Annotated in this window: 211 protein-coding genes, 1 tRNA gene and 2 pseudogenes (2 of these 214 only partly in view); 111 read left to right on the plus strand and 103 right to left on the minus strand. The window is 61.5% G+C overall.

Annotation, left to right across the window (positions count from 1 at the left end; genetic code table 11):
* From ACST81_RS01865 to ACST81_RS01895, 7 genes are all read left to right on the plus strand, one after another.
* On the plus strand, positions 1-618 hold the 3' portion of the coding sequence (locus ACST81_RS01865) for an ornithine cyclodeaminase family protein (protein WP_438751108.1). Its footprint begins 324 nt before the window's first position; 618 of the gene's 942 nt are visible here — the last part of the coding sequence; its start codon lies off the left edge, out of view; its stop codon occupies positions 616-618.
* A 166-nt stretch (positions 619-784) separates the two neighbouring features.
* Positions 785-1,993, plus strand: coding sequence for an ABC transporter substrate-binding protein (locus tag ACST81_RS01870; RefSeq protein ID WP_438753324.1), 1,209 nt, complete (start codon positions 785-787; stop codon positions 1,991-1,993).
* A 29-nt stretch (positions 1,994-2,022) separates the two neighbouring features.
* On the plus strand, positions 2,023-3,693 hold the full coding sequence (locus ACST81_RS01875) for an ABC transporter permease (RefSeq protein WP_438751109.1): 1,671 nt from the start codon (positions 2,023-2,025) through the stop codon (positions 3,691-3,693).
* The gene (locus ACST81_RS01880; RefSeq protein WP_438751110.1) at positions 3,694-4,353 is read left to right on the plus strand and encodes an ATP-binding cassette domain-containing protein; all 660 of its coding nucleotides are present in this window, start codon (positions 3,694-3,696) and stop codon (positions 4,351-4,353) included.
* Entirely contained in the window at positions 4,350-6,818 is a 2,469-nt protein-coding gene (gene hrpB, locus ACST81_RS01885) for an ATP-dependent helicase HrpB (protein ID WP_438751111.1), read from the plus strand. The genes ACST81_RS01880 and hrpB overlap by 4 nt, the downstream gene beginning before the upstream one ends.
* Before the next feature lie 16 nt (positions 6,819-6,834).
* Positions 6,835-8,154: an ActS/PrrB/RegB family redox-sensitive histidine kinase gene (locus tag ACST81_RS01890; protein WP_438753326.1), complete on the plus strand. Its 1,320-nt coding sequence runs from the start codon at positions 6,835-6,837 to the stop codon at positions 8,152-8,154.
* A gap of 75 nt (positions 8,155-8,229) precedes the next feature.
* Positions 8,230-8,796 carry an ActR/PrrA/RegA family redox response regulator transcription factor gene (locus tag ACST81_RS01895; protein ID WP_438751112.1) on the plus strand — a complete coding sequence of 189 codons (567 nt, stop codon included), beginning with the start codon at positions 8,230-8,232 and terminating at the stop codon, positions 8,794-8,796.
* A gap of 279 nt (positions 8,797-9,075) precedes the next feature.
* On the opposite strand, the gene ACST81_RS01900 is transcribed toward ACST81_RS01895, so the two are convergent.
* The gene (locus tag ACST81_RS01900; RefSeq protein WP_438751113.1) at positions 9,076-9,609 is read right to left on the minus strand and encodes an MmcB family DNA repair protein; all 534 of its coding nucleotides are present in this window, start codon (positions 9,607-9,609) and stop codon (positions 9,076-9,078) included.
* Positions 9,610-9,790: 181 nt separating this feature from the next.
* On the opposite strand from ACST81_RS01900, the gene ACST81_RS01905 reads away from it, so the two are divergent.
* Positions 9,791-10,453, plus strand: a complete 663-nt coding sequence (locus tag ACST81_RS01905) for a L,D-transpeptidase (RefSeq protein ID WP_438751114.1) — start codon at positions 9,791-9,793, stop codon at positions 10,451-10,453.
* A 727-nt stretch (positions 10,454-11,180) separates the two neighbouring features.
* On the opposite strand, the gene ACST81_RS01910 is transcribed toward ACST81_RS01905, so the two are convergent.
* Positions 11,181-13,349, minus strand: a complete 2,169-nt coding sequence (locus tag ACST81_RS01910) for a malate synthase G (protein ID WP_438751115.1) — start codon at positions 13,347-13,349, stop codon at positions 11,181-11,183.
* Positions 13,350-13,459: 110 nt separating this feature from the next.
* Complete coding sequence (locus ACST81_RS01915) at positions 13,460-15,460, minus strand: hydantoinase/oxoprolinase N-terminal domain-containing protein (protein ID WP_438751116.1); 2,001 nt, start codon at positions 15,458-15,460, stop codon at positions 13,460-13,462.
* 159 nt (positions 15,461-15,619) lie between these two features.
* On the opposite strand from ACST81_RS01915, the gene ACST81_RS01920 reads away from it, so the two are divergent.
* Positions 15,620-16,237, plus strand: coding sequence for a hypothetical protein (locus tag ACST81_RS01920; protein ID WP_438751117.1), 618 nt, complete (start codon positions 15,620-15,622; stop codon positions 16,235-16,237).
* Positions 16,238-16,393: 156 nt separating this feature from the next.
* Here ACST81_RS01920 and ACST81_RS01925 read toward each other — a convergent pair whose 3' ends face one another.
* From ACST81_RS01925 to hslV, 3 genes are all read right to left on the minus strand, one after another.
* A complete protein-coding gene (locus ACST81_RS01925; protein WP_438753327.1) occupies positions 16,394-17,311 on the minus strand; it encodes a DUF1402 family protein in 918 nt (305 codons plus the stop codon).
* Between the two features lie 390 nt (positions 17,312-17,701).
* Positions 17,702-19,009 (minus strand): ATP-dependent protease ATPase subunit HslU, encoded by a 1,308-nt coding sequence (gene hslU, locus ACST81_RS01930; RefSeq protein ID WP_062585910.1) that lies wholly within the window; start codon positions 19,007-19,009, stop codon positions 17,702-17,704.
* 46 nt (positions 19,010-19,055) lie between these two features.
* Positions 19,056-19,580, minus strand: coding sequence for an ATP-dependent protease subunit HslV (gene hslV, locus ACST81_RS01935; protein ID WP_112408818.1), 525 nt, complete (start codon positions 19,578-19,580; stop codon positions 19,056-19,058).
* On the opposite strand from hslV, the gene ACST81_RS01940 reads away from it, so the two are divergent.
* Genes ACST81_RS01940 through coaA form a run of 8 tightly spaced genes read left to right on the plus strand, consistent with a single transcriptional unit; the run spans position 19,579 to position 24,431 of the window.
* On the plus strand, positions 19,579-19,770 hold the full coding sequence (locus ACST81_RS01940) for a hypothetical protein (RefSeq protein ID WP_438751118.1): 192 nt from the start codon (positions 19,579-19,581) through the stop codon (positions 19,768-19,770). The genes hslV and ACST81_RS01940 overlap by 2 nt on opposite strands.
* Positions 19,771-19,804: 34 nt before the next feature.
* Positions 19,805-20,413, plus strand: a complete 609-nt coding sequence (gene hisB / locus ACST81_RS01945; RefSeq protein ID WP_438751119.1) for an imidazoleglycerol-phosphate dehydratase HisB — start codon at positions 19,805-19,807, stop codon at positions 20,411-20,413.
* A 27-nt stretch (positions 20,414-20,440) separates the two neighbouring features.
* Positions 20,441-20,914, plus strand: a complete 474-nt coding sequence (locus tag ACST81_RS01950) for a DUF2628 domain-containing protein (protein ID WP_438751120.1) — start codon at positions 20,441-20,443, stop codon at positions 20,912-20,914.
* Entirely contained in the window at positions 20,914-21,564 is a 651-nt protein-coding gene (gene hisH, locus ACST81_RS01955; protein WP_438751121.1) for an imidazole glycerol phosphate synthase subunit HisH, read from the plus strand. Before ACST81_RS01950 ends, hisH begins: the two co-directional genes overlap by 1 nt.
* Before the next feature lie 13 nt (positions 21,565-21,577).
* Positions 21,578-22,321 carry a 1-(5-phosphoribosyl)-5-[(5-phosphoribosylamino)methylideneamino]imidazole-4-carboxamide isomerase gene (gene hisA, locus ACST81_RS01960; RefSeq protein ID WP_438751122.1) on the plus strand — a complete coding sequence of 248 codons (744 nt, stop codon included), beginning with the start codon at positions 21,578-21,580 and terminating at the stop codon, positions 22,319-22,321.
* Positions 22,318-23,094, plus strand: coding sequence for an imidazole glycerol phosphate synthase subunit HisF (gene hisF, locus ACST81_RS01965; RefSeq protein WP_438751123.1), 777 nt, complete (start codon positions 22,318-22,320; stop codon positions 23,092-23,094). Before hisA ends, hisF begins: the two co-directional genes overlap by 4 nt.
* Positions 23,095-23,113: 19 nt before the next feature.
* A complete protein-coding gene (locus ACST81_RS01970) occupies positions 23,114-23,428 on the plus strand; it encodes a phosphoribosyl-ATP diphosphatase (protein WP_438751124.1) in 315 nt (104 codons plus the stop codon).
* 7 nt (positions 23,429-23,435) lie between these two features.
* Entirely contained in the window at positions 23,436-24,431 is a 996-nt protein-coding gene (gene coaA / locus ACST81_RS01975; protein ID WP_438751125.1) for a type I pantothenate kinase, read from the plus strand.
* Between the two features lie 224 nt (positions 24,432-24,655).
* On the opposite strand, the gene ACST81_RS01980 is transcribed toward coaA, so the two are convergent.
* From ACST81_RS01980 to ACST81_RS02000, 5 genes are all read right to left on the minus strand, one after another.
* Entirely contained in the window at positions 24,656-25,267 is a 612-nt protein-coding gene (locus ACST81_RS01980; protein ID WP_438751126.1) for an alpha-ketoglutarate-dependent dioxygenase AlkB family protein, read from the minus strand.
* Positions 25,268-25,276: 9 nt separating this feature from the next.
* Positions 25,277-25,717 (minus strand): hypothetical protein, encoded by a 441-nt coding sequence (locus ACST81_RS01985; protein WP_438751128.1) that lies wholly within the window; start codon positions 25,715-25,717, stop codon positions 25,277-25,279.
* Positions 25,714-26,184, minus strand: coding sequence for a peptidoglycan-binding protein LysM (gene lysM / locus ACST81_RS01990; protein WP_438751130.1), 471 nt, complete (start codon positions 26,182-26,184; stop codon positions 25,714-25,716). The genes ACST81_RS01985 and lysM overlap by 4 nt, the downstream gene beginning before the upstream one ends.
* 85 nt (positions 26,185-26,269) lie before the next feature.
* Positions 26,270-26,704, minus strand: coding sequence for an alternative ribosome rescue aminoacyl-tRNA hydrolase ArfB (arfB, locus tag ACST81_RS01995; protein WP_438751131.1), 435 nt, complete (start codon positions 26,702-26,704; stop codon positions 26,270-26,272).
* Positions 26,705-27,117: 413 nt separating this feature from the next.
* Positions 27,118-28,728 carry a phosphoenolpyruvate carboxykinase gene (locus ACST81_RS02000; RefSeq protein WP_438751132.1) on the minus strand — a complete coding sequence of 537 codons (1,611 nt, stop codon included), beginning with the start codon at positions 28,726-28,728 and terminating at the stop codon, positions 27,118-27,120.
* A 338-nt stretch (positions 28,729-29,066) separates the two neighbouring features.
* On the opposite strand from ACST81_RS02000, the gene ACST81_RS02005 reads away from it, so the two are divergent.
* From ACST81_RS02005 to trxA, 12 genes are all read left to right on the plus strand, one after another.
* A complete protein-coding gene (locus ACST81_RS02005) occupies positions 29,067-29,801 on the plus strand; it encodes a response regulator transcription factor (protein WP_438751133.1) in 735 nt (244 codons plus the stop codon).
* 219 nt (positions 29,802-30,020) lie between these two features.
* Positions 30,021-31,775, plus strand: a complete 1,755-nt coding sequence (locus tag ACST81_RS02010; protein WP_438753329.1) for a stimulus-sensing domain-containing protein — start codon at positions 30,021-30,023, stop codon at positions 31,773-31,775.
* Complete coding sequence (locus tag ACST81_RS02015) at positions 31,772-32,233, plus strand: HPr kinase/phosphorylase (RefSeq protein WP_438751134.1); 462 nt, start codon at positions 31,772-31,774, stop codon at positions 32,231-32,233. Before ACST81_RS02010 ends, ACST81_RS02015 begins: the two co-directional genes overlap by 4 nt.
* Before the next feature lie 154 nt (positions 32,234-32,387).
* On the plus strand, positions 32,388-32,789 hold the full coding sequence (locus ACST81_RS02020) for a PTS sugar transporter subunit IIA (protein WP_438751136.1): 402 nt from the start codon (positions 32,388-32,390) through the stop codon (positions 32,787-32,789).
* A 13-nt stretch (positions 32,790-32,802) separates the two neighbouring features.
* Complete coding sequence (locus ACST81_RS02025) at positions 32,803-33,075, plus strand: HPr family phosphocarrier protein (protein ID WP_438751137.1); 273 nt, start codon at positions 32,803-32,805, stop codon at positions 33,073-33,075.
* A 227-nt stretch (positions 33,076-33,302) separates the two neighbouring features.
* Positions 33,303-34,703, plus strand: a complete 1,401-nt coding sequence (gene ahcY, locus ACST81_RS02030) for an adenosylhomocysteinase (protein WP_438751138.1) — start codon at positions 33,303-33,305, stop codon at positions 34,701-34,703.
* A 405-nt stretch (positions 34,704-35,108) separates the two neighbouring features.
* A complete protein-coding gene (locus ACST81_RS02035; protein WP_438751139.1) occupies positions 35,109-37,589 on the plus strand; it encodes an ATP-binding protein in 2,481 nt (826 codons plus the stop codon).
* A complete protein-coding gene (tsaE, locus tag ACST81_RS02040) occupies positions 37,589-39,079 on the plus strand; it encodes a tRNA (adenosine(37)-N6)-threonylcarbamoyltransferase complex ATPase subunit type 1 TsaE (protein ID WP_438751140.1) in 1,491 nt (496 codons plus the stop codon). The genes ACST81_RS02035 and tsaE overlap by 1 nt, the downstream gene beginning before the upstream one ends.
* A 42-nt stretch (positions 39,080-39,121) precedes the next feature.
* Positions 39,122-39,868 (plus strand): nucleotidyltransferase family protein, encoded by a 747-nt coding sequence (locus ACST81_RS02045; RefSeq protein ID WP_438751141.1) that lies wholly within the window; start codon positions 39,122-39,124, stop codon positions 39,866-39,868.
* Positions 39,869-39,872: 4 nt separating this feature from the next.
* A complete protein-coding gene (gene addB / locus ACST81_RS02050) occupies positions 39,873-43,058 on the plus strand; it encodes a double-strand break repair protein AddB (protein ID WP_438751142.1) in 3,186 nt (1,061 codons plus the stop codon).
* Positions 43,048-46,611: a double-strand break repair helicase AddA gene (gene addA, locus ACST81_RS02055; protein ID WP_438753331.1), complete on the plus strand. Its 3,564-nt coding sequence runs from the start codon at positions 43,048-43,050 to the stop codon at positions 46,609-46,611. The genes addB and addA overlap by 11 nt, the downstream gene beginning before the upstream one ends.
* Positions 46,612-46,700: 89 nt before the next feature.
* The gene (trxA, locus tag ACST81_RS02060) at positions 46,701-47,024 is read left to right on the plus strand and encodes a thioredoxin (protein ID WP_438751143.1); all 324 of its coding nucleotides are present in this window, start codon (positions 46,701-46,703) and stop codon (positions 47,022-47,024) included.
* 66 nt (positions 47,025-47,090) lie between these two features.
* Here trxA and ACST81_RS02065 read toward each other — a convergent pair whose 3' ends face one another.
* The 5 genes from ACST81_RS02065 to ACST81_RS02085 form a co-directional block, all read right to left on the minus strand.
* Positions 47,091-48,437, minus strand: coding sequence for a bifunctional folylpolyglutamate synthase/dihydrofolate synthase (locus ACST81_RS02065; protein WP_438751144.1), 1,347 nt, complete (start codon positions 48,435-48,437; stop codon positions 47,091-47,093).
* 201 nt (positions 48,438-48,638) lie between these two features.
* Complete coding sequence (gene accD, locus ACST81_RS02070; protein ID WP_438751145.1) at positions 48,639-49,559, minus strand: acetyl-CoA carboxylase, carboxyltransferase subunit beta; 921 nt, start codon at positions 49,557-49,559, stop codon at positions 48,639-48,641.
* Between the two features lie 49 nt (positions 49,560-49,608).
* Entirely contained in the window at positions 49,609-50,448 is an 840-nt protein-coding gene (trpA, locus tag ACST81_RS02075; RefSeq protein WP_438751146.1) for a tryptophan synthase subunit alpha, read from the minus strand.
* Between the two features lie 4 nt (positions 50,449-50,452).
* Positions 50,453-51,673 (minus strand): tryptophan synthase subunit beta, encoded by a 1,221-nt coding sequence (gene trpB / locus ACST81_RS02080; protein ID WP_438751147.1) that lies wholly within the window; start codon positions 51,671-51,673, stop codon positions 50,453-50,455.
* Entirely contained in the window at positions 51,670-52,353 is a 684-nt protein-coding gene (locus ACST81_RS02085) for a phosphoribosylanthranilate isomerase (RefSeq protein ID WP_438751149.1), read from the minus strand. Before ACST81_RS02085 ends, trpB begins: the two co-directional genes overlap by 4 nt.
* 127 nt (positions 52,354-52,480) lie before the next feature.
* Between ACST81_RS02085 and ACST81_RS02090 the strand changes: the two genes are divergently transcribed.
* From ACST81_RS02090 to ACST81_RS02100, 3 genes are read left to right on the plus strand one after another with little or no spacing between them, the layout of a single operon-like run.
* Positions 52,481-52,696: a ribbon-helix-helix protein, CopG family gene (locus ACST81_RS02090; protein WP_438751150.1), complete on the plus strand. Its 216-nt coding sequence runs from the start codon at positions 52,481-52,483 to the stop codon at positions 52,694-52,696.
* On the plus strand, positions 52,690-53,055 hold the full coding sequence (locus ACST81_RS02095) for a type II toxin-antitoxin system VapC family toxin (RefSeq protein WP_438751151.1): 366 nt from the start codon (positions 52,690-52,692) through the stop codon (positions 53,053-53,055). Before ACST81_RS02090 ends, ACST81_RS02095 begins: the two co-directional genes overlap by 7 nt.
* A 56-nt stretch (positions 53,056-53,111) precedes the next feature.
* A complete protein-coding gene (locus tag ACST81_RS02100) occupies positions 53,112-53,312 on the plus strand; it encodes a YqaE/Pmp3 family membrane protein (protein ID WP_438751152.1) in 201 nt (66 codons plus the stop codon).
* 6 nt (positions 53,313-53,318) lie between these two features.
* Here ACST81_RS02100 and ACST81_RS02105 read toward each other — a convergent pair whose 3' ends face one another.
* The 11 genes from ACST81_RS02105 to ACST81_RS02155 form a co-directional block, all read right to left on the minus strand.
* Positions 53,319-54,077 (minus strand): M48 family metallopeptidase, encoded by a 759-nt coding sequence (locus ACST81_RS02105; protein WP_438751153.1) that lies wholly within the window; start codon positions 54,075-54,077, stop codon positions 53,319-53,321.
* A gap of 131 nt (positions 54,078-54,208) precedes the next feature.
* Complete coding sequence (locus ACST81_RS02110) at positions 54,209-54,631, minus strand: DUF2852 domain-containing protein (protein ID WP_438751154.1); 423 nt, start codon at positions 54,629-54,631, stop codon at positions 54,209-54,211.
* Positions 54,632-54,777: 146 nt separating this feature from the next.
* A complete protein-coding gene (phaZ, locus tag ACST81_RS02115) occupies positions 54,778-56,052 on the minus strand; it encodes a polyhydroxyalkanoate depolymerase (protein ID WP_438751155.1) in 1,275 nt (424 codons plus the stop codon).
* Between the two features lie 210 nt (positions 56,053-56,262).
* The gene (locus ACST81_RS02120) at positions 56,263-57,096 is read right to left on the minus strand and encodes an amidohydrolase family protein (protein ID WP_438751156.1); all 834 of its coding nucleotides are present in this window, start codon (positions 57,094-57,096) and stop codon (positions 56,263-56,265) included.
* Positions 57,093-58,112 carry a zinc-binding alcohol dehydrogenase family protein gene (locus tag ACST81_RS02125; protein WP_438751157.1) on the minus strand — a complete coding sequence of 340 codons (1,020 nt, stop codon included), beginning with the start codon at positions 58,110-58,112 and terminating at the stop codon, positions 57,093-57,095. The genes ACST81_RS02120 and ACST81_RS02125 overlap by 4 nt, the downstream gene beginning before the upstream one ends.
* A 72-nt stretch (positions 58,113-58,184) precedes the next feature.
* The gene (locus ACST81_RS02130; protein WP_438751158.1) at positions 58,185-59,159 is read right to left on the minus strand and encodes an ABC transporter permease; all 975 of its coding nucleotides are present in this window, start codon (positions 59,157-59,159) and stop codon (positions 58,185-58,187) included.
* Between the two features lie 42 nt (positions 59,160-59,201).
* On the minus strand, positions 59,202-60,755 hold the full coding sequence (locus tag ACST81_RS02135) for a sugar ABC transporter ATP-binding protein (RefSeq protein ID WP_438751159.1): 1,554 nt from the start codon (positions 60,753-60,755) through the stop codon (positions 59,202-59,204).
* A gap of 133 nt (positions 60,756-60,888) precedes the next feature.
* Entirely contained in the window at positions 60,889-61,875 is a 987-nt protein-coding gene (locus ACST81_RS02140) for an ABC transporter substrate-binding protein (protein ID WP_438751160.1), read from the minus strand.
* A gap of 238 nt (positions 61,876-62,113) precedes the next feature.
* Positions 62,114-62,563, minus strand: a complete 450-nt coding sequence (locus ACST81_RS02145; protein WP_438751161.1) for an RbsD/FucU family protein — start codon at positions 62,561-62,563, stop codon at positions 62,114-62,116.
* Positions 62,564-62,594: 31 nt separating this feature from the next.
* Complete coding sequence (locus ACST81_RS02150; protein WP_438751162.1) at positions 62,595-63,614, minus strand: aldo/keto reductase; 1,020 nt, start codon at positions 63,612-63,614, stop codon at positions 62,595-62,597.
* A gap of 30 nt (positions 63,615-63,644) precedes the next feature.
* Complete coding sequence (locus ACST81_RS02155) at positions 63,645-65,150, minus strand: UxaA family hydrolase (protein WP_438751163.1); 1,506 nt, start codon at positions 65,148-65,150, stop codon at positions 63,645-63,647.
* Positions 65,151-65,415: 265 nt separating this feature from the next.
* Here ACST81_RS02155 and ACST81_RS02160 point away from each other — a divergent pair, with 265 nt between their 5' ends.
* Both ACST81_RS02160 and ACST81_RS02165 read left to right on the plus strand, forming a co-directional pair.
* Positions 65,416-66,294: a GntR family transcriptional regulator gene (locus ACST81_RS02160; protein WP_438751165.1), complete on the plus strand. Its 879-nt coding sequence runs from the start codon at positions 65,416-65,418 to the stop codon at positions 66,292-66,294.
* Positions 66,295-66,311: 17 nt separating this feature from the next.
* Positions 66,312-67,397, plus strand: a complete 1,086-nt coding sequence (locus ACST81_RS02165) for a mannitol dehydrogenase family protein (RefSeq protein WP_438751166.1) — start codon at positions 66,312-66,314, stop codon at positions 67,395-67,397.
* On the opposite strand, the gene ACST81_RS02170 is transcribed toward ACST81_RS02165, so the two are convergent.
* A complete protein-coding gene (locus ACST81_RS02170) occupies positions 67,398-68,201 on the minus strand; it encodes an aldolase/citrate lyase family protein (protein WP_438751167.1) in 804 nt (267 codons plus the stop codon).
* A gap of 393 nt (positions 68,202-68,594) precedes the next feature.
* Positions 68,595-70,049 (minus strand): NADP-dependent succinate-semialdehyde dehydrogenase, encoded by a 1,455-nt coding sequence (gabD, locus tag ACST81_RS02175; protein WP_438753332.1) that lies wholly within the window; start codon positions 70,047-70,049, stop codon positions 68,595-68,597.
* A 263-nt stretch (positions 70,050-70,312) separates the two neighbouring features.
* Here gabD and ACST81_RS02180 point away from each other — a divergent pair, with 263 nt between their 5' ends.
* On the plus strand, positions 70,313-70,915 hold the full coding sequence (locus ACST81_RS02180; protein ID WP_438751168.1) for a nitroreductase family protein: 603 nt from the start codon (positions 70,313-70,315) through the stop codon (positions 70,913-70,915).
* 435 nt (positions 70,916-71,350) lie between these two features.
* Here ACST81_RS02180 and gyrB read toward each other — a convergent pair whose 3' ends face one another.
* From gyrB to ACST81_RS02205, 5 genes are all read right to left on the minus strand, one after another.
* On the minus strand, positions 71,351-73,786 hold the full coding sequence (gene gyrB, locus ACST81_RS02185) for a DNA topoisomerase (ATP-hydrolyzing) subunit B (RefSeq protein WP_438751169.1): 2,436 nt from the start codon (positions 73,784-73,786) through the stop codon (positions 71,351-71,353).
* Between the two features lie 149 nt (positions 73,787-73,935).
* Positions 73,936-74,310, minus strand: a complete 375-nt coding sequence (locus tag ACST81_RS02190) for a helix-turn-helix domain-containing protein (protein WP_438751170.1) — start codon at positions 74,308-74,310, stop codon at positions 73,936-73,938.
* Positions 74,307-74,873 (minus strand): Smr/MutS family protein, encoded by a 567-nt coding sequence (locus ACST81_RS02195; RefSeq protein ID WP_438751171.1) that lies wholly within the window; start codon positions 74,871-74,873, stop codon positions 74,307-74,309. The genes ACST81_RS02190 and ACST81_RS02195 overlap by 4 nt, the downstream gene beginning before the upstream one ends.
* Positions 74,866-75,975 (minus strand): murein transglycosylase A, encoded by a 1,110-nt coding sequence (gene mltA, locus ACST81_RS02200; protein ID WP_438751172.1) that lies wholly within the window; start codon positions 75,973-75,975, stop codon positions 74,866-74,868. The genes ACST81_RS02195 and mltA overlap by 8 nt, the downstream gene beginning before the upstream one ends.
* A 26-nt stretch (positions 75,976-76,001) precedes the next feature.
* Entirely contained in the window at positions 76,002-76,700 is a 699-nt protein-coding gene (locus ACST81_RS02205) for a Tim44/TimA family putative adaptor protein (RefSeq protein ID WP_438751173.1), read from the minus strand.
* 138 nt (positions 76,701-76,838) lie between these two features.
* On the opposite strand from ACST81_RS02205, the gene ACST81_RS02210 reads away from it, so the two are divergent.
* On the plus strand, positions 76,839-77,357 hold the full coding sequence (locus ACST81_RS02210) for an FxsA family protein (RefSeq protein ID WP_438751176.1): 519 nt from the start codon (positions 76,839-76,841) through the stop codon (positions 77,355-77,357).
* Positions 77,358-77,435: 78 nt separating this feature from the next.
* Positions 77,436-77,927 carry a protein-export chaperone SecB gene (secB, locus tag ACST81_RS02215; RefSeq protein ID WP_438751177.1) on the plus strand — a complete coding sequence of 164 codons (492 nt, stop codon included), beginning with the start codon at positions 77,436-77,438 and terminating at the stop codon, positions 77,925-77,927.
* A gap of 54 nt (positions 77,928-77,981) precedes the next feature.
* Here the strand turns inward: secB and dnaQ are convergent, their stop codons facing one another.
* Genes dnaQ through ACST81_RS02240 form a run of 5 tightly spaced genes read right to left on the minus strand, consistent with a single transcriptional unit; the run spans position 77,982 to position 81,579 of the window.
* The gene (gene dnaQ / locus ACST81_RS02220; protein ID WP_438753334.1) at positions 77,982-78,686 is read right to left on the minus strand and encodes a DNA polymerase III subunit epsilon; all 705 of its coding nucleotides are present in this window, start codon (positions 78,684-78,686) and stop codon (positions 77,982-77,984) included.
* Positions 78,686-79,279, minus strand: coding sequence for a dephospho-CoA kinase (gene coaE / locus ACST81_RS02225; RefSeq protein ID WP_438751178.1), 594 nt, complete (start codon positions 79,277-79,279; stop codon positions 78,686-78,688). Before coaE ends, dnaQ begins: the two co-directional genes overlap by 1 nt.
* A complete protein-coding gene (locus ACST81_RS02230) occupies positions 79,276-80,136 on the minus strand; it encodes a shikimate dehydrogenase (protein ID WP_438751179.1) in 861 nt (286 codons plus the stop codon). The genes coaE and ACST81_RS02230 overlap by 4 nt, the downstream gene beginning before the upstream one ends.
* Positions 80,129-80,728 (minus strand): Maf-like protein, encoded by a 600-nt coding sequence (locus tag ACST81_RS02235; protein WP_438751180.1) that lies wholly within the window; start codon positions 80,726-80,728, stop codon positions 80,129-80,131. The genes ACST81_RS02230 and ACST81_RS02235 overlap by 8 nt, the downstream gene beginning before the upstream one ends.
* Before the next feature lie 26 nt (positions 80,729-80,754).
* Positions 80,755-81,579 (minus strand): pyruvate, water dikinase regulatory protein, encoded by an 825-nt coding sequence (locus ACST81_RS02240; RefSeq protein WP_438751181.1) that lies wholly within the window; start codon positions 81,577-81,579, stop codon positions 80,755-80,757.
* Between the two features lie 476 nt (positions 81,580-82,055).
* Here ACST81_RS02240 and hemE point away from each other — a divergent pair, with 476 nt between their 5' ends.
* From hemE to ACST81_RS02280, 8 genes are all read left to right on the plus strand, one after another.
* Positions 82,056-83,018 carry a uroporphyrinogen decarboxylase gene (hemE, locus tag ACST81_RS02245; protein WP_438753337.1) on the plus strand — a complete coding sequence of 321 codons (963 nt, stop codon included), beginning with the start codon at positions 82,056-82,058 and terminating at the stop codon, positions 83,016-83,018.
* Positions 83,015-83,554: a protoporphyrinogen oxidase HemJ gene (gene hemJ, locus ACST81_RS02250; RefSeq protein WP_438751182.1), complete on the plus strand. Its 540-nt coding sequence runs from the start codon at positions 83,015-83,017 to the stop codon at positions 83,552-83,554. The genes hemE and hemJ overlap by 4 nt, the downstream gene beginning before the upstream one ends.
* Positions 83,555-83,749: 195 nt before the next feature.
* Entirely contained in the window at positions 83,750-85,015 is a 1,266-nt protein-coding gene (gene rho, locus ACST81_RS02255) for a transcription termination factor Rho (RefSeq protein WP_156392515.1), read from the plus strand.
* A 151-nt stretch (positions 85,016-85,166) separates the two neighbouring features.
* Complete coding sequence (gene mnmE, locus ACST81_RS02260) at positions 85,167-86,486, plus strand: tRNA uridine-5-carboxymethylaminomethyl(34) synthesis GTPase MnmE (protein ID WP_438753338.1); 1,320 nt, start codon at positions 85,167-85,169, stop codon at positions 86,484-86,486.
* Between the two features lie 81 nt (positions 86,487-86,567).
* Complete coding sequence (gene mnmG / locus ACST81_RS02265; protein ID WP_438751183.1) at positions 86,568-88,451, plus strand: tRNA uridine-5-carboxymethylaminomethyl(34) synthesis enzyme MnmG; 1,884 nt, start codon at positions 86,568-86,570, stop codon at positions 88,449-88,451.
* Positions 88,448-89,086, plus strand: a complete 639-nt coding sequence (rsmG, locus tag ACST81_RS02270) for a 16S rRNA (guanine(527)-N(7))-methyltransferase RsmG (protein WP_438751184.1) — start codon at positions 88,448-88,450, stop codon at positions 89,084-89,086. The genes mnmG and rsmG overlap by 4 nt, the downstream gene beginning before the upstream one ends.
* 15 nt (positions 89,087-89,101) lie before the next feature.
* Positions 89,102-89,899, plus strand: a complete 798-nt coding sequence (locus ACST81_RS02275; RefSeq protein WP_438751185.1) for a ParA family protein — start codon at positions 89,102-89,104, stop codon at positions 89,897-89,899.
* A 44-nt stretch (positions 89,900-89,943) separates the two neighbouring features.
* A complete protein-coding gene (locus ACST81_RS02280; RefSeq protein WP_438751186.1) occupies positions 89,944-90,831 on the plus strand; it encodes a ParB/RepB/Spo0J family partition protein in 888 nt (295 codons plus the stop codon).
* Between the two features lie 47 nt (positions 90,832-90,878).
* Here the strand turns inward: ACST81_RS02280 and holA are convergent, their stop codons facing one another.
* The 3 genes from holA to leuS form a co-directional block, all read right to left on the minus strand.
* Complete coding sequence (gene holA / locus ACST81_RS02285; RefSeq protein ID WP_438751188.1) at positions 90,879-91,913, minus strand: DNA polymerase III subunit delta; 1,035 nt, start codon at positions 91,911-91,913, stop codon at positions 90,879-90,881.
* Positions 91,914-92,090: 177 nt separating this feature from the next.
* Positions 92,091-92,609 carry an LPS assembly lipoprotein LptE gene (lptE, locus tag ACST81_RS02290; RefSeq protein ID WP_438751189.1) on the minus strand — a complete coding sequence of 173 codons (519 nt, stop codon included), beginning with the start codon at positions 92,607-92,609 and terminating at the stop codon, positions 92,091-92,093.
* Positions 92,596-95,220, minus strand: a complete 2,625-nt coding sequence (gene leuS / locus ACST81_RS02295; RefSeq protein WP_438751190.1) for a leucine--tRNA ligase — start codon at positions 95,218-95,220, stop codon at positions 92,596-92,598. Before leuS ends, lptE begins: the two co-directional genes overlap by 14 nt.
* Positions 95,221-95,434: 214 nt before the next feature.
* Between leuS and ACST81_RS02300 the strand changes: the two genes are divergently transcribed.
* Positions 95,435-96,094: a YggS family pyridoxal phosphate-dependent enzyme gene (locus ACST81_RS02300; RefSeq protein ID WP_438751191.1), complete on the plus strand. Its 660-nt coding sequence runs from the start codon at positions 95,435-95,437 to the stop codon at positions 96,092-96,094.
* Between the two features lie 90 nt (positions 96,095-96,184).
* On the plus strand, positions 96,185-98,092 hold the full coding sequence (locus ACST81_RS02305) for a propionyl-CoA synthetase (protein WP_438751192.1): 1,908 nt from the start codon (positions 96,185-96,187) through the stop codon (positions 98,090-98,092).
* A 5-nt stretch (positions 98,093-98,097) separates the two neighbouring features.
* Here the strand turns inward: ACST81_RS02305 and ACST81_RS02310 are convergent, their stop codons facing one another.
* Positions 98,098-98,979, minus strand: coding sequence for a LysR substrate-binding domain-containing protein (locus tag ACST81_RS02310; RefSeq protein WP_438751193.1), 882 nt, complete (start codon positions 98,977-98,979; stop codon positions 98,098-98,100).
* A 137-nt stretch (positions 98,980-99,116) separates the two neighbouring features.
* Here ACST81_RS02310 and ACST81_RS02315 point away from each other — a divergent pair, with 137 nt between their 5' ends.
* Positions 99,117-99,503, plus strand: coding sequence for an ectoine synthase (locus ACST81_RS02315; protein WP_438751194.1), 387 nt, complete (start codon positions 99,117-99,119; stop codon positions 99,501-99,503).
* Between the two features lie 68 nt (positions 99,504-99,571).
* On the opposite strand, the gene ACST81_RS02320 is transcribed toward ACST81_RS02315, so the two are convergent.
* Positions 99,572-100,273, minus strand: a complete 702-nt coding sequence (locus ACST81_RS02320) for a DUF1013 domain-containing protein (RefSeq protein ID WP_438751195.1) — start codon at positions 100,271-100,273, stop codon at positions 99,572-99,574.
* A 231-nt stretch (positions 100,274-100,504) separates the two neighbouring features.
* Between ACST81_RS02320 and acs the strand changes: the two genes are divergently transcribed.
* Positions 100,505-102,454 carry an acetate--CoA ligase gene (acs, locus tag ACST81_RS02325; RefSeq protein WP_438751196.1) on the plus strand — a complete coding sequence of 650 codons (1,950 nt, stop codon included), beginning with the start codon at positions 100,505-100,507 and terminating at the stop codon, positions 102,452-102,454.
* Positions 102,455-102,811: 357 nt separating this feature from the next.
* Here the strand turns inward: acs and ACST81_RS02330 are convergent, their stop codons facing one another.
* Together ACST81_RS02330 and ACST81_RS02335 are read right to left on the minus strand one after the other, a co-directional pair.
* A complete protein-coding gene (locus ACST81_RS02330; RefSeq protein ID WP_438751197.1) occupies positions 102,812-103,234 on the minus strand; it encodes a thermonuclease family protein in 423 nt (140 codons plus the stop codon).
* A gap of 101 nt (positions 103,235-103,335) precedes the next feature.
* A complete protein-coding gene (locus tag ACST81_RS02335; RefSeq protein WP_438751198.1) occupies positions 103,336-103,584 on the minus strand; it encodes a DUF1674 domain-containing protein in 249 nt (82 codons plus the stop codon).
* A gap of 68 nt (positions 103,585-103,652) precedes the next feature.
* Here ACST81_RS02335 and htpX point away from each other — a divergent pair, with 68 nt between their 5' ends.
* From htpX to ACST81_RS02365, 6 genes are all read left to right on the plus strand, one after another.
* The gene (gene htpX, locus ACST81_RS02340) at positions 103,653-104,612 is read left to right on the plus strand and encodes a zinc metalloprotease HtpX (protein WP_438751199.1); all 960 of its coding nucleotides are present in this window, start codon (positions 103,653-103,655) and stop codon (positions 104,610-104,612) included.
* Positions 104,609-106,027, plus strand: coding sequence for an RsmB/NOP family class I SAM-dependent RNA methyltransferase (locus ACST81_RS02345; protein WP_438751200.1), 1,419 nt, complete (start codon positions 104,609-104,611; stop codon positions 106,025-106,027). Before htpX ends, ACST81_RS02345 begins: the two co-directional genes overlap by 4 nt.
* A gap of 203 nt (positions 106,028-106,230) precedes the next feature.
* A complete protein-coding gene (locus ACST81_RS02350; RefSeq protein WP_438753340.1) occupies positions 106,231-107,916 on the plus strand; it encodes a heparinase II/III family protein in 1,686 nt (561 codons plus the stop codon).
* Positions 107,917-108,037: 121 nt separating this feature from the next.
* Positions 108,038-109,651 (plus strand): bifunctional phosphoribosylaminoimidazolecarboxamide formyltransferase/IMP cyclohydrolase, encoded by a 1,614-nt coding sequence (gene purH, locus ACST81_RS02355; RefSeq protein ID WP_438753343.1) that lies wholly within the window; start codon positions 108,038-108,040, stop codon positions 109,649-109,651.
* A gap of 345 nt (positions 109,652-109,996) precedes the next feature.
* Positions 109,997-110,245 (plus strand): plasmid stabilization protein, encoded by a 249-nt coding sequence (locus ACST81_RS02360; protein ID WP_082477853.1) that lies wholly within the window; start codon positions 109,997-109,999, stop codon positions 110,243-110,245.
* A complete protein-coding gene (locus ACST81_RS02365) occupies positions 110,242-110,655 on the plus strand; it encodes a type II toxin-antitoxin system VapC family toxin (protein ID WP_438751201.1) in 414 nt (137 codons plus the stop codon). The genes ACST81_RS02360 and ACST81_RS02365 overlap by 4 nt, the downstream gene beginning before the upstream one ends.
* An 18-nt stretch (positions 110,656-110,673) precedes the next feature.
* Here the strand turns inward: ACST81_RS02365 and ACST81_RS02370 are convergent, their stop codons facing one another.
* Both ACST81_RS02370 and ACST81_RS02375 read right to left on the minus strand, forming a co-directional pair.
* On the minus strand, positions 110,674-112,065 hold the full coding sequence (locus ACST81_RS02370) for an MFS transporter (protein ID WP_438751202.1): 1,392 nt from the start codon (positions 112,063-112,065) through the stop codon (positions 110,674-110,676).
* Positions 112,066-112,104: 39 nt separating this feature from the next.
* A complete protein-coding gene (locus ACST81_RS02375) occupies positions 112,105-116,892 on the minus strand; it encodes an NAD-glutamate dehydrogenase (RefSeq protein ID WP_438751203.1) in 4,788 nt (1,595 codons plus the stop codon).
* A gap of 283 nt (positions 116,893-117,175) precedes the next feature.
* On the opposite strand from ACST81_RS02375, the gene pdxY reads away from it, so the two are divergent.
* Together pdxY and ACST81_RS02385 are read left to right on the plus strand one after the other, a co-directional pair.
* Positions 117,176-118,051 carry a pyridoxal kinase PdxY gene (gene pdxY / locus ACST81_RS02380; protein ID WP_438751204.1) on the plus strand — a complete coding sequence of 292 codons (876 nt, stop codon included), beginning with the start codon at positions 117,176-117,178 and terminating at the stop codon, positions 118,049-118,051.
* A gap of 192 nt (positions 118,052-118,243) precedes the next feature.
* Entirely contained in the window at positions 118,244-118,885 is a 642-nt protein-coding gene (locus tag ACST81_RS02385; RefSeq protein WP_438751205.1) for a carbonic anhydrase, read from the plus strand.
* A gap of 376 nt (positions 118,886-119,261) precedes the next feature.
* On the opposite strand, the gene ACST81_RS02390 is transcribed toward ACST81_RS02385, so the two are convergent.
* Positions 119,262-120,083: a lytic murein transglycosylase gene (locus ACST81_RS02390; RefSeq protein WP_438751206.1), complete on the minus strand. Its 822-nt coding sequence runs from the start codon at positions 120,081-120,083 to the stop codon at positions 119,262-119,264.
* Positions 120,084-120,303: 220 nt separating this feature from the next.
* Positions 120,304-121,338, minus strand: coding sequence for an aspartate-semialdehyde dehydrogenase (locus ACST81_RS02395; RefSeq protein WP_438751207.1), 1,035 nt, complete (start codon positions 121,336-121,338; stop codon positions 120,304-120,306).
* A 498-nt stretch (positions 121,339-121,836) separates the two neighbouring features.
* Here ACST81_RS02395 and ACST81_RS02400 point away from each other — a divergent pair, with 498 nt between their 5' ends.
* Positions 121,837-123,723: an MFS transporter gene (locus tag ACST81_RS02400; RefSeq protein ID WP_438751208.1), complete on the plus strand. Its 1,887-nt coding sequence runs from the start codon at positions 121,837-121,839 to the stop codon at positions 123,721-123,723.
* A gap of 75 nt (positions 123,724-123,798) precedes the next feature.
* Here ACST81_RS02400 and ACST81_RS02405 read toward each other — a convergent pair whose 3' ends face one another.
* Positions 123,799-124,497 (minus strand): phosphatase PAP2 family protein, encoded by a 699-nt coding sequence (locus tag ACST81_RS02405; RefSeq protein ID WP_438751209.1) that lies wholly within the window; start codon positions 124,495-124,497, stop codon positions 123,799-123,801.
* A 331-nt stretch (positions 124,498-124,828) separates the two neighbouring features.
* Complete coding sequence (gene leuB, locus ACST81_RS02410; RefSeq protein ID WP_438751210.1) at positions 124,829-125,941, minus strand: 3-isopropylmalate dehydrogenase; 1,113 nt, start codon at positions 125,939-125,941, stop codon at positions 124,829-124,831.
* A 238-nt stretch (positions 125,942-126,179) separates the two neighbouring features.
* On the opposite strand from leuB, the gene ACST81_RS02415 reads away from it, so the two are divergent.
* Positions 126,180-126,356, plus strand: coding sequence for a hypothetical protein (locus ACST81_RS02415; protein WP_438751211.1), 177 nt, complete (start codon positions 126,180-126,182; stop codon positions 126,354-126,356).
* Positions 126,357-126,802: 446 nt separating this feature from the next.
* Here ACST81_RS02415 and ACST81_RS02420 read toward each other — a convergent pair whose 3' ends face one another.
* Both ACST81_RS02420 and ACST81_RS02425 read right to left on the minus strand, forming a co-directional pair.
* Positions 126,803-127,633 (minus strand): alpha/beta fold hydrolase, encoded by an 831-nt coding sequence (locus ACST81_RS02420; protein ID WP_438751212.1) that lies wholly within the window; start codon positions 127,631-127,633, stop codon positions 126,803-126,805.
* A gap of 114 nt (positions 127,634-127,747) precedes the next feature.
* Entirely contained in the window at positions 127,748-128,206 is a 459-nt protein-coding gene (locus ACST81_RS02425; RefSeq protein ID WP_438751213.1) for a DoxX family protein, read from the minus strand.
* Between the two features lie 685 nt (positions 128,207-128,891).
* Between ACST81_RS02425 and ACST81_RS02430 the strand changes: the two genes are divergently transcribed.
* Positions 128,892-129,272 (plus strand): hypothetical protein, encoded by a 381-nt coding sequence (locus ACST81_RS02430; RefSeq protein ID WP_438751215.1) that lies wholly within the window; start codon positions 128,892-128,894, stop codon positions 129,270-129,272.
* 7 nt (positions 129,273-129,279) lie between these two features.
* Here the strand turns inward: ACST81_RS02430 and ACST81_RS02435 are convergent, their stop codons facing one another.
* The 3 genes from ACST81_RS02435 to ACST81_RS02445 form a co-directional block, all read right to left on the minus strand.
* Positions 129,280-129,666, minus strand: a complete 387-nt coding sequence (locus tag ACST81_RS02435; protein WP_438751216.1) for a RidA family protein — start codon at positions 129,664-129,666, stop codon at positions 129,280-129,282.
* A gap of 6 nt (positions 129,667-129,672) precedes the next feature.
* A complete protein-coding gene (gene leuD, locus ACST81_RS02440; RefSeq protein ID WP_438751217.1) occupies positions 129,673-130,278 on the minus strand; it encodes a 3-isopropylmalate dehydratase small subunit in 606 nt (201 codons plus the stop codon).
* 119 nt (positions 130,279-130,397) lie between these two features.
* Positions 130,398-130,646 (minus strand): hypothetical protein, encoded by a 249-nt coding sequence (locus ACST81_RS02445; RefSeq protein ID WP_438751218.1) that lies wholly within the window; start codon positions 130,644-130,646, stop codon positions 130,398-130,400.
* Between the two features lie 126 nt (positions 130,647-130,772).
* Between ACST81_RS02445 and ACST81_RS02450 the strand changes: the two genes are divergently transcribed.
* Positions 130,773-131,681: an HpcH/HpaI aldolase/citrate lyase family protein gene (locus tag ACST81_RS02450; protein WP_438751219.1), complete on the plus strand. Its 909-nt coding sequence runs from the start codon at positions 130,773-130,775 to the stop codon at positions 131,679-131,681.
* The gene (locus ACST81_RS02455) at positions 131,678-131,884 is read left to right on the plus strand and encodes a DUF1737 domain-containing protein (protein WP_438751220.1); all 207 of its coding nucleotides are present in this window, start codon (positions 131,678-131,680) and stop codon (positions 131,882-131,884) included. The genes ACST81_RS02450 and ACST81_RS02455 overlap by 4 nt, the downstream gene beginning before the upstream one ends.
* Before the next feature lie 35 nt (positions 131,885-131,919).
* On the opposite strand, the gene ACST81_RS02460 is transcribed toward ACST81_RS02455, so the two are convergent.
* Positions 131,920-132,354, minus strand: a complete 435-nt coding sequence (locus ACST81_RS02460; RefSeq protein ID WP_438751221.1) for a metallopeptidase family protein — start codon at positions 132,352-132,354, stop codon at positions 131,920-131,922.
* A gap of 170 nt (positions 132,355-132,524) precedes the next feature.
* Between ACST81_RS02460 and ACST81_RS02465 the strand changes: the two genes are divergently transcribed.
* The 5 genes from ACST81_RS02465 (at position 132,525) to bfr (ending at position 139,294) form a co-directional block, all read left to right on the plus strand.
* A complete protein-coding gene (locus ACST81_RS02465) occupies positions 132,525-133,475 on the plus strand; it encodes an ImuA family protein (protein WP_438751222.1) in 951 nt (316 codons plus the stop codon).
* 40 nt (positions 133,476-133,515) lie between these two features.
* Entirely contained in the window at positions 133,516-134,943 is a 1,428-nt protein-coding gene (locus ACST81_RS02470) for a DUF6504 family protein (protein ID WP_438753344.1), read from the plus strand.
* Entirely contained in the window at positions 134,940-138,275 is a 3,336-nt protein-coding gene (locus ACST81_RS02475; RefSeq protein WP_438751223.1) for an error-prone DNA polymerase, read from the plus strand. Before ACST81_RS02470 ends, ACST81_RS02475 begins: the two co-directional genes overlap by 4 nt.
* A gap of 256 nt (positions 138,276-138,531) precedes the next feature.
* Complete coding sequence (locus ACST81_RS02480; protein WP_438753345.1) at positions 138,532-138,843, plus strand: (2Fe-2S)-binding protein; 312 nt, start codon at positions 138,532-138,534, stop codon at positions 138,841-138,843.
* Complete coding sequence (gene bfr, locus ACST81_RS02485) at positions 138,809-139,294, plus strand: bacterioferritin (protein ID WP_438751224.1); 486 nt, start codon at positions 138,809-138,811, stop codon at positions 139,292-139,294. The genes ACST81_RS02480 and bfr overlap by 35 nt, the downstream gene beginning before the upstream one ends.
* A 99-nt stretch (positions 139,295-139,393) precedes the next feature.
* On the opposite strand, the gene ACST81_RS02490 is transcribed toward bfr, so the two are convergent.
* The 15 genes and pseudogenes from ACST81_RS02490 to rplU all read right to left on the minus strand — a co-directional run.
* Positions 139,394-139,921: an RNA pyrophosphohydrolase gene (locus tag ACST81_RS02490; protein WP_438751225.1), complete on the minus strand. Its 528-nt coding sequence runs from the start codon at positions 139,919-139,921 to the stop codon at positions 139,394-139,396.
* 55 nt (positions 139,922-139,976) lie between these two features.
* Entirely contained in the window at positions 139,977-141,182 is a 1,206-nt protein-coding gene (locus ACST81_RS02495; protein ID WP_438751226.1) for a divergent polysaccharide deacetylase family protein, read from the minus strand.
* A gap of 139 nt (positions 141,183-141,321) precedes the next feature.
* A complete protein-coding gene (locus tag ACST81_RS02500; protein WP_438751227.1) occupies positions 141,322-142,644 on the minus strand; it encodes a S41 family peptidase in 1,323 nt (440 codons plus the stop codon).
* A complete protein-coding gene (locus ACST81_RS02505) occupies positions 142,634-143,989 on the minus strand; it encodes a murein hydrolase activator EnvC family protein (RefSeq protein ID WP_438751228.1) in 1,356 nt (451 codons plus the stop codon). Before ACST81_RS02505 ends, ACST81_RS02500 begins: the two co-directional genes overlap by 11 nt.
* A 204-nt stretch (positions 143,990-144,193) precedes the next feature.
* A complete protein-coding gene (locus ACST81_RS02510; RefSeq protein ID WP_438751229.1) occupies positions 144,194-146,251 on the minus strand; it encodes a diguanylate cyclase in 2,058 nt (685 codons plus the stop codon).
* 128 nt (positions 146,252-146,379) lie between these two features.
* Positions 146,380-146,862: a 23S rRNA (pseudouridine(1915)-N(3))-methyltransferase RlmH gene (rlmH, locus tag ACST81_RS02515; protein ID WP_438751230.1), complete on the minus strand. Its 483-nt coding sequence runs from the start codon at positions 146,860-146,862 to the stop codon at positions 146,380-146,382.
* A gap of 231 nt (positions 146,863-147,093) precedes the next feature.
* Positions 147,094-147,534, minus strand: a complete 441-nt coding sequence (gene rsfS / locus ACST81_RS02520) for a ribosome silencing factor (protein ID WP_438753347.1) — start codon at positions 147,532-147,534, stop codon at positions 147,094-147,096.
* 90 nt (positions 147,535-147,624) lie between these two features.
* On the minus strand, positions 147,625-148,215 hold the full coding sequence (locus tag ACST81_RS02525) for a nicotinate-nucleotide adenylyltransferase (RefSeq protein ID WP_438753349.1): 591 nt from the start codon (positions 148,213-148,215) through the stop codon (positions 147,625-147,627).
* 37 nt (positions 148,216-148,252) lie between these two features.
* Positions 148,253-149,533, minus strand: coding sequence for a glutamate-5-semialdehyde dehydrogenase (locus ACST81_RS02530; RefSeq protein ID WP_438751231.1), 1,281 nt, complete (start codon positions 149,531-149,533; stop codon positions 148,253-148,255).
* Positions 149,526-150,695 carry a glutamate 5-kinase gene (proB, locus tag ACST81_RS02535; RefSeq protein WP_438751232.1) on the minus strand — a complete coding sequence of 390 codons (1,170 nt, stop codon included), beginning with the start codon at positions 150,693-150,695 and terminating at the stop codon, positions 149,526-149,528. Before proB ends, ACST81_RS02530 begins: the two co-directional genes overlap by 8 nt.
* 1 nt (position 150,696) lies before the next feature.
* The gene (gene obgE, locus ACST81_RS02540; protein ID WP_438751233.1) at positions 150,697-151,713 is read right to left on the minus strand and encodes a GTPase ObgE; all 1,017 of its coding nucleotides are present in this window, start codon (positions 151,711-151,713) and stop codon (positions 150,697-150,699) included.
* Positions 151,714-151,919: 206 nt separating this feature from the next.
* Complete coding sequence (locus ACST81_RS02545; protein ID WP_438751235.1) at positions 151,920-152,501, minus strand: GNAT family N-acetyltransferase; 582 nt, start codon at positions 152,499-152,501, stop codon at positions 151,920-151,922.
* A complete protein-coding gene (locus ACST81_RS02550) occupies positions 152,498-153,154 on the minus strand; it encodes a GNAT family N-acetyltransferase (protein ID WP_438751236.1) in 657 nt (218 codons plus the stop codon). Before ACST81_RS02550 ends, ACST81_RS02545 begins: the two co-directional genes overlap by 4 nt.
* A 126-nt stretch (positions 153,155-153,280) precedes the next feature.
* Complete coding sequence (gene rpmA, locus ACST81_RS02555; protein WP_158476700.1) at positions 153,281-153,550, minus strand: 50S ribosomal protein L27; 270 nt, start codon at positions 153,548-153,550, stop codon at positions 153,281-153,283.
* A gap of 102 nt (positions 153,551-153,652) precedes the next feature.
* Positions 153,653-153,961 (minus strand): annotated as a pseudogene (rplU, locus tag ACST81_RS02560) (50S ribosomal protein L21); the annotation flags it as partial.
* A gap of 290 nt (positions 153,962-154,251) precedes the next feature.
* Between rplU and ACST81_RS02565 the strand changes: the two are divergent.
* From ACST81_RS02565 to ACST81_RS02590, 6 genes are all read left to right on the plus strand, one after another.
* Positions 154,252-154,341: transfer RNA gene (locus tag ACST81_RS02565), tRNA-Ser, on the plus strand.
* Positions 154,342-154,789: 448 nt separating this feature from the next.
* The gene (locus tag ACST81_RS02570) at positions 154,790-155,542 is read left to right on the plus strand and encodes a response regulator (RefSeq protein WP_438751237.1); all 753 of its coding nucleotides are present in this window, start codon (positions 154,790-154,792) and stop codon (positions 155,540-155,542) included.
* The gene (locus tag ACST81_RS02575; protein ID WP_438751238.1) at positions 155,539-157,539 is read left to right on the plus strand and encodes a hybrid sensor histidine kinase/response regulator; all 2,001 of its coding nucleotides are present in this window, start codon (positions 155,539-155,541) and stop codon (positions 157,537-157,539) included. Before ACST81_RS02570 ends, ACST81_RS02575 begins: the two co-directional genes overlap by 4 nt.
* Before the next feature lie 129 nt (positions 157,540-157,668).
* Entirely contained in the window at positions 157,669-158,106 is a 438-nt protein-coding gene (locus ACST81_RS02580; RefSeq protein WP_438751239.1) for a globin family protein, read from the plus strand.
* 125 nt (positions 158,107-158,231) lie between these two features.
* Positions 158,232-159,371 (plus strand): cache domain-containing protein, encoded by a 1,140-nt coding sequence (locus ACST81_RS02585; protein WP_438751240.1) that lies wholly within the window; start codon positions 158,232-158,234, stop codon positions 159,369-159,371.
* 74 nt (positions 159,372-159,445) lie between these two features.
* Positions 159,446-160,456 carry a hypothetical protein gene (locus ACST81_RS02590; RefSeq protein ID WP_438751241.1) on the plus strand — a complete coding sequence of 337 codons (1,011 nt, stop codon included), beginning with the start codon at positions 159,446-159,448 and terminating at the stop codon, positions 160,454-160,456.
* A gap of 5 nt (positions 160,457-160,461) precedes the next feature.
* Here ACST81_RS02590 and uxuA read toward each other — a convergent pair whose 3' ends face one another.
* Positions 160,462-161,637, minus strand: a complete 1,176-nt coding sequence (gene uxuA, locus ACST81_RS02595) for a mannonate dehydratase (RefSeq protein WP_438751242.1) — start codon at positions 161,635-161,637, stop codon at positions 160,462-160,464.
* A gap of 116 nt (positions 161,638-161,753) precedes the next feature.
* On the opposite strand from uxuA, the gene ACST81_RS02600 reads away from it, so the two are divergent.
* Genes ACST81_RS02600 through ACST81_RS02610 form a run of 3 tightly spaced genes read left to right on the plus strand, consistent with a single transcriptional unit; the run spans position 161,754 to position 163,989 of the window.
* Positions 161,754-162,470 (plus strand): FadR/GntR family transcriptional regulator, encoded by a 717-nt coding sequence (locus ACST81_RS02600; protein WP_438751243.1) that lies wholly within the window; start codon positions 161,754-161,756, stop codon positions 162,468-162,470.
* A gap of 25 nt (positions 162,471-162,495) precedes the next feature.
* Complete coding sequence (locus ACST81_RS02605) at positions 162,496-163,281, plus strand: SDR family NAD(P)-dependent oxidoreductase (RefSeq protein WP_438751244.1); 786 nt, start codon at positions 162,496-162,498, stop codon at positions 163,279-163,281.
* 21 nt (positions 163,282-163,302) lie between these two features.
* Positions 163,303-163,989, plus strand: coding sequence for a D-lyxose/D-mannose family sugar isomerase (locus ACST81_RS02610; protein WP_438753350.1), 687 nt, complete (start codon positions 163,303-163,305; stop codon positions 163,987-163,989).
* A gap of 250 nt (positions 163,990-164,239) precedes the next feature.
* Here ACST81_RS02610 and ACST81_RS02615 read toward each other — a convergent pair whose 3' ends face one another.
* Positions 164,240-165,148, minus strand: a complete 909-nt coding sequence (locus ACST81_RS02615) for an AraC family transcriptional regulator (RefSeq protein WP_438751245.1) — start codon at positions 165,146-165,148, stop codon at positions 164,240-164,242.
* A 101-nt stretch (positions 165,149-165,249) separates the two neighbouring features.
* Here ACST81_RS02615 and ACST81_RS02620 point away from each other — a divergent pair, with 101 nt between their 5' ends.
* Positions 165,250-166,005, plus strand: coding sequence for an SDR family oxidoreductase (locus ACST81_RS02620; RefSeq protein ID WP_438751246.1), 756 nt, complete (start codon positions 165,250-165,252; stop codon positions 166,003-166,005).
* A 257-nt stretch (positions 166,006-166,262) separates the two neighbouring features.
* On the opposite strand, the gene ACST81_RS02625 is transcribed toward ACST81_RS02620, so the two are convergent.
* The 7 genes from ACST81_RS02625 to ACST81_RS02655 form a co-directional block, all read right to left on the minus strand.
* Positions 166,263-167,015 (minus strand): hypothetical protein, encoded by a 753-nt coding sequence (locus ACST81_RS02625; RefSeq protein WP_438751247.1) that lies wholly within the window; start codon positions 167,013-167,015, stop codon positions 166,263-166,265.
* A gap of 113 nt (positions 167,016-167,128) precedes the next feature.
* Complete coding sequence (locus ACST81_RS02630; RefSeq protein WP_438751248.1) at positions 167,129-168,499, minus strand: alpha-glucosidase/alpha-galactosidase; 1,371 nt, start codon at positions 168,497-168,499, stop codon at positions 167,129-167,131.
* A gap of 20 nt (positions 168,500-168,519) precedes the next feature.
* The gene (locus ACST81_RS02635; protein ID WP_438751249.1) at positions 168,520-170,190 is read right to left on the minus strand and encodes an ABC transporter ATP-binding protein; all 1,671 of its coding nucleotides are present in this window, start codon (positions 170,188-170,190) and stop codon (positions 168,520-168,522) included.
* 10 nt (positions 170,191-170,200) lie between these two features.
* Positions 170,201-171,322 (minus strand): ABC transporter permease, encoded by a 1,122-nt coding sequence (locus ACST81_RS02640; RefSeq protein WP_438751250.1) that lies wholly within the window; start codon positions 171,320-171,322, stop codon positions 170,201-170,203.
* Complete coding sequence (locus tag ACST81_RS02645) at positions 171,319-172,332, minus strand: ABC transporter permease (RefSeq protein WP_438751251.1); 1,014 nt, start codon at positions 172,330-172,332, stop codon at positions 171,319-171,321. Before ACST81_RS02645 ends, ACST81_RS02640 begins: the two co-directional genes overlap by 4 nt.
* An 87-nt stretch (positions 172,333-172,419) precedes the next feature.
* Positions 172,420-174,507 carry an ABC transporter substrate-binding protein gene (locus ACST81_RS02650; protein ID WP_438751252.1) on the minus strand — a complete coding sequence of 696 codons (2,088 nt, stop codon included), beginning with the start codon at positions 174,505-174,507 and terminating at the stop codon, positions 172,420-172,422.
* A 163-nt stretch (positions 174,508-174,670) separates the two neighbouring features.
* The gene (locus ACST81_RS02655; RefSeq protein WP_438751253.1) at positions 174,671-176,143 is read right to left on the minus strand and encodes an alpha-glucosidase/alpha-galactosidase; all 1,473 of its coding nucleotides are present in this window, start codon (positions 176,141-176,143) and stop codon (positions 174,671-174,673) included.
* Positions 176,144-176,355: 212 nt separating this feature from the next.
* On the opposite strand from ACST81_RS02655, the gene ACST81_RS02660 reads away from it, so the two are divergent.
* The gene (locus ACST81_RS02660; protein ID WP_438751254.1) at positions 176,356-177,276 is read left to right on the plus strand and encodes an AraC family ligand binding domain-containing protein; all 921 of its coding nucleotides are present in this window, start codon (positions 176,356-176,358) and stop codon (positions 177,274-177,276) included.
* 8 nt (positions 177,277-177,284) lie between these two features.
* Here ACST81_RS02660 and ACST81_RS02665 read toward each other — a convergent pair whose 3' ends face one another.
* The 3 genes from ACST81_RS02665 to ACST81_RS02675 all read right to left on the minus strand — a co-directional run bounded on the left by ACST81_RS02665 (position 177,285) and on the right by ACST81_RS02675 (position 178,767).
* Positions 177,285-177,461, minus strand: coding sequence for a hypothetical protein (locus ACST81_RS02665; protein ID WP_438751255.1), 177 nt, complete (start codon positions 177,459-177,461; stop codon positions 177,285-177,287).
* A gap of 210 nt (positions 177,462-177,671) precedes the next feature.
* Positions 177,672-178,175, minus strand: a complete 504-nt coding sequence (locus ACST81_RS02670) for a pyridoxamine 5'-phosphate oxidase family protein (protein WP_438751256.1) — start codon at positions 178,173-178,175, stop codon at positions 177,672-177,674.
* 31 nt (positions 178,176-178,206) lie between these two features.
* Positions 178,207-178,767, minus strand: coding sequence for a type 1 glutamine amidotransferase domain-containing protein (locus ACST81_RS02675; RefSeq protein WP_438751257.1), 561 nt, complete (start codon positions 178,765-178,767; stop codon positions 178,207-178,209).
* Positions 178,768-178,885: 118 nt separating this feature from the next.
* On the opposite strand from ACST81_RS02675, the gene ACST81_RS02680 reads away from it, so the two are divergent.
* Complete coding sequence (locus ACST81_RS02680; protein ID WP_438751258.1) at positions 178,886-180,118, plus strand: putative DNA modification/repair radical SAM protein; 1,233 nt, start codon at positions 178,886-178,888, stop codon at positions 180,116-180,118.
* A complete protein-coding gene (locus ACST81_RS02685) occupies positions 180,118-181,560 on the plus strand; it encodes a UdgX family uracil-DNA binding protein (RefSeq protein WP_438751259.1) in 1,443 nt (480 codons plus the stop codon). Before ACST81_RS02680 ends, ACST81_RS02685 begins: the two co-directional genes overlap by 1 nt.
* A gap of 22 nt (positions 181,561-181,582) precedes the next feature.
* Here the strand turns inward: ACST81_RS02685 and ACST81_RS02690 are convergent, their stop codons facing one another.
* From ACST81_RS02690 to ACST81_RS02705, 4 genes are all read right to left on the minus strand, one after another.
* Entirely contained in the window at positions 181,583-182,710 is a 1,128-nt protein-coding gene (locus ACST81_RS02690) for an NAD(P)/FAD-dependent oxidoreductase (protein WP_438751260.1), read from the minus strand.
* 29 nt (positions 182,711-182,739) lie between these two features.
* Positions 182,740-183,159, minus strand: coding sequence for a hypothetical protein (locus tag ACST81_RS02695; RefSeq protein ID WP_438751261.1), 420 nt, complete (start codon positions 183,157-183,159; stop codon positions 182,740-182,742).
* A gap of 67 nt (positions 183,160-183,226) precedes the next feature.
* Positions 183,227-183,307, minus strand: a complete 81-nt coding sequence (locus ACST81_RS02700) for a hypothetical protein (RefSeq protein WP_438753352.1) — start codon at positions 183,305-183,307, stop codon at positions 183,227-183,229.
* 67 nt (positions 183,308-183,374) lie between these two features.
* A complete protein-coding gene (locus ACST81_RS02705; RefSeq protein ID WP_438751262.1) occupies positions 183,375-184,631 on the minus strand; it encodes a M24 family metallopeptidase in 1,257 nt (418 codons plus the stop codon).
* 132 nt (positions 184,632-184,763) lie between these two features.
* Between ACST81_RS02705 and ACST81_RS02710 the strand changes: the two genes are divergently transcribed.
* From ACST81_RS02710 to ACST81_RS02725, 4 genes are read left to right on the plus strand one after another with little or no spacing between them, the layout of a single operon-like run.
* Positions 184,764-185,951: an acyl-CoA dehydrogenase gene (locus ACST81_RS02710; protein ID WP_438751263.1), complete on the plus strand. Its 1,188-nt coding sequence runs from the start codon at positions 184,764-184,766 to the stop codon at positions 185,949-185,951.
* 20 nt (positions 185,952-185,971) lie between these two features.
* Positions 185,972-187,156, plus strand: a complete 1,185-nt coding sequence (locus ACST81_RS02715; RefSeq protein WP_438751264.1) for a CaiB/BaiF CoA transferase family protein — start codon at positions 185,972-185,974, stop codon at positions 187,154-187,156.
* A gap of 45 nt (positions 187,157-187,201) precedes the next feature.
* On the plus strand, positions 187,202-187,393 hold the full coding sequence (locus ACST81_RS02720) for a type II toxin-antitoxin system VapB family antitoxin (protein ID WP_438751265.1): 192 nt from the start codon (positions 187,202-187,204) through the stop codon (positions 187,391-187,393).
* Positions 187,394-187,398: 5 nt separating this feature from the next.
* Positions 187,399-187,773 carry a type II toxin-antitoxin system VapC family toxin gene (locus ACST81_RS02725; protein WP_438751266.1) on the plus strand — a complete coding sequence of 125 codons (375 nt, stop codon included), beginning with the start codon at positions 187,399-187,401 and terminating at the stop codon, positions 187,771-187,773.
* A gap of 24 nt (positions 187,774-187,797) precedes the next feature.
* On the opposite strand, the gene ACST81_RS02730 is transcribed toward ACST81_RS02725, so the two are convergent.
* Both ACST81_RS02730 and ACST81_RS02735 read right to left on the minus strand, forming a co-directional pair.
* A complete protein-coding gene (locus ACST81_RS02730; protein ID WP_438751267.1) occupies positions 187,798-189,255 on the minus strand; it encodes an NAD-dependent succinate-semialdehyde dehydrogenase in 1,458 nt (485 codons plus the stop codon).
* A gap of 182 nt (positions 189,256-189,437) precedes the next feature.
* A complete protein-coding gene (locus ACST81_RS02735; protein WP_438751269.1) occupies positions 189,438-190,706 on the minus strand; it encodes a 4-aminobutyrate--2-oxoglutarate transaminase in 1,269 nt (422 codons plus the stop codon).
* Between the two features lie 267 nt (positions 190,707-190,973).
* Between ACST81_RS02735 and ACST81_RS02740 the strand changes: the two genes are divergently transcribed.
* From ACST81_RS02740 to ACST81_RS02755, 4 genes and pseudogenes are all read left to right on the plus strand, one after another.
* Positions 190,974-191,219, plus strand: coding sequence for a type II toxin-antitoxin system RelB/DinJ family antitoxin (locus ACST81_RS02740; RefSeq protein WP_438751271.1), 246 nt, complete (start codon positions 190,974-190,976; stop codon positions 191,217-191,219).
* Between the two features lie 27 nt (positions 191,220-191,246).
* Positions 191,247-192,068 (plus strand): MerR family transcriptional regulator, encoded by an 822-nt coding sequence (locus ACST81_RS02745; RefSeq protein ID WP_438751272.1) that lies wholly within the window; start codon positions 191,247-191,249, stop codon positions 192,066-192,068.
* A gap of 32 nt (positions 192,069-192,100) precedes the next feature.
* A pseudogene (locus ACST81_RS02750) lies at positions 192,101-192,244 on the plus strand (amino acid ABC transporter); the annotation flags it as partial.
* Positions 192,245-192,543: 299 nt separating this feature from the next.
* A complete protein-coding gene (locus ACST81_RS02755) occupies positions 192,544-192,666 on the plus strand; it encodes a hypothetical protein (RefSeq protein ID WP_274534236.1) in 123 nt (40 codons plus the stop codon).
* A gap of 141 nt (positions 192,667-192,807) precedes the next feature.
* On the opposite strand, the gene ACST81_RS02760 is transcribed toward ACST81_RS02755, so the two are convergent.
* The 3 genes from ACST81_RS02760 to ACST81_RS02770 form a co-directional block, all read right to left on the minus strand.
* Positions 192,808-194,196, minus strand: coding sequence for a sensor histidine kinase (locus ACST81_RS02760; RefSeq protein WP_438751273.1), 1,389 nt, complete (start codon positions 194,194-194,196; stop codon positions 192,808-192,810).
* Positions 194,196-194,870 carry a response regulator gene (locus ACST81_RS02765; protein ID WP_438751274.1) on the minus strand — a complete coding sequence of 225 codons (675 nt, stop codon included), beginning with the start codon at positions 194,868-194,870 and terminating at the stop codon, positions 194,196-194,198. Before ACST81_RS02765 ends, ACST81_RS02760 begins: the two co-directional genes overlap by 1 nt.
* 123 nt (positions 194,871-194,993) lie before the next feature.
* Complete coding sequence (locus ACST81_RS02770) at positions 194,994-195,608, minus strand: hypothetical protein (RefSeq protein ID WP_438751275.1); 615 nt, start codon at positions 195,606-195,608, stop codon at positions 194,994-194,996.
* 220 nt (positions 195,609-195,828) lie between these two features.
* Between ACST81_RS02770 and ACST81_RS02775 the strand changes: the two genes are divergently transcribed.
* The 5 genes from ACST81_RS02775 (at position 195,829) to ACST81_RS02795 (ending at position 200,476) form a co-directional block, all read left to right on the plus strand.
* A complete protein-coding gene (locus ACST81_RS02775; protein ID WP_438751276.1) occupies positions 195,829-196,890 on the plus strand; it encodes an ABC transporter substrate-binding protein in 1,062 nt (353 codons plus the stop codon).
* A 293-nt stretch (positions 196,891-197,183) separates the two neighbouring features.
* Positions 197,184-198,128 carry a Bug family tripartite tricarboxylate transporter substrate binding protein gene (locus ACST81_RS02780; protein WP_438751278.1) on the plus strand — a complete coding sequence of 315 codons (945 nt, stop codon included), beginning with the start codon at positions 197,184-197,186 and terminating at the stop codon, positions 198,126-198,128.
* Entirely contained in the window at positions 198,125-198,616 is a 492-nt protein-coding gene (locus tag ACST81_RS02785; protein WP_438751279.1) for a tripartite tricarboxylate transporter TctB family protein, read from the plus strand. Before ACST81_RS02780 ends, ACST81_RS02785 begins: the two co-directional genes overlap by 4 nt.
* 9 nt (positions 198,617-198,625) lie before the next feature.
* Positions 198,626-200,143, plus strand: a complete 1,518-nt coding sequence (locus ACST81_RS02790) for a tripartite tricarboxylate transporter permease (RefSeq protein ID WP_438751280.1) — start codon at positions 198,626-198,628, stop codon at positions 200,141-200,143.
* Positions 200,144-200,311: 168 nt separating this feature from the next.
* Positions 200,312-200,476, plus strand: coding sequence for a hypothetical protein (locus ACST81_RS02795; protein WP_112408490.1), 165 nt, complete (start codon positions 200,312-200,314; stop codon positions 200,474-200,476).
* A 99-nt stretch (positions 200,477-200,575) separates the two neighbouring features.
* Here ACST81_RS02795 and ACST81_RS02800 read toward each other — a convergent pair whose 3' ends face one another.
* Positions 200,576-201,637 carry a DUF475 domain-containing protein gene (locus tag ACST81_RS02800; protein WP_438751281.1) on the minus strand — a complete coding sequence of 354 codons (1,062 nt, stop codon included), beginning with the start codon at positions 201,635-201,637 and terminating at the stop codon, positions 200,576-200,578.
* Between the two features lie 514 nt (positions 201,638-202,151).
* Between ACST81_RS02800 and ACST81_RS02805 the strand changes: the two genes are divergently transcribed.
* Positions 202,152-203,075 carry a DMT family transporter gene (locus ACST81_RS02805; RefSeq protein ID WP_438751282.1) on the plus strand — a complete coding sequence of 308 codons (924 nt, stop codon included), beginning with the start codon at positions 202,152-202,154 and terminating at the stop codon, positions 203,073-203,075.
* 33 nt (positions 203,076-203,108) lie between these two features.
* On the opposite strand, the gene ACST81_RS02810 is transcribed toward ACST81_RS02805, so the two are convergent.
* On the minus strand, positions 203,109-203,852 hold the full coding sequence (locus tag ACST81_RS02810) for an SDR family oxidoreductase (RefSeq protein WP_438751284.1): 744 nt from the start codon (positions 203,850-203,852) through the stop codon (positions 203,109-203,111).
* 97 nt (positions 203,853-203,949) lie between these two features.
* On the opposite strand from ACST81_RS02810, the gene ACST81_RS02815 reads away from it, so the two are divergent.
* Positions 203,950-204,852 carry a cupin domain-containing protein gene (locus tag ACST81_RS02815; protein ID WP_438751286.1) on the plus strand — a complete coding sequence of 301 codons (903 nt, stop codon included), beginning with the start codon at positions 203,950-203,952 and terminating at the stop codon, positions 204,850-204,852.
* Between the two features lie 22 nt (positions 204,853-204,874).
* Here ACST81_RS02815 and ACST81_RS02820 read toward each other — a convergent pair whose 3' ends face one another.
* Genes ACST81_RS02820 through ACST81_RS02835 form a run of 4 tightly spaced genes read right to left on the minus strand, consistent with a single transcriptional unit; the run spans position 204,875 to position 210,182 of the window.
* Positions 204,875-206,476, minus strand: coding sequence for an ABC transporter ATP-binding protein (locus ACST81_RS02820; protein WP_438751287.1), 1,602 nt, complete (start codon positions 206,474-206,476; stop codon positions 204,875-204,877).
* A 1-nt stretch (position 206,477) separates the two neighbouring features.
* Positions 206,478-207,608 carry an ABC transporter permease gene (locus tag ACST81_RS02825; RefSeq protein ID WP_438751288.1) on the minus strand — a complete coding sequence of 377 codons (1,131 nt, stop codon included), beginning with the start codon at positions 207,606-207,608 and terminating at the stop codon, positions 206,478-206,480.
* Positions 207,601-208,524 carry an oligopeptide ABC transporter permease OppB gene (gene oppB, locus ACST81_RS02830; protein WP_438751289.1) on the minus strand — a complete coding sequence of 308 codons (924 nt, stop codon included), beginning with the start codon at positions 208,522-208,524 and terminating at the stop codon, positions 207,601-207,603. The genes ACST81_RS02825 and oppB overlap by 8 nt, the downstream gene beginning before the upstream one ends.
* 59 nt (positions 208,525-208,583) lie before the next feature.
* The gene (locus ACST81_RS02835) at positions 208,584-210,182 is read right to left on the minus strand and encodes a peptide ABC transporter substrate-binding protein (protein WP_438751290.1); all 1,599 of its coding nucleotides are present in this window, start codon (positions 210,180-210,182) and stop codon (positions 208,584-208,586) included.
* A gap of 630 nt (positions 210,183-210,812) precedes the next feature.
* On the opposite strand from ACST81_RS02835, the gene fba reads away from it, so the two are divergent.
* Positions 210,813-211,859 carry a class II fructose-bisphosphate aldolase gene (fba, locus tag ACST81_RS02840; RefSeq protein WP_438751291.1) on the plus strand — a complete coding sequence of 349 codons (1,047 nt, stop codon included), beginning with the start codon at positions 210,813-210,815 and terminating at the stop codon, positions 211,857-211,859.
* Between the two features lie 179 nt (positions 211,860-212,038).
* Positions 212,039-212,878 (plus strand): fumarylacetoacetate hydrolase family protein, encoded by an 840-nt coding sequence (locus tag ACST81_RS02845; protein WP_438751292.1) that lies wholly within the window; start codon positions 212,039-212,041, stop codon positions 212,876-212,878.
* A 60-nt stretch (positions 212,879-212,938) separates the two neighbouring features.
* Here ACST81_RS02845 and phnF read toward each other — a convergent pair whose 3' ends face one another.
* Complete coding sequence (gene phnF, locus ACST81_RS02850; protein WP_438751293.1) at positions 212,939-213,676, minus strand: phosphonate metabolism transcriptional regulator PhnF; 738 nt, start codon at positions 213,674-213,676, stop codon at positions 212,939-212,941.
* An 86-nt stretch (positions 213,677-213,762) separates the two neighbouring features.
* Between phnF and phnG the strand changes: the two genes are divergently transcribed.
* The 14 genes from phnG (at position 213,763) to phnN (ending at position 226,849) form a co-directional block, all read left to right on the plus strand.
* Positions 213,763-214,230, plus strand: coding sequence for a phosphonate C-P lyase system protein PhnG (gene phnG, locus ACST81_RS02855; RefSeq protein WP_438751294.1), 468 nt, complete (start codon positions 213,763-213,765; stop codon positions 214,228-214,230).
* On the plus strand, positions 214,230-214,859 hold the full coding sequence (phnH, locus tag ACST81_RS02860) for a phosphonate C-P lyase system protein PhnH (RefSeq protein WP_438751295.1): 630 nt from the start codon (positions 214,230-214,232) through the stop codon (positions 214,857-214,859). The genes phnG and phnH overlap by 1 nt, the downstream gene beginning before the upstream one ends.
* Before the next feature lie 2 nt (positions 214,860-214,861).
* Positions 214,862-215,974 carry a carbon-phosphorus lyase complex subunit PhnI gene (locus ACST81_RS02865; RefSeq protein WP_438751296.1) on the plus strand — a complete coding sequence of 371 codons (1,113 nt, stop codon included), beginning with the start codon at positions 214,862-214,864 and terminating at the stop codon, positions 215,972-215,974.
* Positions 215,971-216,852, plus strand: coding sequence for an alpha-D-ribose 1-methylphosphonate 5-phosphate C-P-lyase PhnJ (locus tag ACST81_RS02870; protein ID WP_438751297.1), 882 nt, complete (start codon positions 215,971-215,973; stop codon positions 216,850-216,852). The genes ACST81_RS02865 and ACST81_RS02870 overlap by 4 nt, the downstream gene beginning before the upstream one ends.
* Positions 216,853-217,171: 319 nt before the next feature.
* Complete coding sequence (gene phnK, locus ACST81_RS02875; RefSeq protein WP_438751298.1) at positions 217,172-217,948, plus strand: phosphonate C-P lyase system protein PhnK; 777 nt, start codon at positions 217,172-217,174, stop codon at positions 217,946-217,948.
* Positions 217,949-218,154: 206 nt separating this feature from the next.
* Positions 218,155-218,862, plus strand: a complete 708-nt coding sequence (gene phnL / locus ACST81_RS02880; RefSeq protein WP_438751299.1) for a phosphonate C-P lyase system protein PhnL — start codon at positions 218,155-218,157, stop codon at positions 218,860-218,862.
* The gene (locus ACST81_RS02885; protein ID WP_438751300.1) at positions 218,859-219,476 is read left to right on the plus strand and encodes a DapH/DapD/GlmU-related protein; all 618 of its coding nucleotides are present in this window, start codon (positions 218,859-218,861) and stop codon (positions 219,474-219,476) included. Before phnL ends, ACST81_RS02885 begins: the two co-directional genes overlap by 4 nt.
* Positions 219,477-219,618: 142 nt before the next feature.
* Entirely contained in the window at positions 219,619-220,455 is an 837-nt protein-coding gene (gene phnC, locus ACST81_RS02890) for a phosphonate ABC transporter ATP-binding protein (RefSeq protein WP_438751301.1), read from the plus strand.
* An 86-nt stretch (positions 220,456-220,541) separates the two neighbouring features.
* A complete protein-coding gene (gene phnD / locus ACST81_RS02895) occupies positions 220,542-221,447 on the plus strand; it encodes a phosphonate ABC transporter substrate-binding protein (RefSeq protein WP_438751302.1) in 906 nt (301 codons plus the stop codon).
* A 352-nt stretch (positions 221,448-221,799) separates the two neighbouring features.
* Entirely contained in the window at positions 221,800-222,759 is a 960-nt protein-coding gene (gene phnE, locus ACST81_RS02900) for a phosphonate ABC transporter, permease protein PhnE (RefSeq protein WP_438751303.1), read from the plus strand.
* Positions 222,760-222,769: 10 nt separating this feature from the next.
* Positions 222,770-224,287, plus strand: a complete 1,518-nt coding sequence (phnE, locus tag ACST81_RS02905; RefSeq protein ID WP_438751304.1) for a phosphonate ABC transporter, permease protein PhnE — start codon at positions 222,770-222,772, stop codon at positions 224,285-224,287.
* Positions 224,288-224,404: 117 nt separating this feature from the next.
* Positions 224,405-225,124 carry a DUF1045 domain-containing protein gene (locus ACST81_RS02910; protein ID WP_438751305.1) on the plus strand — a complete coding sequence of 240 codons (720 nt, stop codon included), beginning with the start codon at positions 224,405-224,407 and terminating at the stop codon, positions 225,122-225,124.
* Entirely contained in the window at positions 225,114-226,253 is a 1,140-nt protein-coding gene (locus ACST81_RS02915; protein WP_438751306.1) for an alpha-D-ribose 1-methylphosphonate 5-triphosphate diphosphatase, read from the plus strand. The genes ACST81_RS02910 and ACST81_RS02915 overlap by 11 nt, the downstream gene beginning before the upstream one ends.
* Positions 226,253-226,849, plus strand: a complete 597-nt coding sequence (gene phnN, locus ACST81_RS02920) for a phosphonate metabolism protein/1,5-bisphosphokinase (PRPP-forming) PhnN (RefSeq protein ID WP_438751308.1) — start codon at positions 226,253-226,255, stop codon at positions 226,847-226,849. Before ACST81_RS02915 ends, phnN begins: the two co-directional genes overlap by 1 nt.
* Positions 226,850-226,862: 13 nt before the next feature.
* On the opposite strand, the gene ACST81_RS02925 is transcribed toward phnN, so the two are convergent.
* Together ACST81_RS02925 and ACST81_RS02930 are read right to left on the minus strand one after the other, a co-directional pair.
* Complete coding sequence (locus ACST81_RS02925) at positions 226,863-227,852, minus strand: lysophospholipid acyltransferase family protein (RefSeq protein ID WP_438751310.1); 990 nt, start codon at positions 227,850-227,852, stop codon at positions 226,863-226,865.
* Positions 227,853-227,856: 4 nt separating this feature from the next.
* Positions 227,857-228,741, minus strand: the 3' portion of a protein-coding gene (locus ACST81_RS02930; RefSeq protein WP_438751312.1) for a cytochrome P450. 531 nt of this gene lie beyond the right edge of the window; only the last 885 of its 1,416 coding nucleotides appear in the window; its start codon lies beyond the right edge, outside the window — the gene reads right to left on this strand; the stop codon is at positions 227,857-227,859.

Consider the following 228,741-nt stretch of genomic DNA (forward strand, 5'->3'; position numbering starts at 1 on the left):
ACGGCCGCGGCCTCGGCGCTGGCGGCCGACTATCTTGCCGCCAAGGACGCACAGCGCATGCTGATGGTCGGCGCCGGGCGCCTGTCGCAGAACCTGATCGAGGCGCATGCTTCCGTTCGCCCCCTCAAGGAGGTCTCGATCTGGGCGCGGGATCCGCGCAAAGCCGCCGCGACCGTGGCAGAGATCAAAATCCCCGGCGTTACCGTTTCGGTCGCCACCGATATCGAGGCCGCAGCCCGCGATGCCGACATCATCTCCTGCGCGACCCTGTCGTCCGAGCCGCTGATCCGGGGCGACTGGCTGAAGGAAGGCGCGCATCTCGACCTCGTCGGCGCCTTCAAGCCGAGCATGCGCGAATCCGACGACAGGGCGGTCGAGCGCGCGACATTGTTCGTCGATACCCGCGAGGGTGCGCTCAGCGAAGGCGGCGATCTCGTACAGCCGCTGCGGGCCGGGTTGATCAAGGCAGGCGACCTGCGGGCCGATCTGGGAGAACTGGCAAGCGGCCGGCATGCGGGCCGTACCCAAGTGAATGAAATCACCCTGTTCAAGTCCGTCGGTGCGGCGCTTGAGGATCTCGCTGGTGCGATCCTCGCCTTTGAGACCGTACGCGGCTGATATCTGACAGGAGGATGCCGCCACTAGGAGTTGACGCCGGCCGTCACCGGATCGTGATGGGGCAGGGCTGCGTACCCCGTTGACGGATTGTGGCCCGGGCTTAGGCTTGGGCTCTTTCGACACGGGTGGAGGCATCATGTTCACGTCAATCCGGCGCCTGCTGGCAATGGCTTTACTCGCCATTCCGGCCGGGCTTTCCAGTTTCGGTACCGCCGGCGCCACGGATGCGGCCAAATGGGACGAGGTCTTAGCCGAGGCGCGCGGCCAGACTGTCTATTTCAACGCCTGGGGCGGGTCGGAGAATATCAACGCCTATATCCGCTGGGCAGGTGAAGAAGTGAAGGCACGATTCAGCGTCGATGTCGTGCAGGTCAAGCTCGACGATACGGCGAAGGCCGTCTCGACCGTTCTGGCCGAGAAAATCGCCGACCGCGACAGCGACGGCTCGGTCGATCTCATCTGGATCAATGGCGAAAATTTCGCTGCGATGAAGCGGCAGGGCCTGCTGTTTTCACCGGGCTGGGCAATGCGGCTGCCGAACTGGCCGTTCGCCGACATCCGCAACCAACCGACGATCACCACCGATTTCACCATTCCGACAGACGGACTGGAAAGTCCATGGGGAGCCGCCAAGCTGGTGTTCTTCCATGACGAAGCCCGAACCGAAAAAAGCACGCTGCCTGATTCGGCGGCCGGGCTGCTGACTTGGGCAAAGGAACATCCGGGCCGGTTTTCCTATCCGCAGCCGCCGGATTTCATGGGGACGACCTTCCTGAAGCAGGTTCTGACCGAGACGATCGCCGACAAGACGAAGCTTCAGAAGCCGTTCGATGAGGCGACGTTTAAGCAGGACGTGGCGCCGCTGTTTGCCTATCTCGACCAGCTGCACCCGCTGCTTTGGCGCAAGGGCAAGGCTTTTCCGCAAAACTATCCGGACATGAAGCAGAAGCTCACCGATGGCGAACTCGACATCATCTTCGCCTTCAATCCGGCTGAGGCTTCGGCCGGAATTACCGCCGGTGAACTGCCGGACACCGTCCGGTCCTTCGTCTTTTCCGGAGGCACGATCGGTAATACGCATTTTGTCGCCATCCCTTACAATGCCAAGGCCAAGGCCGGCGCCCTGGTGCTGGCCAATTTCCTGCTGTCGCCGGAAGCACAGGCAAGGAAACAGGATCCGAAGGTCTGGGGCGATCCGACGGTGCTGGACGTGGCCGCATTGCCGGACAAGGAAAGTGCGGCGTTCCAGGCGCTCGATCTTGGCATCGCGACGCTTTCGTCCGATCAGCTTGGCCTTGCTTTGCCCGAGCCGCATCCGGACTGGATGACCCGGATCGAGTCGGAATGGATCAAGCGCTATGGAGCGGCAAACTGACCGGACCCATACGCGGAAAGATGCTGGACATGAAAAACCGCGCGCTGTCCGGTTTCCTTCTCGCCTGCCTCGGCCTGCCGGTCCTGTTCGGTCTTGCCGGCACGATCGCCCCGGCTTTCGGCTATCTGCCGGCGCTCGGCGGCGAGCATGTGAGCCTGGAACCGTTGCGCGCTTTGATGGCCGAACCGCATCTCGAGCGTTCGGCGCTCATCAGTCTCGCGGCGGGCTTGGTAACGACGGCGGTGTCGCTGGTCTTGGTGATGCTGTTTGTCGCCGGTTATGCCGGAACGAGGGTGTTTTCCCGCATCCAGCATCTGGTCTCGCCGCTTCTGTCCGTCCCGCATGCGGCCGCGGCCTTTGGGCTTGCCTGTCTCGTCGCGCCCTCGGGCCTCCTCCTGCGGCTGGTCTCGCCGGGATCGACGGGGTTCACGAGCCCGCCGGACTGGCTCGTGCCGCAGGATCCGTTGGGGCTGACGATGATGGCTGGGCTGATCGCCAAGGAAATGCCCTTTCTGTTCCTGGTGACGCTGGCAGCCCTGCCGCAGGTGCCTCTCACCCAGACGCGGCAGCTGGTGGCGAGCCTTGGCTACGGACGTGTCCGGGGTTTCCTGATCGGCATCTGGCCGCTCGTCTATCGGCAGATTCGCCTGCCGGTTTTTGCTGTTATCGCCTATGCCTCATCCGTCGTCGATGTGGCCATGATCCTTGGACCGACTTTGCCGCCACCGCTTTCGGTGCGCATAACCGTCTGGATGGCGGACAGCGATCTTACCCTGCGTTTTCTCGCCTCGGCAGGTGCCCTGCTGCAGCTCGGCGTGACGCTGGCCGCGATGCTTGTATGGCGGATCGGCGAGGTGGCGGGCCGCACGCTTCTCAAGCATATGTCCGTGTCCGGCAGGCGAAAGACCGGCGACCGCCTGATTCGACGGGCCGCCTGCGCCGGCATGACCGTGTCGGCTGCCGCGGTTTTCCTTGGCCTGCTTGTTCTGCTCCTCTGGTCGGTCGCCGGCCTCTGGCCATTCCCAGCCGTGCTGCCGCAGGACATGACCTTGAGAACCTGGGTCCGGGCCGTGCCGCAGGCCGGAGCGCCGATCCTGACGACGCTGGCATTGGCGATCGGCTCGGCCGCGATTGCCGTTCTGCTGGCGATCGGACTTCTCTGGCAGGACCGGCTTCACGGCAGCCGCGTCTTCCAATTCGCCCTCTATCTGCCTCTCATCGTTCCGCAGATCTGTTTCCTGTTCGGCATCCAGATTCTCGGTCTCCTGCTGGGACTCGATGCCTCCTTCCCGCTGCTGCTTTTCGTTCACCTGATCTTCGTTTCCCCCTATGTCTTTCTCTCCCTGTCGCAGCCCTGGCAGACGCTGGACCGTCGCTACGAACGGATCGCCGCGGCACTCGGGGCCGGACCCTGGCGGGTCCTGCTCAGCATCCGTCTGCCGATGCTGACGCGCGCCTGGCTGACGGCCTTTGCCGTCGGCTTTGCGGTTTCAGTCGGGCTTTATCTGCCGACACTCTTGATCGGGGCGGGGCGGATCACCACCATCACCACGGAGGCCGTCGCCCTATCTTCTGGCGGCGACCGACGGACCATCGGCGTTTATGCGCTGCTGCAGGCGCTATTGCCGCTCGTCGGATTTCTGATTGCGTCGCTGGTGCCGCACTTGCTATTTCGCGACCGGCGCGCAATGAGGATTTGAATGACTCCCGACGGCAAGACAGACGGCCTGCAGCTCAGGCGGATGACCATTGGCGTCGCAGGCAGGACGCTGCTTTCGCTGACGGCATCGGTTCGCCCGGGCGAGATCCTGACCGTGATGGGACCGTCCGGTTCCGGCAAGTCAGCGCTGCTTGCCGCTCTCGGCGGTTTTCTCGATACTGCCTTCACCGCGAGCGGGGAGATCCTGATCGACGGCAGCGATCTGACCGATATTCCCGCCGAAAAGCGCGGGGCCGGCATGCTTTTCCAGGATGCCCTGCTTTTTCCGCATCTCTCTGTCGGCGGCAATCTTCTGTTCGGCCTGTCCCCTGCGATCCACGGTGCGGATAAGCGGCGGCATGTGGTCGAAGAGGCGCTCGCGGAAATCGAGCTTACCGGCTTTTTCGACCGGGATCCGGCAACGCTTTCAGGCGGCCAGAAGGCAAGGGTGGCGCTGCAGCGGACCCTGCTGTCGGCACCGCGCTTCCTGCTGCTCGACGAGCCCTTTTCAAAACTCGACACCGATCTCCGGCACCAGATTCGCGATCTCGTCTTCACCCGTGCCAAAGCCTTGAAGCTGCCGGTCGTGCTGGTCACGCATGATCAATCGGATGCGCTGGCCGCCGGCGGCGAAACGGTCACCATCGGGGTGGAGCCATGAGCGCGATCGAAACCCTGCCGGACCTGCCGGTCCGCGCCATTCTGCCGGCGCTCGGCGAAGCTTTGGAGAAATCACCGGCCGTGGTTCTCTCGGCACCGCCCGGCGCCGGCAAGACGACGCTGGTGCCGCTGTTTCTCCTGAGCCAGGACTGGCGTGGCGATGGACGAATCATCCTGCTCGAACCGCGCCGGCTCGCCGCCCGCGCCGCCGCGGGCCGCATGGCGAGCCTGCTCGGCGAAACCGTCGGGGAGAGTGTCGGCTACCGCATGCGCCTCGATAGCCGGATATCAGCAAAAACGCGCATCGAAGTGGTGACCGAGGGTGTCTTTGCCCGGATGCTGCTCGATGATCCGGAACTGCCCGGCGTGGCGGCCGTACTGTTCGACGAATTCCATGAACGCTCGCTGGATGCCGATTTCGGCCTGGCGCTGGCGCTCGACGTGCAGCAGGCCCTGCGCGACGACCTGAAACTCATCGTCATGTCGGCGACGCTGGATGTCGGCCGTGTCCAGCAGTTGCTCGGAAATGCACCGGTCATCGAAAGCCTCGGACGCAGCTTTCCGGTGGATGTACGCTACCAGGAACGTCCACCGGCCGAACGCATCGAGGATGCGGTGACCCGCGCGATCGTCGAGGCGCACCGCAGCGAAACGGGCTCGATCCTTGCCTTCCTCCCGGGACAGGCCGAAATCACCCGGACCGCCGAGCGGCTGGAAGGCCGGTTCGGGCCGGAAACCTTGATAACGCCGCTGTTCGGCAATCTCAGCCAGAAGGAGCAGGATGCGGCGATCCGACCGGCGGCGGCGGGAACCCGCAAGATCGTTCTGGCGACCTCGATCGCCGAAACATCGATCACCATCGACGGCGTGCGCATCGTCATCGACAGCGGCCTGCAGCGGCTGCCGGCCTTCGAGGCATCGACGGGTATTACCCGGCTGGAAACCGTGCGGGTTTCGCGCGCATCGGCCGACCAGCGGGCGGGACGCGCCGGCCGAACGGAGCCGGGCATCGCCATCCGCCTGTGGCATCAGGGCCAGACGGCGGCGCTACCCGCCTTCACGCCGCCGCAAATCCTCGCAAGCGACCTCTCCGGGCTCGTGCTTGATCTCGCCCATTGGGGCGTCACCGATCCTGCCGGCCTTGCCTTTCTCGATTCGCCCCCGGCAACGACCTGGCAGGAGGCTAAGACGCTTCTCGTCCAGCTTGGAGCGATCGATACGAACGGGGCGCTCACAGTGCGCGGCAAGCAGATCAGGCAATTGGCACTGCCGCCCCGGCTCGCCGCGATGGCCGTATCGGCGGCTGAAGAGGGTCAAGCGGAGGAAGCCTGCCTTCTCGCCGTTCTGCTGACCGAACAGGGACTCGGTGGAAACAGCATCGATCTCGAGGACCGGCTTCGCCGCTTCAAGACGGAACGCGGCGATCGGGCCGACGCCTCGCGCGGCCTTGCCCGGCGCATGGCGCAATCCCTCAGCCCGAGAAAGCAATCCGGCGATCCGGTGCAGCCGGGCGTTCTTTTGATGCAAGCCTTTCCGGACCGGATCGCGCTGCAACGAGGCGGGCGCGGTCGGTTCGTCATGGCCAATGGCCGTGGCGCGGAATTGCCGGATACCGAGCGGCTGGCAGGGAGCGCGATGTTGGTCATCGCCGACCTCACCGGACGCGCCGGCGGGCAACGCATTCTCGCGGCGGCCGAAATCTCCCGGTCCGATGTCGAGGTGCATATGCCGCAGGCGATCGTGCGCGAGGACCAGACCTTTTTCGACCGGCCGAGCCGGCAGGTCCGGGCCCGGCGGGTCACGCGGCTCGGTGCCATCATCTTCGAGGAATCGCCGCTGCCCAAACCGAAGGGCGAGGCGACCGCGCGGGCGCTGGCCGAGGGTGTACGCCAGCTCGGTCTTGCCGTCCTGCCCTTTTCCAAGGAGGCGGCGCAATTGCGCGACCGAATCGGCTTTCTCCACCGGACCATCGGCGAGCCCTGGCCGGACATGACAGACGAAAACCTCCTGAACCGGATGGACGACTGGTTCATTCCCTTCCAAGGCGAGGCGCGCGGCATTGACGACATCCATCCGGGCAGCCTGTCGGAAGGGTTGCAGGCGCTGGTGCCGCATGAGGTCTCGCGTGATCTTTCCCGCCTTGCGCCGACGCATTTCGAGGCGCCGACCGGGCAAAGGCATCCGATCCGCTACGACGGCGACGAGCCGATCCTGTCGATCCGCGTGCAGGAATTGTTCGGGCTGAAGACGCATCCGGCCATCGGCGGCGGGCGCTTGCCGCTGCTTCTGGAGCTTGTATCGCCCGGCCACAAGCCGATCCAGACGACGCGCGACCTGCCGGGCTTCTGGTCCGGCTCCTGGAAGGATGTGCGGGCGGACATGCGCGGCCGCTATCCACGCCATCCCTGGCCTGAGGATCCGGCCAACGCCGCCCCGACGACACGGGCAAAACCGCGTGGTACATGACAATACGATGAGCATCATGACTGGAACCCGGATGGCGACGGCAGCAATCGACGCGGACGAATCAACGACAAGCCGGGTCCTGCGCCTGCAAACCATCGTCCGGCTGCGTTGGCTCGCCGTCGGCGGACAGACGATCGCGGTGGTCATCGTCGCCTTCTGGCTGCGGTTTCCGCTGCCGCTGATCGCCTGCTGCTTGCTGATCGCCTTCCTGGCCTGGGTAAACGCCTATCTGACTATCCGCTATCCGCCGACGCACCGGCTGCAGCCGCCGGCGGCCTTCGCGCTTCTTGGCATCGATCTTGCCCAGTTGACGGCCTTGCTGTTCATCACTGGTGGGCTTTCCAATCCCTTCGCGCCGCTCGTCTGCGTGCCGGTCATCATTTCCTCGACCTCGCAGCCGAAATGGCACAGCATCGCGCTCGCCAGCCTTGCCCTGATCGGCATCACCGCTCTTGCCTTCTCGCCCTTCCCGCTCCCCTGGTATCCAGGCGTGGTCCTGCTGGTGCCCCCGGTGCTCACCGCCGGCTTCTGGTTCGCCATCGTCGCGACCACGGTGTTTGCCGCCTTCTATACCTACCGCGTTTCGCTGGAAGCCAGCGAACTGTCGGAAGCGCTCGCCGCAACGGAACTGGTGCTGCAGCGGGAAAAGCATTTGTCGCAGCTCGATGGTCTCGCCGCCGCCGCCGCGCACGAACTCGGCACGCCGCTTGCCACCATCAGCGTCGTCGCCAAGGAAATGGAGCGGGAACTCGGTGACGACCCGCGATTCGGCGAAGACGTTCATCTGCTGCGCAGCCAGAGCGAACGCTGCCGCGACATCCTGCGCCGGCTCACCACGCTCTCTTCCGAGGACGAGGCGCATATGCGGCATCTGCCGCTGTCATCGCTGATCGAAGAGGTGATGGCGCCGCATCGAGAATTCGGCATCCAGATCAGGCTGGTCGAGCAGGGCAACCGAGCGACCGAGCCGGTCGGCAACCGCAATGCCGGAATTCTCTATGGGCTGGGCAACCTTTTGGAAAACGCTGTCGATTATGCCAAGAAGGAAGTGACGGTCACCGTCACGCACACGGCGGAGATCGTCTCGGTGACGATCGAGGACGATGGCGACGGCTACGCGCCGGATATTCTCAGCCGGATCGGCGAACCCTATGTGACCAAGCGGCAAAAGGACGACAGCGCCGGTGGGTTGGGCCTTGGCCTGTTCATCGCCAAGACTTTGCTGGAACGTTCGGGCGCCAAGCTCACCTTTGAAAATCGCGGTCCGGAGAAGCCGGGCGCGCGTGTCAGCGTGGAATGGCCGCGCATCCTGATGGATGGTAAGCTGGGGAAATGACTTTACCGCCTTTTGAACCGCGAATAAGCGACGCTACATAGAATCAGCAGGTAGACTGCATTCAAGGATGACGACATGACGGACAAACTCAGCGAATCCGATGCCGCGTTGATCGGTCAGGACACCACGCTTCTGATCGTGGACGACGACGCGCCCTTCCTGCGTCGCCTGGCTCGTGCCATGGAAACACGCGGCTTTGCCGTCGATATCGCCGAATCGGTCGCGGAAGGCATCGCCAAGGCCAAGACCCGACCGCCAAAATACGCGGTTGTCGACCTGCGTTTGGGTGACGGCAGTGGTCTCGATGTGATCGAGGCAATCCGTGCCCGACGCGACGACACCCGCATCATCATGCTGACCGGTTATGGCAATATCGCCACCGCCGTCAACGCGGTGAAGCTCGGCGCGGTCGATTATCTCGCCAAGCCCGCCGATGCCGACGACATCTTCGCGGCCCTTGTCCAGCGAGCCGGCGAGCGCGCCGAACCGCCGGAAAACCCGATGTCGGCCGATCGCGTCCGCTGGGAACATATCCAGCGCGTCTATGAAATGTGCGAACGCAACGTTTCCGAAACGGCGCGACGGCTGAACATGCATCGTCGCACGCTGCAGCGCATTCTGGCGAAACGCGCTCCCAAATAGGGTTTCGATCTAGAGCATCGTTCCCTTAATACGACCCATTCTGCTGGAAGGAATTTTGGCCAGAACCAAGGCGGCTGGCGAAAAGCGCAGCAGAAGCTGCGGTTGAGACGGCCACCGCCGGTCGTGGCCAAAATTCATCCAGCCCTTCGGGTTGGCTGAAAACGGCCGCCCACTGCGGCGGATGGCTGGACCGATGGATGCCGCATCGCTCTGCGCCATCCTTCTTGTGGATCGGCCGTTTTGAGCCAACAGAATGGATCGTATTAAGGGAACGACGCTCTAGACGTCGCCGTCGAGCGAACCGGACACGATCTCGCGCATCCGCGGGCTCGTGTCGCCGGCGCGATCGGCGGACCATTCCGCCAGCATCAGCCGCTGCGCCGCGACGCGGGCGAAATTCAGCGAGACCGATTTGCGCGTCGGAGCAGCCAGCCGGTGTTCCGGTGCGTCGCGAATCATCTCAGCGTCGTATCCATCCGACAGGAGCAGCCCGCATTCCTCCGGAAAAATATCGAGCGGCACGCCGTTGTGTGTCGCAAAGAAAAGCCGGTCGGAATTCATCCGGTAATCCGGCCATTTCCGATCGACGCGAAAATCCTCGATCGAGGTCTTGATCTCGACGATCCAGATATCGCCCTTGGGCGAGATCGAGATCAGGTCCGCGCGGCGCCCGCTCGACAGCGTCAGTTCCGGCAATACCGCATGGCGCATTTCATGCAAGAATCGCTGCACGCCGCGACGCACCATCAGCGCGCGCTGCGACTGTCGCCCGTCGATCAGGGGACTATCGTTGTGGATAGAAAGAATCGCCATGCATTAAACTCTGGCACAGAGCCGCTTTTGTTGCAAAAAAACAATCCGCTTGGAATTTGGACCGTGGCACGAAAATGCTGCAACGCATTCCCTTGCAATCAAGGTCTTAATCGAAAATAAACCATAATCGCTGATGGTCGAGACGACCCAGATATTCTTAGCTTCTTTTTAAGAGATCCCCATGCGCTTCCGCAATCTATTCCTGCTGTGCAGCCTCGCGGCAACCCTCGCCGTGGCCAGTTGCTCCACGGCGCCGATCACACCTATCGGCGAAAAAGTCGCGACCAACCAGATTTTCTCGGACGGTTACGGCCCGGTCGAAGATCACGGTTATGCGCTGCCGGCGATCCCGATCAAAAAGGTCAACGAGCGCTTCCATCGCCAGATCGTCGATTATGCGACGGATGAAAAGCCGGGCACGATCGTCGTCAATACGCCGAATCGCTTCCTCTATTTCGTGCTTCCGCGCGGCAAGGCCGTTCGGTACGGCATCGGCGTCGGCAAGGCCGGTTTCGCATGGGAAGGCCGCGCCTATGTCGCCTGGAAGCAGGAATGGCCGACCTGGCATCCGCCGAAGGAAATGGCTGTCCGCAAGCCGGACGTGGCGCAATATGTCGAGAACGGCATGGGCCCGGGCCTGCGCAACCCGCTCGGTGCACGCGCCATGTACCTCTTCAACGATGAAGGCAAGGACACGCTGTTCCGCATCCACGGATCGCCGGAATGGTCGTCGATCGGCACCGCCGCCTCTTCCGGCTGCATCCGCATGATCAACCAGGATATCATCGACCTCTATGCCCGCGTTCGTCCGGGCAAGAACACCAGGGTCATCGTTCAGCAGTAAAGCGCTTGGCTTCGTTGCAGAGACTTTCAGATCCCCGGCTTGTCCGGGGATTTTTGATTCGGCGATACGTACGGGTTCGCATCCACACGACGGATCACCGCCTGCGTTTTTCAAAGAACATGGAGAGCGCACGCGAAAGCGAAACCTCTCAAGGTTAAAGTTAGTGTGGCTTCGCTTCCGCGTGGCCTTTGGCTTGTCTCGGGGCTTCCGGCCCCTACGAATGGCGATCCTGTCTCGCTGCATCCCGGCATTGGCGCCAGAACTTGCATGGCTCAACCAAACCGCGGCCTGGAAGCCGCGGGGGAGACATTTTTCAAAGCGGTTTCCCGCTTCGGACACCATCCCCTGCATCGAGGACCGCACGTTACGGCCGCCGCTACAGGCACCAGCCCCCACCTGCCCGCGACCGTCTCGCGAAACACTCCGGTGATGGAGGCGACATCAGTATGGGGTGGATAGTGTCGGCGGGGATGAGCGGGGATGATTTTTTGTGAAGGATACAGTTGCCGGTGGAGCCGTTTCGAGTGGGGATATTTTCCCCGACGGCGGTGCCGCTGGGCTCGAGAAGACCCCCTCTGGCCTGTCGGCCATCTCCCCCACAAGGGGGGAGAAACCCAGCCGCCAGCCCTCGTTTCAGACACGGACAGAGCGGCGTGTTAAGCCCCTCCCCCTTGTGGGGAGGGGTTGGGGGAGGGGACTTTTCCGATCGCCCTGCCCCGCTGGTCGGTTACGCCGCCTGGCTCGCCTTCAGTTCCAGCCGGCGGCGATGGAGGACCGGCTCGGTGTAGCCGTTTGGCTGTTCGCGTCCCTTGAGGACCAGTTCGAGTGCGGCCTGGAAGGCGATGGATCCGTCGAAATTTCCGGCCATCGGCGTATAGGCCGCGTCACCTGCGTTCTGGCCATCGACGACATCAGCCATGCGCTTCATCGTCTCGACGATCTGCTCTTCGGTGACGACCTTGTGATGCAGCCAGTTGGCCATGTGCTGGGCGGAAATGCGCAGGGTGGCGCGGTCCTCCATCAGGCCGACATCGTTGATGTCGGGAACCTTCGAGCAGCCGACGCCCTGGTCGATCCAGCGGACGACATAACCGAGAATGCCCTGGGCATTGTTGTCCAGCTCGCGCTGGATTTCTTCCGGCGTCCAGTTCGGGCGCGAGGCGACCGGTACGGACAGGATATCGGAGAGCTTTGCCCGCGCACGGCTCTTCAAACCGGACTGGACCGCAGCGACATCGACCTTGTGATAATGCGTGGCATGCAGGGTTGCTGCCGTTGGCGAGGGAACCCAGGCGGTATTGGCGCCGGCCTTGGGATGGGCGATCTTTTGTTCGAGCATCGCCGCCATCAGGTCCGGCATGGCCCACATGCCCTTGCCGATCTGCGCATGGCCGGACAGGCCGCATTCGAGACCGATATCGACATTCCAGTTTTCGTAGGCTCCGATCCAGGCCGCCTGCTTCATGTCGCCCTTGCGAATCATCGGCCCCGCTTCCATCGACGTGTGCATCTCGTCGCCGGTGCGATCGAGGAAGCCGGTATTGATGAAGACGACCCGCTCCTTGGCGGCGCGGATGCATTCCTTGAGGTTGACCGTGGTGCGGCGCTCCTCATCCATGATGCCCATCTTCATCGTGTTCGGCACCATGCCGAGCGCCTGTTCGACGCGGCCGAAGATTTCCGAGGCAAAGGCGACTTCTTCCGGACCGTGCATCTTCGGCTTGACGACATACATCGAGCCTTCGCGCGAATTCATCCGGCGGCCGTTTTCGCCGATGTCGTAGAGCGCGATCAGGCCGGTAATCATCGCATCCATGATGCCTTCCGGAACCTCGTTGCCGTCGCGATCGAGGATGGCCGGATTGGTCATCAGGTGGCCGACATTGCGAATCAGCATCAGGGCGCGGCCCTTCAGCGACAGGTCCGATCCATCCGGCGCGGTAAAGATGGAATCCGGATTGAGTTTGCGCGTGAACGTCTTGCCGCCCTTGCTGACCTCCTCCTGAAGATCGCCCTTCATCAGGCCGAGCCAGTTGCGGTAGACGACCACCTTGTCCTGCGCATCGACGGCGGCAACCGAATCCTCGCAATCCATGATCGCGGTAATGGCCGATTCGAGGATGACGTCGGAAATATGCGCGCCGTCGTCCTTGCCGGTCGCCGTCGTGGCGTCGATGACGATCTCGATATGCAGGTTGTTCTTCTTCAGGAGCAGATGCGAAGGAGAAGCCGCATCGCCCCGATAGCCGGCAAACTGTTCGGCATTGGCGAGGGAGACATCGCCGGACGCGGTCGAGATCGACAGACGGCCGTCGCTCAAGGAAAAGCCTCTGACGTCGCTCCAACTGCCGCTCGAAAGCGGCGCGCTTGCATCGAGGAAGCCGCGCGCCCAGGCGATGACCTTCTGACCGCGAACCGGATTGTAGCCCGTGCTCTTCTCCGCGCCGCCCTCGTCGCCGATCGCATCGGTGCCGTAAAGCGCGTCATAGAGCGAACCCCAGCGGGCATTGGCGGCGTTCAGCGCATAGCGCGCATTCATGACGGGAACGACGAGCTGCGGGCCGGCGATATCAGCGATTTCCGGATCGACATGGCTGGTGGAGACGGCAAAATCCGGACCTTCGGGCAGGAGATAACCAATCTCGCGCAGGAAAGCTTCATAAACAGCCATATCGACGGGCGCGCCATTCTGCCGGTACCAGGTATCCAGCTGTTCCTGCAGCGCATCACGCTTTGCAATCAGGGTGCGGTTCTTCGGGGCCAAGTCATGGACGATCTGCGAGAAGGCAGCGAAAAAGTCGTCGGCATCGACGCCCGTTCCCGGCAATGCCTCGGCAACGAGGAAATCGTGCAGGTCCGCATCGATTGCCAACCCGTGTTTTTCTATCCGGCCCATGACCAACTCCATGAATTAACGCTTAAAGTGGGGAGGCGCGCAGTCTCTCATGGATTCGCTCCCAGTCAATGCAGCGATAATGCGAAGAATTATTTCCGAAAAGGAAAAGATCAATCGTGAGCGACGCGCGGACGGCCGCTGGCGACGGCGGTGAAGCGGGCTTCCACCAGCTTGCGGGTGCCCTCGATCTCAGGCGCATCGACATCCTCGCGGACAACGACGACAGGCTCATCCGCGCCGTTGGCCCGCGCCGACCTGAGTGCCGCCGTTTCCGCCCGTTCGCGGGCGAAGGCAAAAGCCTGGCCTTCATCGATAAAGCGACTGCTCGGCCCGGCACCGTTGACGATGAAAATGCCCTCTTCCGGCACCGTCACGAAGACGATCACCGAGGCCCGCACCTGGCCGACCACGGCGCCGACCGCGTTGGCAACGCCTGCTTCCTCGGGAATGCGCGATTCCGCCCCCAGCATCTCGGCGATGGCCGGATAATAGACGGGAGCCGACGCGCCGAGACCGACCAGCGGCCGATCGAGCGCCAGCGAAAAACCGACAATGCCCTTCTCGCGCTTCAGCGCCCGGTCAACCGCCACGGAAACCGCGGGATCGATCGTCGCGCCATCTTCCGCGAGGCACGAGGACAGGATGACTTCGGCGGACTGGCGCGTGAGCCGGGCGACGATCATCTCCGACAATTCCTCGGGCGTTGCCGCGATCGGCCGGCCTGAACCGTCGCGGATGCGCGCGGCGAGTTCCGCGCCAAGCCGGGCTGCGGTGGCATTCCACTGGCTCTGCCGCCCTAGAACATGCATGGCATCCGATGGCGTCACGCCGCAGATATGCACGACACCGCGCGAGACCAATTTGTCCAGCGTCGCTTTCTGCAGCGTGCTGGTCAGCAGGTTTTCGAGCGCGACCGGCACCGCGCCGATCCGCTCGTACAGCGCCTGTTCCTGCGGCTGCAGACCGCTCGCCAGATGATCCGGGAGGCCGGTGCGGACAGCAAAACGGCCATCGTGACGGCCGACATGGGCCGTGCGCAACTGCCGTTCGAGCACTGAAATCACCGCATCCGGATGCTGCGCGGCCGCGAGGCTGAGCGGCAGGAAACGGCGGGGACCGAGATCGATGGTCGCTTTCAGGCCGCGATCGTTGATGCGCACCTCCGAATCACCGCCAAGGCCGAACGTGCGCATGGCGACCGCTTCGACCATGGTGCGGAAACCGCCGACCACCGCACCTTCGCCATCCAGCCGAGGGCGACCCTGGTCGAGCACCGCTACATCCGTCGTCGTGCCGCCGATATCGGAGACCACGGCATTGTCGAGGCCGGTCAGGTGGCGGGCGCCGACGAGACTGGCGGCCGGACCGGAGAGGATCGTTTCGATCGGCCGCAGACGTGCCTCGGCGGCGGAAATCAACGCCCCATCACCACGCACCACCATCATCGGCACGTCGATGCCGCGTTCTTTCAGGAAGCCTTCGCAGGCGCCGATCAGCCGGTCGATCATCGAGACGAGACGGGCGTTCAGAAGCGTCGTCAGGGCGCGGCGCGGCCCGCCGAGCTTGGAAGACAGTTCGTGGCTGCAGGTGACTGGAAGATGCGAGACTTCGCGGATACGGTCGCGCACCCGCTGTTCGTGAGCCGGATTCCGCACGGCGAAATAACCGGCAATGGCAAAGGAGGAAACCTGGGTGGAGAGCTGCGGCAGAGCCTCGTCCAGCGCCGTCATGTCGAGCAGCGTTTCGCCGCCATGGACATTGTGGCCGCCGGGAAGGAAGATCACCGGATCGGAGCCCAAGGCCTCCTGCAGGCCGTCGCGTTTCAGGTCTTCCGGACCAAAGCCGATCATCACCAGCCCGGCCCGGCCGCCCTGCCCTTCCACCAGCGCATTGGTCGCCAGCGTCGTCGACAGCGAGACGAGGCCGATGGCCGACGCCGGAACCCTCGCCTGCTCCAGCACCGCCTCTACCGCGCCGGCAATGCCGACGGACAGATCATGGCGCGTCGTCAACGCCTTTGCCTTGGCGACCACCCCGGCCGTTTCGCTGAACAGAACCGCATCGGTATAGGTTCCGCCGGTGTCGATACCGAGAAGAAGATGGTCAGTCACAGAAACGTCCATTCAGGCAGCGCCGCAAACCCGGCTTCAAAGGATATGGATGAGGTGATATGACATCTTCCAGGGAAAGGCCATCGCTTCGCCGACATCGACATCCAGGCTGCGCAGAATTGGTCAAAACACTTGGCGCAGGCAACAGGGGACCATCGCATGATCCGCTTTTCACGCATGCTTTTGCTGGGGCTCGCATTCCTGGGCAGCCCCGCCTTCGTTACGACCGGCTTCGCGCAGGACGCCGAGGATGAGGAGGAGTACAAGCCGGTACTTCCCGACGTGACGATCTACAAGGCGATGCTCGACGCCAACAAGACGACTGGATGGATCCAGTTCCGCAATTACGACGACAAGCAGCTGATCTACTTCACGGCGCTGCAGACGATGCATTGCCGGCTGTCGGAAATCCGTTACTCGATCAATTCGGACGACCTCGACAAGCGTTTTCCGCTCGGCGAATGCAACCCGCAAATCCCGTTCAATCTGCCGGAAGACAATACCAACAAGTATGTCTACATCTCGCTTCCCGCCGGCGAAGCCAAGACGGTGACGATCCAGGCGGTCTGGGATGATGGCGCCGGCAGCGAGATCGTCGTCTACAAGCCCTGCGAAGGCGTCGGCGACGCCACCTGTGCTGCCATCAAGACGATCAAGAAGCCGAAAAAACAGACGCAGCAGCCGGTGCCAACGGATTCGCCGATCCGGGGCGTCCAGGCGGAAACGCCGGGCAAGACCTTCAGCGAGCCGACACCCTCAACGGCAGCCCGCCCCTAGGCTGCGTCGTCAGCCGCTGCACTGGCCAGGCATTCGTCTGCGGCGTCATGTCGAAACGGGAACGCGCGCCTTGCTCGATGATCTCAGCAAACATGGAACCGACAGGTAGGCTTCAAACGGGAAACGACGGCACAGTCCTCGCCGCCCAAGCTGTCGTCAGAGCAGGCCCTGAAGGTCGGCGAGCTTGTCGTTGACCAGCCAGCCGTAATAATTCTCTTCCGGCCAGCCGCCCTTGCCCTTCAATGCGGCGGCGCGCTGGTCGGGATTGCCGACATTGTACAGCGTCGCCGTGATGCCCGGATTGTTGGAAATATCCACGCCGGCGATCGACTTGTAGGCATCGATGGAATGGCGGATCGAGGCCGCCATGTAGGCGAGCGACTGATCGGGGTCCATGATCGCCTTGTAGACGGCGCCGGCATCGTTCTCATCCAGCCGCTCATAGCCGGAGACGCGCGAGACCATGTCCGTCAGCATCAGCGCCGTCAGCGGATTGATCTGACCGAGACCGAACGTCTGGCCGGCGAAAAACGGCTGGAAAAACACAGCGCTGAAACGGTTGTTGGGGTAAGACGTGCCGCCGACATTGTTGCCGCGGAACTGGCTGTCCCAGACGCTTTCACGGCAGCTCCACAGCCCATAGGAGCTCTTCTTGGCCGCGCATTTGGAAAATTCCGGGCGTGCCACGAACTGGGCGACCGTTTCGTCCTCATAGCCGAAGCGGAAGCTGTCGCCGGCATAGGCGGCTGCCTTGACGTAATAGGACTGCAGACGGTCATAGGCATCGACATTATAGGTATGCTCGCCGACGATGGCGCCGATCATGTGGATCGGATCGATACCATAGGCTCGCGCCGTCGACTTGATCTTGCTCATCAGCTTGCGGTCATTGGCCAGAAGATTGCGCACCTTCTGGTATTTCGCATCGAACGACGTCTTGCCCGCCTTGGTCCGGCGAACGGACGCGCCAGGAACATTCGGCTGATCCTGGAAATGATTTCCCTCCGGCATGACGCGAACTCCGTCGGCCAGGGCCGGGCCGGAGACCAGCAGCGTTGTCGCAACGAAAAGCATCGAAAGGATAGGACGCACGATCTGTTTCCTGTGAACTGAATGCCGGGACGCATGCGGCAAAATCGTGTCGGAATCATGCCCGGCACGGACAAACACTTATCGCGTGCGGAGTCGGGAGACAACATGGAAGGTGAGGTTCGCGGGAAGCGATATGGCGGTTGAGCGATGGACTTTGCCGTGCCACCATTTTCGATGGAGCACCGATCTTGGCCCCACTCTCCGTCATCCCCGGGCTTGACCCGAGGATCCATCAGCGTATCGGCCGGTGATGGATTTTTCGGAGATCGCGACTGCGAGCAAGGTGTGACACCAGCAGATCCTCGGGTCAAGCCCGAGGATGACGGAGTTTGAGGACGGCGCGGAGCCAGAGGCCCCGCACCCTCTACCCGCTTACAGAATATACCGCGACAGGTCCGTATTGGCGGCAAGGTCGCCGACGTGTTTCTTCACGTAGTCGGCATCGATCGTCAGCTTCTCGCCGGGCTTGTCGGGCGCGGCATAGGATATTTCGTCCAGAACCCGCTCCATGACCGTCTGCAGGCGGCGGGCGCCGATATTTTCGACGCTGGTGTTGAGCTTGACCGCCACGTCGGCCAGCGCATCCAGCGCATCCTCGGTGAAGTCGAGATCGACGCCTTCGGTTTCCAGAAGCGCCTTGTACTGGCGGATCAGGCCGACTTCGGTTTCCGTCAGGATACGGCGGAAATCCTCCTTGGTCAGCGCCTTCAGCTCGACGCGGATCGGCAGACGGCCCTGCAGTTCCGGAAGCAGGTCCGACGGCTTGGCGACATGGAAGGCGCCGGATGCGATGAACAGGATATGGTCGGTCTTCACCGGGCCATACTTGGTCGCAACCGTCGTGCCTTCGACCAGCGGCAGCAGGTCGCGCTGCACGCCTTCGCGGGACACCCCGGCGCCCATGCCGCCGTCGCGGGCGGCGATCTTGTCGATCTCGTCGAGGAAGACGATGCCGTCATTTTCGGCCGAGCGTACGGCCTCGCGCTGGATTTCCTCGTTATCAAGCAGCTTGTCGGATTCGTCGTTGATCAGGATGCCGTAGCTTTCCTTGACTGTCGTGCGGACCTTCTTGTTGCGCTGGCCCATCGCCTTGCCGAACATTTCCGACAGGTTCAGGACGCCGATATTGGCGCCGGGCATGCCCGGAATCTCGAAGCCGCCGCCGGGAGGCGCGGTGTCGGCGATCTCGATATCGATCTCCTTGTCGTCAAGTTCGTTGGCGCGCAGTTTTTTACGAAAGCTGTCGCGGGTCGCCGGCGAGGCGGTGGCGCCCACCAGCGCGTCGAGCACGCGCTCCTCGGCGTTCAAATGCGCCTTGGCCTTCACGTCGGCGCGCTTCTTTTCGCGCACGAGACCGATGCCGACCTCGACGAGATCACGGACGATCTGCTCGACATCGCGGCCGACATAACCGACTTCGGTGAATTTGGTCGCCTCGACCTTGATGAAGGGGGCGCCGGCGAGCTTGGCCAGACGGCGGGAAATCTCCGTCTTGCCGACGCCGGTCGGACCGATCATCAGGATGTTTTTCGGCATGACTTCGTCGCGCAGCTCGTCGGAGAGCTGCTGGCGGCGCCAGCGGTTGCGCAGCGCGATCGCGACGGCACGCTTGGCATCATGCTGACCGATGATGAACCGATCCAGCTCCGACACGATTTCGCGGGGTGAAAATGTTGTCATTGTCTTCTTTCAAGAATGCGCCGATGACACATCGACTGCTTCGCAATTACGCTGCATCGAGCGTTTCGACCACCACATTGCCATTGGTATAGACGCAGATATCACCGGCGATCTGCATGGCCTTGCGGGCGATATCCTCGGCCGACTTGTCCGTGTCCATCAGCGCGCGAGCCGCCGCAAAGGCGTAGTTGCCGCCGGAGCCGATGGCGATCGTGCCATGTTCCGGTTCGAGCACGTCGCCATTGCCGGTAATGGCAAGGGTGATGGACTTGTCGGCCACCAGCATCATCGCTTCGAGATTGCGCAGATATTTATTGGTGCGCCAGTCCTTGGCGAGTTCGACGGCGGCGCGCATCAGCTGGTCGGGATATTGCTCGAGCTTGGCTTCAAGCCGCTCCATCAGCGTGAAGGCATCGGCGGTGGAGCCGGCGAAACCGGCGATCACCTCGCCCTTGCCGAGACGGCGGACCTTGCGGGCATTGCCCTTCATCACGGTCTGCCCGAGGCTCACCTGGCCGTCACCGGCCATCACCACCTGTCCGCCCTTCCGGACGGTAATAATTGTTGTCATGAAAACCCTGCCTGCCCGGATGCCGGGCCGTTTCGAGGCGCCGAACACCGGCGCCGTTGAAGCCTATGTAAGTGCGCTTTCTGTGAATGCAAATAGGCCGCGTCGCGCGTTCCCGGCACAACGGAAGGGCCTGCGTTTCATGCATGACAGAATCGTGGCGGCACTTCTGGATATTTGCGCCACCGCCTGATATGGAGCGGCTCTATTCCATTCCGGAGACCCTGATGGCCGACCAGCAAGCAACCCGCACCGGCAGCGTTTCGCGCAAGACGAACGAGACCTCGGTGACCGTATCCGTTGATATCGACGGGACCGGCGTGTCGAAGATTTCGACCGGAGTCGGCTTCTTCGACCATATGCTCGACCATCTCTCGCGCCATTCGCTGATCGACATGGACATCCATGCCGACGGCGACCTGCATGTCGACGACCATCACACGGTGGAAGATGTCGGCATCGTCATCGGCCAGGCGCTGTCCAAGGCGCTCGGAGATCGGCGTGGCATCACCCGTTACGCCTCGATCGATCTCGCCATGGACGAGACGATGACCAAGGCGGCCGTCGATGTATCGGGGCGTCCCTTCCTCGTCTGGAACGTCGCCTTTTCGGCGCCGAAGATCGGCACGTTCGATACCGAACTGGTGCGGGAATTCTTCCAGGCCCTGTCGCAGCATGCCGGTATCACGCTGCATATCCAGAACATCTACGGCGCCAACAATCATCATATCGCCGAGACCTGCTTCAAGGCCGTTGCCCGCGCTTTGCGCACCGCGACAGAGATCGATCCCCGCCAGGCAGGCCGCGTCCCCTCGACAAAGGGCACGCTGGTCTGACCCGGACTTGTTTGAAAGTTGGCTGACATGGCCTCCTATCTGGTTCTGACATCTCCCGGAGCACCGAACAACGACGACGGTGCCCGGTTCATCGCCGACAAGTTTTCATGGCTCGCCTTCGTTTTCCCGGCCATCTGGCTGCTGTTCAAGCGCCAGTGGATCGCGGGCATCGCGGTGGCCATCTTCCAAGGAGTGGTGACCGTCCTCACCCGCGATCCCAGCGCCATGCTGGCGGGCCTTCTGATCGAGCTTGCGCTGCGCATGCTCGTCGCCCTTGAAGGCCCGGCCTTAATCGCCCGGCGGCTGGAAGCCCAAGGCTGGACATTGCAGGCGGTCATCACCGCCGACGATCTGACAACGGCGGAAATGATCTACGACCATCAGGTCGCCGTTGCCGCACCGGCAACAGACAATTGGCGCGCACCGGCACTGCCGGCTGCCACGCCATCCACCGACAGCCGCGCGGCTTTCGGACTTTTCGAGAATTATGGGGAACGTTGATGCGCGTTGCGATCATCGATTACGGGTCGGGCAATCTGCGCTCGGCGACCAAGGCTTTCGAGCGCGCCGCGCGTGAAGCCGGCATCGACGCGGAGATCGACCTGACCGACAAGCCGGAGCGCGTTGCAAGCGCCGATCGCATCGTGCTGCCCGGTGTCGGCGCCTATGCCGATTGCCGACGCGGCCTCGATGCCGTCGATGGCATGCATTCGGCGCTGACGGACGCCGTCGAAAAGGCCGGTCGGCCCTTTCTCGGCATCTGCGTCGGCATGCAGCTGATGTCGTCGCGGGGTCTCGAAAAGACCACAACGAACGGCTTCGGCTGGATCAAGGGCGATGTCGTGGAAATGGTGCCGTCCGACCCCGACCTGAAAATCCCGCAGATCGGCTGGAACACGCTGGAACTGAAAAAGGCGCATCCTTTATTCGACGGGATCAAGACCGGTACGGACGGACTGCACGCCTATTTCGTCCATTCCTATCATCTCGCCGTCGAGAACCCGGACGACCTGATCGCCACCACATCCTATGGCGGCGACGTCACCGCCTTCGTTGCCAGCGGCAACACGGCCGGCGCGCAGTTCCATCCGGAAAAGAGCCAGACGCTCGGCCTCACCCTCATTTCGAATTTTCTGCGCTGGAAGCCCTGAACTGGAAAACGCCATGATCCTTTTTCCCGCCATCGACCTCAAGGACGGCCAGTGCGTTCGCCTCAAGCTCGGCGACATGGAGCAGGCGACCGTCTACAATCCCGACCCCGGCGCGCAGGCGAAAGCCTTCGAGGAACAGGGCTTCGAATGGCTGCACGTTGTCGACCTCAATGGCGCTTTTGCCGGCGAAACCGTCAATGGCGCGGCCGTCGATGCTATCCTCAAGGCCACGAAGAACCCGGTACAACTCGGCGGCGGCATCCGCACGCTCGATCATATCGAGAACTGGCTCGGCCGAGGGCTGGCGCGCGTCATCCTCGGCACTGTCGCGGTGCGCGATCCGGCGCTGGTGATCGAGGCCTGCAAAAAATTTCCTGGCAAGGTCGCCGTCGGCATCGACGCCAAGGGCGGCAAGGTGGCAGTCGAGGGTTGGGCGGAAGCCTCTGAGCTTGGCGTCATCGAACTGGCGAAGAAATTCGAGGGCGCCGGCGTCTCGGCGATCATCTATACCGATATCGACCGCGACGGCATCCTCACCGGCATCAACTGGGATTCGACGCTGGAACTGGCCGACGCCGTCTCCATCCCCGTCATCGCATCGGGCGGCCTCGCCTCAATGGACGATATCCACCGCATGATCCGACCGGATGCGGCCAAGCTCGAAGGCGCCATTTCCGGGCGCGCGCTCTATGACGGGCGCATCGACCCGGCGGAAGCGCTGGCGCTCATTCGCAGCGCGAAAGGAAAAGTGGCATGACCCTCAAAGCCCGCGTTATCCCCTGTCTCGATGTCAAGGACGGCCGTGTCGTCAAGGGGGTCAGCTTCGTCGACCTGATCGATGCCGGCGATCCGGTGGAATCGGCCAAGGCCTATGATGCGGCCGGTGCCGATGAGTTGTGCTTCCTCGATATCACCGCCTCCTCCGACAATCGCGACACGATCTTCGACGTCGTTGCCCGCACGGCCGATCACTGCTTCATGCCGCTGACGGTCGGAGGCGGCGTGCGCGCGGTCGCCGATATCCGCAAGCTGCTGCTGGCCGGCGCCGACAAGGTCTCGATCAATTCGGCGGCGGTCAGCAATCCGGATTTCGTGGCTGAGGCCGCCGACAAGTTCGGCAACCAGTGCATCGTCGTCTCGATCGACAGCAAGAAAGTATCGAAGCCGGGCGAGGAAGACCGCTGGGAAATCTTTACCCATGGCGGCCGCAATGCGACCGGCATCGACGCCGTCACCTTCGCGGAAAAGATGGTCAAGCTCGGCGCCGGCGAACTGCTTCTCACCTCGATGGATCGCGACGGCTCGAAGACCGGTTATGACATCGCACTCACCCGGACCATCGCCGACCGGGTTTCGGTGCCGGTGATCGCATCCGGCGGCGTCGGCACGCTGGATCACATGGTCGAGGGCATTCGCGACGGCCACGCGACGGCGGTGCTTGCCGCCTCGATCTTCCACTTCGGCACCTATAGCATCGGCGAGACCAAGCGCTATATGGCAGAGCATGGCGTCGCCATGCGGCTCGACTGAGCGCAAGGACAAGAGACAGATGAGCGACTTCACCCTTTCCAGTCTCGAGACGATCGTTGCTGCGCGCGCCAAGGCAGCGCCTGACGAATCCTGGACGGCGAAACTCGTGGCCCATGGCCAGGGCAAGGCGGCGAAGAAGCTAGGCGAGGAAGCGGTCGAGACCGTGATCGCTGCGATCTCCAACGATCGCGCCGGCCTCGTAGCCGAAAGCGCCGATCTGCTCTATCACCTGATGGTCGTATTGAAAATTGCTGATATTCCGTTGCAGGATGTGATGAGCGAGCTCGAACGGCGAACCAGCCAGTCGGGCCTTCAGGAAAAGGCGAGCCGGTAAACGTTCCATGACCATCGCAGCAAAAGATATTCAGCCGGCCGACATCCCGGATCATTTCGACAACAAGGATTATTCGCCTTACAGCTTCTTTTCGGCGGAGGAATGGTCACGGTTCCGGGCGGACACGCCGCTGACGCTGACATCAGACGAAGTCCACCGTCTGCGCTCGCTGAACGACCCGATCGACCTTAGCGAGGTTCGGCGCATCTATCTGTCGCTGTCGCGGCTGCTGTCGGCCCATGTCGAGTCCTCGCAGATGCTGTTTGCCCAGCGGCAGCGCTTCCTCAGCATGTCGGGCGAGGCGAAAACGCCGTTCGTGATCGGCATTGCCGGTTCCGTCGCCGTGGGTAAATCGACCACCGCCCGTATTCTTGCCGAGCTCTTGTCGCGCTGGCCGTCGAGCCCGAAGGTCGATCTCGTGACGACCGACGGTTTTCTCTACCCGAACGCGACGCTGCTGCGCGAAAACATGATGGACCGGAAGGGGTTTCCGGAAAGCTACGATATAGGTGCGCTGTTGCGCTTCCTCTCGGCGATCAAGGCCGGCCAGCCGAACGTTCAGGCGCCGAGCTATTCGCACCTGACCTATGACGTCCTGCCCGACCAGTTCCAGATCATCGACCGGCCGGACATCCTCATCTTCGAGGGCATCAACGTGCTGCAGTCGCGCAACCTGCCGGCGGACGGCAAGATCGTGCCGATGGTCTCGGACTTCTTCGATTTCTCGATCTATATCGATGCCGAGGAAAGCCTGATCCACACCTGGTACGTCAACCGCTTCATGCGCCTGCGCCAGACCGCATTCCGCAACCCGGATTCGTTCTTCAAGCGCTATGCCGAAGTGAGCGAGGAAGAGGCGCTGACGATCGCCGAGGGGCTCTGGCACAACATCAACCTGAAGAACCTGCGCCAGAATATCCTGCCCACCCGCCCTCGGGCCGACCTGATCCTGCAGAAGGGGCCGAACCACCTCACCGAGACGGTGGCGCTGCGGAAGCTGTAGCGGGTTAGGATTCGAACGGCCGGAGTTTGTGGAGACCTACCCCCCTCTGTCACTCCGTGACATCTCCCCCTCAAGGGGGGAGATCACAACAACCGGCAATGCCTCCCTTACAGCAATGGCGTGGAGCAAAAGCCGGCGGCTCATCTCCCCCCTTGAGGGGGAGATGTCGGCGTAGCCGACAGAGGGGGGTAAGTCTCCACAAACTCGAAGTTAACGGGCGTTCATCACACCGTCACCCGCCGAAGCGTCAGATTGATCCGCCCGCCATTCTTCAACAGCATTGATGTATTCGGATAGATCTTGTCCACCCCGTGAAACGCCAGCCGCCCTTCGCCGCCGAGGACGACGACGTCGCCGCTTGAAAGCTTGAACGACAGGGTTCGGTCCGTGCGCTCCCGGCCACCGACCCGGAACAGGCAGGTGTCGCCGAGCGAAACGGATACGACCGGTGCCTCCAAATCCTTTTCGTCGCGATCCTGGTGCAACCCCATGCGGGCGTCGTCGGTGTAGAAATTGACGAGGCAGGCTTCGGGCAGTTTCGCGCTACCAGACACCGTCCGCCAGAGATCGAGCAGTATTTCCGGGATGACCGGCCAAGACCTGCCCGTCACGGGATGCTGGGGCTGGTAACGATAGCCGCGATCACGGTCCGTCACCCAGCCGAGCGAGCCGCAATTGGTCATGCGCACGGACATCGGCTTGCCGGTGCGCGGCATGACCGGCACGAAGAATGGAGCATCGGCAACGATCGCACGGATGTTCTCGACCAGCGCTTCCTGCTTTTCGCGGTCGAGAAAACCGGGAAGATGTCGGATGCCCTTGGGCAGCACCTGCATCGCGTGCGCCTATTCCAGACCGAGCAGCGCAGCCGGCACGCCGTAGCGCTGCTGCCAGATGGCATAGCCGACATCCGTCGGGCCGACCATATGGTCGATCAGGTTCCAGCGACCGGCCTGAAAACCCACCAGGCCATAGACCGTCAATCCGTCCATCATGTCGGATTCGCCGGCAAAACCGGTCTCCTCCGGATCGATCACGCCGCCGCCTGGCCGTTGCGGCTCGACCTGCACGAAGGCCCAGTTCGGGGTGACGCGGATGGTGGTGACGACGAACTCGACCGGACCGCGCATTTCCGCTTCGACAGCCGGACGCAATGTATCCATGATCGCGGCACGTTCCGCCGAGCCCTTGGCGGGCTCGCGGAACGTCAAGGCCAGCGCAGGCCCGCTCATGATCATCATGGCAATAAAGATCGACAGGACCGCGCCGGCAATTTTCATGATCATGCCTGGTCTGGAATGCGCAAAACCTGACCGGGATAAATCTTGTCGGGATGGGCGAGCATCGGCTTGTTGGCCTCGAAGATCACGGTGTTCTTCGCACCCTTGCCCTTGCCGTACTGGGCTTCGGCGATCTTCCAGAGATTGTCGCCTTTCTTCACGGTATAGAAGACCGGCTCCTTGGCCGCCACGGGCGCTGCCGCCGGCGTTTCAGCCACCTTCAATTCGGAGGCTTCGACCTTCGAAATACCCAGTGTATTGCCGACCGCGACAACCGCCTTTTCGAAGGCCGACTGGTCCTTGACCGTGCCGCTCAGCACGATCTTGTCGCCGTCGACGGCAACATCCACCTTGTCGGTGCCGAGATCATGGGACGACAGTTCCTTCTTGACGGCTTCGGCATCCGGCGCATCGTCGTCACCGCCGATACCCAGCTTCTTGCCGGCACTCTTGATAAAGCTGAATAGACCCATGGCATGTCTCCTTTGCATGTTCGATCCGGTGTAACAGAGTGCAGTGACGAGCAAAAAACAAGACCCGCGCCGAAATTGGCCGGTATCACTCGCCTTGCGGGCGCCCGCGCATCTTCTTGACCTCGCCGCGGCCGGTCTTTTCCTTCAGTCGCCGCTCGATCGATCCCTTGGTCGGCTTTGTCTTGCGGCGCGGCGGTGGCGGCGGTTCGGCGGCTTTCAGGATCAGTTCCTTCAGCCGCTCGCGCGCATCCTCGCGATTGCGCTCCTGGCTGCGAAAGCGGCTGGCCTCGATCATCAGAACGCCATCCTTGGAAACCTTGCGGCCCGCCAGCTTGATGGCATTATCGCGCACGCGCTCCGGCAGCGCCGGCGAGGCCGCGATCGGATAGAACAGCTGGACGGCGGTCGAGACCTTGTTGACGTTCTGCCCACCCGGCCCGCCGGCCAGCACGAATTGCTCCGTCAGCTCCCAGCCGGCGATGACGATGCGGTCGTTGATGTAGAGCGGTTCGCTGGCCATGAGATGTTTTCCTTCAAGCGCTCTATCTCACAGGATGGGCCGGTTGGAAACGCGGGAACGGGGTAGAAGGTGGAAAAGACTCGACGCTGTTCAACGAACATTATGCGACAGGGGTCCGTCTTTCAGCCGCTTTAATCAAGACGGGAATCCCACCCTCCGTCATCCTCACCCTGTGGTGGGGATCCAGCCGCAGCGCGTCCGCGCTGCGAAAAGACTCTTTCAGCCCAATGACTTGGGCTGGCTGGATTCCTGTGACATCCTCGGGTTTAACCCGAGGACAGGAGTGACGGAGTTTTGGGGTAGCTCTGTGCTCGACAGTATTTCACGCATCGAAAATCACATGGCTGCCAAACCGAAAAACCCGGTCCTTTCGAACCGAGTTTCACGTGAATCATGGCCTGCAATCGATAAGCTTACTCGGCAGCCAGCTTGACGCCGGGAGCGGCATCCAGCACGCCGCCATCGACATGATCTTCGAACTTGGCGAAGTTGGCGACGAACATGTCCACCAGCTTGCGGGCCTGCGCGTCATAGGCGTCGCCATAAGCCCAGGTCGAGCGCGGGTCGAGGATGCTCGAATCGACGCCCGGAACGGCAACCGGGACCGCGAAGCCGAAATTGCTGTCGGTGCGGAAATCAGCCGATGCCAGCGAGCCATCCAGAGCCGCAGCGAGCAGTGCCCGCGTCGCCTTGATCGGCATGCGCTTGCCGGTACCGTAGGCGCCGCCGGTCCAGCCGGTATTGACCAGCCAGCAATTGACGCCGTGCTCGGCGATCAGCGCCTTCAGGAGATTGCCGTATTCCGACGGATGGCGCGGCATGAACGGCGCGCCAAAGCAGGTCGAGAAGGTCGCTTCCGGCTCTGTCACGCCCTTTTCCGTGCCGGCCACCTTGGCGGTGTAGCCCGAGAGGAAGTGGTACATGGCCTGATCCGGCGTCAGGCGGGCGATCGGCGGCATGACACCGAAAGCATCGGCCGTCAGCATGATGATCGTGCCGGGATGGCCGGCCGTGCCGCTCTTGCTGGCGTTCGGGATGAAGTCCAGCGGATAGGCGCAGCGGGTATTTTCGGTCAGCGAGCCATCGTTGAAATCCGGCACACGGTTTTCATCGAGAATGACGTTTTCCAAGACGGTGCCGAAGCGGCGTGTCGTGTCGAAGATTTCCGGCTCCGCTTCGGCCGACAGACGGATGGTCTTGGCGTAGCAGCCGCCTTCGAAATTGAAGATGCCGTCCTCGCCCCAGCCGTGCTCGTCGTCGCCGATCAGCGTACGCTTCGGATCGGCCGACAGGGTCGTCTTGCCGGTGCCCGACAGGCCGAAGAAGACGGCGGCATCGCCATCCGGGCCGACATTGGCCGAGCAATGCATCGGCATGACGCGCTTGGCCGGCAGCAGGTAGTTCAGCATCGTGAACACGGCCTTCTTCATCTCGCCGGCATAGGACGTGCCGCCGATCAGGATGATGCCCTTGGTGAAGTTGCATGCAATGACCGTTTCGGTGCGGCAACCATGGCGCGAAGGATTGCCCTTGAAATCCGGCAGGTCGATGATCGTCAGTTTCGGCACGAAGGCGGCGAGCGTGGCGCGGTCCGGGCGGATCAGAAGATTGCGGATGAACAGCGAATGCCAGGCAAATTCCGTGATGACGCGGGTCGGAAGGGCGTTGGCCCTGTCGGCGCCGCCGATCAGGTCCTGCGCGTAGAGCGACTTGCCCTTGGCGTGTTCGAGCATGTCCTTGTGCAGGATATCGAAATGATCAGGCGACATGGCATTGTTGTTGTCCCACCAGATCTTGTCCGCCGTGCTTTCATCGCGAACGACGTATTTATCCTTCGGCGAACGGCCGGTGTGCTGACCGGTGAGCGCCCGAACGGCACCGTGCGCGGTCAGTTGCGCCTCGCCGCGACGCAGGATTTCCTCATAGAGTTCCGAAGTGCCGAAGTTATACCGAACCATGTCCAGGTTGGTGAAACCGATCGATTCCAGCCCAAGCGACGGGTTGTGAATACCAAGTTCCTTCATGATCCGGCGATCCTCCATTGATTTACCGAAAGGCGTTGAATTTTAGCGACCATAGAAGAACAGCGTGAAAAAGACAAGATTGCTGTCTTAAAAAATATAATGATTTCAGTATATTAATCGATTTAAAAGAAAATATCGCTTTTTTAATCGGTTTAAACGAGCGTTTTTGATGGATGTTTTTCGGCCCGGCAAACGCCGATCCCGCGCCTTCTCTCGTTATTGGATTTTACTTCGCCACAATTTGTTCCACCTTTATACTCAAGAAACGCGTCATACCGCAGCTTGAACCCTGACAGCAGGGCTCACCTCGGAGGCGCAAAATGGTGGAGCCATACACGATGCAGACGATTGCACTTGTCGATGACGACCGGAATATCCTGACCTCGGTGTCGATTGCGCTGGAGGCGGAAGGCTACAAGGTCGAGACCTATACAGACGGTGCATCGGCGCTGGACGGTCTGCTGGCCCGGCCACCGCAGCTTGCCGTCTTCGATATCAAGATGCCGCGCATGGACGGCATGGAACTGCTGCGTCGCCTGCGCCAGAAATCCGACATTCCGGTCATCTTCCTCACCTCGAAGGACGAGGAGATCGACGAGCTCTTCGGTCTGAAGATGGGCGCCGACGATTTCATCACCAAACCGTTCTCGCAGCGACTTCTGGTTGAGCGCGTCAAGGCGATCCTGCGCCGTTCGGCCAACCGCGAGGCCGCCGCCGCGGCCTCCTCCGGCGGCGGCGCCACAAAAACGGCCGCCGATGTACAGGCCCGCTCGCTGGAACGCGGCCAGCTGTCGATGGACCAGGAGCGTCACACCTGCACATGGAAGAACGAACCGGTGACACTGACGGTCACCGAATTCCTCATCCTGCATTCGCTGGCGCAGCGCCCGGGCGTGGTGAAGAGCCGCGATTCGCTGATGGACGCCGCCTATGACGAACAGGTCTATGTCGACGACCGCACCATCGACAGCCACATCAAGCGGCTGCGCAAGAAGTTCAAGATGGTCGACAACGACTTCGACATGATCGAAACGCTGTATGGCGTTGGTTACCGCTTCCGCGAATCGGCCTGATTTTCGGCGACTGTTTTTTGGAGCGCTGGCCTGCCCCGAACGCGGACTGGCATGGCCTGTCGCGGCGCTGTATGGTAGGGCTCCGCGCCGAACCGGTCGCGACCCGCGCGATCGGACCCCCTAGGCGCATTCGGGCGAAATGCCGCGGATGCCGCCCTGACATGCAGGAGCCGCGAAAGCGGAGATTGAGGCTTGGTCGAAGTCTTGCGAAACATCGATATGGATGACAGCGACGGAAAGGCCAAATCCGGCCGGACCTGGGCGCATCCGTTCACGCTGATCCGCCGGCTGTTCGGCAATGCCGTCTTTTCCAGCCTCACCCGCCGCATCCTGTTCTTCAACCTCGTCGCGCTCGTCGTTCTCGTCGGCGGCATCATGTATCTCAATCAGTTCCGCGAGGGGCTGATCGACGCCCGCGTCGAGAGCCTTCTGACCCAGGGCGAGATCATCGCCGGCGCGATTGCGGCCTCCGCCTCCGTTGACACCAATTCCATCACCATCGATCCGGAAAAGCTCTTGGAACTGCAGGCCGGCCAGAGCATCACGCCGATCCCGAGCGATGAAGACCTCGAATTTCCGATCACGCAGGAGCGCGTCGCACCCGTGCTGCGTCGGCTGATTTCGCCGACCCGCACCCGCGCCCGGCTGTTCGATGCCGATGCCGACCTGCTGCTCGATTCGCGCCACCTCTATACCGGTGGGCAGGTGCTGCGTTTCGACCTGCCGCCGATCGAGCCGGAACCCGTGACCTTTTCCGAGCGAATGAACAGCTGGTTCAACCGCATCCTGCAGCCGGGCAACCTGCCACTCTACAAGGAGCCGCCGGGCGGCAACGGATCAATCTATCCGGAAGTGATGAATGCACTGACCGGGGTTCGCGGCGCCGTCGTGCGTGTCACCGAGAAGGGTGAACTGATCGTCTCCGTCGCCGTTCCGGTCCAGCGCTTCCGCGCCGTGCTCGGCGTGCTGCTGCTATCGACCCAGGCCGGCGATATCGACAAGATCGTCCATGCCGAGCGACTGGCGATTATCCGCGTCTTCGGTGTCGCGGCCCTCGTCAACGTCATCCTGTCGCTGCTTTTGTCGAGCACGATCGCCAATCCGCTGCGTCGTCTGGCCGCTGCCGCGGTTCGCGTGCGGCGCGGCGGCGCCAAGGAGCGCGAGGAAATCCCGGATTTCTCCTCCCGCCAGGACGAGATCGGCAATCTCTCCATCGCGCTGCGCGAAATGACCACCGCGCTCTATGACCGGATCGCCGCGATCGAGAATTTTGCGGCGGACGTCAGCCACGAGCTGAAGAACCCGCTGACATCGCTGCGCAGCGCTGTCGAGACGCTGCCGCTTGCCCGCACCGACGATTCCAAGAAGCGGTTGATGGATGTGATCCAGCATGACGTGCGCCGCCTTGACCGGCTGATCAGCGATATTTCCGATGCATCGCGGCTCGATGCGGAACTCGCCCGCAGCGACGCCAAGGCCGTTGACCTCGAAAAGCTGCTCGGCGATCTCGTCGATATTTCCCGGCAGATCCGCAGCGGCAAGAAGGCGGTGCAGCTCAGCTTCCTCGTCGAGCGCAAGGACAATCCCAAGGCCCGCTTCGATGTCGGCGGTTATGAGCTGCGCGTTGGCCAGATCATCACCAACCTCATCGAAAACGCCCGCTCTTTCGTTCCCGAGGAAGACGGCCGCATCGTCCTGCGGCTGACCCGTACCAAGAGCCGCTGCATCATCTATGTCGAGGATAATGGCCCGGGCATCCAGGCCGAGGATATCGACCGGATCTTCGAGCGCTTCTACACCGACCGGCCGGACGGCGAGGATTTCGGCCAGAATTCCGGCCTCGGCCTTTCCATTTCCCGCCAGATCGCCGAAGCCCATGGCGGCTCGCTGAAGGCCGAGAACATGGTGGATGCGAACGGCCATGTCAGTGGCGCCCGCTTCATCCTGTCGCTACCGATCGAGACCAATTCGTGACGACGGGTCCGGCGGTCAACCTTCATGCGACCGCCGTCGTCCTCGGCACAAGCGGATTTCTGTTCGTCGGCCCCTCCGGCGCCGGCAAGACAGCGGCAGCACTTTCCTGCATGGCGACGGCCCAAGCCATCGGTCTGTTTTCAGCGCTGGTTTCCGACGATCAAGTTTTCATTTCCACCGAGAACGGCCGGGTTATCGCACGGCGTCCTGCCTCGATCACCGGCCTTGCCGAGGTTCGTGGTGCTGGTATTGTCACCGTCGAGACAATTGCGGTTGCGGTCATGGATTTTGCCATTTTGCCGGTCAAATCGCCCTTCGAACCGCGTCTTCCCCCCGAAAACGAGAGGTTTGATCTGCCTTCCGGCGATTTTTTGCCTTTGCTGCGACTGCCCCTCATAGAGGGCATGAATTCCTTTGATAATTTGCGCCGGCTTTTGCCTCTGAATGCCCGTTTTTAAGGACAATCGTGCCTCCAAAAGGGGCATTTGAGGATTTTTGACTTGCACTTCGCCTTTTCCTTGCCAAGATGGCCGCCCCAAAGGTGGACGAAATTGCTGCATTGCGATATCTGACCATCCTGAGATTTGCAGATGCAGTTGGAGCGAAGACATCATGATCGGACTTGTGCTTGTCACACACGGCAAGCTGGCTGAAGAGTTTCGTCATGCTCTGGAGCATGTCGTCGGTCCGCAAAAGTCAATCGAGACTGTCTGCATCGGCCCGGAAGACGACATGGACCAGCGCCGGCAGGATATTCTCCAGGCCGTCCTGTCCGCCGATGAAGGCCATGGCGTCATCATCCTCACCGACATGTTCGGCGGCACGCCGTCCAATCTCGCGATTTCCGTCATGCAGAGCGGCACCGTCGAGGTGATCGCCGGCGTCAATCTCCCCATGCTGATCAAGCTTGCCGGTGTGCGCGGCGAAAGCGACATGGACAAGGCGCTCATGGAAGCATCCGAGGCAGGCAGGAAATACATCAATGTCGCAAGCCGTGTCCTCAGTGGCAAATAACGAGACATCAGCCATGACGCTGTCCCGCGACCTCCTGATCGTCAACAAACGCGGCCTGCACGCGCGCGCGTCGGCCAAGTTCGTCCAGACGGTCGAAGGCTATGATGCCGAGATCCATGTCTCCAAGGACGGCATGACCGTCGGCGGAACCTCGATCATGGGCCTGATGATGCTGGCCGCCAGCACCGGCAGTTCCGTCGCCGTGACGGCCAGCGGCCGCCAGGCAAAAGAAGCGCTCGATGCCCTCGACGCGCTGGTTGCCGACAAGTTCGGCGAGGAAATGTAAGCGCCGGATCGGCACCGAGCAAAGCCTCCGATCCGCCTGCATGGCTGCCATCCGCTTCGAGGACATAAAGATATAAAGACTTCTTTATGTCCTGTTGCTCCTTTTCATGAATCCTGATAGATGGGGAACAAACTTCCTGCCACTTGTGGAAGTTACGAATTTTAGTGCGCCCTGCCCGGCCTGATTCCGTCAGGTCTCCGGCATGGGGCACCAGCCCGGAGACTGTCATGAGCACGAAAAACGACTATCACGTCGCGGATATCGGACTTGCCGATTTTGGCCGCAAGGAAATCACCATCGCCGAAACCGAAATGCCGGGCCTGATCGCCTGCCGCGAGGAATTCGGCACGGCCAAGCCGCTAAAGGGCGCCCGCATCACCGGCTCGCTCCACATGACCATCCAGACGGCCGTTCTCATCGAGACGCTGGTCGCGCTCGGCGCCGACGTCCGCTGGGCGTCCTGCAACATCTTCTCGACGCAGGACCATGCCGCTGCGGCGATCGCCGCCAGCGGCGTCCCAGTCTTCGCCGTCAAGGGCGAGACGCTCGAGGAATACTGGACTTACACCGACCAGATCTTCCAGTGGGCCGACGGCGGCGTCTCCAACATGATCCTCGATGATGGCGGCGATGCCACCATGTACATCCTGCTCGGTGCCCGCGCCGAAGCCGGCGAGGACGTGCTGTCCAAGCCCGAATCCGAGGAAGAAGAGATCCTCGTCGCCCAGATCAAGAAGCGCCTTGCCGCTTCGCCGGGTTGGTTCACCAAGCAGCGTGACGCCATCAAGGGCGTGACGGAAGAAACCACCACGGGCGTCAACCGTCTCTACCAGCTGCACGCCAAGGGCCTGCTGCCCTTCCCGGCGATCAACGTCAACGATTCGGTCACCAAGTCGAAGTTTGACAACAAGTATGGCTGCAAGGAATCGCTGGTCGACGGCATCCGCCGCGGCACCGACGTGATGATGGCCGGCAAGGTCGCCGTCGTCTGCGGTTACGGCGATGTCGGCAAGGGTTCGGCTGCCTCGCTGTCGGGCGCCGGCGCCCGCGTCAAGGTCACGGAAGTCGATCCGATCTGCGCCCTGCAGGCCGCCATGGACGGCTATGAAGTTGTTCAGCTGGAAGACGTCGTTTCCTCGGCCGACATCTTCATCACCACGACCGGCAACAAGGACGTCATCCGCATGGACCACATGCGCGCGATGAAGGACATGGCGATCGTCGGCAATATCGGCCATTTCGACAACGAGATCCAGGTCGCGGCGCTGCGCAACCTGAAGTGGACCAACATCAAGCCGCAGGTCGACCTGATCGAGTTCCCGAAGGGCAACCGCATGATCCTCCTGTCGGAAGGCCGTCTGCTCAACCTCGGCAACGCCACCGGCCACCCGTCCTTCGTCATGTCGGCCTCGTTCTCCAACCAGGTCCTGGCGCAGATCGAGCTGTTCACCAAGGGTGACGCTTACGAAAAGGGTGTCCACATCCTGCCGAAGCATCTCGACGAAAAGGTCGCCCGCCTCCACCTCGCCAAGCTCGGCGCCAAGCTGACGGAACTTTCCGAAGAGCAGGCCGGCTATATCGGCGTGAAGCCGCAGGGCCCGTTCAAGTCCGAACACTACCGCTATTAATCCTTATCCGGATAATCCACAACATATAGAGGCCGCGATCTTGACAAGAGACCGCGGCCTCTTTTTTTGCCTCGCCCTTCCCGATGATTCCCCGAAGGCGTATGTTTTTGGGACAATGATTCGGGACGAAGATGCGGAACAGACGCGTCCGGAATCAGGGATGTCTTGTCGTTCAGGCGGCACACAGACAAAGACATGCCGGACTGCAATCGGAATTGAACGAGGCCTGCTTCGGCGGGATTTCGATTAATACTGAATGGCGATTTGCAACCGGACCGATGGCCTTGCGCCGTGCCCGACTGACAAGGTCGGGGCACGCTTCAAGGTGTTGAATACACATACGATCGTCCGTGATTCGGGTTTCCGAAGGATTGGTCATATGTGGTGCAAACGGGGAAGCACGCCATGGAAAGAGATCCTTCAAAACGCGCTGGCGGCCGGGGCCCGTCCCTGTTGCGACGGTTCCTGGCAAGCTCGGCGCTTGCCGCGATAGCCGGCCCAGCGGTCGCGGCCGTCGGGGATCTGACCAGCGCCAGCCTTTTCCGCTCGTCCGAAGTCATCACCTTTTCCGTTCTCATCGGCGTCATCTCGGCCGCGATGATCTCCGCCGTCTGGCTGATCCGCCAACGCGGCAATATCGAGACCGACAATCGCGAACTGACGGCGGCGCTTGCCGACGCAAACCATCGTATTTCCCGCTTCCAGGCGCTGATCGCCGACAAGAACCGCCGCATCGTCGTCTGGGAAGGACTGTCTGACAAGCCGGAATTCCTTGGCCAGTTGCCCGCCGAGACCGGCGCGCCGCAGGACGACCGCGATTTCCTGGCCTTCGGCCGCTGGATCAAGCCGCAATCCTCGTCCGAACTCGAAAAGGCCATCGAACTTTTGCGGTTGACCGCCCAGAGCTTTGACCTGGTGGTCGAGACCACGCGCGGCGAGATCATCGAAGCGCAAGGTCGTGTTTCCGGCGGGCGCGCCTTCGTGCGTTTCGTGGCGCTCAACAATCTGCGTGCCGAACTGGCAGAGGTAAAACTGGAGCGGGACCGGCTGCACGGATCGCTCGTGAGCCTCCATACCCTGCTCGACGCCATCGACCTGCCGGTCTGGCAGCGCGGCACGGATGGAAGCATTCTCTGGGTCAACGAGGCCTATAGCGAGGCGGTGGAATCGACCAACCCCTCGGCCGCCGTCAAGGAAAGCCGCGAACTGCTCGCCACCGTCGCCCGCGAAAAGATCCGCGCCGCCAGCACCTATGAATCGCCCTATCGCGACAAGGTCTCGACCGTCGTTCGCGGCAACCGCACCTTCTTCGATGTCGTTGATGCCAAGAGCACGACGGGTTCGGCCGGCATGGCGATCAACGTCTCCGATGTCGAGGCCGTGCGCGAGGAACTGAACCGGACGCTGAAAAGCCATGCCGAGACACTCGATCATCTGGCGACGCCGGTGGCGATTTTCGACGGCAGCCAGCATCTGCAGTTCTACAATCAGGCGTTCCAGGCTCTCTGGGATCTCGACATGGCGTTCCTCGAGCGGAAGCCCGACAATGGCGAGATCCTTGACCGACTGCGTGCCGGCGGCAAGCTGCCGGAACAGCTGAACTGGAAACAATGGAAGGAATCCGCACTCGCCGTCTACCAGGCGATCGAGACACAATCCGACCTCTGGCACCTGCCGAACGGCCAGACGCTTCGCGTCTTCGCCACCGCCCGTCCACAGGGCGGCGTCACCTGGGTCTTTGAAAACCTGACGGAAAAGGTCGATCTGGAAACGCGTTACAACACGCTGGTCCAGGTTCAGGGCGAGACCATCGACCACCTGTCCGAGGGCGTCGCCGTGTTCGGGCCGGATGGCCGGATCAAGCTGTCCAATCCTGCCTTCCGCGCGCTCTGGGGCGTCAGCGAAATGGAAGCCAAGCCCGGCACCCATATCCGCGCCATCGAGCAGGCCTGCGCGTCCTCTTACGATCAGCCCGACGGCTGGAAGCGGTTCTCGCATCTGATCACCAGCTTCGACGACGAGCGGCCATCCTGCCAGGGTATTCTCGAGCTGCGCACCGGTCTCATCCTCGATTTCGCCGTCATTCCTCTGCCGAACGCCCAGACCATGCTGACCTTCGTCAACATCACCGACAGCGCGCGGGTCGAGCGGGCGCTGACGGAAAAGAACGACGCCCTGCAGATGGCCGATCATCTGAAGAACGATTTCGTCCAGCACGTTTCCTATGAGCTGCGCTCGCCGCTGACCAACATCATCGGCTTTGCCGATCTTCTGAAGACGCCGACCTTCGGCACGCTGACCGAACGCCAGGCCGAATATGTCGATCACATCTCGACCTCGTCCTCGCTGCTCCTGACCATCGTCAACGACATCCTCGATCTGGCGACCGTCGATGCCGGCATCGTCGAACTCGACCTGTCGGAGATCAACCTCACGGATTTCCTGGACGAAATTTCGCTGCAGATGGCCGACCGGCTGCAGGAAAGCGCCGTGACGCTGCAGATCGATGCGCCGGATATGCTGGGCCTGTTCGTCGCCGATCATCAGCGCCTGAAGCAGATCCTCATCAAGCTGCTCACCAACGCCGCCAATTTCGCGCCCGATGGCAGCACGGTCGGCCTGACATGCCGCCGCGAAGGCAGCGACTTCGTCTTCAGCGTCACCGACAACGGCGCCGGCATTCCGCAGGATATTCTCGACACCGTGTTCAACCGCTTCGAAAGCCACGGGCAGCATGGCGGCGCCGGTCTTGGCCTGTCGATCGTCGAAAGTTTCGTCAGCCTCCATCACGGCACGGTCTCGATCCGCAGCCGCGAGGGCGAAGGCACGGAAGTCACCTGCCGCATCCCTTCCGGCGAACTGCCGAAATTCCAAGCGGCTGAATAATGCAGGCAATCACCCTTTTCCTGAAGGACGAGGCGGCGACGATCGAGCTTGGCGAAGACCTCGCGCTCGCGCTGAAGATTGGCGACTGCCTGGCGCTTTCCGGCGATCTGGGTGCCGGTAAATCGACGCTGGCCCGCGCTTTACTGCGCGCCATGGCGGACGACGAGGCGCTGGAGGTGCCAAGCCCGACTTTTACGCTGGTTCAGAGCTACGACCTGCGCATCCCGGTCTCGCATTTCGACCTATACCGTCTCGCGGACGTTTCCGAACTCGACGAACTCGGCTTCGACGAGGCACTGTCGCAGGGCATCTGCCTGGTTGAATGGCCGGAAAATGCCGAGGCGGCGCTGCCGAAATCACGGCTGACCATAACCTTTACGCACCAAGGTGATGGCCGCGAACTGTCGTTCACAGGTGACGAGCAAGTCTTGAGCCGGATTCGCCGCAGCCTTGCCATCCGCACCTTTCTTCGTGAACGCGGCCAGGGCGCGGCAAAACGCCGGCACTTGAGCGGCGATGCATCGGCGCGCGCCTATGAGCGCATTCTGGTCGATGGCCAACCTATGCGGATCCTGATGGATTCGGCGCGGATCACGCCCGGCCCCATCCTGCAGGACGGCAAATATTACCAGCAGCTCGCCCATCTCGCCGAGGATGTCATCCCCTTCGTCGCCGTGGATCGCGATATACGCGACAAGGGTTTTCGAGCTCCCGAGATCTACGAGAGCGACCTCGACGCCGGCATCCTGCTGATCGAAAACCTCGGCAGCGCAGGCATTCTCGACGCCGAGGGAGCGCCGATCGCGGAGCGCTATCTCGAAAGTGTGCGCGTGCTTGCCCATCTGCATGCGCAGCCCGTCACCCGAGCCATCGCCGTTTCGCCATCCATCACCCACCACATTCCCGATTTCGATCGCACAGCGATGAAGATCGAGACCAGCCTGCTGATCGACTGGTACCTACCATGGAAGCGTGGAGAAAAGGCCTCGGAGGCCGAGCGCGCCGCCTATTTCGACGTCTGGGATCATCTGATCGATCTGCTCGCGACATCGGAAAAGAAGCTGCTGCTGCGGGATTTCCATTCGCCCAACATCATCTGGCGCGGCGAGCAGTCCGGCTTCGACCGTATCGGCATCATCGATTTCCAGGACGCGATGATCGGTCCGACGGCCTATGATGTCGCCTCGATCACTCAGGACGCCCGCGTCACCATCGAGCCGGACCTCTGCCGGCGGATGCTTTCGCTCTACGGTTCGGAACGAAGCACGCTCGGCGCCTTCGACGAAGCGATATTCCGGCGCGACTGGCATCTCATGTCGGCCCAGCGCAATTGCAAGCTCGTCGGCATCTGGGTGCGGCTGATGCAGCGCGACGGCAAGCCCTTCTACATGAAACACATGCCGCGGACATTTTCCTATTTGCAGGTGGCGCTCGAACATGAGGCGCTCGCACCCTTGCGCGATTGGTGCATAAAGGCTGGAATCCTCTAAACCGAATCACCGGTCGAGATTTCATCGGATTCCGTGCTGCCCATGCCCACTCCCACAAGGTCCATCAAGAACGCCATGATGCTTGCCGCGGGGCTTGGCACCCGCCTGCGCCCGATCACCGATACCATGCCGAAGCCGCTGGTGCGGATCGCGGACAAGCCGATGGTCGACTACGTGCTGGACCTTCTTCAAGGTGCCGGCGTGGAAACCGCTGTGGTGAATGTCCATCACTTCGCCGACCAGATGGAAGCGCATCTTTCGGAACGGAAGAGCCCGAAGATCGTCATTTCCGACGAGCGGGCGGCCCTGATGAATTCCGGCGGTGGTCTTGCCAAGGGGCTGAAACTGCTGGACGACGGACCTGTTCTGGTCATGAACGCCGATCTCTTCTGGGTCGGCGAACAGAAGGATGTGCCTTCCAATCTGGCGCGTCTTGCTTCCTTCTTCGATGCGGACACCATGGACATGGCGCTGCTCTGCGTCCGCAACGAGGACACGACGGGGCATAACGGCAAGCTGGACTTCTCGCTGTCCGGGGACGGCCGGCTGTCACGCTACAAGGACGGCATGCCGAATCCGGTCGTTTATGCCGGCGCGATCGCCATGCACAGCCGGCTTTTCGCGGATGCGCCGCCGGATGCCTTCAACCTCAATATCTATTTCGACCGGGGGATCGCCAACAATCGGCTTTACGGGATTGTGCTCGACGGCCACTGGATGACCGTCGGCACGCCGGAGGCGATCGGCGAGGCGGAGGACACCATTCGCCGGCTGGGTAACGGGGCATGAGGTCGTGACAGACGCTGTCTCAAACGTCTTCACCATCCCGCCGGGTCTGCCTTTCCTGCGGACGCTGGTCGAGAAACTGTGTTCCGGCGCGCTCATTCCCGGCTTCCGCTACGATACGGCCGATCCGCTGTCGCTGGCAGGCGTCACCATCTTCGTGCCGACACGGCGATCGGCCCGCGTGCTGCGCTCGGAACTGGTCGATTGCCTGGGCGGGCGCTCGGCGATCCTGCCGATGATCCGCGCGCTCGGCGAAACCGATGACGATAGCGGCTTCTTCGATGCCGAAATTCCGGCGATCCTCGATCTCGCCCCGCCGCTGCCCAATGTCGCGCGACTGATCGAGCTTGGCCGGCTGGTCCTTGCCTGGCGCAACCAGCTGCCGAAAGCCGTGCTCGACGTGCATTCCGAAAGCCCGCTGATCGCGCCGGCGAGCCCCGCCGACGCAATCTGGCTGGCGCGCAATCTCTCCGACATCATTGATGCGATGGAGACGGAAGAGCTTGGCTGGGAAGCGCTGGAAAAGCTCGAGGACGGCGACCACGCGCTCTGGTGGCAGCTGACATCGGCGTTCCTCAAGATCGCCAGCACCTATTGGCCGGAACGGTTGGAGGAACTGAAGCAATCCTCGCCATCCCGCCACCGCAACGCCATTCTCGAGGCCGAGGCGCATCGCATCGCCGGCGGCAAGGTCAGCGGGCCGATCATCATCGCCGGTTCGACCGGTTCCATTCCCGCGACGGCCAAACTGATCGCCGCCGTGCAGAAACTCGAAAACGGAACCATCGTTCTCCCCGGTCTCGACCAGACGATGAGCGACGCCGAATGGGCGATGATCGCGCCGGAGGCGGTCACCGGCTTCGGCGATTCGGCCAGTCGCAGCCATCCGCAATACGGCTTCTTCCGCCTCCTGAAGACCATGGGCATTGCCCGTCACGAGGTCGTGGCCCTCGGCACCGGTGCTTTCGACCTCGCCTATCGCGCCGAACTGATCTCGCATGCACTGCTGCCGGTGCAGGCGACCAGCGGATGGACGAGCCTGCGCAACGATGTCGATCTCGCCCGGCTGACGGAGGCCTTTGCCGATGCCGCGCTGATCGAGATGGCCAACGAGCGCGAGGAAGCGACCGCGATCGCCATTGCGCTGAGACTCGCCCTGCAGGACAGCGAGGAGAGCCAGGCGGCGCTGATCACACCTGACCGCGATCTCGCCCGCCGGGTGGCGAGTGAACTCCTGCGTTTCGGCATCGAGGCCGACGATTCCGCCGGCACACCGCTGTCCGCGACCGGGCCTGGCAGCCTCGTGCGCCTCCTGCTCGAAGCCAGCCTTCGGCCGGGCGATCCCGTTGCGATCACCGCTCTTCTGAAGCACCCGCTCGCCCGCTTCGGACTCGACTCAGGCTCGATGAACCGGGCGGCAACGACGCTGGAACTGATGGCGCTTCGCGGCGGCACAGGCAGCGCCGACATATCCGAGCTGGAAGTGCTGCTTGACCAGGCGCTTCGCCGCGAGGTCGGCAAGAAACATTTGCCGGAATGGCGCGGCCAGTTTGATGAACAGGCGATCGAACAGGCGCGCGATCTCGCCCGGCGGATCGCCGCCGCGGTCGAGCCGCTGGCCGGCATGCTGGTGCGCCATCACCGGACCGGGCGCGGCCTCACCGCCGCGCTGACGCTGTCGGAATGGGCGGAGAAAACCGGGCTGGCCCTGGAGGCGGTGGCCGTGGACGAGAACAGCAGCCTAGCCGGGCTCTGGTCCGGTGAAGCCGGCGAAGCACTGGCGAACCTGCTGCGCGCCGTCATCGATACCGATGGTCAGCTGACCGCCGATGGACCGCAATGGAGCGATATCGTCGAAGCGCTGTCGGCCAGCGAGGCGATCAAGCCGCGCGCCATGCGCCATCCGCGCGTGTTCATCTTTGGTGCGCTGGAATCGCGACTACAGAGCGTCGATCTCGTCGTTCTCGGTGGTTTGAACGAAGGAACCTGGCCGGGACAATCGGCCAACGATCCCTTCCTGTCGCGGGCCATGAAGACGACCATGGGGCTCGAGCCGCCCGAACGGCGCATCGGCCAGCTTGCCCATGACTTCCAGATGGCCTGCGGCACCCGCCGGCTGATTCTCACCCGCGCCATGCGCAAGGGCGCGACGCCGACCGTCGCCTCCCGCTGGCTGCAGCGCTTGCTTGCCGTCGGCGGCAATGATTTTGCTGCCCGCCTGCGCGACAACGGTCGGGATTACCAGTTATGGGCGGGCATGCTGGACCTTGGCGTCAATCAATCTCTTGCCAAGCGGCCAGAGCCGAAACCGCCTGCCGAGCAGCAGCCACGCAGCTATTCCTTCAGCGAGGTGACCCGGCTGCGGCGCGACCCCTATGCCGTCTACGCCCGCCGAATCCTGCGGCTGCAGCCGATCGACCCATTCAACCGCGATCCGGGGGCGGCCGAGCGCGGCACGCTCTATCACAAGATCGTCGAGCGCTTCGTGCGCGCCGGGCTGGATGCGAGTTCACCGCAGGCACAGACGGAAATGAGCCGGATTCTCAACGAAGCCTTCGACGAGCAGGCCCTGCCCGCCCATATCGATATCGTCTGGCGCCCGCGCTTCGCCGCCGTCGGCAAGGCCTTCATCGACTGGGAGGCTGGCCGGCAGCAGGACGTGCGCAAGAGTTTCACCGAACTCTATGCGTCGATGGAGCTTGGCGTTTCCGATATCAAGCTGACCGGGATTGCCGACCGGATCGATATCCTTGGCGACGGCAGCGCCGTGATCGTCGATTACAAGACCGGATCGAGCCCTTCGGTCAACGAGGCCCGCGCCCTTCTCGATCCGCAGCTGGCGCTCGAGGCCGCCGCCCTGAAGGCTGGTGCCTTTGAAAGGGCCGGTACCCGGCATCCGTTATCCCTGCTCTATGTCAGGCTGAAACCCGGCGAACGATTTGCGGTCCAAGAGGTCAACAACGAACATGCCAAGGCCCGCGCCAATGTCGAAACCAAATCGGCCGACCAGCTGGCCGAGGATTCACTGAAGGAACTAACCGGCCTTCTCGCCGCCCTGATGAGCGGGAAATACGGCTTTGCCTCGCGGCTGATCGTCCAGAAGGAACGGGATTACGGCGGCGAGTACGACCATCTCGCCCGGGTTGCCGAATGGGCAACGGCGGATGGGGAGGACGATGCCAATGAGGGATGACGATTTCGGCCCCCTCGACCCCACGCCTGAAGGCTGGCTGGACTGGACCTCGGCCAAGCAGGCGCTGGCGTCCGATCCCGCCCGTTCGGCTTGGGTGTCGGCCAATGCCGGTTCCGGCAAGACCCATGTCCTCACCCAGCGCGTCATTCGGCTTCTGCTGTCCGGCTGCCGTCCGTCGGCGATCCTGTGCCTCACCTACACGAAGGCGGCGGCGTCTGAAATGTCGAACCGCGTCTTCGAGCGCCTGGCCGAATGGGTGACGCTCGATGACGACACGCTCGATGACCGCATCGCCGCGATCGAGGGGCAGCGGCCTGATCTTCTCAAGCGGCAGGAAGCACGGCGTCTGTTTGCCCGCGCATTGGAAACGCCGGGCGGGCTGAAAATCCAGACGATCCACGCCTTCTGCGAGGCTCTGCTGCATCAGTTTCCGCTGGAGGCCAATGTCGCCGGCCATTTCTCCGTTCTGGATGACCGGGCATCCGCGACGCTTCTCGCCGACGCCCGCCGCGCGCTCCTCACGGCGACCGCGAGCGAGGACGACCGCGAACTCACCGAAGCCTTCGCCACCGTGCTCGATCTCGCCGACGACACGGGACTTGAAAAATTGCTGTCGGCAATCGTCGAGCAGCGCACCCCGATCCAGCTCTTTCTTGATGACGCGGCGCGCAAGGGCGGCATCGATCCCGCCTTGCGGGCAGCACTCGGTCTGCGGCCGGACGAGACGCACGAAACATCATTAGCCGGATTCTGGCCTTTGCCAGGACTGAACGGTGCGGGTCTGGAGCGCTATATCGGTGTGGCACTTTCGGCCGGTGGTGTGAAAGTCACCGAATTCGCCGAGGGCCTGCGGGTCGTCGCCAAGCTCCACGATCCGTTGCAGCGTTACAATGCACTGGTCGATCTCTTCTTCACCGGGACCGGAAAGCCGCGTGCCGATTCTGCCTTTCTCTCCAAGTCGATGCGCGACAAGGCGCCGGATCTGGAGGATCTGGTCTTTGCCGCCCGCGATCACATGATCGCCGCCACCGACCGACTCAACGTGATTGCCATGTTCGAGGCGACGAAGGCCGCGCTGGTGCTCGCCGACCGGTTGAACAGCGATTACGAGGACATCAAAAAAAGCCGCAGCCAGCTGGATTTCGACGACCTGATCAACCGAACGGCGACGCTCCTGGTGCGCGGCGATGTCAGCCGCTGGATCCATTACAAGCTCGACCAGGGCATCGACCACATCCTCGTCGACGAGGCGCAGGATACCAGTCCGGTCCAATGGACCATCATCCAGTCGCTGGCGGAGGATTTCTTTTCCGGCGAAACCGCACGTGGCGGCAACCGCACCATGTTTGCCGTCGGCGACGAGAAGCAGTCGATCTATTCCTTCCAGGGTGCCCGGCCGGAGCGCTTTTCCAACGAGAGCATCGAGACCGAGCGGCGGGTGATCAATGGCGGCAAGGCCTTCAGCCCGATCCGCCTGCAATTGTCCTTCCGCTCGACGGAAGACGTGCTTTCCGCCGTCGATACCGTGTTCGAAAACCCCGTCCACGCCAAGGGCCTGAGCGCCCGCAGCGACGCCGTCGTTCATGCCTCCAACCGTATCGGCCATCCCGGCCTGGTCGAGGTATGGGATGCGATCGCGCCGGCAGACAGCATTCACGAGGATGACTGGACGGCACCTTTCGACGCCACGCCCGAGGATGCGCCGGCCAACATTCTCGCCCAGCGAATCGCCGCCGTGCTCGCCGACTGGATCGGCCGGGAAACCGTGATTGAAAAAGGCGTCCGGCGGCCAATGCAGCCGGGCGATGTCATCGTGCTGGTGCGTAAGCGCGATGCCTTCGTCAATGCCCTGACACGGGCGCTGAAAACCCGCCGCAACATTCCCGTCGCCGGCGCCGACCGGCTGGTGCTGACCAACCATATCGCCGTGCAGGACCTGATGGCGCTCGGCCGCTTCGTTCTCCTGCCGCAGGACGACCTGTCGCTCGCTGCCCTGCTGAAGAGCCCGCTGTTCAATCTCTGCGAAGACGACATTGCCGAACTGGCGGCGGGGCGTCCCGCCTCGGTCAGCCTGTGGCAGCGCCTGAACGAACTCGGCAGCGAAGAGACAAGCCGCTACTATCCGGCGCTCGCCGGGCTGCAGCGTTACCGCGCCGTGTCGCGCACGTTGCCAGTGCATGATTTCTATGCCGGCATCCTTGGCCATGACGGCGGCCGCGCGGCTTTTCTCGGCCGGCTCGGCAGCGAGGTCAGCGACATCCTCGACGAGTTCCTGACCTTCGCGCTCGACCATGAAAAGAACGGGCTTCCCGGCCTGCAGGCCTTCATTTCAGGTCTTGAAATGGAAGCGCCGACCGTCAAGCGCGAGCAGGACAAGGAACGCAACGAAGTCCGCATCATGACCGTCCATGCGGCCAAGGGCCTGGAAGCACCTGTCGTCTTCCTAGTCGATGGTGGCGGCAAGGCCTTCAATTCGCAGCACGTGTCCGGCCTGCGCATGATCCGGAAGGACGACCATCATGACACGATCCCGCTGCCGGTCTGGCGACCACCGGGTGCAGCGTCCAACGCGCTGATCGACGCGGATACCGCCGAGCTCAAGACCGCGGCCGAGGAAGAATATCGCCGCCTGCTCTATGTCGGCATGACACGGGCCGCCGACCGGCTGATCGTCTGCGGCTATCAGGGCAAACGCGCCAATCCCGAAAGCTGGCACGCCATGGTGACCGCGAGCCTGTCGGTCGATGAGCGCGGCCGCAGCACGCCGGTGACCTTTGCGACCAGCGACCAGGAATGGACGGGCTATCGATGGCAGGTTTCCGCCGTGAGCCGCGACTTGAAAACGCAGGAAATCAAGGAAGAGGCCAATATCCACCGCCCGGACCTGCCCTCCGCCCTTTCGATCCCCCTGCCGCCGCAACGTCATCTGCCGCGCCCGCTCAGCCCGTCGGGGGCGGGCGTCATCATCGACGAGGACGAGACCGGCGGCATCGTCGGCTCGGCATTGTTTTCCCGAAAAGCCGGCCCCGGTACATCGCTGCTGCGCGGCGCGATCCTGCATCGCTTCCTGCAAGTCCTGCCATCGATCGCACCGGAGGAGCGCCGTGCTGCCGCCGAGCGTTACCTGATCCGGTCCGTGCCGCGCTGGCCGGAAGCGGAACGGCAGGCGCTGATCACCTCGGTGCTGAACGTCATGGGCCACGGCGATCTCCGTGACCTGTTCTCCGAGACGAGCCGCGCGGAGGTCTCGGTGATGGGCACGCTGACGCTTGGAAAGCGGGACTTTGCCGTCTCGGGGCGGATCGACCGGCTGGCCGTATCAGGCAACACGGTGGTCATCGCCGACTTCAAGACAAACCGCGAAATCCCCGCCTCGGTCGCGGACGTTCCCTTCGTCTACCGGGCGCAGCTCGCCATTTACCGCGCACTGCTGGCACCACTTTATCCCGATCACCAGTTTCAATGCGTGCTGATCTACACCGAAGGCCCGACCGTTCTGACATTGCCGCGGGAGATGCTCGACGCAAGTCTTGTAGACCTCGCGACAAAGTGAGATAGGAAAACATTGAAAAGCTGACGCTCAGCCATCACATGATGGACAACCGTTCGAAGAACGCCGATTTCGAAACCAAGGAGCAGCCTATGGCTACCGTAAAAGTCGATACTTCCAATTTTCAGGACGAAGTCCTGAATGCCGTCGAGCCCGTCATCGTCGATTTCTGGGCCGAATGGTGCGGCCCGTGCAAGATGATCGCTCCGAGCCTGGAAGAAATTTCCATTGAAATGGCCGGCAAGGTCAAGGTCGCCAAGGTCAACATCGACGAGAACCCGGAAATCGCCGCCCAGTATGGCGTGCGCTCGATCCCGACGCTTGCCATGTTCAAGGCCGGCGAAGTGGCCGACATCAAGGTTGGCGCCGCGCCGAAGACGGCCCTGACGACCTGGATTTCCAACGCAGCCGCGTAAATCAGTTTGCAGGTAACATGAAAAAAGCCCGGGAAACCGGGCTTTTTGTTGCATAATAAAAGTCCGTTATTTCGGCGGCGTGCCGTTATCCGCCAGGACGTCGCCGACCAGATAGAGCGATCCGCCGATCAGGATTCGCGGCGGCACCGGCTCGTTGACGAAAATTTCGGCGATCATGCCAAGCGCTTCGGCGACGGTGGAGACCGCGGCGGTTTCGAACCCCGCCGATGCCGCATCATCGGCCAGCGCCACGGCATCGATCCCGGCATCCGATGCGCGGATCGGCACGGTGAAGACCTGTTCGGCCAGCCCCTTGAACGCGTTGAAATAACCGATCGGATCCTTGGTGTTGATCATGCCGATGATCAGGATCAGCGGGCGCGGATCGCGCTCTTCCAGATTGGCCATGGTTTCGGCGATCACCTGTCCGGCGCCCGGATTGTGGCCGCCATCGACCCAGATTTCCGCGCCCTTCGGCCCGAGCGTTGCCAGCTTGCCCTCGGTCAGCCGCTGGAGCCGGCCCGGCCATTCGACATTGACGAGACCCGTCTCGATGGCGCCGTCCGTCAGGTCGAAACCGGCCGCCTTGACCGCACGGATGGCGGCAGCGGCATTGCCGTATTGATGACGCCCCGGCAGACGCGGCAGCGGCAGGTCTGCAAGGCCGAACTCGTCCTGATAGACCAGCCGCCCGAATTCCTCATGTGCCATGAAATCCTGCCCATAGATGGTCAGCGGGCAGGCCAAGCGTTCGGCGATGGAGATGAGGACATCCCGCGCCGCATCTTCTTCCTGGTGGCCGATCACGACCGGGCAGCCGTGCTTCATGATCCCTGCTTTTTCGGCGGCGATCAGTTCCACCCTATCGCCGAGATAGGCCTGATGATCGAGCGAGATCGGCATAATGACGGAGACGGCCGGTGTCTTGATGACATTGGTCGCATCGAAGCGGCCGCCGAGACCGACCTCGATGATCGCCACATCGGCCGGATGCTCGGCAAACAGCACGAAGGTAACGGCGGTCAGGATTTCAAAGACGGTGATCTTCTCGCCCGCATTGGCTTCCGCCACCCGCCGCACGGCATCCGCCAGGACCGCGTCGCCCACCAATGCTCCACGGCCACCCTTCTTACCGAGACGGTAGCGCTCATGCCAGTTGACGAGATGTGGCGAGGTATGGACGTGAACACTGAGGCCGGACGCTTCGAGGATCGCGCGGGAAAATGCGGTGACGGAACCCTTGCCGTTGGTGCCGGCCACATGGATGACGGGTGGCAGCCGCTCCTGAGGATTGCCGAGACGATCCAGAAGCCGGGTGATCCGGTCGAGCGAGAGATCGAAACCCTTGGGATGAAGCGCCAGGAGCTTGTCGATCTCCTGTCCCGCCTCGGTGACGTTGATTGTCGACATCATCGCTCCTGCAAGCCACTACAGCGCCGCGCGTCAAACATGACGCGCAAAGGTCGCTGTAATACTTTAAAGATGCTGCATAATTTTATCCTTAAATCGATTCCGATTTAAGGAATTATGCAGTGGTCAAACGCCCATCGGGCGGCCCGGGAGCGCTCCTGTCTCGAACGGCACCCCGTCTGAACGAACGGGGTGCGGATAGTTTCAGATACTGGCTGCAGCCGCGAGCGGAATAGCTGCGGTTGCCGTTGCCCCATTGAGCTTGGCGGCGCTGACCGGTTTCTTCATCAGGATTTTCAGGACGCGGGCCAGCGTATCGGGAATGTCGTGACGCTTCACGACCATGTCGACCATGCCGTGTTCCATCAGGTATTCCGACGTCTGGAAGCCTTCCGGCAGCTTTTCGCGGATGGTCTGCTCGATGACGCGCTTGCCGGCGAAGCAGATTTCAGCACCAGGCTCGGCCAGATGCAGATCGCCCAGCATGGCGTAGGAGGCCGTGACGCCGCCGGTGGTCGGGTTGGTGAGGACGACGACATAGGGAAGACCGGCTTCCTTGAGCATCTGCACCGCGACCGTCGTGCGCGGCAGCTGCATCAGCGACAGGATGCCTTCTTGCATGCGGGCGCCGCCCGAAGCCGGGAAGATGACCAGCGGGCACTTTTCCGCAATCGCCTTTTCGAAGGCCTTGATGATCGCCTCACCGGCGGCAATGCCGAGCGAACCGCCCATGAAATTGAACTCGTGAACGACGCCGACCAGCTTGACGCCACGGCAACGGCCCAGACCGGCAACGATCGTGTCTTCCAGGTCGGTCTTTGCCCGGCTGTCGCGCAGGCGGTCGACATATTTCTTGGAATCGCGAAACTTCAGCGGGTCCTGCGCCACCTTCGGCTGCGGCAGAGCCTCGTAGACGCCGTCATCGAACAGGTCCTTCAACCGCGCCTTGGCCGGCATCTTCATATGGAAGCCGGATGCGGGAATGACCCATTTGTTTTCTTCGAGATCGCGATGAAACACCATCTCGCCGGTTTCCGGGCACTTGATCCAGAGATTATCCGGAACTTCCCGGCGGCCGAGCATCGAGTTGATCTTCGGGCGAACGTAATTGGTGATCCAGTTCAAATCCAAACTCCTGAATGTCTAGGACCGCTCTGCCCTATAAAATGGGCAATTATTCGGCCGCAACAAGTCTTGCGGAACGAACACCGGCGGAAAGGGCGCGAACCAGCGTTTCCACGCCCGGCACCGTCGCCCCGGTCGACTGGCCGTCTTCCGTCAGGCTGGACGCTACCTGATTGACGATGGCGGTGCCGACGACGACACCATCGGCGGATGCACCGATGGCTTTTGCATGGTCCGCGGTCTTGACGCCGAAGCCGACGCAGACCGGAAGTTTCGTGTGATCCTTGATGCGCTGCACGGCGCCGCCGATAAGGCTGGGATCGGGAAGCGCCGATCCGGTAATGCCGTTCATCGAGACATAATAGACGAAACCGGAGGTATTTTCGAGCACCTTCGGCAAACGCTTGTTATCCGTGGTCGGTGTCGCCAGCCGGATGAAGTTGACGTCCTTCTTCAAGGCCGGAATGCACAGTTCATCATCCATTTCCGGCGGCAGATCGACGACGATCAGGCCGTCAATACCGGAAGACAGTGCGTCATCGAGAAACCGCTCAACGCCGTAGATGTAGATCGGATTGTAGTAGCCCATCAGCACGATTGGCGTGTCCTGATCGTCTTCGCGGAAACGGCGGGCAATTTCGAGCGTCTTGGCCAATGTCTGGCCGCCCTTCAGCGCCCGCTGACCGGCCAGCTGGATGGCCGGTCCGTCGGCCATCGGGTCTGAAAACGGCATGCCGAGTTCGATCACGTCGGATCCCGCCTTCGGCAACGCCTTCATGATGGCGACCGAAGTTTCGAAATCCGGGTCTCCGCCCATGAAATAGGTGACAAGCGCCGGGCGGCCTTCGACGGCCAGATCGGCAAATCGTTTGTCCATGCGTGCGGTCATGCTCTTAAAGCTCCATACCGAGAATCTTGCCGACCGTGAAAATGTCCTTGTCGCCGCGGCCGGACAGGTTCATCAGGATGATCTCGTCCTTGCCCATCTTTGGCGCGCGCTTGATCACTTCGGCAATACCATGCGCCGCCTCGAGCGCCGGAATGATGCCTTCGAGACGGGTGAGCGTCTGGAAGGCTTCCAGCGCTTCATGGTCCATGATCGGCACATATTCGACACGGCCGATATCGGCGAGCCAGGAATGTTCAGGGCCGATGCCGGGATAATCGAGGCCGGCCGAAATCGAATGGCCTTCCTTGATCTGGCCGTCGCCATCCTGCAGCAGGTAGGTGCGGTTGCCATGCAGGACGCCCGGCGTTCCGGCGGTGATCGAGGCGCAATGTTCCTCGCCGTCTAGGCCCCTGCCGCCGGCCTCGACGCCGACGATCTTCACCGATTCATCGTCGAGGAACGGATGGAAGATGCCGATCGCATTCGATCCGCCGCCGACAGCAGCGATAACCAGATCCGGCAGGCGGCCTTCGGCCTCCAGCATCTGCTGCTTCGCCTCGGTGCCGATCACCGCCTGGAAGTCGCGCACCATTTCCGGATACGGGTGCGGACCGGCTGCGGTGCCGATCAGGTAATAGGTGTCGTCGACATTGGTGACCCAGTCGCGAAGGGCTTCGTTCATCGCGTCCTTCAGCGTGCCGGAGCCCGCCGTCACCGGCTTCACTTCAGCGCCCAGCAGCTTCATGCGGAACACGTTCGGCGCCTGGCGCTGGACGTCGGTGGCGCCCATGTAGACGACGCAGGGAAGGCCGAAGCGGGCGGCGACGGTTGCTGAGGCAACGCCATGCTGGCCGGCACCGGTCTCGGCGATGATGCGGGTCTTGCCCATGCGCTTGGCGAGCAGAATCTGGCCGATGCAATTGTTGATCTTGTGCGAACCGGTATGGTTCAGCTCTTCGCGCTTGAAATAAATCTTGGCGCCGCCGAGATGCTCGGTCAGGCGTTCGGCGAAATAAAGCGGGCTCGGGCGGCCGATATAGTGCGCACCGAGATCCTTGAGTTCCGCCTGGAATTCCGGATCGGTCTTGGCCTTGTTCCACTCGTCCTGCAGATCGAGGATCAGTGGCATCAGGGTTTCGGCGACGAAGCGGCCGCCGAAAATGCCGAAACGGCCGTCTTCGTCGGGACCCGTCTTGAACGAATTCGGGGTTGGTGTCTCGTTCACGTGCTTCTCCCTGCCAATACCGTCTCTGCCATGTCCGCTTCGGCGCGGGCAATGGCATCGAAGAATTCTTCCATGCGCTTCAGATCCTTGACGCCCGGTGCGCTTTCGACGCCGGACGAGGTATCGACCGCCTTGGCGCCCGTCAGCGCCAGCGCCTCACCGACATTATCGGCATTCAAGCCACCGGAAAGCATGTAATCCACGCTGTCGTCAAGCGTATCGAGCAGCCGCCAGTCGAAAGACACGCCGTTGCCGCCCGGCAGTTCCGAGCCCTTCGGTGGCTTGGCGTCGAACAGGAACCGGTCGGCAATGCCGATATAGGGCTCGATCCGGCGCAGGTCGTCGGCATCGCGGATCGACAGGGCCTTGATCACCGGCAGGCCATAGACCGCCTTGACGGTCAGGACCCGCTCCGGGCTCTCATTGCCATGCAGCTGCAGCATGTCGGGAGACAGCGCCGAGACGATCTCGTCGAGCACATCGCTATCGGCATCGACGGTCACCGCAACGATCTTCGCCCTGCCGCGAATACGCTCGGCCAACCGTCCGGCGTCGTCAGGCTCGATATTGCGGGGGCTTTTCGGAAAGAAGATGAAGCCCGTATGGCTCGCACCCAGCGCAACCGCCTTGTCGACAGCCTCGGCGGTCTTCAATCCGCAAATTTTGACTTCCGTTTTCATGCACAGCGACCTGCCACGAAACGTCGTCCGAGTCGAGCTTAAAACCGACAGAAGCGGGCTTTCGGGAATGGCGCGTGACAAGGGAGGAAACAAATGATATCATATATCGATATATAATAGGTGTGCCATGAGAACGCTAATCGACATCACCAAATTGCAGGTACAGTCTCTGGAGGATATCGCAAAGGCTGAAAACCTGTCTCGTGCTGCGATTATCCGGGCGGCGATCGACGAGTATATCATGCGCCGTCACAGAAAAGAGAGTGACGAAGCTTTTGGACTCTGGAGTGGCAGCGGCATCGACGGACTGGCCTTTCAGGAGAAAGTCCGGGACGAATGGTGAAGGCTTTATTCGATACCAACATCCTGATTGACTACCTGAATAGTATTCCGCAGGCGCGTCATGAACTCGCTCTTTATGAGGAACGCGCCATCAGCATCATTTCGTGGATGGAAGTCATGGCCGGCGCCAGTGAGGATGTTCAAGCTCCGACGCGGGCGTTCCTCGCAAGCTTCATTCTGATTGAACTCTCGCCAGCGATTGCAGACCTCGCAGTCATTCTGCGACGGAAACGACGCATCAAGCTGCCTGACGCCATTATCGAAGCTTCCGCAGAAGCCCACCACATGTTGTTGGTCACGCGAAACACGAAAGATTTCGGGCTCGGTTCCCCTTCCGTCCGCATCCCGTACACGCTCTGAACAATTGTACTGCCAGGGCGACTTCCTATATCGGGGAGACAAACACGGAGACGTCCATGCGCCTGATACTCGCCATCATCCTGCCCTGGCTGCAGTTTTTTACCATCGGCCGCCCGATCGCCGGGATCATCTGCCTGATCCTGCAAGTCACGCTGATCGGCTGGATACCGGCGGCGCTCTGGTCGGTCTATGCGCTCAGCCAGTACAAGACGGACGAAAAGATCCGCGAAGCACTGGGCAACCAGTATCGGCGCTGATTTCGATCAGTCGAAATCGATGGCGTGCAGCATGGTGCCGTTGCGCTTCAGCCAGCGCTTGGCATCGTCCATGGCCGGGCAGAGTTCCTCGCAGAGATCCCAGAAATCCGGGCCGTGGTTCATCTCGCGCAGATGCGCCACTTCATGGGCGGCGAGATAGTCGATCACCTTGGGGGGCGCCATGACGATGCGCCAGGAAAAGCTCAGGGCGCCGTCGGCCGCACAGGATCCCCAGCGGCTGCGGGTATCCTTGAAACTCAATGACTTGACTTTGCGGCCGACCTTTCGGGCATGAAAAGCCACCAGCCGCTCCAGATCCGCGCGGGCCTCCTTTTTCAGGAAATCCGCGATGCGCCGGCGCAGGTGTTCCTCGGCGCCGCTGACGCGCAGCACGGCTTCGTCATCGATGACGACCGCTTCCGTCAGGCCCCGTAGTTTTCCCGTCCGCTCGATCCGGTGCGCGACGCCGCGCAGAAGGATCGTTCCACCCTCCTCCAGCACGCTCTCGCCGGAAAACCGGGCAAGCTTGGTCATCAGCCAGCCCTGATGGCGATCGAGAAAGGCATTGATCTCGCGCTCGGGCAATCCGGCCGGAATGGTCATTTTCAAGGCCCGGCCGCCGGGCTCGATGCGCAGCGTCATCCGGGTCGCCCGCGCATTCTGGCGAATGGTCAGCGGCATCACCTTTCCGGCGACGTCGATCGTCCGCGTCACCGGCGGTGGCGGCGATTTGGGCTGACGCGGCTTTCGAAGCAGGGAGAACATGAGGACTTGATAACCGATTCGTTTGAAGAACGCATGATCCGCAAGGCTTTGCGGTCGGACCATCAAAAAGAAAAACCGGCATCGCGAGGATACCGGTTCTTGTTGTCAGGCTGATCCGGGCGATCAGCTAATCAATTGGCCGGAAAGCCCGGGACCGAACCGCCGGAATTGCGATCGCGCATGAAGCGGTCGAAATCTTCCTGGTCCTTGGCACGGCGAAGCTCGCGGACATATTCGTCGAACTGCTCGCGCATTTCGTCGAGCTTGCGGCGTTCCTCGTCCAGACGGGCGAGTTCGGCATCGCGCCAGTCGTCGAAGGCGACATTGCCGGTGCCGAAGCTTGAGCGGCCAAAGCCGTGGCTCTTGCGCTTGAAGGACGAGCAGAAGCCGTCAACGGTAGCGTTGGCGTCCTTCTTGAAACCCTTCAGCCGTTCGCCGAACAGGATATAGGCCAGCATGGCCAGGCCGAGCGGCCAGAAAACCACAAAACCGAGCACCATCATGGCAATGGTCGCGGGCGTCCAGTCAGGACGGATCAATGCAGATTGGTTCATGTTGAGAAGTCCTCGTTCAAAGTGGGCCTCTCCTTTGGGCCCGCTTATTACGAGATGGGAAGAGGCCTGCCGGTCTGCAAGACAATTATCTGCAAATTCCGGCAAGCCACTGATATCGATCGATGAAATCGATAGTTGTCAGGTCGTCAGGCGGACTTGCCGCCCTTGATCACCCGGCGAACCGGCTTGGCGCTGCGGGCATGCTGGCGATGGAAGGCGAGGATGCGCGGGGCGATTTCGCGGCGGAAACGCGATCCGTTGAACACCCCGTAATGGCCGACATCCGGCTGCATGTAGTGCAGGCGCATGTTGTCGGGGATGTTGGTGCAGATCGTCTGCGCCGCCTTTGTCTGGCCGACGCCGGAAATATCGTCGTTCTCGCCTTCGACCGTCAGCAGCGCCACCTTGCGGATCGCTGTCGTATCCACCTTCTGGCCGCGATGCATCATCTCGCCCTTCGGCAGCGCGTGTTTCATGAACACGACTTCGACCGTCTGCAGGTAAAATTCCGCCGTCAGGTCCATCACCGCCATATATTCATCATAGAAATCGCGGTGCTTTTCGGCGGCATCGCCATCGTTCTTGACGAGATGCTCGAAGAAATCCTTCGTCGCCGTCAGGTGGCGGTCGAGGTTCATCGACATGAAACCGGAAAGCTGCAGGAAGCCCGGATAGACCGGACGCATGAAGCCGGCCTGCGGAAACGGCACCGGCATGACGACATTGTCGCGGAACCATTCGAGCGGCTTGTCCTTGGCGAGCTGGTTGACCGCCGTCGGATTGATCCGCGTGTCGATCGGTCCGCCCATCAGCGTCATGGAGGACGGCGACAACGGATCGTCATTGGCCTCCATGATGGCGACGGCGGCCAGGACCGGAACGGCCGGCTGACAGACGGCGATCACATGCGTGTCGGGGCCGAGGAAATGCAGCATGTTGATGACATAATCGATGTAATCGTCAAGATCGAACGTGCCCTCGGTCAGCGGCACGGTGCGCGCGTCGATCCAGTCGGTGATATAGATATCCGACTGCGGCATCAGCGCCTCGACAGTGCCACGCAGGAGCGTCGCATAATGCCCGGACATCGGCGCGACGATCAGCACCTTCGGATCGGCGGCCCGGCTTTTCGGCACTGCGCGCTCGAAATGGATGAGATTGCAGAAGGGCGATCGCCAGACAATCCGCTCCTGGACCGGCACGGCGACGCCATCGACCAGCGTCTCGGGCAGGCCGAATTCCGGCTTGCCGTAGCGGCGCGTGGTGCGCTCGAAAACTTCGAGGCCGGCAGCAGCCGCGCGACCCATATAGGTGTGCGCGATGGGATTGAGCGGATTGGCGTAGGCAAGCCGCATGGCATCGGCCGCTGCACGCCACGGCGCCATCATCGCATGATTGAATTCGTATAGCTGGTAGAACATCGGAAGCGCTCTCCTTGTTACCCTAGACGACAACGCCGCTCCCACCGGACGCAACACTGCTCTCTTGTTCTTTCCCGCAGCCGCCGGACACTAGCAGTTTTCTTGTGCAACGCAATAAATATGCCGCATGTCCGGCTTGGCAAGGGGCCTGCCGGCATCCCGCCCAGGAAGGGTTTGATACTAGGTAAAGGCGCTTGCCCGAGGCTGCCGTCAAGCGTCGATGGAATAGAATCGCGCGGCGGTGGCGCCAAACACGGCCTCGCGCCCTGATTCATGCAGATGCGAGAGCAGTGCGTTTGCCGCTTCCCACCAGCCGGCATAACTCGCATCGAGGTCAACGACCGGCCAATCGCTGCCGAACATCATGCGCTCTGGTCCGAAAACATCGAGCAAATGCAAAACATAGGGTTTCAACCCGGAGACCGACCATCCGGCATCTGCCTCCGTCACCAGGCCCGACAGCTTGACGCAGACATTCGGCCGCTTTGCCAGCGCCGCCATGTCGGCGGACCATGGCTCCAGAATGCCGCTGGCGATGAACGGCTTCGCCCCGTGGTCCACAACAATCGACAAATCCGGCAGGCGGTCGGCGAGCGCCGCGATCACAGGCAGGTGGCGCGGTTGAATCAACGCATCGAACCGCAGGTCGAGCGCCGGCAGCGCCTCCAGCGTGCGGATGGCCTCGGGCTGGAGGATACAGGCCGTGTCGGCCATCCCCTGCAGCATTGGCCGGATGCCGCGGAATTTCGAATGCTGCTTCAGCCGGACAAGGTCATCGCGCGCATTTGCAGACCAGACATCCACCCAGCCGACGACGGCTGCAACCGTTTCCTCGCGCGCCGCGATATCGAGCAGGAAGGCCGTTTCCGCCGCATTGGGCGCAGCCTGGACCAGAATGGTCTTGGTTATGCCAGCGGCTTCGATCAACGGGCGAAGATCGTCCGGCGTGAAATCGCGGAAAATCGCCGAAAGTTCCGGCGGCGGCCAGTCGTTGTGGCCGCGCCCGAGGCTCCAATAGTGCTGGTGCGCGTCGATCCGCATCATGGCGATATCTTGACCACCGCCTTGATCAGCCCGGTCTTTTCATGTGCCCAGCGCGGCAGGTCGGCGACGACACCATCGAGCGTCGTACGGTGGGTGATGAGTGAGCCGACCGGCACATGACCGGCACGGATCGAGGCTGCCACATGCTCGAAATCCTGTCGCGTCGCATTGCGGCTGCCGACCAGCATCATTTCCCGCTTGTGGAATTCCGGATCGGAAAAGCGGATATCGTCCTTGACGACGCTGACGAAGACGAGGCAACCGCCATGGGCAACAAATGCGAAGGACTTTTCCATCGAACCACCATGGCCGGTCGCGTCGAAGACCACGTCGAACCCGTCGCCGCCGGTTGCCGACAGCACAGCTTCCATTGCTGCGTCACCGGCCAGGATACCATCCGCAAAGCCCAGTCGATCAGCCGCCATCTCCAGCCGCTCCGCGCTGGCATCGAGCAGCGTCACCGTGTGACCGGCAATCCGGGAAAACAAGGCCGTGCCCAGCCCGATCGGACCGGCGCCGATGACCAGCGCACGCGATCCGGCAGGCGCCAGCGACCGGCGCACAGCGTGGGCGCCGATGGCGAGGAATTCGACGGTCGCGGCCGATTCCAGCGACAGGTCTCCAGCCGGATAAAGGTTGTTCTCCGGCACCAGGATTTCCTCGCAGAAGGCGCCATCCGTATGCACACCCAGAACCTTGATCGCCGTGCAGCAGTTGGGCTTTTCCTTGCGGCAGGCAATGCATGAGCCGCAGGAGAGATAGGGGTTGACGATGACCGGGGTTCCGGCCGCCAGCGAAACGCCCTCGCCGGGCTCGACCACCGTGGCCGAAATTTCGTGTCCCATCACCCGAGGATATTCGAGATAGGGATGCTTGCCCTCGAAAATATGGTAATCGGTGCCGCAAATGCCGACATGGCTCACCGAGAGCCGTGCCCAGCCTTTCGGCGGCGCGCCCGGTGTGGTCCTGTCGATGAGTTCCAGGCGCCCGGGTTCCGGGCAGATCGCCGCTTTCATGGCCGGCAGCTCCTTGCAATAGGCAGACAGTTCGAGATCGGAAGCCGGATTCCGGCCGGACAATGTGGACCGTCAGCGCGCGCCGCGCCGGCGCAACTGGTCGAAATAGACGATCACGATAATCAGCACGCCGGTGATGATGCGTTGTACGAAGGCGTTGACGTTGAGCAGGTTGGCGCCATTGTTGATGGTCGCGAGGATGAAAGCGCCGAGCAGCGGTCCATGCACCGACCCGACCGCGCCGAACAGGCTGGTGCCGCCGATGACCGACGATGCGATCGCCTGCAGTTCCCAGCCTTCCGCCTGCGTTGCGTTACCGATGCCGATGCGCGAGGCGAGCAGCAGGCCGACGAAGGCGGCGCAGGTCGAGGACAGGATATAGGCGAGATAAATCGTCCGGTTGACGTTGACGCCCGAAAGACGCGCCGCTTCGCTGTTGGAACCGACGGCGAAGAGATAACGACCCCAGCGGCTCAGATGCAGGAAGACATAGGCCGGCACCGCGACCACAAGCACCATCCAGAACAGGCTGGGAATGCCGAGGAAATCGGCGCGGGAAAAGTTGGTGAAGCTTTCATCGTTGATGGAAATCGTCGAGCCGTTGGTGATCAGAAGGCCGATGCCGCGCAGCGATGTCAGTGTCGCCAGCGTGATGATGAAGGCCGGCAGGCCCATGCGGACGATGCCGAAGGCATGGAAGGCGCCGATGAGGGCGCCGATCAGAAGTGTAATCGCCATGGCCGGCCAGAGCGGCACACCATGCTGCAGCAGCCAGGCAACCGTGACGCTGGAAAAACCGACGACCGCGCCGACCGACAGGTCGATGCCGGCGGTGATGATGACAAAGGTCTGGCCAACCGCCAAGATCGCCGTCATCGACCCCTGCCGCAGCAGGTTGCTGATATTGTTGGAGGTCCAGAACGCGTTGGTCGAGAGGCCGAGAAGCAGCCAGAGGAACAGGAGCAGGCCGAGCAGGGTGAGCCCGAACAGAATATTCATGCCCTTTTTCGGCACCGGTGCGGTTTCCGTTGTGGTCTCTACGCTCATGTTCTTCCTCCACGCATTTTCTTTATTGGTCTTTTCAAGATTCTAGACGCCGATCGCCTGCGTCAGCACTTCCTCGTGCGATGCGCTACGATAGGTGTGGCTGGCCACCAGCTTTCCCTGCCGGAAGACATGCAGCCGGTCGGCAAGTTCGTAGACCTCGGGCAGATAGGACGAGATCAGGATGATGCCCGCGCCCTGTTCCAGCAGCCGGGCAAACAGCCGGTAGATTTCCGCCTTGGTGCCGACATCGACGCCGACGGTCGGCTCGTCGAAGATGAACAGCTTGGCGCCGTGGCTCAGCCACTTGCCGATGACGATCTTCTGCTGGTTGCCGCCGGACATGGCGGATGCCAGCACCCGGCGCGTCGGCGTCTTGATCTTCAGGTCGTTGATCTGCCGGTCGGCATTCTCTGTCTCGCGGCGGCGATTGATGGTGAAACCGCTGGTCAGCCGGTCGAACACCGGCAGATTGATGTTGAGGCCGATCGGCAGGTTGAGGCAAAGCCCCTGGTCGCGGCGGCTTTCCGGCGCCAGCGCGATGCCGAGATCCATGGCTATGCGTTCGTTGCGGATGTCGACCTTCTGGCCCTGCCAGTGGATTTCCCCCGTCGAAACCGGCTGGCGGCCGTAGAGACCGAGCGCAAATTCGCTGCGACCGGCGCCGATCAGGCCGTAGAGACCGACGATCTCGCCGGCCCGGACCGACAGCGAGACATCCTCGAAACCGGGACCTGACAGGCCGTGTGTCTCGACAATGGTCGCGCCGATCGGCAGGGTTTCCTTGTGGTAGATCTGCTCGATCGTCCGGTTGATCATCATTGAAATCAGTTCGGCATCGTTGGTCTCGGCGATATTGCGCGTGCCGATATGGGTGCCGTCGCGCAGGACTGAGACACGGTCGGCGAGTTCGAACACTTCCTCCATGCGGTGGCTGATATAGACGATGGTGACGCCTTCCGCCTGTAGCCGGCGAATGAGCCGGAACAGCTGCGCCGATTCCTGACGCGTCAGATAGGCGGTCGGCTCGTCGAAAATCAGGAATTGCGTGCCGCGCATCGCCGCGCGCGCCGTCGCCACCAGCTGCTGCTGGCCGATCGTCAGGTCGCTGAGCAGCGCGCCTGCTGGAAGATTGAAGCCGAGATCGTTGAGCACGACCTGGGCGGCATCGGTCATGGCGCGTTTGCGCATCAGGCCGTTCTTGTTCATCTCGTCGCCGAGGAACATGTTGGCGGCCACCGTCAGGTGTCGGCAGAGCACGACTTCCTGGTGCACGGCGTTGATGCCGCGCGAAATCGCCTCATTGGGCGTGGAGAGCTGCACTGGATCGCCGCACCAGAAGACCTCGCCGGCCGTGCGGCGGATGACACCGGTCAGGAGCTTGATCAGTGTCGATTTTCCCGCGCCGTTTTCGCCGACGATCGCGTGGATTTCGCCGGACAGGAAGGTGATATTGGCCGGCTTCAACGCTTCGACGGCACCGTATTTCTTCTGCAGGCCACGCAGTTCCAGGATCGGCTGGCCCTTGGGAACGGGATGCTTGGCTACCCCGCCCGCGCCATCCTCGTGCCGGTGGCTGACATCGTACAGTCCTGTCATGGCGGGCTCCTCCCCGGATCCGAAGCTGCCTCAACCCGGCAGAGCCGGGCTGAAACAGGTCGAAATCAGATTATGCGACAGGCGGCAGAACGGAAGCTCTGTGAGAACATCAGTCCGCCGCCGGCCAGGATCATTAGATCTTCGGGTTCAGAAGGGCGTCGATCTTCGGATCGGCCATATTGGCCTTGGTCACCAGGTTTGCGCCGGTATCGACATTGGCCTCGACCTTTTCCTTCTTGGAAGCGGCAAGAGCGGTCTTGATGCCGTCATAGCCCATGCGGTACGGATCCTGCACGACGAGGCCGGCGAGAACGCCTTCCTTGAGGAAGCCGACCGTCTTTTCGTCCGAGTCGAAGCCGATGACCTTGATCTTGTCGCCGAGCTTGTTTTCGGCGATTGCCTGACCAACGCCCTGCGCCATGATCAGGTTGGACGCGAACACGCCAACGAGATTCGGATTGGCCGTGATCAGGTCTGTCATCATGTTGAGGCCGGTGGTTGCCTGGCCGTCGGCATACTTGTCGGCGACGATTTTCAGGCCCGGATATTTCGCACCGATGACTTCGACGAAGCCTTCATGGCGCTGGTCGAGGGAGCCCACGCCGGGCAGGCTGGTGATGATGGCGATTTCGCCCTCTTCCTTGCCGGTTGCTTCCTTGATGGCGGCAGCCAGGCCGTCAGCGGCGATACGGCCGCCCTGGACGTTGTCGGTCGTCAAGAAGGATGTGAACGCCTTCGAGTCAGCGCCCGAGTCAATGCCGATGATCGGAACGGACTTGGCGGCTTCGTCGATCGGCTTGCCGAGCGCCTTGAATTCCGTCGGCGAGATGACGACGGCGGCCGGAGCGCCAGCAACGGCGTTTTCAAGAATGCTGATCTGGCCATTGATGTCCGATTCCGACTGCGCGCCGAGTTCCGGCACGTTGACGCCGAGATCCTTGCCCGCGGCGCGGGCGCCGGCCAGAACGATCTGCCAGTAGAACGAGGTCGTGTCCTTGACGATGATCGGGATGGTGACGTCCTGCGCGAACGAGGTCATCGGCATCATGGTTGCGAATACGGCGGCGCCAGCAAGGCTGGTGAATGCCCGGCGCGACAGGATGTGCTTCATAAGGGTCATGGTGTTGTTCTCCTCCAACAGCGACTTGTTAAGTTCTCCTCAGACCGAACAGCAAGGCGCGGACAGTTCGATCTTTTATCCATAAAAAACATTTTACAAGGGCAAGCTATCTCAGCATTTTTGAAATTGCAAGCCGTTGTCCGTATCCCTGGCCATTGATTTCCTCCCAACGCCAAGTCTTTGTTTTTCATGGTCAAGACGAACCGGCCCATCTCACTAGGCCGGTTCCGACGCGCGCTTATCGCACGCGATAAAGTTCTTCCGGGTGCACCACGCCCTTCTTCAAGATGATGTTTCCGTAGAGCCGGAATTCGGTAGTCGCGACGATATAGGCCGCCTTGCGCGAACGCTCGTAGAAGGCAAAGCGCTCGATCGGAACAACCCGGAAACCGCCGGCCAGCTTATTCACCAACTCCTGGAACTGGGCGCAGACTTCCGGCACCGCCGTCGGATCGCCGACGACTTCCATGCGCCAGGCAGATTCATCGACGAAGGTATCAAGCGGCATATGCGCCAGGATCGCTTCGGTGATGGCAAGCGCATCGACGCCGTCCGCCCGCACGACCGGCGGACCCATCGTGCTCGCCGGAAAATTGGCGTCGGCAATGACGATCTCGTCGCCATGGCCCATGGTGCGGATCGCATGCAGCAATTCCGGCCCCAGCAACGGATGTATTCCCTTCAGCATTCACGTCTTCCTTTGTTAATCGAAAAGCCGGCTAAACGCGCACGGCGTCTTCTCCGAGTTCCGGCGCCACCAGCGTATGTGCCTCATAGGCCGAAAAATCCGACGGCTGCAGCGGACGTTCGGTCAGTTCCATATTGCGCTCAAGGCTCGACGGTTTTGCCGTTCCGAGCAGGACCGAGGCGACCACAGGGCTCTGCAACGGAAACTGGATAGCGGGTGCGGCAAGCGGCAGGCCTTGCGACGCGGCGATCGCCTCCATCGCTGCCACTTTTTCCAGAACCTCCGGGGTCGCCGGCATATAGTCGAAATGCGATCCCGGCACCGGGCCGGTGGCGAGAATGCCGGAATTGAACACGCCGCCCACGACCAGCGAGGTTTTTTTCCTTTCGCACCGCGGCAGAAGTTCCGCCGTCGCAGTACGGTCGAGCAGCGTATATCGGCCGGCCAGAAGAATGCAGTCGAGATCGGCCTGCGCCATCACATCAAGGCAGACGGGGACTTCGTTGACGCCCAGCCCATAGGCCGATATCGCGCCTGAGGATTTCAGCTCTTCCAGAGCCTTCAGGCCGCCATCGAACAATTGCCGCAGATAGACGGCGTTGCGTGCGGCGCCATGCGTGTAGACGCCGATATCGTGGACGAACAGGATATCGATGCGATTGAGGCCGAGGCGCGCATAGCTGAAATCCACCGACCGCATGATGCCGTCATAGGAATAATCATAATCGGTCTCGAAAGGCAGTGGATCGACGAAGCCGTAGCTCGGCACCTGATCGTCGGGAACCGGCCGCTGAATCCGGCCGACCTTGGTCGACAGGACATAGCTGCCTTTCGGCTTGCCCCGCAGGAAATCGCCGACGCGACGCTCGGCCAGCCCGAAGCCATACCAGGGCGCCGTATCGACGAACCGGATGCCGGATTCCCAGGCAGCATCCAGCGTCGCCATCGCGGCGTCATAGGGGCAGGCGCGGTACATGCCGCCGAGCGGCGCGGTGCCGAAACTGTACTCGGTGACGGACAGATCCGTCCGGCCGATCTTTCTGGTCTGCATCACATGTCTCCTCCGCTCCGCCGGGTTCCGTCAGAGTGTCGCGCCCAGGTGCCAGGGCACGAATTCATTGTCGCCATAGCCGAACAGTTCGCTCTTGGTCTTCTTGCCGGATGCGGTATCGATGATCAGGTCGAAGATTTCGCGGCCCATGCCGGCGATCGTCGCATCTCCCGTGGCGATGGTGCCGCAGTCGATATCCATGTCCTCTTCCATCGCGTTGTAGAGCGCGGTGTTGCTGGTGAGCTTGATCGAAGGGCATGGGCGCGAGCCGAAACAGCTGCCACGGCCGGTGGTGAACGTGATCACATTGGCGCCGCCGGCGACCTGCCCCGTCGCCGAAACCGGATCATAGCCGGGCGTATCCATGAACACGAGGCCATGCTCCGTTACCCGCTCGGCATAATGATAGACCGCCGTCAGCGGCGAGCGGCCGCCCTTGGCAACGGCACCCAGCGACTTCTCCAGAATGGTCGTCAGGCCACCGCGCTTGTTGCCGGGCGAGGGATTGTTATCCAGCGAAGCGCCGTGCATCGCCACATACTCCTCCCACCAGGAAATCAGCCCGTCCAGCTTTTCGGCCACGCCATCATTGACCGCGCGGCTGCGCAACAGATGTTCGGCGCCATAGATTTCCGAGGTTTCCGACAGGATCGCCGTACCGCCGGCACCGGCGAGGATATCGACGGCGGCGCCCAGCGCCGGATTGGCGGTGATGCCCGACAGCCCGTCGGAGCCACCGCATTGCAGGCCGACGATGATTTCGCTGACCGGGATGGGAATACGCCGGGCGGTTCCGACTTCCGCCGCGATTTCCTCGAGCACGCCGAGCGCCCGGGCGACCGCGCGGCGCGAACCGCCGGCATCCTGGATGTTGAAATGGCGCTTGCCGGCACCGCCGCCGCTCTGGCCGTAAAGGGTCAGCTGATTGACCTCGCAGCCGAGGCCGACCATCAGCACACCTCCAAAATTCACATGACGCGTATAGCCGGCCAGCGTCCTGTGCAGGTTCTTCATGCCGTCGCCGGTCGAGCTCATGCCGCAGCCTTGATCGTGGACGATCGGCACGAAGCCGTCGATGCCCTCGTAACGCGGCAGGATCACCTTGTTGGCCTCTTCGGCGATGGCGCGACAGACGGTGGTGGAACAGTTGACGCTGGCGATGATGCCGATGAAATTGCGTGTCGCCGCACGGCCGTCGGCGCGGCGATAGCCCATGAAGGTGCGGGCCTTGTCGGCAACATTCGCCGCTTCCGGCGGAACCGGCGCGCCGATCGATAGGCGGTCCTGGTCGAAGGCGAGATTGTGTGAGTGGACATGATCACCGGGCGCGATTTCGACCGTCGCCCGGCCGATCGCCTGCCCGTATTTGACGACGGGCTCGCCGACACGGATCGGATGAATGGCCACCTTGTGGCCCGGATCGATCTTGCCCGATGCGCGAACGCTGCCCGGCAATTCTCCGCCCGGCTCGATGGCGAGCGAAGCAACGGCGACATTGTCGTCCGGCGACAGAACGATGAAGGAAGGTGCGGTCACCCTTGGTCTCTCCCGTGAGGATTTTGTCCGGATGAATGCATCCATCCACTTTTGTCTTTTATCCACAATAGACAGATTAACGTCAATGGGTATTATGCGGGTGAGATGGACGCAGCAGGGCGCAAGCATCCGGCAAAACAATCAGGGACGGAAACAACCATGACTCAGCGAAACTCGGCCAAAGACAGGATCAGGCAGACCGGTTAGAGAAGCGCGACACATTTTCCGCCTCGATGACAGAACTCCAGAACCGGTCGGCAACCCCATGGCGAAACAGAATACCGTCTTCAAGGACGCCTTCAACCGCTGCCTCAAGCTGCTTGCGGAAACCGCGACATTGCCGTCCGAACCGGAACTCGGCACGACGCTCGGTGTCAGCCGCACGACGATCCGCGCCATCCTGACCCGCATGGAAGAGTTGCAGCTCATCGCCTGGGACAAGCGCGCGAAGGTGGTCCTGCGCCAGCCGAAGTCTGAAGATTACTATCCGGTTTCCGAGACCGATTCGCTCTCGGATATCATCGAGCGCAGCTTCATGCGCCGGATTCTCGCCGGTGGCGCCGAGCCCGGCATGCAGATCAACGAGCTGGAACTGGCCCGCGACATCGGCACCGGCACCACCAGCGTGCGCGAATTCCTGATCCGCTTCAGCCGTTTCGGCCTGATCGAGAAACGCCCGAACAGCCACTGGATCCTCAAAGGTTTCACCCGCGAGTTCGCGTTGGAATTGACGGAAGTGCGCGAAATGTTCGAGCTGCGCTCGGCTGCAAGCTTCGTGGCGCTTTTGCCCGAGCATCCGGCCTGGAGCGATCTCGACCGGATCGAGGCGCTGCATCATGAAATTCTCGCCGACATCGACAATCGCTACAAGGAATTCTCCGAACTTGACGAGCGCTTCCATCTGCTGGTCCATACGTCGTCCAGTAACCGCTTCATCGTCGATTTCTACGACATCATCACCATCGTCTTCCACTATCACTACCAGTGGAACAAGACGAATGCGCGCGAACGCAATGCCAGGGCGCTCGAGGAACATCTGGATTATATCGCCGCCCTGCGCTCCCGCGATCCCGTCCGTGTCGAGACCGCCTGCCGGGCGCATCTGAAGTCCGCCCGCGAAACCTTGCTCCAATCCATTCAATAGCCGGATTCATTAGCTTCATGATCACACCTATCGTCCAGTTTGGAACCAGCCGCTTTCTCCAGGCCCATGCCGATCTCTTCATCAGCGAAGCGCTCGAAAAGGGAGAGGCCCTGGGTCAGATCACCATCGTCCAGACAACCGGTTCCGCTGAACGGGCGGGACGGCTGAAAGCTTTGGCGGGCGGGTTCCCCGTGATCGTGCGTGGCATCGACAGTGGCGCGGAGGTTGACCGGACAATCCGGGTCACAAGCGTCGGACGCGCGCTTTCCACGGGCAACGATTGGGACGAGGTCCGCCGGATCATTGTCGAAGAAGCTGAAATCCTGATCTCCAACACCGGTGATACCGGTTACAGCGTCGATGATGACAATGTGCAGACACCGGTTCCGGCCTCCTTCCCCGGCAAACTGCTGCTCCTGCTCGAAGCCCGTTTTCGCGCCAACGCCCGCCCACTCACGGTCCTGCCCTGCGAACTGGTCGCGCGAAACGGCGATACGCTGAAAAAGGTCATTCTCGGCCTGCAAACGGATAGGGTCGCCGATCCCGATTTTGCAGACTGGCTTGCGACGCAGGTCGTCTGGGGAAACACGCTGGTCGACCGGATCGTCTCCGAACCGCTGGAACCGGCAGGCGCGGTGGCGGAGCCCTATGCGCTCTGGGCGATCGAGAACCAGCCGAGCCTGAAGCTCCCGTGCACCCATCCGTTCGTCCTGCTGGTCGACGATTTGACGCCCTACGAAAAACTGAAGCTCCATATCCTCAATCTTGGCCATACCGTGCTGGCCGATCTCTGGCTGAAGACGGGGCGGCCACAGGACGAGACTGTCAAGGCCATCCTCAAGGATGAAGATGTCCTATCCAGGCTGATGCGAATTTATGAAACCGAGGTGATTCCGGGTTTTGCCGCCAAGGGGCTCGGCGCCGAGGCCAAGGATTACGTCTCGCTGACGCTCGACCGGTTCCGCAATCCGTTCCTCGAACACCGGATCCGCGACATTGCCAACCATCACGCCGAAAAGATCATCCGGCGCATTGCCGATTTCCAAGTCTGGAGCCCGGATGTCCCGATGCCGATCCTTTCGGAAATCGCCAGCGGCGGATGATCAATAGCCGGCCACCGGTTTTGTCCCGCTGGCACCGCCGGAGAGAAAATCCTCGCGCAGCCGCTCAGTGGCGCTGACCAGCAGGGTCACATCCGTGCCGATCGCCATGAAGGTCGCGCCCATGTCGCGGTAGAGCCGCGCTTGCGCAAGATCGAGCGTCATGATGCCGCGCGCCTTTCCGGCCTGCTTGATCCGCGAAAAGGCATCGGCAATCGCCGCCGTCACGGCCGGATGGCCGGGCTGGCCGAGATATCCCATGTCCGCCGCGAGATCCGAGGGGCCAATGAACAGCCCGTCGATCCCGTCCAGCGCCGCGATCTCGTCCAGCGCCGCAAGGCCGGCGCGGCTTTCGATCTGCACGATCAGGCAGATCTCGTCATTCGCCGTCTGCAGGTAGTCGCCGATCCGGCTGAACCGCGACGCCCGGCCGAGTGCCGCACCGACGCCGCGCACGCCGTGCGGCGGATAACGGACGGCGCGAACCAAAGCCTGCGCCTGTTCGAGGCTTTCGACCATGGGGATCAGCAGCGTCTGCGCGCCGGTATCGAGCACCTGCTTGATCATCCAGGTCTCGCCGACCGGCAGGCGCACCATCGGATGGCTGCCCGAGCGCGAAACCGCCTGGATCTGCGCCGACAGCAGCGGCAGATCGTTCGGTCCATGCTCGCCGTCGATCAGCAGCCAGTCATACCCGCTCTCCGACACCACCTCCGCCGCATAAGCACTCGCCAATGCCACCCAGAGCCCCAGTTGGAACTTTTCCTCGCGGATCGCGGCCTTGAAGGTATTTTTCGGGGCTGGCATCGGTTGTTCTCCTTGCGTCGTCACGCCTGTACTTAAGACGTCGAGCGACCGCCTGTGAAGCGATTTCCGGCACGAGGGACCCGCAAATTATGACCTGTTGGCGGGATTTATGATGTACCTGCCGAGGTGAAACCTCGCGCGGACGCGCATCCGCAGACTCCGTCACTCCTGTGCCTGTCACAGGAGTCCAGCCACCGCGCGTCCGCGCGGTGAGAAGAATCGTGTCCGCAACGAATAAATTCTTTCACGCCGCAGACGCGGCGTGGCTGGATCCCGGATCAAGTCCGGGATGACGGAGAGTGGGGGGATGCCCTCACCAGCCAAACAACTTCCATATAAAAAAACCGGCGGAATTCCTCCCACCGGCTTCATTTACATCAGAAAATCCACCGATCAGGCAATGCCGCCGAGGCAGACATATTTGACCTCGACGAATTCCTCGATGCCGTATTTCGAGCCCTCGCGGCCAAGGCCGGAGAGCTTGACGCCGCCGAACGGTGCTTCGGCGGTGGAGATCAGGCCGGTATTGACGCCGACCATGCCGTATTCCAGCGCTTCGGCGACCCGGAACACGCGCGACAGGTCCTTGGCGTAGAAATAGGATGCGAGGCCGAACTCGGTATCGTTGGATTGCTCGATCACATCGGCCTCGTCCTTGAAGCGGAACAGCGGAGCGAGCGGCCCAAAAGTCTCCTCGCGCGCGACGGCCATGTCCCTGGTGACATCGGCGAGGATCGTCGCCTCGAAGAATGTGCCGCCGAGCGCATGCTTCTTGCCGCCCTGGATGACCCGCGCACCCTTGGCCGTGGCGTCGGCGATATGCTCCTCAACCTTGGCAAGCGCCGCCTTGTCGATCAGCGGCCCGAGGATGACGCCCTCGTCGAAGCCATTGCCGGTCTTCAACCTGCCAACGGCAGCCGCCAGTTTTTCCGCAAACGCGTCATAAACGCCATCCTGCACATAGATACGGTTGGCGCAGACGCAGGTCTGGCCGTTGTTGCGGTATTTCGCGATCAGCGCGCCTTCGACCGCGGCATCGAGATCCGCGTCGTCGAAGACGATGAACGGCGCGTTGCCGCCCAGTTCCAGACCGAGTTTCTTGATGGTCGGCGCGCTCTGCTTGTAGAGTTGCATGCCGATTTCGGTCGAGCCGGTGAAGGTCAGCTTGCGCACCGTCGGGTTGGAGGTCATTTCGCCACCAATTGCGGCAGCCGAGCCGGTAACCACGCTGAACAGGCCCTTGGGAAGGCCGGCGCGTTCCGCCAGGATGGCGATGGCGATAGCCGAATAGGGGGTCTGCGATGCAGGCTTCAGCACCATGGCGCAGCCGGCGGCGAAAGCCGGGCCGGCCTTGCGGGTGATCATCGCGTTCGGGAAGTTCCAGGGCGTGATCGCCGCAACGACGCCGATCGGCTGCTTCATCACCAGGATGCGCTTGTCGGGCTGATGGCCGGGAATGATGTCGCCATAGATGCGGCGGCCCTCTTCGGCGAACCAGTCGATGAAGCTGGCGCCATAGACGATTTCGCCAGTGGCTTCGGCCAGCGGCTTGCCCTGCTCCAGCGTCAGGATGCGGCCAAGATCGTCCTTGTTCTCGATCATCAGTTCGAACCATTTGCGCAGCACAGCGCAACGGTCCTTGGCGGTGCGGGCGGCCCAGGCCTTCTGGGCGATCCGGGCCACCTCGATGGCAACCTTGGTTTCAGCGGCGCCGAGCTTCGGTACCAGGCCGATAATTTCGCCGGTGGCGGGATTGTTGACCTCGATCGCATTTTTCGGGTCGGCCTCGATCCACTCGCCGCCGATCAGAGCAGCCTGGCGGAACAGCGAAGGGTCTTTCAGGGACACGGTCATCGGCGGCAATCCTTTGCTTGGGAAAAATCTACAGAACTTATACAAGTTTTTTCATTTTCTACAATGACCCGGAATCGTCTTTCCATCGACGCCTCGGAACCAATCGCACGAAAATTCTAGTGTTTGTTCACATCGGAGAAACGGTATATCTCCAAAACGCGGCCTAGTGACTGCATAACTGATCTTTATATACGGACTTCGTCCGTCCTTCGGACAACGCAACTTCGATGTCCGATCTCTGAAGTCAGGAACATGCCATGAAAACCGCCAGCAATCACCGTCAGGCCGATTATCCGATCGAGCCGAGCTTTCTCAACCGTTGGTCCCCGCGCGCTTTCACCGCCGAAACCATTTCCGAAACCGAGCTCTTGACCATTCTCGAAGCCGGCCGCTGGGCGCCGTCGGCGTTCAACTCGCAGCCCTGGCGCTTTGTTTACGCGCTGCGTGAGACGTCGGAATGGGACAAGATTTTCCCTATCCTCGTCGAGTTCAATCAGGGTTGGGCAAAGTCCGCTTCGGCGCTGGTCATCATGATCTCGAAAACACATTTCGTCGCGCCCGGTTCCGATGAAGCCAAGCTCTCGCATAGTCATAGCTTCGATACCGGCGCTGCCTGGGGTGCGATCGCCCATCAGGCCCAGTTGCTCGGCTTCCAGGCCCATGGCATGACCGGCTTGCACTTCGACAAAGCCACCGAAATCCTCGGCATCCCGGACGGCTACCGCGTCGAAGCCGCGGCCGCGATCGGCCGTCTTGGCGACAAGGCCCAGTTGCCGGATTACCTGCAGGCCCGCGAAACCCCAAGCCCGCGCCGGCCTCTTTCCGAACTCGCCTTCAATGGCTCGTTCAAGGCCGATTGATAAGCCGGATACCCACTCCGTCATGCTCGGCCTTGAGCCGAGCATCCATGTCCCGGACTGTGGATCCTCGGCTCGGAGGCCGAGGATGACGGGGTAAGCCTGATCAAAAAGCAAATGGCACCTTTCGGCGCCATTTGCTCAGACTGTTGACAAACTCCAAAGCTGGTTGTTTGAGGACGTGGCAACCCACCCCTCCGTCATTCTCGCCCTTGTGGCGGGAATCCAGCGACCCGACGTCCGTCGGGTCAAAAGACTCTTTCAGCCCAAGGACTTGGGCTGGCTGGATTCCTGTGACAAGCACAGGAATGACGGAGGAAACGGTAGCCGCAGAATGACCCAAGCAACCTTCAGCGGCGTCAGGAAATGACTTTGTCAGCAGTCTGAGCAAATGGCGCCTTTCGGCGCCATTTGCTTTTTACGCGGCATAACTTCCGATCAAATATCGAGGTTGGCGACGCTCAGCGCGTTTTCCTGGATGAAGTCGCGGCGCGGCTCCACTTCGTCGCCCATCAGGCGCGAGAACAAACCATCCGCATCGGTTGCGTCGTTGACCTTGACCTGCAGCAGCGAGCGGACGTTCGGATCAAGCGTCGTTTCCCAAAGCTGCTCGGCATTCATTTCGCCCAGCCCCTTGTAACGCTGCATCGACAGGCCCTTGCGACCACTGGCGAAGATGGCGTCGAGAAGCGCGCGCGGGCCGCTGATTTCCAGCGCGCCTTCCTTGCGGCGCAGGACCGGCGGAACGCCGTAGATTTCCTTCAGTCGCGATGCCATCTGGTCGATATGGCGCGCATCTTGCGAGCCGATCAGCGCCATGTCGAGCGACGCGACTTCCTTGACGCCGCGCACCATGCGTTCGAATTTCAGGCCGCCGTCGCCAGCGACCGCGACATGCCAGCCACGCTCGGTTTCCTCGGCGATGAGGTCCAACCGCTTGGCAACCTCGGCGGCCGTCGCTTCCGACTGCGCCTGGTTGTTGTTCAGTTCCGGATTGAGCGCACCGGCGATCGCCGCCTGCTCGACGACCGAGCGGCTGTAGCGCGAATGCAGGCCATCGATCAGCGAGCGCAGGCGTAGCGCGTCGAGGATGACTTCGCGCAGATCCTGGCCGGCGCGCACCTCGCCCGACCCCAATTGCAGAGACGCATCTTCGAGACCCATCGAGATCAGATAGTCCTCGAGCGCCTTTTCGTCCTTCAGATACTGGGCCGACTTGCCGCGCGCCACCTTGTAGAGCGGCGGCTGGGCGATGTAGAGATGACCGCGCTCGATCAGTTCCGGCATCTGACGGAAGAAGAAGGTCAGAAGCAGGGTACGGATATGGGCGCCGTCGACATCAGCATCGGTCATGATGATGATCTTGTGATAGCGCAGCTTTTCCGGATTGAACTCATCCTTGCCGATTGAGGTACCGAGGGCGGTGATCAGCGTGCCGATTTCCTGGCTCGACAGCATCTTGTCGAAGCGGGCGCGCTCGACGTTGAGAATCTTGCCGCGCAGCGGCAGGATCGCCTGGTTTTCACGCGAACGGCCTTGTTTTGCCGAGCCGCCCGCAGAGTCCCCTTCCACCAGGAAGAGTTCGGACTTTGCCGGATCGCGTTCGGAACAGTCGGCCAGTTTGCCGGGCAGCGAGGAAATGTCGAGCGCGCCCTTGCGGCGCGTCAGTTCGCGTGCCTTGCGGGCGGCTTCGCGGGCGGCGGCGGCTTCGACGACCTTGCCGACGAGGATCTTCGCGTCACCCGGGTGTTCTTCCAGCCAGACGCTCAGCGCTTCGTTGACGAGGCTTTCGACGACCGGGCGGACTTCCGAGGAAACCAGCTTGTCCTTGGTCTGCGACGAGAATTTCGGGTCCGGCACCTTGACCGAAAGAACCGCCGTCAGGCCTTCACGGCAATCTTCGCCGGTCAGCGTCACCTTTTCCTTCTTCATGATGCCGGAGCTGTCACCATAGGAAATGATCTGACGGGTGAGCGCGCCACGGAAGCCGGCCATGTGCGTGCCACCATCACGCTGCGGAATATTGTTGGTGAAGCAGAGCACGTTCTCGTGATAGCTGTCGTTCCACCACATGGCGACTTCGACGGTGATGCCGTCCTTTTCGCCGCGAATGGCGACCGGCTTGGCCACCAGTGGTTTCTTGGCGCGGTCGAGATAGGCGACGAAGGCCTCGAGCCCACCATCGTAAATCATTTCGGTTTCGCGGATATCGGAATGCCGCTTGTCGGTAAGCAGGATGCGAACGCCCGAATTGAGGAAAGCGAGCTCACGCAGGCGATGCTCCAGTGTTCCGTAATCGAACTCGATCATGGTGAAGGTTTCGCTGCTCGGCAGGAAGGTCACTTCCGTGCCGGTCTCGCCATTGCTGTCGCCGATGGTCTTGAGCGGCGCGTCCGCAACGCCGTGGGTGAAGTTGATCTCGTGGACCTTGCCCTGACGCTTGATCTTGAGCTTCAGCTTCACCGAAAGTGCGTTGACGACCGAGACGCCGACGCCGTGCAGACCGCCAGAAACCTTGTAGGAATTCTGGTCGAACTTACCGCCGGCATGCAGTTGCGTCATGATGACTTCAGCCGCCGAAATGCCCTCGCCCGTATGGATATCGGTCGGGATGCCGCGGCCATTGTCCGTAACGGTAACGGAGCCATCGGCATTGAGTGTGACGGTAACGATATCGGCATGGCCGGCCAGCGCCTCGTCGATTGCATTGTCCACCACCTCGTAGACCATGTGGTGTAGACCGGAACCGTCGTCGGTGTCACCGATATACATGCCCGGCCGCTTGCGGACAGCGTCGAGGCCTTTCAGGACCTTGATGGAATCAGCGCCATATTCGGCATTCGCGCCGGTTTCGGTTTCAGGCAGATCGGTCATACGGATATTGGTCTTTCCAGGTTTTCGTGCCACGTTTCGAGCGGTCCGATTCCGTGCGAATCAGACCTTCGTGGCCTTCCCCGAATATAGGGATTTTGTCGATAGTTCCAAATCCCGTGCCGCCCGAAAGCGGCAGAAATCAGGGGATTTCACACTTCCTTATCAGGAAAACGGGCTTTTTCCAAAACATCTTCCAAGAGACGGATGGTTTCGCCGGACAGGCCGCGAATTCGCCCCGCCAACCGGTTGGCAAAGGCCGTATGCGCCGGCGACAATCCGGACGTATCGAGCACAGCCTTGGGGTCGGAAAGTGCCGCGATGCCGAAGAGTTCGTCGGCATCATCCCAGATGACATGGAAGTATCCGGCCACCCTTTGCAGGAATTCGAAGCTCGGTGCGCCGCGCTTGCCGTGTTCGAGCGCCGAGAGATAGGCGGGGGACACACCGATGGCAGCTGCCATCTGCTTCTGCGAGATGCCCCTCTGCCGCCGCAGCCGGTGCATCGCCTCGCCGAACGGCGTCATGGAGCCGGCCCTCTTCTCGACAGCCGCACATAGAGCGCGCCGTCGCCGCCATGGTTGCGCGCCGCCGGCTCGTAGGACGAGATCAGCATGCGAAATTCCGCCAGCGCGAACCACATCGGCACCGCCCGTTTCAACGCGCCGTCGCTGCCGAGCGACGTGCCCTTGCCGGTGATGACGAGTACGTGCCTCAGACCGCGATCATGGGCGCGCATCAGGAAATGCAGCAGGAAGCCATGCGCCTCGCTCTGGATCATGCCATGCAGGTCGATCCGCGCCTCGATCGCCAGGTGTCCCTTGGCGAGCTTGCGCTTGACCGGCTTTTCCAGCGGATGATGAATTTTTACGCTTCGCTTGGGCGCTTCGACCGGCGTTTCGCCAAAAGCCTCCAGCAATGACTTACCTTCGCGGATCACTGGCATCACCACTTTTTCCGGCACCGGTTCGGGTTTCGGCTCCTCGAACTCGGCAAGCTCTTCCATCCGACCGGGAAGCGCGCGGGTGGTGCGGGCGACCTTGCCCCAGAGAATCCTGTCCTCGCCGCTGAGTGTCTTTCCCTTAGCCATGGCCATATCTTGCCGCTGCGGCTTTCGGGATGAAAATGAAAAAGTCCGCATCGTTGCGCACGGCACCGGCCAGTCGTCCGGCCTCGTCGCCGGAGCCGGTAAAGATGTCGCCACGCGCCGGACCGACGATCGCCGAGCCTGTGTCGAGCGCCAGCATCAACCGGCGGAACGGTCGGCCGCCCTCGATCGAGGTCAGGCTGTCACTCGAAATAAAGAAGGGCGTACCGAATGTATGGATCAAACGGTCGACGGCAAGCGAGCGGCCGGGCTCCAGCGCCACCTTGGCGGCAGCCACCGGTCCGAGCCCGGTATCGTCCACGGCTGCCTCACGGAAAAAGATGAAGGAACGATTGTGCCAGAGCACCTCGTCGGCCTCGTCGGGATGATCGTCCAGCCATTGCTTGATCGTCTGCATCGAAACCGTCGCCGCATCGATCTTGCCGCGCTCGATCAGCAACCTTCCGGTCGCCGAAAAATAATGCCCAGTTTTGGCGGCATAGGTGATCCGCTTCATCGATCCGTCGGGAAAGACCAGGCGGGCGGCACCCTGCACATGCGCGAAAAAGACGTCGGTCTTGGATTTCGCATAGGCGATTTCCAGTCCGCGGCCGGCGAGATAGCCCTGCTCGATCGCCTTGCGATCCGGATATTCACTGACGACGCCGTCCGTTGTCTGGCCGAAGGCGAAATAGGGATCCATGCCTTCAGGCCGGTTTGTGTCGTCGATATCGACGAGATTGTTCGGCCGGCGATAGAACGGGAAGCGATAGACCTCGTCCTTCGTTGCGCTGACCTGAACCTCCGGCTCGAAAAAGGCCGTGACGAAGCCCGACGTTCCATCACGGCGGACAATCTTGAACGGAACGAACTGCTCTTCGAAGAAGGCGATCGCGCCGGTCGCATCTCGTTCGACGACATGACGGGCGGCCTCATAGGCCGGCAAGAGGTCGGCCGAGGAAATACCGAGGGAAGCCGTCTTGTGCGGCTTGACCTCACTGACCTGCCGGCGACAGCGCTCAAGCGCGGACAGAAGCGGGGATGGATCGTCGGCATGCCAGCCGGGAAGGTCGGAAAAATCGACCCGTTGCAAATCGAAATCCATCGCCGCAGTCCCGTAACCGTGTCAGATCAGTTTTCCGATTCCGTCGCGATCAGCTTCCAGTTCGGATCGCGCGAACGGGTATCGCGGGAGAAGGTCCAGAGGTCGTTCACCTCGGAAACGGCTTCAGCGTCGCCATCGACGATCGCGCCGGCCTTGTCGTAGGTCGCAGAAATCAGCTGGCTGACGATGCGGATCGTGATGCTCGCTTCGCTATCCTTGACCTCGGCATGGACGACATCGGCTTTCTCGATGCCGACGAATGTCGACTTGACGATTTCGCCCTTGCTTTCACGATCGGAAATGGCGGCATCGAAACCTTCATAGACTTCCCGCGACAGGAGGTCCTTGAGCCGCTTGCGATCGCCATCGGCGAACGCCATGACGATCATCTCGTATGCCGCCTTGGCGCCATTGACGAATTCCTTCGGATCGAAGCCCGGATCGGCGTCCGCCAGGCGGCGGAGACCATCATTGAGCGGCGTGCCCGCCTTGGTGAAGGCATCGATCGCGGCATAGCGCGAGATTTCTTCGCCGGAACCATCGCGGCGCGGCAGTTGGACCACCTTGCCGGAGGCTTCCGGACCATCCACCGCATCACGCGGTGAATAGGGGTCAACCGGCGGGCGTTCGTTGCCCGTCCTTTTGCCCAGCACGCTGCGCAGTTGGAGGAAGATGATCACCGCAGCGACCAGGAAAAACAATGTGACGAAGTCGAAAGAGCCCATTTCCACCCAGAACCGCTGTTAATATGCCGTGCGATCATCCCATATAGTCTGCATGGCACGATCATTCAAATGGCTATATCACTTCTTTGCAATTGCCGATCCTCTTCGGACCTTATCATTTCACCCTGAATGGAAACCATGCGCGCCTTGATCATACCCATCCTTTTCCTGCTGATGCCGCTTGCGGAAATCGCCGCCTTCATTTTCGTCGGCCGCGAGGTCGGCGTCGGCACGACGCTTTTGCTGGTGCTCGCCAGCGCGCTCATCGGCGCCGTGCTCCTGCGGATCCAGGGATTTGGCGTCCTGAGGAAAATTCAGCAGGCGTCACAGACCGGCGCCGATCCCGGCCGCCAGCTGGTGCATGGTGTCATGATCGTCATTGCCGCCTTCCTGCTGATCATCCCCGGCTTCATCAGCGATATCATCGGCCTCCTGCTTTTCATCCCGGCGGTCCGTGATCTCGGCTGGTCGCTGGTGAAGAGCCGCCTGACGATCGTCACATCCGGCAGCAGCCCGTTCTCACGCGGACCGCAACCGGATCAGGGCGCTTGGCGTCGCTCTTCCGACCCACAGGTCATCGACCTCGACGACGACGAATTTTCACGCACCGAAGGCCATGGAAAAACCGATCCGAACGAGCGCGACCGGTTGAAGTGACGGCGGGTGGCCGGGTTGTAAGGCTTCCCGTGAAATGCTAGATGGCCTCAGCAATTCACGTCCGAAGGAAAAGGCCTTATGACCGATACCGCAACCACACCGAATGGCGGCGCTGCCGAAAGCCCGTCCCTGAACATCCTGGCCCAGTACATCAAGGACCTTTCCTTTGAAAACCCGGGTGCGCCGCGTTCGCTGCAGGCACGCGACAAGGCTCCGTCGATCAATATCAACGTCAACGTCAATGCCAATCCGCTCTCGGAAGCGGAATTCGACGTTATCCTGACGCTGAACGCGGAAGCCAAGGATGGCGACAAGACCGTGTTCAACGTCGAGCTCGCCTATGGCGGCGTCTTCCGCGTCACCGGCTTCCCGCAGGAACACATGCTGCCGCTGCTCTTCATCGAGTGCCCGCGCCTGCTCTTCCCATTTGCCCGCCAGATCATTTCCGACGCGACGCGCAACGGTGGCTTCCCGCCGCTGATGATCGACCCGATCGATTTCGCCCAGATGTTCACGCAGCGCATGGCTGAAGAAAAGGTTCGTTCGCAGGTTTCGGCGAACACGAACTGATTCCTCTCGATCTTAGCGATCGTCTTTGATGCCCGGTCCAGTGACCGGGCATTTTCATTTCGGCAAAGCGTATTTTACCCAGATCGCCTTTTCACCCATCTTGGCAACGAGCGCCGCATGGGCCTCGCTTTCCTGCTGGGTCAGCCGCGAGGCGAGAGGATGCGGACGCTGGCCGGCCACAACGACCACGTCGTCGGCTTCCGTCGCCTGGCCATCTCTGTCGCTGCTTTGCAGACCGAACGTTGTCTGCCGTCCGCCGATCAGCTCGATATAAACTTCGGCCAGCAATTCGGAGTCGAGAAGAGCGCCGTGCTTGGTGCGGTGCGAATTGTCGACACCATAGCGGCGGCAAAGCGCATCAAGCGAATTTGGTCCCATCGGATGCTTGCGGCGGGCAAGCGCTAAGGTATCGGTGACCATGTCGTTGGTGACCGGCGGCAGGCCGAGCCGCGCAAACTCCGCATTGATGAAGCCCATGTCGAAGGTCGCGTTGTGTGCCACCCAGCGGGCATCGGCGAAGAAGCCGAGGAGTTCATCGACAATGCCGGCAAAACTCGGCTTGTCCTTCAGGAATTCGTCGGTGATCCCGTGGACCGCCAGCGCATCAGGATGGACCTGGCGATCACCCGGATTGATGTAGACGTGAAAGGTGCGACCGGTCGGGAAATGATCATTAAGCTCGATGCCGCCGATTTCAATGATGCGGTCCTGCTTGTTGTCGAGGCCTGTCGTTTCCGTGTCGAAAATGATCTCGCGCATCATGCCCCCTTTTCTCGTGTCAGTGTCCGGATGATCGCCGCGACCTGGGCGCGGGCCGAATCAAGTCCGTGGCCGGTATCGATGATGTAATCGGCTTTCGCCCGTTTTTCAGCATCCGAAACCTGGCGCGACAGGATGAGGGCAAATTTTTCCGCCGTCATCCCCGGCCTTTTCATCACGCGCTCTCTTTGAATCTCCGGATCACAGGTGACAACAGCCACCGCATCGACACGGTTCGCGCCATTCGTCTCGAACAGAAGCGGGATGTCGAGGAGGACAAGTGGCGCACGGGCCGCTCGATGATGATCGAGAAACGCCTTCTCCTTTTCCCGCACCAGCGGATGAACGATGGCTTCAAGCGTCTTGAACAAGGAAGGATCGGCGGCGAGCTGGCGAGACAGTTCCGCCCTGTCAACCTGACCTTCGGACGTGCTGCCGGGAAACGCCGCCTCGATCGGCGCCACCGCTTCGTTTCGGTAGAGCGCATGCACCACTGCATCGGCATCGTTCACGGGAACCCCGAGCTCGGCGAACATCGTTGCCGTGGTGGACTTGCCCATGCCGATCGATCCGGTGAGGCCAAGCACGATCATGCGTGGCCGGCCATGTCGTCGATGATGATCTGCCGCAGGGTTCTATCGACGGTCGGTCGCTGTCCGAACCATTTCTCGAAACCGGGTGCGGCCTGGTGCAGCAGCATGCCCAGACCGTCGACGACGGTGAAACCCTGTGCTTCGGCCTGCTCGAGGATTAGCGTCTTGAGTGGCACATAGACGATGTCTGTTACGATGCTGCCGGACTGCATCTTGGTGAAATCGATCCGTGGAACATCCGTCCCGTCCATGCCGAGCGACGTCGTGTTGATGAACAGACCGGCGTCCTGCATCACCTCCGCCAATGCCTGCATCGGCTGCGCCTGTACGGCCGGACCAAACCGATCGGCAAGCTCCCGCGCCCGCGCCACTGTGCGGTTGACGACATGGATGGTTTTCACGCCGCGGTCTCGAACGGCCTGGATGATCGCCCGGCTGGCGCCGCCGGCGCCGAGCACGACGGCAGTGGAACAGTGATCCCATCCCGGCGCACGTTCATCGAGATTCGCCGTGAAACCATGACCATCGGTATTGGTCGCATGAACCAGTCCGTCCTCGACCCACAGTGTATTGGTCGCGCCAAGCTCGATGCTCAGATCGTCCGGACTGTCAGCCAGTGAGAACGCCAGCTCCTTGTGCGGGATTGTCACATTGCCGCCGATGAAACCTGAGCTCCCGGCTCGAAGTGCTGCGATGAAATCAGGAAACGCCTGCGGCGACACTTCCTGCGCTTGGTAGCTGCCGTCGATTCCGAGTTGTTTCAACCAGTAGCGATGGATCAGCGGCGAGCGCGAATGCTTGATCGGATAGCCGGTGACGAAGGCATGGTTAACAAATGTTTCACGTGAATCACGCATCGATCACTCCTAGTTCCCGCAGCTTTGCAAGAAGCGGCAACATCGGCAGGCCAAGAATGGTGAAATAGTCCCCCTCGATCCCGTCGAACAATTGAATACCTTCGCCCTCCAGTTGATAGGCACCGACGCTCGACAGAGCCTTGTCACCGACACGGCCGAGGTGCCGCTCGATGAAATCGCCGGCCAGCGGCCTGACTGACATTTTCGCCGAGGACACATGTTTCCACATGACCTCATTATCCCGGGTTAGCACGATGGCGCTGTTCAACTGATGAACGGCACCGGAGAGCGACAGGAGATGCCGGCGCGCCTCGTCCATATCCTTCGGCTTGTGATAGACGCGGGACCCGAGCGACATGGTCTGGTCCGAACCAATCACGATATGACCGGGAAAGGACTGGCCGACATTTTTTGCCTTGGCTTCGGCAAGAACCAAAGCGACCTCTTGCGGCGACAGGTTCTGTGCCTCGACTTCGGCTTCAATTGCCCGCTCATCGATATCGGCGGCTTTCGCCTGGTAGCGAATGCCCGCATTGTCCAGAAGCATGCGTCGAAAGGGGCTCGCCGAAGCGAGAATGAGGGAGCCTGTCATCGTCTTTTCCCGGTGTTTGACTCGCCTTACCGCAGGCGTGGCCGCAGGGCAACGATGGCTGCGGCGGTTTCCTCGATCGAGCGGCGTGTCACGTCGATCATCGGCCAGTTGTTGCGAGCGCAAAGCGAGCGCGCATATTTCAGTTCCTCGGCGATCGAGGCGCGATCGACATAATCTTCCGCATGAAAGCTGTGCGATGCCGTTCCAAGAACGCGATTCTGCCGGACTTGCGAAATCCGGTCGGCCGTGGCGATCAGACCGACGATCAGCGGCCTGGTCGCGTCCATCAACCGATCCGGCAAGGGCACGCCGGTAACGATCGGAATATTGGCGGTCTTGATGCCGCGATTGGCGAGATAGATGCTCGTCGGTGTCTTGGAGGTCCGGCTGATGCCGATCAGCACGACATCGGCGTCGTTGAAGTCGGCCGGAAGCTGGCCGTCATCATGATCCATGGTGAAGTTCAGGGCGTCGATGCGGGCGAAATAGCCCGCATCCATCACGTGTTGCGCACCGGACCGCCGCCGCGACGTCGCGCCAAGATAAGACTGGAAGAGATCGATGATCGGCTCCAGCACCGAGACACAGGGCAGACCCATCTCCTTGCAGGTCGCATCGATAATATCGGCAAGCTCGCGGTCGACAATCGTATAGAGCACGATCCCCGGCGCGCCGTCGACCGCCTCCATCACCTGCATCAGCTGCTTGCGATTGCGGATCAGCGGATAGACATGCTCGAGCGCATGGGAGGACTGGAACTGCGCCGCCGCCGCCCGGCCTGCCGCGATTAGCGTCTCCCCGGTCGAGTCGGAGATCAGATGCAGGTGGAAATAGTTTTTATGGTTCTCCACGCTATTCTCCGAGGGCTGTTGATAAACCGGGATGGCGAAAGCTAAGGACGGGCGCAGCTCGAACGCAAGGGGAAAACCGGCAGGTTATTCACAATCTGGATTCTCGGGAGATCGGATTCTACCGCTTGTGGAGAAGACTCATCGACGCGGTCGAGGCGAAGATTATCCACAGGCCTTCCACAACACGACGCCATCGCGAGCTGCTCTCCAAGATTTTGAATCCAAAAATCTTTCCGGATCTTTCCCCGCTCCACTCTGTCGCATGGCAAAATCGCTTCAGAGATTCTATTGAACGCTCCTGCATGTGGAAAAGAGTCGGATGGCGTTTAATCCGTGATAGTCACAGACTCTAAGAAATAGAATCCTTAGATATAGATATCTTTTATAATGGGAGAACGCGTCCAGTGACTGCGCAAAGCCGCAAGGTGCTTCAGGTGTTGAAGGGTGAAACCCTCACACCACCCCCCGTCTGGCTGATGCGTCAGGCCGGCCGTTATCTTCCCGAATATCGCCAGACACGAGCAACGGCTGGGAGCTTTCTCGATCTCTGTTATTCACCGGATCTGGCTGTCGAAGTGACGCTTCAGCCGATCCGGCGTTATGCCTTTGACGCAGCGATCCTGTTCTCCGATATCCTTGTCATCCCCGATGCCCTGAAGCGCAATGTTCGCTTTGAAGAGGGTCATGGGCCCCGGATGGATCCGATCGATGTCTCCGGCATCGATAAGCTGGACGTGAAGCCTGTTTCGGATCATCTGAAGCCGGTCATCGAGACGGTCCGTCGTTTGCGCCGGGAATTGCCTGAGGAAACCACCCTGCTCGGTTTCTGCGGAGCGCCCTGGACTGTCGCCACCTATATGATCGCCGGCCACGGCACGCCCGACCAGGCGCCCGCCCGTCTGTTTGCCTATCAACATCCGGAGGCTTTCGATCGGCTGCTGGCGCTGCTTGCCGAAATCTCCGCCGATTATCTTGTCGAGCAGATCGATGCGGGCGCCGATGCCGTTCAGATCTTCGATTCCTGGGCTGGTGTTTTAGGCGAGGACGAGTTTCAGCGTTATGCCGTGAAACCCGTGCGCCGGATGATCGACAGTGTTCGCGCGCGACGCCCGGATGCCAAGATCATCGCTTTTGCAAAGGGTGCCGGCATCCTGCTCAAGGATTATCGACAGGGAACGGGCGCCGACGCGATCGGTCTCGACTGGTCTGTTCCGTTGTCCTTTGCTGCGGAGTTGCAGAAGGAGGGGCCGGTGCAGGGCAATCTCGATCCGATGCGGGTGGTTGCCGGCGGTAGGTCTCTGGACGATGGCATTGACGCGATCCTCGATCGTCTCGGCGGCGGCCCGCTGATTTTCAATCTCGGCCACGGCATCACCCCGCAGGCCGATCCGGCCAACGTGACGCGTCTCGTCGAGCGCGTGCGCGGAGGCGGAAAATGAGCGAGCGCCAGACAGATGCGCGGCCGGGCAAAAAGGCACGCCGGCGGGCGTTCATTGCCATTGCTCTGTTTGTTGGTCTTCTCGGTTGCCTGTTCGTCCGTCAGCCCGACAATCTCTATCTCTGGATCAAGGCCCTGCACATCATTGCTGTCATGTCCTGGATGGCCGCGCTTCTCTATATGCCGCGGCTGTTCATCTATCACACCGATGCCGCGCCTGGATCGGAACAGTCCGAAACCTTCAAAATGATGGAGATGCGTCTCCTGAAGGTCATCATGAACCCGGCAATGATGATCACCTGGGGGCTCGGCCTTTACCTTGCCTGGAGCGTATACGGGTTCCAGGGCGGCTGGCTGCACGCGAAACTTTTTCTCGTCGTGCTGCTGACTGGCGTGCATGTCATGTTCAGCCGTGCGGTGCGTGCCTTTGCACGGGATGAAAACACCCACAGCGCCCGTTACTGGCGGCTGATGAACGAGGCACCGACACTGTTGATGATCCTCATCGTCATCATGGCCGTGGTGAAACCTTTTTGATCAGGCGCCGTTGTTGCAAGGAAACTTCCGGTAATTACCGTAAACCCCTTGCGGCGCATCACGTGAATCGCTATTTTCCTGCCATCTCCTCTTTCGTGGCATGTGTAAACGTTACGAGCCTGCGCCTTCCCCTGCAGCTCCCCTTACATCAGACACGCCGTTTTCCATTCCGAACTGCAAATGTGGTCCCCCTTCATGGCTGAAATGAAGCTACAAGAACTCAAGAACAAATCCGCGACCGATCTTCTGGCTTTCGCCGAGCAGGTCGAGGTCGAGAACGCCAGTGTCATGCGCAAGCAGGAACTGATGTTCGCGATCCTGAAAATGCTGGCGAGCCAAGATGTCGAAATCATCGGTGAAGGCGTCGTCGAAGTGCTGCAGGACGGCTTCGGCTTTCTGCGCTCGGCCAATGCCAACTACCTGCCAGGCCCCGATGACATCTACATCTCGCCCTCTCAGATCCGCCGCTTCTCCCTGAAGACCGGCGACACGGTCGAGGGTCCGATCCGTGGTCCGAAGGAAGGCGAACGCTATTTCGCGCTTCTCAAGGTCAACACGATCAATTTCGAGGATCCGGAAAAGATCCGGCACAAGGTCCATTTCGACAACCTGACGCCGCTCTATCCGAACGAGCGTTTCAAGATGGAACTCGAGGTCCCGACCTCCAAGGATCTTTCCGCCCGCGTCATCGACCTGATCGCACCGCTCGGCAAAGGCCAGCGTGGCCTGATCGTCGCGCCGCCGCGCACCGGTAAGACCGTTCTCCTGCAGAACATCGCCCATTCAATTACCGCCAATCATCCGGAATGCTACCTGATCGTTCTCCTGATCGATGAGCGGCCGGAAGAAGTCACGGACATGCAGCGCTCGGTAAAGGGTGAGGTCGTTTCCTCTACCTTCGATGAGCCGGCAACCCGTCACGTCCAGGTCGCGGAAATGGTCATCGAAAAGGCCAAGCGCCTCGTTGAACACGGCCGCGATGTGGTTATCCTGCTTGACTCGATCACCCGCCTTGGCCGCGCCTACAACACGGTCGTACCGTCATCCGGCAAGGTCCTCACCGGTGGCGTCGACGCCAACGCCCTGCAGCGGCCGAAGCGCTTCTTCGGCGCGGCGCGTAACATTGAAGAAGGCGGATCTCTGACGATCATCGCCACCGCGCTGATCGATACCGGCAGCCGGATGGACGAAGTCATCTTCGAAGAGTTCAAGGGCACCGGCAACTCGGAAATCGTGCTCGACCGCAAGGTCGCCGACAAGCGTATCTTCCCGTCGATGGATATCCTCAAGTCGGGAACGCGTAAGGAAGACCTGCTCGTTCCACGCCAGGACCTGCAGAAAATCTTTGTTCTTCGCCGTATTCTTGCTCCGATGGGAACCACCGATGCGATCGAGTTCCTGATCGACAAGCTGAAGCAAACGAAGACCAATGGCGATTTCTTCGATTCGATGAACACCTGATTGGATACGCCATCTCGAAGCGAAGCCCAGGTCCAGCCTGGGCTTTTCTGTTTTTAGCCGGATTCAAATCCTGTTTTTGGGCCTGCCGCCCGGGATCAATTCCAATGTCCCTTGATCTGCGGAAATGCGAAGATCGATCATGACCAACGCGATGACAGATACGATCTATGCCCTGTCGTCCGGTGCCCTTCCCGCTGGCGTGGCCGTTATCCGCATCAGCGGACCGGCGACGGCGCACATGCTGCGCACACTCTGCGGCTCGGTTCCGACGCCGCGGCAGGCCACTTTGCGATCGATTCGAAATCGAAACGATGACATTCTTGATCAAGGTCTCATTCTCTATTTCACGGCGCCGGCTTCGTTTACTGGAGAAGACTGTGCCGAACTGCAGGTTCACGGCGGCCGTGCGGTCGTGGATGCGATCCTCACGGAGCTTTCCGCCTTCCCAGGATCTCGCCATGCCGAAGCCGGCGAGTTCTCGAGGAGGGCCTTTCACAACGGGAAACTCGACCTTGTCGAAATCGAAGGCCTCGCCGACCTGATCTCTGCCGAAACCGAGATGCAGCGCCGACTGGCGCAGGAACATTCCAGCGGCAATCTCTCTGCACTCTACCGGGGATGGGCGAAACGGCTGACGCATGCCCGGGCGATGATCGAGGCCGAACTCGATTTTGCCGATGAAGACGATGTTCCCGGATCGGTTGCCGATCGGATCTGGTCGGATATGCGCATCCTGGGGAAGGAGATCACGGAGCACCTTGCAGGCGCCGGTGTGGCCGAGATCATCCGCGATGGCCTGAAGATCGTCATTGCCGGTCAACCGAATGCCGGGAAATCAAGTCTGCTGAACCGGCTCGCCCGTCGCGATGTTGCAATCGTCACGGACATCGCCGGCACAACCCGGGATATCCTGTCGGTGGATTTATCGTTAGCCGGATTCAATGTTAGACTTTATGATACGGCCGGTCTTCGTGAGACGGAGGACCGTGTGGAACGGGAAGGAATTCGTCGCGCTCACATGACGATCGAGCAGGCAGACGTCATTCTTCTGCTCTCGGACGGACCTGATGACTTTGCTTCACTGGCGCAATATGATGGGTTGAAGCCTGTTTTGCGTGTCGGAACGAAGATTGATCGGAATCCGGTTTTGTGGGATAAGGCCGTCGCTGACGTGCTGATTTCCACAGTCACCGACGAAGGCCTCGATCAACTGGTTGACTTGGTGAAGCGTCATCTTCCCGATCTCTCGGCGAAGAATGCGATGGCTCTGCCGTCACGCAGGCGACACGTGAATTGCCTGGAGCAGGCTCGATCAGCAATCGATATGAGTTTGGCAAAATTTAATAGCGGGCTCGACATTCAGGCCGAGTATCTGCGACAGGCGAGCAATGCGCTTGGGCGCATTACCGGCCGCGTCGATGTTGAAGATCTCCTCGATGTGATCTTCTCGGAATTCTGCATCGGCAAATAGGATACAACGTGAGCGAGTCATGTCACGTGTTTCACGTGAAACGATTCGGCTACGGAACTACCGTGATGGAGACGGTTTGGTATGATTGATTACGATGTCATTGTGATTGGTGGCGGACATGCGGGTTGCGAAGCTGCCAGCGCCGCCGCGCGGCTTGGCGCGAAAACCGCGCTCGTCACGCACAAGCGCGAAACGATCGGCGTCATGTCTTGCAATCCTGCCATTGGCGGATTGGGAAAAGGTCATCTCGTTCGCGAAATCGATGCGATGGATGGTTTGATGGGACGGGTTGCCGACGCTGCAGGTATTCAGTTTCGTTTGCTCAACCGGAAGAAAGGGCCGGCTGTACGCGGCCCTCGTAGCCAGGCAGACCGAAAACTGTACCGCTTGGCGATGCAGGCGGAAATCCAATCGGTTCGGAATCTCGATGTCATCGAAGGCGATGCTTTCGATTTGACCATCGACAACAGCCGCGTGAGCGGCGTCATCCTTGCCTCGGGTCTCACGATCTCGGCTGGTGCCGTCGTTTTGACCACCGGGACCTTCCTGCGCGGCCTGATTCACATCGGTGATCGTAAAATTCCGGCCGGCCGTGTCGGGGAGGAGCCCTCGCTCGGTCTTTCAGGAACGCTCGAACGGTTTGGTTTGAAGCTCGGTCGCCTCAAGACAGGAACGCCGGCCCGCCTCGACGGTAAGACAATCAATTGGTCGGTGGTCGGGCGCCAAGGCGCCGATGAAGATCCCGTTCCTTTCTCGTTCATGACCGAGCGCATCGTGAATCGCCAAATCGAATGCGGCGTCACCCGCACAACGGAGGCGACACATAAGATTATCTCGGACAATCTCGGCAAGTCAGCTATGTATTCCGGCCAGATCGAAGGCGTCGGTCCACGCTATTGCCCGTCGATCGAGGACAAGATCGTCAAGTTTGGTGAGCGCGACGGCCATCAGATTTTCTTGGAGCCTGAAGGACTGGACGATGGCACGGTTTACCCCAACGGCATCTCGACCTCGCTACCGGCCGATGTGCAGCAAGCCTTCATCCAGACCATCCCAGGCCTTGAGACTGTCTCTATTCTGCAGCCAGGTTATGCGATCGAGTATGATCACGTCGATCCGCGCGAACTATCGACGTCTCTGGAAGTGCGCAAGATTCCCGGGCTGTTCCTCGCGGGCCAGATTAATGGGACAACCGGTTACGAAGAAGCCGGTGCCCAGGGGCTTGTCGCCGGTCTGAACGCCGCATTGCTTTGCGCCGGGAGTAAGCCGTATATTTTCAGCCGCACGAATTCCTATATCGGTGTGATGATCGATGACCTGACATCGCGCGGTGTCGCTGAACCCTATCGGATGTTCACATCCCGCGCGGAATATCGCCTCTCGCTTCGAGCAGACAATGCCGACCTTCGACTGACACCCGAGGCGATAAAGCTCGGCTGTGTCTCGGCGAGGCGGTCACAGAAGTTCCTGAGTTGGGTCGACGATATCAACGTAAATCGCGAGCATCTGAAGTCGCTGACCCTGACTCCAAGTGAAGGCCGTGCTTATGGGCTAAAGCTAAACCTCGATGGACAGCGCCGCTCCGCATTCGAGCTTCTCTCCTATTCAGAACATTCCATTCAGTCGCTTAGCGTGGTCTGGCCTCAACTCGCGGAGATGAATTCGAAGTTGGCCGAGACTCTTGAGATTGATGCCACCTATGCCGTTTATATGGAGCGCCAGGCCGCTGATATTGCCGGCGTCCAACGCGAGGAAAACCGGATGATAGCGGAGGACTTTGATTTCCAGTCACTGTCCGGCCTCTCAAACGAGCTGAAGCAAAAGTTGATCGCTGCCAAACCGCGCAACCTTGCACAGGCAATGAAAGTTGACGGCATCACTCCGTCGGCAATATCTCTGATTCTTGCGTATATACGGAAGAATGACCGCGCTCCAGTTGCGCACACAAGACAGGCGATTCAATGATTGCGAGTCCTTCCCGAGAGCTGAACGGATTGCGTGTTTCACGTGAAACGTCGGAAAGGCTCGATTATTTCTGCGCCCTGTTTCAAAAGTGGGCCAAATCCATCAATCTTGTTGCGCCCTCGACCCTGGGGGACGTATGGCAACGCCATATCGCCGATAGCGCGCAAATCTATCAGCTATTCCCGGGCCCAAAACGATGGGTGGATTTAGGCAGCGGCGGCGGTTTTCCTGGGGTCATCACCGCTATCTTTCTCGCTGAGCTGAACGATGGCTGGGTTCATCTTGTCGAAAGCAACAACAAGAAGGCCGCTTTCTTGCGTGTTGCGCTGAATGAAACCGGCGCTCGCGGCTCCGTGCATCCAATTCGAATCGAATCCGCACCTGCTGTTATCCCTTTCTGCGATGCAATCTCGGCGCGGGCGCTCGCTGAGCTTCCCCTGTTGCTGGAATATTGCGCGCCGTGGATGACGGCCGCCGGAAAACCGTCTGCATTTTTCCACAAAGGCCGGGATTATCAGCAGGAAGTCGACAAAGCCGTTGGCCGCTTTCAGTTTGATCTGATAAACCATACCAGCGTAGTCGAGCCGGATTCTGTTGTTCTCGAAATCGCAAATCTTTCGCGGAAAATTCAATAGCGGCGGACTGTGGGCATGACAGGCGAAAAGAAGAACCGGATCATTACCATCGCCAACCAAAAGGGTGGCGTTGGCAAGACGACGACAGCGATTAACCTCGCAACCGCTTTAGCAGCGATCGGTGAGAAGGTCCTGATCGTCGATCTCGATCCCCAAGGCAATGCCAGCACCGGTCTTGGTATCCAGCGCAGGGATCGAAAACTCTCCTCCTATGAATTGATGATTGGCACCCATACGGTGGCTGATATAGTCCAGGATACGGTCGTACCCAACCTAGCCATCGTTCCCTCGACCATGGACTTATTGGGGGTCGAGATGGAAATTTCGCAAAACGCTGATCGTGTCTTCCGGCTGCGTAAGGCGTTGGCCTCGCCGGAAGCTCTTGCCTATTCCTATGTCCTGGTCGATTGCCCGCCCTCGTTCAACCTGTTGACCATGAACGCGATGGCAGCCGCCCATTCCGTACTTGTACCGCTCCAGTGCGAGTTTTTCGCACTAGAGGGCTTGAGTCAGCTTCTGGAGACGGTTGATCAAGTGCGCCGGTCGGTGAACCCGACGCTTGATATTCAGGGTATCGTGCTGACCATGTTCGATTCCCGTAATAATCTCGCCCAGCAGGTCGTCAATGATGTTCGGACCCATCTGGGGGAGAAAGTCTATCATACGCTGATCCCGCGCAATGTGCGCGTCTCCGAAGCGCCGTCCTATGGCAAGCCGGCAATCCTCTATGATCTGAAATGCGCCGGTAGCCAGGCTTATCTGCAATTGGCTTCGGAAGTGATCCAGCGTGAAAGGCAGCGAAAGGCTGCCTGATGGCGATCGATTCGACATCGTAACGATAAGTGTGAGTGCAGCCGATGAATGACGACAGTTCAAGACGCAGACTGGGCCGCGGTCTGGCAGCTCTGATCGGTGAAATGGATCAGCCGCCGCAGGCCTCCGGGTCCGTTGCTCCGGTCAACGCCGACCGGCGGATTCCAATCGAATTCGTCACCCGCAACCCGCGCAATCCGCGTCGATCCTTCGATGAGGCGGAACTGCAGGATTTAGCGAATTCCATCCGTCAACATGGCATCGTCCAACCCGTCGTCGTGCGCACCATCGCGGACGAGCGCTACGAGATTATCGCTGGCGAACGCCGCTGGCGCGCAGCGCAGCTGGCTGGTTTTACAGATATCCCGGTGATCGTCCGTGATGTTGACGACCGAACCGCTTTGGAAATCGCGATCGTTGAAAACGTACAGCGTTCCGATCTCAATCCGCTTGAAGAAGCACTCGGTTACGACCAGCTCATCGCCGAACACGGCTATACCCAGAACGATCTCGGCGAAATCATCGGCAAGAGCCGCAGTCACGTCGCAAACAGTCTACGGCTACTGAAGCTTCCGGAACCGGTTCGCGATATGCTGTCTTCCGGAACGTTGTCGGCCGGCCATGCTCGTGCCCTGATCCCGACATCGGATCCGGTGAGCCTTGCCCGCTCGATTATCAGCAAAGGTCTGTCGGTGCGTGATACCGAGCGCCTGGCGCAGAACGATATTCGTTCCCAGAATGATCCGAACTATGGCAAGCCCATTCAAAAGGAAGAGAAGGATGCCGATACGCTGGCGCTAGAGCGCACGCTGTCGGACAGTCTTGGTCTCGACGTCACCGTGAACCACAAGGCATCCGGCGGTCAACTGCGAATTTCCTACAAGACGCTCGATCAGTTGGAGGAGATTTGCCGCCTGCTGGAGCGCCGATAGACCGATTCGCCAGCGTAACGATGTAGTTTCAGTTATAAATCAAAGACTTATTTTCGGGCCGATTGGAGTGTGATCGCCAGTAGGATCTGCATGGCGATACTGTCTTCCAGGCTTTGTCGCGCGCGGCTATGGAAGATGGCGGTTTGAAGCCGGCCGAGTTCGCGCCGGATTGCCGGTAGGGTCCACGTTCTCAGGGCTGATTCGATCAGCGGCTTGCGGCGGAAATGCAGATGGCGTCCAAGCGTCGCCACCACCTGTGACGGTTGCTGGCGCTTGTCGTCCATTTCCGACCGCATCAGGTCCAACAGCTGAAATTGTTTCAGGCAGGCCTGGAGAACGAGAAAGATGGCGGTCTTCGACGCTGTGATCTTGCGGATCGCATGCTGCAGCCCGTCGGCATCGCCCTTCAACACGGCGTCGATCGCATCGTCGACGGAAACGGCGCTGGCATCCCCGACGATCTCCATCACATGCTCTTCTTCGATCACGCCCATGCCGCGGCAATAGAGCGCCAGCTTGCGGATTTCGTTGCGGGAGGCGATGCGATCGCCGCCCAGGGCTTCGTTCAGCCGTTCGCGCGCAGCCGGCGAAATCCTGAGATTCTCTTGGCTAAGTTCTTGGTCGATTAGCGCATTCACTGCGCGCGCATCGTCGCTGTAGCAGGCAACAGCGATCGCGGACCGCGCGGTTTCAGCGAGCTTGCGCAGCCCCGTCCCCTTTTTCAGATCGCCCGCTTCGATGATGACATAGCTTGCCTCGGGCGGATGCTGGGAAAGAACGGTGAAACTATCGATCAGGTTTTTTTCCGTGCCGGAGATGCGTAACCAGACGAGCTTTTCACCCCCGAACAGACCAATCGTGTTGACCTCGTCGAGAAGCCGTCCCGGGCTCTGCTGCAGGTCTGACCCATCCAGCTTGATAAGCGAAAACGGGTCATCCAGACTGACACCGCTCTTGGCGGCAATCTGTGCGGCACGCTCGGAGACAAGGCCACGGTCCGGCCCATAGATCAGGTAGAGACGATGATCTCGCAATGGGCGCTGTAGGAAGCCGTCAAATTCATGCGACTTGATCTCTGTCATGAAGAGCCCTCTCGATGAAGATGACCTGTTTCGCGCCGGCGAACGCGGTTGGATAGCGGAGGCGAGGAAACAGTGCCACGACTTCCGATAGCCGGCCAGATAAATTCTGCCCGTCTACCCGACGGACGAAGATCGACCGGCTATGTACAGTGAGAGCTGGAACCAGCCCAGCTCTGTTCAGCGGCCAACAGCGGCCGCGAGGTCGGCGCGGATGATTTCGGCAAGTTCCTTCGCGGCGCGTTTTTCAGCGTCGCGCGTGGCGCGAACCTTGGCGAATTCCTGTTCCGGGAAGTCGACCAGCGCCACCGCGCTGCGATTGCCGGAGCGTACGGTTTCACCGGTATCGGATCGTGTCAGATTGTAGTCGGCCATGACGACAACGCGTCCGGCGCCCGCCGTATCCGATTCCTGATCGTAGAGCACGCCCTTGACGTCACTGGTGACGGTGAGCGCCAGCTTGTACTGGGCACTGGCCGGTTCGCCTGCCCCGCCAGACGTCAAAAAGATCAGGTCGTTGCGCACGAGTTGCTCGACGCGGTCACCGGCCTCCGAGATCTCGATCGACGCCAGCGCCGTTCCGGCCTTGCCCTGCGCGCCGTCGGAATAAAGCGGCTTGACCTGGCAGCCTGCAAGCAGCGCGAACGTGCCGAGCGCCAGAAGCCGTGCGGATCTTTGAGCTTTTTCAGACAACGACATTCACGATCCTCTGCGGCACGACGATGATTTTCTTCGGGCTTTGGCCACCCAGAGCGGCCTTGACGGGGTCGAGGGCCAAGACGGCGGCCTCGATCGCAGTCTGATCCGCATCGCGCGCAATTGTCAAATCCGCACGCTTCTTGCCGTTGATCTGGACCGGCATGGTGACGTCGTTTTCGGCCACCAGCGCCTCGCCATAGACCGGCCAAGCGCTTTGGGCGACAAGACCGCTTCCGCCGATTTCCTGCCAGCACTGCTCGGCGAGATGCGGCATCATCGGGGCTAAGAGATTGATCAGGATTGTCGCGGCGTCCTTGACAGCGGCGATCGTTGGCTGATCGGCCGTGCCGGCAGCAACTTGGCCCAACGGACCGGCAAGAGCATTCACGAGCTCGTAGAGATGCGCCACGGCCTTATTGAAGGCGAGCTTGTCATAGTCCGCCTGAACAGCCTTCAGCGTCTTGTGGGCGAACTGGGAGATCGCAAGGGCTGCTCCGCTCGAGGCGGGTGCCGCTTCCGCGCCCTTCAGCACCGGGGAGCCTTCCGAGATCAGCCGCCACAGCCGCTGGACGAAGCGATGCGCACCTTCGACGCCGGCTTCCGACCAGATGACGTCGCGATCCGGCGGCGAGTCCGACAGGACGAAGAAGCGAGCCGTGTCGGCGCCGTAGGAAGCGATGATGTCATCGGGATCGACGACATTTTTCTTCGACTTCGACATCTTCTCGATCGAGCCGATGGCAATCGGCTCGCCGGTTTCGATCAAGGTGGCCTGACGTTTGCCGTCGATCTCGACGATGGTGATCTCCGCCGGTGTGACCCATTCGCGCTGGGCGCCCTCGCCGCGGCTGTAAGTCTCGTGCACCACCATGCCCTGGGTGAACAGGCCCTTGAAGGGCTCGTCCAGTCCGGCATGACCTGTGGCTTTCATTGCCCGGGTAAAGAAGCGCGAATAGAGCAAATGCAGGATCGCGTGCTCGATGCCGCCGATATATTGGTCGACGGGCAACCAGCGATCGACGGCCGTCCGGTCGGTCGGTGTCTTTTCCCAGGGCGCGGTGAAGCGAGCGAAGTACCAGGACGAATCGACGAACGTGTCCATCGTGTCGGTTTCACGCCGGGCATCCTTGCCGCAATGTGGGCAGGATACATTGCGCCACGTCGGATGACGGTCGAGCGGATTGCCCGGCTTGTCGAAGGTGACATCGTCGGGCAGCTTGACCGGAAGGTCCGCCTTCGGCACGGGAACGACGCCGCAATCATCGCAATGGATGACCGGGATCGGGCAGCCCCAGTAGCGCTGGCGCGAAATACCCCAGTCGCGCAGGCGGAAATTCACCTTGCGCTCCGCTTGCGGCGCATTGCCGAGCGTGGTCTGCTCCAACGTCGAGGCGACCTTTTCAAAGGCATCCTCGATCGTCAGGCCGTCGAGATGGCGCGAATTGATCATCACGCCGTCGCCGACATAGGCTTCGTTGCCAATGATGAAGCTCGCCGCATCGCCATCCTTCGGCATGACCACGGCAACGACCGGCAGGTCGTATTTGCGGGCGAAGTCGAGGTCACGCTGGTCGCCGGACGGGCAGCCGAAGATGGCGCCGGTGCCATAGTCCATCAGCACGAAGTTTGCGACATAGACCGGCAATTCCCAGCTCGCATCGAGTGGATGCTTGACGCGGATGCCAGTGTCGATGCCTTTCTTTTCGGCCGTTTCCAGCGCTGCCAGCGAGGTGCCGGCGCGCCGGGTTTCATCGCAGAAGACTTCGATCTCGGCATTGCCGGCAGCGGCCTGGCGCGCCAGTGGATGGTCTGCGGCGATGGCCAGGAACGAGGCGCCAAATAGCGTGTCGGGGCGCGTCGTATAGACGGCGACCTCGGTCGCATCGGCAGTGCCCGGAACGATTTCCCAGCGGATCGTCAGGCCTTCGGAGCGGCCGATCCAGTTCTTCTGCATCAGCCGGACCTTTTCCGGCCACTGGTCCAGCCTGTCCAGCGAATCGAGCAGATCCTGGTTGAAATCGGTGATGCGGAAGAACCACTGCGTCAGTTCACGCTGTTCGACCAGCGCGCCGGAGCGCCAGCCGCGACCGTCGATCACCTGTTCATTGGCCAGTACGGTATTATCGACCGGGTCCCAGTTGACCTTCGACTGCTTGCGGTAGACCAGGCCCTTTTCCAGGAAGTCCAGGAACAGGTGCTGCTGGTGCTGGTAATAGTCGACATCGCAGGTGGCGAATTCGCGCGACCAGTCGAGCGACAGGCCCATCACCTTCAGTTGCGCCTTCATCGAGGCAATGTTCTGGTAGGTCCAGGCGGCTGGGTGTACGCCGCGCTCCATGGCGGCGTTTTCCGCCGGCATGCCGAAGGCATCCCAGCCCATCGGATGCAGGACGTTGTAACCGCGCGCGCGCTTGTAGCGAGCCACGACGTCGCCCATTGCGTAGTTGCGGACATGGCCCATATGAATTCGGCCCGACGGATAGGGGAACATTTCGAGCACGTAATATTTTTCACGTGGGTCGCTGTTGTCAGTCGTGAAGACGTTCTTCTGGTCCCATTCCTGTTGCCAGCGGGGTTCAGCATCGCGCGGATTGTAACGTTCGGTAGCCATATGATCGATGTTCCGGAAAATGTGTGCGAGGGGAAATCAACCCCTCCGATATTTGGCGTGACCTTCACCATGAAACAAGCGTAGCGTCAAGTTTTCGAAGGCTTTGCGGCAAAAACTTTAGACGTTTGAAGGCCGTTTGGCGGATTGCCGGTTGGCAGCTTGAGTTTGTTTGGGTATTGCGCCGGATATGCGGCCACGGACGGAGAAGACGGCGATGAGCGTTGAAGAGCAGTTGAACGATGTCCTGAGCCGGATTCAAGACAGCGAAACCCATTACGGGCGCGAGGCCGGCAGCGTGGCGCTCGTGGCGGTATCGAAAACTTTCGATGCCGAGGACATTCGCCCGGCCATCAATGCCGGACAGCGCATCTTCGGCGAAAACCGGGTTCAGGAAGCGCAAGGCAAATGGCCCGAACTGAAGGCGGAGACGCCGGATCTCGAACTTCACCTGATCGGTCCGTTGCAGTCCAACAAGGCGGCGGATGCCGTGGCCCTGTTCGATGTCATCGAAACCATCGACCGGGAAAAGATTGCCCGGGCGATCGCCACCGAGATCACCCGCCAGGGAAAACCCGTCCGCCTCTATGTCCAGGTCAATACCGGCCTCGAGCCGCAAAAGGCCGGTATAGTACCGGACGAGACGGTGGCTTTCGTGACGCTCTGCCGCAACGAGATCGGCATTCCGGTGGAAGGCCTGATGTGCATCCCGCCGGCGGATGAGAATCCCGGTCCGCATTTCGCGTTGCTGGCCAAGCTCGCCGAACGCTGCGGGCTCGATAAGCTGTCCATGGGCATGTCGGGCGATTTCGAAACGGCCGTCCAGTTTGGCGCGACGAGCGTGCGCGTCGGGTCCGCGATTTTCGGAACTCGCTGAGCCTTTCGTCTGGCTTCTCTGTTTCCGCACAATCTCCTATGCTTCCCGGCGGAGGCCGGCTTGTCCGGTATGGGAGTGGAGGAAACGGCTATGGCGGGCAGCTATTCCGAGGTTTATGGTGCGTGGAAACGGAATCCCGAAGCGTTTTGGGCCGAGGCATCGCGGGACATTGACTGGTTCAAGCCGTTTGATCGGGTGTTCGATCCGGCTCTTGGTGTTTACGGCCACTGGTTTCCCGGCGGCGAGACCAACACCTGCTACAATTGTCTCGACCGTCAGGTTGCCATCGGCCGCGCCGACCAGACGGCGCTCATCTATGACAGCCCGGTCACCGGCACCGTCGAGCATTGGTCCTACCGCGCCATTCTGGACGAGGTCATCGCCGTCGCGGCCGTCTATCGCGAACTGGGGATTGGCAAGGGCGACCGGATCATCATCTATATGCCGATGATCCCGCAGGCGGTGTTTGCCATGCTGGCCGCGGCCCGCATCGGCGCCGTCCATTCCGTTGTCTTCGGAGGCTTCGCGGCAAACGAGCTCGCGACACGCATCGCCGATAGCGAGGCGAAACTGATCGTATCGGCGAGTTGCGGTATCGAGGGCGGCCGCAGTATCGCCTACAAGCCGCTGCTCGATGCGGCGATCGATCTGAGTGCACATAAGCCAGCGCACTGTCTGTTGTTTCAGCGGGAGATGCTGCAAGCAGAGATGCGGCCCGGCCAGGACATCGATTTCGCCGCCGCCGTCCAATCCGCCAAACAGCGCGGCGAAGAGGTTCCCTGCACGCCGGTGTTGGCGACCGATCCGCTCTATATCCTCTACACGTCCGGCACGACCGGCCAACCCAAGGGTGTAGTGCGCGACAATGGCGGCCATATGGTCGCGCTGAAGTGGTCGATGCAGCATTTTTTCGGCATCAAGCCGGGAGAGGTGTTTTGGGCGGCGTCGGATATCGGCTGGGTCGTCGGTCACTGCTACATCGTTTACGGGCCGCTGCTCAACGGCAGCACGTCCATTCTCTACGAGGGAAAGCCGGTTGGCACGCCGGATGCGGGCGCCTATTGGCGCGTTATCGAACAGCACGGCGTCGTCACTCTCTTCACCGCGCCGACTGCCTTCCGCGCCATCCGCAAGGAGGATCCGGAAGGTGCGCTGATGGATAAATACGACCTGTCGAAACTCCGCGCCCTGTTTCTCGCCGGCGAGCGGGCGGATCCCGACACGCTCACCTGGGCGGAGCAGAAGCTCGTTGTTCCCGTCATTGATAACTGGTGGCAGACGGAAACGGGTTGGCCGGTCGCCGGAAATCCGATCGGGCTGGAATTACTGCCAGTGAAACATGGTTCGGCTGCGGTGCCATTGCCCGGCTACGACGTTCAGGTGCTCGACGATGCCGGTCATCCCGTTGGGCCGGGCACGCTCGGCAATGTCGTCATCAAGCTGCCGATGCCGCCCGGCTGCCTACCGACTTTCTGGAATGCCGACGAGCGCTTCCGTCAAGCCTGCCTTGCCGAATTTCCCGGCTACTACCGCACCGCCGATGCCGGTTATATCGATCAGGACGGCTATATCTTCATCATGTCGCGCACCGACGACATCATCAATGTTGCCGGCCATCGCCTGTCCACGGGGTCGATGGAGGAGGTCTGCGCCAGCCATGCCGATGTCGCCGAATGTGCGGTCATTGGCATCGCCGATCCGATCAAGGGTCAGCTTCCCGTCGGTTTTCTGGTCATCAATGCGAATGTTTCCCGTGAAACAACCGAGATCGAACAAGAGGTCGTGGCGCTGGTGCGTGAAAGAATCGGCCCAGTCGCCGCTTTCAAGACCGCAATCTGCGTCAAACGGCTGCCCAAGACCCGCTCCGGCAAAATCCTGCGCGGCACCATGCAGAAGATTGTCGACAAGGAAAGCTGGAAGATGCCGGCGACGATCGACGATCCCGTGGTGCTCGATGAAATCACCGCTGCCTTGCACGAACGCGGCATCGGCACATGATCTCTTTAGCCGGATTCTGTCTCGCACCGGGTGACGGATGAAAACCAGTCGCAAAACTGCTGTGCCGCTTGGCTTGCCGGTCTGGCGGTGATCAGGAAATAGCCTTCGTTGCCCAATGTCTCGATATCGGAGAGAATCACGAGGTCGCCCCGGTCGATTTCGCGGCGAAAAACCTCCGTCGGGCAGAGCGCGATGCCGTGGCCGGCAATCACGGCGGTGGCGAGCAGATTGAAATCCGGGAACACGGGTCCGCGCGGCGCCTTGTCTGGCTGAAGACCAGCCATGCGGCACCAGTTTAGCCAGCGCTCCGGCGTTTCATCATGCAGAAGATCGGCCAAGGCGATCTCCTCAGCCGTGTCGGGCCGCCCGCGACGTTCCAGATAGATCGGACTGGCGACCGGCCGGTTGGCGCGGGAAAACAGCCGGACGCATTCCCTGCCCTCCCGCTTGTCTTCGCCGAGCGTAATCAGCACGTCGCAATCGGCATCGCTGAACTGCTGTTCGGCCATGGCATAGACCACACGCACATTGATATCCGGATGCAGCGCCAGGAAATCGGCTAGTGCCGGAATTAGCCAGCGCGTCGCGATCGAGGCGATACAGGCGACTGTCAGCTCGCCGGTTGTCTTCAACCGGAATGCCTGTGCCTCCGCCTCGATCCGGGCAAGCGACACGGAGAGCGTCTGGGCGAGCGCGGCCGCCTCGGGCACCAGCCGCACGCTACGCTTTTCGCGCACGAACAGCGGCCGGCCGAACCAGTCCTCGAGCAGCCGGATCTGGTGGCTGACGGCGGCATGCGTCACATGCAATTCGTCGGCTGCCCGGGAAAAGCTGTTGAAACGGGCGGCGGCTTCCAGCACACGCAGGGCGCTCAGCGATGGCAACATGGTCAAGTTTTCCTCACCTCTACGGTGAGAAAGGATCATTTGTTCGGGTGAGGAAATCAAGAGATACCGTGCAATTGGAAGCGGTGATCAACTGCCGCCATCTAAAACGTCAAATTTTCCTTGAGGAAGGTCTAGCTATGTTCGTTCGCAATCTCGCTGAGGTCGAGGAAACCAGCCATTTCGTCGAATGGGGCAGCGGCACCAGCCACCGTCTGCTGACCGAGCGTGATAGAATGGGTTTCACGGTCTGCCACACGGTCGTGAGGGCCAATACGACCTCGCTGCTCGAATACCGCAACCATCTTGAGGCCTGTTATTGTATCGCCGGCAGGGGCGAGGTCGAGGACATGGCTGGAAATGTTTTTTCGATCGTTCCCGGCGATATCTACGTGCTCGACAAGAACGACAAGCACTACCTGCGGGGCGGCAAGGACGAGGATCTGATCCTTGTCAGCATCTTCAATCCGCCGCTCAAGGGCACGGAGCGGCACCGGCTGGATGCGGGCGAAGGCTCCGCCTACTGATTCAGCTTTTAGGCATAAAAAAACCGGATCAGCCGATCCGGTTTTTGCGTGGGAACGATGCGCTCCAATCAGTAGGCGTCGTCTTCGTCTTCATCCTTGCGGTCGGACTTGAGCGCCTTGAGCTTGGAGAAGACAGCATCGGCGTCGATTTCCTTTTCCTCTTCGCGTTCGTAGGAGAAAGGCAGCTTCTCGGTCTCGCGCGAGGCTTCGAGCGTCGCGCCGAGCTCGGCGGCGGTCGGCAACGGGCGGCCCTTGTTGGCGCGTTCGACTTCAAGGTCGAGATCGATCTGCGTGCAGAGGCCAAGCGTGACCGGGTCCATCGCCGTCAGGTTGGTCGAGTTCCAGTGGGTGCGGTCGCGGATCTGCTCGATCGTCGACTTGGTGGTGCCGACGAGACGCGAGATCTGGGCATCCTTCAATTCGGCATGATTGCGAACCAGCCAGAGAATGGCGTTCGGACGATCCTGACGCTTGGAAACCGGGGTGTAGCGCGGACCCTTGCGCTTACTGTCGGGAACGCGCACTTTCGGCTCGGAAAGCTTCAGCTTGTGGTTCGGGTTGCCTTCGGCGCGGGCGATTTCGTCGCGCGACAGCTGACCGGTGCCGATCGGGTCGAGGCCCTTGATGCCCTGCGCGGATTCACCGTCGGCGATGGCCTTCACTTCGAGTGGGTGCAGCTTGCAGAACGTGGCGATCTGCTCGAACGACAGGGCAGTGTTGTCAACAAGCCATACGGCCGTCGCTTTGGGCATAAGCAGTTGTTGAGCCATGGATATAGTCCTTCTGTCCGTCCGCGCCGGTGTCGCGGGCCGTGGGGTGTAACCACTCATTTCCGGGAAATTAGCGCCTCTATACCCTTGTCGTCTCAGAAATGCAATTCTTCTCGATGAAATGACCTTTTGTCTAATGGACGCGGTGCCTTGACCTGATATGTATGCGCCCGAAGAGGGCGTGCACGGGGAGATGTGCCGCTCGGAACTGCCTGCGCAGGGAGGAAATCAATGTCGTCCAAGGTGTATCCGGTCTTGAAATCGGCGCGCGATCGCGCGCTCATCGACAATCAGAAATACCAGAACTGGTATCGCGACAGTATCGAGGACCCCGACAAGTTCTGGGGCAAGCACGGCAAGCGCATCGACTGGTTCAAGCCCTATACCAAGGTCAAGAACACCTCCTTCAAGGGCAAGGTCTCGATCAAGTGGTTCGAGGACGGCCAGACCAACGTTTCCTATAACTGCATCGACCGGCACCTGAAGAAGCACGGCGACCAGGTGGCGATCATCTGGGAAGGCGACAATCCCTATATCGACAAGAAGATCACCTATAACGAGCTTTACGAGCATGTCTGCCGGCTGGCCAACGTGCTGAAGAAGCACGGCGTCAAGAAGGGCGACCGCGTCACCATCTACATGCCGATGATCCCGGAAACGGCCTATGCGATGCTGGCCTGTTCGCGCATCGGCGCGGTGCATTCCGTCGTGTTCGGCGGCTTCTCGCCGGAAGCGCTGGCCGGCCGCATCATCGATTGCGAATCGACCTTCGTCATCACCTGCGACGAGGGCCTGCGCGGCGGCAAGCCCGTGCCGCTCAAGGAAAACACCGATGCCGCGATCGATATCGCCGCGCGCAATCACGTCCATGTCAAGAATGTCCTGGTGGTGCGTCGCACCGGCGGCAAGACCCGCTGGGCGACGGGCCGCGACCTCTGGTATCATCAAGAAGTGCAGAGCGTGAAAGCGCATTGCGAGCCGGCCAAGATGAAAGCCGAGGATCCGCTGTTCATCCTCTATACGTCCGGCTCGACCGGCAAGCCGAAGGGCGTGCTGCACACGACGGGCGGTTATCTCGTGTGGACCGCGATGACGCACGAATATGTCTTCGATTATCATGACGGCGACATCTACTGGTGTACCGCCGATGTCGGCTGGGTCACCGGCCATTCCTATATCGTCTACGGCCCGCTTGCCAATTGCGCCACCACGGTCATGTTCGAGGGTATCCCGACCTTCCCCGATGCCGGTCGTTTCTGGGAGGTCGTCGACAAGCACAAGGTCAACATCTTCTACACGGCGCCGACGGCGCTCCGCTCGTTGATGGGCGCCGGCGACGACTATGTGAAGCGCTCGTCGCGCTCCTCGCTCCGGCTGCTCGGCACAGTCGGTGAGCCGATCAATCCGGAGGCGTGGGAATGGTATTACCATGTTGTCGGCGATGCCCGCAGCCCGATCGTCGATACCTGGTGGCAAACGGAAACCGGCGGCCATATGATCACGCCGCTGCCGGGCGCCATCGATCTCAAGCCGGGTTCGGCAACCGTGCCGTTCTTCGGTGTCAAGCCGGAACTGGTGGATGCGGAAGGCAAGGTGCTGGAAGGGGTGGCTGACGGCAATCTCTGCATCGCCGACAGCTGGCCCGGCCAGATGCGCACCGTCTATGGTGACCACGAGCGCTTCATCCAGACCTATTTCTCGACCTATAAGGGCAAATACTTCACCGGCGACGGCTGCCGCCGCGACGAGGACGGCTATTACTGGATTACCGGCCGCGTTGATGACGTGCTGAACGTCTCCGGCCATCGGCTCGGAACGGCGGAAGTGGAATCGGCGCTCGTGTCGCATCACGATGTCTCGGAAGCGGCTGTCGTCGGCTATCCCCATGACATCAAGGGCCAGGGGATTTATTCCTATGTCACGCTCATGAGCGGCGTCGAGCCGACGGACGACCTGCGCAAGGACCTGATCACCCATGTCCGCAAGGAAATCGGCCCGATCGCCTCGCCCGACAAGATCCAGTTCGCCCCCAGTCTGCCGAAAACCCGCTCCGGCAAGATCATGCGTCGCATTCTGCGCAAGATCGCCGAGGATGATTTTGGCGCGCTCGGCGATACCTCGACGCTTGCCGATCCGGCTGTCGTCGATGATCTGATCGCGAACCGGCAGAACAAGAAGTAGGTCGATTTCCCTTTCTCCCTGCCGGGGAAAAGGTGCCCGAAGGGCGGATGAGGGACCGAAGGACCTAGATATGCTGCTCCAGTCTCCGTCCTCCTCGCCCTCGTGGCGGGGATCCAGCGACCCGACGTCCGTCGGGTCAAAAGACTCTTTCAGCCCAACGACTTGGGCTGGCTGGATTCCTGTGACAAGCACAGGAATGACGGCGATCTTGGATGCTACCAAGCGAACGGACAGTTACGTCAAGCGTTGAACATCTCATAGCATCCGCGCGTTGATAATCCGGTTTGCTCCTTCCGACCTGTCCATCGTCCGCTTGCACTCTGCGATTCTCCAACCTCCCAAGAGCGAGAGTTCACGTCACCAGAACGACGACGCACATTCCTTCGACTTCCGTCCGCCCCCATAGGGCCTGACATAACCCGCCGACAGCATTTCCTGAGCCGGATTCCGTCCGTCAGAAAAGCTGATATCGGCGAGGACCCGGCCGAAATATTTGTCACCGGAAATATGGAAAAGCTGGATCTCCGGTTGGTCTCTGATCAGGTCGGTCAGGGCTTCCCGCGCTTGCCTTCCGGCATCGCGCGTCGCGGCACAGGAAGACTTCAGTTCCGGGGCGTCGATGCCGCGCAGGCGCACAAAGACTTCCATCGTCTGCTGCGGCCAGGGCCGCGCCGCGACCAGGATCGTGTCGCCGTCAATAACGCGGATGATCTCAGCGCTCACTGGCCCTGCGATTTCCATGCGCCGGCTAGATTCAAAGGCAAGTGCTTGCCCGGCCATCGAAAGAGCCAACAGGGTTGCGAAGAGGTGGGGACGAGTGCAAAACATTATGATTAGGAAAATATACCGATCACGACGCAAAGACAACAGGAATTATTTCCTTAAAAATCGATGGCGCGACCATTGATCTCCCAGTCGCCAAACCGAGAGGGTTCGGCGCCGCCGCGTCCGCCCAGTTCCTCGGGTAGTTCCGCTGGCTTCTGTGTCCGCCGGCGTTCTTCCGCCTCGGCAAGGGCGCGTTTGGCGGCCGGTGTCAATGGCTTGCGCGGCTCGACTTGTTGATTATCATTATCGTTCAGCATGCGAATTTCCGGTAAAAAGTTGAAGAAACAGCCGTCGGTCACCATCATATAGGAAACTCGCGTGCTGGCGAAACCATGATTCACGTGAAACGCTGGCAGATTTGGGAGACCGATTGATGAATCTGATGCGCACCGCGATGCTTCTGGCCTTTATGACCGCATTGTTCATGGCGGTCGGATTCTTGATCGGCGGCAGAGGCGGTATGATGATCGCACTGGTGATCGCTGCCGGCATGAATTTCTTCTCCTACTGGAATTCCGACAAGATGGTGCTGCGCATGTACCGCGCTCAGGAGGTCGATGAGCGCTCGGCGCCTGAATATTATGGCATTGTCCGGGATATGGCGCACAATGCCGGCCTGCCGATGCCCAAGGTCTATGTGATCGACAATCCACAGCCGAACGCCTTCGCTACCGGCCGCAATCCTGAAAATGCCGCCGTTGCAGCCTCGACGGGTCTTCTGCATGCTCTGAATTATGACGAGGTCGCTGGCGTCATGGCCCATGAACTGGCGCATGTGCAGAACCGCGATACGTTGACCATGACACTGACGGCGACGCTGGCCGGTGCGATCTCGATGCTCGGCAATTTTGCTTTCTTCTTCGGCGGAAACCGTGAAAACAACAATCCGCTCGGCTTCATCGGCGTGCTCGTGGCAATGATCGTCGCGCCGCTTGCAGCAGCCATCGTTCAGATGGCGATTAGCCGGACACGCGAATATTCCGCCGACCGGGGTGGCGCCGAAATCTGCGGCAAGCCGCTGGCGCTTGCCTCGGCGCTGGCCAAGATCTCGAACTTTTCCCATCAGGTGCCGAACGACGATGCCGAGCGCAATCCGGCAACGGCCCATATGTTCATCATCAATCCACTGTCCGGCGAGCGCATGGACAACCTGTTTTCCACCCATCCGGCCACCGAAAACCGCATTGCCGCGCTTGAACAGATGGCGCGAGAGATGCAGTCGGTCTCGACGCCGCCGGTCAGGGCTGATAATCCGGGGCGCAAATCGCGCTCCGTGCCGCCGACAGGCTGGGGTCGCGGTGGTTCCGAACCACCGAAAGGTCCCTGGTCTTGACATCCGACGACGACAAGAACGCTTCGCATCCGAAACGAAACCGCCGCGTACCCCGCCGAGGGGAACAAGGTGCAGATACCACGGCCATCCAGCGCAGTGAAAAGCCCGGAATCCGGGCTCGCCAGGCAGCCGCCAAGATGCTGGCCGCCGTCATTGACCGCAAGACGTCGCTGGATGGCATGCTCGATGCCAACAATGGCAATCCGGTCTATCGTGAACTGAACGAGGCGGACCGCGCGCTGGTTCGCGCGATCCTCAATTCGGCGCTGCGCCAGTTGCCGCGTATCGAGGCAATAATCGGCTCGCTACTGCAAAATCCGTTGCCGGCAGGCGCGCGGGCACTTGATCACGTGTTAACGGTCGCCGCCGCGCAAATTCTTTATCTTGATATTCCCGATCATTCGGCTGTCGATCTCGCGGTCGAGCAGGCGCAGATTGATCCGCGCAACCGGCGCTTTGCCAGTCTCGTGAATGCCGTTCTGCGCCGCATGTCGCGCGAGAAACAGGAGCTGATCGAGACTGTCGGCGCCAAAATCCCGGCCATTCCCGCCTGGTTCCACAAGCGGCTGGTCGCCTATTACGGCGCCGAGGAAGCGGCCCGTATTGCCGACGCCTTGCTGACCCCTGCCGCCATCGACCTGACGGTGAAATCGGATGCCGAAGGCTGGGCGGGGAAACTGAACGGCCGCCTGTTGCCGACGGGTTCCGTGCGGCTCGCCGCATTTTCCGGCGCCGTGCCGACACTTGAAGGTTTCGAGGATGGCGAATGGTGGGTGCAGGACGCAGCCGCCGCCCTTCCCGCCCGGCTGTTCGGCTCCCTGGATGGCAAGCGTGTCGTCGATCTCTGCGCCGCTCCCGGCGGCAAGACTGCACAGTTGATTCAGGCAGGCGCCGATGTCACCGCGCTCGACCAGTCGGCAAGCCGGTTGAAGCGCCTGCAGGGCAATCTTGCCCGTCTCGGATTGAATGCGGTAACGCAGGAGATCAACATGGCCGATTTCCGCACCGACGAGCTGTTCGATGCGGCCTTGCTCGATGCGCCCTGCTCCTCGACCGGCACGATCCGCCGTCATCCCGATGTGCTCTGGACCAAGGGGCCTGAAGATATCGAGAAATTGGCCGCGTTGCAGGAAAAGCTGTTGCGCCACGCGCTGACCCTGGTCAAGCCGGGCGGTGTCGTGGTCTTTTCCAATTGCTCGCTTGACAAGCGCGAGGGTGAAGAGGTGGTGGAGCGGGTTCTTGCCAATGGCGGCTGTGAACGCGTGGCGATCGATCCGGCCGATTGGCCGGGACTTGAAGTCGCCATCACGCCGTTGGGTGAATTTCGCACCACGCCGGCCATGATCGCGCCCGAGGATGGTTATGCCGGCGGCCTTGACGGCTTCTATGCGGTCATCCTGCGCCGTAACGCCTAGATTTTGTTCATCAACAGGCAGATTCGGGCCGTCAATTGACGGATTCTCCGCGTTTGCCTAACAATGGTGCGACGATCCATAAAAGTTTAATGACTTTTCAGGCAGGATCGGTGTCCTAGTTGTATCTGGTACGGACAGCCGTCATTCCCGTTTCCCTGCGGCATGACCCCGTCCGGAAATGGGGGAAGACGCAGGCGTCGATGATGCAGATTTCGGACCGGCAAAGGCTTCTCTATCTGTATCTGCGTGAGGCTTGGCGCCGCTTCTCGCGACGGCTTGCCTTGGGCCGGAATTCCGCGCTGCGTTTCGCCGGCACCGCGCCGGACCGCCTCATTGTCGCCCCGACCGATCTGCGTGCCGTCGATCCCTTCGTCGCCCAGGAAATCCTGCAGGGGCGTTTTCCGCTGGCCGGCCGTGCGTTGGATACGGAAGGCGAGTCTCCCTTCGAGATCGACCTGCCCTCGCGTGAATTCGGCGTCCGTCTGCATTCCTTCGGCTGGGTGCGCCATATGCGCTCGGTCAAGGACGAGGAATCCCTCGGCCAGCTGCGCAGCATCGTCAATGACTGGATCGCCACCCATGGCCGCTCTATCGGCGGCATCGCCTGGGAAGCCGATATCCTTGCCCAGCGCATTATTTCCTGGCTGTCGCATTCGCCGATCATCCTGCGCAATGCCGAGCATCCGTTCTACCGCCGTTTCCTGAAGAGCCTCGCTTTCCAGGTGCGCTACCTCAAGCACATCACCGACACGACGCCCGACGGCGAAGCGCGGCTGAGGGCGCGTATCGCGCTCGCCATGGCCTCCGTCGCCATGCCGGCCTCGGCAAATACGATCCGCAAGGCGGCGCGCAATCTCGATCAGGAGCTCGACCGGCAGATTCTTGCCGACGGTGGCCACAGTTCGCGCAATCCGCGGGCCGGCCTCGAGCTGCTGTTCGACCTGCTGCCGCTACGCCAGACCTATGTCAATCTTGGCCATGACGTGCCGCAACGGCTGATTTCCTGTATCGACCGCATGTATCCGGCGCTGCGTTTCTTCCGCCATCAGGGTGGCGAGTTGGCTCTGTTCAACGGCGCGACCTCGACGCTCGGCAATGAGTTGATGTCGGTCCTGCGTTACGACGAGACCGCTGGCGCGGCGTTCAAGGCGCTGCCGCTGATCGAGTACGAGCGCCTGGCGACCGGCAATGTCGTCATCATCATGGATACCGGAATGCCGCTGTCGGCGGAATTGTCGCGCACGGCCCATGCCGGCTGCCTGTCGTTCGAAATGTCCTCGGGACGATATCGCTTCGTCATCAATTCCGGATCACCAAAGTTCGCCGGCGAACGATTCCGCCAGCTGGCCCGCCTGACAGCAGCGCATTCGACCGTAACGATCAACGATCGTTCGTCGTGCCGCTTCTCGGAATCGCGGTTTCTTGGTCCCATTGTCACCGGTGGCGTCTCGAAGGTCGCGGCGCGCCGTGAGGAGCGTCAGGGCCAGCCGGATGCGATCATCGCCAGCCATGACGGCTATACCGGCGCCTTCGGTCTGGTGCACGAGCGCGATCTCAGCATCAATGCCCAGGGAAATATGGTGCGCGGTCGCGATCGACTGCACCAGCCGGATGGTACCGAGCCCGCGGACACCAACACGGCCACGGCTGTAGCGCGCTTTCACATCCACCCGTCGATCACGCTGCGCCAGCACAGTCCGCACGAGATTTACCTGACAGCGCCCGATGGCGAAACCTGGCTGTTCACCTGCCGCGACAGCGAAGTGGTGATCGAGGAGGACATCTTCTTCGCCGACCCCTCCGGCGTGCGCAAGAGTTCGCAGATCACGGTCACCTTCGCCGCCGCTTCGCAACCGGAAATCCAGTGGATTTTCACCCGCGAAGGCTGACAATCGCACCTGCAGCACGGACTCGGCGCTGAGCCCGGTTTCTTCGCGGGAAAAGCTGTGTTAACGGCAGGCGGACATCTTCCGGCCCCGATATCCGGCGCCGCCCCCAAGGAGCTTGATGATGGCTGTCGCCTCCAAGAAAATTCCCGCCCCCGATCAGGTCACCGTTCGCACCGCGCTTCTGTCCGTTTCTGACAAGACCGGTATCGTTGATCTCGCCCGCGCGCTGCACGACAAGGGCATCCATCTCGTCTCGACCGGCGGCACGCACAAGGCACTGTCGGATGCCGGTCTGCCGGTGACCGACGTGTCCGAGATCACCGGTTTTCCGGAAGTCATGGATGGCCGGGTCAAGACGCTGCATCCGGGTGTGCATGGCGGCCTTCTGGCAATCCGTGACGATCAAGAGCATGTCGAGGCGATGACGACGCATGGCATCAAGGGCATCGATCTCGCCGTCATCAATCTCTATCCGTTTGAGGATGTGCGCGCCAAGGGCGGCGATTACCCGACGACTGTCGAGAATATCGATATCGGTGGTCCGGCGATGATCCGCGCCTCCGCGAAGAACCACGCCTATGTCACTATCATCACCGATGCCTCCGATTATGCCGGCCTGATCGCCGAACTCGGCGCCGGTGCCGCTACCACCTTCTCTTTCCGCCAGAAGATGGCCGCCAAGGCCTATGCGCGCACCGCCGCCTATGACACCGCCATCTCCGGCTGGTTCGCCGAGGCGCTTGACACGCCGATGCCGCTTCACCGCACCATCGGCGGCGTGCTGAAGGAAGAGATGCGCTACGGCGAAAATCCGCACCAGAAAGCCGGATTCTATCTTACCGGCGAAAACCGTCCGGGCGTCGCGACGGCGACGCTGCTGCAGGGCAAGCAGCTTTCCTACAACAATATCAACGACACCGACGCCGCCTTCGAACTCGTTGCCGAGTTCCTGCCGGAAAAGGCGCCGGCCGTTGCCATTATCAAGCATGCCAACCCCTGCGGCGTCGCCACCGGGTCGACCCTGCTCGAAGCCTATGAGCGGGCGCTGGCCTGCGATTCCACCTCGGCCTTCGGCGGCATCATTGCGCTGAACCAGGAACTCGATGGCGCAACAGCTCAGGAAATCGTCAAGCTGTTCACCGAAGTGATCATCGCGCCTTCAGTCAGCGAAGCTGCCCGCGTCGCCATCGCCGCCAAGCCGAACCTGCGTCTGCTGGTCACCGGCGCCCTGCCCGATCCGCGCATTCCCGGTCTGTCGGCCAAGACCGTTGCCGGCGGTCTGCTGGTCCAGACGCGCGACAACGGCATGGTCGAGGACCTGGAACTGAAGGTCGTCACCAAACGCGCGCCCACAGTGCAGGAACTGGAAGACATGAAGTTCGCCTTCAAGGTCGCCAAGCATGTGAAGTCCAATGCCGTCGTCTATGCCAAGGATGGCCAGACCGTCGGTATCGGCGCCGGCCAGATGAGCCGCGTCGATTCCGCCCGTATCGCCGGCCTGAAAGCCGAGGAAGCCGCCAAAACGCTCGGTCTTCCCGCCCCGCTCACCCGCGGCTCCGCCGTCGCCTCGGAAGCCTTCCTGCCCTTCGCCGATGGCCTGTTATCGATGATTGCAGCCGGCGCCACCGCTGTCATCCAGCCCGGCGGCTCGATGCGCGACCCTGAAGTCATCGCTGCCGCCGATGAAGCCGGCGTCGCCATGGTCTTCACCGGAATGCGCCATTTCAGGCATTGATCGGGTAAAGTTGCTCAGGACGCTGCCATCTTGATGACAGTCAGACTGCTGACAAACTCACAAGCCGATTGTTTGAGAATGCGGCAACCCACTCTCCCTCATCCTCGCCCTCGTGGCGGGGATTCAGTGACCCGACGTCTGTCGGGTCAAAAGACTCTTTCAGCTCAATGACTTGGGCTGACTGGATTCCTGTGACGAGCACAGGAATGACGGAGAGGATGGTGGCTTCAGACGTCCCAAATAACCTCCGGGATCGCGGAAAGATGACTTTGTCGGCACACTGACCGCCATCTTGATGGCAGCGTCTTTGCAATCCATATTTGAATCTACTCGGGAGCTTCAAATATGGCAGAACCGCAATTGTCAGTCCGTAGCGCCAGAGCCCGCGATCTGGCTCACCGCTTGGCCCGTCGCGAAAACCGTTCTGTCGCCGAAATCGTCGAGCGTGCGCTCGAATTCTATGAAAGCCGCGAAACGGGCCGTGAACCCGCTGCCGTTTTCTACCAGCGGCTGGCCAGTAGTTACGGCACAGATATCGATCTCGATGCTGTTATCGGCGAGAACCGGCGTCCTCATGCCGGGCCTGAGCTTTGATCTTCCTCGACACCAATGTCATTTCGGAGACGCTGCGAAAAGAGCCCTCGGAAGCAGTTCTTCCCTGGCTGATACGCCACGATCCGGAGATCGCCCTCTCATCCGTTGCAATCGCCGAGATCGCTTTCGGCATCCAGAAGATTGTTCCCGATCAGCGTTCGATCCTGCTTGAGCAGGGATTGAACGATTGGCGTAGACGCTTTTCCGGTCGAATCTTCGCCCTGACTGAAGAAGCGGCAATGGCCTATGGTGACATCATGGGGACGGCATACAGGCAAGGACGTGGCATGTCCGCTCCGGATGGAATGATTGCCGCCATTGCCCGGGTGAACGGCGGACGCTTGGCGACACGTAATCTCTCCGATTTCAGCACGACAGGTCTTGAGTTGATATCGCCTTGGGAATTCTAACCCAATGGACTTTGCGGCTTACACCGGTCTGTTCGCCGGATAAGGAGTCTTGAGCAGAATCACCAGGCCCACGCCGAGAAAGATTACCAGCGTCATCATCCCCGCGTGCGCCGATCCGGTGATCAGGGTCACGGTGGAGACCGAGGCGGGTGCGAGGAAGCTCGTCGCCCGACCGGACAGGGCGTAAAGCCCGAAATAGCGGCCGGCTTCTTCTGGCGTAACGCTGCGGGCGAGATAGGAGCGCGCCGAGGCCTGTACCGGGCCGAAAGCGAGGCCGATCAGCAGACCGTAGAGAATATAAGCTTTTTCCGCTGCCGTTGCGAACAGTCCGCCGCCGTCGTCCTTGGACAGTTGCAGCAAGCCGAACAGCGTATAGCCGGGGCCGGTCGAGACGATGCCGATCGTGGCGATCGTCAGGCAGATGAGGCTGGCGGTGACGATGACCTTGGAGCCGAGTTTCGCGTCCAGGCGGGCGGCATAGAGGCAGCCGCCAATCGCCACGACATTCAGAATGATGCCGTAAACGCCCAATTCCAATGTTTGCCAGGCGAACATGCCGGCGGCGAAGGTTCCGCCCAGCGCCAGAAGCCCGTTGACGCCATCCTGAAAGATCATCCGGGCGACGAGAAACCGCAGGATGCCGGGGCGATGTTTCAATTCGCCGATTGTGTGGCGAAGCTCGGCCATGCCGTTGCGGACGGCGGTCGAGGCCGGTATCCGGGATCGCGGCGCATCCGGCGTGAACAGAAACATCGGCAGGATGAAGACGAAATACCAGAGCGCCGAGATCGGCCCCGTGACGCGCGCATCGGCCCCGCTTGCAGCATCGATCCCGAACAGAGGATCAAGCCCCAGAATTGTTTTGCCGGATTCCGGATTGCCTGCCAGGAACAGAACGACAGCGATCAGCACGATCATGCCGCCGAGATAACCGAGCCCCCAGGCGAGATTGGAGATGCGCCCGGCCTCCTTCTCGCTCACCAACCGCGGCATCATCGAGTCGTTGAAGACGATCGAGAACTCTGCGGCGATCGCAGCGAGGATGATGAGAAGGAAGGGATAGATCAGCGGCGATCCCGGCGTGGCAAACCAGAGAAACGCCAGCGATACGATCTTGATGACAGCGAAAAAGACGATCCAGGGTTTTCGTGCGCCTGTCTGGTCGGCGATCGAGCCGAGCACCGGCGACAGGATGGCAATAATGATGCCGGATATGGTGATCGTATAGCCCCACATCGCCTGCCCATAGACGGGATCGTCCGTGAGCCGGGAAACGAAATAGGGGCCGAAAATGAAGGTGATGATGACCGTGAAGAACGGCTGGGCCGCCCAGTCGAACAGCATCCAGCCGGCGATGCCGGCGCGCGATACGTTTGGCTCGTCGCCGGCCCCTGCCGTGGTGTTGTTCACCCGATTCTCCGCTGCCACCTCATCCCGACGCCGACAGTGTCACCTCGTCCGGTTCTGTGCAAGATCGCTGAGCAGGCCGGCTGCAACGGTAATCTTCGCCAGCGTCGTTTCCCCCTTTTCGGTCAGTTGCGTCAGCTGATCGGTGACACGGGAGATGCGGATCCGGTCGCCATCCTGCCACGCACCGACGGGATTGCGCTCGTCCTTCTTGTCGTTCAGTACAGCAATGGTGATGTCCTTGCGCGCAGTCGCGATGTCGTTGATGCTGCGCGACAGAGCCATCGCCTCATATTGTTCGGTGGCCGAAACGCGCTCCGCCGCCGCCAGCAGCCTGGCGATCCGCAGGTTCTGCGTCACGCCGAAATAGCTCTGCGCCGTGCGGGCAAGCGTCACGCCGGTATCGGCGGAAATCTGGATGATTTCCGGCATGAAGGTCATGACCGCGAGCGAGGCAATCTCATCGGCAAGGGCGGCAGGCACGCCACGTTCGGCGAAATAGGCAGCCCGCTGGCGCACTTCCGCCGTGGCATCTTCCGGAATGGCGCTTTTCAGCGTCGATTTCAGCTTCTGCAGGGCGTCCCGCAGTTCCTGGATCGCTTCGCCGAGCGGCGCCTGCATCGCCCTGGTCCTGAGCGTGCGTTCGGTAACGATCGCGAAGATATGCGCCACTTCGAGGTAGAGTTCGTTCTGGACCACGCCACTGATGACATTGTCGAGCGCGTCGATCTCGCCGTTGATGCGTCTCAGGTCGTAGCCATCGCGGGTCAGGATGGCGGCCTTCACCACATTGGCGGGCATGAAGCCGGTCTGGTCGATCAGCGTGCTGACGAAGGGCGGCCCGCCGCGGTTGATGACGTCATTGGCGAGAACCGTCGCGATGATCTCGCGGCGCAGACGGTGCTCGTTGATGTCATTGGCATGCGCCTTGTGCATCTTGGCGGGGAAATAATCCCTGAGCGTCGCCACGAGGTAGGGATCATCAGGCAGTTCGCTGGCGATGATCTCGTCGAACAGCACGATCTTGGCATAGGAGAGCAGCACACCAATTTCCGGCCGCGTCAGCGCCTTGCCGCTCTGGTAGCGTTCGGACAGGGCCTGATCGTTCGGCAGTACCTCCACCTTGCGGTTGAGATGTCCGTCCGCTTCCAGCCGGGTCATGAGCCGGGCAAGGCCTGTCCGGTTGCCGGCGCCCAGCATTTCCGTGAGCGAGATCGACAGCGACTGCTCGTAGTTGTTGCGCAGCACCAGTGCCGCCACCTCGTCGGTCATCGAGGCCAGAAGCGTGTTGCGCTTGGCCCGTGTCAGGCGGTTGTCGCGCATGGCCGAGGCAAGCGCGATCTTGATGTTGACCTCCAAGTCAGAGGAATTGACGCCGGCGGAATTGTCGATGGCGTCGGAATTGCAGCGTCCGCCCTTGAGGCCGAAGCCGATGCGGCCGCGCTGGGTGACGCCGAGATTGGCACCCTCGCCGATCACCTTGGCACCGACTTCGTCCGCGGTGATGCGGATCGGATCATTGGCGCGGTCGCCGACATCGGCATCCGTTTCACTCGCGCCGCGCACATAGGTGCCGATACCGCCGAACCAGAGCAGGTCGACCGGGCTTTTCAGAATGGCCGTCATGATTTCGAATGGTGTCGCCTGGCTCTTGTCTATGCCGATCGCCGCCATCGCCTGCGGTGTCAGCGTCACGGATTTTTCCGTGCGCGGAATGATCATGCCGCCCTTCGACAACAGGGATTTGTCGTAATCCTGCCAGCTGGAGCGCGGCAGGTTGAACATGCGCTTGCGCTCGGCGAAGGATTTTTCGATATCCGGGTCAGGATCGATGAAGATGTCGCGGTGATCGAAGGCCGCCAGCAACCGGATCTTCTCCGAGAGCAGCATGCCGTTGCCGAACACGTCGCCCGACATGTCGCCGACACCGGCGACAGTGAAGGGCGTCGCCTGGATGTCGATATCCATCTCGCGGAAATGCCGCTTGACGGTTTCCCAGGCACCCCGCGCGGTGATGCCCATCTTCTTGTGGTCGTAACCGGCCGAACCGCCAGAGGCAAAGGCGTCATCGAGCCAGAAGCCGGCTTCCTGTGCGAGCCCGTTGGCGGTGTCGGAGAAGGTCGCCGTGCCCTTGTCGGCGGCAACGACGAAATAGGGATCGTCGCCATCGAGCCGCAGTGTGTTTGCCGGCGGCACGACATCCTGCCCGACGATATTGTCGGTAATGGAAAGCATCGTGCGGATATAGGTCTTGTAGGCCTCGGTGCCGGCCTTGAAAATCTCGTCGCGCGTGCCGCCCGCTGGCAATTGCTTCGGATAGAAGCCACCCTTGGCGCCAACCGGCACGATGACGGCGTTCTTGACCTGCTGTGCCTTGACGAGGCCGAGCACTTCCGTGCGGTAATCCTGGGCGCGGTCCGACCAGCGCAATCCGCCGCGCGCCACCTTGCCGAAGCGCAGGTGCACACCCTCGACCTCGGTGCCGTAGACGAAGATTTCGCGGAAGGGTCGCGGTTCCGGCAGGCCGTCGAGAACCTTCGGATCGAGCTTGAAGGCCAGCATTGCCTTCGGATGTCCATCGGCGTCGCGCTGGAAATAGTTGGTACGCAGCGTCGCCTCGACGGCGTTGACATAGCGGCGCAGGATCTGGTCCTCGTCGAGGCTCGGAACGGCGTTCAGCGCGCCCTCGATGGCCGCCTTCAGCACCGCCATGCGCTTGCCCTTCGGCTTGTCATCCATCGCCGGGTCCATGCGGGTGACGAACAGCCGGAAAATATCGCCGGCGATGGCCGGATATTTGTTCAGCGTATCGGCGAGATAGCCCTGCGAATAGGTGATGCCGGTCTGGCGCAGGTAGCGCGCATAGGCGCGCAACACCGTGACCTCGCGTGCGGTCAATCCGGACAGCAGGATCAGCCGGTTGAAGCTGTCATCCTCGATCAGGCCGTTCCAGGCGGCGAGATACGCCTCTTCCAGCATCGGCCCGGTCTTGTCGAGGTTCAGCACATGGCCGTCGCGGTGGATCAGTTCCATGTCGTGTAGCACGACCAGCCGCTCGCCACCTTTGGTGCTCGAAACGCTGATGTCATGCGTCTGCTCGCTGATGACGCGAAAACCGAGATTTTCGAGCAGTGGAACGCGGTGCGAAAGTGACACTGGCTCACCGGCATGGAAAATCTTCAGCTCCAGCGATTCCGGACCCTTGCCACGCTTCTGGTAGAAGGCGATGCGGATCGGGTCATCCGGCGAGCAGGCGGCGATATCCGCGAGATCGGCATGGGCTTCAGCCGGCGTGAACGCCGCCTGGTAGGCCTCGTTGACGGAAATCGTCACGCCATCGTGGCGGGCGAGCAGGTTGAACCGGTCGATCCAGCGGGTGACGATGTCGCGCACTGCATTTTCGAGCTTGGCCTGCGGCACGCGCGGCGTCTTGCCGCCGGAGCGGCCGATGATGAAATGCACGCGCGCCAGGCCGCCTTCCGGGAAAGCCGGGTAATAGGCCGAGACCCGGCCGTCATAGACTGTTTTCAGGTACAGGCCGATCTTTTCGCGGACATCGGAATCATATTGCTCGCGCGGCACATAGACGATGACGGAAACGAAACGATCGAAATGGTCGATGCGCGGCAGGACGCGGATGCGCGGGCGGTCGGCCAATTCGTTGATCTGCTCGCAAAAGGTCGCAAGCAGTCCGACATCGATCTGGAACAGATCGTCGCGCGGATAGGATTCGAGCGTGTTGGCCAGCATCTTGCCGGAATGGCTCTGCGGGTCATAGCCGAAATGGTCGACGATCTTCTCGATCTTGTGCCGCAGCAGCGGAATTTCGGCAGCCTGTCGAGTGTAGGCGGTCGAGGTGAACAGGCCGACGATGCGCAACTCGCCCGTCACATTGCCGTCCGCGTCGAAGCGCTTGACGCCGATATAATCCATATAGGCGCGGCGATGGACGACCGATTTCACATTGGCCTTGGTGACGATCAGGAAATCCGGGCCGTTGAGGAAAGCGAGGATTTCCGGCGTGGTCAGCACCGCGTCCTTGCCCTGGCGCAACACGCGCACATCGGGATTGGAGAGGATACCGAGCCCCCCGCCCTCGCCGCGTTCGACCGTCGCATTCTCACCCCTGCCGGAATAGGTGTATTCGCGCATGCCGAGGAAAGTGAAATTGTTGGCGCGCAGCCAGCGCAGGAAGGCCAGTGCCTCGTCACGGTCGCCCTTTTTCTTGGCCGGTGCGTGATTTTCCAGCTCGCCCATCGCCTGATCGAGCAGCACCGTCATCTGTTTCCAGTCACCGACGGCCTGATGCACCTGCGACAGGACATTTTCGATCCGTTCCTTCAGGTCTCGGGCTTCCGCATCCGTCAGCTTCGACAGGTGGATCTGGATATGGCTGAAGCGGGTCTCCGGATCGCTCTTCTCTTCCGGCACGAAGACCTTAGCCGGCTTGCCCGGCGCGAGCACCAGAATGGGGTGAACGGCCAGATGAATGTCGCGGTGCGTGCTGGTCACCTCACCCATGACCGAGTCATAGAGAAACGGCATGTTGCGGTCGGTAACCGACAGGATCGAGACCTCGGTTCCGTTCGGCGTGACGCCGTTGACGGTCTCGACGGAGACCACGGGGCCGCCGGTTTCACCGCGGCTGACGTCCTTCAGCGCATGGGCCGCGGTCAGCGCCAGCATGTCCGGCGTATACGCGTCGAGATCGTCATGGCTGGCGCGGCGGAACAGGATTTCCGGCGACAGCATCTTCAATCCGAGCGCCTTGCCGGCCTCACCGACGACACCGAAATGCCGGTCCTTCTTCGGGTTGTATTTGGTGCCCATGACAGTCTCTCCCCGCAATCACCATTTCGCCGAACCTAACAGAAGAATGGTCGTTGGCGATTGTTTTTGTAGCCGTTTTTGCTCCGGATGGATCAAATTCGGAATGGAATCATGAAAATTTCGACGAAAACAGACCGATTTTCGGATTAAATCGGTTGTATTGCGTCCATTCGATCCTGCTTATCCACCGCTGATTTTTCCCCCGTCGTGTTTTTACAGGTGCTGTTGACAGCGGCATGACTGTCGGGCGATCAGATGATGTCGAAACAACGGAATTCCTGAAATGTCCGAGACCCCCTCCGGTGCCGTCATCGTCATTTCCAGCCATGTGATTCGCGGCTCCGTCGGCAACCGGGCGGCGGTTTTCGCGCTCGAGACTCTCGGTTATCCGGTCTGGGCCGTCCCCACCGTCATTCTTCCCTGGCATCCCGGCCACGGCCCCTCCACGCGGGTGACGATCGGCGCGGAGGAATTCGATAGGTTGATCGACGACCTGATCCGCGCGCCCTGGATCGGCGAGGTCCGCGCCGTTCTCTCCGGTTATCTCGGCGGTTCCTATCAAGCGGAAGGCGTTGCCCGGCTGGTGGAAGCACTAAGGCAAAAAAATCCCGATCTGTTCTATGCCTGCGATCCGGTCATGGGCGATATCGGCGGCCTCTATGTGCCGGAGACGACGGCGATTGCCATGCGCGACAGGCTGCTGCCGCTGGCTTCGCTCGCCACGCCCAATCGGTTCGAACTATCCTGGCTCTGCGGCGCGGCGCTGGAAACCAACGCCGTCATCCTCGAGGCTGCCCTGTCGCTCGGGCCTGCCCGCATGCTCGTCACCTCGGCGATCCCGATGATGCAGGGCAGCACCGGCAATCTCTATCTGTCGGGAAACTCCGCGCTGCTCGCCGAGCACCGGCTGATCGACAATCCGCCAAACGGCACGGGCGATCTGCTTGCCGCCCTGTTCGTCGCGCGGCTCTTGGAAGGCATGAACGAGGAGCGCGCCCTGCAGCTTTCGACAGCCAGCGTCTTCGAGGTTATCGCCCGTACACGAAAACGCGGCGAGGATGAGCTAACGCTGGAACGTGACGCGGCCAGCCTGTCGACGCCGATGGCCATGGTGCAGATGCGCCGGCTGATGCATCCGGGGCAGAAGCGCCGGTCTTAATGGCGCCTCGGGCAGGTTCCGCTTGCCACTTACCGTCTTGGCGAATAAACCGGATCGATCCTGAAGGGCGAAGAAATCTTGCGGGCATCACCGGTTATTTGCATGTGTGCGGCGCACAAGGTTGTGTCGTTGAAGCCGCAGGCATGCGATGTACATCGTAACTGTCTTATATAGTCGGAGTGATAGAGCACCATGCAGCGTTTTCCGAAGCAATTGCTGAACGGCTACAACAATTTCATGAGCGGCCGCTATAATGAGCAGCAGCAGCGTTACAAGGCCTTGGCCGAAACCGGACAGCAGCCCAAAGCCCTCGTCATTGCCTGTTGTGACAGCCGCGCCGCACCGGAAACCATCTTCGACAGCGGGCCAGGTGAACTGTTCGTCGTCCGCAACGTCGCGAACCTGATGCCGCCCTATGAGCCGGATGGTCATTATCACTCCACCTCGGCTGCCCTCGAATTCGCGGTTCAGGTGCTGAAGGTCAGCGATATCGTCGTGATGGGCCACGGCCGCTGCGGCGGCATCAAGGCAGCGCTCGATGTCAACGCCGAGCCTCTGTCTCCGGGCGATTTCATTGGTCGCTGGATGCATCTTCTGAAGCCTGCCGCCGAACAGATCCAGAGCAATGAGGTCATGACTGCGGGTGAACGCCAGCGGGCGCTCGAACGCGTCTCCATCCGCAATTCGCTCGCCAATCTGCGCACCTTCCCCTGCGTCCAGATCCTCGAGCAGCGCGGCAAGCTGCAATTGCACGGCGCCTGGTTCGATATTTCCACAGGTGAACTCTGGGTCATGGACGCCAAGACCGGCGACTTCGGTCGGCCTGGCATGTGATTTTGGGCTGGCTGCTCGAGGGGAATGGGTGGCTGACCATGGGCTCGGAACCACTCATAGCCCCCGGGAGGTGGCTTTGTTCTCTGTCACCTCCTCCAAACTCCGTCATCCTCGGGCTTGACCCGAGGACCTGCTGGTGTCGCACCTTGCTCGCAGTGAACGCTTTTCCAACCCTCATCACCGTTTTTCGCCGCGCCCGCTGATGGATCCTCGGGTCAAGCCCGAGGAGGACGGAGTATGAGGTGGCGCCTTCGCACCCACCAGTCGTGTCCTTCACGCGAGGCGCGACCGGCAGCACGCATCAACGCTCCCCAAAACAAAAAATCCGCAGCCCGGTCTCCCGAACTGCGGATGATCTCATCCCAACGAAGTTGCCTCAGCCGCCGTCGATTTCCTGGCCGATGATGGCGATTGCCTGCTGGTAGACGCTGGCGGCGTTCCAGCCCTGAATGGCGCCGAAATTGCCCGAACCCGGCTGATAGCCGCCGCCGGCGCTCCAGCCGTGGCCGCGCAGGAAGTTGGCGGTGGAGTTAAGCGCGTCGGCTTTCGAGCGGACCATATCGACATGGCCATTGCCGTCACCATCGACGCCGTATTTCAGGACGTTGGCCGGCAGGAACTGCGTCTGGCCGATTTCACCGTGCGCTGCGCCGCGCGCATCTGGGCTGAGGTCGCCGCGCTGCACGAGGGTCAGCGCCGCATAGAGCTGGTTGGTGAAAAAGTCCGAACGGCGGCAGTCGAAGGCGAGTGTCGCGACGGCGGACATCGTGTGTTCTTTGCCGAGGAAGCCGCCGAAGCCGGTTTCCATGCCCCAGATGGCCAGAAGCGGGCCTGGCGGAACGCCGTAGCGGCTTTCGATCGACTTGAAGAGGGCGGCGTTCTGCGCCTTCATCTTCTTGCCGCGTGAAATGATCGCCTGGCCGCCGCGCTTCTGCATGAACTGGTTCAGTGACAGCTTGAAACTTTTCTGTCCACGGTCGGCGCGGATGGTTGCTTTGTTGTAGTTGACGTTGGCGAAGGCCTTGTTGAGCACGGCGGGGCTGATGCCGCGGCCAGCCGCTTCAGCCTTGAAGTCCTGCACCCAGGCATCGAAGCCTGCCGAGGTGTTGCTGCATTGCGCGGCTGTTGCCACCGTTGGCAGGATCGCTGCCGCAATCATTGCCGTAAAACCCGCCAGTACGCACGTCAGCTTGTGCATGGAAAACCCCGTAATCGCCCGAATCTAAAATTGTGTCCGCAAAATGCCAGTCTTTGCGGGTTCTGTCACGATGATCTAACTGCAGGAAGAGGATGTGTTTCACGTGAATCCTCTCAAAATGAAGCTTAAATCGTCGCAGACCGGCTTTCAGAAAGAAGCCCCGCAAATCCTGTGACGGATCATGCGGGGCTTTTATTGGTTAAAACTTTATAATTCCTGATCAGGCAGCCTTTTTCTTCGCCTTGATCAGACCGCGATTGACGAGCAACTCGGCGATCTGGATGGCGTTGAGGGCGGCGCCCTTGCGCAGGTTGTCGGAAACGACCCAGATGTTCAGGCCATTCTCGACCGTCGCGTCTTCACGAATACGTGAAATGTAGGTCGCGTCTTCGCCGGCCGATTCGTACGGCGTGATGTAGCCGCCGTTTTCATGCTTGTCGATGACGAGGCAACCCGGGGCTTCGCGCAGGATGTCGCGGGCCTGGTCGGCGGTGATCTCGTTTTCGAATTCGATGTTGACCGATTCCGAATGGCCGATGAAGACGGGAACGCGTACGGCGGTGCAGGTCACCTTGATCTTCGGATCGAGCATCTTCTTGGTCTCGGCCAAGACCTTCCATTCTTCCTTCGTGTAGCCGTCTTCCATGAACGAATCGATATGCGGGATGACGTTGAAGGCGATGCGCTTGGTGAACTTCTTCGATTCGATCGGATCGGCGACGAAAACGGCGCGGGTCTGGTTGAACAGTTCGTCCATACCGTCCTTGCCGGCGCCGGAAACCGACTGGTAGGTTGAAACCACGACGCGCTTGATCTTGGCGAAGTCATGCAGGGGCTTCAGCGCGACGACCAGCTGGGCGGTCGAGCAATTCGGGTTGGCGATGATGTTGCGCTTGGTGAACTGTTCCACGGCGTCGGGGTTCACTTCCGGTACAACCAACGGAACGTCGGCATCGTAACGCCAGGCGGACGAGTTGTCGATGACGACGCAGCCCTGCGCGCCGATCTTCGGCGACCACTTCAGCGACACGGCGCCGCCCGCCGACATCAGGCAAATGTCGGTATCGGAGAAATCGTAGTTCTCGAGGTTCTTCACCTTCAGCGTCTTGTCGCCGAAGGAGACTTCCGTGCCCTGGCTGCGGGCAGACGCCAGCGCCACGACTTCGTCAACCGGGAAGCCACGCTCGGAAAGAATATTCAGCATTTCGCGGCCGACATTTCCGGTCGCGCCTGCTACGGCAATCTTGAAACCCATTGTCTTGCTCTCTTTCTGTCTCTCCGCGGGGCTGGGATGAGAAGCTGGTCGGCCAAGATGCCAAGCTTCAGGTCCCCGGCCGTGCCGGGGAGAGAGCGGTGGCCAGAGACGTCAGACGGTTTTCGTCGTCGTTTTGGCCGTTGTTTTGGAAAAAATCGGGAAAGAGCGAATCCGCCCGGCAGAGAATGCCGGGGCGATCAGTGCAGCGATGGCAAAACCAAAACGGTGCATGGAGCGGTTCCTTTTCCGCTGTTGCTCATACGCGCTTTTCCCGTGGAGTCAACAGGGAAGCTCGATATCGACACTTGCAGATGCTGGAGCGACCTGCCTGCGCCATGCCGTCGCATTCGACTAAAGTCATAATCCCAAAGCAGCGCTGATATAGGCAACGCTTTTCTGTCATTTTGTTTCCATGGCGCATTCCGCTTCGGAATCAGGGAGGATTCGGAGGCAGAAAGAGGGTGCGCACAAGCCGATTTTGAGTGGAGGACAAACGAAATGGCAAATGTCGCAGCTGTGGGGGCTGTAAAATCCGGCCCCATGACCGCGGAGCAGAAGAAAGTGATCTTCGCTTCTTCTCTCGGCACCGTTTTCGAATGGTACGATTTCTATCTCTACGGTTCGTTGGCGATCTATATCGGCGCGACCTTCTTCAGCCAGTATCCGGAAACAACGCGCAACATCTTCGCGCTGCTGGCCTTCGCGGCAGGCTTCCTTGTTCGTCCGTTCGGCGCGCTGGTGTTCGGTCGTCTCGGCGATCTCGTCGGACGCAAATACACTTTTCTCGTCACCATCGTCATCATGGGTCTGTCGACCTTTCTCGTCGGCATCCTGCCGGGCGCCGCCTCGATCGGTATTGCCGCGCCCATCCTTTTGATCGTGCTGCGTATGTTGCAGGGCCTGGCGCTCGGCGGCGAGTATGGCGGCGCTGCCACCTATGTCGCGGAACATGCGCCACAGGGCAAGCGCGGTTATTTCACCTCGTGGATCCAGACGACGGCAACGCTCGGCCTGTTCCTGTCGCTGGTGGTTATTCTTCTCGTCCAGTTCGCGGTCGGCAAGGATGCCTTCGCCGCCTGGGGCTGGCGCGTGCCGTTCCTGCTTTCCTTCATTCTGCTCGGCGTCTCCGTCTGGATTCGCATGAAGATGAATGAATCGCCGGCCTTCCAGAAGATGAAGGAAGAGGGCAAGGGCTCGAAGGCCCCGCTGACCGAAGCCTTCGGCCAGTGGAGAAATGCCAAGATCGCGCTTCTCGCCTTGTTCGGCGCCGTCGTCGGCCAGGCCGTCGTCTGGTATTCCGGGCAATTCTATGCGCTGTTCTTCCTGCAGAACATTCTCAAGATCGACGGGCAGTCGGTTAATATCATGGTGGCCGCCTCGCTTCTGATCGGCACCGGCTTCTTCGTCTTCTTCGGCTGGCTGTCCGACAAGATCGGCCGCAAGCCGATCATCATGGCCGGTCTGGCGCTCGCCATGCTGACCTACTTCCCGCTGTTCAAGGCGCTGACCTGGGCCGGCAATCCGGCTCTTGCCGAAGCACAGGCAACCGTGCGGGCCACCGTTACCGCCGATCCTGCAGACTGCAAGTTCCAGTTCAACCCGACCGGCACGGCGAAGTTCACGACATCCTGCGATATCGCGACCTCGTTCCTGACCCGCAATTCGGTGCCCTATGACGTCGTTCCCGGTCCAGCCGGTACGCCTGCAACGGTCAAGATCGGCGAAGAAACCGTCAGCGGCTATGATGCGATCGCAGCCGGCGACAAGGCCAAGGCCATGGGCGGCGCTTTCGAAAAGCAGATCAATATCGCCCTGCACGACAGCGGTTATCCGCTCGTTCGCGGCGCGGCAAAGGTTCCGGAAGCCAAATTGGACGGTTTCGTCGCCGCCAATCCTGAACTGGCGCTTGATGCCACGGCTGTCCGTGGCGGCGAAAAGGCAACGATGACCGGCGAACAGCTGGTTGCCGCCAAGCTCCTGACCGCCGAAGAGGCTGCCGGCGTCACCGACATGCCGGTCTATACGATCGACAAGGGCGGTGCCTTTGCCATGGTCGCCGATCCGGCCCGGGTCAACTGGGTCGCCATCATCGCGATCCTGACCGTGCTGGTCATCTATGTGACAATGGTCTACGGCCCCATCGCGGCGCTGCTGGTCGAGCTTTTCCCGACCCGCATCCGCTATACCGGCATGTCCCTGCCCTACCATATCGGCAATGGCTGGTTCGGCGGCCTCTTGCCGGCAACGGCCTTCGCGATGAGCGCGGCAAAGGGCGATATCTACTACGGCCTCTGGTACCCGATCGTTTTCGCAGGTATCACGCTGGTGATCGGCATGCTGTTCCTGCCGGAAACCAAGGACCGCGATATTCACGCGATGGATTGATTCCCCTGTCCTGAGCATCGGATGACGAACCCGGCGCAGCCCCTGCGCCGGGTTCTTTCGTTTGACGGTTTGCGTTCAGAGCGCGCTTGCGTCGATATTGTTCTTCGGCCGTGGCCAACCTTTGTCGTCCAGCCGGAACAGCCAGTTCTTTCGGGCAAACACGAAGGCTGTCATCAGCACCGTCCACACCCCGACCAGCAGCCCCGCCGCCACGTCGCTCGGATAATGCGCGCCGACCACGACGCGGCTGATGCCGATCGAAAGCGCGGCGATCGCAAACACGATGCGCAATCGTGGTGCCAGCATCGAAAATGCCCCGAAGAACGAGCCGACAGCGGCGGAATGGCCCGAGGGGAAACTCTGGAATACCCAGTCGTGACCGGCAAGGAACGAGATGCTGCGCGGCCCGTATTCGGCAAACAGTTCCGGCCGCGCCCGGCCGATCACCAGTTTCGCCAGATGCACGACGGCACTGGCGCTGCCGATCGTCACGAGGAAATAGAGCGCCAGCCGCCAGGCGGTTTTGGTCTTGGAAGACCAGGTGTCAGTGCTCGCCACACGGTTGAGGATATAGGCGGTGATGACCACCGAGCCTGCCCCGTAGATCATCCAGCGAAACGTGCCGAAATCGGTGATCTTTTCATTGAAGCTCACCACTCCGCCCGGCAACCCTTGAGCCCATTGCGAAATCGTCCCGTCGAACGGCAGGAGCGCGGCGACAAGCAGGGCGGTGGCGACGAGAAGCCAGAGGGATGAGGATAAGGGGCGTTTCATGGATTCCGAGGTTCAGGATGGATTGCAGACCAAAGCCGCCTACCCCACTCTCCCGTCATCCCTGTGCCTGTCACAGGGATCCAGCCGCAGCGCGTCCGCGATGCGAAAGGACTTATCTCACGCGACAGACGTCGCGTGGCTGGATTCCTGTCACAGGCACGGAATGACGGTGGGTGATAGGCTGGCCCATGCATACTAGGTGTGGGCCGATCACAGTGATTCAACCCCGCCAAACAAAAACGGCACCCTGCTTTGTCAGCCAGATGCTTCAGTCAAGCCCCTCCCCCTTGTGGGGAGGGGTTGGGGAGGGGTCTTAAAAACCCAGAGAGCCTTAAGCCGAAAGCGCCTTGAACTCCGAAAGGATCGCGTCGCCCATTGCGGTCGTGCCGACCTGGGTGCAGCCCTCGGCCATGATGTCGCCAGTGCGGATGCCCTTGTCGAGCACATTGGCGATCGCCTTTTCCAGCGTGTCGGCTTCCGTCACCAGGTTGAACGAATAGCGCAGGCACATGGCGAAGGAGGCGATCATGGCGATCGGGTTGGCGATGCCCTTGCCGGCAATATCCGGGGCCGAACCGTGCACCGGCTCGTAAAGCGCCTTGCGCTTGCCGGACTTGGCGTCAGGCGCGCCGAGCGAGGCGGACGGCAGCATGCCAAGCGAACCCGTCAGCATGGCGGCAACGTCCGACAGCATGTCGCCGAACAGGTTGTCGGTGACGATGACGTCGAACTGTTTTGGCGCACGAACCAGCTGCATGCCGCCGGCATCGGCCAGCATGTGATCGAGCGCGACGTCGGAATATTTCTCTTTGTGTGTCGCCGTCACCACCTGGTTCCACAAAACGCCGGATTTCATCACGTTGCGCTTTTCCATCGAGCAGACGCGGTTGCCACGCGTGCGGGCAAGCTCGAAGGCGACGCCGGCAATGCGCTCGATCTCGTAGGTGTCATAAACCTGCGTGTCGATGCCGCGCTTCTGGCCGTTGCCGAGGTCGATGATCTCCTTCGGCGAGCCGAAATAGACGCCGCCGGTCAGTTCGCGCACGATCAGGATGTCGAGGCCTTCGACCAGTTCGGCTTTAAGCGAGGATGCATCGGAGAGTGCCGGATAGCAGATCGCCGGGCGCAGGTTGGCAAACAGCTCCATGTCCTTGCGCAGCCGCAGCAGACCCGCTTCCGGGCGGACTTCATAGGCCACATCATCCCATTTCGGGCCGCCGACGGCGCCGAAGAGAACGGCGTCCGCCGCCATCGCCTTTTCCATGTCCGCGTCGGAAATCGCCGCGCCATGCGCGTCATAGGCCGATCCGCCGACCAGGCCCTCGTCGGTCGTGAAACCGCCCGCCATCTCGGCGTTCATATAGGCGATGATTTTGCGGACTTCGGCCATGGCTTCCGGGCCGATGCCGTCGCCGGGCAGGAGGAAAAGATTGCGCACTGTCATGGGGGCATTCCTTTGAAGAAGGGTGGGCTGTTCGATCTTGGCGCGTTCTTAGCGCAACTTCCGTTCAAGGAAAATGCATTTGCGGAAAGAATTGTGCGCGGCTTTTCAGTTCCGGCCAGGGAGCACCCTGTTCCGTCTGGAACAGCGCGCAACGCGGTCTCGTGGGATAGTCGGGTCATGGATGAGGGAGGCTCATTCAACGAAACATTCCCAAACGGGACATCAAGGAGAGACCCACATGCGCAGCTTCATCCTGACCACGGCCGCCGCCATCATCGCCACCGTTTCCTTCGCCGCTCCCTCGCAGGCCGGCTATTACAGTGATGACTGTGAGCCGACCTGCTACATCAAGAAGGTCCGCGCCTACGATTATTACGGCAACCTGGTCATCAAGAAGGTCCGCATCTGCGACTGAGCGAACTGTTTCTGACGTCCTCCACGAAATCCCGGCTGTCCCTGCGGCCGGGATTTTTGCGTGTGGGGGATCAGATGTTCCAGTGCCTCCCATAGTCTTCAATGGTATCCCCGCCCCTCATCCGCCCTGTCGGGCACCTTCTCCCCGCTTGCGGCAGGGCTATCGCATATGGAGTAAAGACCCCCTCTGGCCTGTCGGCCATCTCCCCCACAAGGGGGGAGAGACCCGACCGAACGCCCTGTTTTCAGCCTCGGACGAGGCGGCGGGTTAAGTCCCTCCCCCTTGTGGGGAGGGGTTGGGGAGGGGACTTTCCCATATGCGATAGCCCTGCCGCAAGCGGGGAGAAGGTGCCCGACAGGGCGGATGAGGGGCGGGGATACCATCGTCCCCTCTCCCCGTCAAAAACGGGGAAAGGGCCAGGGTGAGGGGCAAAACCGCGCCCGCCATTACCCCTTGAAAAACGCCAGCATATCCGGGTTCAGAATATCCGAATGCGTCGACAGCATGCCGTGCGGCAGGCCGTCGTAGCTCTTTAGCGTACCGTTCTTCAAAAGCTTCACCGCCAGCACGGCGGAGTCCTCATAAGGAACGATCTGGTCGTCGGTGCCGTGAAGCACCAGGACGGGGACGTCGATCGCCTTCAGGTCCTCGGTGAAATCGGTTTCCGAAAAGGCCTTGATGCATTCGTAATGGGCGTTCGCGCCGCCCATCATGCCCTGGCGCCACCAGTTGTCGATCAGGCCTTGCGAGATTTCGGCGCCGGGGCGGTTGAAGCCGAAGAAGGGGCCGCTCGGCACGTCGATGAAGAACTGGGCGCGGTTGGCGACCAGCGCCTTGCGCAGCCCGTCGAAGACGTCGATCGGCAGGCCGCCGGGGTTGGTGTCGGATTTCACCATCACCGGCGGCACCGCGCCGACGATGACGGCCTTGCCGACGCGGCCGGGTATCGCCCGCGCCACATAGTGAACCACCTCGCCGCCGCCCGTCGAATGACCGACATGGAAAGCATTCTCGAGGTCGAGCGCATCCACCAGTTCCGCCACGTCGGCGGCATAGGTATCCATTTCATGGCCGCCGGATGTCTGGGTCGAGCGTCCATGGCCACGGCGGTCATGGGCGATGACGCGAAAACCCTGCGCCAGAAAATACAGCATCTGCGCGTCCCAGTCGTCGGCGCTCAGCGGCCAGCCGTGATGAAAGACGATCGGCTGCGCGTCGCGCGGACCCCAGTCCTTGTAGAAGATGTCCGTTCCGTCCTTGGTGGTGATCGTGCTCATCCGCGGGTTCCTTTTCAAAAGCGGGGTGAAAGGCGCGTGCAGAATGCCCGTCGTCCATGTCAGCCGCAATACGCAGAAAGTCCACCATCTGGAAAAGTCATACTTATTTGTGGATCAACTCCAGTCCCGCGATCCCCGGCGCCATTTGTGCAGATCGTACCAGGTTACCAGTAGAAAGCCGCCCGCCAGTCCCATATGCTCGAAGAACACGTTCATCGCCGCAAACCGCTCCGCTCCCATGGGCATCTCCCAGAAGCGGAAGGCGATGAAGGTCGCCATGACGGTAAAGGCGCAAAGCGACAGCGAGCCGATCCAGCGGCAAAACCCGCTGATGATCATCGCCGCGGCACTCAGTTGCAGCAGGATCACCACGGCGGCGATCGGTCGGCCCGGCAGCAATCCGTACCCTTCCATTTCCCGCGCGGCGGCGTCGAAATCCATAAGCCGGTTCATGCCGGTGACGATATGCGGCGAACACAGCGCCAGAAGCCCCAGCCAACGGGCGGGATGACTGGTAAAAACCGGCGTACAGACGCCAGCCAGCTTCGCTTCCATCTTCAGCAGCATTGTCATCCCTCGTATCCATCCGATCGTGCTCGGATGCTACAGTGCCCCATCTTGAGGTCCAGATGGTGAGGGTAAGTTTTTTGGGCTTGGAGTGGCCGCTCCTCTTTTCTCCATCGGAAGAAGGTGGCGCATAGCGTCGGATGAGGGGCCGAAGGCTACAACCACATGCCGGGATTACTACCGCGAATTCCACAAAAAATCATCCCCGTCCATCCCCGCCCACAAATCCCATGCCATGATTATCCCGTCCTGCCCCGGATACTCCGCAAGACGTTTGCGGCGAGGCAGGGCTGGCGCTCCACGGAAAGCCTCGGGGGATCCCGAACGTCAGGCGGAACGGAAGGAGAGCCCCCGGAACATGGACTCCCTCCGTCCTTATGGGGTGGGCGTGCCTGTGCGGCACACATGTCGGGACAGGACGGGTGACGTGCCGGAACCGTGTTGCTGAATGCCGGAACCGGAGAAACATGTCGCGAGGTCATCCCGAGGCAGAGGGTCTAAAGTCGGGGTCTGTAGGGAGGAAAGCTCCCGAGAGAACGCCAAACGGGGCGCTGGAAGGCGTCAGTCATATTTCATTCGTTAGAGGCGATTTCCAGTGCCCCGTCCGGATGATGTGAGGTGTCGAAACCACGGCGGATATCGCGCGGGGATGTTTTCCCGTGTCTGGCCGCACACCAACAGCGGAGAGATCATGCCCTATATCAAGCCGCAAGCTTCACCCTTCAAGACGCTCACGTTCCGTATGGCGGCAACCGCATGGCTCCGACATTTTCGCTGCCGGGTGCGCCGCTGCCGCCGCAACTGCCGTTGCATGGGCGTGGAGTTTCTCCACGGCGTGCCGCAATGCGTCCGCGACATGCCCTTCGCCGACGTGGAGGCGATGCTGGATTTTTTTGGGGACACGGCCGAAATGGCAACGCCGGAAGCGGTCGCCGAACATCTGGCGCGGGCAACGACGGAGGAGGAGCGCGAGATGATCGCCTTCCGGCGCCGCTTCTTCCTGTCCTATCAGGATGAACTGGCGAAAGCCGGGCTGGCGGAGCCGCTCGGGCCGCCCTTTGTCGAAAGCTGAGAAAGGTTCAGCCCTTGAAGGCGGTGACTTCGATCTCGATCAGCATTTCCGGACGGATGAGGTCGCAGATCACCATGGTCGCGGCCGGGCGGATGTCGCCGAAGGCTTCGCCCAGAATCGGAAAGACGATGTCGGCAAAGGCGGCATCGGTGACGTAGTAGTGATTGCGCACGACGTCACGCAGCGAAAATCCAGCCTCAGTCAGCGCCGCCTCGATGGTCTTCAGGCAGTTTCTTGTCTGCTCTTCCACCGACTGCGGCATGGTCATCGTGGCATAGTCGTAACCGGTCGTGCCGGACACGAAGCACCAGTCACCCTGCACCAGAGCCCGCGAGTAACCCGCCGTCCTTTCGAACGGCGAGCCGGAAGATATCAGCTTTCGCGGGCTCGGCATCCGGTTTTATGCCCAGGGATGCGAGGCGGCGTTGGCCTTTTCGAACGTGTCGATCGAGGCCACCTTTTCCAGCGTCAGGCCGATATCGTCGAGGCCGTTCAGCATGCAGTGGCGGCGGAAGGCGTCGAGTTCGAACGTGATCTTGCCGCCGTCCGGACCGGTGATTTCCAGGTTTTCCAGGTCGACCGTCAGGATCGCGTTGGCGCCGCGGCCGGCGTCATCCAAAAGCTTTTCCAGGTCTTCCGGGGAAACGACGACCGGCAGGATGCCGTTCTTGAAACAGTTGTTGTAGAAAATGTCGGCAAAGGACGTCGAGATGACGCAGCGGATGCCGAAGTCGAGCAGTGCCCAGGGCGCATGTTCGCGCGAGGAGCCACAGCCGAAATTGTCGCCGGCAACGAGAATCTTGGCGTTCTGATAGGCGGGCTTGTTGAGCACGAAGTCCGGATTGACCGAACCGTCCTCATTGTAGCGCGCTTCGGCAAACAGGCCGGTGCCAAGCCCGGTGCGCTTGATCGTCTTCAGGTAATCCTTCGGAATGATCATGTCCGTGTCGATGTTGACGACGGGGAGCGGCGCGGCAACGCCGGTGAGCTTGACGAACTTGTCCATGAATATGGCCTTCGATTTCAACGGAACGGGAAAATTTCCGCCCAGCGTTTAGAGCAATTTCGCGCCGAAATGAAGGAAAATCTTGCTCTCCGGCGGCCTGAGCCGGCCGTATGGCCGATTCACATATCGATGATCGTGCCGCGTCCATCATTCCAGATGCGCGGTTCGCGCTGGGGACGACGGCCGGCGGTGCGGTTCACCGTGGCGCGGAGAGGGCGGGGGGCAAGCCGTGCAGCAATCATCGTGCCGATCATCACCACCGAGGCGATGCCGAGAAGGGCAAGGCCGAGCGAGGCGGTGAAGACGAAGGCCATCACCGTGAAGGCGATGCCGGCGGCAGTCAGGAAGAGATTACGGATGCTTTGCATGGTCGTTACCTTTCGTTGCCCCAGATGTGGGCGTGCCCGCTCGGCTTTGCAAGAGGGGTACGAAGCGCGGGAGCCCGATCGCATGTCTGCCTTGCGAAAACGGCGAAAGGCGGGCAAGACTCCGTCATGAATTCACCCCGCGATCATCATCCCGCCCGCTTGCGCCGTTCCGTGCTCTGCGTTCCCGCCGACAATACCCGCGCCCTTACCAAGGTCGCGACGCTGTCCTGCGATGCGGTGATCTACGATCTCGAGGACGCCGTCCTGCCCGACAACAAGGTTTTGGCGCGTGAAACCCTGGCCGCGCATCTGGCGGGAGAGCGGCGGAGCGATCTCGAAATCGTCGTTCGCATCAACAGCCTCGGCTCGGGCTTCGGGGAAGCGGATCTCGCCGCGGTGCTCGACATGGCACCGGATGCGGTGCTGGTTCCCAAGGTCGAAAGCCCGCAGGATATCCAGGCGGTCGCGGATGTGCTGTCGGAAAGCGACGCACCCGACAGGCTGCGGCTCTGGGCGATGATCGAGACTCCGCGCGGCGTGCTCAATGCCGCCGCCATCGCCGAAACGGGCCGCACGCGCGGCGGGAGGCTCGATTGTTTCGTGCCGGGGCTGAACGACCTGCGCAAGGAGACCGGCGTGCCCGCCCTGCCCGGCCGCACCTATCTCGTGCCCTGGCTGATGCAGATCCTGCTCGCCGCCCGTGGCAGCGGATTGGATATCATCGATGCGGTGTTCAATGATTTTCGCGATGCTGCCGGCTTCGAGGCGGAATGCCGCCAGGGCCGCGCCATGGGCTTCGATGGCAAGATGCTGATCCATCCCGCCCAGATCGGCCCGGCCAATACCCATTTCGGCGTCGAGCAAGGCGCCGTCGCCGAGGCGCGCGCCATCATCCATGCCTTTGCGCTTGCCGAAAATGCGGATAAAGCCGTCATCAATCTCAACGGCCTGATGGTCGAGCGCCTGCATCTGGAACAGGCGTTGCGGCTTGCCGCCCGGGCCGATGCCATTCAACGAAAAGGAACAAACGCTTGAAACTCTATCGCTTCCTGACCGCCGTCGACGACGCCACCTTCTGCCACAAGGTCACCGCCGCCCTCAACAAGGGCTGGGGCCTGCATGGCTCGCCGACCTATGCCTTCGACCAGGAAACCAGGACGATGATGTGCGGCCAAGCCGTGGTCAAGGATGTCGAAGGCAAGGACTATACCCCGGACACCAAGCTGTCCGAACATTGATTCACGCTGTCGGCAGGCTGGAGCGGAATGCCGTTTCAGCCGCCGACATGCTCGACGCTGGCCTCGATCCGCTCCATGTCGTCGTCCGACAGACCGAAATGATGGCCGATCTCGTGGATCAGCACATGGGTGATGATATCGCCCAGCGTCTCCTCGTTCTCAGCCCAATAGTCGAGGATCGGCCGGCGGTAGAGGATGATACGGTTCGGCATCTCGCCGGTTTCCATGGTAAAACGCTCGCCGAGTCCGCGGCCTTCGAACAGTCCGAGAAGATCGAACGGCGTTTCCAGAGCCATGTCCTCGAAAACGTCCTCGGTCGGAAAATCATCGATCTCAATGGTGAGGTCGGTGGCCAGCGCGCGGAGTTCCTCCGGCAGATGGCTGTAAGCCTCCAGTGCCAGGGATTCGAATGTGCTGATTGTTGGCGCGTGGCGTTCCCGCCAATCGTCGCTCTGGTCTATGCGGGCCATGGGCACTCCTTACTTGCCCCTTGATATAGCCATTTCCCCAGCGTTTTTCGAGGGTTGAATTTTCCGGTGAAAAGTCAAGGAATAAATTCTCAAGATTCACCGTTGACTCTTTTTCGAAGCTCTGGAATCTATAAGAACATAACAGGAACAAACTGAACTGGAGTGACGTCATGGGGCAATCGACCATGACGCGCGAGCGGCTTTCTGCGCTCCGCGAAACCATTTCGCGGCTCGAAAATGAAAACGTGCCGGGACTGTTGAAGACCGCCAGAAAGGGCAATTCGGCGGGTTTCGGGCTGACGGCCGAAAAGGAGGAGGAAGGTGTCTCTGGCCCAGTCCTGCCGCTGGGTGTCGATGCGCTCGATGCCGTCCTGCAGGGCGGCCTGCCGCTCGGCGGGTTGACGGAAGTCCGCACAGTGGAAACACGGGATGCCGGCGCTGCCTTGGGATTTGTCCTGGCGCTGGCGGTGCTCTGCCAGTCCGATCGCCGCCGGCAGCCGGGTGCGCCCATTCTCTGGATCGGCCAGGGCATGGCGGCGTCCGAGGCGGGGCACCCCTATGGTTGCGGATTGGAAGCCTATGGTCTCGACACCGGCTGTTGCATTTTCAGCAGTCCGCGCACCGTGCTTGACGCGCTGTGGATCGCCGAGGCGGCGCTGTCGGTACCGGTCTTCACGGCCATCATTCTGGAAGTGCGCGGCAACCCCGCGCATTTCGGCCTGAACGAAAGCCGCCGCCTGCATCTGCGGGCGCGGGCTGGCAAGGTGCCGATCCTGCTCTTGCGCCAGGCGGGCGGGGAAGAGGCAAGCAGCGCGCTTTTCCGTTTCCTCGTCACCCCTGCCCGCGCCACCGGCCGGCCGCTTCCGGACGGATCGCTCCTCACCGGCAGCATCGGCAATCCGGTCTTTCGCGTCACCGTCGAAAAAAGCAGGGCTTTCGCATCCCTCGCGTTCTTAATGGAGTGGAATTCCCATGCCCGCCGTTTCCGCCACATCCTCCCAGAGACAGCCGCTTCTTACGCAGAACCAGCGTATCCTCTCGCTGAATTTCCCGCATCTGCCGGCGGACCGGGTGGCGCGGATGAAATGGGGCGCGTCATGGCTTTCCAGAAAGCGTCCTGACCATCCGCCGCTGGTCTTCGTCGATCGCATCCAGAATGCCATGCGCATCGTCGCGCTGGATACTTGCGGCGAAAAGAGCGGGCTGAAGCGAGGCCAGGGTCTGGCCGAGGCGCGGGCCATGTGTCCGGGCATCGAGATCATCCCAGCCGATCCGGCCGCGGACAAGGCGCTTTTGACCTCGCTTGCCGACTGGTGCGACCGCTACACGCCGCTCGTCGCACTCGACGGAGAAAACGGCCTTTATCTCGACATTACCGGCTGCGTCCATCTGCACGGCAACGAGAAATCGCTTCTCTCCGATATCCTGTCCCGACTTTTCGGCCTCGGCATCGAGGCGCGGGGCGCAATCTCTTCTTCGGCCGGCCTGTCCTGGGCCATGGCACGTTATCGCTCGGGGGAAATCACCGCGCCACAGCAGGCTGAAGAGGTTCTCTCTCCCCTGCCCCTTGCCGCGCTGAGATTGCCGCTGGAGGCGATCCAGACGCTGGCCCGGGTCGGCCTGAAGACGGTTGGCGATATCATCGTCTTGCCGCGCGCCCCGCTTGCCCGCCGCTTCGGACCCTCGGTGCTTCTGCGTCTCGACCAGGCGCTCGGTTTCGAGGATGAGCCGCTGTCGCCGCGCCTGCCGGTCGCCAGCCTGTCGGCGGAGCGCCGCCTTGCCTCTCCCATCCAGGACGAGGACGACATTCTCGAACTGACCCTGCAGCTGGCCAGAAGCCTGCGGCAGCGTTTCGAGGAGCGCGAGGAAGGCGGCCGCCTGTTCGAGCTCGTGTTGTTTCGGGTGGACGGCCGGGTGTTTCGCATCCGGGCCGCAACCTCGGCGGCGTCCAGGGATCCGGAGCGAATCTCTGCGCTCTACCGCGAACGCCTGCAAGCCATCCATGACGATCTCGATGTCGGCTACGGTTTTGAAATCCTGCGCCTCTGCGTCCTGAAGACGGAACACACTGCCACCGTCCAGGAGGATTTTTCCGGCAAATCCGACCCCGCCCGCTCGCTGTCGGCCTTTGCCGATCGCGTTTTGGCCCGGTTCGGACCGGAGAGCCTGTCGGTTCTGGTTCTCCAGGAAAGCCATGTGCCGGAACGGGCAACGAATTTCATGCCGGTAGCCGATATTGCCCGGCCTTCCACCGCGGGGAAAGCCGATGCGCCGGTAGCCGCTCCGCTGCCCTCGACGCGCCCGCTGCGGCTTTTCCGCCATCCCGAGCGGGTCGATGCCATCGCGGCGGAATTGCCGGAAGGGGCGCCCGCCAGCTTCAAATGGCGCCGCACCACCTATCAGGTGGCTCGCGCCGAGGGGCCAGAACGGATCGCCGGCGAATGGTGGATTGACGGAGAGGATGCACTGACGCGTGATTATTTCCGGGTCGAGGATGCCGACGGCCGGCGCTTCTGGCTGTTCCGCGACGGTCTCTACGGCGAGATGGCCGCCTCGCCGCAATGGTTCATGCACGGGATTTTCGCATGAGCGACGTTCCCGCCTTCTATGAACTCGGCGCCCGGACCAATTATTCCTTCCTGCAGGGTTCGGCGCCGGCCGAAATCATGGTGGTCACCGCGCAGAAAATCGGGCTGGGCGGGATCGGCATCGCGGACCGCAACACGGTAGCGGGCGTGGTGCGTGCCCATGCCAAGGCGAAGGTGGAGAAATACCGGTTCCAGCCCGGCGCCCGGCTGGTCTTTGCCGACGGCACGCCCGACATTCTCGCCTATCCGCGAAACCGTCGGGGCTGGGCGCATCTGTGCCGAATGCTCAGTGCCGGAAACCTGCGCACGACAAAGGGAAGCTGCACGCTTTTCCTGTCGGACCTGCTCGAATGGCAGGACGAACTCCAACTGATCGTCATGGAGGATGCGGGCCGCCCTGATCCGGAAAAGCTGACGGCGCTTTTGCTCAAGCTGCGCGACTATGCCGGACAGCAGCTCTTTCTCGGCATGACGCCGCGGTATGACGGCTTCGATCATCATGATTTCGCCTGCCTGGCGATGATCGCGGCAAGGACCGGAACCCGGCTGATCGCCACGAACGATGCGCTTTATCATGCCCCGGAGTTTCGTCCGGTCGCCGATGTCGTCACCGCCATCCGCGAACATGTCACGATCGCCAATGCCGGGTTGCGTCTGCAGGCCAATGCCGAGCGGCATCTGAAAAATCCAAAGGAAATGGCCCGGATATTCCGGAATTATCCCGACGCCATCGCCAATACGGAAAAATTCTTTCGCCGGCTATCGTTCAATCTGGAGGAGCTTAAGCACAATTATCCGACCGAGGCCCATGGGGATGAAACGCCGGCGCAGCGGCTGCGGCGGCTGGTCGAGGAAGGGGCGGTTAATCGTTATCCGAAGGGCGTTCCCGACAGTGTCAGGGCAAAGATCGAATACGAACTCGACCTGATCCACTTCAAACAGTACGAGCCCTATTTCCTAACGGTACACAAGCTGGTCGAATTTGCGCGTAGACAGCATATCCTGTGCCAGGGGCGCGGATCGGCCGCCAATTCCTCGGTCTGCTACTGCCTCGGTGTCACCGAGGTCGATCCGGACAAATTCACCCTTCTGTTCGACCGATTCCTGTCGCGTGATCGGGATGAACCGCCGGATATCGACATCGATTTCGAACATGCCCGCCGCGAAGAGGTGATCCAGTACATCTACCGCGAATACGGCAAGGAGCATGCGGGTCTCGCAGCGGCGGTCATCAGCTACCGTGCCCGCTCGGCCGGCCGCGAGGTGGCCAAGGTCTTCGGTCTTTCCGAAGACGTGCAATCGGCGCTGTCCGGCTCGATCTGGGGCTGGTGGACCTCGTCTTTTTCAGAAGAGCAGGCAAAGGCCGCCGGCCTCGACATGACCGATCCGACGACATTGCGGGTTCTGAACTATGCCGGCCTGCTGATGGAATATCCGCGGCATCTGTCGCAACATGTCGGCGGCTTCGTCATCACCAAGGATCGCCTCGACGAGATCGTGCCGATCATGAACACCGCCATGCCCGATCGTTACATGGTCGAATGGGACAAGGATGATCTGGATATCTTGAAAATCCTCAAGGTCGATGTCCTGGCGCTCGGCATGCTGACCTGCCTCGCCAAGGCCTTCAAGCTGCTGGAGAACCATTACAACGAGCCCAGGCAACTGTCGCAGATTTACGAGGATATTCAACCAGACGTCTACGACATGATCTGTCGGGCCGATACGATTGGTGTCTTTCAGATCGAAAGCCGGGCGCAGATGAGCATGCTGCCCCGCCTGAAGCCCCGCGAATTCTACGATCTGGTGATCGAGGTCGCGATCGTGCGTCCCGGGCCGATCCAGGGAAACATGGTGCATCCCTACCTGCAGCGGAGGCAAAATCCTGATGCGGTGGATTATCCGAGCGAAGCGTTACGGGGAGTCCTGAAAAGAACGCTCGGTGTACCATTGTTCCAGGAACAGGCGATGCAGATCGCCATTACCGCCGCCGACTTTACGCCGGCCGAAGCCGATCAGTTGCGCCGGGCCATGGCGACCTTCCGGCGGACGGGACAGGTCGCGAATTTCGAACAGCGCATGATCAACGGCATGCTCAAGAATGGCTATGAGCGTGAATTCGCGGAGCGCTGTTTCAATCAGATCAAGGGGTTCGGGGAATACGGCTTTCCGGAAAGCCATGCCGCGTCCTTCGCCCTGCTCGTCTATGCCTCCTCCTGGTTCAAGACCTATTATCCCGATGTCTTCTGTGCCGCGATGCTCAATTCCCAGCCGATGGGTTTCTACCCGCCGGCCCAACTGGTGCGGGATGCGCGCGAGCATGGCGTGAAGGTTCTGCCCGTCGATATCAACATATCGGAGTGGGACGCGGCCCTCGAGGGCGAGGCGATGTTCGATCCCATGCATATCGAACCGCGGCACCGGGAGATGCGCGGCGTCATCAAGACACGAAAGGCGATCCGGCTTGGCTTTTCACTGGTCAAGGGCCTGCGGCAGAAGGACATGGAAATGCTGCTTGCCCACCGCGGGGCCGGATATTCTTCCGTTCGCGATCTCTGGCTGCGGTCCGGTCTGACACGGGCAGTCATCGAACGGCTGGCGGATGCGGATGCCTTCCGTTCCATCGGGCTTGATCGCCGCGCCGCACTCTGGGCGGTCAAGTCGCTGGATGAAAAGTCGGCGGCGGAGCGTTTGCCGCTGTTCGAGCAAGCGGGGCAGGATGAATTTCAACACGAACCGGCGGTGATGCTGCCACAGATGCCGCAGGGTGAGCATGTCATCAATGATTACCGCTACCTCACCCTGTCGCTGAAGGCGCATCCGGTTTCCTTTTTGCGGGAGGATTTTTCAAGGCAGGGCATCGTCACCAACCGGAGCCTCGATACAGTGAAAAACGGGCGCATGGTCACGGTGGCCGGCCTGGTTCTGGTGCGCCAGCGGCCGGGAACGGCCAAGGGCGTGATCTTCATGACGCTGGAGGACGAAACCGGCGTTTCCAACGCGATCGTCTGGAAGGATGTCTTCAACAGATATCGACCGGTGGTGATGGGCGCGCGCCTCGTCAAGATCAGGGGCCGGCTGCAAAGCGCCAGCGGCGTCATCCATGTCGTGGCAAGCCATCTGGAAGACATGACGCCGGCACTCGGCATCCTGCAGAAGGAAGCGCGCGGTTTCGGCGTCAATGCGCGCTCGGACGAAGTGTTGCGACCGACGGACGATCATCGGCAGAAGCATCTGTTTCGAAAGGGCGGCCTGATCCATGAGGAGGTACAGAATCAGATGGATCTGATCGAGACAGCAAGCGTCATGCCGAAGGGACGCAATTTCCATTGAGCATGCAGCTTGCACCGGTTGTAACAAAATTTGTTCGGCTTTTTTGTCACTCAAGAAAACTTGAATCCTGTCGCAAATGGCATTCCGTCCTTTGCGTCTCAAGTTTAAGCCAATGAAAATACGATGCTTTTTGTCAAGTTTAGAATTGCTCTAATATAATGAGCGCCACAAGCTGCCTGACATTTTTGTTGACAGTAAATATCCGCTTTTGCTTTATGGAAGGAATTCAGTGCGTTGCGTATCACGGGCAGGCGAGATGCTGGTTTGTAGCTGCAATTTCATCACCGATAAGGACATTGAAAACACGATCATCGAGCTTCTCGATGAGGACTGTTGGCAGCTGATCGTGCCCGCGAAAGTCTATCACGCCATGGAAAAGCGCGGCCGTTGCTGCGGCTGTTTCCCGAATGTCGTCGATATCATCATCCGTACCACCGAGCAGTATCATGCCGGCCGGCCCTCGACGGATGACAAGATTTTTGATTTCATGACCCGCCTCAAACAATTCCATGAAGAAAACAGGAGAGCGGATCTTGAAAGGCGACAAAACAGTCATCGAGCGGCTTAACGAAGCCCTTTATCTCGAACTCGGTGCCGTCAACCAGTATTGGGTCCATTATCGTCTCCTCGACGACTGGGGCTATACGCTGTTGGCGAAGAAGGAGCGCGCCGAATCGATCGAGGAAATGCAGCATGCGGACAAGCTGATTGCGCGCATCATCTTCCTTGAAGGCCACCCGAACCTGCAGACGGTCGCGCCGTTGCGCATCGGCCAGAACGTCAAGGAAGTGCTGGAAGCCGACCTCGCCGGCGAATACGATGCCCGCGCGGCGTACAAAAAGTCCCGCGACATCTGTCATGACGCCGGCGACTATGTGTCGATGAAGCTGTTCGAAGAGCTGCTGATCGACGAAGAAGGCCATATCGACTTCCTCGAAACCCAGATCGATCTCTTCAACAAGATCGGCGCGGAAAAATACGGCCAGCTCAACGCCGCCCCGGCCAACGAAGCCGAATAGGTTATCACGTCGCAAAAATGCCCGCCTTGGTCTCCACGGCGGGCATTTTTGTTTAGAGCAGTCCATGATGCTTGAAGGGCTGTACTGAAAACGGCCTCGCTACCCTTCCAGATGCTTGAAGGCGGCCACCACCTTTTCGTAGACGTCGCGCTTGAAGCTGACGATCAGGCTCGGCAATTCATCCATCGGCTTCCAGGCCCATTCGTCGAATTCCGGTTCATGACCGCCCGGCGGCGGATTGATGGCGATCTCGGAATCATCGCCCTCGAAGCGGAAGGCGAACCAGCGCTGCGTCTGGCCGCGATACTTGCCCTTGAGGCCGATGCCGACCAGGTGAGCGGGCAGGTCGTAATTGATCCAGTCGGGCGCTTCGGCCAGAAGCGAGATCGTTTTCATGCCCGTTTCTTCATAAAGCTCGCGATAAGCGGCCTTTTCCGGATCCTCGCCCTTGTCGATGCCACCCTGCGGCATCTGCCAGAGCTGCGACGAGCCGTCATATTCCGAATTGCCGATGGCGATCCGCCGTCCGGCCCAGACGAGACCTTGGCGGTTGAGCACCATGATCCCGACGCAGGGGCGGTAGGGAAGATCCTCGGCTTTCACGGGTTTCGACGTGTCCTTGCTCATGCGGTTCCCCTACTCATGTCATTCGGCGCATCTGAAATCCGCGCCGGGTTCCACGCTATTGTTGTTGCGGATCCTTGACGAGGGCCGAAACGCCGACGAATTCGATGCCGCGCGAATCCGCCTCGTCAACCCACTGGGCGATGGCCGAAACGCTTTCATCAAAGGCGGAGGCGACGCCGATGGCGCTGCCGTTGCGGCGGGCAATGCGTTCCAGTTCGTCAAGCTTCTTCAGGATCGCGGTGCGGTCCAGTTCGCTGTCGACGACCATGTCGGCGAAACCATGCGGCACGCCGATCGTATCAGCCAGCGTGCCCGTCAACGACTGGGCCGATGTCCCGTCGTCGAGGAACAGCAGGCCGCGCCGGCCAATATCTCGCATCACCGGCTCCAGCGCATCGGCATCGGAAAGGAACCGGCCGCCGAGGAAGTTCATGATGCCGGTATAGTTGGTGATCTGCGCGAGCGACGTATGCAGTTCCGAAAGGTTCTTCTGCGCATCGATCCCGACGCGCAGCGTATGCGGGCCAGGATTGTTGTCCGGATAATCGAAAGGCTCGAACGGAACCTGCAGCACAATTTCATGGCCGCCGCGCCGGGCTTCCTGCATCCAGCGCTGCAGGCTGTTGCCGGTTGCGGCAAAGCCCAAGGTGATCTCGGGCTGCAACTGGGCAATCGCGTTCTGCGTGCCCGTCTGGCTGAGGCCCAATCCGCCGACGACCAGCGCGATGCGGACTCCGCGCGCGCCGGATGACAGCCTTGCATATTGATCCATCGGCCTCAGGCCATCCGGCCCGACGATGGGCAGGCGGCCTTCGGGGCTGTCTTCCAAGAGCTCATCGTTGGGAAACGCCGCCATGCGCGGATCCTGGCCCTTGGTTGGACCGACCTTGATGAAGGCCGGGCCTTCGCCGTCACGCTGTTTGGGAGAGAACTTGGTGACGATGGAGCCGTCATTGTTCAACGTTTCCTCCACATGGGCGCCGGAGAGCGCGCCGCTTGCCTTCTGTCCATTGGGCTTGTCGGCATCCGGGGCCTTGTTTCCGGCAGTCTTTCCATCCGTCTGAGACGCGTCCGCAAGGTTCTGCTCAGGCTCCGGTGTGATCAGCCCGGTCGGCCGCAGACCGACCCAGACGGAAACGCCGACCAGCGCGATGACGCCCATGCCAAGCAGAATGCGACCGAAGGAAAGGCTCGATTTGCGAGCTCCGGAGGAACGCGACTTGCGGTTCTGACCAAGAGGAGCGTTGAGATCTGTTCCCAAGAAGGGCCTCTGTCGCGCTGGGTTGCCGTGAATAGAAGCCGTGAAGGCTATCGGTGGAGTGGAATCGAAACCGCCGCCCGGCAGGAACCGGGCGGCGAAATCATGTAACGCGATCCGCCATGATGGCGAAATCGGTGCCTTATGGCTTCAGTTCGGCCTTTTCCGGATTGGCTGGGAAGGCCGGGTCCGACTTCTTGCCGCGCAGCAGGTCGAGTGCGTAGTTCAGCTGCAGGTCGTCCTTGGCTTCCGGCGGGACATAGGCAACCGAGCCGGAGCCTTCGTCGTTCTCGTTCTGGCCCTTGATATGACCGCGCAGACTGGATTCGCTTGTGGTTTCCACCTTGCCGAGCAGTTCCGGCGGCAGCGGCTGTTCGACCTTGATATCCGGCGATATGCCGGTGCCCTGGATCGATTTGCCCGACGGCGTGTAATAGAGCGCGGTGGTCAGACGTAGCGCACCGGCTTCGCCGAGCGGGATGATGGTCTGGACCGAACCCTTGCCGAAGGACCGCGTGCCGAGAACGGTGGCGCGCTTCAGGTCCTGCAGGGCGCCGGCGACGATTTCGGAAGCCGAAGCCGAGCCGCCGTTGACGAGCACGATGACCGGCTTGTGATCGGTGAGATCACCGGCCGTCGCGTTGAAGCGACGGGTTTCGTCCGGGTTGCGGCCGCGGGTCGAAACGACCTCGCCGCGCTCCAGGAAGGCGTCGGAAACGTTGATTGCCTGGTCGAGCAGACCACCCGGGTTGAGACGCAGGTCAAGCACATAGCCCTTCAGCTTGTCGGCCGGAACCTGTGCCTGGATCTTTTCGATCGCGTTCTTCAGATCGTCATAGGTCTTTTCAGTGAAGGAAATCACGCGGACATAGCCGACGTCGCCCTCGACACGGAACTTGACGGCACGCACGGCGATGATGTCGCGGACGATCGTCAGTTCGATCGGCTTGTCGGCGCCCTTGCGCAGGATGGTCAGCTTGATCGGCTTGCCGACGGCGCCGCGCATCTTGTCGACGGCTTCCTCGAGCTTGAGGCCGCGCACATCGGCGCCGTCGATCTTCGAGATGAAGTCGCCGGCGAGAACGCCCGCCTTGGCGGCCGGGGTGTCGTCGATCGGGCTGGTCACCTTGACGAGGTCGTCTTCCATCGTGACTTCGATGCCGAGACCGCCGAACTCACCCTTGGTCTGGGTGCGCATGTCTTCCGCGTCGGTGGAATTCATGTAGCTGGAATGCGGGTCAAGCGAGGAGAGCATGCCGTTGATGGCATTCTCGATGAGCTTGTCGTCCTGCGGCGGCGTCACATACTGCGCGCGTACGCGCTCGAACACGTCGCCGAAGATCGACAGTTCGCGGTATGTCGATGGATTGGCCGCGACGGCCGGGACGACGGACGAGTAAACAACGCCCATGGCGGTTGCACCCATCAGTGCTCCGACCAGAACAAGTGAAGCCCTACGAATCATTGCGTGCCTTTCCGGTGTCTGCTGCGGTCCACCATGGTCGGGAATCAACCGGTTTTCCGTCTTTCCTGAATTCAATGTAAAGTGTTGGCCGTTCTGTTTCCAGCGCCAATGCGGCCGCGCTGGCCACTCTTTTGTTACCCATGGTGCCCAGTGGCTCGCCGGCGACGACGAATTGCCCCTGCTGTACGCTGACGCTTTCCAGTCCCGACAGAACGACGTGATAGCCGTCGCCGGGATTGAGGATGATCATCTGGCCGTAGCTGCGAAACGTTCCGGCAAAGACAATCCAGCCATCCGAAGGCGCCGTTACCAGAGCCCCCGCATTGGTCTCGAGCATCATGCCCTGCAACGAATGTCCGGTGCCGTCGGCATCGCCGAAGTGGCGCAGGATCGATCCGGCAACCGGAAGCGCGAGCTTTTTCTGCAAATCCGAAAACGCATATGCAGGCGCAATGCGGTTTTTGTCGGGCGTTGTCGATTTTGCCAGTTCACGAGCTTCCTCGCGCTGCGCTTCCGACATCTGGCGGCGGTTTTCTTCCTCGATCCGGGCTGCCTCCGCAGCGTCGCGAACCGAGGCGATCTGGGTTTCGATCGAACCGATCAGACCTTCCAGGCTGGTGGCCTGGCTTGCCAGTTGCTCCGCCTTGCGACGTTCGGAAGCGAGCTCGGTCGTGCTACGCTGCTTGAGCTTCTGTTTCTCCGCAATCAGCATGTTCATGCGTCGCTCTTCCTCGAGCCGCGATGCCATATCTTCGCCAAGGGTTTGTTTTTGCGCGGTGATCTCTTTGCGCACACCGGACAGCGCCTGGAGATCGGCTGCGAGGTTCTCCGTCTCGTGGCGAATGCCGGGCACGACCGCGCCGAGCAGGATGGCGCTGCGCACCGAGCCGAGCGCATCCTCGGGCGTGACGAGCAGCGCCGGCGGCGGATTGCGACCCATGCGCTGCAGGGCGGCCAGCACCTCGGCCAGCACGCCGCGCCTAGCGCGCAGCGAGCGATGCACCGCGTCTTCCTTGATGCGCAGGGTCGTCAGTTTTTCTTCGCCATCGACGATCTGCTGTTCCAGCGCCTTGCGCTTGTCGGCGGAAGTGACGATCGCTGATCGTAACGATTCGCTGGTCTTTTCGAGATCGACGATGCTCGCTTGCAACTCGGCAGCGCGATCATTCGATAAGGTGATGGTTTTCGACAGTGCTTCCAGCTCGCTGCGCGTGCTGTCGCGCTTGAGTTGCAGCGCTGCGGCGGGATCATTCTGTGCGGTCGCCTGTCCGGCTGCGGGGCGTTCCGTTGTGTCGGTTGTCTGGGCAGAAGCATTTACGCCGAGAAGCAGGGCCGCCGAAAACATGCTCGCACGGAAGCAAAGCCAACCGGTATATACCGGTCGCGCTTTTCCCGTCCGCTTCGCCGCGTCAATTGTCATCCCGCCATTCGCTGTCAGCCGCCCGTCCGCGCAAACCCTATGCTGATTTGGCCCGTGTCGCCAACAGCCTTTGCCCGCAATTGCGGCATCCGAATGGCAGCGCCGGCGCGGTTCCCGGGCAAGGCGCGGTCAGGCCGAAGCACGCTGGCGATCCGCCGGCATTTCGCTGCGCGCCAGGACGGCGCGGATTTGTTCCAGCGCCAGCGAGGCAAAGCCGCGCAAGAGTTCAAGCTGATCGTCGGAAAACGCGGCACGGGGCGCCTGATCAGCGATGCACAGGTTTCCGAGCGTCGTGCCGGTCTCGGCATCGATCAGCGGCGCGCCGGCATAGAAGCGGATGTGCGGATTGCCCTTGACCACAGCATTGCCGGCAAACCGCACGTCGCGGGTGGCGTCGAGAACGACCAGCGCATCCAGGTCGGCAAGCGCATGGGCGCAGAAGGAGAGATCGCGCGTCGTGCCGTCGCTCGCAAGCCCGCTGCGTCCGACGAAACTCTGGTGCGTGGTCTCGATCAGGGTCACGAAGGCCATGCTGGTTCCAAAGGATTGCGCCGCCATATGGCTGACGCGGTCGAGGCCGACGCTGACTTCCTGCGTCATATGGGTCAGCGCGGCCTTGACGCGTGCGACACGGATCGCTTCGTTTTTCGGAATCGGGGCAGGAATGCCGTGTTCGACCTGCGCATGGGTAACCACCCGGTTGCGACCGCTGCGCTTGGCGCCATAGAGCGCCTGGTCGGCAGCGGCGACCAGTTCGGCTGCGGTCTCCGGTGGTATGCCTGTCTGTGAAACATAGGTCGCCGCGCCGAGGCTTGCGGTAACATAGCCGGTGTGGCTGCGCGCATGTGAAATCATCAGCTTCTCGATCGCGGCGCGAACGTCCTCGGCCACGGCTTCGACGCCGTTTGCATCCGTGTTTGGAAGAATGATGGCAATTTCCTCGCCGCCATAGCGCGCCACCATGTCCGTCGGGCGTTTCAGGTGAAGCTGGATCGTCTGCGCGATCGCCTTCAGACAGTCGTCGCCGGCCTGGTGGCCATAGAGGTCGTTGAAGAGCTTGAAGCGATCGACGTCGATCATGATGACGGAAAGCGGTTCGTCGGCCTTGAGCGCATTGGCGAATTCGGTTTCGAGCGCGTTGTCGAAGCGTCGGCGGTTATAGAGGCCGGTCAGGCCGTCGACATGGGCGAGCGTCCGGTAGCGCTGCTCATTCGATCGCCGCTGGCGCAATTCCGCGCCGAGCATGACCGACAGGCCGGCGACGCAGATCGCCAGCACGGCAAAAGCGATGCCGGTCGTGACTGCCAGCCGGTTCCAGCCGGCATAGATTTCCTCCACCGATTGGCCGACGGCAACGATCAAAGGCAGGTCATCGACATGGCTGGCGCTGAACAGGCGCTCGACCTTGTCGATGGGAGACGCGGCGGCGAACGGCTCGTCGGCGGATGCCAGTTGCCAGAACATCGGTGAAGTCACATAGTTCCTGCCGACCGCGCTGTGAATATCCGGGGTGCGCAACAGAAGCGTGCCATCGGTCGCATAGAGGCTGACGGCACCCTTATCGCCCAGTTCCAGCGACCGGAACAGCGGCTCGAAACCATCCAGCCGCAGCGAAAAGACGGCGACGCCCGAAAATTGGTTGGTGCGGTCCGTCAGTCGCCGGCTGAGCGTGACGACGACTTCCCCGAGTGGCGAGATCGTGACCGTCTTCGGGGTGAAGAGGGTGTCGCCGGTGGTGCGTTCGTGGGTGAAGAAATAGGATTCGTTGGCGAAATTCGTGCGCGTTCGCGGACTGGTCTCCGAACTCAGCACGAGATTGCCGCGCACATCGAGGATGTAGATTTCGCCGAGCGCAGCCTGGGTCGCCGAGCCGCCGAGAAGCGCCTTGCGGGCCTGCTGGTCGAAGCGGAAATCCGGATTGTGGCGCAGCATCTGCCGGACCGAGAGCAGCGCTTGGTCGGCATTGCGGAAGGATTGCAGGATGTCGCGGCGGATGGAGGCATCGAGATTGCGTGCGCCGATCCCGGCCTGTTTCCAGGCTTGCTGGCGCTGGTCGATCAGGAGGGCTGCGAACAGGGCTGTGAAGCCGATGAGGATGGAAAACAGCACCACGGCCCAAAGGAAACCGAGCGGTCGCCGCCGGCCAGTCGCCTTCCCCTTCGCCATCCATTCCATAAGGCTTTTCAAGATATTGCCGTCCTCTCGCCCCGTGCCGCTCCAGCAATGTCGCAACCGGACACATGACGTCGGAAAGGATAGAGCTGGACGATTAACGGCTGATTACGCCGAGAGGGCTACTCCCCAGATCTCGCTACTCAAACCCGGTGATAGGGATGTCCGGACAGGATGGTGACGGCGCGGTAGAGTTGCTCGGCGATCAGGATGCGAACCAGTTGGTGTGGCCACGTCAATTTGCCAAGGCAGATGACGGCGTCCGCCTTGGCGTGAAGCGCCGGATCCAGCCCGTCGGCGCCGCCGATCGCCACGATCAGGTCGCGCTTGCCGCTGTCGCGGAAGTTTCCAATGAGAGACGCGAAGGCTTCGGAATCGAGCGCCTTGCCGCGTTCGTCGAGCAGGATGAGGAGGCTGGACTCCGGTAGGGATTTTTCCAGCAGCGCCGCTTCTTCGCGTTTGCGGGTATCCGCGCTGGAGGCGCGGCTTTCGGCGACTTCGATCACGCGCGAGAATTCAAGGCCGATGGCAGGCCCGGTCTTGGCGAAGCGGTCGAGATAACGGGCGGCAAGGTCTTTCTCTGGCCCCGCTTTCAGGCGCCCGACGGCAAAAAGACCAACCCGCATGTTCAACAACCCCGTGTTCGCTGCTTCGGGGAAGCAATAGCGTATTTTTATCGTCCGATCCGCCGGCAAAGACGGAGACATCGAAGGCAGGACATATGGACAGCGTCCGAGAAAACGCTCGTCCCGGAAACGTCGCCTTCCTTCAGACGCACAATCAGGTCATGTCCCTAGCATGATGCAGGTTCCAGTCATGCTGTCACCGCCCGCTCGGCGTCCGAGGACGCGCGACGCTCAGTGCAATGTGCCGTCTTCCATGTCCGGCGCGGCCCACATCTTCTCGATGTTGTAGAACTCGCGGATTTCCGGGCGGAACACGTGGATGATGATGTCGCCGCTATCGATCAGCACCCAGTCGCCGGTATCGAGTCCTTCGACGCGTGCATTGCCCTGGCCGCCTTCCTTGAGGTCGGTGATCAGGTGATCGGCGATCGCCATGACATGCCTGCTCGAGCGCCCGGAGACAACGACCATGTAGTCTCCCAAGGCCGATTTTCCGGCAATGTTGATCGTGACAATATCTTCTGCCTTCGAGTCCTCGAGACTGCCAAGGACCAGTTGAAGAGCGCGGGCAGCGGCTTCGTCGCTGCGTTCCGGGCTTTTAGGGAAGATGCGTGTGACATTTCCCTTGGCTTGTACTGTTGTCAGGGTTTTTCCTTTCCGTTTGACATACAGGCACTGCACGATTCGAATGTCGGTCGAACCGGTACCTTAAATGTAGGCATCAATGCCTTAACGTTTCAAGACGTCAGAAATAAATCACGGTTAATCATTGTTTACGTTTTGTCGCAGCGCCGTCGAACTCAAGGGGGAGCGCGGCCCATGGATAAAGGTCCAGGCGGGCGCCTTGCGGAAGGCGAGTGCGGCCGCGCGATCCTCGTCAACGCGTGCATATTCGAAGGTCCGTGCCATTTTCGACGAGAGATAGGAAAGCGTGGCACCCGGCCTATCGATGACGGCGATCGGGAAGGTGCAGGCGATCTTCTGCCAGTCCTGCCAATGGTGGAAGCTCCTCAGATTGTCGGCACCCATGATCCAGACGAAGCGGATCGCCCGGTTCTTCTCTCGAATCTTCTCCAGCGTGCGGGCCGTATAGCTCTGGCCGAGCGACTGTTCGAACGCCGTCACCTTGATGCGCGGATCATCGGCGATGGCTTCGCTGAGCGCGATGCGCTCGGCAAGCGGCGCAAGCTGGTGGCGGCTCTTCAGGGGGTTACCGGGCGTCACCATCCACCAGAGCTGGTCAAGGCCAAGCCGGCGCAGTGCGATATCGGCCACCAGCACATGGCCGTCATGCGGCGGATTGAACGAGCCGCCGAACAGGCCGACCTTCATGCCGCTCTCGACATGGGGCATCTTCAGGTAAAAGGGATCGACGTCGCCCGAATGCACCTTATGGCCGGACCTGACCGGTGCCGCGCACCCTGTATTTGAACGAGGTCAGCTGCTCCACGCCGACCGGGCCGCGCGCATGCATCTTGCCCGTCGCAATGCCGATTTCGCCGCCCATGCCGAACTCGCCGCCATCGGCGAACTGGGTCGAGGCATTGTGCAGCAGGATGGCCGAATCGACTTCCGCGAAGAAGCGCTCGACAACAATTGGATCCTCGGCAATGACGGCTTCCGTGTGCGACGAGGACCAGGTGGCGATATGATCGATCGCGCCTTCGACGCCGTCGACCAGCGTTACCGAAATGATCGCATCGAGATATTCCGTCGCCCAGTCTTCTTCCGTCGCGGCGATCAGGCCGGGAACGATCGTGCGGACATCCTCGCTGGCGCGGACCTCGCAGCCGGAATCGCGCAGGGCAGCAACCAGCGGCGCCACAAATGTGTCAGCGGCGGCGCGGTCGATGAGCAGGGTCTCGGCCGAGCCGCAGACGCCGGTGCGGCGCATTTTGGCGTTGACGATGATTTTCCTTGCCATGTCCAGATCGGCCGACTTATCGACATAGACGTGGCAGAGGCCTTCGAGATGGGCAAAGACCGGTACGCGGGCCTCGTTCTGGACGCGCGCGACCAGGCTCTTGCCGCCCCGCGGCACAATCACGTCAATCGAGCCGCCAAGACCCGTGAGCATGGCACCGACGGCCGAACGATCGGCGACGGGCACCATCTGGATCGCATGCTCTGGAAGGCCGGCATCCTTCAATCCCTGCACCAGGCAGGCATGGATAGCCTGCGATGAATGCAGACTGTCGGAGCCGCCGCGCAGGATGACGGCATTGCCGGCCTTGAGGCAGAGCGCACCGGCATCCGCCGTCACGTTCGGGCGGCTTTCATAGATGACGCCGATGACGCCGAGCGGCGTGCGCACGCGCTCGATATGCAGGCCGTTCGGACGGTCCCACTCGGCGATCACGTGGCCGACAGGGTCGGGAAGTTCGGCGATGGCGCGGATGGCATTGGCCATGTCGAGCACGCGGTTTTCCGACAGGGTCAGTCGGTCAAGGAAGGAGGCGGCAACGCCGGTCTCGCGGGCGTTTTCCAGATCGAGCACATTGGCGGCGAGGATATCGTCCTTGCGGGCGACGATCGCGGCGGCCATGCTGACGAGGGCGGCATGCTTGCGCTCGGCCGATGCGGTGGCAAGTGGACGGCTGGCGGCGCGGGCCTGGCGGCCGATCACGGCCATGATCTCCTGGATCTCTTTCTTTCTCACGTCATCAAGCATGCACGTCGCTCCTTACCCCATCCGTCTCTCGCCTGGGCAGCGACGTCATCACCATGTCGTCGCGATGGACCATGGCGGCGCGTCCGGCATAACCGAGAATGACGGCAATTTCCGCCGATTTCTTGCCGGCGATCTGCCGGGCTTCATCGGCATCGTAACCGGCAAGACCACGGGCGATTTCACGACCCTCGGCGCCAATGATGGCGATCGTGTCGCCACGACTGAACGCGCCGGTGACCTGGCGCACGCCGGCGGGCAGAAGGCTCTTTCCGGACCGAAGGGCAGTTTCGGCGCCGGTATCGATGGCAAGACTTCCAGCCGGCAGCAACTGGCCGGCAATCCAGGTCTTGCGCGCGGTGACCGGCGAACCGGAGGGCGCGAACCAGGAGGAGCGAGCGCCCTCGCCGATCGCCGACAGCGGATGATTGACCTTGCCGGAAGCGATGATCATGGCGCAGCCGGAACCGGTGGCGATCTTGCCGGCATCGATCTTGGTGCGCATGCCGCCGCGCGACAGTTCGGACGCGGCGCCGCCGGCCATCGCCTCAATCTGCGGCGTGATTTCCAGAATGGTTTCGAGGAAGCGCGCTTCTGGGTCGAGATGTGGCGGCGCCGTATAGAGCCCATCGATATCCGACAGCAACACCAGCAGGTCGGCACCGGTCATGGTGGCGACGCGGGCGGCCAGGCGGTCGTTGTCGCCATAGCGGATTTCGCTGGTGGCAACCGTATCGTTCTCGTTGATGATTGGCACCGCGCCCATTTTCAGGAGCTGGTTGATCGTCGCGCGGGCGTTGAGGTAGCGACGGCGCTCCTCGGTATCGCCGAGCGTCAGCAGGATCTGGCCGGCAACGATCTCGTCGGTCGACAGGCTTTCCGACCAGGCGCGGGCAAGCGCGATCTGGCCAACAGCCGCCGCCGCCTGGCTTTCCTCCAGCTTCAGCGCGCCGGAGGGAAGATCGAGAACCGATCGGCCAAGCGCGATTGCACCAGAGGAGACGACGAGTACGTCAATACCCTTTGCCCGCAAGGCGGCGATATCGGCGCACATGGCGTTCAGCCAATGCTTCTTCAGGCCGGTCTTGCGATCGACCAACAGGGCCGAGCCGATCTTGATCACAATCCGGCGGTACTTTTCCAGCGGTTTGCGGGTCGCGCCCATATCAATCTTCTTCTTCGCCGGTATATGTCTGGGCGGCGACAATGATGTCGCGCAAGGCCCGCAGCGCCTCCGTCATGCCGGTACCGACAACGGCCGACAGCAGCAGCGGCGTCTTGCCGCAAACCTTGGCCAGTTCCTTCTGCTTCTTTTTCAATTCGGTCGGATCAAGGATATCGATCTGCGACAAGGCGACGATCTCAGGCTTGCCGGTCAACTCGCCGCCATAAGCTTCAAGCTCGTGCTTCACGGTTTTGTAGGCCTTGGCGACATTCTCTTCCTGCGCCGAGACGAGATGCAGCAGCACGCGCGTGCGCTCGACATGGCCGAGGAAGCGATCACCCAGCCCGACACCGTCATGGGCACCCTCGATCAGGCCGGGAATATCGGCGAGGATGAATTCTCGGCCGTCGATCGTCGCCACGCCGAGGTTCGGGTGCAGCGTCGTGAACGGATAATTGGCGATTTTCGGACGGGCGCGGGTGACAGTCGCGAGGAAGGTCGACTTGCCGGCATTCGGCAGCCCGACCAGCCCGGCATCGGCGATCAGCTTCAACCGCAGCCAGATGGTCTTTTCTTCCCCTTCGAGGCCCGGATTGGCCCAGTTCGGCGCCTGGTTGGTCGAGGATTTGAAATGGGTATTGCCGAAGCCGCCATTGCCGCCGGCGGCGAGGCGAAACCGCTGACCCTCGGCGATCATGTCGACGATCATCGTCTCGGAATCTTCCTCGAAAATCTGCGTGCCGACCGGGACCTTGAGCGTCACATCGGCGCCACCGGCGCCCGTGCGGTTGCGGCCCATGCCGTGAATGCCGGTGCCGCCCTTGAAATGCTGCTGGAAGCGGAAGTCGATGAGGGTGTTGAGGCCATTGACGGCCTCGATCCAGACATCGCCGCCACGGCCGCCATCGCCGCCATCGGGGCCGCCGAACTCGATGAATTTCTCGCGCCGGAACGACACGGCGCCAGCACCGCCGTCGCCGGATCGAATATAGACTTTTGCTTCATCGAGAAATTTCATCGCACTGCCATCTGTTGTGTGTCTTTGCCTGCCCTTTATGCCGCCATCGATATAGACGCCTGCCTGTCAGGTCAAAGATTATCGTGAAGTCAAAAGCCGCGACACCCCAAGGAGTGCCTGCCTTTGCTGCATTGATCCGCCCGCATTCCGACCGGCAGAATCGTCTTCAAAAAAACGGCCGGCGAAAAGTCGCCGGCCGTAACCGTTCAGGGCCTGCGCAGATCGACCGCCGTGATCCGGGTTTCGATATGGCTGACCATGCTGGTGCGCGCCAGCGCATAGATCTGGGCGCAGCCGGTGATCTCGAAACCGAGCTTCTTCTGCAGCTTCAGCGAGCCTGCATTGTCGGCGAAGACGCCGGAATGCAGGGTGGTGCCGGGCATGCGCCGGAAGAAGCGCTCGATCGCCGCATGCACGGCTTCGCCGGCATAGCCCCGGTTCCAGTAGAACCGGTTCAGCCAGTAGCCGACATGCCACTGGCCATGACGAAGCTCGATACCGACGCAGCCGATATGGACATCATCGCCGGTGGTGATCGCCAGCGTCCAGCCGGCAAACAGACCGGAACCCTGGCGGATCAGCCAGTCGAGCGCATCGGAGCGGTGATAGGGAACCGGAACCCGCGCCAACATGCGCGAGACCTGGTAATCGCCGAGCGATTGTGCCACCGCATCCGCATCGGAGAGCCGGTGCGGACGCAGGACGAGGCGGGCCGTTTCGATCGTCGGGCAGGGGCCAGGATCGGGACGGACAGCGGCCTTCGGCCGTTCGCGAAGATGAGCGGTCATCTCATGCCTCCCCAACTGCGCAACGACATCCAGGTCTTGCGGTCGAGCCGATACCATTCGACCGACATCATGCCGCCGAGCGCCAGGCTGTCGACCATGCCCGAGCCCTGGAACTGGAAACCGCACTTCTGGATGACCCGCCGTGAGGCGACATTCATGACCCGGCATCGCGCATCGATCTGGTCGATGTCGCGGGTCCGGAAGGCCATGTCGGTCAGCGCCTGGGCGGCTTCCGTTGCATAGCTCTTGTTCCAGTGCGGTTCGCCCAGCCAGTAGCCAAGCTCCGCCGTCCTGCCATCGGGATGCGGCTCGATACCGCAGCAGCCGAGGAATGCGCCATTGTCCGCTTTGGTAATCGCATAGACGCACTTGCCAATCTCGCCCGTTTTCGTACGGCGTACGAAGTCCGCGGCATCGGCCACCGTGTACGGGTGCGGCATGCGCGAGACCATGGTGGCGATATTGGCATTGTTGGCAAGATGGGCAAGGGCGTCGATATCGTCTTCATGGGGCGCGCGCAAAACGAGCCTTGGCGATAACAATATCGGGCAATCGGTCCTTGACCGCTGAGGCCGCAGCCTCTCCTGAGAAGATTCCAGGGAATCTTCCCGGGGAGACCGTGATTGGCTCTCCCTCAACAATTCGCTCTGCATGTTCAGTCCTCCAAGACGTGAAAAAGGGGAGATCGGGCATCGCCCCATCTCCCCTTTTGATCTTGGCCTGAACGGTATGCGTCAGCCGGGTCGATGAGACGCCGGCTGTTTTAGAGCGCTACCGGCTTATTCCGCTGCTTCGGCTTTCGGCATGACAGACACGTACACGCGGCCATTGGCCTTCGTACGGTAGTTCACATTGCCGGCCGTCAGTGCAAAAATGGTGTGGTCCTTGCCGAGGCCAACATTGGCGCCCGGATGCCACTGCGTTCCGCGCTGACGCAGAATGATGTTGCCCGGAATGACGACTTCGCCACCGAACTTCTTCACGCCAAGGCGCTTGGAGTTGGAATCGCGACCGTTGCGCGAGGAACCGCCAGCTTTTTTGTGTGCCATGGTATGTCTCCTTTAAACCTTAAGTCCGTTGTCTCAGTTTGCAGCTTCTGCGGTGGCGTCTTCAGACTTCTTGGAAGCCTTCTTCGCCTTCGCGCCGGCAACAGCGGCGATGTCCAGGATGCGGACAGTCGTCTGATGCTGGCGGTGACCGCGAGTGCGCTTCGAGTTCTGGCGACGGCGCTTCTTGAAGGCGATGACCTTCTTGGCGCGGCCGTGTTCCACAACTTCGGCGCTGACAACGGCACCTTCGACAAACGGAGCACCGATGGTTGCATCGGCGCCGACGCCGACCATCAGGATCTCGGTGAATTCGATCTTATCGCCTGCGGCGCCTTCCAATTTTTCAATCGTCAGAACGTCGTTGGCTGCCACGCGGTACTGTTTACCGCCGGTCTTGATGACTGCGAACATTTTTTATCCTTTCATGTTCGTTCCGGCTCTTCGATCAAGTCGAGGCCGTCTTTTTGGTCAGTCGGGATGACAAGACCTTTCGATCCTGCCGGTGAACGGGCACAATAGAAACCCGGCGCGGTGAGGGCATGCCACACCACTTCGATTGCGCGAATTACTGGAAGCCATGAAAACTGTCAAGGCGAAAGACGGGAAATAGCTTGATATTCCTCGTCATGCCCTCTTGTCATTGCCGAAAACTGCCGCTATGAACCGCCTCGCGCTGAACAAGCGTCGACCAAGGATGACCCGGAGAGGTGGCTGAGAGGTCGAAAGCACCGCACTCGAAATGCGGCATACGGGCAACCGTATCGTGGGTTCGAATCCCACCCTCTCCGCCATTGTCAGCATGGCCCCTCGTTTTTTCTCAGTTAGCTTTTGGATTGCCGTGAAAACGGCTTATGCCCAATCGCTTGCTCGGCAGTTGGTATCGCGGGTTTACCGAAACAGCTTGCACGGAGTTCATACTCGGCGCTTCAGGCCGGATGCCTGCTGCAGCGGCATGTCATCACATCCGTCAGAGGCTGTTTCAGCCCTGTATCCTTGTCTGCAGATTCGGTCGGCCTCTCGGTTCCAAGGGATGTCAGATCCTCTGAAACAATCCCCGTCTCCGCCTCCCGCCAGACCGCAAGAAATCACCAACACCAAGTTGTGTGTGCAAATTTCCTGATATACCTTGCCCCATGCCCAGTGTAGGGCACCGTGCTTCGGATGATGGAGCATGCGTGTCGTGTCCGGTTGGGGCATGAACATCAGCTGTCTCGGGAAACGGCAGCCGGGGGCGCGTTCATGAGCGAAAGTCTTTCCACGCGATTGCCCCGCCTCATCGTCGTGGACGATGAGGCGCAGCTGCGCGACATGATTGCGGAATATCTGCAAAGGGGAAATTTTTCCGTTCGCACGGCGTCCGGCGGCGCGGCGCTTGATCAGCTTCTGGCGGCGGAAGATGCGGACTTGCTGCTGCTCGATGTCAACATGCCGGATGAGGACGGGTTTTCGATTACCCGGCGTCTGCGCGCCGGCAGCAATATACCGATCATCATGCTGACCGCCGCCGTCGATACCATCGACAAGGTTGTCGGCCTCGAGATGGGCGCGGATGATTACATCACCAAGCCATTCGACCTGCGCGAATTGAAGGCGCGTATTCGCGCGATCCTGCGCCGGAATCAAGGCATGGTGCCGCCGCCGTCGATCGCATCGGTCGACGGGGACGAATCGACGAGACTGCAGCCTTTCGGCAAGTTGATGCTCGACGTGGAAGCCCGCTGTCTCGTCCAGTCGGATGGGGTGCGGGAGGGCCTGACGGCAATGGAATTCGACCTGATCCAGGTTTTCCTGCAAAATCCCGACCGGGTGCTGACACGGGACCGGCTGCTCGATCTCGCCAACAAGCGTGACAATGATCCCTTCGACCGCAGCATCGATGTCCGGGTGACACGCATCCGCAAGAAGGTCGAGCACGATCCCGCCAAGCCCCAGGCTATCAAGACCGTCCGGGGGGTGGGCTATATCTATACGCCGGGGAAACTTACGCCATGACCGAGGTCTTTCAGGAGAGCGAGGACATGACATCCGCAGACGCACCGACCGAGGCTCCGGCGCTTCTGGACCTGCTTTTCGCCGGCGTGCTCGATTGCGCCGCCCATGTCGATCGCGACTGCCGCTACCGGGCCGTCAACGCGGCCTTTCTCGAATTCGTGGGGCGCCCGAGACACGAGGTGGTTGGTCATGCGGTTCGCGACATCCTGGGCGAGGTGGTCCATCAATCCTGCGAGCAGATGATCGAACAACTCCGGCCGGGCGAGACGCTTCGGCGCGAGGGATGGCTGGATTGTGGTCCGCGCGGCATGCATTACCTTGGGCGGGCGATCACGGCCCTGCCGGTTGCCGGGGGCGTGTCGGGTTTCATAGTCATCCTGCGCGATCTCACCGAACTGCACCGCCAACAGCAGGATATCGCCGAGCGGATCGAGGCGCAGAAGGCGAGCGAAGCCTATCACGCCGCCATCATCCGGACGGCGCTGGACGCGGTCGTCGTGATCGATGAAGCCGGTATCGTCGTCGACTTCAACCCGGCCGCGGTCTCGATCTTCGGCTACAGCCGCGAGGCTGCGGTCGGGTCGCAGATCGCGGATCTCATCATTCCGCATGCCCTGCGCTCCGCCCATGACACCGGCATGACATCCTACCTGGAAACCGGCGTGAGCCGCGTTCTCGGCAAGCGTCTCGAACTGGAGGCGCTGCGGGTCGACGGCACGCAGATTCCGGTGGAGCTGACCATTGCCGATGTGACGCTCGGGGCGAAACGGCTGTTTGCCGCGCATCTGCGAGACCTGACCGCCGTTCGCGCGGCACAGGCGGAAATCCTGCGCCAGGGCGAAGCCCTGCATCAGAAGGACAAGCTTGCGGCGCTTGGATCGCTGCTCGCCGGTGTCGCGCATGAGCTGAACAACCCGCTGTCGATCGTCATCGGGCAGGCCATGATGCTGCGGGAAAGGATCACCGAGGCCGCAACCCATCAGTTGGCCGGCGAGGAGCTTGCGCAGCGCAGCGCCAAGATCGAGAGTGCCGCCAATCGCTGCGCAAAGATCGTGCGCAGCTTTCTCGACATGGCGCGGCAGCGCAAGACCGAACGGCAGGCCGTGCCGTTACCGCATCTGGTCCGCGAGGCGCTCGATCTTCTCAAATATAACCTGCACAGCTCCGCCGTTATCGTCGAAACGGACGTTGCCGAAAACTTGCCGTCCCTTTGGGTCGATCGGGATCAGTTGCATCAAGTTCTCATCAATCTGGTGATCAACGCCCATCAGGCACTTGAGGAAAAGCGCGAGGGGAAGCGGCGCATCCATATCGCAGCCGAGGCGAGGACGGAGGATGGTGTGATGCTGCTGAGCGTTTCCGACAACGGCCCCGGCATTGCCCCGGATATCCGCTCGCGCATCTTCGATCCCTATTTCACCACCAAGCCGCAGGGTTTCGGCACCGGCATCGGCCTTGCCGTTTCGCGCGGCTTGATCGAAGCCCATGGCGGCGCACTCGATCTCGACGACCGGCCGGGCGGCGGTGCCCGTTTCGTCATTCGCCTGCCGCTGGCATTGGGACAGCACTCGGGCGAAAGCACTGCTCCGGCGGACACCGTGCCGGTGCCCGTCGTCTCGAACAAGCGTCTTCTGGTCGTCGATGACGAGGCCGATATCGCCGATCTGCTCAGCGACATGGCCGGGCAATTGGGGTTCAACATCGTCATTGCCGATAGCGGGCAAAGCGCAATCGCGCGGCTGGAGCAGGGTGATTTCTCGCCGACTGCCATTCTCTGTGACATCCACATGCCCGGCGGCGACGGCCCGGGTTTCTACGATTGGCTGCAAAAGGCTCGTCCAGAGTTGACGACCCGCATCGCTTTCGTCACTGGCGATACGCTCGGCCCGGCGGCGGGACGGTTCCTTGCCCGTTGCGGCTGTCCGGTCATCGAAAAGCCGTTCACGCCGCAGGATATTCGCCGCATCCTTCACTCGCTGATCGTCCAGGACGAGTAATTTGCGAAAATCTTCATTTAAAGTTTGCTTCTGAAACAATTGAAACATTTTTGCGCAATCCGCGAACTTCAACTGAAACATTCGCCTGCGATTGTTCGATCATTCCAAGACAATTGCAGGAGAATGGAGATGCAGGAAGCCGAAATTGCGCTGCTGGAAGGCAGCTTTGCCGAAGTATTCAAAGTTCGCGGCGATGCCGCCGCGCTGTTCTACGAGCGGCTCTTCATCCATGATCCTTCGCTGAAGCCGATGTTCGACAGGGCCGACCTGCGCGAACAGGGCAAGAAGCTGATGATGGCGCTTGCCCTCGTCGTCGGCGCCTTGCGCAAGCTCGATACCGTTGTGCCGGCCTTGCGTGGGCTGGCGGTCAAGCATAGCGGCTACGGCGTTCGCGACGAGCACTATGCCATTGTCGGTGCTGCCCTTCTGGAAACGCTTTCGCTCTTCTTCGGCGCGCGCTTTACGCCTGAACTGCACGCTGCCTGGGCAAAGGCTTACGGAACGGTCAGCGCCGTCATGATCGAGGCCGCCCGCGAGCAGCCCCGGCGTATGGCTGCCGCATCCTGAAATTGCGACGGATTCGTCGTCCTCTTCACCGCCATCACCCCAAAAATAATCCGTCCGCCGCCCTGTCGAGGGAAAGTTCGGCATTGTAAAAGGTTTCAAGGGGATTTCTGACGGGTGAGATGAGAATGAGATTTCGCCGTAGCGCACCTATTGCGATCATCGTCGCGATCGTTCTCGTCGTGACCGGCGCGGCCTTTATTTCCAATCGGCTGTTTTCCGGCATGACGGATGCCGTCGAGGCGGATCAGTTCCGGGTCATGGGAGCAATCGTCGAGACCGCGATCCGCGATGCGGAAAACAAGGCGCTGGCCCGCGCCGAATTGCTCGCCGACCTGCCGACCGTCCAGAAGCTTATGGGCGCCGGGGACAGGATGGGCCTCGAAGCAGAACTGTCGAACATGTTCACAAACCAGAAAGCGCGGCACGGCGTTGATCAGGCGCAATTTCACATTCCGCCGGCGACATCCTTTCTACGACTGCATGATCCCGCCACCTTCGGCGACGATCTGACGCCGTTCCGGCCGCTGGTGGTTGCTGTCAATCGCGAGCGCGTACCGCTCAAGGGCGCCTCGGTTGCGCGCAACGGCCCGGCGATTTTCGGTGTTTCTCCGGTTTTCGATGCCGCCGGAAAGCATCTCGGCAGTGTCGAGATCGGGATCGCCTACGGTCCCCTGATGGCGGCCTTGAAGACGGCCTATGGCGTCGATCTCGGCCTGTTCGTCGAAGAGGCGGTGCTGAAGCAATATGCGCAGGGGATCGACCCGGAGCGCATGGGCGAGGAAAACAGGATCGGCCGCTTCATCCGTTTCGAAGCCACCAACGCGCAACTGATCGCCGAACTCGCAGGCGCGCAGGATATTTCCGTCGTCAACGAGCCGGTCCGCTATGTGCGAGAAGCGCAAGGGCTCACGCGCGGCGTGTTGCTGCTGCCCGTCAACAGCAGTTCGGGAACGCCGCTCGGCGTCATCGCCGCGACCATGGATTTCAGCGCTTCGCGCGCCGCCGTCAATCGGTCGCTGATCTGGCAGAGTGTCATCACGCTGGTCGCCATTCTGGCGCTCTCCGGCTTCGTGCTGGTGGTGCTGCGGGGTTTCCTGATTCGACCGCTACAGGTGCTCGGTGAACGGTTCGAGGCAGTCGGCGCCGGCGAGCCGTTGACGCCGATTGCAGGCGCGGAGACCTTTCCAAGCGAGATGCAACCCTTCATCACGCTTTACGACAAGGTCCGGTCGCGACGTGGTGACGCCGGCAAGGCATCGTCATGAGGGGCTTGAAGCCTTTTCGGGCCATTTTGCGCTGGGTTGCACTCTTCATCCTTGCCGCGCTTTCGAGCCCGGCCATGGCCGCGGCCGATCTGCCGCGCGACAGCGGTCTGCCGGTCGTCGTCCAGGCTGGTGCCTCCTTCCTGAAGCTCGAGAGTTTCGACGAAAATGCCGGAACGTTCCGCGCAACTGTCGATATCCGCCTGCGGTGGATGGACAAGCGGCTGGCGATATCGGGTCCGATCGTCGGTGTGCCGCCGCAGACATTGCGCGACAGCGCCGCGGAAGAAAAGATGAAGGCAATTTGGGTGCCGCCGGTCGTGCTCGCCAACCAGGCTGGCGAGGCGGCGCTCTCGGATTACGGGCTGCGGATCTATCCGACGGGGCGCGTTGAATTGCTGCACCGCGTGACCGCCGATTTCAGCGTGGATGTCGATGTGGCGCGATTTCCCTTCGACCGGCAACGCCTCGCGGTGAACATGGCGGTCGCCGGGCTGACGCTTGCCGAGGTGGCGCTTCGGTTCGACCAGTCCGATATCGACTACAGCCGCCCGTCGGTGAATGCGGATCTGGCCGGCTGGAGCATCGGTCTTGTCGATCTTCGCAGCATTCCGCAACCCGGCTGGTACAACAGCACGCATGCGCAGGTGACCGCCTCGCTCGATATTACCCGGCAGCCCGGCGTGGTGGTGGCGTCGATCTTCATCCCGCTGTTCGCCTCGCTGTTGATCCCGCTTTTGGCGATCTGGCTGAACCACATGGAAGACGGCGTTTTCCAGGTCGATACCCATGAAATGGTCAACATCATCATCGGTGGCCTGTTTGCCGTCATCGCGCTGAATTTCACCGTCTACAGCACCTATGTCGTGCTTTCGAGCGGCGACAACACGGTCAACCGGCTGTTCGCACTGAATTACCTGACGCTGGCCTCGGCGCTGTTCATCAACATCCTGTTTGCCCGCTTCAACTTCGTGAGCCGGGTTTTGGGGCCTTACGTGCAGGAACAGGCCTATATGGTTTTGATGTGGGCCATCCCCAGCCTGATCCTCATCCTGGCGACCGCCTTCATGCTGGTCGCCTGGGTCTGAACGCTTCAGGTGAGTTGGTCGACGGCGGCGATGACGCCCCGCAATTCGGCCAGCCCCTTGAGGCGGCCGATGCAGGAATAGCCGGGGTTGACCTTCTTCTTCTGGTCGTCGATCAGCAGATGGCCGTGATCGGGCCGCATCGGGATGACGCTGTCCGCCCGCCCCGCCCTTATTCGCCGGCGTTCCTCCGCCCGCAACACCGAGATCAGCGACACCATGTTGACGTCGCCGCCCAGATGCTCCGATTCGATGAACGATCCGTCCGGCTCCTTGGCTACATTGCGCAGATGGGCAAAATGGATGCGGTCGGCGAAGCGCCTGGCCATGGCGACCACGTCATTTCCGGCGCGTGAGCCATAGGAGCCGGCGCAGAGCGTGATACCATTCGCCGGCTCATCGACCGCACTCAACAGCGTCTGCACGTCCTCTTCCGTCGAGACGACGCGCGGCAGGCCGAACAGCGAGAATGGCGGATCGTCGGGATGGACGGCGAGCCGGACGCCGTTCTCCGCCGCCACCGGCACGACTTCCTTCAAGAATTCGATGAGATTGGAACGCATGTCGGCAGGCGAGGTATCGTCGAAAGAAGCGATCTCGGCGCGGATCTTTTCGCGGGTATGGCTGTCCTCGCCGCCGGGCAGGCCGGCGATGATGTTCTTTTCGAGCGTCAGGATCTCGGCCTCGCTCATGCCGGCAAGGCGCTGCCGGGCCGTCTCGATGACATCAGGATCGTAGCTTTCCTCGGCCGCGCGGCGCTTCAGCACGAAGACGTCATAGGCGACGAAATCGATCATGTCGAAGCGCAGCGCGTAGCCGCCGGCCTCGGTCGGATACATCAGGTTTGTGCGGGTCCAGTCGACCACCGGCATGAAATTGTAGCAGACGACGGGCACGCCGCCCTTGCCGAGATTGGCGAGGCTCTGCTTCCAGGCATCGAGATAACGCCGCCACTCGCCATCGCGCCGCTTGATCGCCGAATTGATCGGGATGGATTCGCAGACAGCCCATGTCATGCCAGCCTTGCGTACCAGCGCCATGCGCTCGGCGACATCGTCCGGCGTCCAGATCCGGCCGTCATAAATATGGTGAAGGGCCGTCACGACGCCATGGGCGCCCGCCTGACGCGCATCCGACAGGGTGACCGAATCCTGCGGTCCGAACCAGCGCCAGCTTTCAAGCATATCCCTGCCTCCGTTATAATGTTGGACAATTAAGCGATATTTTGCCGTTGTGACAAGATATTCCTGTTGATCATGGGATTATGTGGGTCTTATTATGGGCTCTCAAGCTGAGGAACATGATGAAGACGGCCCCGGAAGACGGCAATCGCGCATCGGCGGTCGATGGCATGGTGGCGCATATTCGCGGGCTGATCCGCGAACGTGGGTTGACCGTCGGCGATGTTCTGCCGAGCGAGGCGGAACTGGCTGTCATGTTCGACGCCAGCCGCAACACGGTGCGTGAGGCCTTCCGGACGCTAAAGGCCTATGGTGTCGCCGAATCGCGCCAGAAGGTCGGGGCGGTGCTGACGGACCAGCATCAATCGGCGATGTGCGATCTCTTTTCCTTCGCCATGGATATTTCCGTCGATGCCTTTCGCGACATCCAGGGCTATCGGCGGCTGACGGAGATGAATCTGTTCGATCTCCTGGCCGAGCGCATCGACGAGGCGGTGCTTTCCGAAATGGAGGCGCTCAACGCCGGGATCAGCGAAGCGGCGACGCCGGAAGAGGCTTCGGATCTGGATTACCAGTTCCACAAGCTGATGGTGGACACGGCCGGCAATCGGACGCTGTCGGAGACCTATGGCATGCTGAAGCCGGTGATCAGCCGCCTGATGTTGGCGGGGAAATCACAACGCCTTGTGCGCGAGGGGGTGACGGCGGAACATGCCGATATCATCCAGGCGCTGCGCAACCGCGACCGGATCGGCTTTGCCTTTCACATGAACCGCCATCTGGACGCCGGGCTGGAATTCATTCCGCCGGCTGACGCGAAGCATGGGCTGAAATGATGCTTGAAGATGAGGGAGACCGGTCATGAGTGAATTTGCGGGCAAGGTCGCGGTGGTAACCGGAACGACCGGGATCGGACGTGCCGTGGCGCTGCATCTCGCCCGTGCCGGCGCATCCGTTGCCTCGCTCGGGATCGACCGGGCGGCCAATGCCGAACTGGAAGCGCTTGGTACGCAGGAGGGCCTGCGGCTTGCCGTCTTCCACACGGATGTTTCGGTGCCGGACAGCGTGCGCGCCAGCATGACGGCCGCAGTCGGGCGCCATGGCGGTCTCGATATCATCGTCAATGCGGCGGCGGTCCATCCCTACGGCACGGCCGAATCGACGCCGTTCGAGACCTTCATGCATTGCCTCGCCGTCAATGTCGGCTCGATCCATCTGACCGCGGAGTATGGCGTGCCGGAAATGCGCAAGCGCGGCGGCGGCGTCATCGTCAACCTGTCGAGCGTGCAGGGCCACGCCTGCCAGAGCGGTGTCTCCGCCTATGTCGCCTCCAAGGGCGCCATTCATGCGCTGACGCGGGCCATGGCGCTGGATTTTGCTGCCGATCGCATCCGTGTCGTCTCGATCAGTCCAGGCTCCGTTCGCACCCCAATTCTGGAACTGGCGGCCCGCACCTTCGAGGGCGAGGATGCCGATATCGACAGCGTCTTCCAGCGTTTCGGGGCCGCGCATCCGCTCGGGCGGATCGGCGAGCCGGAGGAGGTGGCGGCCTTGGCGGCGTTCCTCGCCTCGGACAAGGCGGGTTTCATCACCGGCTCGGACCACCGGATCGACGGTGGTCTCACCGCCGGCATCGGCGTACGTTAGGAGGCAATCATGACCGCTCCCATGAAACGCTCGACCATCAATGCCATCATGCGCGAGGGCGAAGCCTTCATGCGCTCTTTCGGCTATATCCTGCCGCCGTTTTCGCGCTGGTCGCCGGAGGAAATGCGGGCGCGCAGGCAAGAGATCGACGGCATTACCGGGACAGCACTCGGCTGGGATATCACCGATTTCGGGCTTGGAGATTTCGAGCGGACAGGCCTGTTCCTGTTCACCGTGCGCAACGGCCGTTTCGCTGACCTGCAGCGCGGTCGCGGCATGCTCTACGCCGAAAAGGCGATGATCGCCCGCAAGGACCAGGTGACGCCGATGCACCGGCATCTGCTGAAGGCCGAGGATATCATCAATCGCGGCGGCGGCACGCTGGTGATCGAACTGTTCGGTGACAGCGACGGGGTCTGCGACCGGAGCAAAGGCACGCGGGTGGCGACCGACGGTATCTGGCGGGAGTTGAAACCCGGCCACAAGCTGCGTCTTTCCCCCGGCGAAAGCGTCACCCTGATGCCCGGCGACTGGCACGCCTTCTGGGGCGAGGGTGCAGACGTCTTCGTCGCGGAGGTTTCCACCGTCAATGATGACAATACCGACAATATCTTCGAGGATCCGGCCGTTACGCGCTTTTCCGGCATAGAGGAGGATGAGGCGCCGTTGCATCTGCTGGTGCCGGATTATGGGGTTTGGTTGAAGTAGGGGATTCGACGGATTTCTGTCGGCAAAGGGTTTGTGCAGGGCAAATCGCATACGGAAAGTCCCCTCCCCAACCCCTCCCCACAAGGGGGAGGGGCTTCGCCTGCCGCCTCGTCCGGAGCCTGAAAACAGGGGACGGCGGCAGGGTCTCTCCCCCCTTGTGGGGGGAGATGGCCAGAGGGGGTCTTTCTATATGCGATAGCCCTGGGGTTTGTGTGTCGCCCCGAACGTCCCTCAATCCCCGTCATCTCCCCTACGCCGCCTCTCCCGCCGTCCGCGCATAATGCGTCGGCGGAAGGCCGACGAAGCGGGTGAAGGCGACGCTGAAGGTGCTGGCGGAACTGTAGCCGACGCGTTCGGCGATCTCGGCGATGCCGGCTTGCCTGCGGCGCAGGAGGTTCTTGGCGAGCGCCATGCGCCAGGACAAGAGATATTCCATCGGCGCGACGCCCATGGCACGGCTGAACCTGTCGAAGAAGGCGGAGCGGGAAAGGGATGCTTCCCTGGCAAGTTCAAGCACGGTCCAGGCGCGGGTCGGCTCCTCGTGCATGCGGCGGATGGCGGCGGCGAGGCGGCCGTCGGAAAGACCGCGCAGCAGGCCAGGTGACGCGCCCGTTCCGGCCGTGGAACGCAGCGCCTCGATCAGCAGGACTTCGAGCAGCCGTGCCAGGATGACTTCCCGGGCAGGCCGTTTCGCACGTGTTTCTTCCACCAGCAACTGGACGATGGTCGACAACCGTTGTTCGCCGCCGACATGGATGAGTGCGGGAAGCAGCGAGACGAGCAGGGCGGCATCGGGGGAGCCGAAGGTGAAATGGCCGACCAGCATGCGCACATCCGGTTCAGCATCGGGATCGCCGAGCCGGACGCCACCCTCGACCATGGTGACATGCAGTGGGTCGTAACCATCTGTGCCGTCCATGTCGTGGCTCGATACGGTGAAATCGTAGGCCGCGGGAATGAGCACGAAGTCACCCGCGTCGAGGCGCACCGGCGCCATACCGTTGGCCGCAAGCAGGCAGGAGCCCTGCAGCACCACATTGTAGAAAGGCTTTCCCGTTTCCGACCGCTGCACGCGCCAGCTGCCGGCGGCGCTGACGGTCTTCGCCATCGGTGCGCTGGGTTGTAACAGGCCGACGACTTCGGCGAGAGGATCGACCATAACCGGACTCTTACGGATGTTTTAAGGACTTTGAACTGTAGAGCGTACGGAATGCTGCGTCTATGGTCCCGTCATCGCAAAACGACTGAAAGGGTCCTGCCATGAAAACCGTTCTCATCACCGGGTGCTCGTCCGGCTTCGGCCATGAAATCGCAACCTATTTTCTCGCGCGTGACTGGAACGTCATCGCCACGATGCGCACGCCGCGACCCGACGTCCTGCCGCAATCGGAGCGGTTGCGCGTGCTCGCCCTCGACGTCACCGATGCGGCAAGCATCCGCGATGCGGTTGAAGCGGCCGGGCCGATCGATGTCCTCGTCAACAATGCCGGCGTCGGTTTTCTCAATGCGCTGGAAGGCACGCCGATGGAAATGGCGCGTGATGTCTTCGAAACCAACACGATCGGCACGATGGCGATGAGCCAGGCCGTGCTGCCGCAGTTCCGCGAGCGCCGCGACGGTATCATCATCAATGTCACGTCCACGGTGACCGTGAAGCCGCTGCACCTGCTCTCCGTCTATACCGCCAGCAAGGCGGCTGTGAACGCGTTCAGCGAGGTGCTGGCGCTGGAGCTCGAACCGTTCAATATCCGGGTAAAGGTCGTCTTGCCGGGCCGGGCACCGGGCACGCGGTTCGGTGACAATGCGCGCGGCCGGATCGAGGCGGCCGGCGGTTTTCCGGAGGCCTATGCCGGGCTGGTACAAAGCGTCTTTGCACAATGGGCAGAGCAGCCGGCATCCGAGATCACACAGGCCGTCGATGTGGCCGAAGCCGTCTGGCGCGCCGCGACGGACCCGTCATGCCCGGCCTTCCTGCCGGCAGGCGCGGATGCCGTCGCGGTTTACGGGCAGCGTTGAATTTTGCGGTTGCCGTCGGTCTTGGGTTCGGCGGTCGCATATGAAACAGTCCCCTCCCCAACCCCTCCCCACAAGGGGGAGGGGCTTAACCTGCCGCTCTGTCCGTCATGTGAAACGAGGGCCGGCGGCTGGGTCTCTCCCCCCTTGTGGGGGAGATGGCCGACAGGCCAGAGGGGGTCTTTTTTCCATATGCGATAGCCCTCGTCTTCGGGGCCGGCGGCATACGCATCGTACCCTTCTGCCGGAAAGCTTCTGGATCACCCCTCTCGCGTCGAGATCGCCGTCACCGCCAGCGTGGTAAACCCGCTGATGGCGATGGCGGCATGGGCCGGGGTGGGGATGGCGCCACAGAGGCTGCCGGTGGTGATGATCCGGCCCTTGGCGACAGTTTCGGTGATGGTATTGGCAAACAGCAGGAAGGCGGCGACGGGGTCGTCGTTCGGGTGCTTGCCCGGGCCTTCGAAGACGGTATCGCCGTTGATGGTGATGGTCAGCGGATAGGACTGGCCGGGTTCGATCAGTTTGGCCGGCAGTTCCTCGCCGCGCACATAGCCGGCATTGCCGAGCCGGTCGGCAAGGAAGAGCAGGGCGGGCGACTTGCTGCCGTCATCCAGCCGGTGGCCCAGGAATTCGACACCGGAATAGATGCCGGCGACATAGCCAAGCAGCGTTTCGCGGGTGTAGGGCGTGCCGCCTGCGGGTGTCAGGTCCTTGCCGAGCACGAAGCAGATCTCCACTTCCAGCGCATCGACGGCGGGACGCTCGAAGCCGGCGGTTCCCGATTCACTGGCATGGGTAATATGCGCCATCGGCGCCGAGACCGAGCCGCCGTCCGGCCGGATCGCCACCTTGTAGCCACCCGTCAGCCAGTTGTTGAGGGCCAGCGTCTCGCGTTGCACGGCAAAGGCCTCGGCGGGCGTGACTGGTTCCGAAAGCGACACGGATTTGAGCCGGATTCCCCGTTTGTCGGCATCGGAGAGTTGGTTGGCGAGGGCGTCGGTTGCGGGCATATCGTTCTCCTGAGCGCGGCAAGGTGCTGTTCTTTTCGATCACACTCGGGACAAAAGGAAAACCCCGGAATTGTTGTTCCGGGGCTTCCTGTCGCATAACGGGGAGGGAGACGTTATGCGGCCTGAACTTTCTTCGCCACGCGCGCCCATTCCGGGATCCAGGTGCCGTGCGCGGTGAGCAGGTCATCGGTCAGCGACCAGATCTGGTCGAGGTCGAGTTCGGCCGCCGTGTGCGGATCCATCATTGCAGCGTGGTAGAGGTGCTCTCGGTTCTCGGTCATCATTGCCGCGACGGTGAGTTCCTGCACGTTGATATTGGTGCGGATAAGGGCCGTCAGTTGTGGCGGCAGGGCGCCGATATAGGTCGGCTGGATGCCGTTTTCATCGACGAGGCAGGGCACTTCGGCGGCGCAATTGTCCGGCAGCGAGGTGATGCAGCCGTTGTTGCGCAGGTTACCGTAGATGACGGAAGGTTCGCCGGTCCAGACCGAGTTCATGATTGAGGACGCGTATTCCTTCGACTGCGCGACTTCGATCTTGTCGGCTGAACGGAAGGCGGCGGCCTGGCCCTTCCAGCGCTCGACCTGCTCGATGCAGCGCTTCGGATATTCGTCGAGCGGAATGCCGAATTTCTCGATCAGGTCCTCGCGGCCTTCCTTGATGAAATAGGGCGTGTACTCGGCGAAATGTTCCGAGCTTTCGGTGACGAAATAGCCGAGACGGGTCAGCATCTCGTAGCGCACCTTGTTGGGGCAGCGCGGGTTCCAGGTCGGCTTCGGCGCCCGGCCTTCGCGGTAGCCGCGCACCAGATCCGGATAGAGATCGCGGTAGGAACCGTCGGGCTGGCGATGCTCGAACTTCAGGTAGAAGGCCATGTGGTTGATGCCGGCCGAGCGATACCGGATTTCGTCGTAAGGGATATCGAGATCGTGGGCGAGTTCCATCGCCGTGCCCTGGACGGAATGGCAGAGGCCGACCTGCTTGATCTTGGGATACTTTTCCGAGATCGCCCAGGTGTTGATCGCCATCGGGTTGACGTATTGCAGCAGGATCGCCTCGGGGCAGACCTGCATCATGTCCTCGCAGATCGACCAGAGATGCGGAACCGTGCGCAGGCCGCGCATGATGCCGCCGACGCCGAGCGTATCGGCGATGGTCTGGCGCAGGCCGTATTTTTTCGGCACTTCGAAATCGGTGACAGTGCAGGGTTCATAGCCGCCGATCTGGAAGGCAACGACAACGAAATCTGCCCCTTCCAGCGCCTTTTTCTGGTTGGAATGCAGCTCGATGGTGGCTTTTGCATCAAGCGTCGAGATCAGCTTGCGGACGACGACTTCGCTTTCCTCCAGCCGCTGCGGATTGATGTCCATCAGCGCGATCTTGGCGCCGGACAGAGCCGGACGTTGCAGCACGTCGCCGATGATGTTCTTCATGAAAACGGTCGAGCCGGCGCCGATGAAGGTGATCTTGGGTTGTCTCGTCATGATATGCCTCTGTCTGTCGGTTAGGCGGCTACGTCGAAGGCGGCGCGGACGAGCCGTTCGGTGTAGGCGGTCTTGGGATGGGTGAGAACGTCTTCGACCGGACCTTCTTCGACGATCTTGCCGTGCTGCATCACCACCACCCGGTGGCAGAGCGCGCGCACGACTTTGAGATCGTGGGAGATGAAGAGATAGCTCAGTCCTTTCTCGTCCTGCAGCTTGCGCAGCAGTTCGATGATCTGGGCCTGCACGGAGAGATCGAGTGCCGAGGTGGGCTCGTCGAGCAGGATGAATTCGGGCTCCAGCGCCACGGCCCGGGCAATGGCGATGCGCTGGCGCTGGCCGCCGGAAAATTCGTGCGGGAAGCGCGACAGGATATTATTGGGCAGGCCCGCGCTGTTCAGCGCTTCCTTCACCCGTTCCAGCCGCTCGTTGCGGGTGGCTCCGAGCTTGTTGACAACAAGGCCCTCCTCAATGATCTGGCCGACCGACATGCGCGGGTTGAGCGAGGAGAACGGGTCCTGGAAGACGATCTGCATGCGTGAGCGCAGGGGGCGCATTTCCTCGCGGCTCTTACCCTCTATCGGCTGGCCGTCGAACAGGATCTCGCCGCTGTCGGCCGCGAGCAGCTTGACCAGCGCCTGGCCAAAGGTGGTCTTTCCCGAGCCGGATTCGCCAACGAGGCCGAGCGTCTCATGCCGGTGGAGCTTCAGGCTGAGGCTGTCCACTGCGACCAGTTCCTTCAGTTGCGGCCGGAAGAAGCCGCCGGCCTTCAGCATGAAGGAAACACGCACGTCGCGGCCTTCCAGAATGGCGGCGGAATCGACCGGTAGCGGATTGGCGATGCCCTTCGGCTCGGAATTGAGCAGGTGGCGGGTATAGGGATGCTGCGGGTCCTGGAACAACGCGGAGGTGGTGTTGTGCTCCTTCACCTCGCCGTTCTGCATCACATAGACATAGTCGGAAAACTGGCGAACGACCGTGAGGTCGTGGGTGATCAGGATCACCGCCATGCCGATCGTCTTCTGCAGGTCGCGGATCAGGTTAAGGATCTGCGCCTGCACCGTCACGTCGAGCGCCGTCGTCGGTTCATCGGCGATCAGCACGTCCGGATTGTTGGCGAGCGCCATGGCAATCATGATGCGCTGGCGTTGGCCGCCCGAAAGCTGGTGCGGATACTGGTTGAGCCGGGTTTCCGGATCGGGGATTTGAACCTGACGCAACAGTTCCAGCGTCCGCTGCGTTGCCTGTGCCCGGTTCATCTTCTGATGCACGCGGATCGCTTCAATAATTTGGGTGCCGATCGTATAGACCGGGTTCAGCGAACTCATCGGCTCCTGGAAGATCATTGAGATGCGGTTGCCGCGCAGCGCCCGGCGCTGGCGGTCGGAGAATTTCAGGACGTTCTTGCCGTCATATTCGATGCTGGAGCGATCCGAGACCCTGGCGCGCTTGGTGAGCAGGCCCATGACGGTGCGGGCGGTGACTGATTTTCCCGAGCCGGATTCGCCGACGACGGCGATCGTTTCGCCGCGATAGAGCTGGAAGGAGACGTCCTTCACCGCATCGACCGTGCCATGCTCGACCTTGAACTTCACCCCGACATGGCGGGCGTCGATGATGGGTTTGCCGACGGCTGCGGCATGGTCGTGCCGCTGTTCGGGAGCGAGTGTGCTGATATCCACGAGTGCCATGGTCGTCTCCTCAGTACGGGTCGACGGCGTCGCGCAGGCCATCGCCCAGCGCATTGAACGCAAAGACGGTGATCAGCACGAAGGCCACGGGGGACAGGATCCAGGGATAGGATCCGATGACGGAATAGGTGGCGGTATCCTGCAGCATCAAGCCCCAGGACATCAGTGGCGGCTTCACCGCGAAACCGAGGAAGCCGAGGAAGGATTCGAGCAGCACCACATTGGGGATCGCCAGTGTCACGGCGACGATGACGTGGCTCATCACATTGGGGAAGATGTGCTGGAAGATGATGCGCCGGTCGGTGGCGCCGATCGCCATGGCGGCGCGGACATAATCGATCCGCGCCAAGGCCAAGGTCTTGCCGCGCACCTCGCGCGACATCTGCGCCCAGCCGAGCGCCGACATGACGAAGATGACGAAGGCGAGGAAGACATTGGTCGGCGCCGTCACCGGGATGAGCGAGGTCAGCGCCAGATAGAGCGGCAATTGCGGGAAGGCGAGGACCAGTTCGACAAAGCGCTGTGTCCAGGCATCGAAGCGGCCGCCGAAATAACCGGAGACCATGCCGACCGTGGTGCCGACGACCGTCACGATGAAGACGACAGTGAGCGCGATCATCAGCGAGACGCGGGAGCCGTAGAAGATGCGTGACAGCACGTCACGGCCGAACTTGTCGGTGCCGAGGAAGTTGACCGGCGTGCCGTCGGTCGCACCGAAGAAATGGCGCTCGGTCGGGATCAGTCCGAAGAGCTTGTATTTGAAGCCCTTGACGAAGAAGCCCAGGTTGAGCGGATTGGCATAGTCCGGACCGACGATCGGCTGGAAGGTGATCGGGTCGAGTTCCGTGCCCTCGCCGACCTTGTAGCTGCGCGGCCAGACGAGATTGCCGTCCTGATCGGTGATGCTGATCGTCTGCGGCGGGGCAAAGCCGACGCCGGTCAGCTTCGGATCCACGGGTGAAAAGAACTCGGCAAAGATCGTCATCAGCATCAGCATGCAGACGAGAATAAGGCCGGCCATGCCGGTCCAGGAGGTGCGCAGGCGCCGCCAGACGAGCGAGAGATAGGTCTCGTTGCCATGATGGGGGGCGGGAACCGGAATGGTGGAAACGGTTTGAACATCGGCTTTCATGCGTGTGCTCCTCCACCCAGGCGGACACGGGGATCAAGCATCGCCAGAAGCATGTCGGCGATGATATTGCCGACGATCAGGGTTGCCGACAGGACCAGCATGAAGGTCGCAGTGACATAGACGTCGCCCACCCACATGGAGCCGACAATGGCCGGGCCGACGGTCGGGAGCGCGAAGATGATGGCCGTCTCGATCTCGCCGGTCAGCATGTAGGGCAGGACGACGCCCTGATACATGATCAGAGGGTGAAGCGCGTTCGGCACGGCATGACGCATGATCACGGCGCTTTCGGAGAGGCCCTTGGCGCGGGCGGTCTCGACATATTGGGCGTTCAGCGTATCCAGCAGATTGCCGCGCATCACCCGCATATTGTAGGCAAGGCCGCCGAAGGTGGCGATGGCGATGACCGGCCAGACATGTTTCAAGAGATCGACGAACTTGTCCCAGGACCAGGGCGCCCCACCGTATTTGGCGGAGTTGAAGCTGTTGATCTCGCTGACATTGAAATGGAAGACAAGGATATAGACGATGATCAGCGCCATCAGGAAGCGCGGCACCGTCATGCCGAGGAAGGAAATGCCGGACAGAAGGCTATCGACCCAGGTGTATTGCCGCGTGGCGGCCAGGATGCCGAAGGTGATGCCGATGACGGACGCGAGGATATGGCAGACGAGCGCCAAAGCCAGCGTGCGCGGCAGGCGTTCGCCGACGACGTCAGCCACGGGCTTGTTGTAATAGAGGCTGTGGCCGAAATCACCGCGGGTGAGTATGCCGGTCATCCAGTTGATGTACTGAACGGGCAGCGGCTTATCGAGGCCGTTGGCGATCTTGTAGGCCTGGGCCTGGGCGTCGGCCTGCTCGAAGCTGGCGCCGCCCTGATTGATCGCCTGGGAGCGGATGTAGTCGCTATAGTCTCCCGGCGGCGCCTGGATGATCGCGAAGGTCACGACGCTCAGCACGAATAGAACGGGTATGGCGGACGCTATGCGCACAAGCAGAAATCGGAACATGGCTGTTAGGTTCTCTTGTGTGTTTCGGGGTGTCCGTCTCCGGCCGTCTTAAGGCGACGGCCGGAGGGAAGTTGCAGATCGATCAGATCAGTTCGACAGACCCTTCTCGCCCGGCTTGCCGGGGAGCTGGTCCTTGAACAGTTCGTAATCGGCCTGCTTGTCGGCGGCGACGTAGACGCGTTCGCGGATGATCGTGTCCTCGGCCCAGTTGAACATGTAGATCGGCGCACCGACCGGAATGTTGGAGAAGCGCTTGTTGATCATCAGGGCGCCCGGATATTCCGTCAGGCCGACGGCATCGATGTTTTCCGTCGAGACCTTCTGGTACTGCTTCATCAGATCGGCGCGCTCGTTGACATCGTTCGAGGTGACGAATTTGTTGACGATATCGACCATCTCCTGCTCGAACGGCATCAGGTCGAGCGTGCCGTCCGTGCCGCCACGATGATGCCAGCTGGTGCGCGGGCCGGTCGCGGCAAGCTGCGGCGTGTTCTGCACCACCGAGGCGATTTCGGAGCCATTGCGCAGCACCATCCAGTCGAAGCGGCCGGCGTCGCGGGCCGCGTCACGCTTGGTGCCGTCCATGGAGTTGAGCACAACCTTGATGCCGAGCTGTTCCATCTGGCCGATCACGCCTTCGGCAAGGTTGCGGTCCGTCGTGTAGTCCGAGCTGGCGAGCAGAACGACCTGCACGTCCTGGCCGCCCAGCGTCTCGGCCGGGAAGTTGACGAAGCCGTTGCCGTCGGTGTCCTTCAGGCCGGCCTTTTCGAGCAGAGCCTTGGCGCCATCGAGATCGAACGGATAGTAGACGGTCGACTGGCGATCATAGAAGCTCGTGCCCGATGACAGGCCACCGGGATAGATGGCGGTGAACGGACCCTTGACGAGCGCTTCGCCGATCTTCTTGCGGTCGAGCGCCATGGAGACCCCCTTGCGGAAGTCGAGGTTGCGGTTGAGCTCGCGGACCGCTTTGCCCCGCTCGTCGGGATCACCCCAGCCGTTGCCGGAGAAGTTCAGGTGCAGGTTATAACCGATCAGGCGGGCGCCGAAGGCGAGACGGGCCGGAGCGCTTTCCTGCGCGGCGCGCTTCAGCGATTCGACGAAGTTTTCCGGCTGCTCAAGGTTGGAGATGTCGCCGGAGCCTGCGATCGTCTGCACGTCGCGGTCGGCCCAGGTCGACAGCTTGTAGTGCAACTCATTCAGGTAGGGTAGCTGGTTGCCGTTTTCGTCCACCTTCCAGTAGTAGGGATTGCGGCGCAGGACGATGATATCGTCCGGACGATATTCGACTGGAATCCAGGCGCCCATCGCCGGAATGTTCATGTATTCCGGCGGGAAGCCGTTCTTGTACTGGTCGTAGGTGAAGTCCTTGGCGTATTTCGGATGCTTGGTCTTCAGGATATGCGCCGGGCCGGGGCAGAATGTGCCGTAAGCCATCGAGTAGAGATACTGGCGCGGGAAGGCTTCCTTGAAGGTCCATTCGACCGTGTTGGCGTCGATCGCCTTCAGGGTCGTGCCTTCGCCGAAGGTTTCGGGCGAAGCGCCGTTCAGCGGCGTGACGTTGGGATCGACGATGTTGTCTTCCCAATGGAACATCACGTCCTCGGAGGAGAAGGGAACCCCATCCGACCACTTGGCGCCTTCGACCAGATGCATGGTCAGCTTGTGGCCGTCTTCGGACCATTCCCAGCTCTTGGCCAGATTCGGAAGCGGTTCGACGTCCTTGGCCTCGACCTGATAGAGCGGTGCGGTGCGGGTCAGGCATTCCGAAATACCGATGTCGATGCCGCCCCAGCCCTGGGTCTGGCCGGCGGAATAGTTCCAGCCTTCCGGGCGGCCGCCGATGACGTGGCGCATCGTGTCGCCGTAGACGCCGACGCCATCCGGCATATTGCCGGTCTTGAAGACCATCGGCTCCTTCGGCAGGCGTTCGGCCACCGGTGGCAGCTTGCCGGTCTTGACGAATTTCTCGGTGACCCATTCCGGCTCGTGATATTCCGGCAGCGCCTTGAACTCCAGGATGGAATCGCGGGGCACATAGGTGATCTTGCCCTGTGCCGGGAATGGCGGCTGCTCGGGCACGACGGTCGGCTCGGAAGCCCAGGCATGCAATGCGAAGGCGGACACGCCGAACATCAGCGCGGCCCCCAGTTTCATATGGCGGTTGATTTTCATCGTTTTCTCTCCCTCATACGTCACGCCGCACCGAGATGGGACGGCTCTCCTCCCTTATCGCCAACCCGTGACGACAATACACCTCAAGAGGCGGATACGGCAGTGTCCGCCACTGCGGATCCGCGGCTCTCCTTGCCGAACCGGATCCGTGATTTCGTGACGCTCAGCTTGCGGCCTTGAGCTTCGTTGCTTCCTTTTCGGCGCGCAGTTCGTCGATCGAGCGAACCTCGCGGCGGGCAACGCCGTTCCAGTCGCGGGTCTTGACCGTCGATTTCGCCAGACGCTCCTTCGCGGCCGGGATCGCATGGGCGTATTGCGGCAGCCACTCGGCCTGCGCCACGACCATCTCGTCGACCATCTGCCAGACCTCTTCCGGTGTGCAGATGGCGCCGACCAGCGGATCGTGGAGCACGGCGAGCTTCAGCAGATCGATATCGCCGGTGACGGCAGCGTGGACCGACATGCGCTGGACGTTGATCGAGGAAATGCAGGTGGCCGCACACGCTTCCGGCAGGGTAATGCCGGCAACCATGTTGATTCCAAAGCGATCGACGAAGCCGGGGCTCTCGATGACCGCATCGGCTGGCAGGTTGGTGATGATGCCGTTGTTCTTGACGTTGAAGTGACCGCGATAGATGCGTCCGGTTTCGAGCGCTTCCAGGATATGGCTGGCATGTTCGTTGGAGCGGCGGGCCGGATCGATCGGCTTGCCGGCATCCTCCAGGAATTGCGGGAATTCCGTCTCGAACCAGTTGCGGGTTTCGGTGGAGTAGCGCAGATAGCCGCCGGTTTCGCCGTGGATCCAGTCGGACATGTCGATCCAGCGGGTAATTTCCTCCGGCCGCTTGCGGTACCAGGGCAGGTATTCCGACAGATGGCCGTTGCTCTCGGTGGAATAGACGCCGAAGCGCTTGAGGACGTCGATGCGCAGCTTCTCCTGCTGCGAGAAAACCGGGTGCGCCTCGAAGGCGGCGACCAGCTCTTGCCTGCCAATCTTGCGTCCCTTGACGCGCACATCGGTAAACCAAGTCTGGTGGTTGATGCCGGAGCAGATGTAGTCCAGTTCGCCTTCGCCGGCGCCGAGGATTTCGGCGATCTGTTCGGCGCCGTGCTGGACGCCGTGGCAGAGGCCGATCGTGTCGACCTTGCCGTATTCGATCGCCGCCCAGGTGTTCATCGCCATCGGGTTGGCATAGTTCAGGAACTTGGCGCCCGGCTCTGCCAGTTCGCGGATGTCCTTGCAGAAATCGAGGATGACCGGGATGTTGCGCTGGCCGTAGAGAATGCCGCCGGCGCAAATCGTATCGCCGACGCATTGGTCGACGCCGTATTTCAGGGGGATGCGGATGTCATCGGCATAAGCTGCAAGACCGCCGACGCGCACGCAGGAGATGATGTAACGGGCGCCCTTGATGGCTTCGCGCCGGTCGGTCGAAGCCGTGACCCTGGCGGGCAGGTTGTTGGATTCGACGATCTTGTCGAGGATCGACTTGATCATGCCGAGATTGTGCTCGCTCAAGTCGGTGAGCGCGAACTCGACGTCGCGGAACTCCGGCACGCAGAGAATATCGGTGAAGAGTTTCTTGGTGAAACCGACGCTGCCGGCGCCAATAATGGCTATCTTGAAGCTGCTCATGCTGTCCTCGTCGCTGGTCGTTGGGCCGGGAAGAACGGACAGGGTAAAATCAATGCGCGGGAAAGGGCGCAATTGGACACATATCTTTTCCCGCTAATCCCTGTCTATGCCGCTCCAACCCCGTTTATTTTCCCTTATTGAAGGGCATCTTGCTTTGTTGAGGGGCATTATGCGTATAATGTCGGGTGTCGCCAGAGAGGTATTGTGCTTTCATGGGTAATTCTGTGCTGAAACGTCTGATCGAGAATGGACCGGTGATGCGGACGGTTTCACTGCCGCGCGGACGCCATAGCCTGCACACCATGCCGACCAGCACGGGCTACGAAATTCGCACCGATGCGAGCTACGACTGGGACGGGCGAAAGCGCGGCCAGACGCCGTTCACGGTGCTGCAGCACACGATCGCCGGTGCTGGCAACCTGCGCTACGAAAGCCGCAATTACCGGGTGCGCGAAGGCGAGACGCTGCTGGTGCTGGTGCCGCACAATCATCGCTACTGGCTCGAGCAGAATGGCCGCTGGGAGTTTTTCTGGATTTCCATGAATGGCGAGGAGGCGCTGCGCATTCACCGGGCGATCCTTGCGGCCACCGGTCCGGTGCTCACCCTGAAGCCGGAGACGATCGAGCGGCTGGCCGATTGCAGCCTGCGGCTGATCTCCGGTGGAGCCGATGCGCCGGGCAGTGCGTCGGCTATCGCCTACGAGGCGGCGATGGTGCTCTATGACGATGTCTTCGGTTCCCATCCGGTTTTCAGCCAGGAATATCGGACAATGCAGCACGTGCTCGACCATATCAACGCCCATCTCGAACAGCCGCTACCGGTCGAGAAACTGGCGGACGTCTCCGGCCTCAGCCGGGCGCATTTCTCACGGGTCTTTGCCCTCAGCGAGGGCATGCCGCCGGCGGAATTTGTTCTGCGCAAGCGGTTGCAGCGGGCGACGAAACTGCTGACCAAGGCGGCGCATCTTTCAGTGAAAGAAGTAGCAATCATGTCCGGGTTCGAAGACCCGAACTACTTCGCCAAGGTGTTTCGCCGTTATTTCGGCGCGAGCCCAACGGAGTTCCGCACGACGGGCATGTATTCCAGTATTGCGACCGGTAGCCGGGCCTCTGTGGCCTCGGCCGCCGGATAAGACGGGTATCAGTAAAACAGATGCCAGGGCGTGATGAAGGTCTGGCTTTCCTGCTGGTCCCGCTCCCGCTCGACGGCGATTGCCTCTTCTCGAGCCTTGCGGGCCGATATGTCAACGCGAACCACCTTTTCAGCCTTGGGCGGGGGCGTAAGATAACCGAGCGTCATTCCACCGTGATAAAACATTCTGTTCTCCGACTTGAGCCAATGACCTGTTACCCGGTCTTGGACACAAGACTGACATAATCGGCGGCTCTGTCAATAGTCTATCAAATCCATGCTTTATTCACGCCTTGTTAGCCATGCGGCCGGCATCTTGATTACGCCACTGTAGAGCGCAAAAAAAACGCGCCGCCCGTGAGGTACGGACGAGGCGCCCAGTCTGCACTGATGAGGTCAGTGCGGCAGTGAAATCTGCGTGTGGTAGCCGAGATCCGGCTCCTTGCCGGTGAGATTGGCCTTGGTGATTTCCCAGCCGAACCGCAGCGAGCTGTTGGTCGATGCCCAGATCGAAACGTCGTCGAGTTTCAGCTGCAGCATGGTCAGTGCCGGATCATCCTTGCCGCCCTCAAACCAGGCGGCGACGGGTGCCGACCAGTATTTGTCGATATGTTCGCGCGACTTGACCTCGTCGATCTCGCCAGCGAGGCAGGCGTGATAGTCATGGTCCTTGCTGATCACGCAGAAATGAGCGCGATCATTGGTGCGCAAGGCATCGACCAGGTCGCTGTCGGAGCGGGTGTAGAACCAGATCGAATTGGTTTCCTTTTCGACGAAAGGGGCCATAGGTTGCATATGCTGGCCGGATTCCTCGACGCCCAGCATGCCGGCATGGACGTGTTCGAGAACATCCCACAGCTGCTGCAGCGGATCGGCTTTGGTCTTGGCGATATCGGTCATGATTGTTTCCTTTGTCAGCTTATGAGTGCGATCAGGCAGCGCGGCGTTCGTGGCGGCCTTCCTCGATTTCCTCGATAATCTTGTTGACGAAGGGCGTCAGGTCGCCCGGATTGCGCGAGGTGACAATGCCCTTGTCGGTGACAACGGCTTCATCCGACCAGAGCGCGCCGGCATTCTTCATGTCGGTCTTGATCGAGATGTAGGATGTCATCTTGCGGCCGCGCACGGCGTCGGCCTCGATCAGCAGCCAAGGCGCGTGGCAGATGGCAGCGACGACCTTGCCGGATTTGACGAAGTCACGAACGACGCGCATGGCATCGTCGTCATGGCGAAGGATATCGGGGTTCATCTGGCCGCCCGGCAGGACCAGCGCATCGAAATCATCGATCTTGACGTCGCTGGCGAGCAGGTCGACATCGACCGTATCACCCCAGTCCTTCTTGTCCCAGCTCTTGATCGGCTCGTTCTCGATCGAGGCCACCTTGACGCTGGCGCCGCGCTTCTTCAGTTCTTCCAGCGGCACGCGCAGCTCCGAGCGTTCATAGCCATGGGTCGCGAGGATGAGGATTTTCGATTTGTCGATGAAGGGCATGACGCCATCTCCTGCTGTAAACTTGGGGAGGGTTCGGGCCTACAACGGGTGCGTCCGGCAATCGTTCCGATAATTCCGGCGTTGACCCGGCAGCCACAAGAACATATCATGAACGATTATGAAGAAGTCGCTGAATGAACGATTGGCCATCCTTTCGGATGCCGCCAAGTACGATGCTTCCTGTGCCTCGAGCGGAACGATGAAACGGGATTCGTCCAAGTCCGGCGGGCTGGGGTCAACGGAGGGTTCCGGCATCTGCCATGCCTATGCGCCGGACGGGCGCTGCATATCGCTCCTGAAAATCCTGATGACGAATTTCTGCATCTATGACTGCGCCTATTGCATCAACCGGTCGTCCAGCAATGTCGAGCGCGCCCGGTTCAGCGTCGAGGAGGTCGTCTGGCTGACACTGGAATTCTATCGGCGCAATTATATCGAAGGCCTGTTTCTATCGTCCGGCATCATCCGCTCGTCGGATTATACGATGGAGGAAATGGTGCGGATCGCGCGGGAACTGCGCGTCACCCATAATTTCCGCGGCTATATTCATTTGAAATCGATCCCGGAAGCTTCGCCGCTGCTGATCGAGCAAGCCGGGCTCTATGCCGACCGCATGTCGATCAATATCGAACTGCCGACCGACACCGGCCTCAACCGGCTGGCGCCGGAAAAGCAGCCGGCCAATATCCGCCGCTCGATGGGGGAACTGCGGCTGAAGATCGAGGCGGCGAACGACCCGACCCTGCAGACCAAGCGGCGCAAGCGCTTCGTGCCGGCCGGACAGAGCACGCAGGTCATCGTCGGGGCGGATCAGGCCAATGATTCCGTCATTCTCGGCACCAGCGCCCGGCTCTACGGGAGTTACGGCCTGCGGCGTGTCTATTATTCCGCGTTCAGCCCCATTCCCGACGCATCGAAGAGCTTGCCGTTGATCAAGCCGCCGCTGATGCGCGAACACCGGCTCTATCAGGCTGATTGGCTCTATCGCTTCTACGGCTTTGGCATCGAGGAGATCACCGAAAACCAGCCGGACGGCATGCTGGACCTGAAGCTCGATCCGAAGCTCGCCTGGGCGCTCGTCAACCGGCATCGGTTCCCGGTCGATATCAATACGGCCGAGCGCGAGATGCTGCTACGGGTACCGGGGCTCGGCACCAAGGCCGTCAAGGGCATCCTGTCGGCACGACGCCACCGGCGCCTGCGGCTGGAGGATTTGGCGCGGCTGCATGTCTCGGTGAAGAAGGTGCAGTCGTTCCTCGTGGCGGACGGCTGGTCACCGCATCGGCTGATCGATCGCTCCGACCTCCGTTCGATGTTCGAGCCCAAGCCGGAACAATTGGCATTGTTGTGATGCGGGCGGTCATGCTGGAGGGCAAGGGGGATTTTATCGAGTGGCGCAATGCCGCGCGGACCTTGCTGCTTGAGCGCCGTTCGCCGCAGGAGATCGACTGGCGCTGCAGGGACGACGCGGCGGGCGATCTGTTCGGGCCCGCGCCGGAGACAGTACCCTTGGCCGGCGTTGCACCGCAGGCCACACTGACGGTGCCGCAAGCTTTCCTGTCGCTGGCGGAGGCCGTGATCTGCCATAGCGATCCCGCGCGGTTCCAGCTTCTTTACCGCGTGCTCTTTCGGCTGCAGGAGGAGCGGGCGCTTTTGGAGATCCGCTCGGATGTCGATATCGCCCAACTGCATGCGATGGAAAAATCGGTGCGGCGCGATTGCCACAAGATGACGGCCTTCGTCCGCTTCAAGGAGATCGAAGGCACCCTTCCACGCCGGCGGTTTCTCGCCTGGTTCGAGCCCGATCATCATATCGTCGCGCGGGCCGCGCCCTTCTTCCAGCGCCGCTTTACCGACATGGACTGGATCATCGCCACGCCGAAGGGAACGGCCGCCTGGGACGGTGCCAATCTGACGACATCGACGGAGCCGGCGGACAATCCGATGCTGACCGATGATACCGATGCGCTCTGGCGTACCTATTTCGCCAACATCTTCAATCCGGCCCGTCTGAAGGTGAAGATGATGCAGACGGAGATGCCGAAGAAATACTGGAAGAACCTGCCGGAAGCGCAACTCATTCCCGGCATGATCGCCAGCGCGGAGGCAAGCGTCGTCGCCATGGCCGAGCGGGCGGCAAGGGATGCGCCGCTGTTTCACGAACGCCTGCAGGCCGCCGCCCGCGCAGTGCCGGACGTGCCGAGTCCACCCGCCGGAACACTGGAGGAGGCGCGCGCGGCGGCGCGCACCTGCACCCGCTGCGCACTTCACTGCAAGGCGACCCAGACGGTGTTCGGCGAAGGCCCGGCCGATGCGCGGATGATGATCGTTGGCGAACAGCCGGGTGACCAGGAAGACTTGGCCGGACGCCCCTTCGTCGGGCCGGCGGGAAAGCTGTTCGACACAGTTGCCGGCGAGGTCGGGCTTAACCGGACACAGGCTTACGTGACCAACGCGGTCAAGCACTTCAAGTACGAGCCGCGCGGCAAGCGCCGTATCCACCAAAAGCCCAATATGGGCGAGGTGCAGCACTGCAAATGGTGGCTGAAGCTGGAGCTCGATCTGGTAAAGCCGAAGCTCGTCGTGGCGATGGGCGCGACAGCGCTTGCGGCCCTCACCGACAGCCGCCAAAAACTTTCCGACCTGCGTGGTCAGGTGCTGTCGTTCGGCGAGAGGCAATCGCTGCTCGTCACCGTGCATCCGTCCTATCTGTTGCGCATTCCCGACGCAGATCGGCGGATGGAGGAAATGTCCCGGTTTCGCACGGATCTCGCGACGGCGGCCACCTTCTAACAACAGAGCCGAATCGGCAGTGTCAGTGAGAGAACCGCAGCGGGCTGAATGCCTGCGGGTCGAGCGCCTGTGCCCTGAAGTCCTTGGGTTCCGGCGCGCCAGTCAGCAGGTTGGCCGCCAGTCGTCCGAGCGCCGGCGAGGTCAGGATACCGAAACCGCCTTGTCCGGCAAGCCAGAAGAAATGCGGATTATCGTGCGCTGCGCCGATGACCGGCAGGTTGTCGGGCGCGAAGCTGCGCATGCCGGCCCAACTCTTGGCGATGCGGCGGACGGGAATGGTCGTGGCTTCCTCGATATAATGGGCGGCCCAGGCGATATCGAGTTCCTCCGGCTGCACATCGCCGGGCTCGCATGGGGTGGCGTCGGCGGGGCAAGCCAGCAGACGGCCCGCGTCGGGCTTCATGTAGAACTCCTCGTCAAGCTCGTTGATCTCCGGCATGGCCGAAAGATCGATACCCTCGGGCGGATCGATGAGGATGGCGGTGCGGCGGTGCGGCACGATGCCGAGCGGCTTGACCCCGAAAAGAGCAGCGGTCTGGTCGGCCCAGCCGCCGGCGGCATTGACGACGGTTCTGGCGCGGATGATGCCGGATGGTGTCTCGATTATCCAGGCGCCGCCATCGTGGCGGGCGCAGAGGACGCCGTGGCCTTCGCGGATTTCCACACCACTGCGGCGGGCACCCCGGACATAGCCCTGCAACAGGCTTTCGACTTCGATGTCCCAGAAGTTCGGATCGTGAAATCCTGCAGCGGCGTAGCCGGGCTTCAGGATGGGCACGCGTTCCAGCAGTTCCTCTTCGTCCAAGGCTTCGAGTTCAGGCGTGAAGGCAAGCTCGGAACGGAAAAGCGTGTCCAACCTTGCGGCTTTTTCCAGTGTCGCGATCATTACGCCGCCACGCTGTTTCAGGAGCGGGGTCTCGGAAAAGCCGTCCGGCGGGCCGTCGAAGAAGTCCTTGGCGATCGCGGCGAGTCGGCAGATGGCGGGGCTGTTGTAGCGCAGGACGAATTCGGCGGCGGAGCGGCCGGTGCTGTGATAGCCGAGCGCGGTTTCGCGCTCCAGCACGACGGTGCAGCGATGGGATCCGAGAAAATAAGCCAGCGACAGGCCGGCTATGCCGCCGCCGATGATCGCCACGTCGAATGTCTGCATGTCGGGCTGTCCTTCACGGTGTTCCACATCTAACCGTAGAGGCAAGGTGGGCGGCGTTCAAATTTATAGTCTCGAAGTGAACTATAAGCCGGATTGACGACCGGTGCTGTGATTGAGCGGCTCGGTGTCTTCGACATGGCGAACGCGGCCTCGGTGGGATTGAGGATCGCATTCGGATTGGAGATGCGGAAGACATCGGCGGTCGGCAGGAGGTCATAGGGCGGCAGTTGCCAGAGATCGCCTGCGACCAAGCCGGGTGCTGCCAGATGGTCCGGCACCATGCCGATGCCGATATTGGCCGCAATCAGCCGTAGCGCTTCCTCGACATTGCAGGAGACGGCGCGCACCTGCTGGCCGAACGAACCCATGGCGCGCACGGCTGTGATCGCGTTCATATGCTGGCCGCCGAGCATATCGGCGATGAAGGCGATATAGGGATCGCCGCGCAAGTCGTTGAGCGCCGCACCTTTTACCCCGTAAAGCCGATGGCCACGGCCGCGATAGAGGCCATATTGCTCACGGATATGGAATGCCTTCGTCAGGCCGGCGGTCGATCAGTTTCTGGCCAACGGTCTGCTCCAGCCGCTTTAGCGCCATGCTGACGGCCGGTTGCTGCAGCAGGAGCCGGTTCGCCGCGGCGATTGTCGGGCATGGAACCGCGTCCTCAAATGCAGACGAGACCGGAGGGAAGCCGGTTCATCACCTCGTGTCCATCGGCGGTAACCAGCAACTGGTTCTCGATGATCATGCCGCCGACGCCATCGACATACCACGGCGTCTCGAAGGCGAGCACCATGCCAGGTTCGATGATCACATCGGATTGCCGCGACAGGAAAGGCCATTCCTCACTGCCGAGGCCAGCACCCAGCCCATGGCCGAAATGGCCGCGCGTATAGCCGGGGAAGCCGGCCTTGCCCATCGCTTCGGTCGTCACCCGATGAACCTCGCGCATGGCAATGCCGGGCCGGATCATGCTGATGCCGGCGTCATAGGCGATCTGCAGTGCATCGAACAGGCGGCTCTGAAGCGACGAGGGCTCGCCGCAGACGAAGGTGCGGCCGGTATCGGATGTGTAACCGGAGATGAGGCAGCCGACATCCACCTTGATCAGGTCACCGGGTGCGACCACGCCGCCGCGCGTCCATGGATTTTGGCCGACGGAAACATATTCCCATAGGCCTGTGAGGTTGTCGACCTTGCGTAGCGCCGCCTCGGCACGTGCGCCCGCTTCCCAAGCTGCAGCCAAGGCATCACGGCTGACACCGACAGCGATCTGTTCGCGTAGCGCGACAATGCCGGCTTCGGCGAGTTCCACGGCCATGCGCAGGTGGGCGATTTCAGCCGGCGACTTGATCATCTTCAACCGGCGAACCAAATCGGTCGCGTCGATCAGCGTGGCACCCGACAGGGCGGATGCCAACAGTTGGAAATCGGAGACCGAAAGGCTGTCGAATTCGACGCCGATCCGTCCCCTGTGCAGCCCGCGATCGCGCAGAAGCGAGGCTGCGAGCCTGAAGCCATGGGTGGCATCGAAGGTTTCGGGGCGCTGGAATCCGGCCGGGCGGCCCTGCCGTGCCCATGCTACCTGGATAAGCTCTTCCGGTGATGCGGCCTGCAATCCCCGGATATCGCCCGTCTCGACCCAGATCGGGTTAATGCGGATGTCGGTGATGGTGCTTGAGGCTCGAAAGGCGGCTTCAAACAGGTCGGTGACGACGGCGGCGGTATCCTGATCGGGATCGGCGGGAATGATAGCGGCGATCGCGCCTGCCCGCCGCCACATGGTCGCGACCCCGGCTGGTGCGCCGGTGGTATAGGTAAAGCTTTCCGGTGACAGAAGCAGGAGGGCGTCCAGTCCCGCCGCCTGCATCATCCGCGCCGCGCGTACCCTGTCGAGATGAGCCCCATCGAGGTGAGTCATGCCGTTTTCCGTTCACCGCCGGACCGCCGTCTTCCATTCCCGGAATGCATGAGGCAGTGCCGCATTTTCGTTTGTATCGCTTCGTCCGGCTTGCCATAACGGGCACAAGAAGGAAAGTAACGGGAGGATGCCATGGCTCAAAGACAGGAATTCCAGTGGGACGATGCTTTCCTGCTGGAGGATCAACTTTCCGAAGACGAGCGGATGATCCGCGACAGTGCCCGCGCCTATGCGCAGGACAAGCTGCAGCCGCGCGTCATCGATGCCTATCGCAATGAGGCGACCGATCCCTCGATCTTCCGCGAAATGGGCGAACTCGGCCTGCTTGGCGTTACGGTGCCGGACACCTATGGCGGCGTCGGCGCATCCTATGTGGCTTACGGCCTGGTTGCCCGCGAAGTCGAGCGCGTCGATTCCGGATATCGCTCGATGATGAGCGTACAGTCATCGCTGGTGATCTATCCGATCCATGCTTACGGCTCCGAGGGGCAGCGCCAAAAATACCTGCCGAAGCTAATCAGCGGCGAATGGATTGGCTGTTTCGGCCTGACCGAGCCGGATGCCGGCTCCGATCCCGGCGGCATGAAGACGCGGGCGGTGAAGACCGACACCGGTTATCGGTTGAGCGGCTCGAAGATGTGGATCTCCAATGCGCCGATCGCCGATGTTTTCGTCGTCTGGGCGAAATCCGAAGCGCATGGCAATGCGATCCGCGGTTTCGTTCTGGAAAAGGGTATGAAGGGTCTTTCGGCGCCGAAGATCGGCGGCAAGCTGTCGCTGCGCGCCTCCATCACCGGCGAAATCGTCATGGACAATGTCGAGGTCGGCGAGGACGCGCTGCTGCCGAATGTCGAGGGACTGAAAGGCCCGTTCGGCTGCCTCAACCGCGCCCGTTACGGTATTTCCTGGGGCGTTTTGGGCTCGGCGGAATTCTGCTGGCATGCGGCCCGCCAATATGGGCTCGACCGCAAGCAGTTCGGCAAGCCGCTGGCGCAGACGCAGCTCTTCCAGAAGAAGCTTGCGGATATGCAGACGGAAATCACCCTTGGCTTGCAGGCGTCATTGCGCGTCGGTCAGTTGATGGATGCCGGCCGCATGGCGCCGGAAATGATCTCGATCGTCAAGCGCAATAATTGCGGCAAGGCGCTGGATATCGCCCGGCAGGCACGCGACATGCACGGTGGCAATGGCATTTCCGAGGATTATCAGGTCATGCGCCATATGGTGAACCTCGAGACGGTCAATACCTATGAAGGCACTCACGACGTGCACGCCCTGATCCTTGGTCGCGCCCAGACGGGGCTGCAGGCTTTCTTCTGAGCGGGATAAAGGGGCAGGGCATGGAAACGCCGTTGCAGGGCCTGAAGGTTCTCGAACTTGCCCGCATCCTGGCCGGTCCCTGGATCGGCCAGACGCTGGCCGATCTCGGTGCCGATGTCATCAAGGTGGAAAGTCCTGCGGGTGACGACACCCGGACCTGGGGGCCGCCCTTCATCGAGGGCGAGGGCGGCGAACATCTGGACGCCGCCTATTTCCATGCCTGCAATCGCGGCAAGCGCTCCGTCGTGCTCGATTTTACCACGCCAGAAGGCCAGGAGGCCGTTCGCCGGCTGGCTGCGCAGTCGGACGTTCTTCTGGAAAACTTCAAGGTCGGCGGTCTGGCGAAATATGGGCTGGATTATGAAAGCCTGAAGAAGATCAATCCGCAGCTGATCTATTGCTCAGTCACCGGCTTCGGGCAGGACGGTCCCTATGCGCATCGCGCCGGCTACGACTACATTATTCAGGGTATGAGCGGCATCATGGACCTGACCGGCGACCCGGAGGGCGAGCCGCAGAAGATCGGCGTCGCCTTCGCCGATATCTTCACCGGGCTTTACGGCGTCATCGCCATCCAGGCGGCGCTCCACATGCGCGAACGGACAGGCGTCGGCCAGCAGGTCGATATGGCACTGTTCGACAGCATGACCGGGGTGCTTGCCAATCAGGCGCTGAACTTCCTCGTCTCGGGCAAGTCACCGCGCCGTCTCGGCAATGCCCATCCGAACATCGCGCCCTATCAGGTCTTTCCCGTGGCCGATGGTCACCTGATCGTCGCCGTCGGTAACGACCGGCAGTTCGTGAAGTTCTGCGGGCTTTTGGGACTCGATGAGCTTGCGACCGACCCGCGTTATCTCACCAATGCCGGACGGGTGAAGCATCGCGACACGCTGACGCCGGAACTGACGGCGCGGACTCAGAGATTCGACCGCGACACGCTTCTCGCCATGCTGGAGGCGGCCGGTGTACCGGGCGGACCGATTAATGCGGTCGCTGACGTCTTCTCCGACCCGCAGATCATCCACCGCGGCATGCGGGTCGATACACCACATAGCGGATCAGCGTCGGGAACCGCGCCCGGCGTGCGCACGCCGGTGGCATTTTCGGACGCCAAACTGGCGCTGGAACGCGGTTCTCCACGGCTCGGCGAGCATACGGACGAGGTTCTGGCGGAGATCGGGATGGGGCCTCGCGCATTGAAATGAGCATCATTCGATGATAGATTTGATGCGTATTGTGAGGATGCCCAGATGCGCACGACCATTATTCTCGATGATGAATTGCTCGCCCGGGCACAAGAATTGACCGGGATCGACGAAAAAAGTGCGCTGATGAGAGAGGCGCTCAAATCTCTTATTGCGCGTGAAGCCGGAAGGCGGCTGGCCCTCTTGGGCGGTACGGAGCCAGATCTGGAGGATATCCCCCGCCGACGCTTCAAATGAGCCCCATGGTTCTCATCGATACATCGATATGGGTCGATCATCTTCATGCACCCAACGATATTCTGCTGGATTTGCTGGTCGCGCAAAACGGATTGATGCATCCGTTCGTCGCGGGAGAAGTCGCTCTTGGCACTTTGCGTAACCGGAAAAACATTCTGCAGATGTTCGGAGAGTTGCCTCAAGCTCAGGTCGCATCGCCAGCAGAAGTCATGCGGTTGATCGAGCGACAAACACTATTCGGCGTCGGCATAGGTTATGTCGATGTACATCTTCTGGCATCCGTCCTGCTTACGCCGCACTGCATGTTATGGACGCGCGACAAGAGGTTGGCTTCGGCGGCGACGAAGATGAATATCAGACTCGCGCCGACGATGCACTGAAGCTGATAATGTCGGGACGTGCCCTCAAATATTCCCCATGCAGAGATATTTCAACTCCAGATAGTCCTCCGCGCCGTGGCGGGAGCCTTCTCGGCCGATGCCGGATTGCTTGAGGCCGCCAAAGGGGGCGGCTTCGGAGGACATGCGGCCGGTATTGATGCCGATCATGCCGTATTCGAGTGCTTCGGCGATGCGCCAGACCTTTTTCAGCTCGGTCGCGTAGAAATAGGCGGCGAGGCCATAGATCGTGTCGTTGGCCTGCAGGATGACGTCTTCCATCGTCTCGAAGCGGATGATCGGGGCGACCGGGCCGAAGGTTTCGTCGCAGGCGACCAGCATGCCCTTGCCGACATTGGATAGGACCGTCGGTTCGAAGAAGGCGCTGGAGACGCGCTTGCCGCCGCTGAGCAGCGTCGCCCCCTTCGAAACCGCGTCGTTGACATGGGCCTCGACCTTCTCGATGGCCCGGCTGTCGATCAGCGGGCCGATGGTGACACCCTTGGAAAAGCCGTCGCCGACCGTGAGCTTTTCGACTTCGGCGGCCAGCTTGGCGGCGAATTCGTCGTGGACCGTGCTCTGGACATAGATGCGGTTGGCGGACGTGCAGGTCTGGCCGGCATTGCGGAATTTGGCCTGGATCGCGCCATCGACGGCTGCGTCGATATCGGCGTCGTCGAAGACGATGAAGGGCGCGCTGCCGCCGAGTTCGAGGCTCACCTTCTTGATCTGGTCGGAACATTGCCGCATCAGGATGCGGCCGACCTCGGTCGAGCCGGTGAAGCTGATCTTGCGCACACGCGGATTGGCGCAGAGTTCGCGGCCGATCGCATCGCCTTCCGAGGCGAGAACGAGGTTGAGGACGCCCTTCGGAAATCCGGCTCTGACGGCCAGTGCATGCATGGCGAGCGCCACCAGCGGCGTCTGCTCGGCGGGCTTGAGAATGACCGTGCAGCCGACAGCCAGCGCCGGCGAGATCTTGCGCGCCACCATCGAGGCGGGGAAATTCCATGGCGTGATGGTGCCGACGACGCCGACCGGCTGCTTGATCACCAGCATGCGCCGGTCGGTCGAAGGCGCAGGAATGGTTTCGCCGTAAACCCGCTTGGCTTCCTCTGCATACCATTCGATATAGGCGGCCGCGTGCTGCACCTCGGAGCGCGCCTCGTTGAGCGGCTTGCCCATTTCGGCGGTGAGGATGGCCGCGAGATCGTCGAGATGCAGAATGACCAGATCGTGCCAGCGGCGCAGGATCGTGCTGCGCTCCCCGGCCGGGCGTTCAGCCCAGGGAAATTGCGCCGCATAGGCATTGTCGATCGCCGTGCGGGTTTCCGCCACGCCCATGTCGGGCAATGTCGCGAGCGTGGCGCCATTGGCCGGGTTGAGGACGTCGAAAGTCCGTGCATCGGGAGCGATGGGCACGTTCACCAGACCGAGCAGATCGGGCTCCCTGACGTGAGCGATCAGTGTATCGGTGAAGATCATCGGTGATCCCTTCTGGTGACCTGCTAAATTTTCGCCGCGTTGCCCTTCACCCTGGTCCTCTCCCCGCAGGAGGGGCGAGAGGACGACGGAGTGTGCCGCTTGCGTCCTCTTCTCCCCGCTGGGGAGAAGAGGGATCGCCGCCCTCCCTTGTCAAGCGCGATTATCAGCTTAGCCGGACTCCGTCAGCCCCGAGCTTCGAGGATCGACGCTTCGAGGATGTCGAGGGCCTCGGCGAAGACGCCGTCCTGGATGGTGATTGGCGCCAGGAAGCGGATGACATTGCCGTGCACGCCGCAGGTGAGCAGGATGAGACCCTTTTCGAGTGCCTTTAGCCGCACCTTGTTGGCGAAGTCAGCGCTCGGCAGGCTGGTCGTCACATCGTTGAACTCGACGGCGTTCATGAAGCCAGGACCGCGGATATCGACGATTTCCGGGACATTTTCGCGGATAGCGGCGAGGCGCTGCTTCAGTCGGCCGCCGAGCTGTTCGGCGCGGTTGCAGAGATCTTCATCCTTGATGACGTCGAGAACGGCATGCGCCGCCGCAACGCCGATCGGGCTGCCGGCATAGGTGCCGCCGAGACCACCGGGGCCGGGCGCGTCCATGATTTCCTTGCGGCCGGTGACGGCTGCGATCGGGAAGCCGCCGCCAAGGCCCTTGGCCATGGTCGTGAGATCAGCGCATACGCCGTAATGTTCCATGGCAAACAGCTTGCCGGTGCGGGCAAAGCCGGTCTGCACTTCGTCGGCGATCAGCAGGATGCCGTGCTGGTCGCAGATCTCGCGGATTGCCTTCATGAAGTTGACCGGAACCGGATAGAAGCCGCCTTCGCCCTGCACCGGTTCGATGATGATGGCGGCAACGCGGTTCGGATCGACATCGGCCGCAAACAGCTTCTTGAGGACATCAAGCGACTGCTCGACGGTCGTGCCGTGCATTTCGACCGGGAAGGGGGCATGGAAGACGTCGCCCGGCATGGCGCCGAAACCGACCTTGTAGGGAACGACCTTGCCGGTCAGCGCCATGCCCATGAAGGTACGGCCGTGGAAGCCGCCGGAGAAGGCGACGACCGCCTGGCGGCCGGTGGCGGCGCGGGCGATCTTGACGGCATTTTCGACTGCCTCGGCGCCCGTCGTGACGAAGATGGTCTTCTTCTCGAAATTGCCGGGAACGATCGCGTTCAGGCGCTCCGCGAGTTCGACGTAGTTTTCGTAGGGAACGACCTGGTGGCAGGTATGGGTGAAGCGATCGAGCTGCGCCTTGACGGCCTCGATGACGCGCGGATGGCGGTGTCCCGTGTTGACGACCGCGATGCCGGCAGCAAAATCGATGTAGCGGTTGCCGTCCTTGTCCCAGATTTCAGCGTTTTCGGCCCGATCCGCATAAATCTGCGTGGTCATGCCCACACCGCGGGAAATGGCTGCGTTCTTGCGATCGGTCAAACTGGTCACGGCTATCATCCTGAAGCGAGTGAGTTGAATTTTGCAAATCCTATATTTTTTCTGTAGGCTTGCAAATTAATTATAGTGATCGGAAATGCAGTCTTTGTGATGCTTTTTCTTGTGCGTCGCGACGTTGTGTGGCTACGTTGGTGCCTTACACGCCGAATGCATATTTTTTGATACTTCGAACATGCAGGATTTTGCGGCTGACGCTCCGATGGGCTTTCGTGGTTCTCCCGCACAGTTGTAACGCGCAGCCATCAGGAGAATGATGCAATGACTGCAGATGCTATTATCCGTGCCCGCATTGATTCCACCACAAAGCAGAAAGCGATCGCGGCCCTCGATGCCATGGGTCTGTCCGTTTCCGACGCTATCCGCCTGCTGATGCTGCGCATTGCCGAAGAAAAGCGCCTGCCCTTCGAGCTGAAAGTCCCGGAAGTCGAGACCGTACCGGCAATCGAGCGGGACACGCGCCGCCGCGATACGGGTGAAGACCTTTTCCGGGATCTGGAACATTGATGACATGACCCTTTCGTGTGGCCTCCGATGAGCGATGCCGTTCGATACAAGGTTGCCGAGGCGGCGAGGCTCGCCGGCGTATCGGCTTCGACCTTGCGGCTTTGGGAAACGCAGGGGCTTGTCGTGCCGGAACGCTCCGCCACCGGCCACCGGCAATATAGCGAAGGCGATGTCGCCCAGCTGAAGCGCATTTCGTGGTTCCGGGCCGAACGCGGCCTCAATCCCGCAGCCATTCGCGAAGCGCTCGAAGCTGAGGCCAGCGAGCCGGACGATCCCGGTTCGGCCGTAAACACTGAATCCACCCCAATCTCGCAGGTCGGGCGCAAGCTCAGGAGCCTGCGGCACGCGGCGGGCGGGACGCTGGAACAGATCGCCGGCGATGTCGGCATCGCAGCATCGGTCCTGTCGACGCTGGAGCGGACGTCGCAGGGCGTCTCGGTGGCGGTGCTGCACAATCTCGCCGAATATTTCGGAACGACGGTCTCCAGCCTTTCGGGCGAGGACGAGCCGGAGGTCCGGGCGCTGGTGCGTGCCGGCGAATGGCGTGCATGGCCGCGAACGATGCCGGGCGTCACCGTCCAACTGCTGGCCGAAGGCCGCAACCAGATGGATTGCCATCGTTTCGTGCTGGAACCCGGCGCCTCCAGCGAAGGCGCCTACAAGCATGAGGGCGAGGAATTCGTCTATGTCCTCTCCGGCCGGGTCGAGTTCGTGCTCGATTCCGACCAGTTTCACGATCTTCATCCCGGAGATTCTCTCTATTTCGAGAGCCGCCGCCACCACGCCTGGTCGAACCGGCATGATGGGGAGACCGTGCTGTTGTGGATCAATACGCCGCCGACATTTTGAAGCGCTTCTCTTCCCGCCGCTCGTTGTTTGTTTTCGTCGGCGACGGCATCGCGATGCGCCGGGAAGACAACGATCTTCGTGAAAAGCTGAACAAGGCGTTCGCCGAAAGCCGCACCGACCGCACCTACGAGACGATCAACGACAAGTATTTCACGGTTGACGTTTATACGATGAAGTTAGCGATTGAAGACGGAGACCGTCGTGCGGGCGTCGAAAATAGATCGATGGAGCGGTCTGGATGCCGAATTTCCAAGGCGGCGCCAACGTGCATCAAGTCACTGAATCGACGAACGAATAGCGAGAAAGTCCATGAACTATATCGCGCATTTTACTTTGGTTAATATCCGATAAAGCAAATAGAAATGCGTCAAAATTGCCATGCTTGCCGCGCATGGCAGATTTGTTTCTATCGCTACTTCCAAAGTAGAACGGGAAGTGCTACCTGACACTCGCAAACAACCTTATGGAGCTTATCATGTTTTCGCAGCGCAAGCTGTCGAGCCCGTCTGATCGCGGCTTTGTCCAGATGATCTGGAACGCGATCCTTCTCGTTCAGACCCGTGAAACGACCTCTCTCATGACAGGTCGCAACCGCTAGGATCAATCGCCATTCAGCCCATACCGGTCTGCAAATGGCGCTTTCCGCGCTTCCGGTGCTCACGTACGTTAAGTACGCTGCGCTCCGGGTCACGAAAAATCACCATTTTCGACTCGGCCTGAGCTGAATCTCGATCGATCCTTAGGCGGACACGGCGGCCGGAAACGTCACGGAAGCTTTCAAGCCCCTGCCATCCGGCCCTTCGCCCAGCGTGAGATGTCCGCCGAACAATCCGGCGATTTCTTCGACGATCGGAAGACCCAATCCCATTCCCGGAGCTTCGCCGCGTCCGCCGCGCGCAAAACGCTGGCGTGCGACCTGCCGGTTTTCCGGCGGGATGCCGGGACCGTTGTCTTCGACATCGAGCCGGATTTCCGTCGGCTGCGCGGCGACACGGACCGTTACCTCGGCCCCCTTGCCCGCATAGGCGATCGCGTTCTCGATCAGGTTGCGCAGCAATTCGCCGATCAGCAACGGCTCCGCCTGGATGAGCGCCGCGCTCTCGCCTTCAAAACCCAGGTCGATGCCTGCGTCGCGTGCGCCCGGCACATGATCCCCTGTCAATTCCTGCGCCAGCGCCGTCAAGTCGATGGTCGCCAGCGGCTGCGGTTCGCTTGAACCTGCCGCGTCGATCTTTGCCATCAGCAGCAATTGCGCCAGAATGCGCTCGGCATGCGCGACGGCCTCGTCGCCCTTGCGGGCGGCGCCCTGCGCCTCCTCCAGTGTCGTGGCGCGAACGGACAGCGCAAGCTGGGTGCGGATGATTGCCAGCGGCGTGCGCATCTGGTGGCTGGCATTGCCGGTGAAATGACGCAGCGCGTCCAACGCCGATTGCAGGCGAACCATGAAGGAATTGACGGTCTCGACGAGACCTTGCACCTCGCTCGGCACCTGCTGGTCGATCGGGTGCAGATCGTCGGGATTGCGTTCGGCAATCGCGTCGCCCAGCCGGTAGAGCGGGCGCAGCGAAAAGGTGACGGCAATCCAGACGATGACCGCCGCCCCGAGGATCATCATGCCGAGGCGAAACGCCGAGCGCAGCAGGATGGCCTGCGTCAACTGCCGCCGGGCAATCGTCGTTTCGGCGACGGTGACGACGAAGGGGACGGAATTGATGCCGGTCGAGGCCGACCGTTCAAGTGCCGCGACGCGGATCGGTTCGCCGCGAAACTGCGCGTCGGCGTAAACGGCGGACTGGCCATTCATGTCGGCGATCGATGGCAGGTTCTGGTAGCCGGTGATGAACTGGCCGGGCGGACCGTCGACACGGTAGAACACGCGGTCCTGCGCCGCCGAGGTCAGCATCTCCAGCGCCACATAGGGAATATCGACTTCGAGCGAGCCGTCCTCGGCCACAACGACACGCTCGGCGATCGCCAGCGCGGAGCCGGCGAGCACCCGGTCGGAGACGGCGTTGGCGGTTGTTACCGCCTCGCGGTAGGTGTCGATGAGGGCGAGCGCGCCGATCACCACCGTGGAGATCAAAAGCCAGGCAAGCAGCCGGCGGCGCAGTGAATAGGCGGCGACCATCAGGCGTCCGTCGTCTTGTCGAGATAATAGCCGATGCCGCGCGCGGTGCGCACCGTCAGCCCGTGCGGCGCCAAACGTTTGCGTAAACGACTGACATATTGCTCGATGGCATTGGCACTGAGATCGTCGTCGAAGGCGGTCAGCGACTGGATGATCGCTTCCTTGGCAACCACCTTGCCGGCGCGCATGAACAGGATTTCCAGCAGTCCCAGTTCGCGGGCGGGAATATCGACGGTGACGCCATCGGCGGAAAAGGTCCGCGAATTGAGATCGAGCGAGACATTGCCGTAGCTGACGAGCGAGGATCGCAAGCCTGCCTGCCGGCGCAGCAGCACGCGGACGCGGGCTTCGAATTCGCTGACGTCGAAGGGCTTGATCATGTAGTCGTCGGCACCGAGATCGAGACCCTTGATCTTTTCCTCCTGCGTGCCGCGGGCGGTGAGAATGAGCACGGCGGCCTTGTTCTGCCGGGCGCGCATCGAGCGCAACACATCGAGACCGTCCATTTCCGGCAGGGTCAGGTCGAGGATGACGAGATCGAAAGTTTCGGTCGAGGTGACGGCATCGGCCGAGGCACCGTCGGAGACGATATCGACGGCATAGCCGCTGCCACGCAGGATCGCCGACAGTCCCTGCGACAGCGCCAGATTGTCCTCGACCAAAAGAATGCGCAATTCCGTGTTCTCCCTTGGGGCATAGTATGGCATGAGGCGGGAAACGGAAGCCGGATTCAAGGCTTTATGATGCCTTTGGGCAAGGACACCCAAAGGCTGCGTGACGGGAGGAATTCGGCCCGATCAGGCCTCGGACTTTGCCTGCGGCCAAGTCAGATAGACATATTCGGAGCCGACAGTGCCGAAATAGGCATTGTCGCCGGTGGTCTTGTCGATATAGCTGCCCTCGGCCGTCTTGGTGAAGGCGGCATCGGCGTCGCGCGACAGATGGGCCTTGAGGAACGCGCTCCAGCCGGACTTCTCGGTCGCCGTGCCCGCCTTGCTGTCAGTGTCCTTTTCCTCGGCGCTGTCGGCATCCCAGGCCTTGATGGTGACGCCGCTCAGCGGATCGGTGACCGTGAGTGTTCCGGCCTCAAGCGCCGCCAGCATGGATTTGCCCTGCGCGCTCGTTCCGGCCGTCTCCGCCATCGCTTCCAGTGATTTTTTGAGACCGGCCATGAACGAGGCCGTGGTGACATCGTTGGAAATGGCCGGCTCCTCCGTCCCGGTCGTCGCCGGCGACAGCGAGGACAGGAGCGCGGACAGCGTCTGTGACGAGGAGCTTGATGTGTCTATGCCGTAGCGTTGCAGCAGCGCCGTGCGGCTGTTGCCGGTGTCGGACTGCTGCTCGGTCTCTTTCAGCGCTTTCAGCAGAAACTGCGCGGACTGAAGACGAACGGACTGGAGGGGCGTAACCATTGAAAATCCCGTTATTGTGATCACCGCTTCCGGTTCATCCGGTGCTGCAGGGCGAATACGAACTGGCCGCGTGATCATCCCCGGCGGGCGGACCCTAGGCCGCGAAACCTGCGCGGGCCTATCTCGATGGGTTCTGTCCGAAGGCCCGTCCCTTGTGCCAGCCCGTCCCTTATGCAGGCCGTCCCTTGTGCAGGTGCGGGCGCTGCTGCAAGATGGTTCCATGCGTTTCCTTCTCCCTTTTCTCGGTCTCTTCGCCTTTCCGGCCATGGCGCAGCCGGTCATGTTTCCGGCCCTCTCCGGCAATGCGGCCGCGCAGACCGTCGTCGTCTATTCGTCGCTCGATGAGCCTTTGGCCAAGCCGATGATCTCCGGCTTTCAGGCGGCAAATCCGGATGTGGCGGTGCGCTACGAGGACATGCTGACGGGTGAGATTTACGACCGGATCGTCAAGGAGACCGATGCCGGCCAAAAGACCGCGGATTTTGCCTTTTCCTCGGCCATGGACCTGCAGGTGAAGCTCAGCAATGACGGTTATGCGCAGCGCAGCGATCTGCCGATGTCAGGCCGCTGGCCATCCTGGGCGAACTGGCGCAACACGGCTTACGCCCTGACCTTCGAACCGGCTGTCTTCGTCTATCACAAGCCGAGCTTCACCACGCAAAAGCCGCCCTCGACCCGTGCCGAATTCGTCGATTATCTCAAGCGGCAGGGAAGCGCCGTCTACGGCAAGATCGGCACCTACGATATCGAGCGCTCCGGCGTCGGCTTCCTGTTCATGGCGCGCGACCAGGAACAGTTCGGCGACATCTGGTCGGTCATCCAGGCGATGGGAGCGGCGGGCGTCAAGCTCTATTCCACCAGCTCGGCCATTCTCGAGCGCGTGTCGGACGGCCGCTTCGTGCTCGGCTACAACATACTCGGCTCCTATGCCGCCGATTGGGCGGCGCGCCATCCCGATGTCGGCATCGTGCTGCCGCGTGACTATACCGTCGTCATGTCGCGCATCGGTCTCGTGCCGCAGGCGGCGGCCTCGCCGGATCTCGGGCGGCGCTATCTGGAATTTTTCATGTCGGCGGAAGGCCAGACGATCATGGCGCGCGAATTGCAGATCCCGGCCGTCAGCCCCGACGTGGCGGGGGTCAATACGGCCAACACCCTTCGCGAAATGCTGGGGGCGCAGTTGCGGCCGGTTCCGGTGAGCCCCGGCCTGATGGTCTATCTCGATCAGGTCAAGCGCGCCCGGCTGATCGCTCGTTGGAACGAGGTCTTGCGCCTGCAGTGATCTGCCGGAAGCGGAAGTTTCGGCCTGCCGGTAGACGCGACGGGAAAATTAAGGGACATTAATCCGGCAAGGTTCCGCTGATGTCAGGTAAATGACAGCTTGCTGTGGTGCCTTGTGGTTCTTCATCGTCCGTGGAGGCGGACGATCGAGGCGTATGGGAGGTGCTTCATCAGACCCGACGCAATGGTGAGCCTTTCGAGGCGGCCGCGTCCAGTGTCGCTCGATGACCGTTCTCCCGTTCGCAAAGATGAACAATGCGCGCCGAAATCAGCGCGCCTGACGGAGGACTTCTCTTGAAACAGTTTTTCCTGGCAACCATTCTCGCCGGCGCTCTTGCCCTGCCGGCCGTCGCTGCCGACTACACCATCATCGCTCCCGCCAATCCGGGCGGCGGATGGGACCAGACGGCCCGTTCGATCCAGACCGTGATGCAGCAGGAAGGCATCTCCGGCAATGTGCAGGTACAGAACGTACCGGGCGCCGGTGGCACGATCGGCCTTGCCCAGTTCGCCAGCCAGTCGGCGGGTAACGCCAATGCCCTGATCGTCGGCGGCTACGTCATGGTCGGCGCCATCCTCACCAACAAGTCGCCGGTTTCGCTCAACGACGTTACCCCGATCGCGCGTTTGACCGGCGAATACGAAGCCATCGTCGTTCCCGCCGATTCGCCGCTGAAGTCCATGGGTGACTTGGTCGAAGCGCTGAAGAAGGATCCGGGCGCGGTATCCTGGGGTGGTGGCTCGGCCGGCGGTACCGACCATATCGCGGTCGGCCTGATCGCCAAGGCGGCCGGCGTCGACCCGACCAAGATCAATTACATTGCCTTCTCGGGTGGCGGCGAAGCGCTGGCCGCTATTCTAGGCAGCCAGGTCACGGCCGGCATTTCCGGCTATGGCGAATTCGAATCGCAGATCAAGGCCGGCACGCTGCGCCTTCTCGCCATGTCGAGCCCGGAGCGCCTGCCCGGCATCGATGCTCCGACCATCAAGGAAGGCGGCCTCGACGTCGTGGTTGAAAATTGGCGCATGATCGCCGCGGCACCGGGCCTGACGCCGGAACAGACGGCCGCCGTCTCGGCCGATATCGAGAAGCTGGCCAAGTCCGCCGGCTGGCAGGAAACCTTGAAGACCAAGGGCTGGACCGACACGTATCTTGCCGGCGACGCCTTCAAGGAACAGTTGGCCAAGGACGTCTCGGCCACTGAAGCCGTCCTCAAGGACATCGGTCTCGTTCAATGAGCCAGGGTCACACCCCTTCAACGGAAAAGCGTCGCCCCGACAGGGCGGCGCTTGCCATTGCCGTTTTCCTGGCGGCCCTTGCCGGCGTGATCTTCTGGGATACGTCGCGGCTGGCCAAGATCACCAGCTATTCGGGTATCGGCCCGGCCACCATTCCCTTCGTCATCGCCTGCGGCCTGCTTCTCCTGGCCGCCTGGACCGTTTTCGAGGCGCTTCGGGGTGATTTTCCGGTGCGCGAACGCCAGCAAGCCGGCCCCGTCGTCTGGATCGTCGGCGGTCTCGCCGCCCAGATGCTGCTTTTGAAGCCGCTCGGCTTCTCGATCGCCACCGGTCTGCTCTTTGCCTTGACCGCCGCCGGTTTCGGCAAGCGCAAGCTCTGGTTCACCATCCCGATCGGTGTCGCGATCTGTCTTGTCGTGTGGCTGATCTTTGCAGGCCTCCTGCAGTTGTCGCTGCCCGCCGGTCCGCTCGAACACCTGTTTTGGTAAGGCCCTGACATGACCACATTCGATTTCCTGTTGCAGGGCATTTTCATCGCCGCCCAGCCGATGAACCTGCTCTATGCCTTGATCGGCGTGACCCTCGGCACGGCCGTCGGCGTGCTGCCGGGCATCGGTCCGGCGTTGACGGTGGCGCTGCTGCTACCCGTCACCTACAAGCTCGATCCGGGCGGCTCGCTGATCATGTTCGCCGGCATCTATTACGGCGGCATGTATGGCGGCTCGACGACATCCATCCTGCTCAACACGCCGGGTGAAAGCGCCTCCATCGTCACGGCGCTCGAGGGCAACAAGATGGCCCGGGCCGGGCGAGGTGGCCCGGCATTGGCGACGGCGGCCATTGGTTCTTTCGTCGCCGGCCTCATCGCCACGCTGGGCCTGGCCTTCATCGCCCCGTTCGTCGTCAAGCTGGCCCTGGTCTTCGGCCCGCGTGAATATTTCGCGCTGATGGTGCTGGCTTTCGTCACGGTCTCCTCGGCGTTCGGCGATTCGACGTTGCGAGGGCTGACCTCGCTGTTCATCGGCTTTGCCCTCGCCATCATCGGCATCGACCAACTGACGGGACAGGCGCGCATGAGCTTCGGCATTCCCGACCTGCTCGACGGGGTCGAAGTGACGACGCTTGCCGTCGCCATGTTCGCTATCGGTGAATCGCTCTATATCGCGGCGCAGGGCGACCAGGGGCCGGACAAGGTCGAGGCTGTCAAGGGATCCGTCTGGATGACGGCGCAGGACTGGGGCCGCTCCTGGAAGGCGTGGCTGCGTGGCACGGCGATCGGCTTCCCGATCGGCGCCATGCCGGCGGGCGGTGCCGAGATCGGCACCTTCCTGTCCTATGCGACCGAAAAGCGTCTGACCAAGCATCCGGAAGAGTTCGGTAACGGCGCCATCGAAGGCGTCGCGGGGCCGGAAGCGGCCAACAACGCGTCTGCCGCCGGCACGCTCGTGCCTCTGTTGACCCTTGGCCTGCCGACGACCGCGACGGCGGCGATCATGCTGGCCGGCTTCCAGCAATACGGTCTGCAGCCCGGCCCGCTGCTGTTTGCCACCAATCCGCAACTCGTCTGGGGCCTGATCGCCTCGCTGCTGATCGCCAATTTCATGCTGCTGGTGCTCAACCTGCCGCTGGTCGGCCTGTGGGTGAAGCTTTTGACGATCCCAAAACCCTGGCTTTATGCCGGCATCCTGCTGTTCGCGACGCTCGGTACCATCGGCGCCAACCCGTCGGTGTTCGAACTAGGGATGCTGCTGGCGTTCGGCCTGCTGGGTTATGTCATGCGCATCTTCGGTTACCCGATCGCACCCGTGGTGGTCGGCCTGATCCTCGGCCCCTTGGCCGAGCAGCAATTGCGTCGGGCGCTGTCGATCAGCCAGGGCGATGTGACGGTGCTTTTCACCTCGCCGGTTGCCGCCGTTCTGCTGTTCATCGCGGCGTTGGCGCTGATCGTGCCGTTGATCCTGCGCGCCCGCGGGCGTGGTGAAGTCCTGTCGCAACTGGCGGCAAGCGAAGACTGACAGTCCTCGCAAGACTGTTGCCGGACAAGGTCCGGTCGGTGGGCGCCGACCGGACCTTTTCTATTTGCATGGCTGGGGTGAATTCCTGTGCGTTGTAAATGGGGGTGCCGAGGCTCATATTCCTCTCATCGAACAACGATGCAACCAACACAGGAAAGTGAGAAAGAGATGAGTGCCCGTAAATCTGCCCGAGGCTTTTTCGGTGACGCCTTCGCCATTTTCGGCGCGGCCACGGCCGCTGCCGCAGCAGTCGAAGGCAACCGCCGTCCGCTGGACCGCGACCTCTATACGCTCGGGATCAACCCGGCGAACTTTCATTCCGTAAAGCGCTAACCGCGCGGGCCGGTCCCTTGGGACTGGCCTCGCAGTCCATCAGACATGAAGAAGCCCGCCAATCTTGCGATTGGCGGGCTTTTTGCTGGCCGCTTGAAACTATGCTTCAGCGTGCCTGTGCAGCCGATTGTGCCGGATCGACGACCAGAGCGAGATGCCGATCAGTGCCGCGCCGCCGAGGCCGGTGATGACTTCCGGAATATGCACCAGCGTCTGGCAGTACATGACCACCGACAGGATCAGGATCGCGTAGAACGCGCCGTGCTCCAGATAGCGGTATTCGGCCAGCGTGCCCTTTTCCACCAGCATGATGGTCATCGAGCGGACATACATGGCACCGATGCCGAGGCCGATGGCGATGATGAACAGGTTCTGGGTCAATGCGAAGGCGCCGATCACGCCATCGAAGGAGAAGCTGGCATCGAGCACTTCCAGATAGATGAAGGCGCCGAGGCCACCCCGGGCAGCCGCGTTCATGGTCTTCTGCGAGGCATCGAGCAGACCGCCGATCACCTCTACTACCAGAAAGGTCACAAGACCATAAATGGAGCAATAGACGAAGGTCGTGGCTTCCGCGCCTTCCAGGAAGGACGAGAAGATCAGGATCAGGATCAGCACGAAGGCGATCTCGACGCCCTTGACGGTCGCGAAACGCGACATGTTGCGTTCCAGAACCTTGATCCAGTGCACGTCCTTCTCATGGTCGAAGAAGAACTTCAGGCCGACCATCATCAGGAAGGTTCCGCCAAAGGCCGCGATCGGCAGATGGGCGTCGTTCATGATCCGGGCATATTCTTCCGGGCGGGCCGCAGCCAGCACGATCGCTTCGATCGGTCCGATGTTTGCGGCGATGACGACGATCAGCAACGGGAAGACGATACGCATGCCGAAAACGGCGATGATGATGCCCCAGGTCAGGAACCGGTGTTGCCAGACCGGAGTCATTTCCTTGAGCTTGTTGGCATTGACAATGGCATTGTCGAAGGAAAGCGAGATTTCAAGGACGGCCAGAACCGTACAAATGAAAAAGACGGATGCCATGCCGCCGAGCGTGCCGGTCGATGACCAGCCGAGCCAGGCGCCGGCAGCAAGGCCGGCGGCTGTAACAATGAAGGCCCATTTGAAATAGCCGAGCGTCGTGGTCTGGGACGTGGGTGTCATGGCCGCACCTCCGGTCCGTCGATGCTTGAGAGGGGCTGGGAATAAACGAAGAAATCCCGCATGCCGGGATAGGCATGCGAAGAGCGCATGGGGTGGAGTGTCATTTGACTATCGTCCGCCGGCTTATTTGCGGGTGATACCGACATCACGAGAGCGCCGTAAAACTCTCGCCAGAGGGGCCCGGTATCAGGTTGGCTTCGCAGGCGTATAGAAATGCCCTTCACTGCGAAGTTGATGCTTATTTAGACAAGTCGGAGCCAAGGTCAAGGATAACGGCCATGATTGTTTCGCCTTTTACCGTAAGCTGGACGTGCGTTCACCGGAGCTTGCGCTCCTGTGGCCGATTTCGCCGGCGCCGTTCGGCGCGCTCACGAGAATGAATCGCAGGCAAAATCCATGTTTCGGCGAAGGATCGGGCTGCATTCCGATTGCTGATCAACCTATCAGTTTTCGGGGATGGATATCGGCGGGCGAATATGCGACTGGCAGCCATCTTGGCCGGAAACCCGAAATCATGACGATCCAGACAGCCCCCATCGTTCACCCGGCGAATGCCGCGCGCACCGGCGTGCTGTTCATGTTGCTCGGCATGCTGATGTTTTCGCTCAACGACGTCATGGGCAAATGGCTGGTGTCGACCTATTCGGTCAGCCAGTTGATGACGATCCGAAGCATCGCGGCGCTCGTCGTGCTGGTGCCGTTCTTCATCAAGCTCGGCTGGCGAAGTCTTTTCATCGTGGATCGGCCATGGCTGCATGCCCTGCGCGCGTTTCTGTTCGCCATCGAGGCATCGGCCTTCTATTTCGCGGTTGCCTATATGCCGCTGGCCGACGCCATGACCTATTGGCTGGCCGCGCCGATCTATGTGGCGGCGGCCTCGCCTTTCCTGCTTGGTGAAAAGGTCGGATGGCGCCGATGGACGGCTATCCTCATTGGTTTTGCCGGTGTGCTGGTGGCGCTGGAACCGTCGGCCCAGAGTTTTTCGATGCCGGCGCTGATCGCGCTGGCGGGCAGCGCGTGCTTCGCCTTCGCGCTGCTTCTCGGCCGGACCTTGCGTTCGACCCCGGACACGACGCTGATTCTCTGGCAATTGACGGGCGCACTGATCTTTTCGCTGGCCGGCGTCGCTGCCAATCCGGCCGGATGGGCACCGATGGACCTTCGCGGCGTGCTATGCCTTTGCCTGCTCGGGATCGTCGCCATGCTCGCCCATGTCCTCGTCAGCCGCTCGCTGAAGCTGGCGGACGCGGCCACCGTCGTGCCATTGCAATATACCTTGCTGTTCTGGGCCGTCGTGTTCGGCTGGATCTTCTTTGGCGATACGCCGCGCTGGACGGTGGTCGCCGGCGCCGTGCTGATCGTCGCGTCCGGCCTGTTCATCTTCTTCCGCGAGCAGCAATTGAAGAAGCCGCGCAGCGAAGTCACGGAAGTCGTCTGATCCTGAGCTTATCCGACTAAGATCCCGCGTCGCTCAGACCATCGGAGCCAAGGCCACAGCGTCGGGTCCGGCCGGGAAACGCAGTTGCCCTGTCGTATCGTTTGCTGCAAGCCACACAGTTTCGGCCACATCGCTCGCGACGGTAACCTCGCCGGGTTGCGTCATATCGGCGAATATCTTCTGTGCAAACGGGGCATAGGCTTCCGGGATCAGCTCGGCCAGTCGCGGCCCGGTATTTTCCGAGAAGCGCGTCGAGGGGCCGTAACCCGGCTGCACCAGTTTCACTTGGACATCGAATGTCTGGAGTTCATGGGCCAGCGACGCGGTAAATCCTTCAATGGCCATCTTGCTGGCCGTGTAGACGGACACCAGCGGCATTGGCCTCAGCGTTGCGCTCGAGGTGACATTTACCACCATGCCCGACCGGCGGGTGCGGAACTGTGGGATCACGGCCTGCGTCATGGCCATGACGCCGAAGGTGTTGGTCTCGAACACGTCACGAATGGTCGTCATCGGCGTTGCCTCAAGCGCGCCGAACATGCCGATGCCGGCATTGTTGACGAGGACGTCGATCGCACCGCTCGCCTCGATCGCAGCGGTTATGCTGTTCGGGTCAGTGACATCGAGCGCCAGCACACGCAAACGATCCGAGGCAGGGAGGATGTCGGTTCTGGGCGTGCGCATCGTGGCGATGACATTCCAACCCTTCGCATGGAAATGGCGGGCGGTCTCAAGGCCATAGCCTGACGAGCAGCCGGTGATGAGGACAGTTTTCATGGATGTTTCTCTCTCAGTGGACATGGCCTGAGAATAGAGAGACGATGTCGGACTTTCTATAATTGTACGTCCATATTTAGTGCGCTATCGTCCAAACATGAGCGATCCCCTCTCCGAAGTCATCACTTTGCTGCGGCCTCGAACGGTGTTCTCAAAGGGGATCAGCGGTGCCGGGCGCTGGGCTGTGCGCTATTCCGATTTCGGCGAGCCGAGTTTCTGCACGGTGATCGCGGGCAGCTGCCGCCTTGCCGTGGATGGCCAGCCGGTGGTGACATTGGAAGCCGGCGATTTCATATTGCTGCCGGCAACGCCGGGCTTCACCATATCGGGATTCGAGCCGGTGGAACCGACATTCATCGATCCAAAAGTGGCGCCGGCCGCGACGGAGGAAGTCCGGCATGGGGCGCAGGAAGGCGAGCCTGACGTCCGGTTGCTGGGCGGATATTTCGTCTTCGATTCACCCGACAGGGACCTGTTGGTCTCGATGCTGCCGGCGATGATCCATGCGCGCGGCGTCAAACGGCTTTCGGCCCTCGTGCAGTTCGTCGGCGAGGAAACAAGCGAACGCCGGTTGGGGCGGGATCTCGTTCTGGCCCGCCTGGTTGAAATCCTCCTGGTCGAAGCACTGCGCTGGAGCGAGGGAGATGACGCGCCGCCGGGCCTGCTGCGCGGTCTCGGCGATGCACGGCTGGCGGAGGCGATGCGGCAGATTCATGGTGATCCAGCACGCGCCTGGACCATAGCCGAGCTGGCAAAGAAGGCTGCTCTCTCCCGCTCGTCCTTCTTCGACCGGTTCAGCCGCGCCGTCGGTCAGTCGCCGATGGATTATCTTGTCTCTTGGCGGATGGCGCTCGCCAAGGACATGCTCCGTCGCGGCGAACTCGACATTGCCGACGTGGCCGAGCGCGTTGGCTACAAATCGGCCAGTGCCTTTAGCACTGCTTTCAGCCGCCATGTCGGAGAACGGCCCGGGCGTTTCGCGCGCACGCGACCCGCCTGATGAGGCAGGCGGGCTCATAGCGTTACGCGGTGAACGCCGCACTCATCAGCGTCTGCGTGTAGGTCTCGCGCGGAGATTCGAAGATCGCGTCCGTCTCGCCTTCCTCGACGATCTTGCCGTTCTTCATGACCACGACATAGTCGGACATGGCCTTGATGACCGAAAGGTCGTGGCTGATGAAGATGTAGGAGAGGCCGTGCGCCTTCTGCAGGGTGCGCAGCAGTTCGATGACCTGGCCCTGCACCGAGCGGTCGAGCGCCGAGGTCGGTTCGTCGAGGATGACGACGCGGGGCTTGAGGATGATGGCGCGGGCAATGGCGATGCGCTGGCGTTGGCCGCCGGAGAATTCGTGCGGATAGCGATTGCGCGCCGCCGGGTCGAGCCCGACTTCCTTCAGCGCCTCGATGGCGCGCTTGTCGCGATCGGCGCGGCTGAGTTGTGGCTCATGGACGTAGAGCCCTTCGGTGATGATCTCGCCGACCGTCTGGCGCGGGGATAGAGAGCCGTAGGGATCCTGAAACACCAGCTGCAACTGGCGGCGCAGCGGCCGCATGGCCGAGCGCCCGAAATCGGAGATGTTGGTCGAACCGAACCGGTAACGGCCGCTGCTCGGCACCAGCCGCAGCAGCGCGCGGCCGAGCGTCGATTTGCCGGAGCCGGATTCGCCGACGACACCGATCGTCTGGCCCTCCTTCAACCGGATGGATACCCCGTCGACCGCCCGGAACACACCGGACGACGAGCCGAACAGACCACCGCCGGTGGCGTAATCGACGGCGACGTTCGAGCCCTCGAGGATGATTGGCGCGGTATCGGCGGGCGACAGCTTGCGGCCATGCGGCTCGGCGGCGAGCAGCATCTTGGTATAGTCCGCCCGCGGCCGCTCGAAGATGTCGGCCGTCGTTCCCGTCTCGACCACTTCGCCCCGGCGCATCACGGCGACGCGGCTGGCGAAATGCTTGACGATGCCGAGGTCGTGGGTGATCAGCACCACGGCCATGCCGAACTTGGCCTGCAGCTTGCTGAGGAGATCGAGGATCTGCGCCTGGATGGTGACGTCGAGCGCGGTGGTCGGTTCGTCGGCGATCAGGATGTCGGGATCGTTGGCGAGCGCCATGGCGATCATGACGCGCTGGCGCTGGCCGCCGGACATTTCGTGCGGATAACTGTCGATCCGCCGTTTCGCATCGGGAATGCCGACGAGTTCCAGCAGTTCCAGCACCCGGGTGCGAGCCTGTTTGAATGTGCCGCCGCGATGGTGGACGATCGGTTCGGCGATCTGTCGGCCGATCGTGTAGAGCGGATCAAGCGACGTCATCGGTTCCTGGAAGATCATGGTGATCTTGGCGCCGCGCACGGTGTTCAGCCCCTTCATCGGCAGGCCGATGAGTTCCTTTCCGCGATATTTGGCCGAGCCGGTGACTTTGCCGTTCTTGGCAAGCAAGCCCATGATGCCCATCATCGTCTGGCTCTTGCCGGAGCCGCTCTCGCCCACCACCGCCAGCGTTTCGCCGGCCTTGATGTCGAGATCAATGCCCTTGACCGCCTGCACGTCTCCGTCTGGGGTCGCGAAGGTCACCTTGAGGTCGCGGACGGCGAGAATTGTTTCCCGTTTATCGGTCATGTCAGCGGTCCTTCGGGTCGAGCGCGTCGCGCAGGCCGTCGCCGGCGAAGTTCAGCGAGAAGAGGGTGAGGACGAAGAAGATTGCCGGGAAGATCAGAAGCCACGGCGCCGACTGGATATTGTTGGCGCCTTCGGCGATCAGCGCCCCCCAGCTCGTCAAGGGCGCCTGGACGCCGAGGCCGAGGAAGGAGAGGAAACTTTCGAGCAGGATCACCTTCGGCACGACGACGGTGACGAAGACGACGACCGGGCCGATCGTGTTGGGAATGATGTGGCGGCGGATGATCTGCCAGTCGGTCATGCCCAGCGCCTGCGCCGCGCCGATGAATTCGCGCCGTTTGAGCGCCAGCGTCTGGCCGCGCACGATGCGGGCCATGTCCAGCCATTCGACCGCACCGATGACGAGGAAGATCAGGATGAAGGACCGGCCGAAGAACACGACGAGCACCACGACGAGGAAGACGAAGGGCAGCGAATAGAGGATCTCGACAAAGCGCATCATGACATTGTCGACCCGCCCGCCGATATAGCCCGAGGTCGCGCCGTAGAGCACGCCGATGCTGAGCGATACGAGGCTGGCGAGCAGGCCGACAGCGATCGAGATCTGGCCGCCAAGCATGACGCGGGCCATCAGGTCGCGGCCGTTGGAATCAGTGCCGAACAGGAAATATTCGCGCGAGACGCTGCCGGTGAGTTTCACCGTCCTGCCGTCATCCTCGGTCGCAACGACCTGCGTGCTGTCGAATTCGTTGGCCCGGTCGAAATAGCGGGTGGTGCGCGGATCGATCGGCTTGTCCGAGGTGACGGTGGCGGTGAAGGTCTGTCCTTCGACGACGAATTCCTTCAGGTCGACGCGTGCCCGCGATGCGACGCCGTTCATCACCTCCTGGAGGCTCGATGCGTCTGGCCGCGGCTCCAGGCTCGGCGGGATCGTCACGTAGGACGGGAAGACCTGATCGTAGCTGTGGCTGATGAAATAGGGGCCAAGGAACGAGAACATGGCGATCAGTACCAGCACGACGCAGCCGGCCATGGCGGCGCGGTTGCGGCGGAAGCGCAGCGTCGCGAGCTGGAACAGGCTGCGGCTTTGCGTTTCGGGCGGAAGCGCCGCCGGCGTGAGGATATCAGTCATGGCGAACCCTCGGATCGAGAAGGCCGTAGAGAATATCGACCAGAAGATTGAAGACGATGACGAAGATGGCGACGAGCACGACCGTACCCATGACCAGCGTGTAATCGCGGTTGATGGCGCCCAGCACGAAATAGCGGCCGACGCCGGGAATGGTGAAGATCGTCTCGACGACGGCGGAGCCGGTCAGAAGCGCCGCCGCGCAAGGGGCGAGGTAGGAGACGACCGGCAACATCGCCGCGCGCATGGCATGGGTGACGATCACGGTGCGGGCCGGCAGGCCATAGGCGCGGGCTGTGCGGATATGATCGGTGTGCAGCGCCTCGATCATCGAGCCGCGCGTCAGCCGGGCAAAGACCGCCAGTTGCGGCAGCGCCAGCGCGATCATCGGCAGGATCAGGAAGCGCAATGAGCCGTCGCCCCAGCTGCCGGCGGGAAGCCAGGCCAGCGTGATGGCAAAGACGAGGGTCAGGACCGGGCCGACGACGAAGTTCGGCACGGTGACACCGACGGTCGAGACCGACATGATGGCGAAGTCGAGGGCGCTGTTTTGCCGGAGCGCGGCGATGGTGCCGGCGAGCACGCCGCCGATCAGCGCCAGCATCAGGGCGTAGAAGCCGAGTTCCATCGAATAGGGCAGGCCCTTGCCGATCAACTCGGCGACGGTGTTGTCCTTGTAGATATAGCTCGGGCCGAAATCACCTGTGACGGCATTGCCGATATAGGCGACATACTGGCTCCAGAGCGGCTGATCGAGGTGATAGGTGGCCATCAGGTTGGCCATGGTCTGCGGTGGCAGCGGGCGTTCCAGATTGAACGGACCGCCGGGGGCGAACCGCATCAGGAAGAAGGAAATCGTGACGACGATGAACAGCGTCGGCACGGCGCTCGCAAGGCGGCGCAGGACAAAGGAGATCATGGTTTTGCTCTCTGGCCGGGACGCGCGGCAGCCGGTGGCCGCCGCGCGTCAAAGTGCCGTTATTCGGCGATGCTGAGGAACTTGCTCAGGTGCTGGTTGGCAGCATTGTCCTGCCAGCCCTTGACGCGGTTGGAGACCAGCCAGAGATCGGCCTGGGTGAGGAACGGCGCGATCGGCTGTTCCTTCATCAGCAGGGTTTCGGCGTCGTGAAGAATCTTCGCGCGCTTGGTCGGATCGACCTCCTCGTAGGATTTCTTCATCAGGTCGTCGAATTCGGCATTTTCGAAGTGGCCGTAATTGAAGGTCTTGTTCGATCCGACGCTGAGCGCCAGGAAGTTTTCAGGATCCGCGTAGTCGGCAACCCAGCCGGCACGAGCAACGTTGAACTTGCCGCCTTCCTGCAGATAGGCGTAGTGCGAGGAGACGTCGAGGTTCACCATCGACACCTCGGCCCCGAACGTGTTTTTCCACATGTCCGCGACGGCGGTGGCGACGCGTTCGTGGTTGGGGTTGGTATTGTAGCGGATTTCGATCTTCAGCGGCTTACCGCCTTCGCCATAGCCGGCTTCCTTCATCAGCTTGACGGCTTCATCCTCGCGGTCGAGCTGTGACAATTCGGAAAAATCCGCTTTTGCCGGTTCGCCGTAATTTGCCATGCCCGGGGGGACCATCGAATAGGACGGAAGCTGCGAGCCGGAATAGATTTCCTTGGCCAGGAAGTCGCGGTCGACCGCCATCGACAGGGCGCGACGAACGCGCACGTCGCTATAGGGCTCCTGGCGGGTGTCGAAGGCGTAGTAGTAGGTCGCCAGCGTCGGCGATACATGAACCTGCTCACCAAGCGATCCGCGCAAACGATCCAGTTGGTCAGCCGAGAAGTTGTAGGCGAGATCCATTTCCTTGGCTTCGAAACGGCGGACCGAAGCGGCCTGATCGTCGATCGGGTAGAAGATCACCTTGTCGATCTTGACGTTGGCGGCGTCCCAGTAGGACGGGTTCTTTTCCGTCGTCAGGCTATCGTTCGGCGTGTGGGCGACGAGCTTGTAGGCGCCGTTCGAGACCATGACGCCGGGCTTGACGAAATCGGCGCCGTTCTTTTCGACGCTGGCCTTGGAGACCGGCAGCGCGGTCTGGTGCGCGAGCAACTCGAGGAAGAAGGGGGTTGGGCGCTCGAGCGTGATTTCGAGCGTCTTCTCGTCAACGGCTTTCATACCGAGCTGGTCGACCGGCACTTCGCCCTTGTTGACTTTTTCGGCGTTCTTGATCGGGAAAAGAATATTGGCGTAACCGGCTGCGGTCTTCGGATCCTCGACGCGCTGGAGCGAGAAGACAAAGTCCTGCGCGGTTACCGGCGAGCCGTCCGACCATTTGGCGTCGGCGCGGAGCTTGAAGGTGTAGACGAGGCCGTCGTCCGAGAGGTCCCAGCTTTCGGCCGCGCCAGGGACGACCTTGCCGGCCGCATCATAGATTGTCAGGCCCTCATAGAGGTCCTTGAGAATGAACTCTTCGATGTTGATCGAGGTGTGAGCCTGGTCGAGCGTCTGCGGTTCGCCGGCATTGCCGCGATGCAGGACGGTTTCGGCGAGTGCCGGGCTGGCGCCGATGAGAATCGATCCCAACAGCATGGCTGTGCGGAGGTTGATTTTTGCCAATGTCATTTTTGTTATCCTTCCCCTCTTTTAGGTTGTGAAGCGGCGAGAGAATGCCAATTTTCGGGCAAAGGCAAGGCTCTTTGTCATGCAATGAAGGCCGCAGGAACCATGACAGGCCTGTAACTATAGCGTCGCGGTTGCATTTCAATCGCGTCATTTTCCGGTGGGTTTGCGGCAGATGCCGGATGTCTTCCAGGGGACGGCCGAGAGGTGCGGCGCAAGTTTGGAAATGATTTCAGGCAGCTTACGTAATATGCATTCTGCCAAGCTCGCGTTGCGGAAACGATCGTTCGTGGCAGGGCGCTTCCGCCGGAGCGTGCGGCATCGACAAAGTCCCGTGCAGGCGGATCCACATTCAACCGAAAGCTGTTTTGTATTTCTCCGCGAAAAAATGCACGAAACTTTGTCCACAGCGCACGATCTGCAACGTTACCGGACGCATGCTGAGCCGAATCCGGTTTTGCGCCGGTTGCCAAACGTGGATCATCAATTAAGGTGCGGATAAATCCGTCCCGCATTCTCCAGGAGGGCTGGTCGAAAGACCAGTTGGCGTTTGCGGCGAGCAGTTCTGCTCAATCGGAGAATAATACTGGAGCCGCATGTTCATGGCGGCGCGAGAAACGGGAGACCTCTTGAATGGCATTGATCACCTTGCGTCAGTTGCTGGACCACGCCGCTGAGCACAATTACGCCCTGCCCGCCTTCAACGTGAACAATCTGGAATATATTCAGGCCGTCATGCGCGCCGCCGATGCCACGGATTCCCCGGTTATCCTGCAGGCCAGCCGTGGTGCCCGCGCCTATGCCGGCGATGCCTTCCTGCGCCACCTGATTCTCGGCGCCACCGAAGAATATCCGCATATCCCGGTCTGCCTGCATCTCGACCACGGCGACCAACCGTCGACCTGCATCTCGGCGATCACCAACGGTTTCACCTCCGTCATGATGGATGGTTCGCTGCTGGCCGATGGAAAGTCGATCGCGTCCTATGAATACAATGTCGGCGTTACCGCCGAAGTGGTGAAGATCGCCCATGCAGCCGGCGTTTCGGTCGAAGGCGAGCTTGGCTGTCTCGGCAACCTGGAAACGGGCGCTGGCGAGAAGGAAGACGGTCATGGCTTCGAAGGCAAGCTGTCACGCGAGGAACTGCTGACAGACCCGGAGCAGGCGTTCGATTTCGTCGAGAAGACCGGCGTCGACGCGCTGGCCGTCGCCATCGGCACCAGCCACGGCGCCTACAAGTTCACCCGCGCGCCGGACGGCGAAATCCTGTCGATCGACACGATCGCGAAAATCCACAAACGCCTGCCGAACACCCATATGGTCATGCACGGCTCGTCCTCGGTGCCGCAGGACCTGCAGGACCTGTTCAACGAATTCGGCGGCAAGATGAAGCAGACCTGGGGTGTTCCGGTTCACGAGATCCAGAAAGCCATCCCGCTCGGCGTCCGCAAGGTCAATATCGACACCGACTTGCGCCTGGCGTTCACCGGCGAAATCCGCAAGCACCACCTGCAGCATCCCGACAATTTCGACCCGCGCAATTATCTCAAGCCGGCAACGGCGCGCATGGTCGAGGTCTGCAAGGAACGCTTCATCGCGTTCAACGCCGCCGGACAGGCCTCGAAGATCCGCGTCACGCGCCTGCCCGACATGGCGAAGGCCTATTCGAAGGCAGCCTGAGAATTTCATGGGGCGGGGCTTCGGTCCCGCAACATAGCCCTCGGTTTTGGCGGGCGTAGCCCTCCCTCACAAGATTTGCCTACGTAGGCGGACGCCTGGGTCGGCAAAAGCGCTTTACAATGCCGCCTGCCTTTGATTTGTCAGGTCGCATCATCGTTTGCGTTTGAGGGAAGAGGAACATGAAACTTCTGCGATATGGGCCGATCGGCTCGGAAAAGCCGGGCGTTCTCGGCTCGGATGGCCAGATCAGGGATCTGAGCGGCGTCATCGCTGATGTCGGCGGCGTTGCGATCAGCGACATGGGCTGGGCTGATGGCGTCGATATCGACAGCCTGCCGGTTGTCGCCGGTAGCCCGCGTCTCGGCGCCTGCGTCGCGGGAACCGGCAAGTTCATCTGCATCGGCCTCAACTATGCCGACCATGCCGCCGAAACCGGCGCCACCGTTCCGCCCGAACCGGTCATCTTCATGAAGGCGACCTCGGCCATTGTCGGCCCGAACGACGATGTTCTCATTCCGCGCGGTTCGCAGGCCACCGACTGGGAAGTCGAGCTTGGTGTCGTCATCGGCAAAAAGGCAAAATATGTCTCCGAAGCCGACGCGCTCGATCACGTCGCCGGTTACTGTGTCATCAACGACGTCTCGGAGCGTGATTTCCAGACCAAGCGGGCCGGCCAGTGGACCAAGGGCAAGTCCTGCGACACGTTCGGCCCGACCGGCCCCTGGCTGGTGACGAAGGACGAGGTCGCCGATCCGCAAAACCTGAAGATGTGGCTGACGGTCAATGGCGTCAGCAAGCAGAACGGTTCGTCGAAGACCATGGTCTATGGCGTCGCCCATGTCGTCAGCTATCTCAGCCAGTTCATGACGCTGCATCCCGGCGACATCATCTCGACCGGTACGCCGCCCGGCGTCGGCATGGGCTTCAAGCCGCCGGAATATCTGAAAGCGGGTGATGTCGTCGAACTCGGTATCGAAGGCCTCGGCACGCAGAAGCAAACCTTCATCGCCGACGTTTGATCGTCGAAACATTCCGGATCAAGGGCGCATGCTTCGGCATCGCGCCCTTTTTTGTGACGTTCACGTCTCGATCTTCAGCTTGACGCGATCGGCGGCAAAGCGGGTGCGGGCAAATTGTACGGGAATGCCGTCCGGATCGGCATTGATCGCCGTCGCTTCGATGACGATTGCGCCGGGCGAGAGCCGGAGCAATGACAGTTCGTTGGCATCCGCATGGCGGGCAACGAGTTCGGTCGATATGCGCACATAGTCGGCGAGCCCTTGCGCCGCGAAGGCCTTGGTGATCGAGCCCAGTTGCGCAAAATGCTCGGCCATGCCCGGAAACCGCGCCTGCGGAAAATAGCTGGTGGAACAGGAGACCGGCCGCCCGTCGGCGCTGCTGAGCGCTTCCATTTCGAGACAGTGTGCGCCGGCAGGAATACCGAGCCCGGCCGCGATTTCCCCTGTCGCAGGGACAACGGCGTGCGCCAGCAGCCTCGCTTCGATCTCACGCGTCTGATCGCTCAGGCCTTGTGAAAAGCGGGTGCGGCGGGAGATCGGGAAGCTCAGGCGCTCCTTGCGCCGGACCATCGTGCCACGTCCCTGGATCGCCTGGACGAGGCCCTCCTCGGCGAGCGCCGCAAGCGCGCTTCTCACCGTGTGACGGTTGACACCGAACTGGCCTGCCAGCATCATCTCCGGTGGAACCATGCCGGTCTTGTCGTATTCGCCATTGCTGATCGCAAGCCGGATCAGGTCGGCAATCTGCCGCCAAAGGGCGACCCCGGTCTGCCGCTCGACGGTCTTTTTCGAATTCATGTCACAGGTCCGTCATGTTGTCGTTCTAGAAGTGGGTCATCAGATGTATGGTTGTCTATATTACTAGACATTTCGGACGGAAAGCAATGGACGCGATCAGAGAAAAACGAGACGCTTCAGCGGATCAGCGCAAACGGGTCATGGGTCTTCTGGCGCGCGCCACCGTGGCCGAATTGCAGGCCGGTTGGCAGGCCATTGAGCCGAAGCCGGAGGTGCTTCCCGTGCGTGGTCCCGAAACCGGGCTGATCATGGTGCGCGGCCGCGTCGGCGGTGGCGGTGATGCCTTCAACCTCGGCGAAGCGACCGTCAGCCGTGCCACGGTGCGCCTCACGACCGGCGAGGTCGGCCATGGGCAGTTGCTCGGCAATGACCGGGAAAGGGCGCGCCTCGCCGCCATTTTCGATGCGCTTCAGCAGCGGCCGGAATACCGGCAGACCGTCTTGCGCATGGTCGAGGCCATCGAAGGCAGGATTGACGACGAAGACCGGCTGCAGGCCGAGCAGACGGCGGCGACGCGCGTCGACTTCTTCACCATGGTGCGGGGAGACAACTGATGGCCATCCAGAGCGAACAGCAATCCGTCGCGACCGGCGTTTATGCCGGCGCCTTTGCCGATCCGGTGTTCCAGTCGCAGTCCGTGTTCAAGGCTCTGATGGATGCCATGGCCCGGCCCGGCACGATCCAGCCGCTCGGCGCCGCCGCGAACCCGCCGGCTCCGTTCGGCGCCGGTGCAGGCGCGATCGCGCTGACGCTCTGCGACGACGGTACGCCCGTCTGGCTGAGCGCCGCGCTTGCTGGCTCGACGGTTCCCGCCTGGCTCTCCTTCCATACCGGTGCGCCGCTGACCGGTGTGCGGCCGGAAGCCCGGTTCGTCTTTGTCGAGGCGGGCGGTCTCGTGCCCGGTTTCGATCAGTTCGCGCTCGGCAGCCAGGAATATCCCGACCGTTCGGCAACGCTGGTGCTGGAAGTCGCCGCCCTTCAGGGAGGCCCGGCCTTCACCGCGACCGGCCCCGGTATCCGTGATGCGGTCACCATCGCACCGTTGGGGCTGCCGGATATCTTCCTGACGCTGTGGAATGAAAACGGGGCGATCTTCCCGCGCGGCATCGACCTGATCCTCGTGGCCGGCACCGACATCCTGTGCCTGCCGCGCACCACCAAGCTTCGCCGTCGGGAGGTCTGACCATGTATGTTGCCGTCAAGGGGGGCGAGGCCGCCATCGCCAATGCGCACCAGCTGCTCGCCGATCGCCGCCGTGGTGATCGCTCGCTGCCGGCGATTTCGATCGACCAGATCGTCGCCCAGCTCGGGCTTGCCGTCGATCGCGTCATGGCCGAAGCCTCGCTCTACGACCGTGAACTGGCCGCACTGGCCGTGCGGCAGGCGCGGGGCGACATGATCGAGGCGATCTTCATCCTGCGCGCCTACCGCACGACGCTTCCGCGCTTCGGCATGTCGGTGCCGGTCGATACTGCCGCCATGAAGATCGAGCGCCGCGTCTCGGCAACCTACAAGGACCTGCCTGGTGGCCAGTTGCTCGGCCCGACCTTCGACTACACCCACCGTCTGCTCGATCCGTCGCTGCTGACCGACGCGCCGGTTGCCGAACCGCTGCGCCGGCCCGCCGACGAAGGGTCGATGATGCGCGTCTCCGATATCCTGTCGGGCGAAGGGCTGATCGAGGGCGATGGCCAGATGCCGCAGGACCATGTGCCGGGCGACCTGACGCGCGAACCACTGGAATTTCCGCTGAACCGCGATCTGCGCCTGCAGGCCCTGGCCCGCGGCGATGAGGGCTTCCTGCTGGCGCTCGCCTATTCCACCCAGCGCGGCTATGCCCGCAGCCATCCCTTCGTTGGCGAAGTGCGCATTGGTGCCGTCGAGGTGGAGCTGGATATTCCCGAGCTCGGGTTTGCGGTTTCGCTGGGGCGTGTCCAGGTAACCGAGTGCCAGATGATCAACCAGTTCCAGGGCTCTGCCAAGACGCCGCCGCAATTCACCCGCGGCTACGGCCTCGTCTTCGGCCAGAGCGAGCGCAAGGCGATGGCCATGTCGCTCGTCGATCGGGCCTTGAGGGCGGAAGAATTCGGCGAGGATATCGTCGCGCCGGCGCAGGACCAGGAATTCGTCATTTCCCATTCCGACAATGTCCAGGCGACCGGCTTCGTCGAGCATCTGAAGCTGCCGCATTATGTCGATTTCCAGGCCGAGCTTGATCTCGTTCGCCGCATGCGCGCCGAATACGAGGCAAGCAAAGCCGGTAACACATCCACCGATCTGCCGGAGGCCGCACAATGAGCGCCGCGCTTGCCGCCTACAATTTCGCCTATCTCGACGAACAGACCAAGCGGATGATCCGCCGGGCGATCCTGAAGGCGATCGCCATCCCCGGTTACCAGGTTCCCTTTGCCTCGCGCGAAATGCCCATGCCCTATGGCTGGGGCACGGGCGGGGTGCAGGTGACGGCGGCGATCCTCGGGCCGGACGACGTACTGAAGGTCATCGACCAAGGCGCCGACGACACCACGAATGCGGTGTCGATCCGCGCCTTCTTCCAGAAGGTCGCCAATGTCGCGGTCACCACGAAGACGCGCGAGGCGACGATCATCCAGACCCGCCACCGCATTCCGGAGGAGACGCTGACCGCCGGCCAGACGCTGGTCTATCAGGTGCCGATCCCCGAACCGCTGCGTTTCCTCGAGCCGCGCGAGACCGAGACCCGCAAGATGCATGCGCTGGAGGAATACGGCCTCATGCATGTGAAGCTTTACGAGGACATCGCCCGCAACGGCCATATCGCCACCACCTATGCCTATCCGGTCAAGGTCGAGGGGCGCTATGTGATGGACCCCTCGCCGACGCCGAAATTCGACAATCCGAAAATGCATATGTCGGAGGCGCTGCAATTGTTCGGCGCCGGTCGCGAAAAACGCATCTACGCCGTTCCGCCCTATACCGAGGTCGTCAGCCTCGACTTCGAGGACCATCCGTTCGAGATCCAGCATTTCGACAGGCCCTGCGCGCTCTGCGGCGCAAGCCAAGTCTACCTCGACGAGGTCGTTCTGGATGACAAGGGCGGGCGCATGTTCGTCTGCTCCGACACGGATCACTGCGAGGACCGTCGTGAACACGGCCATGCCGGCGAAATGCTGGCGCGGCAGGAGGCGGCGGAGTGAGAGTTCCTTCTCATGTCTCTGACGTCTTGGAAAAGACCCCTCCCCAACCCCTCCCCACAAGGGGGAGGGGCGTAACTTGCGGCACTGTCCTCGCGCCGATCTGGCCACAAGCGAGCCGCAAGTCACGGCCGTCCTTTGTGACGGTGTTTCCGTGTCTTCCAAAATCTCCAGCCCTGACGGTTCATGCAGCCGATAATCGACAGAACGCCCGTCCTCAGACCAAAGCAGTCGCCGAGGTTGCGGCAGGGTTAGCCCCTCCCCCTTGTGGGGAGGGGTTGGGGAGGGGTCTTTCTTCAGAAAATCTTGCCGAGGTACGTCCATGACCGACACCCCCCTTCTCAAAGTCAACGATGTCTCGAAATTCTATGGTAGCCGCATCGGCTGCCGGAATGTTTCCTTCGAGCTCTGGCCGGGCGAAGTGCTGGCGATCGTCGGGGAATCCGGATCCGGCAAGACGACGCTTCTGTCCTGCCTGTCCACCCGGCTGATGCCGAGTTCCGGGATCGTCGAATACCATATGCGCGACGGCCAGTACCGGGATCTCGCCCGCATGGGCGAGGCCGAGCGGCGCTTCCTGATGCGCACGGACTGGGGCTTCGTTCACCAGAATCCGGCAGACGGATTGCGCATGACGGTGTCGGCTGGCGCCAATGTCGGCGAAAGGCTGATGGCGGTCGGCGGCCGGCACTATGGCAAGATCCGCGCGACCGCCGCCGACTGGCTGGCCCGCGTCGAGATCGAGGAAGACCGGATCGACGACCAGCCGCGCGCCTTTTCCGGCGGCATGCGCCAGCGTCTGCAGATCGCCCGCAATCTGGTGACCTCGCCCCGCCTCGTCTTCATGGACGAGCCGACCGGCGGCCTTGATGTTTCGGTGCAGGCGCGCCTGCTCGATCTCGTGCGCGGCCTCGTTCACGATCTCGGCCTGTCGGCCATCATCGTCACCCATGACCTTGCCGTCGCCCGCCTTCTTTCGCACCGGATGATGGTGATGAAGGATGGCTTGGTCATCGAGCAGGGGTTGACCGACCGGGTTCTCGACGATCCGCGCGAGCCCTATACCCAGCTTCTCGTGTCCTCCATTTTGCAGGTTTGAAAAAGGGTGAGTTGAGAGGTCGGCTTCACCCCCCTCTGTCGGCGACGCCGACATCTCCCCCACAAGGGGGGAGATCAGCCGACACCTTCGGTCGCCAAATGGGAAAAGAACAATCTCCCTCCTTGTGGGGGAGATGTCACGAAGTGACAGAGGGGGGCGAACCCCGATCTCTGTGCCAACGGACCATGTATGCAAAGGAACATGCTATGCCGACGCCTCTCGTCGTTTCCGAAGTCGCCAAGAGCTTCACGATGCATCTGCGCGACGGCATCACCCTGCCGGTCGTCTCCGGCGTCTCCTTCTCGGTGAAGAGGGGCGAATGCGTCGTGCTCGGCGGCCCGTCCGGTGTCGGAAAGAGCTCGATCCTGAAGATGCTCTACGGAAATTACGCCGTCGACAGCGGCCAGATCCTGATCGAGCATCGCGGGCATCTGGTCGATCTCGCCCATGCAGCACCCCGTGCCGTACTCGACGTGCGGCGTGATACGCTGGGCTACGTCAGCCAGTTCCTGCGCGTCGTGCCGCGCGTCTCGGCGCTCGACGTCGTCGCCGAACCGCTGTTGGCGCGCGGTGTGGCACAGGCCGAGGCTCGGGAGAGGGCTTCCGAGCTTCTCGCTCAACTCAACCTGCCGCGCGAGCTCTGGCAACTGCCGCCCGCCACCTTCTCCGGCGGAGAGCAGCAGCGCGTCAACATTGCCCGCGGCTTCATCACCGATCACGCCATCCTGCTGCTCGACGAGCCGACGGCCTCGCTCGATGCGGTGAACCGCCGCGTGGTGGTCGAGATGATCGCCGCCAAGAAGGCCGAGGGCGTTGCCCTCCTCGGTATCTTCCATGACGAGGAGGTGCGCGACGCCGTGGCGGACCGTATTCTCGACGTCTCTGCGTTTTCGCCGCGAAAGGCCGCCGCATGAGCCAGAAACTGACGGAAGAACCGACGATCCATCCGACCGCCACCGTCAGCCAATCGACGCTCGGCCGTTACTCGGAAATCGGCGACCGCTGCCGCCTCGACGAGGTCGAGTTCGGGGATTATTCCTATATCGAGCGTGACGGCTCGATCTGGTGCGCGACGGTCGGCAAGTTCGCCAATCTCGCCGCCTCCGTGCGCATCAACGCCACCAACCATCCGACATGGCGCGCGACGCTGCACCACTTCACCTACCGCGCCTCCAACTATTGGCCGGATGCGGACATGGAGCAGGATTTCTTTTCGTGGCGTCGCAAGAATCGCGTCTTCATCGGCCATGATGTGTGGGTCGGTCACGGCGCGACGGTGCTGCCCGGCGTCACCGTCGGCAACGGCGCGGTGATCGGTGCCGGAGCCGTCATCTCGAGGGATGTCGCGCCCTACACGATCGTCGGCGGTGTTCCCGCCAGGCTGATCCGCGAGCGCTTCGGCGCCGATATCGTCGCGCGCTTTGAAAAGCTCGCCTGGTGGGACTGGGATCATGTCAGGCTGCGCGATGCGCTCGACGATTTCAGGATGCTCGACGCCGACACCTTCCTCGTCCGTCACAATGCCTGATGAAATGGCACTGCAATCCCCGCGCCGGCGGGGATCGTGGACTGTAACAAAACCGACACCAATCTGACATTCCCCCTTCATCAAGCCGCTTTAAGGCATGTCACGTACCGATGACCGGTGTGGCTGCCAGAGGACGACTGCCATGTTTCAGCTGAAGAATGTAACGCGTCAATTCGGCAAAAAGATCGCCGTCGATTCAGTGACCTTCGATATCCCGCAGGGACAGATGGTCGGCATTATCGGCCGGTCGGGCGCCGGCAAGTCGACGCTGCTGCGGATGATCAACCGCCTGAACGACGTCTCGTCGGGCTCCATTCATTTCGGCGATCTCGAAGTCTCGTCACTGCGCGGTTCCGCTCTTCGCAGCTGGCAGCGCGATTGCGCCATGATCTTCCAGCAGTTCAACCTCGTGCCGCGCCTCGATGTGCTGACCAATGTCCTGCTCGGACGTCTCAATCATCGCTCCACCGTGCTCAGCATTCTCAACATGTTTACCCGCGAAGAGCGGATCATGGCGATCGGCGCGCTGGAGCGGCTCGGCATCGAACAGACGGCGCTGCAGCCCGCCGGCACGCTGTCGGGCGGCCAGCAGCAGCGCGTTGCGATTGCGCGTGCGCTGATGCAGCAGCCGAAGATGCTGCTTGCCGACGAACCGATCGCCTCGCTCGATCCGCTGAACGCCAAGATCGTCATGGATGCGCTGCGCGACATCAACGAGCGCGACGGCATCACCGTTGTCACCAACCTGCACACGCTGGATACGGCGCGCAATTATTGCGAGCGCATCATCGGCATGGCGCATGGACGCGTCGTGTTCGACGGCCAGCCGCAGGACCTGACGGCGGCGGCCGTCGCCGAAATCTATGGTTCGGGCGCCGATCTCGACGAATCGATGACCTCGACCAGCATCCATATTCCTGCCGCGCAGGACAATACGAAATCCGCTGGCCTCAAGCCGCTGGCGCTGGCCGGCCTGTAAAAGGCGTCCTGGATCGAGTGCCCGCGTCAAGGGCAGATTTTTTAACCGAATGTGAGCCGGCTAAATCCGGATAACAGGAGAAGACCATGTTGAAGACAACACTCTTGAGCGCCGTTGCGCTCGTCGGCCTGATGGGCCAGGTTCAGGCCGAAGACCTCAAGGAATTCCGCGTCGGCATCATCGGCGGCGAGAACGAAGCCGACCGCCTGCGTAACTTCCAGTGCCTCGGCGATCACCTGAAGACCGCCCTGAATGTCGAGAAGGTCTCCTTTTTCCCGGCCGCCGACTATGACGGCGTCATCCAGGGCCTGCTGGGCGGCACGCTCGATTTCGCAGAACTCGGCGCTTCCGGTTATGCCAAGATCTACCTCGCCAAGGCTGACGCCGTCGAGCCGATCCTGACGACCGAGCAGACCGACGGTTCGACCGGTTATTATTCGATCATGGTTGCCCGCAAGGACAAGGGCTTTACCAAGATCGAAGACCTCAAGGGCAAAAAGATCGGCTTCGCCGACCCGGATTCGACCTCGGGCTACCTGATCCCGAGCGTGACCCTGCCGGAAACGATCGGCATGCCGGTCAAGGAGTATTTCGCTGAAACCGGTTTCGGTGGCGGCCATGAAAACCTCGTTCTCGAAGTCCTGAAGGGCACGTTCGATGCCGGCACGACGTTCGGTTCGGGCATTGGCGAGTTCAAGGAAGGCTACACTTCCGGCAATCTGCGCAAGATGGTCGACAAGGGCATCCTCGACATGAACGACCTGGTCGAACTGTGGCGCTCGCCGCTGATCCCGAACGGCCCGACCGTTGTTCGTTCCTCGCTCAGCGCCGACGTCAAGGCCAAGTTCAAGCAGTTCATGCTCGACCTGCCGAAGACCGACGCAGCCTGCTTCGCAGCTGTTGAAGGCGGCGACTACAAGGGCTTCGTCGAAGTCAACGCCGACTTCTACAAGCCGATCATCGACGCCCGCAAGGCAACGATCGGCGGCTGATATCGGTTGAAGCCCCGGCCGGGTAGCCGCGTTGGTGGACCGGCCCCTCACCCTAGCCCTCTCCCCGCAGGCGGGAAGGGGTGTCGCATATGAAAAAGTCCCCTCCCCAACCCCTCCCCACAAGGGGGAGGGGCTTAACCCGCGGCCCCGGCCCGTCGTCTGAAGCGAGAGGGCGGCGGCTGGGTCTCTCCCCCCTTGTGGGGGAGATGGCCGACAGGCCAGAGGGGGTCTTTTTCCATATGCGATTGCCCCGTCGTTCACGGGGAGACGGTGGCCGAAGGCCGGATGAGGCGCGCGCCATGCGCGATTGCCTTGCAGCGGCCGGTGTAGTCCCTTATTTTCCGGAGATGTCATGGCGTCAGCGCTTTCCCCGACCCTGAGTGACAATGGAGCGGTGGTCGAACGCCACTGGCGCGAGCTCAATCTCCGCCGCCGCACCTATACGTTTCTTGGCCTTGCGCTTCTTGCCGTAACGTTGTCCGGTTCGCTCTGGTTCGCCAACGAGACGAATGCCGGCAAATTCTTCGACCGGCTTCCCTATTTCTTCGATTTCGTCGGCGATCTTGTACCGCGCGACGGCGCTGAAATCGGCCGCGCCCTGTTCGACCTGCCGTCGCCTTATGACGATGGCAGCCTGAAATACAATTATCCCGAGGGCCGGGTCTATCTGACGGACACGATCTACGTGCCCGAATATATCCACAAGATGCTGGAAACGCTGAATATCGCGATCTTTTCCACCATCTTCGGCATGTTCTTCGGCTTCATCCTCTGCTTCTTCGCGGCGCGCAACATGATGCCCAACCCCTGGGTGCGCGGCCTTGCCCGGCGCTTCATGGAAATCCTGCGCGCCTTTCCGGAAGTGGTCATTGCCGGCTTCTTCCTCGCCATCCTGTCGCTCGGGCCGATCCCGGCCATGATCGCCGTATCGATCCACACGGTCGGCGCGCTGGGAAAACTGTTCTTCGAGGTCGTCGAGAATGCCGACATGAAGCCGGACGAGGGCCTGAAGGCCGCAGGCGGCAACTGGATCGAGCGCGTCTGGTTCGGCATCGTGCCGCAGGTCCTGCCGAATTTCATGAGCTATTTTCTGCTGCGCCTGGAAATCAACGTGCGCGCGTCGACCATCATCGGCGCCGTCGGCGGCGGCGGCATCGGCGAACCGTTGCGTCTGTCGATCAGCCAGGGTCATGAGGCCAAGACACTCGCCATCATTCTCCTCCTGTTTTCGACGATCATCGCCGTCGACCAGTTTTCCGCATGGCTGCGCCGTCGCCTCGTCGGCGACCAGGCCTTCCAGCTCGCTCAATAAGGGGCCGATCATGACCACAAGCACCCTGATGAGCGCCGCGGAGATGGATGCGATCGCCCACCGCCATCCGCACCTTTTGACCGGCTCGAAAGCCAAGCGTATCCGCTCCCTGCTGATCTTCGCCGGCATCGCGCTTTACATGATCTACAGCTGGTGGTTCTTCTCGATCGGGCAGGTGCTGACCAATGCCAACTGGGGCATTGCCGGCACCTATCTTGCCGACTGGGTGTCCTATGAGGTGCGCCCCGATATCAGGATCGCCGGGGATGGCGCGATGCAGGTCGTCTATCCGCGCTTCTCGCCGCTCGGATCCAATGCCAAGCCGGAATGGGTGACGATCGAGACGAAGATGATGGAGCGCGTCGCCGAAGCGCCGGCCGCCACGCAGCAACAGCAGCAAGCGCCGGCGAAGAAATCCGCTTTCAACTTCATGGCGCCGAATGCCGCGACCGCAGGTTCTGGCACCGAGGCAGCCGCCGCGACCGAGATCCGCATGGAAGAAGTCGTCAGCCGCGCGATTGTCCGTTTCGGCAACACCGCCAGCATCGACGTCGCCGATGGAAATGTCACCGCCGTTTATGACGGGCAGACCCTGTTGATGCGGCTCGATCCGGAAAAGGGCGTCGAGCCGGAAGGCGCGCTGCCCGCCTGGGCGACGCAGAAGCGGCCCGGCGAGAAAATCCAGCTTGCCTTCGGCATCACCGGCTGGGCCGAGGTCGATGTCGAAAAGATCAGCATCCACAATCGCTTTCCCGGCTGGGCGAATTTCATCTTCGACACCAACTCGCCTTTCTTCGGCAAGCCGTTCGGTGAGGTCATGAGCCTGATCGCCAGCGGCGATCGCATCGATCCGGCCCACTCGAACCTCGCGCTTGCCTGGGACAACATTCTCTACAATTCTGAGTGGCAGCATCTCGACGTCTGGACCAAGCTGCTCCAGACCATCGTCATGGCTTTCGTCGGCACGTTGTTTGCGACCGTCATCGCCTTCCCTTTGTGTTTCCTTGCCGCCCGCAACATCACCCGCAACGGCGTTCTCAACCAGGTGACGAAGCGGCTATTCGATTTCCTGCGCTCGGTCGACATGCTGATCTGGGCGCTGTTCTTCACCCGTGCCTTCGGCCCCGGGCCGCTCGCCGGCATGTCGGCGATCTTCTTCACCGATACCGGCACGCTCGGAAAGCTCTATGCCGAGGCCTTGGAGAATATCGACGACAAGCAGCGCGAAGGCGTCAAATCGGTCGGCGCCGCGCCGCTTGCCGTGCAGCGTTTCGGCGTGCTGCCGCAGGTCCTGCCGGTCTTTGCCAGCCAGGCGCTCTATTTCTGGGAATCCAACACCCGCTCGGCGACCATCATCGGCGCTGTCGGCGCCGGCGGTATCGGCCTGAAACTCTGGGAAGCGATGCGGACGAATTCCGACTGGGAAAACGTCGCCTATATGGTTATCCTGATTCTCATCGTCGTGTTCATCTTCGACAGTGTTTCCAACGCCCTGCGTTCGCGTCTGATGGGCCAGAAAACACATTGAAAAGGGTGGCGGATCTCCGCTTTCCATCACGATAATGTCATGAAAAGGGGGTAGCGACGGCGTCACATCGGCACCGTCCGATCACCGCTCCCGTGACATCTCTGCAGGGAATGACCAGTGCGCTACGCATTCTATATTTCGCCCGACGAGGACGCTCCGCTGACGGCCGCAGCCGAGCGCTGGCTGGGCGCAAACCCGTTCACGGGCGAGACTCGACCCCTTGAGCCGCAGGGTGATTTCAGCGCGGATGAGCTGACCGCACTCACCGCCGATCCGCGCCGCTACGGTTTTCACGGAACACTGAAGGCACCGTTCGAGCTTGCCCCCGGCACCAGCGAATCGGAATTGCTCGATGCGTTCGCGACCTTCGCCGAGACCTGCATTCCCTTCCGCATTCCGGAGGTGGTGCTGGGCCAGCTTGGCCCGTTCTTCGCGCTGGTGCCGGCGGTGCACTGTCCCGACCTGCAGGGCTTTGCCGACGCCACGGTGCGGCATTTCGCGCGTTTTCGCGCGCCTTTGTCCGAGGCCGATATTGCCCGGCGCAAGCCGGAGACGCTGAGCACGCAGATGCGCGGCAACCTGTTCGACTGGGGCTACCCCTACGTTTTCGAGAGCTTCCGCTTCCACATGACGCTGACCGGCCAGGTTTCCGCCGAGCGTCAGTTCTCAATGAAGACCTTGCTCGCGCAGGAATTCGCGCCCTTCATCGGCCAGCCGATGGATGTGACCTCGCTTGCCCTGTTCGTCGAGCCCGCGCGCGGTGCTCCCTTCACTGTTCACTCGCTTTTGCCGCTCGGCGGCACGTCCAAACGAAAGATGGCCCGACATGACCGCTGAAACCGTTCTTTCCAATGCCCGTATCGTGCTCGAGGACCGGGTCCTGCACGGTTCGGTGCAGATTCGTGACGGCAAGATTGCCGATATTTCGGAAGGCGCCACCGTCGTCGGCGAAGATTTCGAAGGCGATTTTCTGATCCCGGGCCTGGTCGAACTGCACACCGACCACCTCGAAGCCCATTACTCGCCGCGCCCCGGCGTGCGCTGGCTGAAAATGGCGGCGATCCAGGCGCATGACGCGCAGGTCGTCACCTCCGGCATCACCACGGTCTTCGATTGCCTGCGCATGGGTTCGGACGAGGACGGCGGCTTCGAGCAGGGCGAGATGCGTGAGATGGCGGATGCGCTCGCGCTGGCGGGCAAGGAAAACCGCCTCAGGGCCGATCACCGCATTCACCTGCGCTGCGAGGTTTCCACCGACAACGTTCTCGCCCATTTCGTCGAATTCGAGGATGATCCGCTGGTCGGGCTGGTCTCGCTGATGGACCATGCGCCGGGCCAGCGCCAGTTCCAGACGATGGAACAGTACACGCTTTACTACAAGACCAAGCGCGGACTGTCCGACGAGGCCTTTGCCGCCTTCTGTGAGCGCCAGCAGGCGCTGTCGGCGAAGTATGCCGGCCCGCATCGCATCGAGATCGCCAAAGCCTGCGCCGCGCGCGGCATCACCATTGCCAGCCATGACGACGCGACGCTTGCCCATGTCGAGGAATCCGTCGGCTTCGGTATCCGCCTTGCGGAGTTCCCGACCAGTTTCGAGGCGGCCGAGGCCTCGCACGCGGCGGGCCTCAGCGTTCTCATGGGCGCGCCGAACATCGTTCGCGGCAAGTCGCATTCCGGCAATATCGCCGCGCGCGATCTCGCCAAGCGCGGCGTGCTCGACGTCCTGTCCTCCGACTACGTGCCGTTCAGCCTGATCCACGCGCCGTTTCTGCTTGCTGACGAAGTGGAAAGCATCAGCCTGCCGCAGGCGCTGGCCATGGTCACGATGACGCCGGCCCGCACGGTCGGGCTTAACGATCGCGGCCGGATCGCCGTCGGCCTGCGCGCCGATATCGTCCGCGTCCAGCGCGAGGACGGCATCCCCATCGTCCGCTCCGTCTGGCGCGAAGGCCGGCGGGTCGCCTGATGCACGCGCGCACGCCGGACCAGCCGGGCGCGATCGTCGTCGTCGTCGGCCCGAGCGGCGCCGGCAAGGACAGCGTCATCGGTTTCGTCGCACGGCATTTCGAGGGGCACGACGATATCGACTTCGTTCGCCGGATCATTACCCGTCCCTCGGATGCAGGCGGCGAGGATCACGAGAGCGTTTCGGGCGAGGATTTCGACACGCGTCTTGCCGCCGAGGATTTCGCCGTCGCCTGGCAGGCGCATGGATTGAAGTACGGTATCCCGCGACAGGCGCTGGACCGCGTCCGCGCCGGGCGCATCCTGATCGCCAATGGCAGTCGCGCGGCGCTCGGCCAGTTCCGGCAGGTCTTTCCGCGCGTCGCGGTGGTGAATATCATTGCCTCGCCGCAGGTGCTGGCGAGCCGCCTTGTCGCGCGTGGCCGCGAAAGCGAACAGGATATTCTCAACCGCCTGCAGCGTCAGGTACCGGATATTTTTGAGGAGCCGGATGTGACCACTATCGACAATAGCGGGCCGCTTGATATTGCGGGCCTGCGGTTCGCCGCATTGGTCGCCGGATTGCAAGGCGTCTTGCCCGAAGCCGTTCAGGGCTGAAAGACGTCGCGCGTTACAGCGCGTTGTCAAGAAAGTACCATTGGTCGAGATTGGCGCGGACAATCGGCTCGATGATGGAATTGAGCAGGACGACATCGTCGACGATGCCGGCCGCCGGCTCCCGCTCAGGCAGGGTTACAGGCTTGAGGGCGAAAGCCTCGAATCTTGCCCCTTCCTTGCGCAGCACGTAACAGGGGCAGATCGTGGCGCCAGTCAGCCGCGCCAACCGCGCCACGACGGCGAGATTGCCTTCCAAATGCGGCTTGCGGCCGAGGAAGGGACCACGGATCCTGCCGGCGAACCCCTCGTCGCAGAATACCGAGATGACGCCGCCGTCCTTCAGGATGTTGATGGCCGGCCGGATGCCGTCCTTGCCGGGCGGCAGCAGACCATAACCGACCTTCAGGCGCACGCGCCTGGCTATCCAGGCCTGCGCCCGGCCGGCCGGCGGCGTGTAGTTGGCGGAAGGAGAAAGGCCGAGCCATACGAGCTTGGGGGCCAGCAATTCCCAATTGCCCAGATGCAGGCAGGCGACAATGACCGGGCCGCGCTTGTGCGCCTCGACGAAGTTTTCCATGTCATGCCAGATCACGCGGTCGGGCGTTGCGGCCAACCGCCGGACGATGGAGAATTCCGTCATGATGCGGCCCTGGTTCCGCCAGCTGCGCTTGAGAATGTCCTCGCGCTCCGCCTCCGAGGCATCAGGCAGAAGGCGCTTGAGGTTGTTGCGAGCCTTGTTCACGCCCTTGGGATACCAGCGCGGAATGGCGAAGGCGCCAAGCCAGGCACCGGCTGCCGAGCACCAGTCCGAAGGCATCGCCTTCAGGCCGAAATGTACCGTCAGGTCGAACAGGTTCTTGAGGTTGCCGCTGACATGATAGCGGAACGCCTTCCGCCGCCTGTCGCCGCCGGCAAACAGATCGGCGAGCGGCGGCGCGGATGGAGCGGTATAGATCCAGGCCTGCCGCTTGGTCACCGCCGTCTGCTTCTCGCGCTCCTTCATCGGCTCATTCCTTGTCGCGCCGGTGCAGCGTCACCGGCAGCCCTCCGCGCGGGCGCAAGGTCAGGCGGCATTGCGGCTCGACATGGGCGCCTTCCGCCACGCGAACACGGAATTTCTGGGCAAGGATGGCGAGGCAGAGGATCGCTTCATTCAGGCCAAACTGCAGGCCGGGGCAGACGCGGGGGCCGCTGGCAAACGGAATATAGCTGTAGGGGATGGCCTTGCCGCCCTTCATGAAACGCTCCGGCTTGAACAGATGCGCATCCTTGAAGAAGGCTTCCGTCCGATGCAGCAGCCAAGGCACGATCAGGATCAGCGAGGCGGGCTTCACGTCGATATCGCCGATCCGGTCGGCCTCTTTTGCCTGGCGTGCCAGAATCGGCACCGGTGGATAGAGCCGCAGCGTCTCCTCGATGACGGCGCGGCACCATTCGAGATTCGGGATATCGTCGAGCGTCGGCACGCGCTTGCCGCAAACGCGGTCGATCTCCTTATGGATCGCCTGTTCGACCCATTGTGCCTTTGACAGAAGATACCACGCCCAGGTCAGGGTTGCCGCCGTTGTCTCGTGGCCCGCCATGAAGATGGTGGCCGCCTCGTTGCGCAGTGCTACGACATCGAGTTTCAGTTCCGGGTTGCGCTGCTGCCGGCGAACCAGCAGTTCGACCATCGAATTGTCATCACCTCGTCCGGCGAGATGATCCTCGACCACTTTGTCGATAATGCCGTGAATGCGCGACACCGAGCGGCGCAGTTTGGGCGTGCGCAGCACCGGCAGGCCTTCGTCGAAGCCGAGGAAATAGCCGATATTGATCGAATCGATCAGCGACTGGTAGCTCTCGAAACCTTCGGTTACGGCGTTCGCGCCATCTTCGCCGATATCGTTGCC

The sequence above is a fragment of the Pararhizobium sp. O133 genome, from assembly GCF_051669845.1.
Taxonomy (GTDB): Bacteria; Pseudomonadota; Alphaproteobacteria; order Rhizobiales; family Rhizobiaceae; genus Pararhizobium.

Coding starts and splice junctions, on each gene's coding strand:
- ACST81_RS01870 (WP_438753324.1), top strand. CDS start 785: ATGGCTTTACTCGCCATTCCGGCCGGGCTTTCCAGTTTCGGTACCGCC.
- ACST81_RS01875 (WP_438751109.1), top strand. CDS start 2,023: ATGAAAAACCGCGCGCTGTCCGGTTTCCTTCTCGCCTGCCTCGGCCTG.
- ACST81_RS01880 (WP_438751110.1), top strand. CDS start 3,694: ATGACTCCCGACGGCAAGACAGACGGCCTGCAGCTCAGGCGGATGACC.
- hrpB (WP_438751111.1), top strand. CDS start 4,350: ATGAGCGCGATCGAAACCCTGCCGGACCTGCCGGTCCGCGCCATTCTG.
- ACST81_RS01890 (WP_438753326.1), top strand. CDS start 6,835: ATGACTGGAACCCGGATGGCGACGGCAGCAATCGACGCGGACGAATCA.
- ACST81_RS01895 (WP_438751112.1), top strand. CDS start 8,230: ATGACGGACAAACTCAGCGAATCCGATGCCGCGTTGATCGGTCAGGAC.
- ACST81_RS01900 (WP_438751113.1), bottom strand. CDS start 9,609: ATGGCGATTCTTTCTATCCACAACGATAGTCCCCTGATCGACGGGCGA.
- ACST81_RS01905 (WP_438751114.1), top strand. CDS start 9,791: ATGCGCTTCCGCAATCTATTCCTGCTGTGCAGCCTCGCGGCAACCCTC.
- ACST81_RS01910 (WP_438751115.1), bottom strand. CDS start 13,349: ATGGGCCGGATAGAAAAACACGGGTTGGCAATCGATGCGGACCTGCAC.
- ACST81_RS01920 (WP_438751117.1), top strand. CDS start 15,620: ATGATCCGCTTTTCACGCATGCTTTTGCTGGGGCTCGCATTCCTGGGC.
- ACST81_RS01925 (WP_438753327.1), bottom strand. CDS start 17,311: ATGCTTTTCGTTGCGACAACGCTGCTGGTCTCCGGCCCGGCCCTGGCC.
- hslU (WP_062585910.1), bottom strand. CDS start 19,009: ATGACAACATTTTCACCCCGCGAAATCGTGTCGGAGCTGGATCGGTTC.
- ACST81_RS01940 (WP_438751118.1), top strand. CDS start 19,579: ATGAAAACCCTGCCTGCCCGGATGCCGGGCCGTTTCGAGGCGCCGAAC.
- hslV (WP_112408818.1), bottom strand. CDS start 19,580: ATGACAACAATTATTACCGTCCGGAAGGGCGGACAGGTGGTGATGGCC.
- hisB (WP_438751119.1), top strand. CDS start 19,805: ATGGCCGACCAGCAAGCAACCCGCACCGGCAGCGTTTCGCGCAAGACG.
- ACST81_RS01950 (WP_438751120.1), top strand. CDS start 20,441: ATGGCCTCCTATCTGGTTCTGACATCTCCCGGAGCACCGAACAACGAC.
- hisH (WP_438751121.1), top strand. CDS start 20,914: ATGCGCGTTGCGATCATCGATTACGGGTCGGGCAATCTGCGCTCGGCG.
- hisA (WP_438751122.1), top strand. CDS start 21,578: ATGATCCTTTTTCCCGCCATCGACCTCAAGGACGGCCAGTGCGTTCGC.
- hisF (WP_438751123.1), top strand. CDS start 22,318: ATGACCCTCAAAGCCCGCGTTATCCCCTGTCTCGATGTCAAGGACGGC.
- ACST81_RS01970 (WP_438751124.1), top strand. CDS start 23,114: ATGAGCGACTTCACCCTTTCCAGTCTCGAGACGATCGTTGCTGCGCGC.
- coaA (WP_438751125.1), top strand. CDS start 23,436: ATGACCATCGCAGCAAAAGATATTCAGCCGGCCGACATCCCGGATCAT.
- ACST81_RS01980 (WP_438751126.1), bottom strand. CDS start 25,267: ATGCAGGTGCTGCCCAAGGGCATCCGACATCTTCCCGGTTTTCTCGAC.
- ACST81_RS01985 (WP_438751128.1), bottom strand. CDS start 25,717: ATGATCATGAAAATTGCCGGCGCGGTCCTGTCGATCTTTATTGCCATG.
- lysM (WP_438751130.1), bottom strand. CDS start 26,184: ATGGGTCTATTCAGCTTTATCAAGAGTGCCGGCAAGAAGCTGGGTATC.
- arfB (WP_438751131.1), bottom strand. CDS start 26,704: ATGGCCAGCGAACCGCTCTACATCAACGACCGCATCGTCATCGCCGGC.
- ACST81_RS02000 (WP_438751132.1), bottom strand. CDS start 28,728: ATGAAGGAACTTGGTATTCACAACCCGTCGCTTGGGCTGGAATCGATC.
- ACST81_RS02005 (WP_438751133.1), top strand. CDS start 29,067: ATGCAGACGATTGCACTTGTCGATGACGACCGGAATATCCTGACCTCG.
- ACST81_RS02010 (WP_438753329.1), top strand. CDS start 30,021: ATGGATGACAGCGACGGAAAGGCCAAATCCGGCCGGACCTGGGCGCAT.
- ACST81_RS02020 (WP_438751136.1), top strand. CDS start 32,388: ATGATCGGACTTGTGCTTGTCACACACGGCAAGCTGGCTGAAGAGTTT.
- ACST81_RS02025 (WP_438751137.1), top strand. CDS start 32,803: ATGACGCTGTCCCGCGACCTCCTGATCGTCAACAAACGCGGCCTGCAC.
- ahcY (WP_438751138.1), top strand. CDS start 33,303: ATGAGCACGAAAAACGACTATCACGTCGCGGATATCGGACTTGCCGAT.
- ACST81_RS02035 (WP_438751139.1), top strand. CDS start 35,109: ATGGAAAGAGATCCTTCAAAACGCGCTGGCGGCCGGGGCCCGTCCCTG.
- tsaE (WP_438751140.1), top strand. CDS start 37,589: ATGCAGGCAATCACCCTTTTCCTGAAGGACGAGGCGGCGACGATCGAG.
- ACST81_RS02045 (WP_438751141.1), top strand. CDS start 39,122: ATGCCCACTCCCACAAGGTCCATCAAGAACGCCATGATGCTTGCCGCG.
- addA (WP_438753331.1), top strand. CDS start 43,048: ATGAGGGATGACGATTTCGGCCCCCTCGACCCCACGCCTGAAGGCTGG.
- trxA (WP_438751143.1), top strand. CDS start 46,701: ATGGCTACCGTAAAAGTCGATACTTCCAATTTTCAGGACGAAGTCCTG.
- ACST81_RS02065 (WP_438751144.1), bottom strand. CDS start 48,437: ATGATGTCGACAATCAACGTCACCGAGGCGGGACAGGAGATCGACAAG.
- trpA (WP_438751146.1), bottom strand. CDS start 50,448: ATGACCGCACGCATGGACAAACGATTTGCCGATCTGGCCGTCGAAGGC.
- ACST81_RS02085 (WP_438751149.1), bottom strand. CDS start 52,353: ATGAAAACGGAAGTCAAAATTTGCGGATTGAAGACCGCCGAGGCTGTC.
- ACST81_RS02090 (WP_438751150.1), top strand. CDS start 52,481: ATGAGAACGCTAATCGACATCACCAAATTGCAGGTACAGTCTCTGGAG.
- ACST81_RS02095 (WP_438751151.1), top strand. CDS start 52,690: ATGGTGAAGGCTTTATTCGATACCAACATCCTGATTGACTACCTGAAT.
- ACST81_RS02100 (WP_438751152.1), top strand. CDS start 53,112: ATGCGCCTGATACTCGCCATCATCCTGCCCTGGCTGCAGTTTTTTACC.
- ACST81_RS02105 (WP_438751153.1), bottom strand. CDS start 54,077: ATGTTCTCCCTGCTTCGAAAGCCGCGTCAGCCCAAATCGCCGCCACCG.
- ACST81_RS02110 (WP_438751154.1), bottom strand. CDS start 54,631: ATGAACCAATCTGCATTGATCCGTCCTGACTGGACGCCCGCGACCATT.
- phaZ (WP_438751155.1), bottom strand. CDS start 56,052: ATGTTCTACCAGCTATACGAATTCAATCATGCGATGATGGCGCCGTGG.
- ACST81_RS02120 (WP_438751156.1), bottom strand. CDS start 57,096: ATGATGCGGATCGACGCGCACCAGCACTATTGGAGCCTCGGGCGCGGC.
- ACST81_RS02125 (WP_438751157.1), bottom strand. CDS start 58,112: ATGAAAGCGGCGATCTGCCCGGAACCCGGGCGCCTGGAACTCATCGAC.
- ACST81_RS02130 (WP_438751158.1), bottom strand. CDS start 59,159: ATGAGCGTAGAGACCACAACGGAAACCGCACCGGTGCCGAAAAAGGGC.
- ACST81_RS02135 (WP_438751159.1), bottom strand. CDS start 60,755: ATGACAGGACTGTACGATGTCAGCCACCGGCACGAGGATGGCGCGGGC.
- ACST81_RS02140 (WP_438751160.1), bottom strand. CDS start 61,875: ATGACCCTTATGAAGCACATCCTGTCGCGCCGGGCATTCACCAGCCTT.
- ACST81_RS02145 (WP_438751161.1), bottom strand. CDS start 62,563: ATGCTGAAGGGAATACATCCGTTGCTGGGGCCGGAATTGCTGCATGCG.
- ACST81_RS02150 (WP_438751162.1), bottom strand. CDS start 63,614: ATGCAGACCAGAAAGATCGGCCGGACGGATCTGTCCGTCACCGAGTAC.
- ACST81_RS02160 (WP_438751165.1), top strand. CDS start 65,416: ATGGCGAAACAGAATACCGTCTTCAAGGACGCCTTCAACCGCTGCCTC.
- ACST81_RS02165 (WP_438751166.1), top strand. CDS start 66,312: ATGATCACACCTATCGTCCAGTTTGGAACCAGCCGCTTTCTCCAGGCC.
- ACST81_RS02170 (WP_438751167.1), bottom strand. CDS start 68,201: ATGCCAGCCCCGAAAAATACCTTCAAGGCCGCGATCCGCGAGGAAAAG.
- ACST81_RS02180 (WP_438751168.1), top strand. CDS start 70,313: ATGAAAACCGCCAGCAATCACCGTCAGGCCGATTATCCGATCGAGCCG.
- gyrB (WP_438751169.1), bottom strand. CDS start 73,786: ATGACCGATCTGCCTGAAACCGAAACCGGCGCGAATGCCGAATATGGC.
- ACST81_RS02190 (WP_438751170.1), bottom strand. CDS start 74,310: ATGACGCCGTTCGGCGAGGCGATGCACCGGCTGCGGCGGCAGAGGGGC.
- ACST81_RS02195 (WP_438751171.1), bottom strand. CDS start 74,873: ATGGCTAAGGGAAAGACACTCAGCGGCGAGGACAGGATTCTCTGGGGC.
- mltA (WP_438751172.1), bottom strand. CDS start 75,975: ATGGATTTCGATTTGCAACGGGTCGATTTTTCCGACCTTCCCGGCTGG.
- ACST81_RS02205 (WP_438751173.1), bottom strand. CDS start 76,700: ATGGGCTCTTTCGACTTCGTCACATTGTTTTTCCTGGTCGCTGCGGTG.
- ACST81_RS02210 (WP_438751176.1), top strand. CDS start 76,839: ATGCGCGCCTTGATCATACCCATCCTTTTCCTGCTGATGCCGCTTGCG.
- secB (WP_438751177.1), top strand. CDS start 77,436: ATGACCGATACCGCAACCACACCGAATGGCGGCGCTGCCGAAAGCCCG.
- dnaQ (WP_438753334.1), bottom strand. CDS start 78,686: ATGCGCGAGATCATTTTCGACACGGAAACGACAGGCCTCGACAACAAG.
- coaE (WP_438751178.1), bottom strand. CDS start 79,279: ATGATCGTGCTTGGCCTCACCGGATCGATCGGCATGGGCAAGTCCACC.
- ACST81_RS02230 (WP_438751179.1), bottom strand. CDS start 80,136: ATGCGTGATTCACGTGAAACATTTGTTAACCATGCCTTCGTCACCGGC.
- ACST81_RS02235 (WP_438751180.1), bottom strand. CDS start 80,728: ATGACAGGCTCCCTCATTCTCGCTTCGGCGAGCCCCTTTCGACGCATG.
- hemE (WP_438753337.1), top strand. CDS start 82,056: ATGCGTCAGGCCGGCCGTTATCTTCCCGAATATCGCCAGACACGAGCA.
- hemJ (WP_438751182.1), top strand. CDS start 83,015: ATGAGCGAGCGCCAGACAGATGCGCGGCCGGGCAAAAAGGCACGCCGG.
- rho (WP_156392515.1), top strand. CDS start 83,750: ATGGCTGAAATGAAGCTACAAGAACTCAAGAACAAATCCGCGACCGAT.
- mnmE (WP_438753338.1), top strand. CDS start 85,167: ATGACAGATACGATCTATGCCCTGTCGTCCGGTGCCCTTCCCGCTGGC.
- mnmG (WP_438751183.1), top strand. CDS start 86,568: ATGATTGATTACGATGTCATTGTGATTGGTGGCGGACATGCGGGTTGC.
- rsmG (WP_438751184.1), top strand. CDS start 88,448: ATGATTGCGAGTCCTTCCCGAGAGCTGAACGGATTGCGTGTTTCACGT.
- ACST81_RS02275 (WP_438751185.1), top strand. CDS start 89,102: ATGACAGGCGAAAAGAAGAACCGGATCATTACCATCGCCAACCAAAAG.
- ACST81_RS02280 (WP_438751186.1), top strand. CDS start 89,944: ATGAATGACGACAGTTCAAGACGCAGACTGGGCCGCGGTCTGGCAGCT.
- holA (WP_438751188.1), bottom strand. CDS start 91,913: ATGACAGAGATCAAGTCGCATGAATTTGACGGCTTCCTACAGCGCCCA.
- lptE (WP_438751189.1), bottom strand. CDS start 92,609: ATGTCGTTGTCTGAAAAAGCTCAAAGATCCGCACGGCTTCTGGCGCTC.
- leuS (WP_438751190.1), bottom strand. CDS start 95,220: ATGGCTACCGAACGTTACAATCCGCGCGATGCTGAACCCCGCTGGCAA.
- ACST81_RS02300 (WP_438751191.1), top strand. CDS start 95,435: ATGAGCGTTGAAGAGCAGTTGAACGATGTCCTGAGCCGGATTCAAGAC.
- ACST81_RS02305 (WP_438751192.1), top strand. CDS start 96,185: ATGGCGGGCAGCTATTCCGAGGTTTATGGTGCGTGGAAACGGAATCCC.
- ACST81_RS02310 (WP_438751193.1), bottom strand. CDS start 98,979: ATGTTGCCATCGCTGAGCGCCCTGCGTGTGCTGGAAGCCGCCGCCCGT.
- ACST81_RS02315 (WP_438751194.1), top strand. CDS start 99,117: ATGTTCGTTCGCAATCTCGCTGAGGTCGAGGAAACCAGCCATTTCGTC.
- ACST81_RS02320 (WP_438751195.1), bottom strand. CDS start 100,273: ATGGCTCAACAACTGCTTATGCCCAAAGCGACGGCCGTATGGCTTGTT.
- acs (WP_438751196.1), top strand. CDS start 100,505: ATGTCGTCCAAGGTGTATCCGGTCTTGAAATCGGCGCGCGATCGCGCG.
- ACST81_RS02330 (WP_438751197.1), bottom strand. CDS start 103,234: ATGGCCGGGCAAGCACTTGCCTTTGAATCTAGCCGGCGCATGGAAATC.
- ACST81_RS02335 (WP_438751198.1), bottom strand. CDS start 103,584: ATGATGGTGACCGACGGCTGTTTCTTCAACTTTTTACCGGAAATTCGC.
- htpX (WP_438751199.1), top strand. CDS start 103,653: ATGAATCTGATGCGCACCGCGATGCTTCTGGCCTTTATGACCGCATTG.
- ACST81_RS02350 (WP_438753340.1), top strand. CDS start 106,231: ATGCAGATTTCGGACCGGCAAAGGCTTCTCTATCTGTATCTGCGTGAG.
- purH (WP_438753343.1), top strand. CDS start 108,038: ATGGCTGTCGCCTCCAAGAAAATTCCCGCCCCCGATCAGGTCACCGTT.
- ACST81_RS02360 (WP_082477853.1), top strand. CDS start 109,997: ATGGCAGAACCGCAATTGTCAGTCCGTAGCGCCAGAGCCCGCGATCTG.
- ACST81_RS02375 (WP_438751203.1), bottom strand. CDS start 116,892: ATGGGCACCAAATACAACCCGAAGAAGGACCGGCATTTCGGTGTCGTC.
- pdxY (WP_438751204.1), top strand. CDS start 117,176: ATGTCCGAGACCCCCTCCGGTGCCGTCATCGTCATTTCCAGCCATGTG.
- ACST81_RS02385 (WP_438751205.1), top strand. CDS start 118,244: ATGCAGCGTTTTCCGAAGCAATTGCTGAACGGCTACAACAATTTCATG.
- ACST81_RS02390 (WP_438751206.1), bottom strand. CDS start 120,083: ATGCACAAGCTGACGTGCGTACTGGCGGGTTTTACGGCAATGATTGCG.
- ACST81_RS02395 (WP_438751207.1), bottom strand. CDS start 121,338: ATGGGTTTCAAGATTGCCGTAGCAGGCGCGACCGGAAATGTCGGCCGC.
- ACST81_RS02400 (WP_438751208.1), top strand. CDS start 121,837: ATGGCAAATGTCGCAGCTGTGGGGGCTGTAAAATCCGGCCCCATGACC.
- ACST81_RS02405 (WP_438751209.1), bottom strand. CDS start 124,497: ATGAAACGCCCCTTATCCTCATCCCTCTGGCTTCTCGTCGCCACCGCC.
- leuB (WP_438751210.1), bottom strand. CDS start 125,941: ATGACAGTGCGCAATCTTTTCCTCCTGCCCGGCGACGGCATCGGCCCG.
- ACST81_RS02415 (WP_438751211.1), top strand. CDS start 126,180: ATGCGCAGCTTCATCCTGACCACGGCCGCCGCCATCATCGCCACCGTT.
- ACST81_RS02420 (WP_438751212.1), bottom strand. CDS start 127,633: ATGAGCACGATCACCACCAAGGACGGAACGGACATCTTCTACAAGGAC.
- ACST81_RS02425 (WP_438751213.1), bottom strand. CDS start 128,206: ATGACAATGCTGCTGAAGATGGAAGCGAAGCTGGCTGGCGTCTGTACG.
- ACST81_RS02430 (WP_438751215.1), top strand. CDS start 128,892: ATGCCCTATATCAAGCCGCAAGCTTCACCCTTCAAGACGCTCACGTTC.
- ACST81_RS02435 (WP_438751216.1), bottom strand. CDS start 129,666: ATGCCGAGCCCGCGAAAGCTGATATCTTCCGGCTCGCCGTTCGAAAGG.
- leuD (WP_438751217.1), bottom strand. CDS start 130,278: ATGGACAAGTTCGTCAAGCTCACCGGCGTTGCCGCGCCGCTCCCCGTC.
- ACST81_RS02445 (WP_438751218.1), bottom strand. CDS start 130,646: ATGCAAAGCATCCGTAATCTCTTCCTGACTGCCGCCGGCATCGCCTTC.
- ACST81_RS02450 (WP_438751219.1), top strand. CDS start 130,773: ATGAATTCACCCCGCGATCATCATCCCGCCCGCTTGCGCCGTTCCGTG.
- ACST81_RS02460 (WP_438751221.1), bottom strand. CDS start 132,354: ATGGCCCGCATAGACCAGAGCGACGATTGGCGGGAACGCCACGCGCCA.
- ACST81_RS02465 (WP_438751222.1), top strand. CDS start 132,525: ATGGGGCAATCGACCATGACGCGCGAGCGGCTTTCTGCGCTCCGCGAA.
- ACST81_RS02470 (WP_438753344.1), top strand. CDS start 133,516: ATGCGCATCGTCGCGCTGGATACTTGCGGCGAAAAGAGCGGGCTGAAG.
- ACST81_RS02475 (WP_438751223.1), top strand. CDS start 134,940: ATGAGCGACGTTCCCGCCTTCTATGAACTCGGCGCCCGGACCAATTAT.
- ACST81_RS02480 (WP_438753345.1), top strand. CDS start 138,532: ATGCTGGTTTGTAGCTGCAATTTCATCACCGATAAGGACATTGAAAAC.
- ACST81_RS02490 (WP_438751225.1), bottom strand. CDS start 139,921: ATGAGCAAGGACACGTCGAAACCCGTGAAAGCCGAGGATCTTCCCTAC.
- ACST81_RS02500 (WP_438751227.1), bottom strand. CDS start 142,644: ATGATTCGTAGGGCTTCACTTGTTCTGGTCGGAGCACTGATGGGTGCA.
- ACST81_RS02505 (WP_438751228.1), bottom strand. CDS start 143,989: ATGTTTTCGGCGGCCCTGCTTCTCGGCGTAAATGCTTCTGCCCAGACA.
- rlmH (WP_438751230.1), bottom strand. CDS start 146,862: ATGCGGGTTGGTCTTTTTGCCGTCGGGCGCCTGAAAGCGGGGCCAGAG.
- ACST81_RS02525 (WP_438753349.1), bottom strand. CDS start 148,215: ATGCCCCATGTCGAGAGCGGCATGAAGGTCGGCCTGTTCGGCGGCTCG.
- ACST81_RS02530 (WP_438751231.1), bottom strand. CDS start 149,533: ATGCTTGATGACGTGAGAAAGAAAGAGATCCAGGAGATCATGGCCGTG.
- proB (WP_438751232.1), bottom strand. CDS start 150,695: ATGGGCGCGACCCGCAAACCGCTGGAAAAGTACCGCCGGATTGTGATC.
- obgE (WP_438751233.1), bottom strand. CDS start 151,713: ATGAAATTTCTCGATGAAGCAAAAGTCTATATTCGATCCGGCGACGGC.
- ACST81_RS02545 (WP_438751235.1), bottom strand. CDS start 152,501: ATGACCGCTCATCTTCGCGAACGGCCGAAGGCCGCTGTCCGTCCCGAT.
- ACST81_RS02550 (WP_438751236.1), bottom strand. CDS start 153,154: ATGCAGAGCGAATTGTTGAGGGAGAGCCAATCACGGTCTCCCCGGGAA.
- rpmA (WP_158476700.1), bottom strand. CDS start 153,550: ATGGCACACAAAAAAGCTGGCGGTTCCTCGCGCAACGGTCGCGATTCC.
- ACST81_RS02570 (WP_438751237.1), top strand. CDS start 154,790: ATGAGCGAAAGTCTTTCCACGCGATTGCCCCGCCTCATCGTCGTGGAC.
- ACST81_RS02575 (WP_438751238.1), top strand. CDS start 155,539: ATGACCGAGGTCTTTCAGGAGAGCGAGGACATGACATCCGCAGACGCA.
- ACST81_RS02580 (WP_438751239.1), top strand. CDS start 157,669: ATGCAGGAAGCCGAAATTGCGCTGCTGGAAGGCAGCTTTGCCGAAGTA.
- ACST81_RS02585 (WP_438751240.1), top strand. CDS start 158,232: ATGAGATTTCGCCGTAGCGCACCTATTGCGATCATCGTCGCGATCGTT.
- ACST81_RS02590 (WP_438751241.1), top strand. CDS start 159,446: ATGGCCGCGGCCGATCTGCCGCGCGACAGCGGTCTGCCGGTCGTCGTC.
- uxuA (WP_438751242.1), bottom strand. CDS start 161,637: ATGCTTGAAAGCTGGCGCTGGTTCGGACCGCAGGATTCGGTCACCCTG.
- ACST81_RS02600 (WP_438751243.1), top strand. CDS start 161,754: ATGATGAAGACGGCCCCGGAAGACGGCAATCGCGCATCGGCGGTCGAT.
- ACST81_RS02605 (WP_438751244.1), top strand. CDS start 162,496: ATGAGTGAATTTGCGGGCAAGGTCGCGGTGGTAACCGGAACGACCGGG.
- ACST81_RS02610 (WP_438753350.1), top strand. CDS start 163,303: ATGAAACGCTCGACCATCAATGCCATCATGCGCGAGGGCGAAGCCTTC.
- ACST81_RS02615 (WP_438751245.1), bottom strand. CDS start 165,148: ATGGTCGATCCTCTCGCCGAAGTCGTCGGCCTGTTACAACCCAGCGCA.
- ACST81_RS02620 (WP_438751246.1), top strand. CDS start 165,250: ATGAAAACCGTTCTCATCACCGGGTGCTCGTCCGGCTTCGGCCATGAA.
- ACST81_RS02625 (WP_438751247.1), bottom strand. CDS start 167,015: ATGCCCGCAACCGACGCCCTCGCCAACCAACTCTCCGATGCCGACAAA.
- ACST81_RS02630 (WP_438751248.1), bottom strand. CDS start 168,499: ATGACGAGACAACCCAAGATCACCTTCATCGGCGCCGGCTCGACCGTT.
- ACST81_RS02635 (WP_438751249.1), bottom strand. CDS start 170,190: ATGGCACTCGTGGATATCAGCACACTCGCTCCCGAACAGCGGCACGAC.
- ACST81_RS02640 (WP_438751250.1), bottom strand. CDS start 171,322: ATGAAAGCCGATGTTCAAACCGTTTCCACCATTCCGGTTCCCGCCCCC.
- ACST81_RS02645 (WP_438751251.1), bottom strand. CDS start 172,332: ATGTTCCGATTTCTGCTTGTGCGCATAGCGTCCGCCATACCCGTTCTA.
- ACST81_RS02650 (WP_438751252.1), bottom strand. CDS start 174,507: ATGAAAATCAACCGCCATATGAAACTGGGGGCCGCGCTGATGTTCGGC.
- ACST81_RS02655 (WP_438751253.1), bottom strand. CDS start 176,143: ATGAGCAGCTTCAAGATAGCCATTATTGGCGCCGGCAGCGTCGGTTTC.
- ACST81_RS02660 (WP_438751254.1), top strand. CDS start 176,356: ATGGGTAATTCTGTGCTGAAACGTCTGATCGAGAATGGACCGGTGATG.
- ACST81_RS02665 (WP_438751255.1), bottom strand. CDS start 177,461: ATGTTTTATCACGGTGGAATGACGCTCGGTTATCTTACGCCCCCGCCC.
- ACST81_RS02670 (WP_438751256.1), bottom strand. CDS start 178,175: ATGACCGATATCGCCAAGACCAAAGCCGATCCGCTGCAGCAGCTGTGG.
- ACST81_RS02675 (WP_438751257.1), bottom strand. CDS start 178,767: ATGCCCTTCATCGACAAATCGAAAATCCTCATCCTCGCGACCCATGGC.
- ACST81_RS02680 (WP_438751258.1), top strand. CDS start 178,886: ATGAAGAAGTCGCTGAATGAACGATTGGCCATCCTTTCGGATGCCGCC.
- ACST81_RS02685 (WP_438751259.1), top strand. CDS start 180,118: ATGCGGGCGGTCATGCTGGAGGGCAAGGGGGATTTTATCGAGTGGCGC.
- ACST81_RS02690 (WP_438751260.1), bottom strand. CDS start 182,710: ATGCAGACATTCGACGTGGCGATCATCGGCGGCGGCATAGCCGGCCTG.
- ACST81_RS02700 (WP_438753352.1), bottom strand. CDS start 183,307: ATGGCGCTAAAGCGGCTGGAGCAGACCGTTGGCCAGAAACTGATCGAC.
- ACST81_RS02705 (WP_438751262.1), bottom strand. CDS start 184,631: ATGACTCACCTCGATGGGGCTCATCTCGACAGGGTACGCGCGGCGCGG.
- ACST81_RS02710 (WP_438751263.1), top strand. CDS start 184,764: ATGGCTCAAAGACAGGAATTCCAGTGGGACGATGCTTTCCTGCTGGAG.
- ACST81_RS02715 (WP_438751264.1), top strand. CDS start 185,972: ATGGAAACGCCGTTGCAGGGCCTGAAGGTTCTCGAACTTGCCCGCATC.
- ACST81_RS02720 (WP_438751265.1), top strand. CDS start 187,202: ATGCGCACGACCATTATTCTCGATGATGAATTGCTCGCCCGGGCACAA.
- ACST81_RS02725 (WP_438751266.1), top strand. CDS start 187,399: ATGGTTCTCATCGATACATCGATATGGGTCGATCATCTTCATGCACCC.
- ACST81_RS02730 (WP_438751267.1), bottom strand. CDS start 189,255: ATGATCTTCACCGATACACTGATCGCTCACGTCAGGGAGCCCGATCTG.
- ACST81_RS02740 (WP_438751271.1), top strand. CDS start 190,974: ATGACTGCAGATGCTATTATCCGTGCCCGCATTGATTCCACCACAAAG.
- ACST81_RS02745 (WP_438751272.1), top strand. CDS start 191,247: ATGAGCGATGCCGTTCGATACAAGGTTGCCGAGGCGGCGAGGCTCGCC.
- ACST81_RS02755 (WP_274534236.1), top strand. CDS start 192,544: ATGTTTTCGCAGCGCAAGCTGTCGAGCCCGTCTGATCGCGGCTTTGTC.
- ACST81_RS02760 (WP_438751273.1), bottom strand. CDS start 194,196: ATGGTCGCCGCCTATTCACTGCGCCGCCGGCTGCTTGCCTGGCTTTTG.
- ACST81_RS02770 (WP_438751275.1), bottom strand. CDS start 195,608: ATGGTTACGCCCCTCCAGTCCGTTCGTCTTCAGTCCGCGCAGTTTCTG.
- ACST81_RS02775 (WP_438751276.1), top strand. CDS start 195,829: ATGCGTTTCCTTCTCCCTTTTCTCGGTCTCTTCGCCTTTCCGGCCATG.
- ACST81_RS02785 (WP_438751279.1), top strand. CDS start 198,125: ATGAGCCAGGGTCACACCCCTTCAACGGAAAAGCGTCGCCCCGACAGG.
- ACST81_RS02790 (WP_438751280.1), top strand. CDS start 198,626: ATGACCACATTCGATTTCCTGTTGCAGGGCATTTTCATCGCCGCCCAG.
- ACST81_RS02795 (WP_112408490.1), top strand. CDS start 200,312: ATGAGTGCCCGTAAATCTGCCCGAGGCTTTTTCGGTGACGCCTTCGCC.
- ACST81_RS02800 (WP_438751281.1), bottom strand. CDS start 201,637: ATGACACCCACGTCCCAGACCACGACGCTCGGCTATTTCAAATGGGCC.
- ACST81_RS02805 (WP_438751282.1), top strand. CDS start 202,152: ATGACGATCCAGACAGCCCCCATCGTTCACCCGGCGAATGCCGCGCGC.
- ACST81_RS02810 (WP_438751284.1), bottom strand. CDS start 203,852: ATGAAAACTGTCCTCATCACCGGCTGCTCGTCAGGCTATGGCCTTGAG.
- ACST81_RS02815 (WP_438751286.1), top strand. CDS start 203,950: ATGAGCGATCCCCTCTCCGAAGTCATCACTTTGCTGCGGCCTCGAACG.
- ACST81_RS02820 (WP_438751287.1), bottom strand. CDS start 206,476: ATGACCGATAAACGGGAAACAATTCTCGCCGTCCGCGACCTCAAGGTG.
- ACST81_RS02825 (WP_438751288.1), bottom strand. CDS start 207,608: ATGACTGATATCCTCACGCCGGCGGCGCTTCCGCCCGAAACGCAAAGC.
- oppB (WP_438751289.1), bottom strand. CDS start 208,524: ATGATCTCCTTTGTCCTGCGCCGCCTTGCGAGCGCCGTGCCGACGCTG.
- ACST81_RS02835 (WP_438751290.1), bottom strand. CDS start 210,182: ATGACATTGGCAAAAATCAACCTCCGCACAGCCATGCTGTTGGGATCG.
- fba (WP_438751291.1), top strand. CDS start 210,813: ATGGCATTGATCACCTTGCGTCAGTTGCTGGACCACGCCGCTGAGCAC.
- ACST81_RS02845 (WP_438751292.1), top strand. CDS start 212,039: ATGAAACTTCTGCGATATGGGCCGATCGGCTCGGAAAAGCCGGGCGTT.
- phnF (WP_438751293.1), bottom strand. CDS start 213,676: ATGAATTCGAAAAAGACCGTCGAGCGGCAGACCGGGGTCGCCCTTTGG.
- phnG (WP_438751294.1), top strand. CDS start 213,763: ATGGACGCGATCAGAGAAAAACGAGACGCTTCAGCGGATCAGCGCAAA.
- phnH (WP_438751295.1), top strand. CDS start 214,230: ATGGCCATCCAGAGCGAACAGCAATCCGTCGCGACCGGCGTTTATGCC.
- ACST81_RS02865 (WP_438751296.1), top strand. CDS start 214,862: ATGTATGTTGCCGTCAAGGGGGGCGAGGCCGCCATCGCCAATGCGCAC.
- ACST81_RS02870 (WP_438751297.1), top strand. CDS start 215,971: ATGAGCGCCGCGCTTGCCGCCTACAATTTCGCCTATCTCGACGAACAG.
- phnK (WP_438751298.1), top strand. CDS start 217,172: ATGACCGACACCCCCCTTCTCAAAGTCAACGATGTCTCGAAATTCTAT.
- phnL (WP_438751299.1), top strand. CDS start 218,155: ATGCCGACGCCTCTCGTCGTTTCCGAAGTCGCCAAGAGCTTCACGATG.
- ACST81_RS02885 (WP_438751300.1), top strand. CDS start 218,859: ATGAGCCAGAAACTGACGGAAGAACCGACGATCCATCCGACCGCCACC.
- phnC (WP_438751301.1), top strand. CDS start 219,619: ATGTTTCAGCTGAAGAATGTAACGCGTCAATTCGGCAAAAAGATCGCC.
- phnD (WP_438751302.1), top strand. CDS start 220,542: ATGTTGAAGACAACACTCTTGAGCGCCGTTGCGCTCGTCGGCCTGATG.
- phnE (WP_438751303.1), top strand. CDS start 221,800: ATGGCGTCAGCGCTTTCCCCGACCCTGAGTGACAATGGAGCGGTGGTC.
- phnE (WP_438751304.1), top strand. CDS start 222,770: ATGACCACAAGCACCCTGATGAGCGCCGCGGAGATGGATGCGATCGCC.
- ACST81_RS02915 (WP_438751306.1), top strand. CDS start 225,114: ATGACCGCTGAAACCGTTCTTTCCAATGCCCGTATCGTGCTCGAGGAC.
- phnN (WP_438751308.1), top strand. CDS start 226,253: ATGCACGCGCGCACGCCGGACCAGCCGGGCGCGATCGTCGTCGTCGTC.
- ACST81_RS02925 (WP_438751310.1), bottom strand. CDS start 227,852: ATGAAGGAGCGCGAGAAGCAGACGGCGGTGACCAAGCGGCAGGCCTGG.